Source organism: Marinospirillum perlucidum (genome assembly GCF_003336805.1).
Classification (GTDB): Bacteria; Pseudomonadota; Gammaproteobacteria; order Pseudomonadales; family Halomonadaceae; genus Marinospirillum; species Marinospirillum perlucidum.
This window is the reverse complement of record NZ_QFWJ01000003.1, coordinates 57,672-288,357: the sequence shown is the minus strand read 5'-3', so window position 1 is coordinate 288,357 and position 230,686 is coordinate 57,672. Positions and strand designations below refer to the sequence as shown.

The window sequence follows — 230,686 nt, the reverse complement described above, 5'->3', positions numbered from 1 at the left end:
TCCGCCTACCCAGGCGCGGCAGCCGTGACGTCAAACGCCTGCTTCAGGAAAGCGGCCTACCCCCCTGGCAACGCCAACAACTCCCCTTTATCTGGCAGGGAGAAGAACTCATCGCCGTGGGTTCACTACTGATTGCCGAAGGCTGGGAAGCCTTGTAAGGTTAAAGAGGTATTAAAGAAACAGGGAAGATGAGCCATGCTCAACACGGAAGACCAACGCGACTGGTTACTGGAACTTCTGGCCTGGTGGGCAGGCCAGATCACGCCAAGCCAACTGGCTGAACACTGGCAAGTCAGCCGACAACACGCCAGCCAGCTGTTAAAGCGCTATATATCAGCCTATCCAGACAACCTTGCCTATGACCCCGCCAGCCAAACCTACCACCCCACCTCAACTTTTCAGCCTCTGCAAATCAACCTGGATGCCCACGAATACCTCAACTGGGCGACGGGGTTAAATCATCCCCAACCCCAGCCAGTACCACCCCATCTGGCTCACGAAATCCTGCAACAACCACGAAGACGGATCACCCCGCAAATCCTGCGCCCCCTGATTCAAGCCCTGCGCGAAAACCGCCGCCTGGATGTCGATTACTTTTCATTGGCGAACCCGGATGACCAGGGCCGCAATATCGTTCCCCACCATTTTGTACACAACGGTCAACGCTGGCACCTGCGCGCCTGGTGTGAAAAAAGCCAAATCTTTAAAGACTTTGTACTCAGCCGCTTTAGCGGTCAGCCCGAACTGCTGGATACCTCTCACGTCACGCCAGATCAGGATGTAGCCTGGAACACCCAAATCACCCTGATCCTACAGCCTGATCCTCGTTTAAACCCAAAACAAAAACGGCTACTGGAAGAAGAGTACCTGATGGAAAACGGGCAACTGCAACTCACCACCCGCGCCTGCCTCGCCAACTACCTGCTCAAAAACCTGCAAATTCACCCACGCATCCTGGAAGGTGAACCTGAAGCCCAGCAACTGGTACTCGTCAACAAAAACGACATCAAACCCTGGCTATTTGGGTGAAATCAATATGAAAGATGACCTGTAGCAAAGAGAGGTTCACCTGGGTGTCAGATTTGCTGACACCCGGCTTTAGTCGAAATTGCATGAACCGCGGCATAGGTGCAGGGTAGTATAAAAGGAGAAAGCAATGGATGATTTTTCACCCTCGGATTTAAAAACAATTTTGCACTCCAAACGTGCCCATATTTACTACCTGGAACATTGCCGAGTTCTGGTAAAAGGCGGGCGGGTGGAATATGTCACCGATGAAGGTAAGCGTTCACATTACTGGAATATCCCCATAGCCAATACAACAACTGTTTTGCTGGGCACAGGCACCTCCATCACCCAGGCTGCCATGCGTGAACTGGCCAAAGCCGGTGTTCTAGTCGGGTTTTGTGGAGGCGGTGGGACGCCACTTTTTTCCGCCAACGAAGTGGATATTGAAGTCGCTTGGTTTTCACCACAAAGTGAGTACCGACCCACCGAATACCTTCAAGCCTGGGTCAGCTTCTGGTTTGATGATTCTCAACGTCTTCAAGCAGCCAAGCTCATTCAGCTGGCACGCATCGAACAGCTTAAAAAACACTGGCTCAATAATCGCCAACTGCGTGAACAAGGCTTTGCTGTTGAGCCAGAACTTCTCCAGTCACTACTTGAACAGCACCATAACCGGGTCGTGGAAGCCATTGATACCAACCAGCTTCTAACCGAAGAAGCGCGACTCACCAAGCATCTCTACAAAATAGCCGTCAACCTTCTGCAATACGGCGACTTCACCCGCGCCAAACGGGGTTCAGGCAGCGACCCGGCTAACCGTTTTCTTGATCACGGCAACTACCTGGCCTATGGCCTGGGAGCTACAGCCACCTGGGTTCTGGGTTTGCCTCATGGCCTAGCGGTACTTCACGGCAAAACTCGGCGAGGTGGCCTGGTTTTTGATGTTGCCGACCTGGTCAAAGATGCGCTGATTTTACCCCAGGCTTTCCTTTCTGCTGCTCGTGGTGATGAAGAACAGGAATTCCGCCGCAACTGTATTGAATCCCTGACCCGTGCCGAAGCTCTGGATTTCATGCTGGACACCCTGAAAGATATTGCCATGAAATTAGGGGGTGCCAAACCATGAATGTGTTGATTGTCTCCCAATGCAGCAAGAATGCACTGACAGAAACCCGCCGTGTGCTGGATCAATTTGCTGAACGCCGAGGCGACCGTAGTTGGCAAACTCCGATCACCTGGGATGGTCTTTTGACTCTTCGAAAGCTGCTTAAAAAAACCGCTCGCAAAAACACGGCGGTTGCTTGCCACTGGATCAGGGGTAAGGATCACAGTGAGCTGATGTGGGTTGTGGGTGATACCAGTCGCTTTAATGCAGAAGGCGCCGTTCCCACCAATACCACCAGTTTGGATATTCTGAGAAAAGAAGATGAAAACGACTGGCATACTCTGGATACCCTGGCTTTGCTCGCTGCTATTGCAGGGCTTTTCCACGATTTTGGTAAAGCCAACAAGTTATTCCAGGGCAAACTCAATCCTAAAAAGAAGAAAACACTGCAAAGCGAACCCCTAAGGCACGAATGGGTTTCCTTACGCCTTTTTATGGCGTTTGTTGGAGAACTGAAGGATCAAGAGTGGCTGGAAAAGTTGAATCTGGCTTCAGCTGAGATGGAAAATGAGCTGCTTGAAAAGCTGGAAAAAGACACTAGCCAAAGACCCAAAGCGCCTTGGGCTAAGTGGACAAACCAGCCCCTTGCCTTAACCGTTGCCTGGCTGATCGTCAGTCACCACCGACTTCCTGTATTTCCCAAGGGAAAAAGCGAGAACCCAGAAGATTCAAGACCCGTCAACGAACCACCTAGCGCACGAGTAGACCAGTGGCTACAACGCAGTTTTAACGCTGGCTGGAATTCACCGCAACTTTACAGTGACTGGAAGCCCGAAGACTGGCAAGGCGTGTGGGAATTCCCACAAGGCACACCCTTACGCAGCAAAACCTGGTGTAATAAAGCGCATAGCCTGGCAAAGCGAGCCTTGAAAGCCAGCAGCCTGAAAAAACACCCGGGCTTGAATGACCTCTACACCAGCCACCTTGCTCGAATGGTTTTAATGCTGGCTGACCATATTTATTCAGCCAGTGATCCCACAAGCATCTGGCAGGATAAAGCTTACAAAGCCTATGCCAATACGGATCGCGAAACTAGCCAACTCAAGCAAAAGCTGGATGAGCACAACCTGGGTGTCGCTCATCAGGCTTACCTGCTTGCACGAAGATTGCCTGATCTTTCCAGGCAACTGCCTGCCATTACCCGTGTTAAAGCCCTGAAAAAAAGAGTAACCATCAGTCGTTTTCGCTGGCAAGACAAGGCCTATGACCTGGCAAGAAGCCTTGGACCGCGCTCAGAAAAACAGGGGTTTTTTGGTGTCAATCTGGCTTCAACAGGGTGCGGGAAAACCTTTGCCAATGCCCGGATCATGTATGGCTTAGCCAATGAGCAACGAGGCTGCCGCTTTAATGTTGCCCTGGGTTTAAGAACTTTGACCCTGCAAACGGGTGATGCATTAAAAGAAAAGCTGCAACTCGACAAGGAAGACCTGGCCACCTTGGTCGGCTCCCAAGCCGTTAAAGTGCTTTATGACCAGGCCAAAGAAAATTCAAAGAAAACTGAAGACTCTTCATCTGTCTGGGAAAAAATGGGCAGCGAATCAGCTGAGGAACTGATGGAGTCTGACCTACATGTTCACTATGACGGGATACTGGATGAGAACTTGTCGAATTGGTTAAGAGCCAGCCCAAAACTCCAACAACTGGTCAGTGCCCCGGTACTGATCAGCACCCTGGATTACCTGATGCCTGCAACTGAAGGAGCCAGAGGCGGACGTCAAATTGCCCCCATGTTGCGGTTGATGACCTCGGATCTGGTATTGGATGAACCGGATGATTTTGGCTTGGAAGACCTACCAGCACTCTGCCGCCTGGTTCACTGGGCTGGCCTGCTCGGCTCACGTGTACTGCTTTCATCAGCAACTCTGCCACCGGCACTGGTTGAAGCTCTGTTTTCTGCCTATAAGGCTGGCAGACACGGCTACTTGCAAGCCAGAGGCGAACCATCCGAGCAAGCCAACGCCCTGCCCTGTGCCTGGTTTGATGAATTCAACTCAGTCAGCCATACCCTCCAGAACGAACAGGATTTTGCGGCAGCTCATACGGAATTTGTAAAAAACAGAATCAAGGAACTGGCAAAAAAACAGCAAAAAGAAGCTCCCCTGCGCTGGGGTCAACTTCTGGATGTCAGCAGTGAGACCCCTTCTTCGGAAGAGGTGGCACAAGGCTTGGCTGACTCTTTTCATCAGGAACTGCTTGTGTTGCATGACCACCACAAACAACCTTCTGGTGGCCAGGTTGCAGGTAAAGAGATTTCCTTTGGGCTGATTCGTATGGCCAACATCAACCCCCTGGTTGCCGTGGCTCAAAAACTACTCGCCAAGCCCTTACCTGAAAATTATCGCCTGCACTTTTGTGTCTATCATGGCCAATACCCGCTATTGATGCGCTCACGCATTGAAAGGGTTCTGGATGAAATTCTTAACCGCAATAAGCCTGACAAAGTATGGGAAAACTCGGTGATCACCGATGCTCTGAATCAGGGCGATGAAACCCAGCATATTTTCATTGTTCTTGGTTCAGCAGTTACTGAGGTGGGGCGTGACCATGACTATGACTGGGCCATTGCCGAACCCAGCTCCATGCGCTCATTGATCCAGTTGGCTGGACGCATTCAACGCCACCGGCAAATGGCACCCCAGCACCCTAACCTTCTGATACCCAGAAAGAACTTCAAAGCCCTGCAAAACAAAAAACCGGCTTACCTGAAACCTGGCTTTGAATCCGAGGACTTCCAACTGCTATTTCATGATCTGAAAGAGGTTCTGAAAGAAAGTCAGTATCAGCATATCAATGCCACCCCCAGACTCTTGCGTCGCAAAAATCATGATCCAGCTAATAATCTCGCTGACCTGGAACACGAACACCTGGCCGCCAAGCTAGAATTTGCTGCCCTCTGGTGGCAGTCCAACCCTACCTGGAGTTATGAACTCCAAAGGCGCACCCCCTTTCGTCAAAGCAGCCCGGATGAATTGCTACTGCTTTATCAGGAAGATGAACTGGACGAGTTAAAGTTTCACTCCTGGCAGCCTGGGGAGAAACCCAACAGTCAAGACCAGCGGTTTCATTCAGTAGATCTGCACTTGGCTGATCGCATTCAGCCTTGGGTCAACACTAATCCTCAAGAGCTAATTGATGAACAAGCCGAAAGACAGGATGAAGAAGTAGCGACCATCTGCAAAAAGTTTATGCAAATCCGTTTAAGGGCTGAACAGCAGTGGCATTACCACGCTCTGCTGGGCATCCACCAAGAGCTTAAATAATAAGGAGTCTTTCCATGCAAGAGCAGGAAATAACACTGACTGATAAGGTTCTGGAGTACATCAACAACCGCCTGAATGACAAGCTGGAAAAGCACGACAAGGAGATGGACAAAGTTAGGGCCACAACTGATCAAGACCAGTTGGAAAAACTACAGGGCCAGCGTGAAAATTTGCTGGAGCAGTTCAAGACTCATATTTGGCTTACCGATGCAGCCAAGCGAGCCAAGCAGATCAGCATGGTCACTCATGCGGCCAAATACACTCACTCGGATACTCGCAGCTCAGGGGTTCTTTTCTCAAAGAGCTCAACAGAACCGCCAAAAAATCATTGCCTTTCTTCAGCCAGTCTCTCAAGTTTAGATGTTGACGTAGTTGGTAATGCTGCTGCGCTGGATGTTGCCCGCGTTTTACAACTGGAATCCGGCAAAAACAAACTGCTGGATGAAATCGCCAGAGGGCAGAGCCCTGCACTTGAAGCCTTGTCTCAATCTGATGAACAGTACTTAGAGTGGCTGGAGGGCTTCAAAGCAGCCCTTCAGGATAAGCAAGTTCAATCCGGCCAGTTGACCAAGCAAGTCTATTTTCCACTCGAAAATGGTCACTATCACTTGATCAGCCCACTTTATGCCAGCTCCCTTGCACATCAGCTTCACCAAAAGATCACCTCCGCTTTCTTTTCTGAAGAAACCAAGAGAGCCCGTGAAGCGCGCAAGAAAGAACTTTACGACCCTCGAACCCTGGTATTTTTTCCCAACCTGGCTGTCCAGGCTTTTGGTGGTACCAAACCCCAGAATATTTCTCAGCTCAATACACAACGCTATGGCAAGGGATACCTTTTATCTTGCCAGCCACCCTCCTGGACAACTCAAGACTTTTTGCCCCGAAAAGGCGACGAGGCTTTTTGGAAAGAATTGACTCGTCGTACCTGGCCCCTGGCAAAACGTCTGCAAAAGCATTTAGCCATTAGCTTTCAACGCAGCAGCACTCTCCCCATTCGTCAGAAGCGTGAACAACTCGTTGATGATCTGATCGACCAGCTTCTCCAATTGGCTGCTGAAATTCAAAGCAAAAAGCAGAGCGCGGGCTGGAGTCTTGATTCTGATTTACCTTTTGCTGAACAACTCTGGCTTGACCCCTTGAGAACAGAACAGGATGCAAGTTTTGCCTTGGAAAGAGAAACAGGCGAATGGCAAGGAGCAGTTGCCAGAAATTTTTCTCTTTGGCTTAACCATGCCATTAACCAAACCAAAATCAGGAAATCCCAGACCAAACTGACCACCGGGGAGGATGAATTCAATGAATGGAAAAAACTGGTTGAACAAAAACTCAAACTCTTGAAAGAAGACCTGGAGGCCAGCCTATGAAGTCCTTACTGATATTGGAACGCCTGCGCGTGGAGAATGCCAATGCCATTTCAGGTATAACCTGGGGCTTCCCGGCCATCACCAACTTTCTGGGTTTTACCCATGCTTTGTCTCGCTTCACCCAAGAAAGACAAAGCGTGTCTTTGGGTGGTTGCGGCGTGATTTGCCATTGGCATCAAGTTAAAGCGCATCAACCTGGCGGCTATGGAGAACATGTTTTTGGACTTACCCGCAACCCCTTGATCATGAAAGGCAAAGAAGCTGTCACTGCGCCCTTCAATGAAGAAGGCAAAATGCACCTTGAAGTCAGCCTGCTAATCGAATGTGATTTTGATGTTTATGACCTCCCTGCTGAAACAGGTAACGATGAAGAAGACATTGAACTTTTCACCAGAACAATCGAGGAAAAACTGCTGACCCTACGATTGGCGGGAGGAAGCATTCAGAGCATCCAGCAGGTTCGCTTTGAAACTCTGCCGGAAACCACCGAAGAACAACAGAAGTGGACGCGCAAAAAGCTGCTCAAGCTACTGCCCGGTTTTGCTTTGGTTGATCGCAGCGAATTATTGACTGAACATTTTCAGCAACTTAAAGAAGAGCAACCTGAGGCAGAGCTTCTGGATGCCTGGCTGGACTTTGCTGCCTTGAAGTACCAGGCCCGGCCTGACCCGGATGCTGAAGAGCTGACGGAAAAGACTCCGGCCACCTGGGAACTACAACCCAAACCTGCTGAAGGCTGGCTGGTACCCATCATGACCGGCTATCAGGCCATTTCACCACTCTACGAACCGGGTGAAGTGGCCCACACACGTGACCCTTCAGTGCCTTTTCGCTTTGTTGAGTCAGCCTACGGTATAGGCCAATGGCTCAGTCCTCACCGCATCAAAAAACTGGAACATCTTATTTGGCGTTATCACCAAAAAGATGACAGCTATCTGGGTATTAATCACTACCAACCGGAAGCACCGATTCAATAAACAAGCAGACAACATCAAAAGGAAGGAAACCACCATGGCAAAACTAGAAGCAAGTGTACTGGCCTTTGAACGCAAACTCGCCAATTCAGATGCCCTGATGTATGCCGGAAACTGGAATGAACGTGACCAAAGAAACTCCTGGGAAGCAATCAAAATTCAGGAAAAAGCGGTTCGCGGCACCATCTCCAACCGCATGAAAAGCACCACGGCGAATGACCCTGCCAAAGTCAATGCAGCGATTGAAAACCCTAACCTACAAAAAGTTGATGTGGCGGCTCTCCCCTTTGAAAAAGACACCCTGAAACTCAGCTTTACGCTGCGAATTCTGGGCAACCTGAGCACCCCTTCAGCCTGCAACAATCCTGATTACCAGGAAGCGCTAGCCAGTAAAATTGATCAATACATTCAAGAGCAGGGGTTCAGCGAGCTGGCCACCCGCTACGCAGAAAATCTGGCTAACGGTCGTTTTCTCTGGCGTAACCGAGTGGGGTCTGAACAGGTTGAAGTTCGTATCCAGCACCAGGATCAGGAATGGGTTTTCGATAGCCACGAATTCAATCTTCGCCAATTCAACTCAGATAATGCCCAGCTCAAACAACTGTCTGATGTGATTGAAAAAGGGCTAACCAGTGAAAGCTATGTGTTTCTAACGGTTCATGCATTTGTGAAACTGGGCCAAGGCCAGGAAGTTTTCCCTTCACAGGAACTGATTCTCGACAAGGGCAAAGGCGGCAAAAGCAAGGTTCTTTATGAAGTGGACGGTGTGGCGGCACTACACTCACAAAAAGTCGGCAATGCGCTGCGCACCATTGATACCTGGTACCCGGATGCAGGTGATCTTGGCCCCATAGCTGTTGAGCCCTATGGCTCCGTCACCAACCGAGGTAAAGCCTATCGTCAGCCTGCTGATAAAATGGACTTTTATAATCTGCTGGATAACTGGATCGGCAAAGATAAGGCCCCGGAACCCGAACAACAGCATTACGTCATGGCTACCCTGATCCGTGGTGGAGTGTTTGGTAAAGCAGATTAAAAGGAAAAGGCTATGGATCACTTTATTGACATTAAAGTACTGCCAGACCCGGAATTCAATGCAACCACTCTCATGAATGCCCTCTATGCCAAGCTGCATAGAGGCTTGGTGACCCTGCAAAATGAAAGCCTGGGTGTCAGCTTTCCTGCAGCAGGAAAAACACCAGGCGATCTTTTGCGCTTGCATGGGACAAAGCCGGACCTGGAACGCCTGATGGAACTCAATTGGATCAAAGGACTCGGTGACTATACTGCTACCACCGAACTTCAGCTCGTACCTGCTGATCTGCAGCAAGTAAGAATCAGACGAATTCAAAGCAAAATGACTGCCGCAAGAATTCGCAGAAGCGTAGCAAGAAATACCGACAAAAGCCTGGATGAGCAACAAGCAACCGAGCTATTGGAAAAACGTCAGCCGCTGAAACTGCCCTATCTAATGCTCAAAAGCCAATCAACAGGGCAACAGTTCCCACTGCACTTTGAACAAAAAGCAGTTGGAACAGAAGCCGTCTCCGGCACTTTTAATAGCTATGGGTTCAGCCAGACGGCAACCTTACCCTGGTTTTAACCCTTTTTTTCTGGCCACATAAAAAGCCTGAAAAATCAGCTGCTTGGCCAGCACTCTAAAAAATAGGGTTGCTGGCTTTTTTTCATTAAAGCTCTTTAACAATGAACAACTTATCAGGTAGGATCTCTACTTCACTGCCGCCCAGGCAGCTCAGAAATCAAATCACTGGGGATCACGCAAAAGAGACGCCTTCACTGCCGCCCAGGCAGCTCAGAAAAGAAGTTCATCCACGAAGCAACAGGCCGCAAACTTCACTGCCGCCCAGGCAGCTCAGAAAAAAAGCGGCAAAAGCCGATCAGTGCCTATCCCCTTCACTGCCGCCCAGGCAGCTCAGAAAACTGGAGCACGTTGGAGCGAAGCCGAAGGCCTCTTCACTGCCGCCCAGGCAGCTCAGAAACCAGCCGGTGAGCTGTTTGATGACATCTGGCACTTCACTGCCGCCCAGGCAGCTCAGAAAAGACAGTGGCCGAGGTGAAGAAGCGGCTACGCCTTCACTGCCGCCCAGGCAGCTCAGAAAAGAGCCATGGCTTAGTCCTCTAAAAATATTACCTTCACTGCCGCCCAGGCAGCTCAGAAATGCGAGCACTGAACCCCGCTTGGCCAGAGCAGCTTCACTGCCGCCCAGGCAGCTCAGAAATGGCTCGACATTTGCGTAAGCGCCTGAGGACTCTTCACTGCCGCCCAGGCAGCTCAGAAAACTGAGCCGCCTGCATGATGATGGCCATGCAGCTTCACTGCCGCCCAGGCAGCTCAGAAATTGCAGAAAATACTGGGTCATTCTGACATTAGCTTCACTGCCGCCCAGGCAGCTCAGAAAGGCAGGCGAACGCAGTGAGCTGTCCGCGTTGACTTCACTGCCGCCCAGGCAGCTCAGAAATGTCAGCACCGTAGCGGCCCCGGTATAAATCACTTCACTGCCGCCCAGGCAGCTCAGAAACCCGAACACTGGGCAGCCAGGACGGGCCAGACCTTCACTGCCGCCCAGGCAGCTCAGAAAAGGGAGTCAGTGGTAACCGTCGGTGTCAGGCGCTTCACTGCCGCCCAGGCAGCTCAGAAAATAAAAAAAGCCCGCTGGGTGCGGGCTTGATTCTTCACTGCCGCCCAGGCAGCTCAGAAATCAGCATGCATAATCCAAATGGGGATCGCAGTCTTCACTGCCGCCCAGGCAGCTCAGAAATTTTGCGGCGGACTTTTTCGCTTGTTCAAAGCCTTCACTGCCGCCCAGGCAGCTCAGAAAGGCTACGATGTCGAAAGCGGCGGCATCAAAACCTTCACTGCCGCCCAGGCAGCTCAGAAATAACCAAGAGGTCCGCGAAACCAAGGCGTTTTCTTCACTGCCGCCCAGGCAGCTCAGAAAAACTGTTTGAGCTGCGGCACCCCAACCCTGAACTTCACTGCCGCCCAGGCAGCTCAGAAAAGTCAGAGTTTACCGCTTACCTTTTTGACATTCTTCACTGCCGCCCAGGCAGCTCAGAAAAGATCGGTAATTTCCCGGCCCGGTGAAGATTCCTTCACTGCCGCCCAGGCAGCTCAGAAAACCACAACAACAAATAATGAGCAAAATCAAGTCTTCACTGCCGCCCAGGCAGCTCAGAAAATACCACCACAGCCCCAAAAAAGGCAATAAAACTTCACTGCCGCCCAGGCAGCTCAGAAAATTTCCTGAATCGTATTTTTTACGCAAGTCTACTTCACTGCCGCCCAGGCAGCTCAGAAAACGTGGCGTTTTCGCCTTTTGGTACTGGCTCACTTCACTGCCGCCCAGGCAGCTCAGAAATGCTGGAAGAGTGGAAAGACCGAGACCCTGTACTTCACTGCCGCCCAGGCAGCTCAGAAAACAGAGCCTCCCTGAACACGATACAGAAACTGCTTCACTGCCGCCCAGGCAGCTCAGAAATTTGAGGAGCGCATGAAGCGCGAGAAAGCCATCTTCACTGCCGCCCAGGCAGCTCAGAAAAGCGCTTGGCTTCAAGATTGCGATGCCTGTGCCTTCACTGCCGCCCAGGCAGCACTCGATTAGTCCACCAACCTAGCTTTTAGCAGGTCAATCAGGCTTTGGTTTTTGGGGCTGTTGGCTGCAAAGCTGTTTTCATCCTGGAAGATGCCGAATTCATTACCCTTGTAGGCAAAGTAGTGGTAATGGATGCCTCGGGCGTCCATCAGGTCCATGAGGTCAGTAATCCAGCCTGCTGCATTTTTATCTTGGTACCTTTGCAAGTCATCACTTTTCTGACCGAATTCCCCGACATGAAAAGGGTAGTTGTTGTAGATCACCTGAAATTCTGACATGGCGTTTTGCAGGGCGGTGTCATCCACATCCTGATCGTAGACGGAGGTGGCGTGAGCGGTAAATTCACTCCAGGGATCATAGATATGGATGTCGTAGATCAGCTGGTCATCATAGTCTTCGCCTTGATCATTTTTTAGCAGGAAGTTGCTGACTTCAGCTGCATCATTAAAGCTGTGCTCAATCATCAGGGGGCGGGTGGTGTCGATTTTGCGAATGGCATCGATGGTGGCTTTCATCAGCTCCGGGTATTCGCTCTGAACATCCGGGTTGGGTTCATTGAGCAGGTCGTAGGCGGCGATCACCGGGTCATTGTGGTAACGCCTGGCCAGCTCTTCCCAAAGATGGATGTAGCGACACCGGTAGGCCGTTGCGGCACAGTCGCTGTAATCGCCATCATATACGCTGGAATCACGCCAGAAGTCAGTGACGTTGTTCGGCCCTTGAAAACCGCCGCCCGGTGGGGCGTGCATGTCCAGAACCACATAGAGCCCGGCTTCCTTGGCCCAGCCCAAAACGATATCGAGCCAATCAAAACCGCTTTCCAGCCAGACACCGGGGGCGGAATCCTCTTCAAAAGCCCGGTACCAGAGTGCCAGACGGATCGAGTTAAAGCCCATGGCTTTGATGTCATGAAAATCCTGGCGGTCATAATTGAAGTAGGAGTAGGTGTTGAAATTGGAAAAAACAGCGGGCTGACCGGAATCATCGGTTTCATCGCCGTAGGCAATCAGGTTGATACCTTGCAGCTGAACCACTTCGCCTTCGGCATTGACCAACTGGGTTCCCTGTATTTTTAGCGGTGTTCCGGAATTATCGGGTTCATAACGGGTTTGCGAAACACTGATGTCATCGAGAAAAAAATTGCCGTTGTTATCGGAGTTCAAACGCAGGGTCACTCCGTCATCCAAAAGCCCGTCGTAGGTGGATAGGTAACCACGAAACAGGGTCCACTGGTCATCATCCAGATGCACACGGTTTAAACGCACCCCGTCATCATTTTGATCTTCTGCAGTGGTCAGCCGATCCAGATTGTAATTATTGCTGGCACTGGCATCCTGCTGACGGATATAGCCGCGCAGTATATAGGTGGTATCGGCTTCCAGGGGATAGAGGGCTTCGCCAGCAGTGTGCAGGTCATACATAGAGCCAAACCAGGCGGAGGTGCGGTTGCTGACTTGCAAGGAAGAATCGCCCGAGCGCTGAATGCTGGAATTGAGGCTGCTGCTGGTTCCGTAGGAATCCCAGTTATGGGTAGTGCCCTCAAAATCGTAACTCAGCAAGGTGGTTTCAGCTACAAAATCAGTAGCTTGTGTTGTGGTGGAATCACTGTTGGAATCCGAGGAGGAGCCACTGTCGGAAGAGCTACTGCCCGAACTGGAACTATCGCAGCCAACCAGTAAAAACAGGGCGAACAAAGCGGTAATGCTGGTTGATTTCATGGTTTTTTCCTTAAATTCCGGGAATCCTGACCAGGAGATTAGCAGTGGCGAATATGGAAAACTGTGAACTCCATCACTGATCGCGTGTTATTTAACGCACATTTTGTAAGGTTTTAATGCCGGGTTGAAAGCTTTGGAATTCTGGCGGCTTCTGGTAAACTGCGCTCCCATCTAAAACTTTTCCTTCCTGTTCCTTGATATCGGCCTGCAAAGGCTGGTGCTGATCTATTTTTTGGGCGGTGTTCATGACGCGTTACATTTTCGTGACTGGTGGTGTGGTTTCTTCCTTGGGTAAAGGAATCGCCTCAGCTTCTCTGGCAGCTATTCTGGAAGCACGTGGCTTAAAGGTCACGATCATGAAGCTGGACCCTTATATTAATGTGGATCCGGGCACCATGAGTCCCTTCCAGCATGGTGAGGTTTTTGTCACTGAAGATGGTGCTGAAACCGATCTGGACCTGGGGCATTACGAGCGCTTTATCCGCTCACGCATGACCCAGAAGAACAATTTCACCACCGGCCGTGTTTACGAGCATGTGCTCCGTAAGGAACGTCGCGGCGATTACCTGGGCGGAACCGTTCAGGTGGTGCCTCATATCACCGATGAGATTCAGCGCCGTGTCGAGGAAGGTGCCGAGGGTTATGACATTGCCCTGGTGGAAGTCGGTGGCACCGTGGGTGATATTGAATCCCTGCCCTTTTTGGAAGCCATTCGCCAACTGCGGGTCAAAGTGGGCTCCCAGCGGGCACTCTTCATGCACCTGACGCTGGTTCCCTATATCAAGACTGCGGGTGAAACCAAGACCAAGCCGACTCAGCACTCGGTCAAGGAACTGCGCTCCATCGGTATTCAGCCGGATATTCTGATCTGTCGTTCGGATGTGGAAATTGAATCCAACGAGCGTCGCAAGATTGCCCTCTTTACCAATGTTGATGAGAACGCGGTTATTTCCCTGCCCGATGCCGACACCATCTACCGCGTGCCAGCCCTGCTGCACGAACAGGGTCTGGATGAAATCGTCACCGCCAAGTTCAATATGGATTGCCAGCCTGCCGACCTGAGCGAATGGGTTCAGGTGGTGGATGGCAAGCTGAACCCCCAGAAGACCGTCAAGATTGCCATGGTGGGTAAATACATGGAGCTGCTGGATGCTTACAAATCATTGATTGAAGCCATCCAGCATGCCGGTATCAAGACCCGCACCAAGGTGGAAATCGATTACGTCGACTCGGAAGAAATCGAGCGCAAGGGCACAGATCGCCTGGCTGAGAAGGATGCCATTTTGATTCCCGGCGGCTTTGGTGAGCGCGGTGTTGAAGGCAAAATCCTGACTGCCAAGTTTGCCCGCGAGAACAAGATTCCCTACCTGGGCATCTGCCTGGGTATGCAGGTGGCTGTCATCGAATTTGCGCGCCATATCGCCGGTTGGGAGGATGCCAACTCCACCGAATTCACCATGGATACCCAGCATCCGGTGGTCGGTCTGATTACCGAATGGCTATCGCCCGAAGGCAAAATCGAAACCCGCGATACCAACTCTGACCTGGGTGGCACCATGCGCCTGGGTGGTCAGGTCTGTCATCTGGAAGAAGGCACCCGTGCCCGCGAAACCTATGCTGCCGAGAATATCGTGGAGCGCCATCGCCACCGTTATGAAGTCAATAACCAGTTTATTGATGAACTGGAGAAAGCCGGTCTGGTGATTTCCGGTCGCAGTGCTGACAAGGCACTGGTGGAAATGGTCGAACTGCCTGATCACCCTTGGTTTGTCGCCTGTCAGTTCCACCCGGAGTTTACTTCCACCCCCCGTGACGGCCATCCGCTGTTTACCGGCTTTATCAATGCCGCCCTGGATCAAAAGGCTCGCCGCAAGCAAGCCGGAGCAGGCGTATGACTGCGGCCCCCGCTTTGCAGGCCGGTGGTCTGACGCTGGCCAATGACCGCCCCTTTGTTTTGCTGGGCGGCATGAATGTGCTGGAATCGCGTGATCTGGCGTTAAAGGTGGCTGAACACTATGTCGAGGTCACGCAAAAACTGGGGATTCCCTATGTTTTCAAGGCCAGCTTTGACAAGGCCAACCGCTCCTCGATTCACTCCTTCCGCGGCCCTGGCCTGGAAGAAGGCTTGAAGCTGCTGGACGAAATCAAAACGCAGTTTCAGGTGCCGGTCATCAGTGATGTGCATGAAATCGAGCAGGTCAAACCGGCTGCTGAGGTTCTGGATATTCTGCAACTGCCGGCTTTTCTGGCCCGCCAGACTGATCTGGTTCAAGCCCTGGCCGCCACGGACAAACCGGTTAATGTTAAAAAACCCCAGTTCATGTCGCCCGGCCAGGTGGGCAATCTGGTGGAGAAATTTGCCGAGTGCGGTAATCGTCAGGTGATGCTCTGCGAGCGGGGTAGCTGTTTTGGCTATGACAACCTGGTCGTGGATATGCTGGGCTTTGATGTGATGAAAAAGGTCAGTGGCAATGTCCCGCTGATTTTTGATGTGACCCATGCCCTGCAGATGCGTGACCCCACGGGTGCCGCTAGCGGCGGGCGTCGCCAACTCACCCCCGAACTGGGCCGTGCAGGCATCAGCCAGGGCATTGCCGGTCTTTTCCTGGAGGCTCATCCCGAGCCGAATCAGGCCAAGTGCGATGGCCCTTCTGCACTGCCGCTGGATAAGCTGGAACCCTTCTTACAACAAATGAAAGCAGTGGACGATCTGGTTAAATCCCTGCCTGCGATTCAAATCGACTAACATAACTTTGGAGACTTCCATTCATGGCTAAAATTATCGAGATTAAAGGACGTGAAGTACTGGATTCACGCGGCAACCCCACGGTCATGGCCGATGTGACCCTGGACGGCGGTTTCAAGGGTAGTGCCTGCGCACCTTCTGGTGCTTCCACCGGCTCTCGTGAAGCGCTGGAACTGCGTGATGGTGACAAATCCCGCTATCTCGGTAAGGGCGTACTCAAGGCTGTGGAAAACGTAAACACCAGCATTCGTGATGCGCTTTTGGGTCAGGATGCCACCAACCAGGGCGGTATTGACCAGATCATGCTGGACCTGGATGGCACCGACAACAAAGCCAAGCTGGGTGCCAATGCTATTCTGGCGGTCTCTCTGGCAACAGCCAAGGCTGCTGCTGCGGCCAAGGGTGTTGAACTCTTTGAACACATCGCTGATATCAATGGCACCCCCGGCAACTACTCCATGCCCGTGCCCATGATGAACATCCTCAACGGTGGTGAGCACGCGGATAATAATGTCGATATCCAGGAATTCATGGTTCAGCCGGTTTCTGCCCCGACTTTTGCCGAAGCCCTGCGTGCCGGTGCGGAAATCTTCCACGCGCTGAAAAAGGTTCTGAAAGACAAGGGCCTGAGCACCTCAGTCGGTGATGAAGGTGGTTTTGCACCCAACCTGGCTTCCAATGCCGATGCTCTGGCGGTGATCAAGCAGGCCACAGCTGCAGCCGGTTACGAACTGGGCAAGGACATCACCCTGGCACTGGATTGTGCTTCCACTGAATTTTACAAAGACGGTGAATACGACCTGGCTGGTGAAGGTCAGAAATTCTCCTCTGAAGGTTTTAGCGACTACCTGGCCAAGCTGTGCGATGACTACCCGATCGTTTCCATCGAAGACGGTCAGGACGAGTCCGACTGGGATGGCTGGAAATACCAGACTGAAAAACTGGGCAGCAAGGTACAGCTGGTCGGCGACGACCTGTTCGTGACCAACACCAAGATCCTGAAAGAAGGCATCGAAAAGGGTGTGGGTAACTCTATTCTGATCAAGTTCAACCAGATCGGCTCGCTGAGCGAGACCCTGGAAGCCATCAAGATGGCCAAGAATGCCGGTTATACCGCAGTTATTTCTCACCGCTCCGGTGAGACCGAAGACGCCACCATTGCCGACCTGGCTGTGGGCACCGCTGCCGGACAAATCAAAACCGGCTCTCTGTGCCGCTCTGACCGGGTGGCCAAGTACAACCGCCTGCTGGTCATCGAAGAACAGCTGGGCAGCAAGGCCCCTTACCCCGGCCTGAAAGCCATCAAAGGCCAGTAATCCCAGCCTGAATGCTGCATAAAGAAGCCACCTTCGGGTGGCTTTTTTTGTGACCTGAGTCACAAGTCTGTAATTGCTTAACCGCTACTTTAGACATACCATATTTCAGGCAACTCTCGGTAAGGATGAATACCGACTGGTGTTTCGATTGCTTCTCAAAAGGACTCGCATTATGCCCATGAAAAAACTCCTGGCCGCCCTGGCCTTTTCTTTTATCGCCTTCCTGCCTTTGCAGGCTTCAGCCATGACCCACACGCTGGGAACCGATCTGGTTCGCCTGCTTGATGGCAACATGGATGACGGTATGTTCAACCTTTCCTGGCAAGGCTCTCTCAGTCGTTCGACTGCCGTACGTGCCAGCTATTCCACCGGTGACAACCTGAGCATTCTCGATGTGACCTTCAAGGCCTACATCGATCGTTATCATCAGGGTGTTTTCTACGAAATCGGTGGCAGCTGGTGGGATGGCCCTAACGATGACTCCATCGGCGTACTGGGTGCCCTGGGTTATGAGCGCAGCCTGGTTCGCCATGTGGTCGCTGGCGGCTCTGTTCAGCTTTACGGCGGTATTGATGAAACCGTTGGCAAGCCTGAATCTCCCTTCTTTCTGCCCTCCCTGTTTATTAGCTACACCTTTTAAGTAGCGACCTAAACAAGGACTTGAGGCCTGCTCCGTGCAGGCCTTTTTTTCACTTCCCCGCTGGAGTCACTTCGCTCTGTGCGTATAATAGCCGCATGACCAGGTTACTCACCCTCTTTCTCATTCTGCTTTTGGCCATCACCCAATACCGTCTCTGGTGGGGTGAAAATGGTCTTTTGGAGCTGCGCCAGGTTGCCGCCCAAGTTGCCATTCAGGAAGAGGAAAACCAGCGTCTCAGCCGCCGTAACCAACGCCTGGAAGCGCAAGTACAGGATTTGAAAAACAGCCTGGATGCAGTGGAAGAAAGAGCCCGCTATGACCTGGGCATGATCGGTGAACAGGAAACTTTTTTCTGGCTGGTTGGAGAACCTCCACAGGTTTTAGAGCTACCCGAATCCCTGGACAAAAATCCATGACCTCATCTTCACCCCGACTCTGGTGCCTGCTCCCTGCTGCCGGCATCGGCCAGCGTATGCAAGCGACCCTGCCCAAACAGTATTTAACCCTGCAGGGACGCAGCCTGATCGAAATCACCCTGGAAAAACTGCATAGCAATTTTCCTGAAGCCACACTGATTCTTCCGTTGCATCCTGAAGACCACTGGTGGCCTGAAGTTGAGAAGAAACTACGGTTGGCTCACCCGCAACTGAAACTCATCACCTGCCAGGGCGGTCAAGAAAGGGCCGACTCGGTTTTAGCCGGATTAAAACATCTCAGTGGCCAAGCCGCCGATAACGACTGGGTTCTGGTTCACGATGTCGCCCGGCCCTGTGTTTCCTCGCAGGATTTACAGCATTTTTACCAGACGCTCAGCCAATCATCACAGGGCGGTCTGCTGGCGGCACCGGTTGCCGATACGCTCAAGCGAAGCGGTCCCAACCAGGAGGTGATTGCCACCCAGGACCGGGATCATCTCTGGCAGGCTCTCACCCCCCAGATGTTTGCCTATGGGCCTCTGTTAAAGGCTCTGGAAAAGGGACTGCAACTAGGCCTGAAGATCACCGATGAAGCCTCGGCCATGGAAGCGGCTGGCTATCAGCCACAGTTAATCACCGGCAGTCGCGAAAATATCAAAATCACCCGCCCGGAAGATTTGCCCCTGGCGGAAAAACTTCTTGCAGAGGAAAAGCCCAGTATGCGCATAGGCCAAGGCTTTGATGTCCACAAGTTCGGTCCCGGTGATCAGGTTATCCTTGGTGGGGTGGCCATTCCCCATGACCAAGGACTGGTGGCCCACTCGGATGGTGATGTGTTGATCCATGCACTCTGTGATGCCCTGCTTGGTGCGGCCGGATGTGGCGATATCGGCCATCATTTTCCCGACACCAATCCTGCCTATGCCGGGGCTGACAGTCGTGAACTTCTGCGTCAGGTGATGGCTACTCTGACTGCCAAAAACTACTGTCTGGTCAATGCCGACATGACCCTGATTGCCCAGGCACCCAAGATGGCCCCGCATTTGGAGGCGATGAAAGCCTGCCTGGCTGAGGATCTGCAAGTCAGTGAGGACGTTATCAATATCAAGGCCACGACCACGGAAAAACTCGGTTTTACCGGTCGCAAAGAAGGTATTGCTGCCCAGGCTGTGGTCCTGCTGGAAGCTCGTTCATGAGTCTACCGCCTGCCCTGGAGGAAGCTACCGGTGATGCCTTGCCCCTGGCCTGGCCCGCTTCGCCCTGGAGCGGTTGCTATCGGCTAAATCCCGAAGATTTTCAGGTCACCGAGGAGCTGGGCTTTGAACCTGAGGGCGAAGGCGAGCACCTGTTTTTATGGATCGAAAAAACAGGCACCAACACCCAATACCTGGCTGAAGAGCTGGCCCGGCGTTTACAACTACCGGCCAAGGCGGTGAGTTTTTCCGGCCTCAAAGATCGTCATGCCGTTACCCGCCAGTGGTTTTCCCTTCATCTACCCGGCCAGGACGATCCCGACTGGACCACCTTGAATAGTGAGAACTGGCAAATTCTGGCAGCCAGTCGCCACCGTAAAAAACTCAAGCGTGGCGTACATCGCAGTAATCATTTCCGGCTGCGGATTCGTATCGACCAGCAGGACCCGAACATACAGAACTGGCTGGAAGAGCGCTGGCAGCTATTAAGCCAGGAGGGTGTGCCTAATTATTTTGGTCCCCAGCGTTTTGGCCGCCAGGGACAGAATCTGCACTTTGCCTGGCAGTGGCTAATGGAAAAGAACGCGCGCAGACCTGGCCGTCAGAAAAAAAGCCTCTGGCTATCCAGCCTGCGTTCAGCGCTCTTTAACCGCTGGCTGGCTGAAGCTGTTCAGCGCGGGGATTGGAACCAGGCCCTGGAAGGTGGCTGCTTCAATCTCGCGGCAACCCGTAGCCAGTTTTTTGCCACTGAACAAGATTCACTTGAAGACCTGCAGACAAGAATCAGCCAGGGTGACCTGCATCCCTGTGGCCCCCTGGCTGGTCGTGCCCCTTCTACAGCGGGAGAGCCTTCTCACACTCAAGCGAGGCAACTGGAAGCAGCTTTTATGCAGGAGTGGCAGCCCCTGGTCACTGAACTGGGTAAACAGGGCCTGCAGTTAGAAAGGCGCAGTCAGCGTCTGCTGCCAAAAATGGGGGCACTGGAGTGGCAGGCTCCCTGGGTGACCCTGAATTTTTCTTTACCAGCCGGGAGTTTTGCCACTTCTCTCTTGCGAGAGGTGGTTACAGCCAGGGATGCCAGTCAGGCTGAATGTGGTAAAGTAGCTGACCAATAAGTAAAGCCAGCTTCAAAACCTATGACGGAGAAATCTCCTTTGAAACTGCTTTTGTCCAATGATGATGGCGTTCATGCCGATGGCCTGGCGACCCTGGCTGATGTCGCCAAGGATCTGGGTGAACTCCTGGTAGTGGCCCCGGATAGAAATCGCAGCGGGGCCAGTAATTCCCTGACCCTGGATCGCCCGCTTAATCCACAGCAACTACCCAACGGCTTCTGGTCAGTGGATGGCACCCCGACCGACTGTGTGCATCTGGCCGTGGGCGGACTCTTTGATGGTCAACCGGATCTGGTTCTATCAGGCATTAACCATGGTGCCAATCTGGGTGATGATGTCCTCTATTCCGGTACTGTTGCGGCGGCAACCGAGGGGCGTTTTCTGGGTCTTCCGGCTCTGGCTTTTTCTCTGGCCGGCAACAATCATCTGGCCACGGCGGCTCAGGTGGTTCACCGGCTGCTGGAACTCTTTCTTCAGCAGCCCGAAGCACTCAAATTGCCTGCCCGCAGCCTGTTGAACATCAATATCCCCGATGTGCCTGCTTTTGCCCTGAAAGGCTACCAGATTACCCGCTTGGGCCATCGTGGCCGTGGAGAAAAACCGGTGGAAATCCTTAACCCGGCCGGACAAAAACGCTACTGGATAGCCCCGCCCGGTGCAGCGCTGGAAGCAGGACCGGGCACTGATTTTCATGCCATCCAGGAAGGCTACGTCTCCATTACACCGCTGCAGTTTGATATGACACGACATGAAAGTCTGGATCAGGTAGAAACATGGCTGAACTCCTGCAATTAAAACCACAACTACAGGGAATTGGCTTTACGTCACCGCGCACCCGCAAGCGCATGGTGGATCGTCTGGAAGCAGCAGGAATCAAAAACCCGCTTGTTTTGGAGGCCTTGCGTCAACTGCCACGCCATCTGTTTGTCGATGAAGCCCTGGCCCATCGTGCCTATGAAGATACGGCTCTACCCATCGGTCACGGTCAGACACTCAGCCAACCCTATATCGTTGCCCGCATGACCGAAATCCTGCTGGAAAACCAACCCGAAAAGGTACTGGAAATCGGTACGGGGTCAGGCTTTCAATGCGCCCTGCTGGCTTGCCTGATCAAAGAGGTCTGGAGTGTCGAACGCCTGGAACCCTTGATGAGTAAGGCGCGCAAACGCCTGCAGGAACTGGGGTTGAGAAATGCCCGTATCAGTCATGGCGATGGCCAGATGGGGCTGAGTGCTCATGCACCCTTTGATGCCATTCTGGTAACCGCTGCACCAAAAGAGTTGCCTGAAAGCTTGACTGAACAACTCAATGAGGGAGGACGCCTGATTCTTCCCTTGGGCGATAAAGAACAAACTCTCTGTATTTTCGATAAAAATAATGGCCGCTTGGTGCGCAAGGATATCGAGCCGGTTTATTTTGTGCCGCTTTTACCTGGAGCTCAATAATGCGCAGCTGGCAAATCTATCTTCGCGGTCTGGCCATGGGCTCGGCCGATATGGTCCCGGGTATTTCCGGCGGCACCCTGGCTTTTATAACCGGTATCTATGAGCGTTTGATCAATTGCCTCCGCAGCTTCGACTGGCGCCTTTGGCAGATATGGAGAACCCAGGGCCTCAAGGGTGTTTGGCAAGCGGTTGATGGCCCCTTTATTGTCAGCCTCTTAGCGGGCATTTTCAGCGCCGTAGCACTGCTGGCCCACCTGGTGAGCTGGCTGCTGGAAAACCACCCTCAACCTCTTAATGGCTTTTTCTTTGGCCTGGTAGCTGGTTCCGCATTGATGATCAGCCGTCAAGTTACGGGCTGGAATTGGCAGCGCCTGCTGTTCCTGGCGGCCGGTGCCCTGGCAGCCAATTTTATTAGCCTGCTATTACCCAGTGTGGGCAGTCTTTCACCCACTACCTTCTTTATCGCTGGAATGATTGCCATCTGCGCGATGATCCTGCCCGGCATTTCCGGCAGTTTCCTGCTTCTGGTCATGGGTGTTTATGGTCCCTTTATCGAGGCCATTAAAAATTTCAATCTGAGCTTGATTCTGCCCTTCGCAGGCGGCGCTGCCTCGGGTCTGCTGGTTTTTTCCCATTTGCTGGGCTGGTTATTTGATCATTACCGCTCGGCCACCTTTGCCGCCCTTCTTGGCTTTGTGGTAGCGTCGTTAAAGCATCTCTGGCCGTGGCAACAGTTAACGCGTTACCGTCTGGATGAACAGCAAAATGTGATTCCTTTAGACACACAAGTGTTACTGCCCTGGCAGTATTTTGAGGTAACAGGTGAACCCTCGAACCTCATCCCTGTCACAATTTGTACATTGATCGGCTGGATACTGGTGCTTTACTTGGCCCCAAGATCAGATTAGTGAGCTTGCAACTTAAGTGGCATATTACTTGCTTCAATAAAACCAGGTAATACAGTTGACCGGCTTGATCAGGTAACTGATTTCTGGGCCTTAGAAGCCTTCGTAATAAGGAGCAGGGTTATGGCAGACTTGAAACAAGAACAAGCACTCACCGATGCAGATGCCGAACTGGAGTTAAACAGGGAGCTTCTGGATACCAAGGATGAAGACCTGGACTTGGATGCCACTCAAATCAGCGAGGCCGAAGCCTTTGAACAGGCTTTGGAAAATGAATCTCTGACCCCCAGTAAAACCCTGGATGCAACCCAGCTCTACCTGAATGAGATAGGCGCCTCGCCGCTACTAAGCGCAGAAGAGGAAGTTCATTACGGGCGTCTTGCTCGCAAGGGTGACCCAGCGGGTCGTTGCCGCATGATTGAAAGTAACCTGCGTCTGGTCGTGAAGATTGCCCGTCGCTATAACAATCGCGGCCTTTCTTTGTTGGATTTGATTGAAGAAGGCAATCTGGGCCTTATCCGGGCCGTGGAAAAGTTTGATCCTGAACGTGGCTTTCGCTTTTCGACCTATGCTACCTGGTGGATTCGTCAAACCATCGAACGGGCTCTGATGAACCAGACCCGCACCGTGCGCCTGCCCATTCATGTAGTGAAAGAACTCAATACCTTCCTGAGAACCGCTCGGGAACTTTCGCAAATCCTGGACCACGAACCCACGCCGGAAGAGATTGCACGTCACCTGGATAAACCGGTGGCAGTAGTGAAGAAACTGCTGGGTCTGAATGAAAGAAACACCTCTTTTGATTATCCTGCAGGTCAAAACGCTGATAAACCACTACTGGAAACCCTGGCCAGTGAAGAGGAAGCTGATCCGCTGCATTCCATTCAGGATCAGGACATTACCGGCAATATTGAAAACTGGCTGAATGAACTCAGCGAGAAACAACGCGAAGTCGTTGCCCGGCGCTTTGGTCTCAGAGGCCATGAAGCGACCACGCTGGAAGAAGTGGGTCAGGAAATTGGCTTAACTCGTGAAAGAGTGCGTCAAATCCAGATGGAAGCCCTGAAGCGTCTGCGCAAAATGCTTGATCGAGAAGGCGTGGATTTGGATGCAGTTCTTTCCCACTAATTCCCATCTCACCCGCTACCTAAACCGGCTGTCATCCAGCCGGTTTTTTATTGTATGCAATTGCGTACATTGCTGAAGCCGATCCGCAGAATCTTGACCAAAAACACTTGATTGAAATCAATTAAAAATCACAAACCATTGTTTTTTAAAGACTTAAAACAGATCTTACCTCTGTACTACAAGTGGGACACCCACTTTTTTTCGACTCAAAAGGTGGTATTCTGAAATTGTCGTCAGGGAGCAAGGAGCAGGATGACAAGGAAAAAAGGATGCACGGTGCAGGCCAAAGGAGATTAAGGATAATCAGGCAGGAAAGCATCAGGAAAAGTCGTGGAAGACTTGTTACCAGGAAAGGTTGATTGCAGCCAGTGAAGGCTTGGATGACCACCCCAAAGGATACCCGCCAGGATGGCAGGTGAACAAGGACGATGAAAAGGAATCCCCCGGGCGGCTTTAGGCCGCCCTTATTTTTTGTCTGTGTTATCATCCCCTCTTTTTAAACGGCCTCGGTTAACCATGGATATTTCTCTGCGGCGTCAAGTCTCCGCAGTGCTCGCAGGCGTGTTGTTGTTGGTCTCGCCTTGGGCTGCTGCAAGCAAGTATCAACTCACATCAGAAGAAGTCAGCAGAATCATTGATCAAGAGGCCTACCAGGCTCTACTTCTGGCTTCCACCTCCGAACAATACCCTCTTGTGGCTGAGTCTGGTTCGCAGCCAATGAATGGCAGCAAATTTCAACGTATGGCCCGGGAAACCCGCAACATGGCCATCATGTCGCTGGGTATCATGGCCGTTATCTATGCCTTGCCTGAAGATGTTTCCAAATGGGATCGCAGCGAAATGACGCCCGATCAGTTGGGTGATCGCTGGGTAGAGCATAATGAAGAAGGGCCTGTCTGGGACAAGGATGAGTGGAATCTCAACCTCATTGGTCACCCCTATTTTGGTGCTGCCTACTATATGGTGGCTAGAAACCAAGGCTTAACCAAGCTGGAATCCTTTGGTTACTCCTTCTTGATGTCTACCTTCCTCTGGGAAATGGGTGTGGAGGCTTTTGCCGAAACGCCTTCGCGCCAGGATATCCTGATCACGCCCATAATCGGCTCTTTGGTCGGTGAAGGCTTTTACATCTGGGAGCAACGCATTCTGGCCAATGATGGCCTGGTGTGGGGTTCATCTGCTTTGGGCAGCGCCACCCTCTTCTTTTTAAACCCGGCCGGTAGTGTTTCCCAGGCAATTAACTCTGCCTTGGGCGAGGATACGGCATTTATCCAGGAAGCAGAAACCCGGTTGGCGGTTAATAGCGGGAATAATGCCCTTCACCCGGGAGAAGCCAGAGAACCGGCCTGGGCCGGAATTGAACTGGAATTCAGATTTTAAGCCTGAAGCCCTGGAGATTAAACCGGGGCTCAGGTGGCCAGACCAGAGACTAGTAGAAGCGGTAGTTCAAACTTACATAACCTTCATTCAAGGCTTGCAACTCGGTCTTACCTGCAAGCTGGCTATCAATCTCGACCTGAAAGCGGGTAAAGCGAAGCCCCGTTTCCAGGGACCAGCCGCGACTAAATTCCCAGATCAACCCGGACTGCAAACCCAATCCCGGTCCGGTGACATACTCTTCAGTTTGATGCTTGGCTGCTAGATCCAGATCCACCAGGGCGCCGCGAACGCCGGCAAAAAGCTCCAGTCCCGATGTCAGCGACCAAAGGCGATCATAGTGAGCGGCCATAACCCGGGTTTCTGCTTCGTCCCAGGTATGAAAATTCAATTGGGCATGAAGGCGGTGATCCGGATAAACCACCCCCAGCCGCACCCCGATACCACTGGCCTGGGAAGAATCCAGCGGTTCCAGATCAAGATGACCCAGGGATCCACCCACACCCATGAAAGGGTCACCCAGCGGCTCTTGAGCCTGAACTGCAAGGCTGGCCAAAAGCGCCACACCGGCAAGACTTGATACTACTGACTTCAACATTTTTCCTTTCCTATCCTTGCAGACATGTGTCCTGAGCAGGCCTCTGATCAGCATGAAGTTGGGTCACTGGTGACAATAAGCACCTCGAAGCATTTGACCACCTAGTTTACATCAAAGCAGCAAGTGATTTGGAAAAGCTGTTTTTCTGATTAGCTGCCACTGACTAAAAAATAACCGCTGCATCCGAGTTTTTAACTGACGCTCTCCAGTCGATCAGGTAAAATGACCTGCATCAACTTCCTTTCCCCTGCTGTACCGGAATTTCCATGTCTGCTTCCTCAAGTGTTTCTGCAAAATCTTCCATCCGTAAGATTTTTGATTACCCCAAATACTGGGCCGAATGCTTCGGCACTGCCAGCTTCCTCCCCATGAGCCGGGAGGAAATGGATCTTCTGGGCTGGGATCGCTGCGACATCATTCTGGTTACCGGTGATGCCTATGTCGATCATCCTTCCTTTGGCATGGCCGTTATCGGGCGCACCCTTGAAGCCCAGGGATTTCGGGTCGGTATTATTGCCCAACCGGATTGGAACTCGAAAGAGGACTTCATGAAGCTGGGCAAACCCGAGCTATTCTTCGGTGTGACAGCAGGCAACATGGATTCCATGATCAACCGTTATACCGCTGAACGTAAAATTCGCTCGGATGATGCCTATACACCCGGCGGTGAAGGAGGCAAGCGCCCCGACCGCGCCAGCCTAGTCTATACCCAGCGCTGCAAGGAAGCCTGGAAGGAAGTACCGGTCATTCTTGGCGGTATTGAAGCCTCCTTGCGCCGTATTGCCCACTATGATTACTGGCAGGATAAGGTACGCCGCTCACTACTGATGGATGCCAAGGCTGATCTACTCCTGTATGGCAATGCTGAAAGAGCCCTGGTGGAAGTTGCCCATCGGCTGGCCCTGGGTGAAGATATCAAGGCCATTACCGATGTACGCGGCAGTGTTTTTGTTCGCAAGGGCACGCCGGAAAACTGGCTGGAAATTGATTCCACCCGAATCGATCGCCCTGGCCGGGTCGAAAAAATCATCAACCCCTATGTAAACACCCAGGACCTGGAGGCCTGTAGCCTCGAGCAGGAAAATCAGGCTCCTGATCCCACAGAGCAGGCACTGGATCTACTTTCTGCTGAAGAAGCACGCCAGCGCAAACAACTGGAGCGCCAGTTACGCGGAGAGCTCAGAGATCAAAGTGTGATCCGCCTGCCCAGCTTTGAGAAGGTCAGCAAAGACCCGGTACTCTATGCTCATGCCAGCCGGGTTCTGCACCTGGAAACCAACCCGGGCAATGCTCGCGCCCTGGTGCAAAAACACGGTGACCAGGATCTTTGGGTCAATCCCCCGCCACTGCCCTTGACCACCGAAGAAATGGATGCGGTCTTTGACCAGCCCTATTCCCGTGCACCGCATCCGGCTTACGGTAATGCCCGCATTCCCGCCTGGGAGATGATTCGTTTTTCCGTCAACATTATGCGCGGCTGTTTTGGTGGCTGTACCTTCTGTTCCATCACCGAGCACGAAGGCCGGATTATCCAAAACCGTTCGCAAGGCTCCATCCTTCGTGAAATCGAAGCCATGCGGGATAAGATTCCTGAATTTACCGGCATCGTTTCCGATCTAGGCGGCCCCACGGCCAATATGTACCGCTTGGCCTGTAAAAGCCCGGAAATCGAGGCCGCCTGCCGCAAGCCTTCCTGTGTTTATCCCGGCATCTGCAGCAATCTGAATACCGATCACTCAGCCTTGATTGATCTCTACCGGGAGGCTCGTAATCTGCCCGGCGTTAAAAAGGTACTGATTGCTTCGGGACTGAGATATGACCTGGCTGTGGAATCGCCCGAATACGTTAAGGAGCTGGTTACCCATCACGTCGGCGGTTACCTGAAGATAGCGCCTGAGCATACTGAAGAAGGCCCGCTCTCCAAGATGATGAAACCGGGAATTGGCAGCTATGATCGCTTTAAAAAGATGTTTGATCAGTTCTCCAAGGAAGCCGGTAAGGAACAGTACCTGATTCCCTACTTTATCGCGGCCCATCCGGGGACCACGGATGAAGACATGATGAACCTGGCACTCTGGCTGAAACGCAATGGTTTCAGGGCGGATCAGGTTCAGGCTTTTTACCCCTCTCCCATGGCCACAGCGACAGCCATGTACCACAGTGAGCGTAATCCGCTGCGGCGAATCAGCTACAAGAGTGAAAAACTACTGGCTCTCAAGGGCGAGCGTCAAAGACGACTGCATAAGGCCTTTTTGCGCTATCACGACCCCAAAAACTGGGCACTGCTGCGCAAGGCGCTCAAGGAAATGGGACGGGCTGATCTGATTGGCTATAGCAAGAAGCACCTGATTCCACCCACCGACCCCATCAAGGGAACGCCCAAGGCCGAAGCCTTTAAAAAACAAGGCAAGCCTGCACTGACCCAGCATACTGGTCTGCCACCCAGAGGCAAACCGGCAGGGAACAAAAGCAAAGGAAAGATCAGCAAACCCAAGCGCGGAAAAGGCAGCAAAAAAACCGGTAAAAAGGCCTTTTAATCAGGCTAGTCTTATTGGATCAAATGAGTCGCTAGGATGCGGCTCACCGATTCGATGCGGTCATTAGCCAAAGCACTGGAAATGGGCAGAGCCTCACCCTGCCCCCAAACCGGCCCAGGCCAGGCAGCATCGTTTTTAAAACGGGCAATCACATGCAGGTGCAACTGAGGCACCAGGTTGCCCAGAGTGGCAACATTCAATTTATCCGGTTCAAACAACTCCTGCAAAGCCTTGCTGACCAAGCGCACTTCTTCCCAAAGCTGCTGGTAGTTCTCATCGGAGAGGTCGGTAATCTCGACCAGATCCGGCAAGGCCGGCACTAATAGCAACCAGGGATAGCGCTGATCATTGATCATCCGCAGCTCAGATAAAGGCAAGCGGCCAATCAAAAAGGAATCGGCTTCAAGACGCGGGTGCAAACGAAAAGACATTCGGTGTTTCCTATTTAGTAATCAAAGTCCATCTGCATATCTTCGGAGGTGTCTACTTGGACATTGCCGGTACTATTTGAATCTTCAGAACCCGTGCTGGTCGAGCCAAACCCACTCAATTCATAGCCTTGAAAAGCACTGCCCCCAGATTCATGGGTGCAGGTATTCTGACTACCCGATTCACATTCTTCAGAAATAACACTCATAGGAATTTTAGGTGAGCCTTGCTGAGTTGTAATGGTGCTATTCGGTGCAATGATCCACCCTTCAGGTTTACCTTTATTTTGCCCTGTTTCTTTTGCAAAGCTGATTGAAGAGTCATTTCTATTAATGATTACTATTTTCTTACCTGGCATTGTGCCAGTCAGATTGAGGTCCCCTTCTAAAACCAATACATTAACCTTATCATCAGACAAATCTTCGGGAGTTATCGTCCCTCCTCCTGTAACGCTTTGAATATCTAGTCCCTCGTAGTCTCCATTTAAAAAGTCGTCAGAATAAAAGTCATCCAAGGCATTCTCATCAATCAACTCAAAGCTTTCTGGGTCTAACAGGTCTTCAAAAGGTGTATCTTCAAAAGGAGTTCCTGAATAAGGCGAGGTATTCGTCTGGATATTAATTGTTGCAGCCATAAAATAGCCTGGATTATTAGCAGGATCACCCGCAAAGACATCCGCCGTTATGCTACAAGCATTACCAATAAAGTTGCCATTACTATCCTTGGGAATCAGATCCCTGCTCTGACATTCAGTATTAGTCGTCCCTTCAAAACAAACCAACAAACTATCATTGCTCTTGAACCACCAGTAGGTATCCGGCAAGCCTTCTTGACTGCTAAACAAAGACTCACTGTCCGTATAGCCTTCATCACCCATAATTTCAGCTAACCGCGTACTGGATACTTCATCATTTGAATCAACCAGACATTCACAAAACTGTTTTGCATCATCCGTTTCATCATCGCAAAGACCGCCCGTTTGACCGGCCAGATCAATCTGCTGCCTGAGGGTCAGCAAACCGGCTTCAGCGGCAGCCTGCAGGGTTGCAATCGGCGCTTCAGCCTGGGAAACGCGGGTTTCCTGTCCGGTTCGCTCGGAACCCGTAACAACAACGATACCGACAAACAACAGGGTCAGTAGTGCTAGAACCAGAACAAAACCTTCCTGGGGTTTGGCATGACTGTTACGCGGCATAGCTTTCTCCATTAACTCCTTGTCAAAGTTGTTAGCAGCCATTCTGGGAACACTCGCGCAAACGACTGCGCAAGGTGGCTACAAAACCATGATTCGGGTAGGCATCCAATTCATTAAAATAACTGGCTGCAAAACTTAAGCTTAGGTCCAATGCAATCACACTGCTGTGAGTAACTCCGGTACAGGCCTCATAGTCCGCAGCCACCTGTTCACCACTGGCATCGTATTCCAGACAGGTAAGGGAAAAACCGCTAATACCCCTTGCCAGAATTTCCGAGCCTTCCCAATCATAGGTGCCACCATCTTCAGCCGTGACCAGACAAACCAACTGGTTGCTGGCTGCAACTCGGTAGTAGGTTTCATAAAAAGGGCCCGTAGGTTGATCGCCGTTACAGCTATAGCGATCAGAAGTGTTCTGGCGCAAAACAGAAAACTGGTTAGCGGTGGTTTCGGCAACACCTGTGATATTCACCAATTCTTCAGCCGTTCTTAAACTGCGGCTCATCAGGCTGGTGGTAAAACGCAGGGTTTCCTGCACCTGCTCATAATCTTGAGCCAGGCTCTGGGAACGGGTAATCGCCCCCATACTGGACGCCAGACCAGCCATCAACAAGGCACCCAGCCCCAAGGCAATGAGCATTTCTACCAGGGTAAAGCCCTGCTGTGAGGGAAGTGACTTCATGACGAGCAATCCTCGTCCCGGTAATCGATCAAAAGGGTTTGAACCCTAGCCTGGGTCGAGGGGTTAGGGGGCAATAAACGCAGTTCAAATTGCCAATAGCCGTTGGAGTTCAACTGGCTGGCATCATAGCTGACATTCTGCCAACTACTGGTCCAACCCCGAGCTGTTAACTGATGGGCACTGCGCCATTCATCCAGTTGATTATCCAGGAAGGTTTCCAGTTCGGTCGTGGTTTCAGGGCCGTTGGCTGTATGATTGAGATAACAAAGATTGGATCTCAGCCTTTCCTGCATATCCTGGGCATAGAGCCCGGCCAGGCTGAGCTGGTGTGCCTTGAAAGCATCTCTCTGACTATGGGTTTGCATCAGTACCATCCCCACCAGACCAAAAGTAATGACAAAGACAGCTACCAGAACTTCTATCAAGCTGAAGCCCTGTTGTTTTTTGATCGGCCCCTTCATTGCTCACACTCGCTTTGGCTGCTGCCTGCGTCTCTAATCAGAATGCGGCCATTAAAACAAACATCAATATTGCGGCTCTGTCCGTCTATAGAGACGGCAAGAAACACGGGCTGCGCTTTATCGGCACCGGGGTCACGATTGCCCAAACGCTGAAAGACCAAGCGTTGGTTGGAAATATTATTGAGACTGACACTCACGCCCTCAGGCAGGTCGATCGGATTGGTTCGCCCACTGGCTATTTGGCTGCCACTATCACCGGAAAAAACAGCCAAAACCGGCTGATTTCCCGATGCACAGGTGGTTGAATTCATTGTACTGAGTGCACAGACACTAAAGGCCTGACGCCGGCGTGTGGCTTCATTTCTTGCAAACAAAAGACTGGCATAGACTTCATTGGTTGCCCCGATTAAACGACTTCGATTAAGCAGGGATTCGCCCGCCGGGAGCAGGACGCCAAAAGCCACCGCGGCAATCACCAGGACAACCAACAGCTCAATCAGATTAAAACCTGATTGGTAATGACGTGATAATTGGGGTGAATGCTGCGGCATGGGTGGCTTTCCTTATATGACCGCTCCAGTTTAGTTTTACTATATTCACCCAATTTCACAATAGCAAGACAAACTGCAACACTGCGAAGATCACCGTTAAAACAAATCATCCGGGTCCACATCCAGCGACCAACGTACCTTTTTGGCTTCGGGGGCGGCCTCCATCCAGAGCAATACCCGAGCCAGCAGACGATGCAAGGGCGCTCGTTTTTCTGCGTGCAAAACCAGCTGCATGTGATAACGCCCCTGGCGTCTTTCCATGGGAGCTGGCACCGGCCCCAAGAGGGAAACAGCTTCCGGCTGTTCTGCCAATAAACTGCGCAACTGGCTCGCCAAAGCCTGCATCAACGCCTCAACCTGTGCAGCCTGGGGTGCTTCGGCCCGCCATAAGGCCAGGTAAGCAAAAGGAGGCCAGTGGGCCTGACGCCTTTCATCCAGAAGATCTCTGGCGAGGGCTTCATAACCCGCTACACAGAGCTTTTCCAAACGTGGATCATCACTGTGATGCGTTTGAATGATCACTTCGCCTTTTTTCTCGGCCCGACCAGCCCGGCCAGCGACCTGCACCAGTAGCTGGGCGGTTCTTTCCATCGCACGTGGGTCGCTGGAGTAGAGGCCGTGATCGGCATCCAGCAGGGTGGCCAGGGTGACATCGGGGAAATGGTGCCCCTTGGCCAGCATCTGGGTGCCCAGAAGGATGCCCGGTCGAGCATGAAAAATCTGATCGAGTTTTTCCTGCAGGGCAGTTCTTCCTTTAACAGCATCCCGATCAATACGAATCACCGGAATATCGGGAAATCTTTCTTGCAGGGTTTCCTCTGCCCTTTCCGTGCCCGAGCCTAGCGGCTGTAGCGGTTGGTGACCACATTGAGGACAGGCCGGTGGAAGAGGTTGCTGGGTATCACAGTGGTGGCAGTGGAGTTTGGGCGGTTCACGATGCCAGGTCATTCTCGCATCACAGTGTTTGCAGCCTGCAATCCAACCGCATTCGCTGCAAAAAAGCACGGGTGCAAACCCCCGCCGGTTAAGCAGCACCAACACCTGATTACCCGCCTGCAGATGTTGCCCCATGGCTTTGAGCAGGGGTTCGGAAAAGCCACCCTGAAGCTTACGGCTGCGAATATCCAGCAGCTTGGGCTGAGGTAACTCGACATCCTGTCCTGGCCGTTCCGTTAGATGATGCAGTTGATAATCGCCAGCCAGACCATGTGCCAGGCTTTCCAAAGAAGGCGTGGCAGAACCTAGCACCACAGGAACTCCTTCGCGCTTGCCACGCAAAACCGCTAAATCCCGCGCCTGATAACGCACCTTATCCTGCTGTTTAAAAGAGGCATCATGTTCTTCATCTACCAGAATTGCCCCTAGTCTGGGCAAGGGTGTAAAAATAGCCGAGCGAGTTCCCAGAACCACCCCCGCTTTGCCCTCCAGAGCACTGCGCCAGGCATTCAATCTTTCCCGATCGGTCATGCCGGAATGCAGAGCCACCACTCGACGATTAAAGCGTTTTTGGAAACGACTGAGTGTCTGAGGTGTCAGACCAATTTCCGGAATCAACACCAAGGCCTGTTCGCCCCGTTCCAGAATTTTTTGGATCAACTGCAGATAAACTTCCGTTTTGCCGCTACCGGTCACGCCCAGTAATAAATGAGGCTGAAAATGGCCCAGGCTGTCATTAAGCTGAGTCAGCACCTTCTCTTGCTCGGCAGTTAATTGCAGAGGTAGCTCTGCCAACACCTCGCGCGGTGAAGCCTCTTCCTGAGGCAGAGCGGGCAAGCCAACGCCCTGGGTTTTATGGGGTAATAGATAGCTGGTGACCAGCTCTTTTTCTTCCAGGGCACGTACTTGGGTGAGATTAAATCCCGCACCCAGAATTTCTTTCTGCAAGGGAGGCGAAGGGCGTAGTTGCAGAAACTCCAGCAGGGCGGCCTGACGCGGGGCCCTGTTCAGATCTGCAGGTGAGGTTTCACGACCCAAATCCGTCAGCTGCCAGCGTGGCTGCTGGGGTGGATGCAGCGCCTGTCCCTGGCGCAGAAGCGCCGGTAAGGCAGTAGAAATCACCTCACCGGCCGGTTGATGATAATAACCAGCCACCCAGAGCAGAAAATCCAGGTGCTCACGGGTAAACAGAGGATCTTTGTCCAGATAATCCCTGGCCGCTTTCAATTTACTAACCGGAATGGAAGACTCTTCCACCAGTTCGACCACCAGCCCCACCAGTTGACGATTACCAAAGGGAACCTGGACCCTGACCCCCACCTGGGGCAGGTGTTGCCCCTTGGCGGGCAGGTAATCAAATAATCTGCGCAGGGGTGTCGGCAAGGCGACCCTGAGAAGCGGCATATATTTTACTCTGAAATTGATTGGCGCAATGAAAAGGCTCTGCTAGAATACGCGACCTAAATTTCCATTTACACCCTGTGCGGTGCCTGGCAAGAGGATCAGGTGGCGGCGCAGCAGCTATAGAGGCTCAACATGAAAGAAGGCATTCATCCTAACTACAAGTACGTCAAGGCAACCTGCTCCTGTGGCGCTACTTTCACCATTGGAACAACTCACGACTCCGATTTCGAACTGGACGTTTGTTCCAACTGCCACCCTTTCTACACTGGTAAGCAGAAGCAAGCAGCTACTGGCGGTCGTGTTGAGCGTTTTGCCAAGCGTTTCGGCAAGCGCAAGGTCAGCTGATATCGCCGAAGCAGCTTAACTGCACCAAAGCCGGGTCAAAACCCGGCTTTTTTTATGCCTGCAGCTTCTTGCGGCTAAAGGTCGCAACTCCCTATTTTGTCCATAATATTTACGCATTCCGGCACTTTAGCCGCTTGTGGGGCGTAGCTATTTTATATATGCTGATTAGACCTTAGTAAAAAGCCTAAGCACAGCGATCGCCACAAGCCAGCTGTACTTGAGGCTTTACCAACCTCTGCATACGCTTGCAACAACGCTCACACAGTTTAGATATAGTGAAAAAATCAAATGTCTCAAGATAAAAAGCAAGAAGCTCTGGATTACCATGCGCTCCCAATTCCAGGCAAGCTCAGTATTGAACTGACCAAGCCAACAGCGACTGCAAAAGATCTGGCCCTGGCATACAGCCCTGGTGTTGCCGAACCCGTTCGTGAAATCGCCAAGGATCCTGAACTGGCCTACCGCTATACCGGCAAGGGCAACCTGGTTGCCGTTATTTCCGATGGTAGTGCCATTCTGGGTCTGGGTAACCTGGGTCCTCTGGCCTCCAAACCCGTCATGGAAGGCAAGGGCGTACTCTTCAAGTGCTTTGCCGGTATTAACTCCGTCGATGTGGAAGTCAATGCCGAAAGCCCTCAGGCTTTTATTGATACCGTCGCACGTATTGCTGATTCCTACGGTGGTATCAACCTGGAAGACATCAAAGCACCCGAGTGTTTTGAAATTGAACGCACCCTGATCGAACAGTGCAACATTCCTGTCTTCCACGATGACCAGCATGGCACAGCCATCGTCACCGCAGCAGGTATGATTAACGCCCTGGAATTGGCTGGCAAAAAGATTTCTGAAGCCCGCATCGTCTGCCTGGGTGCCGGCGCCGCTGCCATTGCCTGCATGAAACTGCTGGTTGCTTGCGGTGTAGAAAGAGAAAACATCTACATGCTCGACCGCAAGGGTGTTATTCACACGGGTCGTGAAGATCTGAATCAGTACAAGGCCATGTTCGCCAATGAAACAGACAAGCGTACTATGGATGATGCCATCGATGGCGCAGACGTCTTTGTCGGTCTGTCCGGCCCTGACCTGCTGAGCAGCGAACAACTGGCAAAAATGGCTGCCAACCCCATCGTTTTCGCCTGTTCCAACCCTGATCCGGAAATCAAGCCAGAAGTGGCCAAGGCCACGCGCAGTGATGTCATCATGGCCACCGGTCGCTCTGACTACCCCAACCAGGTCAACAACGTACTGGGCTTCCCCTTCATCTTCCGTGGCGCTCTGGACGTCAGAGCCACAGCCATCAATGAAGAAATGAAGGTCGCTGCAGTTAATGCCCTGAAAAACCTGGCCAAGGAACCTGTTCCTCAGGACGTTCTGGAAGCCTACGAGCTGGATTCCCTGGAGTTTGGGCCTGAATACATCATCCCCAAACCCATGGACAAGCGCCTGCTGGCTGCTGTATCAGGTGCCGTTGCCCAGGCAGCCGTGGATTCCGGTGTTGCTCGTCAACCCTTCCCGGCTCACTACCCTTTAAAGGGCATCGAAGACGTTTACGGTAACTAGTTCTAACTGCTACCGCAGCGCATACAAAAAGACCGGGCTTTTAGCCCGGTCTTTTTTTCAGCCAGCCCCGCACTGGATCAAGCACCCGCGCTAGGGCCAGCCTGTCTAGAAGAGGGATTCCGGTGCAGAATACTCGTCTTCATTCATCAACTCTGCTTCAGAACGGCTTTCCCCCCCGGAAGCAGCTGACAAGGGTTCAGGCACACGATCCTGGTAAAAGAGTTCAAAAATGGCATTTTCCTGGCCTGGGCGGGCACGTTCACCCGTTTCCGGATCGATGCGCACAGTCACCAGACCTTCCGGCCGCGCCAGCGTCTGCTCCGGCTGGCCATGCAAGGCCACGCGCATATAATTGATCCACATGGGGAGAGCCAGGTTGGCACCATATTCACCGGTACTGGCTGGCTGATCAAATCCAGCCCATACAGTGGCCACTTGATCTCGGTTAAAGCCGGCAAACCAAGCATCATGCAGTTCGTTGGTAGTCCCGGTTTTACCGCGAATATCCTGACGCTGCAGGGCCTGGGCTCGCTGCCCTGTGCCTTCATCGATTACATCTCTCAGAATCGAGTGCATGGTGTAGACCGCTTTTTCATCCACATTACGCTGGGCAACCGGGAAGTTGCGTCCATCCAGTTTGACTTCTTGCTGACCTCCACTGCAATTGCGGCAAACTCGAGGAAATTCAGCCTCATACAACAACTCACCGTCTTTATCTTCAATTCGTGTTACGAGGTGACCATCAATTTCATAACCGCCATTGGCCAGCCGGGCATAGGCTTGGGTCATATCGAAAGGTGTCACATTGGCGCTACCCAAGGCTAAAGAAAGATCGCGCGGCAAGGCATCGGTATCAAAACCAAACTGGGCGATATAGCGAATTGCACGGGCAATGCCAACATAATTCAGCACGCGGATAGAAATAAGATTACGGGAACGGTAGAGACCTTCGCGTAAACGTGTGGGGCCATAGAAGGTGCCACTGGAATTCTGCGGACGCCAGACGCCTTCCAACGCTGGATCTTCAAAAACGACGGGGGCATCATTAATGATGGTGGCTGGAGTGTAGCCTTTTTCTAAAGCAGCCAGATAGATAAAGGGTTTAAACACCGAACCCGCCTGGCGGGCAGCCTGCTGGGCACGGTTAAAGCTGCTTTGCTGGAAATCAAACCCCCCGACCAGGGCGGTCACTTCACCAGAAGCCGTATCCATGGACACCATTGCTGCTTCCAGTTCTGGCAACTGGGCCAGCATCCAAGGTAAATCCGAAGAAGCGTTGGGTCTCAGGCGCACCATATCCCCACGGGAAGCCAGTCGATCACCTGGTAGGGCACTGCGATCCTTCCAGTAGGGCGAATGATAGCGTCCTGCCCAGGCAAAGGCATCAGCAGTGAGTTCGACCACCTCACCACCTTTCTTCAGCACTTGCAGGCGATCCGATTCAGCCTCCATCACTATAGCTGGCTGCAGCCCACCATAAACCGGTATTTCATCCAAGACCTTCAACCAGTTGGAAAAATCCACGCCGTATTCTGCTTGCAAGCGTTCTGCACGAGGGTCAGCCAAGGCTTCTTGCACCTGCTCCATCCCGCCGGACTGCTCGGCTTCCAGACGTGCCAAGGCATCTTCTTCTAAAGAATCCTCTTCGCTGACCAGAGGGATGGCTTCCTGTTCAACGCCTCGCCAGCCGCGACGCTGATCATAATCAAGGATACCTTTGTTAATGGCTTCGTTAGCTGCTCTTTGCAGAGAGGAACGAATCGAGGTAAAAACAGTAATCCCTTGTGTATAGGCTTCTTCTTCACTAAAGCGCTCAAGCACAAACTGGCGTGCCGCTTCCGCTACGTAAGGCGCCTGTAAATCAACTTCTGTAGGATGAAAAGCTGCGGTGATGGGAGAACGTAGCGCCTCTTCATAACTGACGTCATCAATTTTGCCTAATTTGTACATACGCGAGAGAATCCAGTTGCGTCGAATCAAGGCGCGTTTGGGATCGGCAAGCGGGTTGTAAGCAGAAGGGGCTTTAGGCAAACCGGCCAGCATGGCTTGCTCGGGCAGGGTTAGCTCCTGAAGAGGACGACCATAGTAAACCGAAGCAGCTGCAACGATGCCGTAGGAACGATGCCCCAGGTAGATCTTGTTGACGTAGAGTTCCATGATTTCCTGCTTGGTCAGTAGCTGTTCCATTTTCAGTGACAGCAGGATTTCCCGGATTTTACGGGCAAAGGTTCTATCCCGGGTTAGCAGGTAATTACGGGCTACCTGCATGGTAATGGTGGAGCCCCCGGATTGTATCTGGCCGGTCGTCACCAGTTGAACAGCAGCACGCAGCAAACCGCGAATGTCCACACCCGGATGTTGGTAGTAGCTGGCATCTTCAGCAGCCAGAAGCGCATCCAGGTAAATTTGAGGAATGGCTTCATACTCGATCGGTGTGCGCCGGTACTTACCAAATTCCGCGATCAAGTCGCCCTCAGCGGAAACAACTCGCAAGGGCATTTCCAGTTGTTCATCCAGCAAATTTTCAACATCTTGTAACTGAGCGACTTCTTCGTGCAAACCCGGCCAGAAATAAAGCACGATGGCTAATGCCCAAACACCACCTACACCTGCAGCTCCGATACCCAGCCAAACAAGGTTCCTTAAAATTCTTTTCATCACCGGCATACCTTTAAATTCATCTCCTAAGCAGCATGATCTTCAAATATTTGCACAACTCATTACAATCTGATACAAAAGGCCTGAGAGGCAAGCTGCTACCTTAATTTCAAGTTGGCCACTGACTAGCTCAATAGACAGCTTACTCATTTGAAACAGCCAAGGATAAGCTAACCATGCTCAGGATGCCTGAATTTCCGTTTCTTCGCCCGAAAAAATTACCTCTAATTGGCATCGACATTACTTCCTCGGCTGTAAAACTTCTTGAAATCCATCCTCAAGGCAATCAATTAGAGGTTGCCAGCTACGGGGTCGCTCCCCTGGAAAGCGGTGCAGTCAGTGATCGCAGAATCAAGGATTATAAATCGGTCGCCCGCAGCATTAAACGGGTCATTGATCGCACCCAACCCAGCACCATTCGAACAGCTGTAGCCGTACCTTCAGCAGCTGTCATTACCCGCACCCTGAGCCTGCCTCGGGATCTGGATGATGAAGAGATGGAAGCCCAGGTTTTGCTGGAAGCGGACCAGCACATTCCCTACCCACTCAATGAAGTTGCCATTGACTTTGAACGCCAGCCTCCGCTGAATCCGGATGACGACACTCAACCCGTACTTCTGGTGGCCTGCCGCAAGGAAACCACGGATCAACTTGATCACGTTCTGGAAGAAGCCGGGTTGCAGCCGGTGGTCATTGATGTTGAAAATCTGGCCGTGGAAAGAGCCATCAACCTGATCGTCAGCGAACTACCCAACCAGGAAGCCGGTCAGATTATCGCTATTGCCGACATAGGGGCGACAACGACTACCCTGAACGTTTTTTGTGATGGTGAAATCATCTACAGCCGCGACCAGATGTTTGGCGGCAAACAGTTAACCGACGAGATCCAGCGCCATTACGGACTATCGCGTGAAGAAGCCGGTTTTGCCAAAAAACGCGGCGATCTACCCTCTGATTATTTCTCCGAAATTCTTGAGCCCTTTAAAACCGCAACCGTGCACCAGATCGAGCGCCAACTGCAGTTGTTTTACTCCTCGTCAACCTACCATGATATTGACTATTTGATTCTGGCTGGCGGCTCTTCTGCTATAGAAGGCCTGCCGCAAATGGCTCAGGAAAATATCGGGGTTCCCACTCTGCTAGCCAACCCCTTTGCACGCATGATTCTGAATAGCAAAGTCAATGCCTCTGCTTTGGCTCTGGATGCACCGGCCATGATGATTGCCTGCGGCTTGGCGATGAGGATTGAATCATGAGTGAAGGGATTAATCTCAGGCCCTGGCGGGAGGAACGGCGACAACTCCGCCAGAAGCAATTCAACTATCTGGCCTCAGCAAGCCTGCTTTTAGGATTGCTCCTCAGCAGTTTGTGGTGGTGGACCAACAGCAACACGACAGAAGCGTTAAAACAGGAAAACCAGCTCATCCGTGAGGAGTTGCAAGTACTGGATGCAGAAATACGTGAAGTCACCGAATTACGTAGCAAGCGTGAACGGCTGCTGCAACGCATGGAAGTGATCCAGAGCTTGCAACAGGAAAGGCCTGTGACCATCCAGCTGCTCAATCAACTGACCTCCAGCCTGAATGATGGCATCTACCTGACAAACTTACGCAGGGAAAACAACCGCCTGGTCATCCAAGGGCAGGCACAACCTTCCCAGGCTTTATCCGATTGGATGCGTAACCTGCAATCCCAGCCCCGCTTTCATGAGCCTGTACTTCGCAGTGTTACTTCCGACGAAGGCCGCAATGCCAGCCGTTTTGACTTGCTCTTGCCTCTGGCAGTGGAGGCTACGCCATGAAGCTCACCTATAACTTGCAACCCTTAAAAAGCTGGCTGGCCAGTCAAGGCCGTGCGATCAGGCGCTTGGAAAAGGATGATCTGGAACTTCAGCGTGCCGGGCAATGGCCGGATGCGCTCAAAGGGCTGGCTTTACTGGGAATTCTGCTTTTAGTGATGTTCGCCAGCAACTGGCTGTTAATCAGCCAGGTTCGCGACCAGGTCGATCAACTGAGCCGTGAACAGGAAGAACTTTTCGAGCAATATCAGCTGCGTGCTTTTCAGGCAGCCAACCTCACGGCCTATCAACAACAGATGCGGGCCATGGAAAGTGTTTTTCAAGAGCTTTTATCCCGACTTCCCATCCAACGCGAAATCCCGCGTCTGATTGAAGACATTCAGAATCAGGCTGCCCGCCAAGGTATCACCCTGCAGGCAGTCAACCTGCGTGATGAAGAAAAACGCGATTTTTATACCGAGCTACCTTTTGAAATTCGCGCCCAGGGCAGTTATCACAACCTGGCTGCATTTATTAGTGGTATCTCGCGCCAGGATCGCATCATCACCTTGCATGACTTTATTCTGACCCCTGCAGTAAGCGGCCAGCCAACCGTAATGAATCTGACTTTGCAGGCACGTACCTATCGTTATGACGAGGATCAACAAGCCTCGTCTGGAGGTAATCAGTGATGTCTGTCCGCAACCTTATTCTTCTCGGCTTACTGGTGTTATTTCTGAACGCCTGTAGTCAGGAACCCCGTAGCGGCTATATCCAGGATCGCCTAAGCGAACTCAAAGAAAGACCCAGCGGCCAAATCGCGCCCTTGCCAGATTTCCCTGAAACACCAACACCCCATTACACCCAGGGTAATCAGCGTGACCCTTTTACTGCGGATCGCAGCATGAGCCAACTTCTGGGTGACACTGACTTGCTAGCACCTGATCCTGAACGCGACCGCTCTCCACTAGAACAATGGAGTCTCGAAGAGCTATCCCTGCGTGGCATCATGCGTCGTGGAGATCATGCTAGGGCTCTGATTCTCACCCCGACACGTGAACTGGTCAGTGTGCGCAAAGGGGATTATTTAGGACGCAATCACGGCCAAATTATTGCTATTAACACCCACAGTATTCAACTTGTCGAGCTGATCCACGATGGCCAGGGAAACTGGCAGGAACGCCCGCAAGAGCTCACTTTATCCAGGTAGGATTTGTCGATCATGACTGTATTGCTGAAGACCCTGTATCGCACCAGTAAACGGTTACTGCTGGTGATCTGTTTTTTCTCTGTCAGCCAGGTGGTGGCTGCCCAGCAAACCCTTAGTAACCTGGATTTCCAGCGCTCAGCCGACAATCAGGCGCGTCTGTTTCTAGAATTTTCCCAAGCACCCTCACTACCCCAGACGCAACGCACTGAAACCGGCCTAGCACTTTACTTTGCCAACGCTCAGGTGGAAGAGCAGCTAAGACACCTCTACGATGCAGCCGATTTTAATACCCAGGTGATGACGATCAGCCTGGATCAGGAGGGCTCAGGTGCCCGGGTCCAGCTGGAAATCGAAGGCAATTACAGTTATTCCCTGCACCGCCAGCAAAATCAATTGCGTCTGGATATATCACCCCAAGAAGGTCAATCCACACAAGAACGCAATCCCGGTGGCTCCAACCTGAGTGGCTACCAATACACGGGTGAGCCGATGAGTTTCAGCTACCAGGACATCCCTGTGCGTCAACTGCTCAAGGAGATGGCTGACTTTCTCGATCTCAATTTGATTGCAGGCGAAGAAGTCACCGGCAATATCACCCTACAACTGGAAGACGTACCTTCTGATCAGGCACTGGATCTGGTGCTCACTACCCACAATCTGGCCAGCCGTCAGGTTGGCAATGTGCTTCTGGTCGCACCTGCTGATCGCCTGGTTGAACTGGAACAACAACAGTTTGCAGCCCGCCAATCCGAGGAAGCCGTCGAACCCCTGGTGGATGATTTCATTCGCGTGCACTTTGCTTCAGCTACGCAACTGCGCGATTTTATACTCGGGGAGCAGGAAGCACCGACTGCCCAACCCCCGGCTACCTCTTTGGCCCAAACCCTGATGGGCCAGGGGCTTCTGAACTCAGATGCCGAAAGCAATACCAACAACCGGCGATTTCTCTCCGAGCGCGGCCATCTGATGGTGGATCAGCGCACCAACCAGGTTTATGTCCGGGATACTGCCGAGCATGTTGAACGGGTACGCTCGATTATCGAAGCTCTGGATATTCCCGTGGACCAGGTCATGATCGAGGCCCGCATCGTGGTAGCCCGCACCGGGGTGAGCGATGAGCTGGGCGTCACCTGGGGGGCCAGTGACTCCTCCGGCTCACCCACTTCCAGCGTACTGGCAGAAAGAGCCCGCTTGGGTCCGGATGCGCGCTATGAATTTGAAGGTGCAGTTTCAGGCACCGAGGGCACGACGCTGGAATTCAATCCACAGAACGGTATCGGTTTTGGTTTTGTGAATGAAAACTTCCTGCTGGATCTGGAGCTGGCCGCACTGGAAACGGAAAACCGCAGTGAAATTATTTCACAACCCAAAGTCATCACTTCCGACCGGGTGACCGCCACCATCCGCTCGGGCGAACAGATCCCCTATCGCAAAGTAGAGGATGGCAGTGTCACCGTGGAATTCCAGAATGCAGAACTGGCTCTGGAAGTAACGCCGCAGATTACCAATGACGGTCGTATTCTCATGGAACTGCAGATCAATAATGACTCCAAGGGCGAAGAAACGGCCGACGGCTATACCATTAACAGCAATTCCGTAACTACCCAGGTTCTGGCGGATAACGGCCAAACCCTGGTGATCGGCGGTATTTTCACCTCTCAAACCCTGGAGGCGGAAGCCAAAACCCCCATTCTGGGAGACATCCCCCTGCTCGGCCTGTTATTCCGGCGTTCCTTTCAGCAGCAGGAAAAGGTAGAATTGCTCGTGTTTATTACACCCAGGGTATTGAATAACAACCTGAATCAGCCCATGACCACGAATTCTGATCACAGCGTCATGACTGAAAACCAGGCAAGACCCAGCAGAGGCACAAATACCGAAACGGGTCCCCAGCCGGTAGCCAATCAGGCAACCGCAGCTGACAGCGGCTCGGGTATCGAGTACCTTCTGGAACAACCGGAAGACCGCTTTGTGCTGCAGGTGTATGCAGATACAGACGAACAACGGGTAAAAGACTTTGTTGCCGCGCAACAGCAACCCGAAGAATTAACCTTTTTCCCTGCCTATATGGATGGAAAAGACTGGTATCTGGCAGTCTATGGAGACTATGCCAATCTGGAAGCTGCCGAAGCAGCCATCGAGGATTTGCCGCCCCATCTGCAGGCACTCAATCCCTGGCCCAGAAGCTACCGGGTTATCCATCGCTTAATTAGGGCAGGTCAGGAGTAATGCCAAGATGCAGCGTGATGACACCTGCACCACCAATATCATTCTGGTTGGTCCCATGGGGGCCGGCAAGAGTACCCTCGGGCGTCTTTTAGCCCGGGCTCTCAAGCGCCCCTTCTATGATTCCGACCAGGTCATTGAAGAGCGTTGCGGGGCTGGCATTCCCTGGATTTTTGATCTCGAAGGCGAAGAGGGTTTCCGTAACCGGGAAACCCAGATTCTGGGCGAACTTGGGCTGATGCAGGGAATCGTTCTGGCCACAGGAGGCGGCGCGGTATTACGTCCGGAAAACCGCGAGCAACTGCGCCAGAGTGGCTTGGTTATCTTTCTCAGAACCACGGTGGATCAGCAACTGGCCCGAACCCGCAAAAGCACTCATCGCCCCCTGCTGCAGACGGCCAATCCTCGCCAGCGCCTGGAGGCCATGCGTGAAGAGCGCGAGCCTCTCTACCAAGAAACAGCTCATCTGATTATCGATACCGACCAAAGACCACCCCGCCAGGTGGTCCTGGATATCAAACAGAAACTTCTTGAATACCTGGATACCTGAAGTCATGCAAAGCCTTCAACTTGACCTGGGTGAGCGCAGCTACGACATCCATATCGGCGCCGACCTGATTGATCGTGGTGATCTCATCGCCCCCCTGCTCACCGGAAAACAGGTGATGCTGGTCAGCAACACCCGTGTTGCTCCCCTGTATCTGGAGAGACTCCAGACAAGCCTGCAAAAGGCCCAGCCTTCCCTGCAAATTGAAACCTGCATTCTGCCGGATGGCGAAGCCTACAAGGACATCGACCACCTGGGAAAAATCTGGGATCGCCTGCTCCAGGCGGGCTTCAATCGCCAGGCCACCCTTATTGCCCTGGGTGGCGGCGTTATCGGCGACATGACCGGTTTTGCAGCCGCCTGCTACCAGCGAGGCGTCGCCTTCATCCAGATCCCGACGACCCTGCTGTCACAGGTCGATTCCTCGGTGGGAGGCAAAACCGGGGTCAACCACCCTCTGGGCAAGAATATGCTGGGGGCCTTCTGGCAGCCCCGTCTGGTTCTGGCTGACACCCGCAGTCTGACCACGCTGCCAGATCGTGAACTGGCCGCAGGCATGGCGGAAGTGATCAAATACGGTCTTTTAGGCGATCTACCTTTTCTGGAGTGGCTGGAACAAAACATGACTCGGCTCATGGCTGGCGACCAGGAAGCCCTGACCGAGGCCATTGCCCGCTCCTGCCAATGCAAGGCCCGCATAGTTGCTGAAGATGAACGCGAAAGCGGCAAGCGTGCTCTGCTCAATCTGGGCCACACCTTTGGCCATGCTATAGAAACCCAGATGGGCTATGGCCAGTGGCTGCATGGTGAAGCCGTTGCTGTAGGCATGTGGCTGGCTGCTGACTTGTCCCGCCGACTGGGCTGGCTGGATCAGGCTGCCTGTGACCGTGTTGAGGCCATCCTCAAGGCGGCAAAATTGCCTGTTCGCCCTCCTGCTGAAATGCAGACAGAAGATTTTCTCCGCCACATGGCTGTGGACAAGAAGAATATTGATGGCCAACTACGCCTGATACTCTTATCCCGCCTGGGTGAAGCTCAACTGCACCAGTTGACCGAAGAGGCACTGTTGAAGGCTTGTCTGAACGACGCCCTCAGCTAAAACCCCGAGAGCAGGATTACAAAAGACTACCTGCTTTTGTTGAGCAGGCGTTACAGTCTTGGCTCTGGTATGATTTAATTTGCAATTTTCGCATCCCAACTAGTCTAGGGAGTCGCTGGTATGCCATCCAGGGAACCGTCACTGAGTAGTGCAGAAGATAATTCCAGTGAAATACTGCAACGACTGGAAAGCATCAACGACCAAGCGGTTTTTTATCCGGGACGCCAACACGGCAAGCACCTGGATTTGCTGCTGCACCTCAGTCGCTACAGTAATTTGCTGCTAACCATTACCGGCCCTTCCGGTAGTGGTAAATCCCATTTAAAAAACCGGCTGCAAGAACAGCTGGATTCCGGTGTGACGGCTGTTAGCCTGGATGCCAACAAGGTTTCCCAGGGCCCTAAACTGCTTTCCAGCCTGGAAACTGCCCTGCGCCTGGAAATCCCACCACGTGCCGATAATCGTCAGTACCTGGAAGAAATTCGCAATTACACCGAATTGCTCACTGAAGATGGCGGCAGCTGCCTGATCCTGATCGACAATGCCGAAGCCCTGGACCAGGGCGCTCTGGATGTAGTCCTGGAACTGGCAACCACCAGCAATGATAGCCGCCGTCCTCACCTGGCCCTGTTTGGTCAGGAGGATCTCCTCAAGCGCCTGCATGACCGTTCCAACCAGCCACGTTTTGAAGCTGTCGGCCACCACCTGCCTCTGGAAGCTTTTGGTGAGGTAGAAGCCAGAGGCTACCTGGAACACCGCTGCCACAGTGTGGGCCTGGACCACCTGCCCCTTAATGATGATCAGTTCCACCGCGTCTACAAGGCCTCTCATGGCTGGCCGGGCCTTCTCAATAAGGCCCTGCTCCAGGAGCTGGAAAACACAGGTGCTTCTGAAGATACCAGTGCTCCAGTCACGCCTGAACCCAAGAAGGCAGCCCCCAATAAAAAGAAAAAACGCAACAAGACGCCTCTCTGGCCACTGCTGGGTGGTGCTGTCTTGCTGGCAGGTATCCTGGTTGGCTTCCTCTATTTTGACGATGTTGGCAATACCTCCATGTCGACAACCGGCATGAGCCTGATTTCCCGCTCCCAGGAGATTCGCCAGGATAGCCAGTCCGGTCCGCGCGGGCAGAGTGAAGAAGTACTTGATCGCCTGGAAAACCGCGTCCAGGATCTCCCGCCACCGGACACGGAAAGCCTGGAACCCACTCCCGAACCAAGCACTACTGAAGCGCCCGAACCCAGGGAAGAGGCTCCTGCACCAACTCAGGAAGCGGCCCAGGCCGATACACCCGATGCCACTCCGCCACCACCGGTGGAAGGCGCACAACCCGACTCACCGGACGACCGACCACCGGCTGTAACAGAAAGCAGTCCGGAGCCCGAGCCTCAGGCTGAAACCCAGCCCCTGGATACCCCGGATGCTCTTCCACCGGAAACAGCTGGCAACGAAGAAGCGGCTCCTGAAGAGCAGGCACCAGCAGAAACCAGCGAACCTGAAGTCAGCGTTGAGCCTGAGCCAGAACCCGAGCCAGAACCTCAAGTCGCGACACCTCGCTGGCAGGATCAGGGCCACCGGCGTGAAGCCTGGCTGATGGCTAGAGATCCCGGCCACTTTACCCTACAGATGCTGGCCAGTTCCGAAGAAGCGATTGCCAACGATTTTATCGACAATCAGAACACGCCGGATGACTTTGTCTACTACCGTCGTGGCCTGGCCAGTAGCCCCTGGGTGGTTGTCTATGGTGATTTTGCCAACCGGGATGCAGCAGAAGCAGCCCGTTCAGCCTTACCTGCGGCACTTCGCGACCAGCAACCCTGGCTGCGTCCCTTTTCCAGTATCCAGGAAGATTTACGCACGCGCTAACCCCCTCCTTATACACTCCAGCCCAGCCGATCAATGGCAGGCTGGAGTGCACCATATTTGCGCATAAGTTGATTTTGCACCACTTTAGAACCACTCTTCCCTTTCCAAAACCTTGCCGAATAGCTTTTCTTGAATCAATTCCTAAAGGTTATCGATTAACAAAAAAAACCGCTTTTGTCCCCTTTTTTCGTTTGGTTACTCGATGAAGCTGAGTGTAATATGCCTCACTCACCAAAATAACCGGCATGGGCATTGCAATATTTGCATAACAAGAGAGAACTCGCTTATGAATTCACACCTAAACCCACCTTTAAAGGCTGACAATCCTTCCCACCAGGTTGAAGCGAAAAACACCGGGCTTCATAAAAAGGGTGAATTTAAAGATAACTGTGGCTTTGGTCTGATCGCCCAGATGCATGGCGAAGCCAGTCACGATCTGTTGAAAACAGCGATTGAATCTCTGACCTGCATGACCCACCGTGGCGGCATTGCGTCCGACGGCAAAACCGGTGATGGCTGTGGGCTCTTGATTAAAAAGCCGGACAGCTTCCTGCGCACCCTGGCCCAAGAGAACTTTGGCCGTGACATGAACGAACGCTATGCCGTGGGCATGATTTTCCTGCCCCAGGATAGCGATCGTGCTCAGAAGGGCCGTCAGGCACTGGAACAGCAGATCCACGCCCAGGGTCTGGAAGTGGTTGGCTGGCGTGTCGTGCCCACCGACCCTTCGGTTTGTGGTGAAATTGCCCTGGCCTGCATGCCCCAGTTTGAACACCTCTTTGTTAATGCGCCCGAGGGCATGGAAGAAAAAGAGCTGGGCGTAAAACTCTTTATGGCCCGCCGCCGTGCAGAAATGGCCATGAAAGACGATGAAGACTTTTATGTCGCGTCTCTTTCCAGCAAGGTCTTGTCCTACAAGGGCCTGACCCTGCCGGTGGATCTGCCTAATTTCTACAAGGATCTGGGTGACGAGCGCATGGAAACCGCCATCTGCGTTTTCCACCAACGCTTCTCCACCAATACCGATCCCAAATGGCCGCTGGCCCAGCCTTTCCGTTATCTGGCCCACAATGGCGAAATCAACACCATCGAGGCCAACCGTAACTGGGCCAATGCCCGTAAAAAGAATTTCAAGAATGACTACCTGCCGGATATCGAAACCCTGGATCAGGTGGTCAATACCGAAGGTTCCGACTCCTCGAGCATGGATAACATGCTGGAAGTGCTGCTGACCGGTGACATGAATCTCTTCCAGGCCGTTCGCAAGATGATTCCGCCCGCTTGGCAGAATGTTCAGACCATGGATGGCGACCTGCGCGCCTTCTATGAATACAACTCCATGCACATGGAAGCCTGGGACGGCCCGGCCGGTCTGGTCATGACCGACGGCCGCTATGCTCTCTGTATGCTTGACCGCAATGGCCTGCGCCCGGCCCGTTTTGTGATTACCAAAAACGGCTACATTACCCTGGCCTCGGAAATCGGCGTCTGGAATTACAAGCCGGAAGATGTGCTGGAAAAAAGCCGTGTCGGGCCTGGCCAGATTCTGGCGGTGGACACCCTGACCGGCGACATCCTTCACACCAAGGATGTCGACGACAAACTCAAGTCGGCCAACCCTTACAAGCAGTGGTTGCGTGAGGAATCCACCTATCTGGAATCCACCCTGACGGAAACCGGCCCTCGCTTTGAAGCCATGGACCGCCAGGAACTGACCACGGCCATGAAGATGTTCAATGTCAGTCAGGAAGAGCGCAACTCCGTGCTTCTGCCCTTGGCTGATTCCGGTCAGGAAGCCGTCGGCTCCATGGGCGATGACACCCCTATGGCGGTTCTCTCCACAAAAGTTCGCCATCTGGCTGACTTCTTCCGCCAGAAATTTGCCCAGGTCACCAACCCGGCCATCGACCCGCTGCGTGAATCCATCGTCATGTCGCTGGAAACAGTGATTGGCCGGGAAATGAATGTTTTTGAAGAAAAGCCCGAATATGCCAACCGCATCATTCTGACCACCCCGGTACTGTCACCACGCAAATTCAAATCCCTGGTTGAAGACAAGCGCCCCGGTTTCGAATCCCAGTTTATCAACCTCCAGTTCAAGCCGGAGGAAGAGGGCCTCAAGCAGGCAGTCGAGCGGATTGCCCAGGAAGCCGAGGATGCCGTATGTTCCGGCAAGGTTCTGTTGGTACTCTCCGACCGCGAGGTGGAAAAAGGTCAACTGCCTGTCAATGCTGTTATGGCCACGGGTGCTGTTCACCATCGCCTGATGGCCAAGGGCCTGCGCTGTGATAGTAACCTCATCGTAGATACCGGCTGGGCACGGGATTCCCACCATATGGCTGTCCTCTTCGGTTTTGGGGCGACAGCAATCAACCCCTGGCTCAGCTACCAGGTTATTGCCGATCTGCACCGCAGTGGTGAACTTCAGGGTGAGCCTGGCGACACCCGTCGCGCCTATCGCAAGGGCATCCAGAAGGGGCTGATGAAGATCCTGTCGAAAATGGGTATTTCCACTCTACCCTCCTACCGTGGCTCCCAGCTGTTTGAAGCCGTGGGTCTGGATGATGAGGTCGTGGATCTCTGCTTTAAAGGCGTAGCCAGCCGTATTCAGGGGGCCAGTTTTGCCGACCTGCAGATGGATCAGGAACTTCTGGCGGAAACCGCCTGGCGCAAATCCGCCCGCGTCACCCAGGGCGGCCAGCTGAAGTTCGTCCACGGTGGCGAATATCACGCCTACAACCCCGATGTGGTCAAGGCACTTCAGGAAGCGGTTCAAACCGGCAGCTATCCGGCCTGGAAACGTTTTGCCAAGCTGGTTAATGAACGCCCAGCCGCTACCCTGCGTGACCTCTTGAAACTGAAAACCGCCGAGCAGGCGCTGCCCCTGGAAGAAGTGGAAAGCGTCGAAGAGCTGCTGCCGCGCTTTGATTCCGCCGGCATGTCCTTGGGTGCCCTGTCGCCTGAAGCCCATGAAGCCCTGGCCCAGGCCATGAATGAGATGGGTGCTCGCTCCAACTCCGGTGAGGGCGGCGAAGATCCGGCCCGCTATGGCACGCTGAAATCTTCCAAGATCAAACAGATTGCTTCCGGGCGCTTCGGGGTTACTCCGGCTTACCTGTCCAATGCCGAAGTACTCCAGATCAAGGTTGCCCAGGGTGCCAAGCCCGGTGAAGGTGGCCAGCTGCCTGGTGGCAAGGTGAATGCTCTGATTGCCCGTCTGCGCCATTCCGTGCCCGGCGTGACCCTGATTTCACCACCACCGCACCATGATATCTATTCCATCGAAGACCTGGCCCAGCTGATCTTCGATCTCAAGCAAATCAATCCGCGTGCTCAAGTATCGGTCAAGCTGGTCTCCGAGCCCGGAATCGGCACCATCGCAACTGGTGTCGCCAAGGCCTATGCTGACCTGATTACCGTGTCCGGCTACGATGGCGGTACCGCAGCCTCACCGCTGACCTCGATCAAGTATGCCGGTTCCCCCTGGGAGCTGGGTCTGGTCGAAGTGCAGCAGGCGCTGCGCATGAACCAACTACGTGACAAGATTCGCCTGCAAACCGATGGCGGTCTGAAAACCGGCCTGGATGTGGTCAAGGCGGCCATTCTTGGTGCCGAGAGTTTCGGCTTTGGTACTGCCCCCATGGTGGCCCTGGGCTGTAAATACCTGCGTATCTGTCACCTCAACAACTGTGCAACCGGTGTTGCTACCCAGGACGAGTACCTGCGCGAAGAACACTTCCGTGGCACCGTGGAGATGGTCAAGAACTACTTCCGCTTTATCGCTGAAGAAGTGCGCGAGATCCTTTCCGCCCTGGGAATCGCCAAGCTGACCGATTTGATTGGCCGGGTGGATCTGCTGGAAGTTCTGGAAGGCCAGACAGAGCGTCAGGGTCGTCTCGACTTCAGCCGCCTTCTGGGTAACGATGATGTTCCCGCAGATGCGCCGCATTTCTGCCAGATCGATCGCAACGTGCCTTTTGACAAGGGTGAACTGGCCGAGCGTATGGTCGCAGAATTGAAAGAGGCTCTGGATAATCAGACCGGCGGTGAATTTGAATTCACCCTGACCAATTGTGACCGCTCTATCGGTGCCAGAATCTCTGGTGAGATTGCCAGCCGCTACGGTGATGATGGTCTGGCAACCGCCCCCATCCACCTGAAACTCAAGGGTGTAGCTGGTCAGAGCTTTGGTGTCTGGAATGCCAAGGGCCTGAATATGCACCTGGAAGGGGATGCCAACGACTATGTCGGTAAAGGCATGAACGGCGGCAAGCTGGTTCTGGTTCCCCCCACAGGCAGCAGCTTTGCCAGCCACAAGACCTCCATCATGGGCAATACCTGCCTTTACGGGGCCACGGGCGGTCATCTCTATGCTGCCGGGCGTGCCGGTGAGCGCTTTGCTGTCCGTAACTCCGGGGCTACCGCCATTATCGAAGGGGCGGGTGATCACTGCTGCGAATACATGACCGGCGGTATCGTCTGTGTTCTCGGTGAGACTGGCTACAATTTTGGTGCGGGCATGACCGGCGGCTTTGCCTACGTGCTCGACCTCGACCGCACTTTTGTCGACAAATACAACCATGAACTGGTGGATCTACACCGCATCAATACCGAACAGATGGAAGGCCATCGCAACCATCTGCGCAGTATGATCCAGGGTTTTGTGGAAGAAACCAACTCAGCCTGGGGACGCAAGATCCTGCAAGAGTTTTCCGACTTTATCCGTCACTTCTGGCTGGTCAAACCCAAGGCTGCCGGCCTGGGCGATCTTCTGAAAACAACGCGGCAAAGCGCCCAGTAACCGAATTGATGACTGAGGATAACCACCATGGCTGAACGTCTGAACAATGATTTTCAATTTGTTGATGTAGGTCGTCAGGATCCTGCCAAAAAGCCGGTTTCCCTGCGTAAGAAGGCTTTCATCGAGATTTATGACACCCTGGAACCCAAGCAGGCCAAAAACCAGGCACATCGCTGTCTGGATTGTGGCAACCCCTACTGCGAATGGAAGTGTCCGGTTCATAACTACATTCCCAACTGGCTGGCCCTGGCTACCGAAGGCAATATCCAGGAAGCAGCCGAGTTGTGTCACTCCACCAATACCCTGCCCGAAGTCTGTGGCCGGGTCTGCCCCCAGGATCGCCTCTGTGAAGGTGCCTGTACCCTGAATGACGGCTTTGGTGCCGTCACCATCGGCTCGGTGGAGAAATATATTACAGAAACAGCCTTTGCCCAGGGCTGGCGTCCGGACATGAGCGAAGTTGAATGGACCGGCAAAAAAGTGGCCGTTATCGGTGCCGGCCCTGCCGGGCTGGGCTGTGCCGATGTCCTGGTACGCAATGGCGTGCGTCCGGTCGTCTTCGATAAATACCCTGAAATCGGTGGCCTGCTGACCTTTGGTATTCCCGAGTTCAAGCTGGAAAAAACCGTGATGTCACGCCGCCGCGAGATTTTTGAAAGCATGGGCATCGAATTCCGTCTCAACACCGAGATCGGCCAGGATGTCAGCATGGACGAGCTGCTCAAAGACTATGATGCCGTCTTCATGGGCATGGGTACCTACACCTACATGAAGGGTGGCTTCCCCGGCGAAGATCTGCCCGGCGTTTACGATGCCCTGGATTTCCTGATCGCCAATGTCAACCGCTGCCTGGGTTATGAAAAAGACCCGGCTGATTACATCAGCATGGAAGGTAAAAAAGTGGTGGTCCTGGGTGGCGGGGATACCGCCATGGACTGTAACCGTACCTCCATCCGCCAGAATGCACGCAGCGTTACCTGCGCCTATCGCCGTGATGAAGAAAACATGCCCGGCTCGCGTAAGGAAGTGGAAAATGCCCGCGAAGAAGGGGTCAAGTTCCTCTTCAACCGTCAGCCTATCGCTATTGTCGGTGAAGACAAGGTGGAAGGCGTCAAGGTGGTTCGCACCCAGATGGGCGAGCCTGATGAAAACGGTCGTCGCAAGCCCGAGGTAGTTCCCGGTTCGGAAGAGATCCTGCCTGCTGATGCTGTCCTCATCGCCTTTGGTTTCCGCGCCAGCCCGGCGGAATGGTTCGACAAGCACCAGATCAAAACCAATGACTGGGGACTGGTCGAGGCACCTGAAGCCGCCCGCTATCCCTTCCAGACCAGCAATGAGAAAGTCTTTGCCGGTGGCGACATGGTTCGGGGTTCCGATCTGGTGGTTACCGCCATCTGGGAAGGCCGCCAGGCTGCAGAAGGCATCTTGTCTTACCTCAAGGTTTAATTAGTCACTACCGGCTGGAACTCCGGCCGGGCCGACCCCCTTAACAAACGGCACAGCTGTCCGCATCTGCTTGCGGACGGCTCTTTGTTGCCCCCCGCGTTTACCCATAACTTATAAGAATTTAATTTTCACTCACTATAGGAAAGACCCATGAACGCAGAAATGAAAAAGTCTCAGGGACTTTACTGTGCTGATCTGGAGCATGACAGCTGCGGTATCGGTTTTGTTGCCAATCTGAAAGGCAAGAAAAGCCATCAAATCATTGAAGATGCCCTGTCCATGCTCACCTGCATGGAACACCGTGGCGGTACCGGCTTTGATGTTAAAAGCGGTGATGGTGCCGGTATTCTGATTCAGATTCCCGATGAACTCCTGCGTGCTTCGCTCCAAACCCAAGCGATCCAACTGCCTGAAGCAGGCGGTTACGGTGTGGGCATGCTTTTCCTGCCCCAGGATGCTGAAGAACGCCAAACCTGCCGCAACCTGCTGGAAAGCAGCATTCAAAAACTGGGTATGCGCCTGCTGGGTTACCGTGAAGTCCCCACCGATAATTCCGGTCTGGGTCAGGCCTCGCTGGATAATGAACCGCAAATTCAGCAGGTCTTTATTGCCCCCGGTGAAGGCTGGGAACAACAGGCCTTTGAACGCAAGCTCTATGTCCTGCGCAAGCACACCACCCACCTGGTGGAAAAATCCCTGGACAAGGCCGAAGAAAACTTTTATATCGCCTCCATGTCCACCCGCACCCTGGTATACAAGGGGCAGCTGACCACTGCCCAGGTGCGTGAATACTACCTGGATCTGCAGAACGAGAAGACCGTTTCGGCCCTGGCCATGCACCACAGCCGCTTCTCTACCAACACCTTCCCGGCCTGGCGTCTGGCCCAGCCTTTCCGCTACCTGGCTCACAATGGTGAAATCAACACGGTCAAGGGCAATATCAACTGGATGCGGGCTCGCGACGAGCTGCTTTCCAGTGATTATTTCAGCGATGAAGAATTGCAACTGCTCAAGCCGATTTGCAACACCCAGCAGTCCGACTCGGCCAATATGGACATGGTGGTGGAACTGCTGCTGTTGAGCGGGCGTCCGCTGGAAAAAGTCATGATGATGATGATTCCCGAAGCCTGGCAGAAGCAGGAAGACATGGAAGCCGTCAAACGCGCCTTCTATGAATACTATGCCTGCATCATGGAACCCTGGGATGGCCCGGCTTCGGTCTCTTTTACTGATGGCCGCGTGATTGGTGCCACCCTGGACCGTAATGGTCTGCGTCCTTCCCGTTATCTAGTCACTGAAGACGATACCCTGGTGATGGGCTCGGAAACCGGTGCCCTGGTGGTGGATGAATCCAAGGTCATTCAAAAAGGCCGTCTGCAGCCGGGTCGTATCTTTATTGCCGATCTGGAGCAGGGCCGTATTATCAGTGATGACGAGGTCAAGGCCGAGGTCTGCTCCAGCCAGCCCTATGCCGACTGGCTGAAGAAGAACAAGATCGTTCTCGATGAGCTGCCTGCTGCCCCCATCGAAGAAAGACCCCATGGCCCCAAGAGCCTGCTGCGCCGTCAACAGGCCTTTGGCTACAGCCGTGAAGATCTGGATGTCATCCTTACCGACATGGTGGGCACTGCCAAGGAGCCTCTGGGTTCCATGGGTGCGGACAATCCCCTGGCGATTCTATCCGACCAGCCCCAGCATCTGGCTAACTACTTCAAGCAGTTCTTTGCTCAGGTCACCAATCCGCCCATCGATCCCATCCGGGAAGAGATGGTGATGTCGCTGCAGACTTATGTAGGCAGCTCCCTGAACCTGCTGGATGAAACCCCCGAGCACTGCCGGATGGTGGAAATCAAGCAGCCGGTGCTGACCAATGAAGAACTGCTCAAGCTGCAGCACATTGACCACAATCACTTCCAGTCCACCACTGTGGATATTACTTTCCGTTCCACGGGCAAAGCCGGTGAACTCAAGCGGGCGCTGGATCGCATCTGCCGTCACGCGCGTGACGCCGTGGAAGATGGCTATTCCATCCTCATCCTGAGTGACCGCAAGGTGAATACCGACCATGCCGGTGTTCCCTCCCTGCTGGCAACAGCGGCGGTTCACCACTACCTGATCCGTGAAGGCCTGCGCTCTTCCACCGGTATCCTGGTGGAAGCCGGTGATGTCCGCGAAACCCATCATTTTGCCACCCTGCTGGGATATGGTGCGGCTGCGGTCAATCCCTACATGGCTTTCGAATCCCTCTACAGCCTCAGGGACCAGGGTGCTATCGCCGAAGACTGGTCCAATAACGAGCTGGTCGAGCGCTACATCAAGGCGGTCAACGGCGGTCTGCTGAAAATCTTCTCCAAGATGGGGATTTCCACCCTCCAGTCCTATCAGGGTGCCCAGATTTTCGAAGCCCTGGGTCTCAGTCAGGAAGTTATCGACAACTACTTTGCCGGAACCATCAGCCGCATCGGTGGCCTGGGACTGGATGAAATTGCCGAAGAGCGCTTGATGACCCATAGAGTCGGCTACCCGGCTGCTGCCAATACACCGGCCAGCCTGCCCCTGCGTGTCGGCGGTGACTATTCCTGGCGCAAAGGCGGTGAGCGTCACCTCTTCAGCCCCAAGGTGATTCGTCTGCTGCAACAGGCCAGTGCCACCAAGGACAAGCAACTGTTCGAGGAATACACGCGCGAAGTTGATGATCAGGCCAGAGCTGCCTTCACCCTGCGCGGTCTGCTCGACTGGAACCCCGAGCACCAGCCGGTGCCGCTGGAGGAAGTCGAGTCTGCGGAAAACATCTTCAAGCGTTTTGCTACTGGTGCCATGTCTTTCGGCTCCATCTCCTGGGAAGCCCACACCTGCCTGGCCATTGCCATGAACCGCCTGGGCGGCAAAAGCAACTCGGGTGAGGGCGGTGAAGATCCCCGTCGTTTTGTTCCTCTGGAAAACGGCGATTCCATGTTGTCCAAGATCAAGCAGGTGGCCTCCGGCCGTTTCGGGGTGACCAGTCATTACCTGACCCACGCCGAAGAGCTGCAGATCAAAATGGCGCAGGGTGCCAAGCCGGGTGAAGGCGGGCAGCTGCCCGGCCATAAGGTGGATGCCTGGATCGGTAAAACACGTCTGGCGACGCCGGGTGTGGGTCTGATTTCACCACCCCCGCACCACGACATCTACTCTATCGAAGATCTGGCCCAGCTGATCTACGACCTCAAGAATGCCAACCGTGAAGCGCGGGTTAACGTCAAACTGGTCTCCCTGGCCGGGGTCGGCACCATCGCGACGGGTGTAACCAAGGGCTATGCCGATGTTGTTCTCATTGCCGGTCACGATGGCGGTACCGGGGCCTCTCCCCTGAGCTCCATCAAGCATGCCGGTCTGCCCTGGGAACTGGGTCTGGCTGAAAGCCACCAGACGCTGGTACGCAACCGCCTGCGCAGCCGTGTCACCCTGCAGGCTGACGGCCAGATGAAAACGCCTCGTGACCTGGCCATCGCTACCCTGCTGGGTGCCGAGGAATGGGGCGTAGCAACCGCTGCCCTGGTGGCTCAAGGCTGTATCATGATGCGTAAATGCCACACCAACACCTGCCCGGTGGGCATAGCCACCCAGGATCGTGAACTGCGTGGTCGTTATAACGGCCAGGTGGAGCACGTGGTCAACTTCTTCCAGATGATGGTGGAAGGCCTGCGCGAGATCATGGCCGAGCTGGGCTTTAGAAGCATCAACGAGATGGTGGGTCAGTCCCAGTGCCTCAAGGTACGTCCACTGGGCGATCACTGGAAACTGAAGAACCTGGATCTGTCGCCTCTGCTGCATAAAGAGGAAGCCCATCCAGAAGACACCCTCTACAAATCCGTAGAGCAGAAACACCTGATCCACAAGATCATCGACCGTCGCCTGCTGGAAGATGCCCAGTCAACACTGGAAAACCAAACAGCCTTGCAACTCGACTACCCGATCGAAAACACCGACCGCAGTGTCGGCGCCATGGTCTCCAACGAGATTTCCAAGCGCTACGGTGCCGAAGGCCTGCCTGAAGACACCCTCAAGGTTCACTTCACCGGTTCTGCGGGTCAGAGCTTTGGTGTCTTCACCACTGCCGGGGTGCGTTTTGATCTGGAAGGCGATGCCAATGACTACTTTGGCAAGGGCCTGTCCGGCGGCAAGCTGGTGGTCTATCCCAACCAGAAAGCCCGCTTCAAAGCCAGTGACAACATCCTGATCGGCAACGTGGCCCTGTTTGGTGCCACCAGCGGTGAAGCCTTTATTCGCGGTCTGGCCGGTGAGCGTTTCTGTGTACGTAACTCCGGTGCCACCGCCGTGGTTGAAGGCATTGGCGATCACGGTTGTGAATACATGACCGGTGGTTGTGCCGTGATTCTTGGCGAAACCGGACGCAACTTTGCAGCCGGTATGTCTGGCGGCGTGGCTTATGTGCTCAACCGTTCCGGTCAGCTGGATGCCCGTTGCAACAAGGAAATGGTCAAGCTAGGCCCCGTTAGTGATCAAGCAGAAGCTGAACGCCTGAAAACTCTGGTTCAGAAACACTATCAGCTGACTGGCTCAGAGGTGGCTGCTGAACTCCTGGAAAACTGGGAAAAATCCCTACAGGAATTCACCCGCGTCATGCCCGTCGATTACGAACGCATGCAGGGCTATATGCAGCAGGTTCGTGAAGAAAAACAGCTGGATGATGAATACGAAGTGGCTGTTGAAGCCTTCGATCTGCACCTGAAAAAACTGGCCGACAGCAAAGCGACAGCCTAGGAGATAACCATGGGAAAACTGACTGGATTTTTAGAATTTGAACGTGCTCTGCCGGCTGATCGTGATCCTGTAGAGCGCCTGAAAGACTGGCAGGAAATTCACACCCACATGCTGGAAGAAGATATCCAGCAACAGGGTGCCCGCTGCATGGACTGTGGCGTGCCCTTCTGCCATGCCGGGGATTCCGCCTCCGCCCCTCAGGTTGGTGGCTGCCCGGTGAACAACCTGATCCCCGAGTGGAACGACCTCATCTACCGGGGCCGCTGGAAGGAAGCCCTGGAGCGCCTGCTGCAGACCAACAACTTCCCGGAATTCACCGGCCGCGTCTGCCCTGCGCCCTGTGAAGACTCCTGTGTGCTGGGTATCAATGCTCCCCCGGTAACTATCAAGCACCACGAGAACTCCATCATCGAGAAGGGGTTTGCCGAAGGCTGGGTTCAGCCTCAACCCCCAGCTGAGCGGACTGGCAAGAAGGTCGCCATCATCGGTTCCGGCCCTGCCGGTCTGGCCGCTGCTGCGCAGCTGAACTCCGTGGGTCATCAGGTCACGGTTTACGAAAGAGATGATCGCCTGGGCGGCCTCTTGATGTACGGCATTCCTAACATGAAGCTGGAAAAGCCGATTGTTGAACGCCGCCTGGAACTCATGCGTCAGGAAGGTGTGGAATTTGTCACCAACACTGAAGTAGGCAAGGACATCAGCGCCAGCCAATTGCAGGCTGACTATGACGCCGTTCTGCTGGCAACAGGCTCGACGGTTCCCCGTGATCTTCCCATCGAAGGCCGCGAACTGAACGGTGTTCACTTTGCCATGGAATTCCTGGGGGCTAACACCAAGAGCCTGCTGGATTCCCAGCATCAGGATGGTCAGTATATTTCTGCCAAGGGCAAGAAAGTGGTGGTTATCGGTGGTGGTGATACCGGCACTGACTGTGTAGGTACTGCGCTGCGCCAGGGTTGTGAAAGTGTGATCCAGCTGGAAATCATGCCCAAGCCGCCTCTGGAAAGAGCGGCCAACAACCCCTGGCCGGAATTCAAGCGCACCCTCAAGGTGGATTACGGCCAGTCTGAAGCCATAGCCATCCAGGGCGAGGATCCTCGTGAATACCTGCAGCTAACCCAGAAACTCGCGGGTGAAAATGGCCAGGTCAAGAAGCTTCACCTGACCGGTGTCGAGTGGAAGAAAGATGATCAGGGCCGCATGGGGCCTCAACCCGTGGCAGGCAGTGAACGTGAAATCGAAGCTGATCTGGTGCTTCTGGCCATGGGCTTTTTGGGCCCTGAAGGTCAGTTGCTGGAAGCCTTCCAGGCTGAAAAAGATGGCCGCTCCAATATCCAGGCGGATTACGGCGACTATCGTACGTCCGTCAAGGGTCTCTATGCAGCCGGTGATTGCCGCCGTGGCCAGAGCCTGATTGTCTGGGCGATTAACGAAGGCCGTGAAGCTGCTCGTGAAATTGATCGCGACCTCATGGGGCAGACGCTCCTGCCTTAAGTCTGTAGCGGCCTGTCATTACAGCAGGCCGTCTTGGCAAACTGCACCTTGGTGGCCTGACCACCAGGGTGTATGCTGAAGAGATCACTAACCAGGAGTCAGCTCATGTCCAAAGCCCGTCTCGTCGGCCTCACACCTGATGGCCAGAAAGTAGAACTGCCCGCCCTGAGCGAAATTCAAATCAGCTGGGATGAAGGTCTACCTGCAAGTCTGCTGATTGATCCTGAACATCTCAAGGAGCGCAGCCTGTCGCTGGAAGTGGGTAGTCTGGAAAACGAGGAAGACCATATCGAGGAATATGGTGTTCTGGTATTAAAACCGGGTGCCTGCAATCTGGTGGATATCGAAATCGAAAACCACCGCATGGATGAAGAAGATTAAAGCTGGGGTTTGAGTAAAACACCAGGGGGAAGCAAACTCACCCCTGGTTTTACTCGGCCAACTTGAGGGAATTTAGTCTAGAAAGCCTCTGATGAACGTCACGAGTGCAGGTTAGAGCTGAATTTCATTCCCGATGAATTCCAGCACTTCCTACATCCATGTAGGTCGCCAGCGAAATTGACCGAAAAAGCGGAGTTTACAAGTAGTAAATGAGCAGTTTGAGGTCAATTTCAACGCAGTATTACCAATACGCAGTAGTTAATCAGAGGTTTTCAGTCAAGGTCTTCCAGTTCATCCAAAACCTGCCCCATCAGCGGCGCCTGATCGTCCAGATCAAAAGCCATAAAGGCCAGTTCAATACGGATGAAATCATCAAAGAGGTTACGATCCAGCTCTTCCGGCCAGTTGTTTTCGTCTTCCTCCCAGGAAAAGAGCTCATTCTCGAGAATATCAAGGTAACGCTCTTCCAGTAGCGCTTCCAGACTCTCCTCGTCATCTTCAAGCTCAGGCACCAGATAGATAGTCGCTTCCTGGTTGACCTCTTCCAGAGTCATTTCCTCTTCGCCGCCATCTATGCTGTTGATCCAGTCAACAAAAGGCTGCCTGAGTTTGACGCTGATGGCAGAACGGTTGAGCATTTTCATGATGGATCTCCGAAGCGGGAAAGACTGCAGTTATTAGCAGTGCATTATGCGCACTTAATCTAGCTAAGCCAAGGGGCAAAAGGCCTAAGAAACATCTGATTAACTATTGCGCTTGTTTATCCTGCGTTGAAATTGGCCTCGAAATGCTCATTTACTACTTGTAAACTCCGCTTTCTCGTTCAATTTCGCCTTGGCTAAACTTCGCTCATCACGTTGATCAGAAGCTTCCTCACCCTCACCTTTTACCCCTTCCCCATCAGTTATGGGCGTGCAGGGATTCGTTGAGCTCAACAGCTGAACGGTTACCCAGGCACTCAACACGGCCAGTGTTGGAGTTACGACGGAAAAGCAGGTCATCCTGGTTAGCCAGGGCACGACCAGCCACCTGGCTCACTTCCTCACCCTTGTCATCCAGCAGAGTGATCTTCATGCCTGCCGTAATATAAAGGCCAGCTTCCACAGTGCAGCGATCACCCAGTGGAATACCGATACCGGCATTGGCACCAATCAGGCATTTTTCACCCACGGAAATAACAATATTGCCACCACCGGACAGGGTACCCATGGTCGAGCAGCCACCACCCAGGTCAGAACCGGAGCCGACAAAGACACCGGCGCTGATACGGCCTTCAATCATGTTGGGGCCTTCCGTACCGGCATTGAAGTTAACAAAGCCTTCATGCATGACCGTTGTACCTGAACCCAGGTAGGCACCCAGACGAACGCGGGCCGTATCGGCAATACGCACACCTTCAGGAACCACGTAATCACACATGCGCGGGAATTTATCCACGCTTTCCACGGTCAGGATCTTGCCTTCCATCCGCGCCTGAAGTTGACGCTGGGTCAGTTCTTCCAGATCAATGGCGCCGTCACTGGTCCAGGCCACGTTTTTCAGCAGACCAAAGGCACCGGTCAGATTAACCTGATGGGGTTTCACCAGACGGTGCGAAAGCAGGTGCAGCTTCAGGTAAACTTCAGGAGCAGTTTCCGGCTCCTTGTCTTCTTCCAACAGGCTTACAACCAGCGGACGGTGGCTACGCTTGAGTTGCTGGGCAATAACGGCCAGATCCAGACGGTGGGCTGCATCCAGTGCTTCCGAAAGAGGCTCCAGACGATCGGCTGTAATAGAAAGCACCTGGTTGCCGCCTTCATAACCGGTGGCTTCTGCCAGGGCCTTGACCACTTCCTCGTCAGGGTTCAGGAGAGGCTGTGGATAATAGACTTCCAGCCATTCGCCCTGAGTATTCTGAGTACCGACGCCCAGACCACAGGCAAAAAGTTTCTTACTCATCAATCTATCCTCTTGAAATGATAAAAAATGAAATTCTGGACTACTGCCCTGTTGGATCCTGGCAGCAGGCCCTTTGTTGAATAATCAGGTCTTCAAGACAGGAGCTGTGCCTGCCAGACTTGGGGATCAAAACCCACCAGCAACTGCTGCCCATCATCCACGACGGGGCGTTTGATCAGACTGGGATTTTCCTGCATCAATTGCACTGCCGAATCCCGAGTAATTGCCTGGCGCACCGCTTCAGGCAGTTGGCGCCAGGTGGTACCGCGGCGGTTAACCAGCAGCTCCCAATCCACCCGACCGATCCAGTTCTGTAAGGTCGGGGCATCGATCCCGGATTTTTTATAGTTATGAAAGCTGTACTCCAACTGATTTTCATCCAGCCAGGTACGTGCCTTTTTCATGGTGTTGCAGTTGGGTATTCCGTAAAGGGTCAGCATTTTAACCTTTTTTGTCACAAAAAACTTGGCTAGATCAGTACGGGGTAAGCTTTTGTCACGACGCGTGAATACATCCCTGTAAACTCTGGCAGAATTCATTCCTGATGAATGCCTGCACTTCCCACTTCCATGTGGGTCGGCTACAACATCCTGTTGTAGACAGCCTGACAAAAGTCACCCCGCACCGCCTGCACGGATATTAGAAACCTCTGAGTAACGTCATGAGCGCAGGTCAGGGCTGAATTCATTCCTTATGAATTCCAGCACTTCCTACATCCGTGTAGGTCGCCAGCGAAACTGAACGAAAAAGCGGAGTTTACACGAAGTAAATGAGCATTTTGAGGCCAGTTTCAACACAGCATTACCAAGCGCAATAGTTAATCAGGGGTTTCTTAGCAGCCTGTTTCAATAAAACGCCGCAGGCGTTTTGCCCCTTCAATGCACTCTTCCAGCTCAGCCACCAACGCAATGCGGATACGCCCCTTGGCAGGATTACTCCCCCCGACCTCACGTGACAGGTAGCGCCCCGGTAGAACCGCCAGATTCTGGGATTCCAACAGGCGGCGGGTAAAATCTTCATCATCCGTTGGCGTCGCCGGCCAGAGGTAAAAACCAGCATCCGGACGCTGCACATCCATTACCGGCTGAAGTATCTCCAGAACGGCATCAAATTTGGCCCGATAGAGATCGCGGTTGGCTTTGACATGGGCTTCATCGCCCCAGGCCAGAATCGAGGCCTGCTGATGATGCAAAGGCATGGCACAACCGTGGTAGGTGCGGTAACGCAGAAACGCCTGGATCAGTTCGGCATCCCCGGCGACAAAACCCGATCTCAGGCCCGGCAGGTTGGAACGCTTGGACAAGGAGTGAAAGACCAGGCAGCGGCGGTAATCCTGCCGCCCGGTTTCTGCACAAACCTGCAAGAGGCCGTGAGGGGGTTGGTCTTCATCAAAATAGATTTCCGAATAGCATTCATCGGCGCAAATAATAAAATCATGCTCATCAGCCAGGGTTATCAGCTTCTTTTGCTGCTCGGCAGAAAGCAAAGCACCGGTGGGATTGCCCGGTGAACAGAGAAAAACCACCTGAGTTTCCTGCCAAACCTCAGCGGGCACCTGATCAAAATCCGGCTGAAACCCGTTTTCTTCAGTGGCATTCAGGTAATGGGGTTGGCCACCAGCCAGCAAAGCGGCCCCTTCGTAGATCTGGTAGAAGGGGTTGGGCATGACCACCCGGGCCGGCCGACTGCGGTCGACAACGGCCTGAACCAGGGCAAAGAGCGCCTCACGGGTACCATTGACCGGTAATACCTGGGTTTCCGGGTCCAGTGGCTGGGCATCCAGATGAAAGCGTCGCTGACACCAGTCAGCAATGGCTTGACGCAATTCGGGGATCCCCTTGGTTGCCGGGTATTTGCTCACCAGTGGCAGGGATTCGTGCAGGCATTTCAGCACGGCTTCAGGAGCCGGATGCTGGGGTTCGCCTATGGTAAAAGCAATGCGTTTCAGGTTTTCGGGAAGCTTAACACCGGCTGTCAGCTTAGCCAGTTTTTCAAAGGGATAAGGGTGCAACTGATCCAGAGCAGGGTTCACTGGAAATCTCCTGAAAGAGGGTTAGTAACTGGGCAGGCGAGCCTGACGATCCAACTCTTCGCACAAGCGGGCCTGGAGTCGCAGGCAGAGTTCAGGGTCCGACAGAGGACTGCCATCCTGTTGGGTAATAAAGAAAACATCCTCGACCCTTTCCCCCAGAGTGGCGATCTTGGCATTTTGCAGCCAAAGATCAAATTCCACGAAGATACGACCTATCCGCGCCAGCAGACCGGGTCGATCGGGGGTTATCACCTCGACCAGTGTACGCAGATTACTGGGATCATTACTGATAAAAACCTGGGTCGGCAGTGTGAAGTGTTTAAGCTGTCGGGGCGTATGGTGCTGGACCAGAGCCGGAAAGTCCTCGGGACTGTTAAGCTCTTTGATCAGCTCCTGGCGGATTTCTTCCAGACGCTCTTCACTGCGGGGCACCTCACCATCCTGCTCCAACACGATCAGGGTGTTGAGGGTATAACCCTGGCCACTGGTGGAAATCCGGGCATCGTGAATAGAAAGGCCCAAACGGTCCATAATGGCGGCTGTAGCGGCAAAACCGAAAGCAGCATCGCGGGTGTGAATAAAGACCTTGGTCCCCCCTTCACGCATGTCGTTGGTTGGCGCAGCCACCAACACCAAGGGTTGGGTCGGGTCTTCCTGTTCGAGAATGCCCTGGGTGTGCCAGGCAACTTCGCTGGGCGCATCCTGCAGGAAATAGTCATCATCCAGGGTTGCCCAAAGCTGCTGGATGCGCGTTTCATCCTGGCCCAGAGCGCGCAGCAGAGTCAGAGCCTGTTCCTGGGTTTCAGCAATCCACTCGGCCGGATCGATGGGGTTTTCCAGTCCGCGCCGGAAAGCTCGCTGGGTTTCGGCATAAAGCTGGTTCAGCAAAGCAGCCCGCCAGCCATTCCAGAGACTGGGGTTGGTGGCGTTGATATCGGCAACCGTGAGGACATAGAGATAGTCCAGGCGCACCTGATCACTGACCTTCTCGGCAAAATGGCGAATCACATCCGGATCGGAAATATCCTGCTTCTGGGCAGTCATGGACATGAGCAGGTGATTTTCCACCAGCCAGCTGATCAGGTGAGTATCCCGGTGTGAAAGCTGGTGACGCTGGCAGAAGTCACGTACATCCTCGGCGCCCAATTCCGAATGGTCACCACCGCGCCCCTTACCCAGATCATGATAAAGACCTGCAATCCAGATAATCTCCAGCTTGGGCAGCTGCTGAATCAGTTGTGCAGCCAGGGGGTGTTCGTTGTCCTTCCCAGCATCCCGAAAGCTTTGTAAAAAGCGCAGCAAATGCAGGGTATGGGCATCAACCGTGTAGATATGAAAGAGATCATGCTGGGTCAGGCCCACGGCATGGCCGAATTCGGGAAGGTAACGGCCCAGCAGCCCATAGCGACTCATACGAGTCAGCTGCAGGGCAACATCACCCGGTGAGCGTAACAGCTCCATAAACAGGCTGCTGCAGCGTAAATCACGGCGGAAGGATTCATCCACCAGGTGGCGATGGTCCCGCAAGGCGCGGATGGTGGAAGCGCGAACGCCCTTGATCTTGGGGTTTTCCGCCATTAGCAGGAAAGCCTCTATCAAGGCAAAGGGCGTGTTTTCAAAAACCTCGTCGGCCGTGTGCTCAATCAGATCATTACGAATATGAAAGCGCTTATTAAGCGGTTCCAGGCTTTCCTCTTCCTGGCTGTGCAGTAGCGCTTCCTCGAAGTGCTGCAAGAGCACATCATTCAACTCGGTCAGGGTTGTCACCACGCGGAAATAGCGCTTCATGAACTGCTCTACTGCCAGGCGATTCTCGCTGTCCAGATAGCCAAAGAGCACAGCCAGTTGACGCTGGTAATCAAACAGGAGGCGATCTTCGGGGCGCCCGGCGAGCAGGTGCAGGGCATAGCGCACCTGCCAGAGGAAGCATTGCCCCTGCTCAAGGATGCGCATTTCTGTTTCGGTTAGAAAACCTTCATCAAACAGATCCTTGACCGAACGGGCATTGAAATGCCGCTTGGCTACCCAGCCGATCATCTGGATATCCCGAAGACCACCGGGTGAACTCTTGATGTTGGGTTCCAGGCTGTATTCGCTATTGTTGAACTTATAGTGGCGGGCGATCTGCTCCTGCCATTTGGCCTCGAAGAACTTGGCCGAAGGCCACATGCACTCGGTACTCAACCGCTGCACCATTTCTTCGCGCAGACAGTCATTACCCACCAGGGTGCGATTCTCCAGCAGGTTGGTTGCAACGGTAATATCGCCGCGGGCTTCACGTTCACAGTCGGTCAGCGAGCGCACGCTGTGGCCGATATCCAGTTTGATATCCCAGAGCAGAGTAATGAAGTCGGACAGTAGCTCCCGATAAGGCGTGTCATCGTCATCACGCAGCAGTATCAGCAGATCGATATCGGATTTGGGATGAAGTTCGCCACGACCGTAACCACCGACCGCCAAAAGCGCGACACGATCATCCGGCCAGTCAAAAAGTCCCCAAGCAGCGGCCAGAATCTGATCCATCGCCCAGGCCCGGCCATAGATCAGGTCACGGATATCAGCGCCATCATAAAAGGCCTGATTCAGTCGCTGGTCGATCAGCCCCAGGGCTTTTTTCAGCAAGGGAATGGGAGGAGCAGCTCGGGAATGCAGCTGCTCTTCGAGCTTGGCAAAGTCAAACAGGGTGGGGTCAGGTGTAAATTGATAATTGACGCTCATTGCCCTGCCTCCTGTTTGCCTTAAGAAAAGTCTTCGTCTTTGCGCAGCGTCAGAATTTCCACTCCACTTTCCGTGACCAGAAGCGTGTGTTCCCACTGTGCCGAGAGGGAATGGTCCTTGGTGACGACCGTCCAACCATCCTTCATCAGTTTGCAATAGCGCTTGCCTGAATTAATCATCGGCTCGATGGTAAAACACATGCCCGGCTTGAGTTCAAGATCACTCTGGGAGGTGTAGCCATCATAATGCAGCACCTGGGGGTCTTCATGGAAAACCTTGCCAATACCGTGGCCGCAGTATTCCTGCACCACCGAAAAGCGTTCCTGGTCGGCCATTTTCTGGATGATTTTACCGATCTCTGAAAGCCGGGCTCCGGGACGCACACAGCGGATGGCTGCATAAAGCGCCTGCTGGGTAAATTCTGTCAGTCGCCGGGCCATGATGGTGGGCTCGCCCACGTAGAACATCTTGCTGGTATCACCATGGTAGCCATCCTTGATGACAGTAATATCAATGTTGACGATATCACCTTTTTTCAGCTTCTTATTATCATCGGGGATACCATGACAGATCACATGGTTGATCGAGGTACAAATAGACTTGGGAAAGCCATGGTAATTCAGCGGTGCCGGAATAGCGCCCTGCTGCTGGGTAATGTATTCGTGACTGATGCGATCCAGCTCACCAGTGGTGACTCCTGGCCTGACATGCTCTTCCAGCATTTCCAGGACTTCTGCGGCCAGGCGGCCGGCAACACGCATTTTTTCAATTTCTTCAGGGGTTTTAATGGTGACCATCATCGCAAAACTCTTCATGAATAGGGCCCACATTAAAATGCAGGCTTTATGTTCACGCGGGACTATGCTATAAAGTGCGCGCTCAAATTAACCCCCGAAGGATACGGCAAGGGTTAGCCGAAGGCAAACACCCTGCTAACCGCTCCCTAGGGGAAGCTGATTTGAGCAAAAACCTGCCCTTTAATAGGGCTTAATAACGTCACACATATACCGGCACAGTCATCTGGGTGCTCAGGCTGCAAACTGCAAGTCAGCCGAGTTGATGTCTGGGGTATATGGAGGCTTAACCCGTAACTTTCGGAGTAGATTTTCATGGCACAAGTATCCATGCGTGATTTGTTGCAAGCCGGCGCTCACTTTGGTCACCAGACTCGTTACTGGAACCCCAAGATGGGCAAATACATCTTTGGTGCTCGCAACAAGATTCACATCATCAACCTGGAAAAAACCGTTCCTGCCCTGAACGAAGCCATTAGCTTTGTCGAAAAGCTGGCTGGCAGCAAAAACAAGATTCTGTTTGTTGGCACCAAGCGTGCAGCGGCCAAAACAGTTCGCGAAGAAGCTGACAAGGTTGGTATGCCTTACGTCAACCACCGCTGGCTGGGCGGCATGTTGACCAACTACAAAACCATTCGTCAGTCCATCCGTCGCCTGCGTGACCTGGAAGCCCAGCAGCAGGACGGCACTTTTGACAAGCTGACCAAGAAAGAAGTGCTGATGAACCAGCGCGAGATGGAAAAACTGGAACGCTCCATCGGCGGCATCAAAAACATGGGCGGTCTGCCTGATGCTCTTTTCGTGGTTGACGTTGACCACGAGCGTCTGGCTATCAATGAAGCCAACAAGCTGGGTATCCCCGTAATCGGTGTTGTCGATACCAACTCTGATCCCGATGGCGTGGACTATGTTATCCCCGGCAACGATGATGCCATCCGTGCCGTCAAACTCTACGTTGGCGCTATTGCTGCAGCCTGTGGCAAAGCCAAAGAAGGCGCTGCTTCTGACGAACTGGTTGAAGTTGCTGAAGAACCAGCTGCTGAATAAGCCTTTTCATGCCGGCTGCAAGAACCTCTTGCAGCCGGTTCTGTTTACAAGTTTCCAAGGGGTTTAACAAGTTATGGCAACAATTACTGCCTCCCAGGTTAAAGAATTGCGTGAACGTACCGGTCTGGCCATGATGGAGTGTAAAAAAGCACTTCAGGAAGCTGACGGTGATATCGAGCAGGCGATCGAGAATCTGCGTAAATCTTCCGGTCTGAAAGCAGCCAAAAAAGCGGGCCGTGTTGCCGCTGAAGGCGCTATCGCTACTCGCGTTGCTGAAAACGGCAGCTACGGCGTGATGATTGAAGTCAACTCCGAAACCGACTTCGTTGCACGTGACGACAACTTCCTGGGCTTCGTCAACAAGGTAGCCGACAAGCTGCTGGAAACCCGCGAAACTGACGTCGCCAAGCTGACTGAAGGCGGCCTGGAATCTGACCGCGAAGCGCTGGTTCAGAAAATCGGCGAAAACATCACTGTACGCCGTGCTGCGCTGGTTGAAGCTGCTGATGGCGGCCTGGTTGGTCACTATGTCCATGGCGGCCGTATCGGTGTACTGAGCGTCCTCAAGGGTGGCAACGAAGAAATCGCTAAAGATGTCGCCATGCACGTAGCAGCGGTTAACCCCAAGGTTTGCCGTCCAGACGACATGCCTCAGGAAGACCTGGACAAGGAAAAAGACATCATCCTGGCGCAGCCTGACATGGCTGGCAAGCCTGCCGAAATCGCTGAAAAAATGGTTGGTGGCCGCCTGAAGAAGTTCTTGGCTGAAAACAGCCTGACCGAGCAGGCTTTCATCAAGAACCCTGACCAGAGCGTTGGCCAGTACGCCAAAGAAGGCGGTGCTGAAGTTCTGAGCTTCCAGCGTTTTGAAGTTGGTGAAGGCATCGAGAAGAAAGAAGAAGACTTTGCTGCAGAAGTTGCAGCACAGGTTGCTGGCAGCAAGTAATCCTGGTTGCCAACCACCCAGCAGTTGCTGGCGTGGCTTTTATAAAAACGTGCTGGGTTAACCCAGCACGTTTTTGTGCAAATGAACACCTGAAAAATCACCCTGCTACGGAGACCGGTTATGGGCACCAATGAACGCAACGCCAAATACAAACGTATCCTTCTGAAACTCAGTGGCGAAGCCCTGATGGGCGAACAGGATTTTGGCATTGATCCCAAGGTTCTGGATCGCATGGCCCTGGAAATCGGTCAACTGGTCGGTATCGGGGTACAGGTTGGTCTGGTCATTGGTGGTGGTAATCTCTTCCGTGGTGCTGCCCTGAATGCCGCTGGCATGGAAAGAGTAACCGGTGATCATATGGGTATGCTGGCCACCGTCATGAACGGTCTGGCCATGCGCGATGCCCTGGAACGCAGCAACATCCGCACCCGTGTCATGTCTGCCATTCCCATGAGTGGCGTGGTAGAGCACTATGACCGGCGCTCCGCCATACGTTACCTGACTTCCGGCGATGTCGTCATCTTCTCGGCCGGTACCGGTAATCCTTTCTTTACCACCGATTCTGCAGCTTGCCTGCGTGGCATAGAAGTGGACGCAGATGTTATTGTCAAAGCTACCAAGGTGGATGGCGTTTATGACATGGACCCGGTCAAGCATCCAGAAGCGGTCAAGTACGAACACCTGACCTATGATGCTGCCCTGGAGCAAAAACTGGAAGTCATGGATCTGACGGCCATCTGTCTGGTTCGTGACCAGTGCATGCCTGTTCGCGTCTTCAACATGAATAAACCCGGTGCCCTGCTGAATCTGGTCGTTGGCGGCCAGGAAGGAACCCTGATCGACCAGGGCAAAAACGAATAACCATCAGAGTTTTCCTCCGTCTGTAAATCAAGAGGCAAATACCGTGATTAACGAAATCAAGAAAGATGCACAAGAGCGCATGGACAAGAGCATCGAGTCCCTGCATGGCGCCTTCAATAAAATTCGCACCGGTCGTGCCCATCCCAGCATCCTGGATGCCATCAAGGTTGAGTACTATGGCAGTGACGTCCCCATCGGCCAGGTGGCCAATGTCAACGTCGAAGACAACCGTACCCTGGTCGTCGTACCCTGGGAAAAAACCATGGTCCCTGTCGTAGAGAAGGCGATCATGAAATCGGATCTGGGCCTCAACCCCAGCACAGCCGGTTCCAACATCCGCGTACCCATGCCTGCGCTGACCGAAGAAACCCGTAAGGGTTACATCAAGCAGGCACGCGGCGAGGCTGAAAATGCACGCGTTGCCATTCGCAATATTCGTCGCGATGCCAACAATCACCTGAAAGCTCTGCTGAAAGACAAGGAAATCACGGAAGATGATGAGCGCCGCGCTCAGGATGAAATCCAGAAGCTGACCGACAAGCATACTGCTGAGATCGATAAGCTGCTGGGCTCCAAGGAAGAAGACCTGATGCAAATCTGATGAAAAATGCTGCTGAAGCCCATCCACAACTGGACAAGCTGCCCCGGCATGTGGCCATCATCATGGATGGCAACAACCGCTGGGCCAAAGCAAAAAAGCTACCGGGTGTAGCCGGGCACAAAGCAGGCGTTGACTCAGTTCGTGCAGTCATTGAAGTGGCCTTGCGTCAGGGCATTCAAGCCCTGACGCTGTTTGCTTTTTCCAGTGAGAACTGGAAACGCCCGCCGGAAGAAGTCAGTCACCTGATGGAACTCTTCAAATGGGTCTTGAAGCGCGAAACCAAACGCCTGAACAAGTATCAAGTGCGGCTACGGATCGTAGGCGACCGCTCGGCGTTCAGTGACGATTTGCAAGAACTCATGGCCAAGGCCGAAGCCGCCACTGCAGACAATCAACGCATGACGTTGATCATTGCTGCCAATTACGGTGGACGCTGGGATCTGCTGCAGGCTACCAGGCAATTGGCCTCTGCCGCAGTCGAAGGCAAAAAAGATCCGGCCAAGCTAACTGAAGAAGATCTCTCTCAAGCGCTGGCTTTGAGTGACTTCCCTGATCCCGATCTTTGCATCCGCACCAGTGGCGAACAGCGCCTGAGTAACTTTTTGCTCTGGCAGCTGGCTTATGCCGAACTGGTTTTTGCCGAAGAACACTGGCCGGATTTTCGTCAGGATGCCTTTTATGCCACGCTGGTCGATTACTCGCGCCGTCAAAGACGTTTTGGTGGCCGCACCGAGACTTCAGGAGACGCCTGAGCCATGCTCAAACAAAGAATAATAACCGCCCTCTTTCTGGTTCCTGCTGCCCTTGCCGGACTTTTTGCTCTTGAAGGAACGGCTTTTGCCATTTTTATCGGCGCTGTCATCTGTCTGGGCGCCTGGGAATGGGCACGCCTGTCACAGCTGCCCCAGCTTGGCCAGCTCCTCTATCCTTTGGCCATTGCCCTGGCCCTCTGGAGTGCCTGGGGCCAGCCCCATCTGCTGACACAAGCCCTCTGGGCGTCAGCGATTTTCTGGGTGCTCGCCTTGATTTTGGTGATCTCCTACCCGAAAACAGTGGGCTGGTGGCGCTGTCCTTCCCGACGCGCCTTTATGGGCCTGTTTATTCTCTTGCCAGCCTGGGCGGGCCTGGTACTGCTACGTGAAGAAGGCACCTTCTGGCTACTCTATCTCTTGCTGATTGCCTGGGTGGCTGACATTTTTGCCTATTTTGCCGGTCGCGCTCTGGGCAAGCACAAGCTGGCTCCGGCAGTAAGCCCTGGTAAATCCTGGGAAGGGGTTGCCGGTGGATTAGTGGGAACAGCCCTCTTGAGCCTGGTAACCGGCCTGTATCTGCAACTGGCCGTTACCGACCTGCTGCTTTTACTAACCATCACGCTGATTATTACTGCTGTTTCGGTTCTGGGTGATCTGACCGAAAGCCTGGTCAAACGGGAAGCGGGTATGAAGGATTCCAGCCAGCTTTTACCAGGGCACGGCGGAATTATGGATCGTATTGACAGCCTGACTTCTGCGGCACCTCTCTTTGCACTGCTTCTGCTCTCCTGGGGAGGAAGCCTGCTGTGATCGCTGTTACCCTGCTGGGCGGAACCGGTTCCATTGGCGAATCCACCCTGGATGTGCTGGCCCGCAACCCGGACCTCTATCGCCTTTTTGCTGTTTCCGGTTACCGGCGTCTGGATGAACTTCTGCAAATTTGCCAGCACTTTCAGCCCGAATATGCTGTTGTTCCCAAGGAGGCCGCCGCTAGCTTTCAACAGAGGCTTAAATCCTCGGGTTTGACCACACAAGTTGCGGAAGGCGAAGAAGGGCTCGTCTGGGTTTCACAACACACCGACACCCAGGTCGTGGTTGCTGCCATTGTCGGTGCTGCAGGCTTGCTGCCCACCCTGGCTGCCGTCAAGGCTGGCAAACGTATCCTGTTGGCCAACAAGGAAGCCCTGGTAATGTCCGGTGCCCTGTTTATGGATGCCGTGCAGGAACACCAGGCTACTCTTCTGCCGGTAGATTCCGAACACAACGCTATTTTCCAATGCCTGCCCCAACAATTTGCTGACAAGCCCTTGGCCGACCAGGGCATTGAAAAACTCTTGCTAACCGCATCCGGCGGCCCCTTCCGCGGCTGGAAAAAAGAGCAGCTCAAGACGGTAACCCCTGCCCAGGCCGTAGCTCACCCCAACTGGTCCATGGGCCAAAAAATCTCGGTGGATTCAGCCACCCTGATGAACAAGGGACTGGAACTGATCGAAGCCTGCTGGCTTTTTTCCCTTCAGCCGGAGGCCATCCAGGTGGTGGTCCATCCCCAGAGTATTATTCACTCACTGGTCAGTTATAAAGACGGCTCGGTACTGGCCCAGATGGGTAACCCGGATATGCGTACTCCCCTGGCGCATGCACTGGCCTGGCCGGAACGTATTGATGCCGGTGTTGCCCCCCTGGACTTGATTGCATCAGGTGCGCTGACCTTTGAAGCGGCTGATGATGACGCCTTCCCCTGTTTGGATTTGGCCCGCCAAGCCTTCAAAGCTGGCGGCTGCTATCCAGCCCAGCTGAATGCCGCCAATGAAGTGGCTGTGGACAGTTTCTTGCAAGGCCAACTGGGATTCACCCAGATTCCGGAAGTTATCGACCGGGTTCTTCAGGCCAGTGAACCTCGTCCAGCAAACGATCTGGAAATTCTCTTGTCAGAAGATGGTCGCGCCAGAGACTTGGCTCAACAGACCTTGAAAGACTTTATCACCAACTAATTTCCGGGCCTGACCATGGATTTTTTGCATAGCGTTTTTGCACTGATTATTACCCTAGGTGTCCTCATCACCTTTCACGAGTTCGGGCACTTCTGGGTCGCCCGCCGCTGCGGGGTCAAGGTGCTGCGCTTTTCTGTCGGCTTTGGCAAGCCACTGTTTCGCTGGTATGACCGCCAGGGCACCGAGTATGTGCTTGCACTTCTGCCCTTGGGTGGCTACGTCAAGATGCTGGATGAACGCGAAGCAGAGGTTCCCGAAGAACTGCTGCCCCAGGCCTTTAACCGCAAACCCGTCGGTCAGCGTTTTGCGATCGTGGCAGCCGGCCCTCTGGCCAACTTTATTCTCGCCATCGCTGCCTACTGGCTTTTGTTTGTCCTGGGTACCAGTGTTCCCGCTCCTATTGTCGGTCAGGTAGCCGATCAGTCTCCAGCTGCCGAAGCGGGTCTTCAGGCCGGTGATGAAGTGATCAGTGTCGATCGTCGGGAGACTCCCAGCTGGCAGGAAGTAGGCATGGGCTTTCTCAGCCACATGGGCGAAACCACCCAGATCGGCCTGCAGGTCCGCGGTGAAGACACCAGTGTGACTCGTGACCTGCAAGTGCAGGTCACAAATTTTCTGGCTGGGCAGGATGAACCCAACCCCCTGCAAAGTCTGGGTATCCAGCCCTGGCGGCCGCAAATCGAACCCCTTTTGGGCAGCATTCAGGACGCCAGTCCTGCACAAGCGGCCGGACTCAAACCGGATGATCGAATTCTGGCCGTCAATGGCGAACCCATCGATAGCTGGCAATCCCTGGTTGATCGCTTACAAGCTAACCCTGGCATTCAACTAACCCTGACTGTGCAAAGACAGGGGCAGGAGTTAACCACCCGGGTGACCCCGGCAACTCGGCAACTGGATGATGGCCGTGAAGTTGGTTTTATCGGTGCGGGCGTACAAATGCCTGAGTGGCCAGCCGAACTCTTGAGGGAACAGCGTTTCGGCCCTCTGGAATCCATCTGGAAGGCCACAGAGAAAACAGCCGAAATGAGCTGGCTGACCGTTCATTCCATTGGCAAGATGCTGGCTGGCCTGATCAGCCCGACCAATCTGTCCGGTCCGATTACCATCGCCCGGGTAGCCAGTGATTCCGCCAAGTCCGGCTGGGATAGTTTTATTACCTTCCTGGCCTATGTCAGCATTAGTCTGGGGGTACTCAACCTCTTGCCCATCCCTATTCTTGATGGCGGACACTTGCTTTACTATGCGATTGAAGCCATCACCGGCAAGCCAGTATCGGAAAATATTCAGGAAAAGGCTGCCAGGCTCGGTATTTTGCTCTTGGGCAGCCTGATGCTCATGGCCTTTTACTTTGATCTGCTTCGCCTTTAGTACTTGTTCCCTCAGGGGCATATCCGCTAAGGTTGCGCCCTTGAGTTATTACCGGTTTCCAGTCACTTGATAACGGATCACTAGCAGCGTGAAACTTTTCAATTCCAATCCCGGCGCTTCCAGCCTAGCCGTTAGAGGTTTGCTTGCCCTCGTTTTACTGACATTAAGTTGTTCTCTTTTTGCCCGGGAAGAAATGCTGCTGATTGAAGATATTCGTCTTCAGGGCCTGCAAAGGGTGTCACCAGGCAGTGTTTTCAGTGCCCTCCCCCTGCAAACCGGTGACAGGGTGAGCAGCAGCGAAATCACGACGGCCGCCAAGGAGCTGTACGCCAGCGGCCTCTTTGATGACTTGAGCGTGTATGCTGATCAGGGCGTACTTATTTTTGATCTTCAGGAAAGGCCGACCCTGCATGAACTGGCTATCGATGGGAATAAGAAGGTAACCACTGAAGACTTGATGGGTGGCTTGAGCCAGGCCGGACTCCAGGAAGGACAGATATTCCAGCGCTCGACCCTGGACCAGATCAAACTGGAATTACAGCGGATGTACCACGCCCAGGGCCGCTATACAGCGCGAATCGAAAGCCAGGTCGAGGAATTACCCCGCAACCAGGTCAAAGTCAGCCTGGATATCTCTGAGGGCAGTGTCGCTACGCTTCGCCGCATCAATCTGGTGGGTAACCAGGCTTTTGACAAGGCCACTTTGATCAACAATTTCGAACTTCAGGAAGACCAGGCCTGGACCCTCTTTTCTTCAGCCGACCAGTACTCCCGCGAAAAATTGGGTGGCGATCTGGAACGCCTGAGATCCTGGTATCTGGATCGCGGTTATCTGAGGTTCAATATCGAATCCACCCAGGTTTCCATCAGCCCTGACAAGCAGGATATCTACATCACCATCAACCTGCATGAAGGCGAACAGTACCGTGTCAGTGATGTAGAGCTGGCGGGTGACCTGATTATTCCTGCTGCCGAAATGCAACTGCTGCAGCAGCTCCAGGCCGGAGATATCTTCTCGCGCAGTGCCATGACTGGCACCAGTGAAGCCATGCGCAGACGCCTGGGTAGTGAAGGCTATACCTTCGCCGAAGTCAGCGGCCGTCCGGAAATCAATGAAGAGACCCGCGAGGTCAAACTGACTTTCCTGGTCGAACCAGGCAACCGCATGTATGTTCGCCGCGTCAACTTTCGCGGTAATACGGCCACTCAGGATGAAGTCCTGCGCCGTGAACTTCTCCAGCTTGAAGGAGCGTCAGCCAACACTGATCTCATTCAGGCCTCCAAGGCACGAATGGAAAGACTCGGCTTTTTCAGCCAGGTCAGCGTCGAGACTTCTCCGGTAGCTGGTAGCGAGGATCTCATCGATGTCACCTATACAGTAGAAGAACAACCCTCCGGCTCGATATCGGCCAACGTGGGTTACTCCCAGTCCAGCGGTGTGGTCTTCGGTGCATCTGTCTCGCAGAGCAACTTTCTGGGTACGGGTAATACGGTGAGCTTAAGCGCCAATCGCAGTGATTACCGCACCAACTACAGCTTCTCCTACCAGAACCCCTATTACACCATTGATGGCGTCTCCCGCGGCTTCAATTTCTTTTACCGCGAAACTGATTATGATGCCCTGGGGGTCTCCAATTTTGCTTCCGATGCCTACGGCGGTAATGTCAGCTATGGCTACCCCATCAGTAGCGATAGCCGTCTGAGTTTATCCCTGGGGCTGGATAATACCGACATCAAATCCAGTCGCGACAGCAACGGTGATTACCTCATTGATGAAGTGGAAACTTTTGATAATCTCTACGGCTTGGAGTTTTTAAATTACAAGCTAACCGGTCGCTGGATACAGAACAAACTCAATCGTGGGGTACTCCCTACCGATGGCAGCTATCAGCGCTTATCTCTGGAACTGGCAGCACCCGGCTCTGATTACGAATTTTACAAGGCCGAATACCGGGGGCAAATCTATTTCCCCCTGGCTGATGAGTGGTCGCTGAAGTTCCGTACAGAGCTGGGCTATGGTGATGGTCTGGGCAGTGATTTTGACCGGCTACCCTTTTACGAGCACTATTATGCAGGGGGCCTGAACTCCGTTCGAGGTTACCGAAGCAGTCGTCTGGGCCCTGAAAATTCCAGCGGCAACGCTTTTGGTGGTAACCTCTTGACCGAAGGTTCAGCTGAACTGATTTTCCCCTTGTTCTTTATTGAAGACCGACGCTCTATGCAAACCAGTCTGTTTGTGGATGGCGGTAACGTCTTTACCACCCGTTGCTACACCAGTGGTTGCAACACGGGTTTTGATGAAAATGAACTGAGATTCTCGGCCGGAATCAGCCTGACCTGGTTGACAGCCATAGGCCCTCTGGCGTTCAGTATGGCAGAACCCCTGAATGCCAAGGATGGGGATGACACCGAATTCTTCCAGTTTTCCATTGGACAAACCTTTTAACCAGGAGACTCGACGTGCTTAAACAACCTTCACTGATCCTGACGCTACTCATCGGCCTTTTTTTTAGCCTGAGCAGCCAGGCCGAAGAAAGTCAGCGCATTGCTGTTCTGGACTTGCAACAGGCCATGATGCAAACCGACCGCATCAGTCAGGCCTTCTCTGAAATCGAAGAACAGCTCAGTAACGAAGAGGCGAGCATCCGCCAATTGGCTGAAGAAGCGCGCAGCCTGCAACAGCGTCTGCAACGCGATGGCGACATCATGGGTGAAACTGAGCGCAACCAATTAGCTCAGCAGATGCAAGGCAAAATGCAGGAATTCCAGGCCAGACGCGCTCAATTACAACAGCGCCAACAACAGATGCAGCAGCAGGTTATCAATGACAACCGGCCTCAACTGGAAGCAGCCATCAATGAACTCCTGGAAGAGCACAATATTGATATTCTTATCAATAGCCAGGCCGTTCACTTTGTCAAACCCGAGTTCAACTTGACTGCAGCCGTGGCTGAAAAGCTCAATGCCGATGCCCCGTCACAGGAATAGGACTGGCCATGGAAACCTTTACTCTGGCCTATCTGGCTGATTATCTGGATGCCGAACTGCGTGGAGAACCCGAGCAGATCATTAGTGGCCTGGGTTCACTGGAGAACGCAACCAGTGAGCAGATCAGCTTTTTAAGCAATCCTAAATTTGCAGCCTATCTGCAGACCAGTCAGGCAGGAGCTGTACTGCTGAAGCCGGAACAGGCCGATAGCTTTTCCGGCAATGCCCTTTTGCTGCAAGACCCCTATCGGGGTTTTGCTCGACTTAGCCATCTGTTTGATGACCCCAAGCCTGAAGCAGGTTTTCGTCACCCTACAGCCGTCATTGACGCTTCTGCTCAGTTGGATCCCAGCGTGCATGTTGGTCCGGGCGCAGTGATCGAGGCCGGGTGCCAACTAGCTGCCGGCGTCATCATTGGTGCCCAGTGCTATCTGGGCAAAGACTGCCGGATAAATGAAAACACACAACTTTACCCTCGGGTCACGCTTTATCGTCGAGTTCAGGTGGGTAAAAATTGTATTATCCACTCAGGTAGCGTTATCGGTTCCGATGGCTATGGTTTTGCTCCAACCCGCCAGGGTTGGGAAAAGATCGCCCAGCTCGGCAGTGTCGTTATCGAGGACCAGGTTGAAATTGGTGCCAATGCCGCGATTGACCGAGGTGCTTTAGGTAACACCCATATCAGCCGGGATGTTAAAATCGATAACTTGGTTCATCTGGCTCACAACGTCAAAGTGGGCGAGCATACAGCCATCACCGCCCAGGTCGGTGTCGCTGGCTCCACTGAAATTGGAGCCAACTGCATGTTTGGCGGGCAGACGGGTATCGCTGGCCACATCAAGGTTGCTGATGGCGTTCAGGCAACGGGCATGAGCATGATTACCGGTAGCCTGAATAAAGGCGGCGTCTACTCATCAGGTACCGGGCTACAGCCCAGCAATGAGTGGCGCAAAAGTGCTGTCCGCTTTCGACAGCTGGACGAACTTCACCAGAAAATCAGACGTCTGGAAAAGCAGCTGGCCAAGCTGGATCCATCCGATTCCTGAAAACAGCCTGACACCAGGCATTTAACCAGTACACGCGCCGTATTTCACGGGTTTGAACACCGCGCGTCTTTGCAGAGGCAGAAAGTCCATGATCATGGATGTAAACGAAATCAAAGAATACCTACCCCACCGTTATCCTTTCCTGCTGGTCGACAGGGTCACCGAGATGAAACTGGGTGAGTCGATCGTTGCCTACAAGAATATTACTGTTAACGAACCCTACTTCCTGGGACATTTTCCCGAGCATCCCATCTTCCCGGGCGTTCTCATCATTGAGGCCATGGCTCAGGCTGCTGGTGTTCTGGGGTTCAAAACCGTCAACAAACTACCCAAAGATGGTCACCTCTACTATTTTGTAGGTAGTGAGAAAACCCGTTTCAAGCGTCCGGTGGTTCCCGGTGATCGCCTGACTCTGGAAGCCAGGGTTCTGCGTGAAAAACGCGGCATTTGGGTTTTTGCCTGTCGCTCCCATGTTGATGGGGAAACCGTCTGTGAAACCGAAATCACCTGTGCGGAGAAAAAAGTTTGAGCCTGATCCATCCAACGGCGCTGATAGATCCCAGTGCCCAACTGGCTGAAGATGTCGAGGTAGGCCCCTACAGTATTATCGGGGCTGATGTTGTTATCGGCGAAGGCACCAAAATTGGCCCTCATGTCGTCATTCAAGGCCCGACCAAGCTGGGCAAACGCAACCAGATTTTTCAGTTTGCCAGTGTCGGCGAAGCCTGCCAGGACAAGAAATACAAGGGTGAACCCACCCGCCTGGAAATGGGCGATGACAATGTGATTCGTGAAGGGGTGACCCTGCACCGGGGTACAGTCCAGGATAGTCAATTAACCCAGGTGGGAAGCCGTAATCTATTCATGGCTTATTCCCATGTTGCCCATGACTGCATTGTTGGCAACGACTGTATTCTGGCTAATCAGGCCACTCTGGCTGGTCACGTCACCCTCGGCGATTTTGTCATTCTCGGCGGGCTGTCTGCAGTACACCAGTTCAGTCGTATCGGCTCCCATGCCATGTGTGGTGGCGGCTCCATCATCCTCAAGGACGTGCCTGCTTACACCATGATCAGTGGTCACCCGGCAGAATCCCACGGCATCAACTATGAAGGCCTGAAACGCCGCGGTTTTTCCAAGGAAGCCATGCAGGCGCTACGCAATGCCTATAAAACGGTTTTCCGTAAAGGCCTGAATCTTCAGGATGCTATTGCCGAACTGGAAGCGCAGGAAGCTCTGCCTGAACTCCAGGTCTTTATCGATTCCATCAAGAACTCGCAACGCGGCATCACCCGGTGAAAATCTATCTGGTAGCCGGTGAGGTATCTGGCGATCTACTTGGAGCCAGCCTGATACCCGCCTTGCGAGCCATCTACCCGAATGCGGAATTTCGCGGCCTGGGTGGAGAAAGAATGGAGGCTGAAGGATTAACCAGCCTCTATCCTTTGGAAACCCTGTCAGTCATGGGACTGGTGGAAGTGATCAAGCACCTGCCTCGCTTGGTGAAAGTTCGCAAACACCTGTATCAGGATGCGCTGGATTGGCAAGCGGATCTAATGATCGGTATCGATGCACCCGACTTCAATCTGGGTCTGGAAAAGAAACTGCGCCAGCAAGGCTTAAAAACCGTGCATTATGTCAGCCCCTCGGTTTGGGCCTGGCGCCAAGGGCGTATAAAAGGGATCAAGAAAAGCTGTGATCTCATGCTGACTCTCCTGCCCTTTGAAGCTGATTTCTACCAGCGGCACCAGATGCCGGTCACTTTCGTAGGTCACCCCACTGCTGACCGCCTGCCTCTGGAGCCGGATAAACAAGCGGCTAAAAAAAGCCTGGGCATCAGCAATGCAGACCAGGTTCTTGCTCTTTTGCCCGGCTCCCGCGGTAGTGAGGTGGAGCGCCTGGCCCCGGTTTTTCTGGCAAGTGCCCGCCTGCTTCAACAAAAACATCCACACCTGAAGTTCCTGCTACCGGCTGCCACGCCAGCGCGCCGCCAACAGCTGGAAGCTCTACTTGAAGAGCAGCCTCTGGAGCACCTTCAACTACTTGATGGCCAAGCCCATGAAGCCCTGCAGGCGGCTGATGCAGCGCTTCTGGCTTCCGGCACCGTTGCCTTAGAAGCTCTTTTCTGTAAGACGCCCATGGTGGTCAGTTACAAGCTGGCTCCTTTTACCTGGTGGCTGGGCCAAAAACTGGTCAAAACTCCCTGGGTCAGCTTACCCAATTTGCTGGCTCAAAAAGAACTGGTGCCTGAGCGCTTACAAGAGGCAGCAAGCCCAGAACAGCTAAGTACTGATCTTGACCAATTGCTGAGTTCAAACGAAGCGGCTGAGCTGCAGCGTCAGGCTTTTTATGAACTGCATCAGCAGCTACAAGCTGATGCCAGCCACACTGCCGCCCAAGCCATTCAAAAACTGATGACCGGTCAGCATGAGTAAGCAAGCCCCCCTCCCTCCTCTGGAATCAAGTGAAATTCCTTACTCCGGCCAACTGCTAGCAGGTATTGACGAAGTCGGTCGAGGTCCGCTGGTAGGTAGTGTCGTTGCTGCAGCCGTTATTCTTGATCCTGAGCGCCCCATTGCAGGACTGATGGATTCCAAAAAGCTGAGTGATAAAAAGCGCCAACGACTGGCGGAAGAGATACGTCATCAGAGCCTGGCCTGGGCCCTTGCAGAAGCCACAGCTGTAGAAATTGATCACCTGAATATTCTCCAGGCCAGCCTCTTGGCTATGCAGCGCGCACTGGATCAACTCCAGCCAGCAGCTGAATTTGTGCTGGTCGATGGCAAACAGCTACCACCCCAGCTGCAACAACCTGCCCTAGCAGTGATTCAGGGCGATGCCCGCCATCCTGCCATCTCGGCTGCCTCCATCCTGGCCAAGGTGGAGCGCGATGCCCAGATGCTGGAATTGCATCAACAGCACCCAGACTATGGTTTTGACCGCCACAAGGGCTACCCGACAGCAGTGCATCAGGAAGCACTTCTAAAACTGGGTCCTTTGCCTGAGCACCGGCGCAGCTTCAAGCCGGTTCAGAAGCTTATTGGTCGCTAGTCCATAACGCCTGAGCCCAGCGTCCCAGATTGAAGAGCAGCTCTTTGCGTTTATCCGTCAGCTGCTGCTGCACCTCGCTAGGCAGCTCTTTTTGCACCAGCCAGTAGCTATATCCCTGCAAATCCTCGATACCCTTGACCAGGTCCCTGGCCAACTGTCTGTCTGCCTCAGCAGCAGTGGGCAAGACTCTGAGCAGGTACTCCAGACGTACGACGGCCGGATAACGCTGTAGCCAGATTTCTGCTTCCATGGGCTGACGCGGTAAACGCAGGTGGGCACAGGCAGCCTGCAAGAGTCGCTGGGGTTGTTCGCTGTGAAAACTGTCACTGAAGCTATGGCAGGCATAGAGACTGGAAACCAGCTGCAAGCTGGCCTGTCCAACCCAGAGTTGCTGCCAGAGGCTGCGGTACTCCTGGCGTCTTGTTGCGTAGCCCAATTGCTGCTGCCGCCAATTTGCCGAGGGAGCCTCTTCCAGATAAAGCTGCTGGAGCACCCGATCGGCATGACTTTGCTTGACCCATGGCTGCAAAAGAGCCAGAAGCTTTTTGACGTCTATTCTGGCCTGGTGCAGAGGTGCCTCAGGACAAAGACGCTGCATAATGACCAATAATCCCTGCAGAGCCAGAAGAGCGCGCTGGGCTGCATGAATTTCCGCTTCCTTGGCATTGAAGGTCCAGTTTTCGTGTCCCTGAATCCAGCGATTCAGTTGATTTTCTGCCAGCTGGTTCAAAGCCTTCATATCGGCCTGCTGGAGACTGTCTTGTGCAAGACGGAAAGCTGGGCGCTCTGGATCCAGCAGTCTTAGCCCCCGTTCCGCTTTACTGGCCAGACCCGGATGCAGGCAGATGGATTCAGCCAGGCGTTCAGCAAGAGTAAACAGCGCTTCAGGTTTACCGCTTTTCAGTTCCAGCTCCAGTTCACTAATACGGTCACTCTGACCGGAAGGCAGTGCGACTTCTCCCGAATCAGCCGCAACTTCGATGCAGGTTAATCCTTGGCCGCTGGTTTTTTCCTGCAACCAGGTCTTACGGGTAAAGTGAGTGGTAAAAATAGGCTGCAGCTTATCCAGCCAGTCAGCTTGAAGAATACCCTCAGGCAGCAACTCTGGGTGCAAGCGTGGTTGGTCGATATTGGCTTCCCACTCCCCTCTCTGGCTTAACGCCCCTCTTGACTGGCCGCTGGTTTTCAAGGTTTGCACCCAGCCCTTGCCCGTATGGCGTAAGCGAAGAGCAGCCTTGGCCTGGTTGAGATGCAGCTCGGGCGTATCATAATAGGTGTTTTCTAGGCGATTGACTTGAGGTCCGGTAACCTCCAACTGCTGCATTAATGCATCCAGCCGAGGCAAATCCTGGGGCTGCATCAAGAGTTTCAGTTCGATTTCCTCGGCCATAGGTTTCTCCAAAGCGACTTTTTTGTTAAAAATTTGTGACAAGATGTCGGACGTGCTTTTATAATGCGCCCAGCCAAAACCGGCTAGTCATTATATCGACCTGTACCCACCCCACAAGGTGATCAGTATGCCCTCAAGCAATCCGCTTTCCAGACTCTTTGGTCGCTCTCCCTTTGGCCCCCTGCAAGAACATATTGGCAAAACCTATGCTGCCAGTGAACAGCTTCAGCATTTCATCAGTGCAACGCTGGAAGGGGACTGGGATAAGGCCAGTGAGATTCGCGATACCATCAATAATCTCGAGCACCAGGCCGATGACCTCAAAAGGGAAATCCGCCTTAGTCTACCCAACAGTCTGTTTATGCCCGTTTCCAGAAGCGATCTTCTGGAACTCGTCAGTCTTCAGGACAAGATCGCTAATCGGGCCAAGGATATCTCCGGTTTGATGCTCGGGCGCAAGATGCAAATTCCCCAGCCAATTGCGGAGCCCATGCAGGCTTTCATCCGCAGTGGGATTGATGCCGTAGAGCAGGCCCAGCAAACCATCAATGAAATTGACGAACTACTTGAATCCGGTTTTGGGCGTCAGGTCACTGATCTTTTAACCCGTATGATCGAAAAACTGGATTCTCTGGAACACGAAGCGGACCAATTGGAAATTGAAATCCGTGGCCAGCTTTTCGAACTGGAAAAAGACCTGCCTCCTGTGGATGTGATGTTTCTCTACCGCATCATTGAGTGGATCGGTGAACTCTCCGACCGGGCACAGCGTGTAGGCGGTCGCCTGCAGATTCTTATGGCTCGCTAATTACAGTATTAAAAACGGAACCGCCTGTTTATGTCTATTATCCTCGAACACGGTAACACTTTTATTCTAATGGCCTGTTTGTTTGGCTTCTTCATGGCCTGGGGCATCGGTGCCAACGATGTCGCCAATGCCATGGGCACATCTGTTGGCTCCAAAGCCATCACCATCAAGCAAGCCATCATCATCGCCATTATTTTCGAATTTGCCGGGGCCTGGCTGGCCGGGGGTGAAGTCACCTCCACCATCCGCAAAGGCATAGTCGACGCCGAGGTTTTTGTCGGTAATCCGGAACTACTGGTTTATGGCATGCTGGCAGCCCTTTTGGCTGCAGGCACCTGGCTCTTGATTGCCAGCTACTTTGGCTGGCCGGTATCCACCACCCATTCCATTGTCGGCGCCATCGTGGGTTTTGCTGCGGTGGGTATTTCCATGGATTCAGTGCATTGGGATGGTGTCGGCAAGATCGCCATGAGCTGGGTCACCTCGCCACTGCTCTCGGGTACACTGGGCTTCCTGCTCTTTCGCAGTGTGCAAAAATTGATTTTTGATGCGGCAGACCCTTTTGCTGCCGCCAAGCGTTATGTACCTGTTTATATTTTCCTGGTCGGCTTTATTGTTGCCCTGGTTACCTTTACCAAGGGGCTTAAGCACCTGGGTCTGGAAATCACCACCCTTGAGTCCATTGGTTATGCTGTCCTCTCCGGCCTGGCCTTGGCGCTCTTGGGCTTCTGGCTGGAAAAAAGTATCAAGCGTGAGCAGACCCCCGGCAAACTGCAGATCGCCAATGTAGAAAAGGTTTTTGCCCTGCTGATGATTTTCACTGCTTGCGCCATGGCCTTTGCTCACGGCTCTAACGATGTTGCCAATGCCATCGGTCCTCTGGCCGCCATTCTGGGCGTCATCAATGCAGCCGGTGAAGTGACTTCCAAGGTAGCCACGCCCAGCTGGGTGCTGCTGATCGGTGCCGGCGGTATCGTAGCCGGTCTGGTCATGTATGGTCACAAGGTTATCGCAACCGTGGGCAGCCATATCACTGAACTCACTCCCAGTCGCGGTTTTGCCGCCACCCTGGCAACAGCTACCACTGTGGTTCTGGCTTCGGGCATCGGCATGCCCATTTCCACGACCCATACACTGGTGGGTGGTGTCCTGGGGGTTGGCTTGGCACGTGGCCTGGCTGCGCTGAATCTGAGGGTGGTGGGTAGCATTTTTGCATCCTGGCTGGTGACTCTACCTGCAGGGGCGATCCTCTCCATCATCATTTTCTTTATTCTCAAGGCCAGCTTTGGTTAAACTGACTGCTTTGCCTAATGATTAAGTGAGCAAAGCCTTGTCAGCGACCAGTTTTGACCAGTCCGTATACTGGTTCCGCCATGCCTCGCCCTACATCAATGCCCACCGCGGGCGTACCTTCGTCATCCATCTGGATGGCGAAGCCCTGCGCTGCAAGCAGTTAAACGAACTCATTGCTGATCTGGCACTGCTCAGCTCCCTGGGTATCCGCCTGGTCATCACCTATGGAATTCGCCCCCAGTTAAAAGAAGGCTTTGAACGCCTGCAGCTCGACTGGCAGGAACATCAGGGCCGCTTGCTGGTTGACAACAAGCGCCTGCAAGTCTTGCTTACCTCAGCAGGGGCTCTACGCTGTGAGCTCGAAGCTCGCCTTTCCATGGGTTTGGCCAATTCACCCATGCAGGGTGCCGGGCTCAAAGTGCTCAGTGGCAACCTGGTCACGGCCAGACCCCTGGGAATCAGGGAAGGTGTAGACTTCCAGTATTCCGGGCAGGTTCGTCGCATTCATAGCAAGAGCATAACCAGCCTGCTCGACCAGGGTGCACTGGTTTTGCTGCCTCCTCTGGGCTACTCCGCTACCGGTGAAACCTTTGATCTGGATGCTGAAGAGGTCGCCAGAGAAGCGGCCATACAATTAAGAGCAGACAAGCTGATCCTTTTTGGTGACAGCGAAGGCCTGAAGAATCCTCAAGGTGAGCTGATTCGTGATCTGAGTCCGGAAGAAGCGCGCAGCTGGCTGGATGAGATGCAGCCCAGCTCAATGCTGCAGCGCCATCTTCAGGCCGCCTGTAGCGCCTGCCGCAAAGGTGTTCCTCGTGCCCACCTACTGAGTTATGAGCGTAGTGGTGCCCTGTTACAGGAACTCTTTACCCGCGACGGTGATGGCACCCTGATCACCCAACAGCGCTACGAAAACCTGCGCCAGGCAAGAATTGAAGATGTTGGTGGTCTTCTGGCGCTACTCCAGCCATTGGAAGAAAATGGGATTCTTGTTCGCCGTTCGCGCGAACTCTTGGAAGCGGAAATCGAGCGTTTTACGGTCATTGACCTGGATGGCAGCATTATCGGCTGTGCCGCCCTCTACCCCTACCCCGAACAACAGCAAGGTGAACTGGCTTGTGTGGTGGTTGATCCCGCCTACCGTCAGGGACAAAGAGGTGATCGCCTGTTGGAAAGCTTGCAGAAGCAGGCCTTGAGTCAAGGGATTCACGAACTCTTTGTACTCACCACGCATACTGCTCACTGGTTTCTGGAAAGAGGCTTCCTGCCAGCCGATGTAGAACACCTCCCCGCTGCCCGGCGTAACCTCTATAACTGGCAGAGAAACTCCAGGGTTTTCTACAAAAAACTGGGTTAGACATCATTGAACACATAAAAAAACCGCCAAGCTCATAAAGAGAAGGCGGTTTTCAGTGCCACAGCTCAACGACTAGTAACGATACTCAAGGGCTAGGCCCGTTAAGCTGAACTCCTGCTCATGGGTAGTTGTCGTACTGCTCCAGCTACTGCTCTCTAGTTCAATATCAAATCTGACCTTCTCAGTGAACAAGGACAAATTGAAACGTTCACCCAGGGGAATTCTCAGACCCAAACCCAGACGGGTGCTAAAGCCGGAGCCGGAATCATTCCAGCTACCAACATCATAGCTCACCATACCGAAGCCAAAACCACCCAGCAGATAGGGCTCAACCACATCCAAGGGTAAGCTAAGAGTCAGGGCATAGGAAAAATTGGCTGCTGAGATTTCACCGGAAGAACCTGCATCATAGCTACCCAGATCATGGTAGGCCAGTTCGGTGCCCAAAAACTTCCCGCGACGACTACCAAAAATAACCCCCCAACTGCTGGTTGAATCTTCTTTTCTGTTCAAACTATCCCAAAGCCCATTATCTTCAGAATAATCGATTTGATGAAAGGTTAGGCCTGCATAACTGGTGCGTTCATTGGCAGCATTCGCCATTGCAGGAACTAAAAAAGAAGCGGTAAAAAGCATCATTCCAATCAATGACACCTTTAGTTTAATCCTTTTAGACATCTTGACGTCCTTAATTAATGATCAATCTACATATTCCAGAAAACTTAGGGCAAAGTTGAAATTATCAGGATGGCTTTTTAAAAGCTCAACAAGAGTTTCTACTGACAGCCTTCGCCCCAAGACAACAGCCAGAGCATCCAGATATTCACCTTCCCCACTAAGCGCTTGCTGCTTTATTAAAAAAGAGTTCTGCAATATGTAGTAAATTACTTTACCTGTTCATCACTCAGAGCCACTTCATTTTCGGCTGCAGAACCTTCTTCCTGTAGATTGATGATCCATTGATTCTGATCGAATTTAAATGCAGCAGTTGTGACTACATCGGTGACGGTTCCCGGCACACCGCCGGTTACGACATTACCAGTAATAACCGGGTTCAATCCGGTAGTGGTTCGTATTTCTTGAGTAATATAACCTTCTTTTTTAACTTCGACCGTGTAAACTTTCTTTTCCAGATTGATGGTCAAGGGAGTAGCGCCTCGGTATTCACCATTAATATAAATCTCAGCACCTGTCGGCGTGGAGTTAAAGGTTACTTTCTCCTGGCTACCTCCCAGGATAGTTGCACATGCAGAAAGCAGACCTACAAGAAACAGCAAACTAGTGAACTTGATAGTTTTCATCACATCTCCTTTAATATTTATTGTCAAAACTGGCCAACTAGAATACCTTGCAAGAAAACTCCTTCAAGATGCGTCTTTAAAGTCCATGATCCACATCAAGAACTCAAAATATTAGATATCAATTCATTGAAGCTGTAAATCCAGCCATTCCAGCAGACGACTGCGCCAGTTTCTGTGTCTGAGCATTTGAATATGCCGAGCCTCTTCGTCTTGCCAATAGTAGCTGGGGTCTCGAGTTTGTTGATAGAGACGCTGACTGTTAGAGCAGGGAATGATCTGATCGGCACAGCTATGGAGGTAGAGCACTGGCAAACCCTCCGGCAACTGCCCCAAGTGACGTTCAGGGCTGTAATCATCGGTCACCAGCCAGGAAAAGGGGTATTGAAAAGCCCAGAGCAGCCAACTTTCCGACATTTTTTCACGGGCAATCCGCTGGTAGCCGGAAAAAGCACTATCCACTACCAAGGCATCAACTTGCTTGGCCTCTTCGGCTAAAGACATCAAGGTAAGCGCTGTGACGCCACCAATACTTTGCCCCACGACGACTAGCGGCAATTCCCGACGCTGTGATTCCTGAACAGCCCATTTCAAACCCTGATACGCGTCCTGGTGGACCCCTTGGATATCTGGCGTACCTTCAGATAGCCCATAACCGCGATAATCCAGTACAAAAAGATGCCACCCCTGTTTGGTCATCCAGTTGAGTGCAAAAAAATGGGTACTGATATTTTCTGCATTTCCGTGCAGGAAATAGATAATGCCTTCTTCTTGCTGACCGGATTCCAGTCGGGCCTCCAACCACCAACCATGCAGTTGCAAGCCTCGATCGGTTTGCAAATAAACATCCTGATAGGGCAGATTTAGCTCGTCCGGAGTCCCTCGCAGGCCTTTTTCGGGCCAATAAAACAGATGCCCGCAAGCGGTCAGACTTAGACCCAGAAATACAACGAGAGTGCTTCTTAGAAAAATCTTAACCATGTCAAACTGGCTTCCCAGGTCTCGTCATCGCGTTGCTCACCGCTGAGCCCCAGTCTCAGCGAATGCTTTGAATCCAGGTTCCACTGACCGGTTATCTCGCCTTCAATGCGGGTTCCAGGATTACCCGCAACCAGCTGGGTTGCACTGACATCCAGCCCCAGACGCAAAGGTGACCAGGGCGACCACACCAAACCCGAGTGGGCACCCACGCCCAAATTCCAGTCTTCTTCTATCTCTTCAGCCAGATAAGCAGCGGCAGGACCCGCTTCCAGTTCTGCTCGGGCAAAAGCGAAGATCATCAGATCCCGGCCATCGCCCCAGGCTCGCCCGTATCCCCCCTCCAGTCGCGACCGCCAGGCATCACGACTGGAAGCTAGAGGTTCAACCCGCTCCACTTCTGTTTTAACTTTCCAGGCAGCAAGATCAAAAACCGGGGAAGAGGGCAAATAGTTGCCAATTTCCAAAATCGTCAGTCGCCAGGGTTCCAGCTTTCCCTGCTCCTGGTAGTAACGCAGCTGCAGATCAAGCAGGTTGATTTCAGCATTGGGCAGGTAACCGCCCAGATCGTCAAACCGCGAATGGTAGGATGGTCGAGCTTCCAGCGTCAGGAAGTTTTCTCCTTCATGCTGGCCGCCGCCTAAACCCCAACGAGCCGTTGCGTGCCCCTTATGCGGCGGCGTTTCGGGCACGCTAGGTGGCTGAAAATCAGCACGGGCTTGTAAACGAGCCCTGGCTAACAATAAACGATGAATCTGGGGCGCGGCCTGGTCCCGGGAAAGCCCCTGGTGACGAAAACGAAAGTTGAGCCATTCTGCTGCAAATTCATAAATACCAGCAGCGTTGAGTCCCGGCTCCAGATCGAGCTGCTGAGGGTCTACCTGAGCAAACACCAACTCACGGGCAAGGGCCACCTCTTGGTCATTCAATTGGCTGCTCTGGTTTTCTAGGCGAGTCGCAAAAGATGGACGATAATTCCCCTCGTCACTTAAAAGGCCGACTTCATCCAAGGCTCTCAGAGTGTCTACAGGTAACGCCTTGATATCAAAACCACGGGTCAAGTGAAGGTCATCACGGGAAACCGACAGTAATGCTAATAGCTGGTAAGAGCAGTTTTCATCAAAAAACCAGTAATCGAAACGCACATGATCCAACTCCCAGAGGTGCCAGATAACTCGCTGCAGTTCCCGATCATTCAGCTGTAAGGGGTATTCCCACATATCCCTACTTTCCAGCTGACTGTATTCATTGACCTTTTCATAATAGGGAATAAGGTTAAAGTAGCCCGGATAAAAACCCAGCATGCCCTTGATGGCATAGGCTGCACCGCCATCCTCAGCATCCACTTCGGCAGCAAAATTGACCGCCCAGGCGACTAAATCAGGATTTCTTTCCCGGTCTTGGGCATCAATTCGCAAGAGCGTATGCCCAAACATGGAAGAAGCATTGTTCATGTAGGCAGCAGGAAAAATCATTGACAGACTGCCCGCATCCAACTGCTGCATCCATTCATCCAGCTCAGGACAGGAACGAGCCGGAAGGTTCAGTTGCAGTTTTCTGCTTAGATAAGCAATACGGGCAGGGTAGGTACAGCGCACATCTTCATCTTCAGGAAGAAGAGGCTCAGCTGCCAAGGCTACTTGCAAAGCCTGCCAGGTTGCTTGCATTTCTTCGAGAGGATCTGCATTTCCCGCTGGACTCAAGAAAAAGTCGGGCTGATCAATTTGGCTGCTGCTGAAACCGTAAGAAGAAGAGTAATGCAAAAGACGTAGCCAGCCATTGGTCTGGCTCAGTTCAGCCAGGGATTCCTCCGTGACAGCCAGACTTTTACTGGAAACAAACAAGAAAAGAAGAAAGATAAATCGAGGGAAGGAGCGCACCAAATAAACCTGTCAGCAAAAAAAATGCTGCCAGCAAAAATGCCAGCAGCATTGAATTAAAACAACAAAAGCTTAGCCCAGAGTGTAGGCAGCCAGTTGTTCGTCTTCGGAAACTACACGATTCAGGTTGCTCAGAACCTCATCGGAAGTTACATCTTCAGAAGAGAAGATTTCAGCGAAGTTAGCCTGAGTGGCCTGGATGAAGTCAGCCTTGTCAGCTTCTTCAACACCCCAAACGCTAGCCAGGGTTTCCAGAGACTCACCTTCACCACGGGCAGCGTCCATCGCCAGAGAGTCCATGTTGTCGTCGATGTAAGTCTGAACAGCCAACAGAGAATTGCTCTGGCTGCAGTTCAGGGTACCAGTGGTCATACCGAAAGTCTGGTTACCAGAAGTGGAGTTCAGGGTAACGGCCAGAACGTTCATTACCAGGGTGTCGTCCTGGTCAGCCAGAAGAACACTACCCAGACCACAACCAGCGTCAGTAGGAGCTGCCTGAGCAGCAAAAGGCATGGTCAGGGCCAGAGCACCTGCAGCAAGAATCTTTTTCATTGTCACTATCCTCATGAAGTTTTTTCCAAAATGACTTCCTAACAAGTCATATGATAATAGAACACAGGAGTTATTGTTTTTTCAAGTTTTAATTACACAATCAAAACAAGTAAAAAAATTGTTTTTTTGGATTCAAAAGCAATATGTAATTTTTATTAACGAAACAGTATTTATTCAATCGACACTCGCAACCTCTTATCCTGCGCCCCACATCCCTGTAGAATGAAGCCTATCGACAAGAAATACACAAGAGGTCAGGTCATGCCCACGTATCGTTCCCGTACTACCACCGCAGGTCGTAACATGGCTGGTGCACGCGCCCTCTGGCGTGCCACTGGTATGAAGGATGATGATTTTCAGAAACCTATCATCGCGGTAGCCAATTCATTTACCCAGTTTGTCCCCGGCCATGTTCACCTGAAGGATATGGGACAATTGGTCGCCCGGGAAATCGAAAAGGCAGGTGGTGTGGCTAAGGAATTCAACACCATCGCGGTTGATGATGGTATTGCCATGGGCCATGACGGCATGCTCTATTCCCTGCCCAGTCGCGACCTGATTGCTGACTCGGTTGAGTACATGGTCAACGCCCACTGTGCTGATGCCCTGGTTTGTATCTCCAATTGCGACAAGATTACTCCGGGCATGCTGATGGCCGCCATGCGTCTGAACATTCCGGTCATTTTTGTCTCCGGCGGCCCCATGGAAGCTGGCAAAACCAAGCTATCCGAGCATGGTCTGGACCTGGTGGACGCCATGGTCATTGCTGCTTCCGACGCCAGTGATGATACGGTGGCTGAATACGAACGCTCAGCTTGTCCCACCTGCGGTTCCTGTTCCGGCATGTTCACGGCTAACTCCATGAACTGCCTGACTGAGGCTCTGGGTCTTTCTCTGCCGGGTAACGGCACTCTGCTGGCCACCCATGCTGATCGCCGCAGGCTCTTTGAAGAAGCGGGTGAGCGCATTGTCGCCTTGGCCAAGCGCCACTACGAAGAAGATGATTACTCGGTTCTGCCCCGCTCCATTGCCAACCAGGGCGCTTTCACCAATGCTATGGCCCTGGATATTGCTATGGGGGGGTCAACCAATACCATTCTTCACCTTCTGGCCCTGGCCCAGGAAGCCGAAGTGGATTTCGATCTCAGTGATATTGATCGTCTTTCCAAACAGGTCCCCCAGCTTTGCAAGGTGGCCCCCAATACCCAAAAATACCATATCGAAGATGTCCATCGAGCTGGCGGCATCTTTGGGCTCCTGGGTGAACTGGACCGAGCCGGGGTACTCAACAACCAACTGGCCACGGTGCATTCCGATACCCTGGCTGCGGCCCTGGAAGAGTGGGATATCCTGCGCAACCCCTCTGAGGAAGTCATCAAGTTTTATCGTGCCGGGCCAGCAGGCATACCCACTCAACAGGCTTTCAGCCAGTCCACGCGCTGGAATAATCTAGATGCCGATCGTGAAAACGGTTGTATCCGTAGTCTCGACCATGCTTTTTCCCAGGAAGGTGGCCTCGCCGTTCTTTATGGCAACCTGGCTGAAGATGGCTGTGTTGTTAAAACGGCTGGCGTCGAAGATGAACTTCTGGTTTTCCGTGGCAAGGCCCATGTCACTGAATCCCAAGATGAAGCCGTAGCCAATATTCTGGAAGGCAAGGTCAAGGAAGGCGATGTCGTGATCGTTCGCTATGAAGGCCCCAAGGGTGGCCCCGGCATGCAGGAAATGCTCTACCCCACCAGCTACCTGAAATCCAAGGGTCTGGGCAAAGCCTGTGCACTGCTAACCGACGGCCGCTTTTCTGGTGGCACCTCCGGCCTTTCCATCGGCCATGCCTCACCGGAAGCAGCAGCTGGCGGCACCATCGGTCTGGTTCAGGACGGCGATCCCATACTGATCGACATCCCCAACCGTCGCATCCAGGTAGAGCTTAGCGATGAAGAGCTGGCTCAGCGCCGTAGCGAACAGGATGCCAAGGGCTGGAAACCGGCCAAGAAACGTGAGCGCCGTGTTTCTGCTGCCCTGAAAGCCTATGCCCTTCTCGCCACCTCTGCTGACAAGGGTGCCGTGCGTGACCTGTCGAAACTGGATTAAAGGCTTGATCCTGCTGCAACCGGTCCTGGGACTGACCGGTTGCAGTTTCCTGACACCGCAACTGAACGATGCCACTCAAGCTCACCTGTGGCAGTGTGAAGATCAGGAACTGATGGAAACCCGCCAGGTCGATTCCTATCTCTGGTTGCAACTGCCCGCTAGTGATTCCTGGCTGCAACTGGGTCGCAGCCGGGCGGCCTCGGGTCAACTGTTTCGCAACGCCGAGCAGCAAACCAGCTTCTGGACTCAGGGCGAACGTGCCCGGGTAGAAACCCCGGAAAAAACCTGGATGCAATGCCAACTAAAGGAATCCGGTCAGGCCGGTGAGCTGGATAAACCCGACTCGCTACCCGGCAATGCCTCACCTGAAGCCATTACCCTCAGGGCAAGAGGAGCCTATCCAGGCTGGTCGCTGGAAGTGCGCCAGGCAGGCAGCGGTCAATTAACGTTTAATTACGGTACTGAAAAACACCAGTTGACCAATATCGAACAAACCCACCAGGATTTAATCACCCGCCGCTACCAGGCCCAGACACCTGAAAACGAGACAGTTACCTACCAAGTCGATAATCGTATCTGTATCGATGTGAACTCTGGCGAACCCTTCCAGCACCGGGTGGAAATCAGTTTTCAGGGCCAGACTTATAAGGGTTGCGGACAAAGCTATTAATCGTTAATCTGCCGTTAAATATGATCAATGAAACACACCCCCGCAGTTACGGCTGCGGGGGTGTGTTTTTTTTAATGGAAGGTAGAAATTATGATTGCACAACTTCACTTGCTGCTGAACGAACTGGATCACGCGCGTCTGGAAAAACTTCTGGATCGCCCTGAGTATGCCAAACAGGCTGTTGCCCAGGCATTGAGTGAGCGCCTGGATGCAGCGGATGTAGCCGACCCGGCCGAGATTCCTGCTGACCTGGTCAGCATGCACAGCCGAGTCAGGTTTCGCGATCTGAAGGCTGACATCCTGCTGGAAAAAGAGTTGGTGTACCCGCACAACCTTAATCCCCAGGCCACCGATCAACTCTCGGTGCTGGCTCCTCTGGGAGCAGCCCTGCTAGGCGCAAGGGTCGGCCAGGAAGTACACTGGCAGCTGCCCAACGGCAAGGATGCAGCGCTCAAGGTTGAGGAGCTGCTTTATCAACCTGAAGCTGCAGGAGATCTTTACCGCTAATCCCTGCTTGCCGTATTAGGACTGATCGGGTTTTCGCGGTAACTGAATGCTAGCAACCAGGCCTGTATTTCCATCTGGCCTGGAATCCAGCGTCAATTGCCCGCCCTGTTGCTGAATCAGACTGCGGGCGATCGCCAGACCTAATCCCGAACCTCCGGTCGTTTCAGAACGTGAAGCTTCCAGGCGGTAAAAGGGTTGAAAGACCTTTTCCCGTTCTTTCTCTGGAATCCCCGGGCCCTCATCGGTGATAGTAATTTTCACCTCCAGCTTATCCACTTCCAGCATCACTTTGGCTCGCTGACCATACTTCAAGGCATTATCAATTAAATTCTGCAGAGCACGACGCAAAGCCTGAGTACGTATAGGAATAATCAGGCCTGGCCCACCCCGGTAGTCAACAGCCTGTCCCTGGTCAGCATAATCATCACAAAGACTTTGCAGGAGAGCCTGGATATCCACCGGTTTCTTGGCTTCATGATTACTACCCCGAACAAAATCCAGGGTTGTCTCACTCAATTGCTGCATGGCCTCCAAGCTGGCCAGCAATTTGTCTCGATCCTGGCCATCCGGCAGCAGCTCAACGCGTAAACGCATATGGGTAATCGGCGTACGCAGGTCATGAGAAAGAGCAGCCAGCAGCCGCGCTCTTTCTTCCAACTGTTGACCGACCTGTTCCTGCATACTGTTAAAAGCTTGGATCACCTCCTGCAGATCACGAGGACCACTGGGCTTGATTGGGCGGGGCTGTCCCCGAGCAAAGCTACGCGCAGCCTCACTGAGTTTTTTAAGCGGCTGAATCAGGCGACCGACAGAGATAATAACCGCCAACGCAACCAGAACTGCCGTAACCACCAGGCTCAACCAGACTCTTGATGACCAGGGCGGACCCTGAGGAGGGGCAACCAATTCCAAATTCAACCAAGGGCCGGAAGGGGTCTGCAAACTGGCTTTCAGTCTTGGAAGACAAAAACGCCGCCGATGTCGCTCGTGGTGGTCATACTCCTCTTTTTCCCAACGATGCTCCTCCTCTTCCCGCCGATATTCATCCTGATCGCGTTCACATCGGGGATGATCCGGATAAACCAGTTGAAACCCAGAGGGGGGCACAGGCTGAGGCAGAGCCTGGCGCAGTGCCAGCTCCCAACCGGTAGCTGATTGGCCGGGGAGAACCACTGGCTCCTGCGTCAAAGTAAATTTCTGTCCGGGTGCAGCCATGGCTTCAAGAAGATTGCCATGACTGCTTGCTGGCAACTCTTCGACCAGTTCCCAGATCGTTACCAGACGCTGCATCAGCAACTCCTGACCGGCTTCATGCAAACGCTGACGACGCTCATCCGCAAGAATCCAGAAACTGATCACCTGGCCCAGAAAAACGGCCAGAAGAACCCAGAGCAGCAGGCGCCCCAGCAGCCTTTGAGGTAAGAGATTCAGTTTTCTCATAGGCGACTACCGGGAGATAACGCCTCGACATCGGCATTAAACTGATAACCACCACCCCAAACGGTTTTGATCAACTGGGGGTGACGGGAATCCTTTTCAATTTTACGTCTCAGACGACTGACCTGATTATCGATCGCACGATCATATGCCTGAGCTTCACGTCCTGCCGTTAAATCCAGCAGCTGATCACGACTCAGGACCCGGCGGGGATGCTTTAAAAACACCTGAAGAAGCCGAAACTCAGCGGTAGATAAGGGCAGTTCTACGCCTTCATTGGTCAAGAGCGCACGGCGATCACTATCTAGCACCCATTCGCCAAAAGCCAGTCGTTGCTCAGACTGAAGTTCACCTAAAGGCGGCAGTGTCTGGCTACGTCTGAGTACTGCCTTGATTCTTGCGAGTAACTCCCTGGGATTGAAAGGTTTGGTGACATAATCATCGGCCCCCATTTCCAATCCCACCACCCGATCCATATCTTCACCTAGCGCCGTCAAAAGAATAATGGGAATCTGGGGGAAGTGTTCACGCAAAAAACGGCAACAGCTCAAACCGTCTTCACCCGGCATCATGATATCCAGCAATACCAGATCAGGTGCCAAGGTAGAAATACGTTGACGTACTTCTTCGCTGGAAGAAGCCAGGCTCACCTGCATACCCTGTTTTTGCAGATATCTGGCCAGAAGTTCACGAATGTCCTGATGATCGTCAACAACTAAAATATGTGCACTTAGAGACATAACGACTTTCCTGACAACTTTTGCCCAGTATAAAACCTGAAGCCAGTAAAAGTTTCACAAAATGTCACTAGATTCTCGGCTGCTACCTTTTGCGACAATTTTTTTATTGGCTGACATAGTCCAGCGACATCCAGGCGTTTTAATGCTAAACAGTCCCGTAAAAAGGCGGTGAGCAATCGCAATAACGGGTTCGATGTAATCTGATCTAACGGAGAAGTCCTATGAAGAAGCTACTACTGGCTTTAGTTGCAGCTCTACTGGTTGGCCACACTGCTCTTACTCTGGCTTGGGCTGGCCCACATTTTGTTGATGGCGATTGTGATCGTCGAGGTGGTCACCATCAGCAAGGCGGCCATCATCATGGTGAAGGTGAATACCGTCATCACCGGGGGCCTGGGCGAGAAGGCCAACCAACCCAGAGAAATTCTGATCCCCTGACAGCGGAAGAAATCACTACCCTGGCTGAAGCTCGTGCTTTGATGATGTACGGCTCCGGTTCCAGCGCACAGGTGACCGAATTGGAAGAAGGTGGTTACCAGGTAGAAATCATGAATGCCGAAGGTGAGGTAAAAGGCAGCCATGAGTTGAATGCTCAAGGCTTTCCTCAGGGACGCCACCATCATTATGACGACAGTGAATACGAAGAAGAAAACGAATGACCCCCTGCCTCTGCAAAAAACCGGGAGCCTGACTCCCGGTTTTTTATTGCTACAAACTCACCACAAGCCTCCGGGCTTTTTGAGTTCCCCTCAACTATTAAGCTCCCAGTCATAGTTTTGGTATTTCCCCCAAAGAAGCATGGTTTTAGCCTTTTTTGCAGGTAAAATTACGGCTTACTGGGCCCAGGAGGCCAGCACAAGAAAGGAAAAACCATGCGGAACTTAGTTCAGGGATTGGCCTTGTTACTGACGGCCAGCCTGCTGACCGGCTGTATTAATGCCAAGGTCAAGGATACACCCTCGCTACAAGGCCATTACGCCCTGGAACCCTGTTGGCTATCGACACCCTATGGCGAAAATGCTCAGGGTGTCTTTGCCATCACCAGCGAGTTCGGTAGCAGCGATACACTAGTGCTAAGTCGCCGTCAGGCCGTCACTTCTTTGGCCGAAGCCTTGAACCTGCCGACCAACAATCTCGATCAACTGGATTTCAGTCAAAGCCGGGTCACTCTGGGAGGCAGAAATCTGGGTCTAGCTCCAACCTGGACTCACCAGGGCCGCCATTACAGCTATGCCTATCTAGCCAATCCACAAGCAGATCGCTGGGTAAAATCGGGTTGTTCTCCGGCCAGCTGTGAACCCCAAAATTGTTCGCCAGCCTGGCTGTGTGAAGATAATCAGGGCGAATATCTGGCAGCTGTCACCGTCAGTCAATTGGCGGCTAATGCCAGCGAACAGTATCGTTACCTGTTTGAAAATGCACTGAAACAGCTAAAAACCACTCACGGGGTGCGCTTGGCTTCAGAAAGAACCCAGCTCACAACTCGCTCCGGTAGTGCGACCAACCTGCAAGTCTATTTGCGGGAACGCCAGAACACCCAAATCGAATTTGCCGAAACCAATGATCAACAAGCCCTAGTGCTCACCAATGCCTGCCGCCTGGAAGACACCCTCTACGGGCGAGTTGAACTTCTCGGCGTTACCAACCCGGATTTGGGACTTGAGCCGGTCAACAGCCGTTGGCATGAGAACCTGGCCAGCCCGGGTGAGAAGCTGGCCATCGGCCACTTTTCCGGCATTCTGTCCCACAACCTGATATCACTCAGAATTGAATATGCTCTGCGCAACGCGCTCCTGCAACTGGCTCGCAGCCAGGCCGTTGCCATTCGCAGTGATCAGGTACAGCTGGATCAGCTGGATGGTGGCCATTATTCCATGCAACTGGTCACAGAAGAAATGACGCTGACGCGCCAAGTGAGGGTTCGAGGGGTCAGGTTTATGGGCCGTGCAGCCGACCCTGAAGTTTTTGTTTTGGTTGAAGCTCTCGATTAAAACGGCAGGGTTGCGAAGAACCCTGCCCGGATCCTTTAAGAAACCTCAGATTAACCATCCTGGTTGATTTTGGTAATGAGTTCATTCAGAACTTTTTCTGCCTGATCATTATCAACCTGACAGGTGCCTGCATTCAGGTGGCCGCCGCCATTGTATTTTAGACACAGCTCGCCCACATTGGTGTTGGAGCTACGGTTGAGGATGGATTTGCCCACTGCAAAAACCGTATTCTGCTTTTTCAGGCCCCACATCACATGGATGGAGATATTGCAGTTGGGGTAGAGCGCATAGAGGGTGAAACGGTTGGTGGCATAGATGGTGTCCTGCTCGCGCAGATCCAGAACCACCAGATTACCGTGCACCTGGGCACACTTCTGAATCTGTTGGCGAGCCTTGCTGTCATGTTCAAAATACAGCTGGGTACGCTCCTTGACGTCGGGTAACTCCAGAATTTCCTCGATCGAGTGATTACGGCAGTAATCAATCAACTGCATCATCAATTGATAGTTGGAAATGCGGAATTCACGGAAGCGCCCCAGGCCAGTACGCGCATCCATAATAAAGTTGAGCAGTACCCAGCCTTCGGGATTCAAAACCTCATCTTCGGTAAACTGCGCCGAATCCCCCTTGTCCACAGCTTCCATCATGTCATCCCAGCGCGCCGGGAAGGCATCATGGCCACCGTAATAATCCCAAACCACACGAGCCGCCGAAGGTGCATCAGGATCAATAATATGGTTATCCGCCCGATCTTCATTGCGCAGGGTTTCACTCAGGTGATGGTCAAATGCCAGATGGCAGCCAGGTACGTAGGGCAGGTTGGTGGTGATATCCCCGGCACCAATTTCAATTTTACCGTCCTGCATGTCCTTGGGATGCACAAACTGGATATCGTCAATTAGATCCAGGTGCTTCAAGAGAGCCGCGCAAACCAAACCATCAAAATCGCTGCGGGTCACCAAACGGTACTTTTCTGACATGGAATTCTCCTGTTAAGTTACACTGAGTTAAAAATAACACCCTTTTTTTACCTTTTCGAGGCTTATCAGGATGAATCAGGCAGTTTCCAACACGTCTCCGAACGCTTCCCCCCAGACTATTTACCTGAAGGATTATTTACCCCCGGCCTTTTTGGTCAAAAAGGTCGAACTCGATTTTCGCCTAGAACCACAGAACACCGTGGTTACAAGCCGTTTATACCTGAGCCGTAATCCGGTTTACCCGGATCCCCAGGCACCGTTGGAACTCAAAGGCCAGGAGCTGAAGCTGCTATCCATTAAACTCGATGACCAACCTCTGGGAGAAGAAGGCTATGCCATCCAGGCTGACACCCTGAAACTGGCCGGGGTGCCGGATAACTTTGTTCTGGAAACCCAGGTTGAAATCAATCCGGAAAACAACACGGCCCTGGAAGGTCTCTATCTATCCAGTGGTAACTTCTGCACCCAATGCGAAGCCGAGGGTTTCCGTCGCATCACCTGGTATCCGGATCGTCCTGATGTGTTGGCACCTTTCACGACCCGCATCGAAGCGGACAAAACTCAATTCCCGGTTCTACTCTCCAATGGCAATCCTACCGAAAAAGGGGATTTGGACCAGGGCAGGCATTATGTCACCTGGGAAGACCCCTTTCCCAAACCCAGCTACCTCTTTGCTTTGGTCGCAGGGGATCTCCACGCAGTTAAAGACACCTTCAACACGGCATCCGGTCGTCAAGTCGCACTGGAAATCTGGGTGGAAAAGGAAAACCTGCATAAGTGCGATCATGCCCTGGCCTCGCTTAAAAACGCCATGCGTTGGGATGAAGCCACCTATGGTCGTGAATACGACCTGGATATCTACATGATCGTGGCGGTCAACGACTTTAATATGGGGGCGATGGAAAACAAGGGGCTCAACATTTTTAATTCAGCCTGTGTGCTAGCTGACCCCAAAAGTGAAACGGATGCCGCCTTTCATCGGGTAGAAAGCGTGGTCGCGCACGAGTATTTTCATAACTGGTCGGGCAATCGTGTGACCTGCAGGGACTGGTTTCAGCTCTCCTTGAAAGAAGGGTTTACCGTTTTCCGTGATCAGCAGTTCAGTGCCGATCAGCACTCCCCCGCAGTGGAGCGCATTCAAAATGTCGGCCTGCTGCGCACTGCTCAATTTGCCGAGGATGCCAGCCCTACCGCGCATCCGGTAAGACCTGACAGCTACATCGAAATCAATAATTTTTACACCCTAACCGTCTACGAAAAGGGCTCGGAAATTGTACGCATGCTGTCTGAACTGCTCGGCTGGGATGCCTTCCGCAAGGGCAGTGACCTCTATTTTGAACGCTTTGATGGTCAAGCCGTCACGGTCGAGGATTTTGTCCAGTGCATGGCTGAGGTTTCCGGCCTGAACCTGGACCAATTTCTGCTCTGGTACAGTCAGGCCGGAACCCCCAGAGTTACGGCAAAAGGTGATTACAATGCTGCCGAGAAGACCTGGACACTGACCCTCAAACAGGAAACGCCTCCGACACCGGGTCAGGCTGACAAGCAACCCCTGTTAATTCCTATCAAGATGGGGCTGGTCGGCCCAGGTGGACAGCCTCTGCCTTTGGAAGTGGATGGCCAGCACCTGGGGGTTGAAACGGTTCTGCATTTAAAAGAAGCGGAACAAAGCTGGACCTTCCATCACCTGGAAGACGAACCCCTGCCTTCATTGCTCAGAGGCTTCTCGGCTCCGGTCAAGCTGGACTATGACTACAGCCGCCAGGATCTGGCTTTCCTTCTGCAACAAGACCCTGATGGTTTTAATCGCTGGGATGCTGGACAGCGTCTGGCCCTGCAAGCCCTCCAGGAGCTCGTGGCTGCCCAGCAGGAAGGCCGTGATCTGGTCCTGGATGCGGAGCTGATCGCTTCCTGGCAAAAACTCCTGGAAGGTGAACCCGAAGACCCACAAATGCTGGCCGAACTGTTACAGCTCCCCTCGGAAGCCTATATTGCCGAACAGTATGACCAAGTGGATATCGATGCCATCCACACAGCTCGCGATTATGCCCGCAAAACCCTGGCAACGGCCCTTTATCCGGATTTACTACGCCTCTACAAGGCTTTTAACCAGCAGAAGCCCTGGTCTGCCGATGCCAAAGAAGCTGCGGCTAGAAGGCTAAAAAACACCTGCCTCAGCCTCCTGGTCGTGACCGATACGGATGAAGCCCTGCAACTGGCCGAAAAACAGTTCCAGCACGCCGATAATATGACCGATCAACAGGCTGCCCTGACCTGCCTGGTTCATGCCCAGGAAGCCAATCAAGGCGAAGCCGCTCTGGCGCAGTTTGCCCGTCAGTGGGCTCACGACCCGCTGGTGATGGATACCTGGTTCAGTATTCAGGTCACCCGCCCGCATCCGGATGCCCTTCAGCGAGTTCAGGCACTCCTCGAGCACCCGGCATTTTCCATGAAAAATCCCAACAAAATCAGAGCGGTCCTGGGTGCTTTTGCCGGCCAAAACCGTCACAACTTCCACCGCCGCGATGGTGCAGGCTACCAGTTGCTAGCTGATGCAGTGATCCAACTGAACAGTCTCAATCCTCAGATTGCATCACGACTGGTCTTGCCCCTAACGCGCTTCCAGAAACTGGATGACTATCGTAAAGACAAGATGAAAGAGCAGCTTGAGCGCATCCATAAACAAGATTTGAGTCCAGATCTTTACGAAATGGTTACTAAAGCACTATCAGCTTAAATCTTTCTACTCAAGGGGCAAGAAGACGATGCAGATCAAGTTTTTATAAGTTTTTTTCATTGCTTTGAACTTTGGTCTAAACCTGTACAGAGAAGCCATTGACAAAGCATAAAAAACCATGAGAGTCTGCACTCAGCGGTCAGGGAACACCCCGCCGCCCCTTGAACCTGAAACGAAAGTGATTTCGATCTAACAACAAATAAGAAGGTACAAACGCTATGAAATTGCGTCATGCTCTCGCGGGCACCGTTGCCCTGCCTCTCGCCCTTGCTGTAGCCTCCTCTGCCAATGCTGCAACTATCGTTGATAACGATGAACAAACCTTTAAAGTTGGTGGTTTTGTTCAAGCTCAACACGTATTTGGCATGTACGATGCTGACACCACGGAAGATGACCATGGTATGGAGTTGGGTGTTTCTCGTCTGAACTTCACTCACACCAAGAAAACAGATGCTGGCGACATCACCATTTTCTATGAAAATGATTTCCGTGGAACACCAACAGGAAGCTCCCCTGGGTACCGCCTGCGCCATGCCGTCATCAAGTATGATGGTTGGACAGCTGGTTACACTTGGTCTTTCTTCTCCAACCTGAATGGTCTGGGTGAAACTATCGACCATAACGGCAACGCCGTAAGAAGTGCCGCCACGAATCGTAACCCAGTTCTGGGTAAAACCTTCACTCTGGCTGATGGCATGTCTGTAGGTGTTTCTCTTGAAGACCGCGGCTCATCCGACGCAGAAATGATGCCAGATATCACGGTTAACTTTAACGGCAACTTTGGTGGCATTGGTGTATTCGCCGCTGCACAAAACTATGCAATTGGTAACGGCGCTGCCGCCACTACCGAAACCCGTATTACTGGTAGTGTTGCTGTCCCTGCTGGCCCTGCAACTGTTAAAGCAGCCTTTACCCAAGATGTTGATGACATGTGGGTAACAGGTTCCGCTCAGTTCCGTGCAACAGAAACTGTTCGCGCCAACCTGGTTGTTGAGCAAGCGATGATGGATGCTGACGATTCAGACTACACCGCTCTGTTCGTAAACGCCATCTACACTACTCCAGTTGGTTTGGAATGGGGTGCTGAAGTAGGTACCGTATCAGCAGATGCGTCTTCTGGTGGCCCCCTGCTTGGAAGTGGTGGCAATTCCGATGGCGACATGACTGTACGTCTGCAAGCTCGCTACGCTTTCTAAGTTACTACTGGCCTAAGCCAGTCTGCTTATGCAAGCTGATAAACCCTCGTTCACAAGAGCGGGGGTTTTTTATTGTTTATAAGGAGGTCAATATGAAAACGGTGCGCTTGACTGCAAAACCGGTTGATGGAGAACTACGTTTGACTCTACCGTCAGAACTACAGGCTAGTGAAGAAGTCGAGGTTTTTATCACCGGGATAGAAAAAGAGGTTCCTGCTGCACCTCCAGCATCCAAAGAACCTCTGGCCATTAAAACCAGCCTTAATATTCAAATGAATGCTGGCAAGAATCGTTAACTAACCCTTGCCAGACAAACTGGGACTGGAGGGATGAAGCTAAGCAAAATCTGAGTGCCGCTTAGTAAACCCTGCAGGGGAAACTTAACTAACCCCCTGATAACGTCCGGGCTTGTGGTTAAGGGTCAGAATCAGATTGAGCATGCCTGCACCCAAAATGGACAACAGCACCTTGTCAGGAGGCAGAACAAAAAAAGCGCCCAGAACAATACAGAGGTCTACACCCATCTGGAATTTACCCGCACGAATGGAAAACTTGTCCTGCAGGTAAAGGGCAAGAATATTGACCCCGCCCAGGCTGGCCCTATGGCGAAAAAGCATAAGAATGCCCAGGCCCATGCACATGCCGCCCAACAGAGCAGCATAGACAGCTTCGACTCGACTGAAATCTATCCAGTAGGGCGTCCATTCTGCAAACACCGAAACCAGGCCCACCGCCATAAAGGTTCTCAAGGTGAATTTCCACCCCATGCGCAAGAAAGCCAGTAGGTAGAAAGGCAGATTAAGTAGAAAGAAGATGGGGCCAAAACCCCATCCACTCATGTACTTGATCAGAAATGCCAGACCCGCAGTACTGCCCGTCAACAGCTCGGCTTCACTGTAGAGGGTAATCCCCAAGGCCACGAGGGGCGTGGCCGTAATCAGGGCCAGACCATCTTCCACCAGACTATGCTGTTGCGGTGTTTCAGTCCTGTCGATCACAGCTTTTGCAGTTCCTGCTGCTGTTTCTTCAACTGTTCACATGCCGCTTCAGCATCCGCCAACTTGGCTTTTTCCTTCTCCACTACGGCTGCAGGAGCCTTGCTGATAAAGCTTTCATTTTTCAACTTACCAGCAGTACGCTGCATATCTTTTTGCAGACGTTCAATTTCCTTATCCAGGCGGGCGATTTCAGCTTCCTTGTCGATCAAACCGGCCAAAGGCAAATGAACTTCCATTTGACCAACCAGCTGCATGGCTGTCATGGGGAGACCTTCCTCACCCACTAGCTGCAGATTTTCCAGCTTGGCCAGCTTTTGCAGGAAGATACGGTTCTCTTGCAGGCGACGCTGATCTTCCGGTGACGCCTTGTCCAGCAGCAAGGGCAGAAGCTTACCGGGTGGCAGGTTCATTTCAGCACGCAGGTTCCTGACGGCCAGGATGACCCCTTTCACCCATTCCAAGTCAGCAATGGCTTGATCATCGATCTGATCCTTGGCTGCTTCGGGCCATTCAGCCAGCATCAGGCTATCACCTTCCACGCCAGCCAGAGGTTTAACCCGCTGCCAGATTTCCTCGGTAATAAAGGGAATCATCGGATGGCCCAGACGCAGGATGGCTTCCAGAACCCGAACCAGGGTGCGGCGAGTGCCTCGCAACTCTTCAGGGTGGGCATCTTCTTTCCAGAGTACCGGCTTGGAGAGTTCCAGATACCAATCACAATAATCGTTCCAGACAAACTCATAGAAGGCATTGGCTGCCAGATCAAAGCGGTAGTTGCCCAGATGGCGGGTTACTTCCGCTTCTGTCTGCTGCAGCCTGGAGATAATCCAGCGGTCCGCCAGGGTCAGCTCTACCGGCTCACCCTGAACACCACAATCCTCGCCTTCAGTGTTGCTAAGTACATAACGAGCGGCATTCCAAAGCTTGTTACAGAAATTGCGATAGCCTTCCAGGCGTTTCATGTCCCAGTTGATATCCCGGCCGGTTGTCGCCATGGCCAGCAGGGTAAACCTTAGCGCATCAGTACCATGCGCACCGATGCCTTCGGGAAAGGCTTTTTTGGTCTGCTTGGCAATCTTGTCTGCCAGCTGGGGCTGCATCAAGCCGCTGGTGCGTTTTTGCAGCAGGTTTTCAAGATCGATGCCATCGATCATGTCCAAAGGATCCAGAACATTACCCTTGGATTTGGACATCTTCTGACCATTGTCATCGCGAATCAGGCCGGTGACATAAACCGTTTTGAAAGGCACCTGATCCGTGAACTTCAGGGTCAGCATGATCATGCGCGCTACCCAGAAGAAAATGATGTCAAAACCGGTAACCAGTACATCGGTCGGGTGGAAGGTTTTCAGTTCTTCGGTTTCTTCCGGCCAGCCCAGGGTACCGAAAGTCCACAGTCCGGAACTGAACCAGGTATCCAGAACGTCGGTGTCCTGCTCCAGGCTAACCTCAGTACCTAGATTGTATTTCTGGCGAACGGCTTCTTCGCTCTGACCGACATAGATATTGCCGACTTCGTCGTACCAGGCCGGAATTCGATGCCCCCACCAGAGCTGGCGGGAGATACACCAGTCCTGGATATCCCGCATCCAGGCAAAATACATGTTCTCGTACTGTTTGGGGACAAATTCAATCTCGCCTTTTTCCACGGCCTGAATCGCAGGTTCAGCCAGAGGAGCAATTTTGACAAACCATTGATCAGTCAAAAGCGGCTCGATGACAACACCGGAACGATCCCCATAGGGCAGGGTGTTGTTGATTTCTTCGATGTCCTCCAGCAGGCCCAGCGCCTCCATCTCCGCTACCAGCTTCTTGCGGGCTTCAAAGCGATCCAGCCCTTTGAAGAGTTCCGGCAGCGTAGGATCGATGGCTTCATTGGGCGTACCATCCAGATTATAAACTTCCGCTTGATCTCGGATGGCGGCATCGATGGTCATGACGTTGATCAGTGGCTGGTTATGGCGTTTACCCACCTGATAGTCATTAAAGTCATGTGCCGGCGTGATTTTTACACAGCCCGAACCCTTGTCCATATCGGCATGATCATCGGCAACGACCGGAATGCGCCGCCCGACCAGCGGTAAAATGATGTCCTTGCCCACCAGCGAGGCATAGCGCTCATCCTTGGGGTTAACAGCGACACAGGTATCACCCAGCAGGGTTTCCGGGCGGGTGGTCGCCACCACCAGATAATCCTTGCCCTCAGGTGTTTTAACGCCATCGGCCAGGGGGTAGCGGAAATGCCAGAACTTTCCTTTCTGGTCTTTGTTTTCCACTTCCAGATCGGAAATGGCGGTATGCAATTTAGGGTCCCAGTTAACCAAGCGCTTACCGCGATAAATCAGGCCTTCATCGTAAAGGCGAATAAAGACTTCCTGAACGGCCTTGTAAAAACCGGAATCCATGGTGAAGCGTTCACGATCCCAGTCGACGGATGCACCCAGGCGGCGCAGCTGACGGGTAATGGTGCCACCGGATTGCTCTTTCCATTCCCAGACTTTTTCCAGAAAGTTTTCACGCCCCAGGTCGTGGCGGCTTTTGCCTTCTTCAGCAGCCAGTTTGCGCTCCACCAGCATCTGGGTGGCAATACCCGCATGGTCAGTACCTACCTGCCAGAGGGTGTTCTTCTGCTGCATTCGCTGCCAGCGCGTCAGGGTATCCATGATGGAATCCTGGAAGGCATGGCCCATGTGCAGACTGCCGGTCACATTGGGCGGCGGAATCATGATGCTGTAGGGCGCACCCTCACCACGGGGACGAAAATACCCCTTTTCTTCCCACTCCTTGGCCCAACGTTTTTCAATGTCGGCCGGTTGATAGGTCTTGTCGAGTGAAGCTTCAGGCTTGCTGGTCATGGAAATCCCGTTTAAGACTTGGTTCTGAGAGCGAATGACTGGCGTCCTGACTGCTAGGCTGCGCCAATAGCCGATTTCCAGCCTGCTGTAAAAGCAGAAAAGCCAGGTATTCAACCCGGTTTAGAGTACTACTAGCTGGAACTTGCAGAGAAAAGCAATCAGGATCAAATAATTTTGCAGAAAAGCCGGAGCTAGAGCCTCAACCTCCTACCGGAGGATCTTCAGGTCAAGCCGCTGACCAGCAACTGGTCATCCAGCATTTCAGCCCAGGCTACTTCTGTTTGCCGCTAATTATAGCTTTTTTGCGACTCTGGATACACACTTTACAAAGACTTGAACCCTGGCACAGAAATCCTGGTCACTAAGGAGTAAACTCAGGAATTAATCCTTTTAGCTGAAGGCTAAATTTTGTACTCTTAACAACTGGTAACGAATAGTAACGGAATAACAGCCCATGCATGATGCAAGCATTCTACTCAGCCTTCACCCGCCTGCCTTGAACCGGGGTGCAGTACGAGTGGAAATCGATCAGTTATCTGCAGTGATACTGCAGCGGCTTCTTCAGCAGGAGCCCCTGGTGGCCCTGCCTAATGACAGCCTGCGCAGCTACCTGGAAGACCTGGGCCTGGATTTCCCCGACCCTTTGCAAATGCGTGGACTCATCAAACAGCTGCGGGAAGATATGCGCCTGGTGGGTGTGGATAACCCGGTTCTGCAGGTCGGTGGAGGCTTGATGCTGAACCGCCATGTTAATATCTGCTGCGAGGAGGATGAAGGTCCCGACCTCCTGGATATCATTTATACCGGCCTCACTCACCCCAATAAGGACAGTTAAGTTCAAGGACGCTGGGCGTGTACCAGCAAATAGCGTCCTAGCCGCCAAAAGGGTTCCACCTGACAGTAACGTTTTTCCAATTGCAAAAGACGCTCCTGGCGGGCCTCAGGCGGCAACTCCCGCCGCAGGTAATCATTAAAGACACGGATACCGCTCACTCCAAGTATATCCAGACCTGCCTGTTGCAACCTATCTATCACGGCCTCTGGGGGCAAGGGTGAGATCGGCGTCAAGCGGCTGCCCTTTCCCTTACCCTGCAGTTGCCCCTGTAAAGCTCTTTGCCAGTTACCTCGCAAGACATTGGTCAAAAGCAGGGCATCCGCATTGAAAAACATCAGCGACAGATAACCGCCAGGCCGGATTCTTGTTATCAACTGCTCCAGAGCAGCATAGGGTTGATACAGCCATTCCAGAACAGCATGACAAACCACCAGATCAAAATCCTGCTGATCAGCAGGCAAGCGGTCCGGCAATTCCTGAATACTTGCTGCCAGAGGCGTCACGCCAGCTCTGTGCAGCCGACGTGCTGCAAAGGTGCGCATTTCTTCAGAGGGTTCCGCCAGGAGTACTTCATGACCCTTGCGAGCCAACCAGGCACTGATCTGTCCCAAGCCACCCCCGGCATCCAACACTTGGAGCCTGGATGTCTCCACAGGCAGCTCTGCCAACATCCGATCGCGTATGACCTTCAGACGTAGACGCCCTTTAGCAGTGCCATAGATATTACGGGCGAATTTTTCGGCCAAACCATCAAAGGATTTATCTTGCTGCAGGCTGCTCATAGAATCCAGTTCACCGGATCGCCATCAACATCAAAGCGGGTAGGTAGTGAGAGGGTCCGGTCTGACCGAGATTTCTGCGTCAGACCGGGAAGGCGATTTACGCCCGGAATCAGCTCCAGGCGCAAGGATTTACACCAGGTTAGACCTTGAAAGGATCACGAAGAACGATGGTTTCTTCACGATCCGGGCCGGTGGAAATGATATCGATGGGCACACCAATCTGCTCTTCCAGGTAGCTGATATAGCTGCGTGCGTTGGCAGGCAGATCTTCCAGCTTTTTGACACCGACAGTGGATTCACTCCAACCGGGCAATTCCTTGTAGACAGGTGCAACTGCTGCAAAACCTTCTGCATCAACTGGGCTGGAGATTTCATTGCCATCCTTGTCCTTGTAAGCAATACAAACCTTGAGCCCATCCAGACCATCCAGAACATCCAGTTTGGTCAGGCAAACACCGGTAACCGAGTTGATTTGCACGGCATAGCGCAGGGCTACGGCATCAAACCAACCGCAGCGGCGGGCACGTCCGGTCGTAGTCCCAAACTCATGACCTTTTTCCGCCAGATGCTCGCCATCGGCATCAAAGAGTTCAGTGGGCATGGGGCCCGAGCCGACTCGAGTGGTGTAAGCCTTGGTAATACCCAGAATATAATCCAGGTAGAGAGGACCAAAGCCCGAACCTGTCGCCGTACCCCCAGCCGTGGTGTTGGAGCTGGTTACAAAGGGATAGGTACCATGGTCGATATCCAGTAGCGAACCCTGGGCCCCTTCAAACATGATATTGGCACCTTCCGCACGCAGCTTATGCAGATAGGCGGTAGTATCCGTGATCATGGGGCGTAGTTCCTCGGCGTAGGCCAGGCACTGCTCCATGATTTGTTGAAAGTCGACCGGCTCTTCCTTGAAGTAATTCTGGAGAACAAAGTTATGGTAGTTGAGGACTTCGCCCAGCTTGGCAGCGAAACGCTCACGGTGCAGAAGATCACCCAGGCGCAAACCGCGACGAGCCACCTTATCTTCATAGGCTGGACCGATACCCCGACCCGTAGTACCGATTTTTGCTTCACCGCGGGCTTTTTCGCGCGCCAGATCCAGACGCACGTGGTAGGGCAGAATCAAGGGACAGGCAGCAGACAGCTTGAGGCGATCACGTACGGGCACGCCTCGCTTTTCCAGCATCTGGATTTCCTTGATCAGGGCATCCGGTGCCAGAACCACACCATTACCGATTACGCAGGTAACCTTTTCCCGCAGAATACCGGAGGGAATCAGATGCAGGGCGGTTTTTTCACCATTCACCACTAGGGTATGACCGGCATTGTGCCCACCCTGAAAGCGAACGACCGCTTCGGTTTCTTCAGTCAGGAGGTCGACAACCTTGCCCTTGCCTTCATCACCCCACTGGGTACCCAGAACAACAACATTATTACCCATGTTCAGCTCTCTATAACTTGATTTAAACGACTTACTTAAGCCTTGACCAGCAGCCACTGTCCCTGCTGATATTCGATGCGTTGAGTCACTCTGGCAGGCAACTTGGCACCCTCCAGATCCAGGATAACTCTTTTACCCTGGGCGCGAAGCTGCTGCAGGAGTTCGCGTCCCTGGGCATCCCTTTGACAGCCGGACGGTGCCGCAATCAATTCTGGTGCGGCTGCTTCTTGAGTCAGACCGGCAAGAACCTTCAGATCGGTAGAAAAGCCTGTCGCTGGACGGGCTCGACCAAAAACACCGCCAATTTCATCATAGCGGCCACCCTTGGCCAAAGCCTGGCCCAACTGGGGCACATAGGCCGCAAAGACCAAACCGGTATGATAGTGGTAACCCCGCAATTCCGACAGATCCAAGTAAAGATTAACTTGAGGGTAGATGCTTTGCAGGGCCTGGGACAGCTCGCGCAATTCAGCCAAGGCTTGCTGGACACCTGCTGGTGCCGCCTGTAATTCGGTTGCCGCCCTTTCGAGGACTTCCACTCCGCCATTCAAGTGAGCCAGTTTTTTCAACCAGTCTACTTCCTGTCCTTCTTGCCCGGCAAAAAGAGCATCCAGTTCACCCAGGCGCTTGTGCTGCAGTAAATCAAAGAGTTTCTCTTCAGTTTCGGCATCCAGATCAACAGCTTCCAGCAGAGCACGATAGATACCCACATGCCCCAGGTCCAGACACAGATCCGTAGCACCGGCAGCCAGCAGGCTTTCCGTCATCAGGCAGAGAATTTCCAGATCACTCTGGGTACCGGCATGACCGAACAGCTCGGCACCCAACTGAATGGGCGAACGTGAACCCAGCAGATTTTCCGGACGCGTTCTCAGCACTTCGGTGGAATAGCAAAAGCGGGTGACACCCTCGGTACGCATGGAGTGAGCATCCATGCGCGCCACCTGAGGAGTTACATCAGCGCTGACGCCCATCATGCGACCACTCAACTGATCGGTCACCTTGAAGGTCTGGAGTTCCAGATCATGGCCAGCACCGGTCAGCAGAGATTCCAGAAATTCCACCTTGGGTGGCAGAACCAGCTCATAGCCCCAGGCATGAAACTGGTCCAGCAGACGCCGGCGCAGGCTTTCTATCTGGCGGGCCTGGGGCGGAAGAACCTCATCCATGCCATCGGGAAGTAGCCAATGATCTGCAAAACTCATCTAAGTCTCCAACCTACTCAAGATAATGGTATTTTTAACGCAAAAAAACCGAGGGACCAGCCCTCGGCTCAGGATAACAGGGGATAGATCAACGTTGCCCTTCGGGCGTCTCCAGGAAGCGGAAAAATTCGCTTTCGGGGCTGACTACCAGGATGTCATCCTTGTTGGCAAAAGCTGCACGATAGGCCTGCATGGAACGGACAAAGCTATAGAAGTCATCGTCTTCTCCAAAGGCATCGGCATAAATGCGGGCTGCTTCAGCATCCCCTTCACCACGCAGGATTTCGGCTTCACGCTGGGCGTTGGCCAGAATCACCTCGCGGTTACGGTCAGCTGCCGCGCGAATACGCTCGGCCTGTTCGTTACCCTCGGCGCGATACTCGCGAGCTTCACGCTGACGCTCGGTGCGCATCCGCTCGTAGACTGAGTTGGATACTTCCGTGGGCAGGTCAATCTGCTTAACCCGAATATCCATGATGGAAACACCCATCTCGTCAACCAGGGCGGTATTCAGTTCATCAATGGGCCGAGTCATCAACTCATCCCGCTGTTCACTGACAATTTCTGCCAGGGTGCGGCGACCGAATTCGTTACGCAGACTTTCATCCACACGCGGTGCAATCAGACGCTCTGCAGCCAGTTCCGAACCGGAGGTGGCTTCGTAGTAGCGGGTGACATCCACGATCCGCCACTTAACGAAGGAGTCCACAATCACACCCTTGCGATCCCCGGTTAGATAGCGCGAAGACTGGGCATCCAGGGTTTGTACCCGGGTATCAAACAAGCGCACGGTGTTATACACGGGAATTTTCCAGTGCAAACCCGGCTGAATATCGGTTTCTACCACTTCACCAAACTTCAGACGAATGGCTCGCTGGGTTTCATTAACCACATAGAGACTGCTGCTGGCGAGCAGGGCAACAACTGCAAGTAAGGCCAGCGCCACAAAAGAACGTGCGTGCATTAGCGACCCTCCCGACGAATACCATTGTTGCTACCCTGGCGCTCACGTACGCGCTCCAGGACTCGATCTGTCAACTGATCCAGCTCATAGTCATCCAGATTATTGGTGGACGAGGAAGATGAGGAGCTAGAACCTGATCCGGAAGCACGGTTACTGACCGCACTGCCACCGGCCAGACGATCCAGAGGCAGATACATCATGTTGTTACTGCCTTGTTCAGTATTAACCAGCACCTTGCTGGAATTACTCAGCACTTCCTGCATGGCTTCAATGTAGAGACGCTCACGCGTCACTTCAGGTGAACGCTGGTACTCGGTCAAGAGCGCAGAAAAACGCTGGGCTTCACCCTCTGCGCGTGCCACAACCGCTTCGCGGTAACCCTGGGCTTCTTCCAGAATACGGGCTGCTCGACCTTCCGCTTCAGGAATCACCGAGTTTTCATAGGAGCGTGCCTGGTTGATGGTTCTCTCGCGGTCTTCACGAGCACGAATAACATCATCAAAGGCTGACTGAACTTCATCCGGTGCCGAGGTGTTCTCGATGTTGACGGTTTGCAGACGCAAGCCAACGCCATAGGTATCCAGATAACGCTGCAGACGATCAAAAACGCCCTGGGCCAGGATTTCACGACCCTCGGTCAGGATTGCGATCAGATTGGTCGTCCCCACTTCGTGACGCAGGGAAGAATCCAATGCAAATTCCAGACTGCGTTCAGGTGAACGCACATTGATCAGGTAATCCTTGGGGTTCTGAACGATGTATTGAGCGGAAATCTCGACCTTTACGATATTTTCGTCTTTGGTCAGCATACTGGTCGTCTGGCTCAGCGAACGAATACGCGTAACATTGACGTTGGTGACCGAATCAATAATCGGCGGATTCCAGTGCAGACCCGGGGTAACCGTTTCATGGTATTTACCCAGACGCAGTACGACGCCCCTTTCCGATTGGTCGACCAGGTAGAAGCCACTGGCTACCCAAATGGCCAGAACCAGAACACCGACCAGAGCCGTCAGGCCAAAACCGCCGAATTTACCGGGCGTACGTCCAGAGCCACCACCTTTGTTGCCCTTGCCACCAAAGAGGCCACCCAGCTTGTCCTGCATTTTCTTCAGGGCTTCATCCAGATCAGGAGGCCCCTGATCCTTGCCGGGACCGCCGCCGGGTTTGCGACCGCCACCACTCCAGGGATCGTGTTGATTGCCACCACCGGGCTCATTCCACGCCATAGTTTTCTGTCTCCACTTAAGGAAAGTGTTTAATTTTGCGCAATGCTACCTGAAAAACGTGATCAGGTCATGGTTTTGTCAGCCATTTCAGGTCTTCTGATTGCAGCTTCAGGCCTGCTAGTAGCTGATTAAAATCCTTTTGCGGCAAGCGTATTTCCAGCTGGCAATAACCCTGGTCATCGTAATCTTCCTTGACCACGGCGCCCAGATCAAACAGCTTGCCACGCAACCGCGTATCCGCAGGCGCCAGCTCCAGAACACCTTTGACCAATCGCGGCAAGAGGCGTTCATTGATGGCTTGCAACAAAAGGTCCAGGCCTTCGCCTGTTTGTGCCGATAGCCAGACTCTTTCTGGCAGACCTTCATCATCCCGATCAATTCGTGGCTGCTGTTCAAGCAGATCAATCTTGTTAAACACCAGCAGCGCAGGTACGTCTCCAGCGTTGATCTCATCCAGGACTTCGTTGACCTGGTAAAGATTGTCTTCCCGCTCTTCACTGGCTGCATCGACAACGTGCAACAGCAGGGTCGCTTCTGAAGCTTCCTGAAGTGTAGCCTGAAAAGCCTCAACCAGCTTGTGTGGAAGATGACGAATAAATCCCACGGTATCAGCCAGGATCACCGGCCCCAGATCACCAACCTCAAGGCGTCTCAGGGTAGGGTCCAGCGTAGCAAATAGCTGGTCAGCGGCATAAACGCCGGAACGGGTCAGGTTGTTGAACAGGGTGGATTTCCCCGCGTTGGTGTAGCCCACCAAGGACACAGCGGGTATTTCTGCCTGAACGCGAGCCCGGCGGCTGTTTTGCCGCTGCACGCGGACCTTTTGCAGCCGCTTGTTGATGGCACTGATACGGGTTCTAAGGAGTCGCCGGTCGGTTTCCAGCTGGGTTTCACCCGGACCTCGCAACCCGATCCCGCCTTTTTGGCGTTCCAGGTGGGTCCAGCCACGTACCAGGCGCGTACTCATGAACTCCAGTTGAGCCAGTTCAACCTGAAGCTTGCCTTCATAGGTTCTGGCTCGCTGGGCAAAGATATCCAGGATGAGTCCGGTACGATCAAGAACACGACATTGCAGTTCCCGTTCCAGATTGCGTTCCTGGGAAGGTTTAAGACTGTGGTTGAAAAGCACCAGATCAGCCTCGTTATCCTTGACGGCCTGACGGACTTCTTCCAGTTTGCCCTGGCCAATAAATAAGCGGGGGGAGGGTTGGTTACGCCGCCCCTGGATCAGGGCTACGGCTTCACCACCGGCAGAACGAACCAGCTCCTGAAATTCCTGGGAATCTTCACGATCCGCCTCATCCTGCATGTCCAAATGGACAAGGACGGCACGATCACCGCCCCTTTCACGTTCAAAAAACAATCAATAACTCCTAGCCTTCAAGGTCATGCAAAGCTCAGGACTCATCTTCTTCGTCTTGAGCGGGCAGGCGAACACTGCGGGTTGGCACCACCGTGGAAATTGCATGCTTGTAGACCATCTGGCTGACAGTGTTGCGCAGCAGAATCACGAACTGGTCAAAGGACTCGATCTGCCCTTGCAGCTTGATTCCATTAACCAAAAAAATGGAAACGGGAATACGCTCTTTGCGCAGTAGATTCAAATAAGGATCTTGTAGTGTTTGCCCTTTAGACATGGCATGTCTCCCTTTGACATTAGAATTTTATCTTAGTGTAATTTTATTCATGAAGCCGCTGAGCAACCCTCAGGGCACTGACTGAAGCAGTGCATCGGTTAATCAGTGGTTCTTAAGCACTAGGCTTAACTGCTCTTGATAAACATGAACAATTATAACCAGCTTATCCAGCCTCTGTCTGACATTTATGTTGCCGAACGACAAAATTTGTCAGCCAGCTTCAGTGTCTGACTGGTCACTTCAAGGTCTTCAGCCACCAGCCACTCCAGGTTCTCCCAGGAGCGCATCCAGGTCAGTTGCCGCTTGGCCAGCTGCCGAGTTGCCACAACCCCCTTTTCGAACATCTCCTGCTCATTGAGTTCACCATCCAGATACTGGCCAACTTGACGGTAGCCGACTGAACGCATTGAAGGCAGGCCGGAATGCAAATCAGGGCGAGCTTTCAGGGCCTCTACCTCGGCTACAAAACCTGCCTCAAGCATTTTGGCAAAGCGCTGTTCAATGCGCTGATGCAAGAGTTTTCTGTCGGCTGGTGCCAGACCCAGTTGCAGGGTTCTCCAGGGAAAGGGACGCTGATCGGCTTGCTGTTCCTGCCACAGCTGGGTGCGGGTTTTGCCGGTAATTTCCCATAACTCCAGAGCTCTCAGGGTTCGCTGGGGATCAGTCGGAGCAATGCGAGCAGCAGAAGCCGGATCCAGCTCTGCCAACCGCTGATGCAGGGCAGGACAACCCTTTTTCTGCAATTCCTCTTCCAGGCGCTGGCGAATTCCGGGATCGGCAGACGGCAGATTCGAGTCGCCAGCCAGCAGGCGCTGAAAATAAAGAGAAGTTCCACCGACCAGTAGAGGAATACGTCCGGCTGCGGTGATCTCTTCCATGGCAGCCAGGGCATCACGACGAAAATCCCCGGCTGAATAGCTGTCAGCCGGATCGCGTATATCGATCAAACGATGAGGAGCCCTAGCCAGGGTTTCGGCATCCGGCTTGGCGGTGCCGATATCCATCCCCCGATACACCAACGCTGAATCCACACTGATAATTTCGCAGGGCAAGTCTTCTACCAGGCGTACGGCCAGATCGGTTTTACCCGAAGCAGTCGGTCCCAAAAGGAAGATGGCGCCAGGGCGTGTCTCTGTATTCCTGCTCATGCTTCAACGCCCCCTTAAAAACATACGATCCAAATCACCCAGAGTCAGCTGAAACCAGGTGGGTCGACCATGATTACACTGGTCACTGCGCTCGGTGGCTTCCATATCCCGAAGAAGGGCATTCATTTCCGCCAGTTTCAACTGACGCCCGGCCCTGACCGAACCATGACAGGCAATCGTGGCCAGGACTTCATTAATCGACGCTTCCAGGCTGCGGGCACTGCCATAACGCTGCAACTCCTGCAGCAGGCTGGTTACCAGATCCGGCCCCGAAGCTCCCTGAAGAAGCACTGGCAAGGCTCTGATCACCAGCTCGCAAGGGCCCAGGGGTTCCAGCTCCACGCCCAAATCCTGAAGCAAAGCATTTTGCTGGCCCGCCACCTCCACCAACTCTTCATCCAGGGTCAGGGTTTCCGGTACCAGCAGCGGTTGGCTGGTTAAAGGGCGCTGCAACCAAGCTTTTTTCAGGCCTTCGTAGGTAATACGTTCATGAGCGGCATGCATATCCACAACCACCAGTCCCTGAGCATTTTCAGACAGGATGTAGATACCCTGAAACTGGGCCAAGGCATAGCCCAGAGGTGGCAGTTCGCCTTCATTGCGGTTTTCATGAGTAGACGGGGAGGCAGCCGGTTGGCTCTGCGCCAACTTTTCGTAAAAAGCCAGCGTATCCGCCACGCCAGCGCCTGAAGCCTGACTGCTGGCCGGAGAGCGCCAGTCCAAGCGCTCCTGCTCACGCGGGGAGGAAACCGGTAGCGGAGGCATTTCCTGTTGAGGAATTTGTGCTGCTGCAGCTGGCTTTCCAGGCGGCTGGGCGGAAGCTGACTGGGGCGTGGCAACCGGCTCCTGCTCGGCCCCCAAAAGGGCCGCACCCAGGCGCTTGTGCAGGGAGGAAAAAATAAAATCATGCACCCAGCGACCATCCCGAAAACGCACCTCGTGCTTGGTCGGATGCACATTGACATCCACGATGGTCGGATCAACCTCCAGCCAGAGCACAAACACCGGATGCCGCCCGGAATAGAGCACATCCTGATAAGCCTGACGGATGGCATGAGCAACCAGCTTGTCACGGACGACGCGACCATTGACAAAAAAGTACTGGCGATCCGCCTGGGCCCGAGCATAAACCGGCAAACCCACCCAACCGGTCAGACTGATACCTGAAGCGACCGCATCGACCTGCAGGGATTGCCCAAGAAAGTCCTTGCTTAATAGCTGGCTGATACGCCGGGCCAGATGTCGCTCATCTGCCTCTGCGGTCACGGCTGGCAGCTGATGCAGCACCTTACCCTGATGCTTGAGAGAAAAACTGACATCCTGGCGTGACAGGGCGATCCGCCGGAAGACTTCTTCCAGGTGAGCAAATTCGGTTCGCTGGGTACGCAGAAATTTTCGCCTTGCCGGGGTATTGAAGAAAAGATCCCGAACCACGAGGCTGGTTCCCTGGGGGTGCGGTGCCGGGGTGACCCTTGGTTGCATTTCCCGACCTTCGGCTACCACGCGCCAGCCCTTGCCACTGGCATCGGTGCTGGTAATCAGTTCCAATCGAGAGACAGAACTGATGGATGCCAGAGCTTCTCCACGAAAACCCAGAGTAGCCACTCCTTCCAGATCATCCAGGGTTGCTATCTTACTGGTCGCATGGCGTGCCAGTGCCAACGGCAAATCCTGTTGGTCGATACCGCGTCCGTTATCCTTGACGCGCAGCAGGCGAACGCCGCCTTCTTCCACTTCCACATCGATCTGGGTGGCTCCGGCATCCAGGGCATTTTCCAGCAATTCCTTGAGAACCGACGCCGGGCGTTCAACCACCTCCCCGGCAGCAATCTGGTTGGCCAGACGTGGCGTTAAAACCTGAATCGGTCGAGCTTGTTGCATCATGAAGAAGGAATCCGTAGCGTTTGCCCCACGCGGATGGTATCCCCGGAAAGGTTGTTCAATTCACGCAGCTCGCTGATGTCCACGCCCTGACTGCGGGCGATTTCTGAAAGGGTGTCGCCATTGCGAATGGTATAACGACTCAGGGAAGCCTCGGAATTGCCCGCCAAAACCGAATTATGTGGTGGGTTTTCAAGAAAATATTCCCTGACCGCTGCAGCGATCTGCTGGCCCAGGCGTTGCTGAAAAGCCGGATCCTGCAGACGTCTTTCTTCTTGAGGATTGGATATAAAACCAGCCTCGATCAGCATGGAGGGCAAATCCGGTGATTTGAGCACCACGAAACCAGCCTGCTCCACACTGCGACGGTGCAAGCGGTTGACTCGCCCCATATTGGTCAGTACCCGCGAACCGGCTTTCATGCTTTCCGACAGGGTTGCCGTCATGGATAGATCCACCAGCACCCCGGCCAGGGTTTCATCCTTGTCTCCCAGGGTCAGCACCCCCTCAACACCACCAATCAGATCGGCACGGTTCTCACTGTCTGCCAACCAGCGGGCAGACTCGGAACTGGCACCCCGCTGGGAAAGCACATAAACCGAGGTCCCCTGGGGTTCAGGAGAACGATAGGCATCGGCATGGATGGATAGAAAAAGATCCGCTCTGGCTCGGCGTGCCAGCTCCACACGCTGACGCAGACCAATATAGTAGTCTCCCGTGCGAGTCAGTATGGCTTCGAAGGCAGGATCTTCATTGATAATATCGGCCAGTCGACGCGACAACTCCCAAACCACATCCTTTTCCAGGGTGCCGCTGGGGCCAATAGCACCCGGATCTTCGCCGCCGTGCCCCGGGTCGATGGCAATCACGACCTGGCGCTGTTCACGGGGCAGGGTTTCTCGGGGCGGCGCTTCATCGATGCGACTTTCACCCGGCAGCACCAGATCCACCACCAGACGGTCGCCATACTGTTCGTTGGGCCGCAGCAGAAAACTGCGGGGCTGAATGGATCTTTCCAAATCCAGAACCACGCGCAGATCATCCCCATTTCTGACCGCATGACGAATTCGCCGGATGGGCGTGTTATCCAGATTGGCCTGGGTAAAGCGAGTAGCCAGGCGAACATCACTGATATCGATGACCAATCGGTGGGGGTTTTCCAGGCTGAAAACCCGGTGGCTGGCTGGCCCCGAAAGATCAAAAACCAGGCGCACATGGTCAGGTGCGGGCCAGATACGCAGCCCCTCGATACTTGAGGCCAGGGCTCCATTACTGGCCAGCATTCCCAGCAGCAAAAGGGCAAAAAGGCGGTAGCTAAAAGACTTGATCATGCACTAGGAACCAGTTACGAGACAATTAAATGTTATGCAGGGTTGGACGCCGGTCCGAGCAGTTGCAGGGCAGCCTCACCGACCGCTGTTCCTGCCTCGATGCTGGCTTCCCGACCCTCGTCTTCGGCCAGGGCGAAGGTAACCACAAGATCGGCTTCGGGCAGAAAGCCCTGCCCCTTTTCGGGCCATTCGATCAGGCACAGAGCCCCTTCTTCAAAGTAATCGCGGATACCGATCATTTCCAGCTCTTCAGGGTCGCTGAGGCGATAGAGATCAAAATGATACACACTCTGGTCATCCAGCACATAGGGCTCCACCAGGGTGTAGGTCGGGCTCTTGACTGCGCCCTGATGACCCAGAGCGCGAATAAACCCTCGGGTAAACGTGGTTTTTCCGGCCCCCAGATCACCTTCCAGGAAGATGACGCCCTGATCCAACACTTTGGCCAGGCGAGCTCCCAGAGCCATTTGTTCATTTTCATCAGCAAGATAGAATCGGGCTTGCATAGCGTTCACCTGTAAACCGTGCATTATAAAACTTTTACTGAAAGAAAGATAAGTCTGCAACCCGTATCAGTTCACACCCTCACGCAAAAAGGGTAGAAGATCGCTGGGTAGCAAACCACGGGGCTGATCACCAGCAGCCTTATCCCCCGCCTGGGCATGAATCCGCATACCCAGTGCAGCTGCCTGGGAAGCATGCAAACCCTGCGCCAGAAGCGCGGCGATACAACCACTCAGCAGATCGCCCATGCCTGCCACACCCATGCCAGCATTGCCAAAAGGGCAGATAAGCGGCAAGTAGCTTTCCCCAGTTATTTCATCCGGTCGCTGGCAACAGGAGCCAGCCCCCTTGAGCAGACTGACAGCTCCGGTCTGCAAGGCCAACAAACGGACAGCCTGCAAGCGGTTTTTTTGGATTTCTGCTCCCGACCATCCCAGCAGTCGGGCTGCCTCTCCAGGATGCGGGGTAATAACCCAGTTGTCCGTGGCCAGCTGAGCAGAAGGTTTAACCCCCGCTGCACAAAGATTCAAGGCATCGGCATCGACCAGACAGGGACCGGAAAATAGCCAACTGGTTTCCCAAAGGTGTTGAGCCACTGCGCCCTGTCCCAAACCCGGACCAATCAGTAGGGCATCGGCCCAGCGAAAGTTCTCTTCCAACTGCTCTGTCAGGGCCTCGGGGTCCTGCTGCCAGGCTTCCACCAGAAGTTCCGGCTGGCTGACAAGAACCGGCATAACATTATCCGCAGCAGTCAGCAGTTTGACCATCCCTGCCCCGCTTCGTAAAGCAGCTTGAGCGGCCAATAGGGCAGCTCCTCCCATGCCAGTCTGACCAGCCACAATCAACAAGCGCCCGTGACTGACCTTATGACCATCGGCCTGGCGGGGCTTCAGCAGCTTCTGTCCCTCTTCCCGTGCCTGCAGCCAAGCCAGGGGTTCCTCTTCGATCTGCTCCTGGGTAATACTCAAATCCGCCCAGAAAACCCGACCAGCAAATGCTGGTCCCTGTCCGGTAAACAAACCCGGCTTGAGAACAATAAAGGTCAGGGTCAGTTGAGCTTTTACCGCACAACCGGCCACGGCCCCCTCATCCACCAGCAGTCCCGAGGGGGTATCCAGCGCAAGAATGGGTGTTGATGAAGCATTCAGAATCTCAATCCATTCCTTGATGCGTCCACGCACCTCCCCCTGCAGACCTATCCCCAAGAGGGCATCCACCAGCACTTCATCTTGATCCAGCAGCTCCGGCTCACCAGCCTCCGGCTGCAGACCTGCAGCCTGAACAGCTGCCCAGGCCTCGGCAGCTTCACCGATATAAGCACTCGGATCACCTGTAATCCAGAGACGCACTGTTTTACCCGCCTCTTGGGCCAACAGCGCCAGCAGGAGGCCATCGCCCCCGTTGTTGCCACCACCGCAAAAAACACTGATACGTTCTGCCTTTGGCCAACGCTGACGCAGGAGTTGCCAAGCCGCCTTGGCCGCTCTTTGCATGAGTTCAAAACCTGGGGTTCCTGCTGCTATCACCTGCTGGTCAATAGCAGCAGCCGAAGCCGCTGAGTAGAGTGGCCAGGCTGCCGAAGGATCAGCAGGTGATTGGCGACGAGGGTCGATCAGCATGCTTTTTTCTCCCGTGAAGACAAGGTCAAATCTTTCTGCTAACCTTGCGCGCTTTTTTCAGTCGAGGCAAAACCTCATGAATGCAGTCGTTGTTGCTATCTTAGTCATGGTCACCCTGAGTCTGGCAAGGGTTTCCGTGGTCTTCTCCCTGATTATTGCGGCCCTGGTGGGCGGCCCTCTAGCCGGGATGCCCCTGGAAGAAATTCTCGCCGCCTTTAATGATGGCCTCGGCCAGGGTGCCGGAATCGCCCTGTCTTATGCTGCCCTGGGTGCTTTTGCCGTGGCCCTGGCTCGTTCGGGAATTACCGATCGCCTGGCAGGCTTTATTCTCCAGCGCCTGCATGACCAGGCCAAAATCAGCAACCAGTGGCTGAGCAGCCTTCTTCTCGGGGCATTACTGCTGATGGCGATCAGTTCCCAGAACCTGATTCCGGTTCATATCGCCTTTATTCCCATCCTGGTACCCCCGCTACTGGCTGTAATGAATCGCCTTAACCTGGATCGCCGTGCCGTAGCCTGTGTGATCACCTTTGGTATCACTGCTCCCTACATGCTTCTGCCCGTCGGTTTTGGCGCCATCTTCCTGAATGACATCCTTTTGACCAACCTGAATACTGCCGGGGCCGCTGAAGGCGTTGTTTTCTCGGCAGAGCGCATCCCCCAGGCCATGCTGCTGCCGATTCTGGGTATGGCGCTAGGCTTGATCGTTGCGGTATTTTTCAGCTACCGCAAGAAACGCCACTATGCTTCCCTACCCATTGGTGACCAGCAGCCAGTCAGGGAAACACCACTAAAACCCTGGCAATGGCTGATCATTCTGGCCTCTATCCTGACTGCCCTGGGGGTTCAACTGGGTTTTAATTCCATGGTCCTGGGCGGTCTGGCCGGTTTTGCTCTCTTATCCCTGAGCGGCGTGTTCCGCTGGCGCGAGCAGGACGATATTTTCACCGAAGGCATGCGCATGATGGCCCTGGTCGGCTTTATCATGATCACGGCGTCAGGCTTTGCTGGCGTCATGCAGGCCACCGGTGCCATTCCTGAACTGGTGGAAACCTCGGTAGAGGTTATTGGTGACAACAAGGGCATGGCCGCACTAATCATGCTGCTGGTGGGCCTGTTCATTACGCTGGGTATCGGCTCTTCCTTTTCCACCATTCCCATTATTGCAGCTCTTTATGTACCCCTGGCGCTAAGCTTTGGTTTCTCGCCCCTGGCAACCATTGCCCTGGTAGGCACAGCTGCGGCTCTGGGGGATGCCGGTTCCCCGGCTTCCGATTCCACCCTGGGTCCGACCTCCGGCCTGAATGCCGATGGCCAGCATGACCACATCTGGGATTCCGTCGTCCCCACCTTCGTACACTATAATCTGCCGCTGATTGCCTTTGGCTGGCTGGCGGCCATGCTTCTCTAGCCTACAATCAGGCACTGAGTTTATGGGTCAGCTCATTATCACAGGGCTGATCCTGATCCAGCTGTTGCAGGTTAGCCAGGGTAATCTCGGCAATCTGGGTCAGGGCTTCACGGGTAAAAAAGCCCTGGTGGCCGGTCACCAAAACATTGGGGAAAGTCATCAGCCGCGCGAGCAGGTCGTCGGAGAGAATTTCATCCGAGCGATCATGGAAAAAGACATCCCCTTCCTGCTCATAGACATCCAGCGCCAGGTATCCCAATTGGCCGGATTTAAGGGCATGAACTGCTGCGGCTGTATCTATCAGGGCACCACGACTGGTATTAACCAGCATGACTCCCGGCTTCATCTGATCCAGCGCCTGCTGATCGATCAAGTGATGGTTTTCCGGTGTCAGGGGGCAATGCAGACTTATAATATCGCTTTCGGCGTAGAGCTCTTCCAGAGAAACATAAGTGCCGCCCAGGGCCAGAAACGCCTGATTGGCAAAGGGATCATGAGCCAGCAACTCACAGCCAAAGCCCTTGAGAATGCGGGCGACACTCAACCCGATCTGACCGGTGCCCACCAGACCCACCTTGCGCCCGTGCAGGTTAAACCCTAGCAGACCGTTGAGTTGGAAATTGTTTTCCCTCACCCGGTTAAAAGCTCGATGCGTCTGGCGATTGAGCGTAAGAATCAGAGCCAGGGTATGCTCGGCTACTGCTTCAGGGGAGTAGGCAGGCACTCGAACCACAGCCAATCCCAGGGATCGAGCCGCCTCCAGATCCACCTGGTTAAAACCGGCACAGCGTAACGCCAGAAAACGAATGCCCAGACGCTCAAGGGCCTGCAAACAATCTGCATCCAGCGTATCATTAACAAAAACACAGACACCATCAGCACCCTCGGCCAAACGCGCCGTGGAAGCATCCAGAGCGGCCTCCTGATAGACAAGCTCAAAACCATACTGCTGGTTGGCCTGGTCAAAAAACTGCTGATCATATTTCTGCGCACTGAAAAAACAAATTCGCATAACCGGCATCCCGACTGATTTGAAAACCTGATGATACCACTGGATTCACAACAACAAGCCTGCCTTGCCGATCTGGCTCAGCAAATCAAAGACCTGGCAAAGGATTATGGTTTTGCGGCGACAGGTATCAGCAGCGTCGATCTGGGCGAACATCCGGCCTATCTCAAGAAATGGCTGGATGCTGGCTATGAAGGCGAAATGCAATGGATGCACCGGCATCTGGATAAACGCTGTGATCCGGCCGAACTGGAACCCGGCACCCTGGCCGTGGTGACCCTACGCATGGATTACCTGCCCCCGGAAACCGAAACAGTCAAAATCCTGGGCAAACCTGAAAAAGCCTACATCAGCCGCTATGCCGTGGGTCGTGACTACCACAAACTGGTGCGCAAGCGCTTGGCCCAGCTGGCCAAAGCTCTCAACCAGCGACTGGATGCACTACCGGAATTACGCGAGGCTTTTCCTGAACTCAAGAGCCGGGCTTTTACCGATTCCGCCCCGGTACTGGAAAGAGCCCTGGCGCAGCAAGGCGGCCTGGGCTGGATTGGCAAGAACTGCATGCTGATCACCCCCAAGGCGGGTAGTTGGTTTTTTCTGGGCGAGCTTTACCTGAATTTGCCTTTACCGCCTGATCCTGCCTTTGGCCGGGATCACTGCGGCCAGTGTTCAGCCTGCCATAGCGCCTGCCCCACGGATGCTTTTGTCGCCGATGGAGTGCTGGATGCCACCCGCTGCATCAGCTATCTGACCATCGAACTCAAGGGCAGCATCCCCGAAGAGCTGCGCCCCCTGATGGGCAATCGCATTTTTGGCTGTGATGATTGCCAACTGGTCTGCCCCTGGAACCGTTTTGCCAAGCCTACCGCAGAAAAGGATTTTCATCCGCGCCACCAGCTGGACAGCGCCGATCTGGTCGATCTCTTTGCCTGGGATGAAACTACTTTTTTGAAAAATACCGAGGGCTCGACCATTCGGCGTACGGGTTATATCAGCTGGTTGCGCAACCTGGCGGTGGCTCTCGGCAACGCCCCCGGTAGCACTGAGGTAATCCAGGCCCTGCAAGCCAGGGCTGACCATCCTGAAGCCCTGGTCAGAGAACATGTCAGCTGGGCATTAAAGCAGCACCGCCTTTAGCTTCCAGCAGCTCGATTACCTGGCTTTCTTCCTCCAGACGTTTGCACTGATCAAAAGCCTTGCGGGCCAGGTCTCCCCAACGCGGAACCAGCATCAACAGCCACTGTTTGATGCGCATGACCCTGACCCTTTCGCTATACTGGCTGCCTCCTGACTGCATCCAGGTCAACATCAACCCCAGCAGATCACTGAAGCGGGTTTCCGCAAACGCCTGTCCGGCTGCATAAGCCTTGATTCGCGCCGCCAACCAGGGGTCCGCCATGGCAGTTCTGCCCAGCATCACCTGGTTCACACCCGAAGCCTGGCAGCATTTCTGGTAATCCTCCAGAGTCCAGATATCACCATTGGCGAATAAAGGCAGGCTAACTGCCTGTGCAATTCGGCCTATCTCGGCCCAATGGGCCGGTGGCTTGTAGCCCTGCACCTTGGTACGGGCATGAATCACCAACTGGGTGGCTCCGGCAGCTTCTATGGCCTGAGCGTTTTCCACGGCCAGCGAAGTATCTTCAAACCCCAAGCGCATCTTGGCCGTAACCGGAAGCTGCAGGGGCTTCAAGGCTTCCACCACCGCCCGGGTTACGGCGCCCACCTGTTCGGGTTTGCGTAAAAGACTGGCACCCCCACCATGACGGTTAACGATCTTGGCAGGACAACCAAAATTAAGATCCACCACCTGGGCACCCGCCTTGGCAGCCACCCGGGCATTAATTGCCATGGATTCAGGATCACTACCCAACAATTGCAGGTGGACAGGCACACCGGAAGGCGTTACCGCACCCTGGCGCAGCTCCGGTGAGCAGCGATGAAAAACCTTGAGGGGCAGGCGCTCATGAGAGACACGGACAAATTCGGTCACGCAAAAATCCCAGCCACCTTGCGCCGTGATCAACTCACGAACCGTGGCTTCCAACACTCCTTCCATGGGTGCCAGGGCGACCTGGGGATTGATTTCAGTCAGGGATGGAGTCACTCGTTGGCTCACTGGTTAAAAAAAGCTGCATTTACTGGGAAACCGCCATTTTACCTCAGAGCTTGCCAAAACTGATGACTGGCAAGTCGTTTTTTATCGCCAAGCCCGAAGGGGCCAGCAAACTCCCAGCGTTAATCTGTAATCCTGAGACATTTTGTCAAGTTGGTAGTGATTCTTGTAGTTGCTACAAAAATAAAACTGGTGCAAGGTTAAACAGATCACACTTTTAACAGGCAGCAATCTTCGCATTTTGCCGAACTTAAGCCAGTTTCGGCTTGCTTAGACCTAAAATGAGGAACTGCAATGCAAGAACCTGATTTGATTACGGAAGGCCTCAACCTTCTGATTCTGGGGATGGGTTTTGTCTTTGTCTTTCTGACACTGCTGGTGGTGGCCACCACCCTGATGTCCAAGTCAATCAACCACTTTTTTCCGGAAGCAGAAGAACCTGCTCCAGCCAAAGCAGGTAAGGCCGCAGCCTTGCCAACAGAGCAGAACTCTGAAGTTATCGCGGCCATCTCTGCCGCTATTCACCTGCACCGTCATCGAAATAAAAATTAACCGCCACCACCCGTGGCATGACCGCTTTCAATTGCTAAACAGGTAATTAACGATGAATGCACCCAAGAAAAAACTCGGCATAACCGATGTCGTTCTCCGTGATGCCCACCAATCCCTGCTGGCGACCCGCATGCGTATTGACGACATGCTGCCTATTGCAGAAAAACTCGACCAGGTTGGTTTCTGGTCTCTGGAAAGCTGGGGCGGAGCGACTTTTGACTCCTGTATCCGTTACCTGGGTGAAGACCCCTGGGATCGCATTCGTGAACTGAAAAAGGCCATGCCCAACACCCCTCAGCAGATGCTGCTGCGTGGTCAGAATCTGCTGGGTTACCGCCACTATGCTGATGATGTGGTCGACAAATTTGTCGAGCGCGCGGCCACCAACGGTGTTGATGTCTTCCGTGTGTTTGACGCCATGAACGATCCTCGCAATCTGGAAACCGCCCTGAAAGCCGTCAAGCAACAAGGCAAGCATGCCCAGGGTACTATTTCCTACACGATCTCTCCGGTTCACACCATGCAGATGTGGCTGGATCTGGCCAAGAAAATCGAAGACATGGGCGCTGACTCCCTGGCCATCAAAGACATGGCCGGTCTGCTTAACCCCTATGTAGCCTATGAACTGGTTTCCAAGCTGAAAGCAAGCCTCAGCATCCCCATTCATATGCAGTGTCACGCCACCACCGGCCTGTCCACCTCTGCTATCGTCAAGGCTGTGGAAGCAGGTATCGACAACGTTGATACGGCTATCTCCTCGATGTCCCAGACCTATGGTCACAGCCCCACCGAATCCGTGGTATCTATCTTCAAGGATACCGAATGGGATACCGGCCTGGATATCGAACTGCTGGAAGACATTGCTGCCTACTTCCGTGAAGTGCGGAAGAAATACGCTCAGTTTGAAGGTTCACTGCGCGGCGTTGATTCCCGCATTCTGGTGGCCCAGGTTCCAGGCGGCATGCTGACCAACATGGAAAGCCAGCTGAAAGAACAGGGTGCCGGCGACAAGCTGGATGATGTACTTGCCGAGATTCCCAAGGTTCGTGAAGACCTGGGCTACATCCCTCTGGTCACGCCTACCTCGCAAATTGTGGGTACCCAAGCGGTCATGAACGTCCTTATGGGCGAGCGTTACAAGTCTATCAGTAAAGAAGTTCAGAAAGTCCTCAAGGGCGAATACGGTGCTGCACCTTCCGAACTCAACAAGGAACTGCAGGATCGTGTACTGGAAGGCAAGGAACCCATTACCTGCCGTCCTGCTGACCTGATCGATGACGAAATGGACAAGCTGGAAAAAGAACTGGAAGCCAAAGCCAAGGATGAAGGTATTGAGCTGGCCAAGGGCGAAAACAAACTGGATGACGTCCTGACTTATGCACTCTTCCCGGAAATCGGCCTGAAATTCCTGCGTAACCGTGGTGATGCCTCAGCATTTGAACCCGTACCCACTCTGGAATCCGCCCAGGCAGCGACTGCACCAGCCAAGGCTGCTTCCGGTGATGAACCCGGTGTTTACACCGTCAAGGTCAATGGCAACAGCTATGTCGTCGAAGTGGCCGAGGGTGGTGACATCACCAGTGTTACCCCAACCGGCAGCGCACCGGCACCAGCGGCCCCTGCAGCACCTGCTGCCAGCAGTGGCGAAGCCATTACCGCACCTCTGGCTGGTAACATCTTCAAAATTCTGGTCAAACCCGGTGATGCAGTAGAAGCCAATCAGGTCGTCATCATCATGGAAGCGATGAAAATGGAAACCGAAATTCGTGCCAGCAGTGCCGGTACCGTCGGTAGTGTTGATGTACGTGAAGGGGATGCCGTACAGGTTGGTGACACCCTGCTCACCCTTTAATTGACGGATTCTCTAGCGGAGCTTTACCCATGGATAAAGTGTTATTGCTGTGGGAAGGTTCAGGTCTCTACAACCTGACCCTGCCCCAGTTCATCATGATTGCGATCTGCCTGGTGCTGCTGTATCTGGCAATTGCGAAGAAATTTGAGCCTTTGTTGTTGCTGCCGATCGGTTTCGGCGGCATCCTGGCCAACATTCCTGAAGCCGGGCTGGCCTTGTCGGCCCTGGATCAGGCTATCAGTGTTCTCAACCCTGAGACAGCGCGTCTCTTTGCCCAGGAACTGGGAATCACCCTGCAAAGCGCAGCGGAAGAAGAAAACCGCCTGGCCATCAAGGCTGCCGTAAAAGGCCTTGAAGACCCGGTTATCTACAAGAACCTGAAAGCTATTGCAGCAGCCCAAGGCTACACGGATGGCATGCTTTATACCTTCTACAAGGTGACTATCGCGTCTGGTGCTGCCCCGCTGATCATCTTTATGGGTGTGGGCGCCATGACTGACTTTGGCCCCCTGCTGGCCAACCCCAGAACCCTTTTCCTGGGTGCTGCAGCTCAGTTTGGTATCTTTGCAACGGTTCTCGGTGCGGTAGGCTTGTCTGCTCTGGGTGTGGTTGATTTCAACATCAACCAGGCAGCAGCCATCGGTATTATCGGTGGTGCGGATGGTCCCACAGCCATCTATGTATCCAGTATTCTGGCTCCTGAACTCCTGGGTGCCATTGCTGTAGCCGCCTATTCCTATATGGCACTGGTGCCTTTGATCCAGCCGCCCATTATGCGTGCCCTGACCTCCAAGGAAGAAAGATCCATCCAGATGAGTCAGCTGCGTCCGGTCAGCAAGAAGGAGAAGATCATCTTCCCGATTGCCGTTCTGGGTCTGGTTGTACTCTTCCTGCCTTCGGCAGCACCTCTGCTGGGCATGTTCTGTCTGGGTAACCTGATGCGTGAATCCGGTGTGGTGGAGCGTCTGTCGGATACTGCACAGAACGCTCTGATCAATACCGTGACCATCTTCCTGGGTCTGTCTGTTGGTTCCAAGCTGGTCGCGGATCTCTTCCTGACCGTGGAAACTCTGGGCATTCTGTCACTGGGTATTGTGGCCTTTGGTATCGGTACCGCTTGTGGTGTCTTGATGGCCAAGCTGATGAACCGCTTCAGCAAGATGCCCATCAACCCCTTGATCGGTTCTGCCGGTGTATCCGCCGTTCCTATGGCGGCGCGGGTATCCAATAAGGTCGGTCTGGAATCCAACCCCCAGAACTTCCTGCTCATGCACGCCATGGGACCCAACGTTGCCGGGGTTATTGGTTCTGCCGTTGCGGCAGGCATCATGATTATGTATCTGGGTTAACCTGAACTGATCAAGCCGCAAAAGAAAACCGGAGCCCTAGGGCTCCGGTTTTTTATTGGCTTCTCTTGATGGAAGCTTGAAGAAATTTACAGTCGGGAATCCCGTCAAGCGGCCATCTTCAGTGGCATCTGCTCAACATCGGCACAAAAGGCCTCTTCCCAAGCCTGTCTGGCTTGCAGCTCTGCGGCGAGAGCCAACAACATTTCTTCACTCATATTTCCCTCTGCCTGTTAGGCTTTGAAAATTGCTCAGGGCGTAATGCCCACACTAAAAGTAGTCCAATTAAGGCCGCGATGCCAGGCCAGTACGAAAAGATTTTTTTATCGAGATTTCAGATATTTAAGATAAAAATTATCTCGCAGTGCAGCAATGGACAAAAAACAGCGAAAAAGGCAGGATAGAAACCTCTGCTTGAGTCTATAATCAAGACCTCTGCTAAATAACCAAGGAGAAGGGTATGGTATTCCCCATTCACGAACAGGGGCTTCGAATCCACACCCCCAAAAATCAGCTGCTACAGCGACCTGCCATCCGCCAAACCCAAGCCACCTCGGCCAGTCGTCGCCTGGTGGATCACGATGGTGATAGGGAGCACGAACAGAACATCACCGACCAGACCTGGTTAAACCGACAGTTGACTGCAGGGGAAAAGCACGAAGAGGAAGCGGATCACCAACAGGAGGATGAAAGCCAACTGGTGACAGGGAAAAGAGCCGTCAACGCTTACAATCAGGTGGAACAAAGCCATACCCACCACGAACTGCATCTGCCTGCTAGTCGGGTGATGCGCTCTCCAGTCATCACCCTGGAGGCCAGCGCCAGCATTAACCAGGCCTGGGAAGTCCTGGCAGAGAATCAGATTCACCATTTAGTACTGGTTGATGATCAAGGCCAACTGGAAGGCATCGTCAATGATCGCGACCTGCTGGCCGAAGCAGCCGGCGTCGGCAGTTGGAGTCAGGAAGAGGAAGAAATTGACTTAACTAGCATCCAGGTTCGCCAACTGATCAAAGTTCCCCTGATTACGGCTCTGGAAAACACGGATGTCAGAGATATCGCGCGACTGATGCTCAAGCATCGGGTCAGAGCTGTTCCTGTCCTGGATCAGGAGGGTGAGCTCTTGGGTCTGGTCACTCGTTCGGATTTGATGCTGGGACTAGCCAACCAGAGAATCGAGCTGGATACCTGATCCAGCCTAGTGGCGGTTCAGCTTGAGCAGTTGATCCAGCTTGGACTGCATCCTTTCGTCTTCGGCGCGTTTTTTCTGTTCAGCTTCCTGCTGGCGACGGCGGCTATCCTTTTGCTTTTTCTGCTCTTCCCATTCCACTAGTTGGTTGCGAGCAAATTCTGCTTCCTCCTCAGTGACAAAGCCAGCGTTCTGGCCTTGCAAATCCAAACGCACTGCACCGGCTTTCAAACAACGCAGGTAACGCGGAAGCTTTACATAACCGGCCAAAGCCCGGCGAATTTTTTTCTGATCACCGCCTTCAGCTTCCTGCAGGTCTTCATGGATTCCGATTTTCAAAGGCTGAGGCTGGCCCGGCATGAACGCGCGCGGATAGCTTTTGATCCAGTGCTCCAGACGCTGCTGAGGGTTCAACTCTTCCAGTTCCGGGTAGCCTTCTTCAGGCGCAACCCCTGGCGGTGCCGTCTCCAATCCCAGGGTTTCACGAATCAGTACCATCAAGGCATCAGGGCGATGAAGGAGTTTGGCCGCTTCCGGATCCTTTAAACCAGCATCTACTTTTTCACGCAGGCGAGTCAGCTTGCCTTCCAATTCGGCAACCTGCTGTTCCAGATCCTGGTTTCTTTGCTGTAAACGATCAATTTCCTGATGGGCCAGATTCAGGGCCTGAACACCCTGATCGGCGTAACTGGTCAACTGATCAAAAAGATCATCCACTTTTTGCTCGAACGCCATTTTTGTTCTTCCTACGCATGCAGTCAGGTTTTTTTTAGCATTATTTACCGCCCATTGCCAGAAACCTGCTCGCTATTTCAGCGTCTGCGTTCCAGATACTTGATCTGGTAGCCATAACGATTACCTTCCTGGGCTGGGTAGGTATCACGACTGAGTTCCTGCCATTCGTCTTCTTTAACTTCCGGAAACCAGGTATCGCCTTCAGGTTCGGCTTCCACCTGGGTGAGGTAGAGGCGCGAAGCCAGAGGAAATGCCTGTTGATAGATCTGGCCGCCGCCCATCACCATAATCTCCGGAGAAGCGTCGATAATGGCTTGGCTGTCAGCCAGTTTCAGTGCTTCTTCCAGACTGGCCGCCACACGGATTCCCGGATGGGAAAATTCAGGATTGCGACTGATCACGATATTGGTTCGCCCGGGCAGAGGGCGGCCAATGGATTCAAAAGTTGCTCGCCCCATGACCAGTGGCTTGCCCAGGGTCGTGCGTTTGAAATGCTGAAGTTCTTCGGGTAGATACCAGGGCATGGCATTTTCATGCCCGATGACCCAGTTACGTGCAGCGGCAACAATAATGGCAACAGGGGTTTCCAGATTCAGGTTCATACAGCCACCGGTGCCTTGATATGTGGATGAAATTCATAGTCCTTGATGGCAATGTCATCAAAGGTGAAATCAAACAGATTTTTCACTTCGGGATTCAATTCCAGCCGGGGTGCAGGCAGAGGTTCACGACTTAACTGCAGGTCTGTCTGCTCCAGATGATTACTGTAGAGGTGCGCATCACCCAGAGTGTGAACAAACTCGCCCGCTTGCAGGCCGGTCACCTGGGCAATCATCTCGGTCAGCAAGGCATAGCTGGCAATATTAAAGGGCACGCCCAGAAAGATATCCGCCGATCGCTGATAAAGCTGGCAGGACAACTTGCCATCAGCAACATAAAACTGGAAAAGACAATGGCAGGGTGGGAGTGCCATTTCATCGACCAATGCTGGATTCCAGGCAGATACCAGCAGCCGCCGCGAATCGGGATTATTTTTGATCTGCTGCAAAAGCTTTTCGATCTGATCGACACTGCCACCACGCGGATCAGGCCAGGAGCGCCACTGATAGCCGTAAACCGGTCCCAAGTCGCCCTGTTCATCGGCCCACTCATCCCAGATGGAAACGCCGTTTTCCTTAAGGTAGGCGATATTGGTATCGCCTTTCAGGAACCAGAGAAGCTCATGGATGATAGAACGCAGATGCAGTTTTTTAGTGGTGACCAACGGGAAGCCTTTGCCCAGATCAAAGCGCATCTGGTAGCCAAACACGCTATAGGTTCCGGTTCCCGTCCGGTCTGACTTATAGACCCCGTTTTCCCGCACATGGCGCATTAAATCCAGATAGGCTTGCATATCTTCAGCTCGCTAAAAGTAAATCCTACTATTATGCCTGCTTATTCCTATAGGCCCAATAGATGAGTCCGCCCCCTACCAATATCATGGGTAGTGACAGGAGTTGCCCCATACTCAGTCCTGCAGTCAGCAAGCCAAGATGGGCGTCGGGTTCACGCGTAAATTCCACCAGAAAGCGCAAACTGCCGTAGCCCAGAAGGAAAAGGCCGGAAACACTACCTAGCGGCCGGGGCTGACGCGAAAAAATCCAAAGAAGGATAAACAGTAGCAGGCCTTCAAGCGCAAATTGATAAAGCTGGGAGGGATGCCGTGCCATATCGCCTGCACCCGGGAAAACCATGCCCCAGGGCACCTCGGTGGTTCGTCCCCAAAGTTCGCCATTAATAAAGTTACCCAGACGCCCCAGACCCAAGCCGATGGGTGTCAGGGGAGCCACGAAGTCACCCAATTCCAGCCAGTGCAAACGGTGGCGGCGGGCAAAGACAATCAGAGCCACGACTACACCGAGGAAGCCACCATGAAAGGCCATACCGCCTTCCCAGACGCGCAGCAACCAAAGCGGATCCGCCAGAACTCGGTCAAAATGATAGAAGAGGGCATAGCCCAGACGCCCCCCGAGCACGACCCCCAGCGCGGCATAGAACACCAGGTCTCCGATCTGTTCATGGGTCAAGCCCAGGCGCTTGGCTCTCTGGCGGGCCAGCCACCAGGCCAGACCTATCCCAACCAGATAGGTCAAACCATACCAGTGCACGGATACCGGCCCCAGGCTAAAAGCCACCGGGTCAATCTGTGGATACTCCAACAAGCCATCTCTCCTTATTGATCAGGCCAACAGAAATCTTGCACCGACTACCAGAAGCAGAAGGGCAAAGAGCCGCTTGAGCAGCTTTTCCGGTAAGTAATGAGCCAGTTTGGCCCCCAGACGGGCAAAGGGCACACTCATCAATACGATCCCCAGAAAAGCAGGCCAATAGACAAAGCCCCAAGCCCCTTCAGGCAACTGGGGATGTTCCCAGCCCGTCCAGAGATTACCCAGAGCACCAAAAACTGCAATGGGCAGCCCCAGGGAGGCGGAGGTTCCCACCGCCTTGCGCATGGCCGCCTTGCACCAGGTCAGAAAGGGCACTGTCAGGGTGCCGCCGCCTATCCCGAAAATGGCAGAAGCCCAGCCAATAACAGCACCTGCCAGGGTCATCAGAGGGGCCTTGACCTCAGCTTGACCTGGCCGGGGGTTAAGATTCAGCCCCATTTTGATGGCCACCAACAGCACAAAAATACCGATAATCTTTTGCAGCGCCAGACCCGAGAGCAGACTGGCCGTCCAGGCACCCAGAAGAGCACCCAAAAGAATGCCGGGGGCCATCAGACGAAACCAATGCCAGCTGACACCGCCTTTCTGGTGGTGCGACCAGGTCGAACTGATGGAAGTAGGAACAATGGTTGCCAGAGAAGTTCCCACCGCCAGATGCACCAGAATCTCAGCGGGAAAACCCAGGGCGGCAAAGGTTAAGACCAGGACGGGGACGATCACCAGCCCCCCGCCAATACCAAAGAGGCCAGCCAAAAGACCGGCACCCGCACCCAAGAGCAAATAAATCAGCAGCGTCAAAATCAAACCTCTTGTTGTTTCAACCAGAAATCCACCATCCGCCTGAGTTCATCCGGACGGTAGGGTTTGGCTAGATAGTCGTCCATACCCTGCTCTACAAAATATTCCCGATCACTTTCCAAGGCATTGGCCGTCAGTGCAATCAAGGGAATAGCAGCGTTTTTACCGGGCAACTGTCGCCAGCGCCGGCTGGCCTCCAGGCCATCCATTTCCGGCATGAAGATATCCATCAATACCAGGGCATAGCTCTTCTGCTGCCCCAACTCCAGTGCTTTGCGGCCGGTATTGGCAACATCCACAACAAAACCGGATTTTTCCAATACACTGGAAGCCAGCATGGAGTTGACCGGCCCATCATCCACCACAAGAATTCGAGGTCTAGATGGCTGCTTGACCGCGGCCTCCACCGGAATCTCCAGAGTGATCTCAAGGCCACCTTCCGGCCGCGACTGGATATCCATACGGCCTTTGAGTTCCTGAACCAGTTGGCGAACCAGCAAGGGACCCAGGGTAAAACCTCCGGCGGCTGGCTCATAGTTATTCCCCAGCGGTGTCGATGCCTGAAAGCGCTTGATCCTTTCCTGATCCGCCAGAGCTCCTCCTTTATCCAGCAGGGTCATTTTCAGGCTGCCGGAAACGGCAACCCAATCCAATTGCAGGGTCAGATCCCGGGCCGGTGCCTGCTGCAGACTCTGACGCAGCAGGTGGCGCACCAGGCGAGTCAGGCGGCGCCGGTCCGTATAAAACTGCGCCGGCAGTTTTTCGGAAAAGGTCACCTGCACCCCGCCTTCCTGGTTTATCTCCCCATCCAGGCTGGCCAGAACCTCATCCAGCCAGGGGTGTAAATCCAGTTTTTCTTTCTCTTCAGAAAGGTCTTCCTGTACCTGGGTATCTTCGGAAATATCCCGCAGATCATCCAGTAAACGCAGCAGAGACTGGATTTTCTCGCGACAACTGCGACTGCTATCCTGATTACGCACAGTCTGGGAGGCTTCCTGGAGCTCCAAGAGGAGACTCTTGGCCTCGCGAGCGACCACTTGAGAAAACTCCGCCTTCATTTTTGCCGCCTGCCGGGTTCGCTGGCGTTCACTCAGCAGCTGCTGCTGGGTCAGCTTGTAGGGCGTTAAATCCAGCAGCATTACCAAACCACTCTGGTCTTCCTGACGACTGACGCAGGTCCACCAATTTTTAACCTGTTGTTGATCGCTTTCCAGCTCCAGGTCTTTAACCCAGGAATCACCTGGCAGGCTGCTCAAGCCCAGAAGGGGAGCCAAAGGCCGCCCGCGTAACTCCTCTTCACTAGCACCTGCAAAGTGCTCAAAAGCAGTATTACAAGCTTGCAATTGATCCCGGGCATCAAAACGGGCCAGCAGCATGGGGCCGGGAAGAAGCTGGAAGAGATGGCCCGTTTCTACCGAAGCCCCCTCCTGTGTCAGTGAATTCTGGCTGTCAGGATCGTCCTCCTGCAGCAGTCGATGCCAGAGACGCTGGTCCCGGCGCCGGGAAAGAAAGATAAAGAAGCTGCTACCCAAGAGCAGACTGGAAGTGCCCAACCAGAACAACAGCTGGTAATCCTCCAGCAATTGCTGGCGGGCAGAAAAAATGGCATCGCGTGGCGCGACCAAAAGCAGTTTCCACCCGGTGGTTTCCAGGCTCGACCAGCTCAGCAGGATATCTTCATCTTGCAACTTGAGTTGCAAAAGCCCGGAGGCATCCTGGCGCAGAGGATCCAGTTCCGCACGTAAATCCTTGCGTAGAAGAAGGTTCAACTTGTCTTCATTAGCACTGGTTTCACGGTCGCGAAGACTGACTCCCCAGTGTTTTTCGCCTTCAACAGGATAGGCCAGCAGTTCGCCTTCACGGCCCATCAGCATGGCATAGCCTTTCCAGGGAATTTCCAGTTCCAGCATGCGGGAAACCAGACTATCCAGGGTTAGATCGACACCCACTACGGCCTGCAGCTGACCATCAATGACCACGGGAACAACCAGACTCAACGTCCAGCCCTGTCCGGCCGGATCAAAATAGGCATCAATCCAGACTGGCTCTCTACTGGGGTTATGCGTCAGGTCAGCCAGATAGAAAAAGGGGAAATCACGAACATCCAGATCCGGAGCAAACTGCTCTTGCACATCGACCCAGGGGTAGATAAGGGTTTCAGTCGTGGGAGTATTGAGATACACCTGGGTGATCAACTCATGACTGGCCTGGATATCCTTGAACAACGGAGAGAGACGCAAAAACTGCACCAGACGTTGAGCATCCTTCTCCAGGCTACGGTCCTGGCGGGCGGAAAAATAGAGGGCCGCTTCATCTTCATCGGCGGAGTAGAGGATTCCCTGTTCGCCCTTGTGGACCTGGGACAGCTCCCCCGCTTGAGGTGGGCGGTCATCCTGTAGCTTCAGAGCCACCTGATGGGCCAGTAGCTGCCCCAATTGCTCAATGGCCCTTAGCTCCTGTTCCAGCTGGTTGGCGAGAAGGCTGCCGACTTCCAGTACCTGAGCTTCTGCCTGGCGCTCGAAAAGATCCTGGCTGGTACGATTACTCAGGTTGATCAGGATCACCAGAACGACAAAGAGGATCGCGACCAACAGCCCCACGGGCAGAATAATTCCCCACCAGAGGTTGGAGTCTATCCAGTTTTTCAGTTCTGACCGGGACTTCGGCTGGGCAGACACGAACTTTTCCTTGAATCTTGACGTCAAAAAAGCTGAGTATAACAGCCCCCTGAGCAAATTACTGGATCTCTCATGTGTCTGCTTGCCCTTGCCTGGAAACACCACCCCGACTACCCCCTGCTGCTGGCAGCCAACCGTGATGAATTTCATCAGCGACCCGCCCGGGCCGCTGCCTTCTGGTCCGATTATCCGGAAATTGCCGGAGGCAGAGACCTGGAAGCCGGTGGTAGCTGGCTGGTGGCTACGCGCGAAGGCCGCTGGGCCGCCCTGACCAATATCCGCGAACCCGGTGCTCAACCACCGGCAGGTGGACTCAGCCGTGGCGACCTGGTGGTTCAAGCCGTACGTCAGCCTCTGGAAACACTGGCTGCAAGGCTTGAGGAAAGAGCGGCTGACTATGCCGGTTTTAATCTACTCTGGGGCAATCGCGATCAGGCCTGGTACCTGAACAATCGCAGTGGTGACAAGGCCCACCAACTGGAACCCGGCATTCACCTGCTCAGCAATGCCCGACTCAATACTCCCTGGCCCAAGACGGAAAAACTGGGTCGCTCTTTTACCGCCTGGTGCCAGGATAAAAATCCACGCAAAGAGAATCTTTTTGCTAAACTGGGCGATTCTTCTCCAGCCCCTGATGAAGACCTGCCGCAAACGGGTGTGGGACTGGAACTGGAACGCTTCCTGTCGCCCATTTTTATTCAGGGAGAAAACTATGGCACGCGTGCCTCCACTCTCCTGTGGCAGGATCACGAACCTAGCATGACTCTCTGGGAAAGAAGCTTTGATGCCGATGCCTGTCTTAAAGAGGAAAAAAAGCTGGTTTGGCCCCTGGCCTGAGTGCCCTTGGCCACCTCACTCACTTTTTCGGCTCCTGCTGCTCGCCTGGGTTTTCCTGGCTTTTCCTGCCTGTGCCAGCCTGTCTCCTTCTACCGGCCGGGATCTCCCCGCCAGCAATGCCACTTTGAATCGCTGGGTAGAAAACACGGGGGAACGCCTGCATCCGGAAATCCAACTGGCCCACCCTCAGCTGCTGGGGCTACTTTATCGTCAGGCTGGCTTTGGCTATTTCTGGCTCAACCAGGAAGGCCGCCCCACACCTGCTGCGCGCCTTCTCCTTCAGGACCTGCAGCCCTGGCTGGCCCTGGAAGAGCATCCCCGCCTGCAGACTTACCGCAAGCTGGCCGACTTGTTGCAAAGCCCGCTTCTGCAGGCACCGGCTCGTCATCGTCATTCCCGCGACCTGGTCATCAGCGATCTCTTCCTGCGTTATCAGGAGGACCTACTCAGCCGCTATTGGACCCAAACCGATGAAACCGGCGATCACGGCATTATCAATGCCAATGAAACCTGGGAGGACTGGCCCGATGAAGTCATCCAACGCACTCTGCAGCAAGTTTTTCCCCGCTGGCTGGCAGAACTCCAAACCCTGACACCCCAGGCCTGGGCCCAGGCAAGAATCCGCGAAACCCGCCCTCTGGAAGAACTCTACCAACCCTGGCGGGCTGCTTTTGCCCGTCTCCAGGAAGCCGATAGAGCCGGTGACTGGCCGCATCTGGAAACCAGTCTCTTTCCCGGTGACCACCACCCCCAGGTAGCTCAACTAGCCTTGCAACTGTCCAGGCTTGGTGATCTGGACACCGCAACTCCCTGGTTGTTTGTTGCCGACAGCCAGGAGCCTCAATTGGATGAACGCCTGCAAACCGCGCTCAAGCGTTTTCAGCGCCGTCACCAACTACCGGATCACGGCCGCGTGGATGAAGCCACCCGCCACCGGTTAAACATTCCCCCTCGGGAAAGAATGCGGCGGCTGGCTCACAACCTGCGGCGTTTGTATCACCTTCCCCCGCAATTGAACGCTCGTCACCTGATGATCAATCTGGCCGACCAGCAGCTGGAGTTCCGTGAGAACGGCCAAACCCGTCTAGCGATGCGCGTAATCGCCGGTCGTTCCGGTCAGCGTACGCCGATCATGAGTCAGTGGCTGACTTCTCTGGTACTAAATCCCATCTGGAATGTCCCCCCTCGTATTGCCCAGGAAAGCATCCTCCCACGGGCACGCAATAATCCCGGCTACCTGGCCTCCCGCGACTATGCCCTGGTGGAGGGCTGGCATACGCCCGCCCACTATGTAAATCTGGAGGAGCTACCCGAGGATGCCTTCACACCAGCCAATCCTTCCTACCGGCTGGTCCAGAAAGCGGGCAATCACAACCAACTGGGCCGGGCCAAATTCCGCCTTTCCAATCAGAAAGCCATTTACCTGCACGACACCCCCTACCAGCAGCTTTTTCAGCAGACTCCCAGAACCATCAGCTCCGGTTGTGTTCGCCTGGAAGATGCACGAGGACTGGTAAGTGTGCTCCTGGCACCCAGCGAGACCTGGACGCCCGAGACAGTGGCAAGCATCTATGCAGAAGGTGAAGAACGCTACCTCCAGGTCAGGCCCAGAGTCGCAGTCTATTTGATGTACTGGACAGCCTGGACGGATGCCCAGGGTCAACTGCAGTGGCGGGAAGACCTCTATCACCTGGACCAGTTTACCCGCGAAAGGCAACTGGCCCGTCAGAATCAGTGACTTGGCGGCTGGGTTTTGGGCCCGGCCAACCAGCCCAGCCCCAGATCATTCATGAAAACACCCAGGTGGCCCACCACCTGATCGGTGCTGGCACAACCCAGGACTTTTTCCAGCAGGTCACGGGCGTCTTCCACACGTACCCGGCGGATGGCCGCCTTAACGCGAGGCAAGCTGGCCAGGTTCATGGACAGGCTCTGATAGCCCATGCCCAGCAGCAGAATAGAACCGGCCGGGTCCCCGGCCAACTCACCACAAAGACTGACGGGCAGGCGTGCAGCATGGGAATCACTGGCAATTTTGGCCAGGGCATTGAGAACGGCCGGATGATAACCACTATAAAGTCCGGCCACCTTGGGATTGTCCCGATCCACAGCCAGCAGGTACTGGGTCAGGTCATTACTGCCTACGGAGAGATAATCAACCCGCTCAGCCAATGCCTGAATCTGAAAGAGAGCAGCCGGAACCTCGATCATGGCCCCGACGCTGGGTTTTTTCACCGGCAGGCCTTCACCTTGCTTGAGTTCTACCCAGGCCCGGCGAATCAGCGCCCTGGCTTCCTCGACCTCGCGTACCGAAGAAATCATGGGCAGGAGAATACGCAGATTATCCAGACCCACACTGGCTCTGAGCATGGCTCTGACCTGGCTCAGGAAAACCTCGGGATGATCCAGGCTAAAACGTATCCCGCGCCAGCCCAGGCAGGGGTTATCTTCCGTGATCGGGAAATAGGGCAGCGGCTTGTCACCGCCAATATCCAGGGTGCGCATGGTCACTTCACGCGGGGCAAAGGCTGATAGCTGCTGCTGGTAAAGCGCCACCTGTTCCTGCTCGCTGGGGAAGCGTTCGGCCATCATGAACTGAACTTCGGTACGGTAAAGACCCACCCCTTCAGCACCATAGGCCAGAGCGCGGACATGATCGGCAGCCAGCCCTGTATTCAACATCAGGGGTACCTGATGACCATCCTGGGTGACACAAGGCAGTCCTGCCTCGGCCTCCAGAGCTTCGGTCAGGGCTTTTTCTTCCTCGATAAAGAGTTCGTACTGGCGACGCAGACGCTCCTCGGCATTGGTTACCACCTGGCCCCGATAGCCATCCAGAATCAACTGCTGGCCATCCAGGCGGGCATAGGGTAGATCGGTCAACCCCATCACGGTGGGAATACCCATGGCCCTGGCCAGAATAGCCAGATGGGAGTTACTGGAACCCTTGACGGCAATCAGACCGGCCAGCTTTTCTCGCGGCACTTCTCCCAAGAGTGCAGGTGATAACTCTTCACCAACCAGCAGGGTATTGTCAGGATACTCACGGGCAATTTCACCGCCAGCTTGAAGATAAGAAAGCACTCGCCGCCCCATATCACGGATATCGGCCGCCCTTTCTCTCAGGTAGGAGTCCTCGACTTTCTCCAGGTATTTGACATGGCGCTTGACGACATAGGCCAGGGCTCCCTGGGCCCAGTGTCCCTCTTCAATCTGACGAAAGACTTCCGCACCCAGAGACTCTTCATCCAGCATCTGCAAATAGGCATCAAAAAGTGCCTGCTCCTGGGCACTGACACGATTGGCCAGTTTTTGCCCCACTGAACGAATATCATCTCTTACCGCCTTAAGAGCGGTGCGGAAAAACTCTTTTTCCTCTTCAATGGAAGCGCATTCTTTTTCCGGCACACTGTCCAGATCCGCCGGGGGCATAATAACCACCGCCTGGCCAATGGCCACACCCGGTGCTGCAGGCAGGCCGGTAAAATAGGCCATTTCCTTGTGTCCGGCGGGGTTGATCTGCAGGCTGCCACTGGCCTGGGCATGAGCCAAAACAGCCGCCAGCTGGGCTGCAATGGTAACCAGAAAGGCTTCTTCGCCTTCATCAAACTTGCGCTTGACCTTCTGCTGGACCACCAATACACCCAACGCATGGCGCTGGTGGATAATGGGAACCCCCAGAAAGCTATGGTATTTTTCTTCGCCGGTTTCCGGCAGGTAGCGGTAACGGGAATGCGAAGGCGCATCTTCCAGGTTAAGCGGTTCTTCACGCTGGCCAACATAGCCGACCAGACCCTCGGAGGGAGCCAGACTGGCATGACCGATGGCTGCTGCATTCAACCCCAGGGTATTCATCAGCACGTAGCGACCCTGCTTGCTGTCAAGCAGATAGACAGAGCAGACATCGGTATTCATGGCTTTGCGAACGCGACGCACGATGATGGACAAGGCGGTGTCCAGATTTCGTGCGCTGCTTACTTCCTGCACAATTTTTCGCAAAATGTCCAGCATATATCCCCCAGGACTGCGTCTTCACGACGTCAATCTGATTTAGGTTTCGCGCAGCATCCTGTGCAGGCGAGGTGCCAATTCCAGCAAGGCCCGGCGATAGACATCCCTCTTGAAAGCCACAACCTGGCCCAGGGGATACCAGTAGCTGACCCAACTCCAGCTATCGAATTCCGGCTTGGGAGAACAATCAAAGCAGATCTGCGAGTCCTCACAACGGATTCGTAACAGGTACCATTTTTGTTTCTGACCAATACATAAGGGGCGGCTATGCCTGCGGATCATGCGTTTGGGCAGGCGATAACGCAACCAGCCCCGGGTCGAGCCCAAAAGCTCAACCTGATCCCGGGTCAGTCCGATTTCTTCTTTTAATTCCCGGTACAAGGCTTCTTCGGGAGTTTCCCGAAACTTGATACCACCCTGGGGAAATTGCCAAGCGTCCTGACCAAAACGCCTTGCCCAGAGTAGTTGACCATCATTGTTCGCAATGATTATACCAACATTAGGGCGATACCCATCCTCATCTATCACGCTGCGCCCTCAACAAAAGTTTTCAACCTATTGTTCCACAAAGATTGAAAAGTATTCAATTTATCCCTGAGGTAAAATGTAAAAAAATCTGAATTCCCCAGCCATTTTTGGAGCTACTAATGAGTCTAGCCTTGTTTGACCTTGATAATACCCTGCTTGCCGGTGACAGTGACCACGCCTGGGGCGATTTTCTGGTCGACAAGGGTCTGGTGGACGCCGAAGAATATCGCCAGGCCAATGATTACTACTACCGCGCCTACCAGGAAGGCACTCTGGACATCCACGAATACCTGAGTTTTTCCCTGCGCCCTCTAACCCTTTATCCCTTAAAGGAACTGCATGCCTGGCGTGAAGAATTTATTCAGGAAAGAATTGCTCCCCTGGTACTACCCCAGGGCCGCGACCTCCTGGCCAGGCATCAACAGGCCGGGGATAAGCTGGTCATCATCACCGCCACCAATCGTTTCATCACCCAGCCTATCGCAGACCTTCTGGGGGTGGAAGAACTGATAGCCGTGGAACCGGAAATGCTAGACGGTGCCTATACCGGCCGGGTAACGGGTACACCCAGCTTTCGTGAAGGCAAGATCACCTGTCTTAACGACTGGCTCAACCAGCAGCAGATGACTCTGGGTGGCAGCTACTTCTACAGCGACTCCCACAATGACCTGCCTCTGCTGAAAAAAGTGGATCATCCGGTAGCCGTCGATCCCGATGCAGAGCTGCGCAGCTATGCCGAAAATCAGGGTTGGCCGATCATTTCCCTGAGAAGCGATTCGGCATGAAGTGGGAACTAGAACCCCTGGGTTACCTGGCTTCCTGTTATCAGGAAAAATTTGCCATACCCCGCCAGCCTGGACTTGCTCCTTCAGCACGCGCTTCTCTGAAGCTGCTTGCGCCCTACAATCAAGCCGCGATGGTTGATGGCCTGGAGGCTTTCAGCCATCTCTGGCTAACCTTTCTTTTTCACCAAAACCTGGAACAAGGCTGGAAACCCAAGGTTAGACCTCCCCGACTGGGTGGTAATAAAAAGATAGGGGTCTTTGCCAGCCGCTCTACCTTTCGACCCAATGGACTGGGACTGTCCGTGGTCCGGCTGGAAAGCATCGATACCCGTCAGGGGGTGACTCTGGAGCTTTCCGGTATCGATCTGGTGGAGGGAACACCGGTTGTGGATATCAAGCCCTATTTACCCTGGGTGGATGCAGTGCCTGCAGCCAGGGCGGATTGGGCTCCCGCCGCACCGGAAGATGTCGAAGTCAGCTTCTCCAACCAGGCTGAAGAAAAGCTTCGGGAAGATTCCCAGGGTGATTATCTGCGCCAGCTGATCCGGGAAGTCCTGCAACAGAACCCCCGACCGGCCTATCAGAAAATCGATCCTGAGCGCGACTACGGGGTCCGCCTTGCTGGCCACAACGTCAAGTTCCGCTACCTGAACGAGCAGCACCTGCAGGTGATCGCCCTCTAGGCGACTGGAGAACCGGGGCAGCAAAACCGCCCCGGACAGCTAGCGAGGCTGATTACTGGGGCTGGACCAGAAGTTGGTAAGCACCGGAGCTGGAATCGTAGCTGCGGGCAGTCAGCGTATACTCGCCTGCATCCAGGTAAACCTGCATGCGGGAATTGCGCTGGCTACCCCCATCATCGTTTTCCTGGCTGACACCATTGGGGCCTTCCACCCTCAAAACGGAATCCAGCATGGAAGAACGCATTTCCAGCAGATACTGGCCTGCTTCTTCGATGGTCAGGGTATAAACATCAGGGTCCGCCCCCATCCAGGCATTCACTTCTGCTGGAGCTGTCAGTTCACTGACGTTATCCACTTCGATATTGAGTCTTTCAGCATTCAGGGTAAAGCTGCCGGAAGCATCGCCATAGGCAGAAACAGCCACCACATATTCACCCGCCTGCAAATGATCTCCCAGGCGCGAGTTGGTGTCATCACCGCCATCATCGTCCTGCATAAAATAGGTATTGCTGCGTACTTCCAGGACGGTATCAAAATCCAGCGAAGTCAGATTGAACTGGTAAATACCGGCTTCATCGATGCTAACCTGATAAGTCTGGGTTCCCCCACTGGGCAGCCAACCATTCAGGGTACCGGGAATCTCCAGGCTTTCCTGGGAAGACAAGTCCACTTCCAGCTTATTGATGATCAGTTCGAACAGACCGGTCGAACCCTCATCGTAACCACTCACGGCCAGATGGTATTCACCCGGCTCCAGCGGACGACTCAAACGCGAGTTGGTGGAATTGCCGCTATCATCATCCTGGAAATGGCCACCTGGTCCACGCACTTCCAGAATCGTATCAAAACTACTGGAGCTGACAGCCATTTCGTAGACGCCTGCTTCCTCGATACTGAGCGTGTAGGTGGTCAGGTTATCCTGGCCCAGCCAGCCGGTCAGGGATTCTTCACCGCTCAGATGAGTCCGGTTACTGATTTCCACTTCGGTCAGTTTAAGGGTATAGGGGCCATAGCTGGCATCAGAAAGACCATTTACGGCCAACTGGTAGTTGCCAGCTTCTTCGCTACGAAAATACAAGGGGGAACCACCGGAGATCAGCAAATCCTGGCAGTCATTAAAAACGCTCAGAGTCGCTTCCAGATTGCCGCTAATTTCCGCCTTGAAAGCCTGATCCTCTTGCAGACTCACACTATAGAGGGCATAGCGGCTGCCATCCTTGTAGTTGAGTTGACTAGCGGAGGTTAGCTCGCCACGAGCGGTTTGCTCGGGGGTCAAGGCTTCGGGTTTGGGCAGGCTTTGGCAGCCCGTCAGGCCAACCAGGCTACCCAGCATCAGTGAGGTCAGAAGTTTCCTGTACATGTGTTCTGTCGACTCTTGCTAATTGATAGAAGACCGCATCCAGCGGTGTCCTAATACTAGCACGAAGTGACGAGCAGGAAAGCAGTAGAAAACAAGCGTTTGCTTTCTAGCTAAAAACTTCGCCTAGAGTAAACAACCAAGTTTAAGCAAACACAGGGATTGATGAATAGGGGGGATGCCTGAACACCCAGGCCTGAAGCCTCAGGTGTCCAGGTGACTAGCAGGAAAAATCAGTCGAATTGAATACCCAGACGCCGGCCCACTTCTTCATAGGCTTCGACAACACCGCCCAAGCCCTGACGGAAACGATCCTTATCTAGCTTCTCACGGGTTTCGGCATCCCAGAGACGGCAGCCATCCGGTGAGAACTCATCGCCCAGGGTAATTTGCCCCTTGAAAACACCAAACTCGAGCTTGTAGTCCACCAGCAGAAGTCCGGCTTCGGCAAACAAACGCTGAAGCACTGCGTTCACCTGGTAGGTGAGTTCTTTCATGCTTTGCAGCTGTTCATCTGTAGCCCAACCAAAGGTAACAGCCAGGGATTCATTGATCATGGGATCTCCCTGCTCATCGTTTTTGAGGAAAAGCTCATAGGTCGGCGGATTCAGGGTTTGCCCTTCCTCCACACCCAGACGCTTACAGAGACTACCGGCGCTGATATTACGCACCACACACTCCACAGGCAGCATCTGCATGCATTTGACCAGGGATTCACGATCATTCAAGCGCTTTTCAAAATGGGTGGGGATGCCCGCTGCCTTCAGCTTTTCCATGATAAAGGCATTGAAGATATTATTGACCCGGCCCTTGCGCTCCAGCTGCTCTTTTTTCTTGCCATCAAAGGCGCTGGTATCATCACGGAATTCCAGAATCAAAAGATCAGGATCCTCTGTTTTAAAAACAGATTTGGCTTTGCCTGAATAGAGTTCTTCACGCTTTTCCACTTGCTTCTCCGGGGGGTCTTCAGGTAAAAACTTTCGGGATTGAAATTGCCGACAAGGATAGCAGGCTGGCTTCAAAAGTCACGCAGCTTTGCATCTAAAATCTAGTTCCAGCTACTCACTTCCCGCCAGGAAAAACCGGCCTCCTGATCAGCCAGACAGATCCAGTCACTGGAAGCATTCAAACTGGCAGCCAGGGTCTCCACAGCCAATTGAGGGCAGTTGTTCTGCTCACTAAGGTGGGAGGCGACAAGGTGGGTCAAGTGGTTAATCTCCAGTTGGCTAAGCAGATCACCCGCCTGCTGGTTGCTCAAATGACCGTAATCCCCGCCAACTCTTCTTTTCAAAGATGGTGGATAAGGGCCCTGGGCCAGCATCTGGGGATCATGGTTGGCTTCCAGCACCAACGCCTGACAGCGCCGGTAATGGCGCAAAATATGCGGAGTGATCGACCCCAGATCCGTCAGCACCCCCAAACGCCGAGCCCCGTCTCCGAGAATAAATTGCACCGGTTCACGCGCATCATGAGGCACGGTCACCGGCCAAATTTCCAGATCGCCCACAGCGAAGGGATGTTCAGGATGGATGGCACGCCAATCCGGCAGCTGATTGCCCAGGCGTCCGGATAAACGTGTGCCCGGCGTGGTATAGAGAGGCAGTTGATAGCGGCGGCAGAGGGCTCCGACCCCGTTGATATGGTCAGCATGCTCATGGGTTACCAGTACCGCTGTTAGCGTCTCGGGAGCAACTCCCTGCTGTTCAAGACGTCGCTTGGTTTCCTTCAGGGAAAAACCACAGTCAATCAGCACCCGGGTGGAACCGCTTTCCACCAGGGTGGCATTACCCTTACTGCCACTCCCCAGAGAGGCAAAACGCAAACCTGCCTTCATTAGCGCAGTTGTTGCTCAATCCAGCGAAGGACTTCCTCTTCCACTGCTGCAGGGGCGGCCTGTCCGGGCTCTGTTTGCAAGACCAGATCCAGCTCGCTGGCGTACTCTTCCAGATACAGCTGGTAATGGTGTTCTTCAGGGCCGGGTCCGGCACCAAAAAGACTGGCAAAGAAGCCCTGCTCGCGCTCTTCACGAGGCACGAAACGGATATAAAAACGTCCTTCATCGCGGTTAAGGTCCTTCAGCTTGCGGACGTCTTCATCAAACTCTTTTTCCAGCAGATAGCTGAGTTCACTCCAGGCCCGATCATAATCCAGGCGCAGAACCAGAACCTTGCGCGCATCACGATCAACAAGACGAACCGCTTCATCCCCCTGAAGCGCCTGAGCCTGTTGGGAAACGCCTTGCCCGGACTGACCCAGGCGAACTTCCAGTTCGTTTTTCAGGGTCAAAAGCCGGGTGCGATCATATTCACTGAAAGCCAGCTTTTCGCCGTCATCCAGGGAACGCACCCGAATTTCCGAACTACCGCGGCGGATGCCCTGGCGCAATGCCAGTTCCTGAGGAGGCAGGTTCTGACCTTCACTCCAGATAATTTCACCGCTGCGCGGATCACTGCTCACCACACTCAGATCCAGATCTTCGAGAAGCTGCTGCAGTGTCGGCCAGACACTGGCCGGCGCTTCCTGAACCAGTAACCAGGCGGAGTCGGAATCGGTACGCAGAGTGACCACCTCCTCTTGCGCATCACTGACCGCCAGAGGCTGAGGCCGGGGCACCGCTTCCTGACCACTGGCCCGGCCTTCGGCCTCAGGGACAGGCAGGGCATCCTGCTGGTCATAATCCTCTGGCAAAGGGTAGTCAGCCGCTTCGGCACGGTGATAGTCCTCGGAGCGATCGCGAAAATCACCAGTGGAACAACCGGCCAGGACCAGACCGGTCAGCAGAAGAGCTGGTACTGAAGCCGGTAGAGAAGTCATTAGCCGAGTACTCCTGCCAGTTCCAGGGCTTCGTGCAGGGTCGTGCGGTATTTTTCTGACAAGGGAGTCAGGGGCAGACGGATGCCTCGCTCGATCATTCCCATTTCATACAGCGCCCACTTGGCAGGAATCGGGTTGGATTCCACAAAAAGACCCGTGTGCAGGGGCAACAAGCGGGTATTGATCTGATGAGCCAGGCTTTCATCGCCCTTCAGGGCCGCCATGCACATCTCGTGCATCTGCTTGGGTGCGACATTGGCAGTGACCGAGATATCACCCTGCCCCCCCATGAGAATAAAGTCGCAGGCGGTGGCATCATCACCGGAGAAGAGCTTGAAATCACTGCCCTGGAGGCTATCAATCAATACCTTGGCTCTTTCCAGATCGCCCGTGGCATCCTTGAGGGCGACAATCTTGTCGATTTCAGCCAGGCGCAAAACCGTCTCATTGTGCATATCCACAGCAGTACGCCCGGGCACATTATAAAGGATGACGGGCAATTCACTGGCCTCGGCAATGGCCTTGTAATGCTGGAAGAGACCTTCCTGGGTCGGCTTGTTGTAATAGGGAGTAGCGGACAGGCAGTAGTCAGCACCCACCTTGCTGGCATAACGCGTGAGCTCTATGGCTTCAGCAGTGGCATTGGCACCTGTACCGGCAATTACAGGAATACGACCTTCCACCTTCTCCACCACGCGGCGAATCACGTCAAAGTGTTCGGCGAAAGACAGGGTAGAGGGCTCACCGGTTGTGCCTGCAGCCACGATGCCATCGGTTCCCTGTTCCAGGTGAAAATCGATCAGACGGTCCAGTGCTTCCCAATCAACATCACCGGACAGGGTCATGGGGGTTACCAGGGCAACCATGCTGCCTTTAATCATGCTGCGTCTCCAATAAAACAGGTTAATGCATCGCTATAGAAGCGTATTGTTGCCTTTCAGGGCTTTAGGCTCAAGCATTGCGTTGCAAGTTAACGATTTTTTTTGACGCCCTGGTCAAAAATTCCTTGTGCTATAGTTGCTTATTGCCTGTATCCAGGCCGGTCACCAGCCCCTTTTGCTGCTATTGCATGGCTGGCTGCAACTTCTTAGATACCCTTGAGCAAGGAGTTATACATGAGCTTTCAACCCGGTGATCCAGTACCAGATTTCACGGCCCAGGCCACCAGCGAAGAAGAAGTCACCTTATCCCAGCTGCGCGGCAAGAAGGTGGTCATCTATTTTTACCCCAAGGACAGCACACCTGGTTGTACCAATGAAGGCAAGGATTTCCGTGATCTTTACCCGCAGTTCCAGGCTGCAAATACCGTCATCTACGGTGTTTCCCGCGACGGCCTGCGCAGCCATGAAAACTTTCGGGCCAAACAGGACTTCCCTTTTCAGCTGATCAGTGACAAGGAAGAAGAGCTCTGTCGCCTATTTGATGTCATCAAGCTGAAAAAGCTTTACGGCAAGGAACACTATGGCATCGAGCGCAGCACCTTCCTGATCGACGAGGAAGGCAAGCTGGCCAAGGAGTGGCGCAAGGTCAAGGTACCCGGACACGTTCAGGAAGTACTCGAAGCAGTAGAGGAACTCGACCACTAGGCCGTCGCTCATTAAACATCCAGGCGCTCCTGTAGCGCCTGAAGTTCACGCTGCCGCTGACGAATGACTTCCTGACGCTGCCAGGGAGCCTGCTGCTCTCTGGCCTTTTCCAAAGCCAGCTCGAGTTGTGACCTGGCTTGGCGAAAACGCCCGGTCAGCTGCAGATACTCGGCTCTGGCCTGGTGGACCTGTATACTGTGACCGGCTTGTCCGGCCACTTCGGCCAACTGGTACCAAACCCGGGGATCTTCCGGGCGTCGCCGGGTCAAATCCTGCCAAACCTCTTGGGCTGCCTGCCAGTCTTCAGCTTGGGTGTGAGCCTGGGCCAGAAGATAAAGGGCCGGATAGTATTCGGGTGAAAAAGCCAGAATAGCCTTCAAGGCCGTCACTGCCGCTTGCAGCTCTTCTTCCTGCAGCAAAATTTCTGCCTGGATCACCTGAGCCAGCAGCCACTGGGGATGCTCGGCAGCCCAGGCGGTGATTTCTTGCTGGGCCTGTTGCGACTGACCCTCGGCCTGAACCTTGAGAATCGCGGCATAGCGCGCTGCAGCCGGAGAGGCCTGCTCCTGCATAAAACGCCGGTAAGCCGTTGCCGGTGAGCTGGCCTGATGAAAAAGAATCCTCACCCGCAGCAGTTCGTAGTCCCGCCCCTTGATTCTTGGCTGGGAGGAGTTCAACTGATCGGCCCGTGCCCAGGCATCGGCAATGCGACTGGCGGTCAGCGGGTGAGTCATCAGGAATTCGGGAGGGCGACCATTCAGGCTGGTCAGTTTCTGCATCTCCTCGAACATGCTGGGCATGGCTTCAGGAGAAAAGCCGGCTGCGGCCAGGGTTTCCATCCCCAGACGATCGGATTCATGTTCATAGGTGCGGCTCCAGGCCAGCTGCTCCTGAATGGCGGCAGCCTGGGTTCCGGCTATTGCCGCCATACCGGCATCGGCATGCCCTTGACTGGCTACCAGAATACCCGCGAGCAAACCGGCCAGAGTGGACCATTGAGCACCCTGGGAGGCCTCGACCCGCCGGGCATAATGGCGTTGGCTCAAATGCGCCAGCTCGTGGGCCAACACCGAAGCCAGCTCATCTTCATGGCTGGCAAATGCAAAGAGTCCGGTATGCACACCAAGAATCCCGCCGGGTACGGCAAAGGCATTGAGTTGTGGCTGGTCAACCACCACAAGATCCTGTTCAATTTCATCCAAACCGGTATGATAACTGGCCAGGCGAGTCACCAGACCTTCGAGATAATTTTGTAAAAGCGGGTCATAGTAGATCTCTGTCTGCGCCCGGAAACGCCGCAACCAGGCCTGTCCCAGGGCAGCCTCCTGATGCAGGCTGATGCTGTAGCTACTACCCAGACCCAGGGTGGGCAGCTCCTGCTGCTGAGCTGATATACTCGGGCTTATCAGAGCCAGGCCCAGAAGCAGACCCAGCAGCCCCGGTTTCCAGGCAAAGAGGGCGACACGAGCAGGTCTGAAGGCAGACAAAAAAGACATAGACGTTCCTGTGCAACAGCAAGGCAAATAGATTTGCAGACTAAGACAAGGCAAAGCAGCATGGATTCCCCAAGTTCACCTGAAGATAATAACGCAACTCAGGGCTATGACCAGTATCTGGACGCCCGAGGCTTGCGTTGCCCCCTGCCCCTTCTCAAGGCCAAGCAGGCTCTTAACCGCCTAAAAACAGGTGAACGTCTTGCTGTCCTTGCCAGCGATCCGGGTTCCTGGGAGGATTTTGCCCGCTATACCGAGCTAAGCAGCCATCAATTGGCCACTCGAGAAAAACAGGGACAGGATTTTTTCTTTATCCTGCAAAAAGGTGACTAGCCATGTCATTCAGAGATGTTTTTGTCGGCTGGATTCATCGTTATTTTTCCGATGAAGAAGCCGTTATTCTAGCCCTGCTACTAACCGCCTTTTTTGTCGCCTTGTTATTTTTCGGCACCATGCTGGCTCCTTTTCTGACAGCCATGGTTTTTGCCTATCTATTGCAAGGGCTGGTTTCCCAACTGGAAAAATACCATCTACCCGCTCTTCTGGCCGTCATCCTCGCCTTCAGCCTTTTTGTCGGCATTCTGGTCACCCTGATTTTCTGGCTGCTGCCCCTGATCTGGAATCAGCTGGTCAGCCTCACACGGGAAATCCCGGACATGCTGAAGATGGTCCAGGTCTGGTTGGATCAGCTGCACACCCAGTATCCCCAGGTCATTTCCCAGCAACAGGCCAACTCCCTGATCAATGATGCCATCGGTGAAATTCGCCAGCTGGGTCACTTGCTGGTCAGCCTGTCCCTGTCCAGTATTCCCAGCCTGATTGCCTGGCTGGTTTACCTGATTCTGGTCCCTATCCTGGTCTTTTTTATGCTCAAGGACCGGCAGCAGCTTGTTGGTTTTATTACTTCCATGATGCCGCGCAAGAAGGCCTTGATGACTCGTATCTGGCATGAGATGGATATCCAGATTGCCAATTATATTCGCGGCAAGGCTCTGGAAATCCTGATTGTTGGTGCGGTGACCTGGGTAGCTTTTGCCTGGCTGGGACTCAACTACGCCGAACTTCTGGCTCTGCTGGTGGGCCTGTCAGTACTGGTGCCCTACATAGGCGCAGCTGTGGTGACGGTACCTATCGCCCTGATTGCCCTTTTTCAGTTTGGAATCACTACGGAACTGGCCTGGGTTCTGGGAGTGTATGCAGTCATCCAGGCGTTGGATGGCAATGTGCTGGTTCCTCTGATGTTCTCCGAGGCAGTCAATTTACACCCGGTATCCATCATTCTGGCCGTGCTCTTTTTTGGCGGTCTTTGGGGGTTCTGGGGGGTCTTTTTTGCCATTCCTTTGGCGACACTGCTCAAGGCCATTATCAATGCCTGGCCTCGAGCCTTGCATCCTGAAGAAGAAAGGGAGCAGCTAAGAACTAGCTCTTCGGAAAGTTAAGCATCCGTGTCAGGGGCACCAGGGCCTTTTCAATCAGCTCCGGTGCAACCTGGATTTCATCGCTGCCTTCTTCCAGGGAAGTCAGCATCCGCTCCAGGCTGTTCATGGCCATCCAGGGGCAGTGGGCACAACTACGACAGGTCGCACCATCGCCAGCCGTGGGCGCTTCCAGAAAACGCTTATCGGGATTTTCCTGCTGCATCTTGTAGAAGATGCCCCGGTCTGTTGCCACGATAAAGGTTTCGTTGGGTAGCTCACCGGCCGCCTTGAGCAGCTGGCTGGTGGAACCTACTACATCAGCCACCTCCACAACGGAAGCCGGGGATTCCGGGTGCACCAGCACTGCTGCAGTGGGGTGGATTTTCTTCAGATCCAAAATGCCCTTGGCCTTGAATTCCTCGTGCACGATACAGGCACCATCCCAAAGCAGCATCTCGGCACCCGTGGTCCGGCTGATATAATCACCCAGATGCTTATCCGGTGCCCAGAGGATTTTTTCGCCCTGGTCATGCAGGGATTTAACAACCTGCAGGGCAATACTCGAGGTCACCACCCAATCGGCCCGGGCCTTGACCGCAGCCGAGGTATTGGCATAAACCACGACGGTATGGTCAGGGTGCTGATCACAGAAGGCACCAAACTCATCAGCCAGACATCCCAGGTCCAGAGAACAGGTCGCTTCCAGAGTAGGCATCAACACCCGCTTGTCGGGCGAGAGGATCTTGGCGGTTTCTCCCATAAAGCGGACACCGGCCACTACCAGGGTTTTAGCCGAATGCTGGGCACCAAAACGGGCCATTTCTAAGGAATCGCCAATAAAGCCGCCGGTTTCTTCGGCCAGAGCCTGAATAACAGGGCTGGTGTAGTAGTGGGCAACCAATACCGCGTCTTTTTCCTGTAACAAGCCCTGGATACGCTCTTTCAAGCGCGTTTCATCCGCCTGTGACAGACTGCCTGCGGGAGTTGCTTTTGCCAGGTGCTCGCGCACCAGCAGCTGATCGTAAACACTGGTCATGGTAAGTGAAATTACTGCCCTGATAACTAAACAAGTGATGTGGATGATAGCATAATCAAAAAGTAGTAACCCAGCTTAGCGGCCAGACTTAAGACAAAAAAAAGCAGGCACTAGGCCTGCTGAAAGGGCAAAAGCAGCCACTAGCTGATGTAGGAAGGCGACAACCCCATTCCCCAGAGAAGCACACTGGTTGCCAGGATACCCACCAGAACCACCAGACCAACGGTCAATATGGATGTGGAAAACATAAAACCCTGCTCTTCAGGAATTTCCATGATCTTGGGCACCCCCGTATAGAGCAGATAGATGGTGTAGCCCAAAGCCACCAGACCCACCGCCACGACAAACCAGACATGGGGCCAGAAACCGGCCAGCCCGGCCAGCAGCAAGGGTGTTGCCGTGTAGGTGGTCAAGGCCATGCATCTTTCCTTGCTGGCATCGGCACCATAGGTTTTTTCCATCCAGTAGATGATGCGCGCCATCACCCCGGTTCCCACCAGCAGAGCAACATAGAAGGCCAGAGCTATGGGTAGCGCACTGGCCACCGTCAACTTGACGTATTCGCCCAGCCCCAAACTCCAACCCACCTGGGTGGTTCCAAAAAACAGGGCCAGGGGTGGAAGCGCACACATCCAGATTAAATCCCGGACATAGTAGTCACCCACCGAATAGTTTTCCTGCTTGACCTTGGCCCATTCTTTTTCGGGGTGATAAAACACCCCCCACATATGCTGAATAAACATAGGACACCTCCAGCTAGAGCAGCGTCCCTGCCAGGGTTTGTAATTGAGCCTTGGATCCATCCGATCCCGGCCCTTTTACCGGCAGCTGTTCATGCAGACTGCCTGTAATTCTTAGAGCAGCAATTGCAGATAATGATCCGCCAGCAACAGCAAAAAAAGCAGCAGAATATAACGAATGGAAAACCAGAAGGACTTGAGAGGCGTGGCCTTATCCTTCCCCCTCCAGACGCGAGCATTCCAATATAGAAAACGCAGATTCAGCAAAAGCACCCCCGCCAGATACAGCCAGCCACTCATGCCGGTCACAAAAGGCAGCAAAGTGACCGCCAGGGTTAACCAGGTATACAGCCAGACCTGCAGGCGGGCAAAGCGCTCGCCATGAGTCACCGGCAGCATGGGAACACCGGCCCGGGCATATTCCTCCTGCTTGTAGATGGCCAGCGCCCAAAAATGCGGTGGTGTCCAGGCAAAAATAATCAGCACCAGCAGGAGTGCATGGGGATGCAACTGACCCGTCATGGCCGTCCAGCCCAGCAGTGGTGGAGCGGCGCCTGCCAGACCACCCAGGGTAATATTTTGTGGCGTCACCCGTTTTAAAAAGCCGGTATAAACCAGGGCATAACCCAGCAGGGAGGCCAGGGTCAGCCAGGCGGTCAGAGGATTAACCGTCAGCGCCAGCAAGCCGATCCCGGCCAGGGAAAGAAAACTGGCATAAGCAGCAGCCTGTACAGCCGTTATTCTTTTTTCTGCCAGGGGACGGCTGGCCGTTCTCAACATCATGCGATCAAGACGTCGATCCAGCAGGTGATTAAAGGCTGCAGCCCCCATGGCTGCCAGCCCTATACCGGCCAGACCCAGAACCACCTGGCCCAGAGGCGGCCAGCCGGGCACGGCCAAGGCCATCCCCACCAGAGCACAGACCAGCATGACGGCCACCACCCGGGGTTTGCCCAGCTCCCAAAAATCCCGCCACTCCAGTGGTTGTGCACGAGAATAAACCTGAACCTGATTCAGATTACGCATGCCTTACCTCCCAACGCTGGGATCCTGACAAGGGTAGGCCACCCAATTGCCAGCCCAGACGTAAAAAAACCAGTAAAAACAAGGCAGCTCCGGCGGTATGCGCCCAAGCCAGAGTAAGCGGCAAAAGCCAGAGCACATTGGCAACTCCCAAGGCGACCTGGGTGCCCAGAGCCAGGAAAAGCAACAGCAAGCTGCCACGAACCTGTGGCTGGAAGCGATAGCGAAGCAATAAAGCCACACAACCCAGCAACAACAACAGCGCCCCCAGCCGGTGCAGCCAATGAATCCCAGTACGTGCCGGAGCATGCAATTGGCCATGCAGGTAATTGGGCCCCACTCCCTGAGTGATGTGTAAAGCCTCGCTGAAATCGGCAGCAGGCCACCAGCTACCATTGCAAGTGGGGAATCCGGAACAGGCTAGACCGGCATAATTACTGGACGTCCACCCCCCCAGAGCTACCTGCAGTAGCAACAGAACAAAAACACCCCACCAGAGCCAAGAGGGGCTAGAGGGTGAAGGCTGTCCCTTTTCCAGAGCGGCAAGTCGCAGGTATAACCAGAAAAATAACCCCAGAAGAGTAAAGCCACCCAGCAGATGCAGGGTCACCACCTGGGGCCAGAGTTGCAGGGTTACTGTCCAGGCACCAAAAGCACCCTGAATACACACCACGAGCAACAGCAAAAGACTCAATCCCAGCGGATAACCGGAAACCTGGCGCTGCTTCCAGGCCAGGCCTGCCAGCACCACAACCAGAATCCCCAGAGAGGTCGCCAGATAACGGTGCAGCATTTCCATCCAGGCCTTGGGGGCTTCCAGCGGTGCTTCAGGTGCAAAAGCGGCCGCCCTCTCGGCATCCGGTACCACCCAGGCTCCATAGCACCCCGGCCAATCCGGGCAGCCCAGACCGGCATCCACCAGGCGTGTCCAGGCACCGGCCAGAAGTACCGTGAGGGTGAAGAAAACACCAAAAACAGCCAGTTTGCGCGCCAGACGCAGAGCAATAAGAGAAGAGGTGGCCTGGGAGTTCATCAGCTAGATCTCCCTGGCCGGATTGAATTTGAGCAGATGCAAAAGATCGGTATGTATTTTTTCCGGACTGACATCCGCTGCATAAGTTAGTACAACCCTGCCCTCAGGGTCCACAACCCAGGTTTGTCCGGGTTGGATACCGGCTGGTGGTGTAGCCTGCCAGTCCAGAGCCACCTCACCGGGCAAGCTGGCTGTTTGCTGGCCAGCCCGTAAGCGCAATACCCGGTCGGCGTCCCGACCCAGAGCCCGATGGATGCGCCAGAGTTTATCGGCCTGCTCGGAACAACGAGCGCCACAGCCCTCGACCTCGGCCATAACCAGCCACCAGTGGCCATCCGGCTGCCAAGCCAGCGGCCATTCCTGCAAGGGTGGCCGATCCGGCAACAGCTGCCCCTGGGCCTGATCACTTTGTGGAATCCCCCAGGAAAAAAGCTGCATACTCCAGGAAGTGGCTACCGGAGCAGCCATCAGGGCAAGCAGTAACAGCAGATAAATTTTATTACGCATTGCTCTTCCTCTTTCTACCGGGGCGCGCTGGGCCCCAGGCCATCCAAAACGCCAGCAAAGCCAGAAGTAGCCACTGCACCGAATAACCCCAGTGCCGGGCTGGGGGCATGGAATTGGCCGACCACCAGGGTTGCAGCAACCCTGGTCCGGATTGCTGATGCAGCACTCCGGCAAAAGCCTCACCGGGTAAATCAGCCCAGGGAGACAAATCCACCGCTTGCAATCTCTCCCCCTCGCGATTCGGTCCCCACACCCAGTCCTCATCGTTTAGAAGCTGCCAGCTTCCGCTTAGCTGCACCTGGCCCGAAGGAGTGGTCAACCGGGGAACCCCGCTACGATCCGCCCCCGTGGCAACAAAACCACGATCCACCAGCCACCAGCGTCCCTCGCCTGTTCTCAAGGGTGTTAAGGCAGCAACACCCACCTGCCCCTGATAGATACGGTTATCCAGCCACAGGGTGCGTTCACCCAGAAACTCTCCCCGGAGCTGAACCGGCGCCAGGTTGAGCGGCAGTTGCTCAGGTTGAATCCTGAGTGGCTGCTCTGCCAAGGCCTGCAATCTTACCTGCTTTTCCAAACCTCGCTGGTACTGCCAAAAGGCCAGCACTAACCCCAGGACCACCAGGCTCAACCAGAACAAGTACCAGGCCCAGGAAGCCTTTTCCTTGACAGCCTGGCGGGCTTCCACTCCACTGGTAGCTAGATGCCCTTCACTCTCTTGCCTGGAGCTGGCCATGTTGAAACTCCTGATTGCTGTCGTCTTTGTTGCGATCCTGTGCAGCCTGCTGCTGGGGGCTTTTTTTCTGGTCAAGGACCCCAGCTCCTCCACGCGCCTGCTGACCTCGCTGAAGACCCGAATTCTACTGACCCTGCTACTGGTCGGCCTCTTGTTGTTTGGGTTTACCCAGGGGCAACTGGGAACCTAGAAAACATAAACAAAGAGAAATAACCCCACCCAAACAACATCCACGAAATGCCAATACCAGGCGCCGGCTTCGAATCCGAAATGCTGTTCCGGGGTGAAGTGACCTCGCAGCTGCCGCAACCAGAGCACCACCAGGACCAGGAGACCGATGCTGACGTGAAGGCCGTGGAAGCCGGTCAGCAAGAAGAAGGTGGCCCCGTAGATCCCGGCCTGCAGGGTCAGCCCCAACTCGGTCCAGGCGTGCACATACTCCACCCCCTGAATAACCAGAAAAACACCGCCCAAAATCAGAGTCAGCAGCATCCAGCGACTGGCCGCTGCCGCTTTTTGGGCTTTCAGGGCATGATGCGAAAAAGTCAGAGTAATACTGGAGGTCACCAGCAAGAGGGTATTAATCAGTGGCAGCGTCCAGGGATTCACCTGACCCTCAATGCTGGCCACGGAAGGGTCCGGCGTTGACATCAACGGCCAGCTGGCGGTGAAATCCGGCCACAAGAGGGCAGTAACCCCCTTGGCACCCTCGCCATCCAGCCAGGGCAGGGCAAACACACGAATATAAAAAAGCGTGCCGAAAAAGGCCGCAAAGAACATCACCTCGGAGAAGATAAACCAGGCCATCCCTTGCCGGAAGGAGCGATCCATCTGGGCATCATAAAGCCCGGCCAGGGATTCTCGCACCACATCGGCAAACCAGCCAAACATCACCCAGGCCACCCCCAGCACACCGATCAAAAGAAGCAGCAGCCCTTTACCTTCAGTCAGTTGCCAACCGGCCCCCAGAGCCAGAAATCCCAGAAAAACAACCGCCAATATCGGCCACTTACTGGATGCAGGAACATAATAATGACTCGTGCTCATGGTTTTTCTCCCAGGGCCTGATCATGCGAATAAAGCGTATAGGCCAGTGTCAGCTGTTTCACTTCCCGCGGCAGATCGGGATCCACCTGGAAGACCAGGGGCATCTGTGAACGCTCACCAGCTTCCAGACGCTGCTCACGAAAACAAAAACATTCCATCTTGCGAAAGTAGCGTGCCCCTTCAGATGGGCTAACACTGGGCACGGCCTTTCCCCAATGGGCTTCCTGGCCCAGATTCACAAATTCAAAATCCGCCCTGACCACTTCACCCGGATGCACTCTCATGGAGGTATTTTCTGCCGCCAGCGCCCAGGGCAAGCCAGCATGGGTTCGGGTGATGAACTGGACTTCAATACTGCGTGAAGTGTCGATCTGTTCACCGCTGATCACCTGGGCCTGGGCGGCGGTCTTGCCATTCAGGCCGGTGACCTCACAGAAGACGTCATACAGCGGAATCAGCGCCAGGGTAAAACCCACCATGGCCAGCAACAGCAGCAGGCTGCGGCGGACCGTACGCGCGATCCCCCTTTGTACTTCTTGCCGACTGTTAGCAGACATGGACACCACTCCTCAGGAACGTGAAGGTGAATCCCTTTCCGGAATAAATTCCGGCGGGGTATCAAAAGTGTGCAGGGGGGCCGGGCTGGGCAGCTGCCATTCCAGACCTTCTGCCCCCTCCCAGGGGTTGGCCGGTGCCTTCTTGCCTTTCTTGCGCATACACAAAATCACCACCGCCAGAAACAACAACTGGGAGGTGCCAAAAAGGAAACCACCGATCGAAGAGAGCAGATTGAAATCGGCAAACTGCAGGGCGTAATCCGGGATGCGCCTCGGCATACCCGCCAGCCCGGAAAAATGCATGGGGAAGAAGGTCAGATTGACCCCGATCACCGATAGCCAGAAATGGGCCTGCCCCAGCTTTTCACTGGGATAAACGCCCGTCCACTTGGGCAGCCAGTAGTAGGCAGCGGCCAGGATGGCAAAGACAGCGCCGGGCACCAGTACATAATGAAAATGGGCCACCACAAAATAGGTGTCGTGATACTGGAAATCAGCCGGTGAAATCGCCAGCATCACCCCCGAGAGGCCGCCAATCGTGAACTGCACAATAAAGGCCAGAGCAAAGAGCATGGGCAACTCGAAGCTGATGGAGCCGCGAAAGAGAGTCGCCATCCAGTTAAACACCTTCACCCCGGTGGGAACCGCAATCAGCATGGTGGTGTACATGAAGAAAAGCTCGGCCACCAGAGGCAGGCCCACGGTGAACATATGGTGTGCCCAGACAACAAAAGACAGCAGTGCTATCGAGGCGGTGGCATACACCATGGAGGCATAGCCAAACAGACGCTTACGGGCAAAGGTGGGCACGATGGCGGAGATAATCCCGAAAGCAGGCAGGATCATGATGTAGACCTCAGGATGACCAAAGAACCAGAAAAGATGCTGAAAGAGCACCGGGTCACCACCCCCGGCCGCATCGAAAAAGCTGGTACCGAAATTGATATCCAGAAGCATCATGGTCACTACCCCGGCCAGTACCGGCATAACCGCAATCAACAGAAAGGCTGTGATTAACCAAGTCCAGACAAACAGGGGCATGTCCATCAAACGCATGCCAGGTGTGCGCAGATTTAGGATGGTGGCAATAATATTGATGGCCCCGAGAATCGAGCTGATACCCGCCAGATGCATGGCCAGAATAAAAAAGCTGGTGGATGGCGGGGCATAGGTTGTTGATAGAGGGGCATAGAAGGTCCAGCCAAAATTGGGACCACCACCTTCCATAAACAGGGTCGACAACAAGAGGGTAAAAGCTACAGGCAACAGCCAGAAACTGAAGTTGTTCAGCCTGGGCAGAGCCATATCCGGTGCTCCGATCTGCAACGGCAGCATCCAGTTGGCCAGACCGACAAAGGCCGGCATGATGGCCCCGAACACCATGATCAGCCCGTGCATGGTGGTCATCTGGTTAAAAAACTCGGGCTGTACAAACATCAAACCCGGCTGAAAGAGTTCGGCCCGCACCACCAGGGCTAACACCCCGCCGATAAAGAACATCAGCAAGGAAAAGAGTAGGTAAAGACTACCGATCTCCTTGTGGTTGGTGGTCAGAAGCCAGCGCAGCGGTCCCGAGGGAGCTGACTGGTGGTGATCCGCTGCTGAAGCAGCGGCTCCGCCAGCGGCTGAATCGCTCAACGCCTGCTGCTTGTCTGAATGGGGAGGCAAAGTGGAAGACATAAGGGGCTCCTAGTCATCGCTGTCCAGCAGTTCACGAATTTCTGCAGGCTGCACCCGGTCTCCGGAGTTGTTGCCCCAGGCATTGCGCTCATAGGTAATGACTGCGGCGATATCAGCCAAAGAGAGGGTGTCGCTGTAGGCTGGCATGGGCGTTCCCGATCGACCATGGAGCACCGTTTCCAGATGCTGTTGACGCCCCGATTCCTCCTGCACCAGCGCATTACCCTTGAGGGCGGGGAAAGCGGGCGGCATACCACCACCATCTTCCTGATGGCAGGCTGCACAGTAGGTGGTATAGACTTCTTCCCCCCGCTGCATCAGCTCATCCAGACTGCGTTCGCGATCGACATTGGCTGCTTCAGAAGCGGCAGCGGCCTTGCGTTCCTCGACCCAGGACTGGTAAGCCTCGGGGCTGACCGCCTTGACCTCGATAGGCATAAAGGCATGATTGCGCCCGCAGAGTTCGGCACACTGGCCCCGATAGGTGCCCTCTTCTTCAATCCGGGTCCAGGATTCATTGATAAAACCCGGCAGGGTATCTTTCTTAATGCCTAAATCCGGCACCCACCAGGAGTGGATCACATCGTTGGAGGTGAAGAGAAAACGGATTTTCTGGCCTGTAGGCACCACCAGAGGCTGGTCCACTTCCAGCAGATAAAAATCGCCCTTGTCTTCCTGCCCCTCGATCTGGCTTCTGGGTGTGGCCAGATTACTGAAAAAGCTCAGATCCTCTTCCATATACTGGTAATGCCAGCGCCACTGGTGGCCGGTCACCAGGATATCCATATCGGCTTCAGAGGTATCGTAGAGTTGTTTGAGCGTAGCCGTTGCCGGAACAGCCATGGCAACCAGGATAATGAGTGGCAGGGCCGTCCAGATGACCTCAACGAGAGTATTTTCATGAAAATGGGCTGCTTTGGCACCCTTGGATTTGCGATAGGCAAACAGCGACCAGAAGATCACACCAAAAACAACCAGGGCGATGACTACACAGATCCAGAAAATGATCATGTGCAGACTAAAGATATTCTGGCTGATTCCGGTGACACCCGGCGGCATATTCCAACCGGACGAGGTATTCACTTGCGAACCGGCAACCGGAAGAGCTATCAACAAGAATCCAGCAGGAAGGAGCCGCCAGACCTTTGGCAGGCATGCAGGCATGATGATCTCCGTTTTTATCGTTATAGTTATTCGGAGTATAGGCAGGCGTTGGCTTAAAGGAGGTGACTCTTTTGTAACGACATGTAAATTGCAATGATATGGATCATGCTTAGGTTACGAAGAAGCCCAGTGAGCCAGGAAGCCCACCGCGACCACAAAAACCAGGGTCATCAGCACCCCCGTCAGAATAAAGGGCCAGGGTGAAGACTGCTGAAAATCCTCCCGGCGCTTGCGCTCGGATTGCACCCCGAAGAAAGCAGCCAGGACAGCTTGCAGAACTCGCCACATAAACACCTCGGACAGTCAGCGGACTTTCAGTGTGGCAAGAGAAGGAAGAAAGAGCCAATATCCAGACGCAAAAAGGCCCGCACTGAGGCGGGCCTTTTCTAAAACTGGTGGGTCGTGCAGGATTCGAACCTGCGACCAATTGGTTAAAAGCCAACTGCTCTACCAACTGAGCTAACGACCCTTACAAACTACTGCAGCTCATAGCGGTTGACGGTGGTGGGTCGTGCAGGATTCGAACCTGCGACCAATTGGTTAAAAGCCAACTGCTCTACCAACTGAGCTAACGACCCGTCAACGCGGCGCATATAATAGCTTTTTTTTGGCCGCTTGCAACCCCCAAAACCTAAAAAAGTTAAGATTATTTACGTCGACGCCCTATCGCATGAACCGGCTTACGGGTTTTAAAGCCTTTGCGCGGGGCAGCGGCAGGAGCAGCAGCCTTGGGTTCAAGTCCGGCCAAAGCAGACAACTGGTCGGTTTCCGCCTGAGTCAGCTCGACCCACTCCCCCATCTTGGTGCGCTTGTCCAGACAGATATTACCGTAGCGCACCCGCTTGAGACGGCTCACGGTCACCCCCTGGGATTCCCAGAGACGACGGACTTCACGATTACGCCCTTCGGTAATCACCACGTGATACCAGCTGTTGATGCCTTCACCACCGACCCACTGGATTGCGGTAAAACTGGCCAGGCCATCATCCAGCATGACGCCTTCGCGCATGGCCTGGAGCATTTCTTCAGTAACTTCACCCATTACCCGCACGGCGTATTCACGTTCAATCTGGTGGGAAGGGTGCATCAGGCGATTGGCCAACTCACCATCATTGGTAAACAACAGCAGCCCGCTGGTATTGATATCCAGGCGACCGATGGCCACCCAACGCTCGCCCTTGAGGCGCGGCAGGTGGTCAAATACGGTGCGCCGACCTTCCGGGTCCTTGCGGGTCACCAGCTCGCCTTCAGGCTTGTTATACATAATAATGCGACGAGGCAGCTCTTCTTCGCTACGAGCGCTGATGGGCTGACCTCTGACAGTAATACGGTCGCGGATGCTGACCCTGTCCCCCAGGGTGGCCTTTTGTCCGTTGACGGTTACCAGACCGGCTTCAATGACGGCTTCCATTTCCCTGCGCGAGCCCAGACCACTGCGGGCCAGAACCTTTTGCAGTTTTTCGGTTTTATCGGTGGAAGCTGCTGCCGAGGGGTTTTCTGTTTTTTTCATGGGTGTTCACACACGCTTAACAAGTATCTAGATCCGCTTTAATCGGGCTTAACTACTGGTCTTGCTCATCCTGAGCATCCTCATCAGGAGGATCAAAACGCTGGGCCAGATCAGCAAAGGTCAATTCACTAACCTCTGGCAAGGGTGCTTCCAGCAGGGCTTCGTCCTGCTCCTGATCCAGCGACTCATCGCCCGCCTCTTCATCAGGCAGTTGCAACAGAGGCGAAACCGGAGCCTGATCCAGCTCATCCTGCCATTCCTTTTCTTCCACTTCCGCCAACTCCCGAATTTCATCCAGTGGCGGCAAGTCCTTGAGGCTCTGTAAATTAAAATAGTCGAGAAAATGTCGGGTGGTGGCATAGAGGGCAGGGCGACCCGGAACCTCACGGTGACCCACCACCCGAATCCACTCACGATCTTCCAGGCTGCGAATAATCTGGGAGCTGACGCTCACACCACGCACCTCTTCGATTTCGCCCCGGGTCACGGGCTGGCGATAGGCAATCAGAGCCAGGGTTTCCAATAGTGCCCGAGAATAGCGCGGCGGCTTTTCTTCCCAAAGACGACTGACCCAGGCGGCATAATCCGCACGGATTTGGTAGCGAAAACCACTGGCCAGTTCGACCAACTCCTGACTGGTATTTTCTGCCTCTGCCTGCAGCATCTGCAGCGCCTCCTTGAGCTCTTCTCGCGCAGGCCGCTCAGCATCGCTGAAAAGTGCCTGGAGACGATCCAGGCTCAGAGGCTCACGTGCCGCCAACAGCAGAGCCTGAAGAATACGTACCAGTTCGGGCAAGGGCAAAGACATCAGGACTCCTGCAATTCACTGCTGGCCACGACTTCCTGCTGACGCAGGCGCACATAGATGGGGGCAAAAAGACGGGTCTGCACCAGCTCCACCAGCTGCTCCTTGACCAGCTCCAGAAGCGCCATAAAAGTGACCACCACCCCCTGACGTCCTTCTTCCAGATCGAACAAATCAGCAAAGGCCCGATAGCTGCTGCTGGTATCCAACTGTTCCAACAGGCTGGACATTCTTTCCCGCGTCGACAGGGGTTCACGACTGATATGGTGATGAGCGACCAGTTCCGCCTGCTTCAACAAACGCCCAAAAGCCTTGAGCAATTCATCCAGCGATACTTCGGGATGACGCTGCTCGATATTGACTTCCGGTCTTTCCGGCGTGGAAGGAAACAAATCCCGGTCTTGTCGGGGCAGATTTTCCAGACGCTCGGCCGCCGTCTTGAACTGCTCGTATTCCAGCAGCCGCCGAATCAGTTGTGCACGCGGGTCTTCTTCATCCTCTTCGTCACCTTCAGTCGGGGGGCGCGGAAGAAGCGTGCGCGATTTGATTTCTGCCAGCATGGCTGCCATGACCAGATATTCCCCGGCCAGATCTACCTGCAGCTCCTGCATCAGATCCAGATAGCCCATGTACTGCTGGGTAATTTCCGCAACATTGATACTGAGAATATCCAGATTGTGTTTGCGAATCAGGTAGAGCAGCAAATCCAGTGGCCCTTCAAAGGCCTCCAGAAACACCTTCAGGGCCTCGGGCGGAATAAACAGGTCCTGAGGCATCTCGGTAAAGGGTTTACCCTCGACCCGGGCAAGCAGATCCGTGGCAACAGCTGGCTGATTCATAACTGGATTAGTCGGTAAAGGGGGTTACATCGCCCCGGCCTTCACGAAGAATTTCCGGTGCACCACTGCGCATATCCACCACGGTCGTCGGATCAATAGAGCAGTTGCCGCCATCAATCACCAGATCCACCAGCTTACCGATTTTTTCACGAATATCCTCGGCATCATGCAGGGGCAGGTCTTCATCTGGCAGCATCAGGGTCACACTCATCAGGGGGGCGCCCAGCTCTTCCAGCAGCGCATGAGTCAATACATGATCAGGTACCCGGATACCGATGGCGCGACGCTTGGGATGCAGGAGCAGCCGCGGTACTTCGCTGGTAGCGTTAAGAATAAAGGTATAGGGACCCGGTGTGGTGTTCTTCAAAGCCCGGAAAACAACATTGTCGACCTTGGCATAGGTGGAAAGCTCGGAGAGGTCGGCGCAAACCAGTGTGAAGTTGTGCTTGTCATCCAGGCTGCGCAGCCATTTAATCCGCTCGACCGCTTTCTTCTCACCCAGGCAACAACCCAGAGCATAGGCGGAGTCGGTAGGGTAGGCAATCACCCCGCCGGAACGCAGAATATCAACAGCCTGTTTAATCAGGCGCGGCTGGGGGTTTTCCGGATGTATCTCAAAAAACTGGCTCATAATTTACCTCTGCTCTGATTAAGCGAAGACTTCACTGAGTGGCTGGCAAGCGGCCGGAATTCTGGCAAAGCACCCCGGAAAAGGGCAAGCCGGTCCTGGCGCATGAAAATCACTGCCCCAACTGGGTAATAAATTCAACTCTTCGGCCAGCTTCAGCATGCTGGCAGTCTGGTTCTGATCCTGGCGGCCACTGACCACCTCCACACCCTGGCCGCCCGCTGCAGCAAAAGCCTGCACCAGGCGCACCCGTTTGCTTCGCGTGAGTTTATAACGCAGTGGATGGGCCAGAATACACCAGCCGCCAGCATCCTTTAACAAAGGCACGGCCTCGTCAATCTCCAGCCAGTGGTTTTTAACATCGCCCAGCTTACCGGCCCCCAACAGCTTACGAAAGGCCTGTCCCTGATCCTTGACATAGCCTCGCTCAACCAGGCTGCGAGCAAAATGCGGACGCCCCGGTACGCGGCCACCGGCTGCTTCAACCACCTCATCCAGTTCCAGTTGAATGCGTGCTTTGCTCAGCTTTTCAATAATTTTCTCGGCTCTTTGCCAGCGAGCTTTTTCCTGAATAACCGCCACTTCCCGGGCGGTCTCCGTCAGGCCTTGTGGCCAGAGGGTGACCAGATGGATAGTAATACCCTTCCAGGCACAGGAGAACTCCATGCCTTCCAGCAGCGTTAGTTCCAGCGTCCGGGCAACCGCCCGAGCTTCCTGTAAACCGGCAAAGGTATCGTGATCGGTCAGGGCCAGCTCTTGAACCCCTTTATCGGCAGCCAGATGCAATAATTCAGTTGGCGAGAGAGCACCATCCGAAGCGGTGGAATGCATATGATAATCACACTGGGATGCTGCTAGAGCCATGAAACCACAACCTGAGAAAAAGTAGGCACAGGGATTACCCGACCGCTACGGACGCCGGGTAGTCCAGACAGGTCTAGATTAACATTTTTACCGCCTGGCAGCCCCTTTTATCTGGATCACAAGCGCAGATAAAAAGCTTTTTTAATCCCCGGGACTTCACCTGACCGGGATCCTCCTGAGATAATTGCATCCTGCCCAAGCCCCAGCCAAGGAGACCCCTATGCTCTATGCCCTGATTTGTGAAGATAAGCCCGGCACTCTGGAAAAACGCCTAGAAGCCCGCCCCGACCATCTAGCTCGCCTGGAAAGCCTGCGAGATCAAGGCCGCCTGGTCCTAGCCGGCCCACATCCAGCCATCGACAGCGACAACCCGGGCGAAGCCGGTTTCAGCGGTAGCCTGGTGGTTGCCGAATTCGATTCCCTGGAAGCTGCCCAAACCTGGGCGGACGCCGACCCCTACGTAGATGCCGGGGTTTACGAAAAGGTCACCATCAAACCCTTCAAAAAAGTCCTGCCCTGATGTCCGACCGGCCTGGATACCGTCATCCGCGCACCCTGGAAACGGCCCGAATCGACTGGCAAAAAACAACGCCCGTCGCCCGGGATTTCGAGGATGTTTACTTCTCTCGCGACCAGGGGCCAGCAGAAACCCGCTATGTGTTTCTGGAGCAGAACCACCTGGGTGAACGCTGGCAAAACTGGGAGGAAAAGCGGGCTTTTGTCATCGGTGAAACCGGTTTTGGTACCGGCCTTAACCTGCTGGTTGCGATGCAGGAGTTCTTAAACCAGGCCCCGCCCCAGGCCAGGCTTCACTGGATCACCACTGAGCTTTACCCGCTGCAGCCCCAGGACCTGCGTCTGGCCCATAGCCACTGGCCGGAACTGGCTCAGCTTAGTCAAAACCTGCAGGACCACTATCCTCTGCCCATCGCCGGTTTTCATCGCCTGCATATCCATCCTCGTATTACCCTGGATCTGCTTCTGGGCGATGCTGCGGAAAACCTTTCGGCACTAGCCGGCAAGGTCGATGCCTGGTGTCTGGATGGCTTTGCTCCCGGCAAGAACCCCGGCATGTGGACCCCGGAACTCTTTCAGGCTCTGGCCAGGGCCAGCCATGATCAGACCACCTTTGCCACCTTTACCTGCGCCGGGCCCGTCAAGCGTGGACTCAAGGAAGCCGGCTTTGAACTGGAAAAGGTGCCGGGTTACGGACGCAAGCGGGAAATGCTCAGAGGCCGCTACCAAGGGCAGCCCAGCGACTACGGCCCCAACCCTTCACTACAAATTCCATCATCGCCCCCGCCCGGACGCCTGGCTATTATCGGCGGCGGCCTTTCCGGTCTCGCCACTGCCGAAGCCCTTAACCGACGCGGACTGACTATTGACCTCTATGAAGCGGATGAAGTGGGTAGCGGTGGTTCTGGCAACCGCCAGGGCGTGCTCTACATCAAACTGGCCGTAGCCAATAATCCCGCCAGCTGCTTTTATCTGACGGGGCTGGAATATTCGCGCCGCTGGCTGCAAAGACTCGACCCCGAACAAAAAAACTGGCAAGAAAGCGGCGTCCTGCAACTGGCGGTTACCGACAAGGAAAAAGACCGCCAGCAACGCTTTCTGGACAACAACGACCTGCCCGAGGAACTGGTTCGCGGCGTCAGTCAGGATGAAGCCAGTCAACTGGCCGCAACTGCCACTGCTGCTGGCGGACTTTTTTATTCGCGGGCTGGTTGGGTCAAACCGGGTGAGCTCTGCCACCACCTGGCCGCACAACTGCCTGCAACCCGTATTTTCACCCAGACACCGGTCGACCAGTTGCAGCGGCGTGGCGACCACTGGATTCTGGAAAGCCGTCAGGGCCAGCAAGAATATGACACCGTCATCCTGGCTTCGGCTTTTGCCAGTCGCCAATGGCCTGCCACCCAGTGGCTACCCATCAAATCCATTCGCGGCCAGGTCTCCCATCTCCCCTTAAACAAACCTGGGTTACAAAAGCCCCAAAGTGTTGTTTGTGGTGGCGGTTACGTCAGCCCACCTTTACAACAAATGCTCTGTTTTGGTGCAAGCTTTAATCTGCACACTCAGGAAACAGCTCTTAACCCTGAAGATCATCTGGGTAATCTGGAAGAACTCAGCACCAGCTTACCCCACCTGCTGGAGGAATTGGGTGCAGAACCACTGGATCTGAAAAGACTGGAAGGGCGCGTAGGCTTTCGCTGTACCAGCCCCGACTACCTGCCTATCGTTGGCCCGGCACCGGATCACGCAGCCTGGGAAGAACAACTGCAACCGCTGACACGCAATGCCCTCTGGAAGGAAAACGAGCCTGCTCCCGTGCATCCGGGGCTATGGTTGCTGGCAGGGCAAGGCTCCAGGGGACTGGCCAGCATACCGCTAACGGCTGAGCTGCTCGCTTCTCAAATCTGCTCGGAACCTCTACCCCTGGCCGATGAGCTGGTGGAAGCCCTGCATCCCGGACGCTTTATTATTCGCCAACTCAAACGCCGCCAGAAGCAGGCAAAACCACCCAAAGGCTCTGATTAACTGCAAGCAAAAGAGCTACAGGGCAGCCACTCCGACTGAAGTGTATTTGCTGTGGGCGGCTAGCATCTATTAGCTGGATTCCTCAGCGGCTTGTTCATTCAGATAATAATCCAGCAGCTGCCACTCAATTTGCCCTTCAGCAGTCACTTCAAAGGCATAAAGAGCCTGCCCGCTCCGCTGGGTGTTGGTAAAGTCCACCAGCAACCAACGCCGGTTGAGCAGACGCAATTGACGCTCCACAAAAACAAAAGGCGTTTCGCCTGCTTCTTGCTGGGGCAAAAGATCAGGATGAGCCAATAGATCGGTTAGCAGTTGCTTAATGGGGCGGGCCAACCCCTGATCTTTTAAATAAGCCAGATCCTGATCATCAAACCCCGGGTCGGGCGGAAGGGAAGATCCGGAAGGGGCTGCCCCCTGATCCTGAATTGCTGTTTCAGGTGCCGGGGCCTCTTCTGCCTTGGGCCAAAGGAGAACCCCGAGCAACATGAGAAAAACCAGTAATAAAAGCTTACGCTGAAAGTTCATCATCCACCTCAGGCTTTGTGGTTCACTCAAATAAAAAACGGCCCCTGAGGACCGTTTTTAGTAACTGCTTACTTCTTGGAGCGCTTGCGCTCATTTTCTTTCAGCAGCTTCTTGCGCATGCGGATATGCTGGGGCGTGACTTCAACCAGTTCATCATCATCGATAAACTCCAGGGCCTGCTCCAGACTGAAGCGTACGGGTGGGACCAATTGAATGGTTTCATCATTACCCGAAGCACGCATATTATCCAGCTTCTTGGCCTTGGTGGGGTTAACAACCAGGTCATTATCACGAGCATGAATACCCACGATCATGCCTTCGTAAACCTCTATACCCGGCTCAACGAAGAGTTTGCCGCGATCCTGCAGGGTCGTCAGGGCATAGGCCAGAACCTTGCCAGCAGTCATGGATACCAGCACACCATTGATGCGGCTGGCCATGGCACCTTCTGCCAGAGGACCATAGTGGTCAAAGATACTGGTCAGAATACCGGAGCCGGAAGTCAGGGTCATAAACTGGTTACGGAAACCGATCAGGCCACGAGAAGGAATGGTGAAGTCCAGACGAACCCGGCCTTTGCCATCAGGATTCATGTTGCTCATGATGGCTTTACGCTTGCCCAGCTCTTCCATCACAGCGCCCTGATGCTCTTCTTCCACGTCGACAATCAGCTCTTCGTAGGGCTCCTGCTTGACACCCTCCACTTCGCGAATAATTACTTCAGGACGGGAAACACCCAACTCATAGCCTTCACGGCGCATGGTTTCGATCAAAACAGACAGGTGCAGCTCACCGCGACCTGAAACACGGAATTTATCCGGGCTTTCCGTTTCTTCAACACGCAAGGCCACGTTGTGGATCAGTTCTTTTTCCAGACGCTCCTTGATATTACGACTGGTGACGAACTTGCCTTCCTTACCTGCAAAAGGCGAATCATTAACCTGGAAGGTCATGGTTACTGTCGGCTCATCAACCGTCAGTGCTGGCAGAGCTTCGGGGGCTTCAGGATCGCACAGGGTGTCCGAGATATTCAGAGGGTCAAAACCGGTTACACAAATAATGTCACCCGCTTCAGCACCTTCAGGCGTCTCATTGCGCTGCAGGCCGTGGTAGGTCATAACCTGGCCCACTTTACCCTTGCGCTGCTTGCCTTCGCGGTCCACGACCACGACCTGCTGATTGGGCTTAACACGACCACGGGTTACACGACCTACACCGATAACACCGACATAGCTGTTGTAATCCAGGGCAGAAATCTGCATCTGCAGAGGGCCTTCGGAATCAACATTAGGAGCAGGCACCAGATCAACGATTGCCTGAAGCAGCGGAGTCATGTCTTCAGACAGGTTTTCAGGATCATCCCCGGCAATACCATTGAGAGCCGAAGCATAGATAATCGGGAAATCCAGCTGCTCGTCGGTTGCACCCAGGTTATCAAATAGATCGAAAACCTGATCAATAACCCAGTCAGGGCGGGCACCGGGACGGTCGATCTTGTTAACGACCACTATAGGCTTAAGACCACGGGCAAAGGCTTTCTGGGTAACAAAGCGGGTCTGAGGCATGGGTCCATCCATGGCATCGACCAGCAGAAGTACCGAGTCCACCATGGACATAACCCGCTCGACCTCACCACCAAAGTCAGCGTGACCCGGTGTATCAATGATATTAATGCGGTAGTCATTCCAGCTGATGGCGGTATTCTTGGCCAGAATGGTAATGCCCCGCTCTTTTTCCTGATCATTGGAATCCATCACCCGCTCAGCATCGGCATCGCGGCGTTCCAGAGTTCCTGACTGTTTCAAAAGCTTGTCAACCAGTGTCGTTTTTCCATGGTCAACGTGGGCAATAATGGCAATATTACGAAGTTTTTCTATCACAAGCTGCTCCCCGGACGAGCCGGAAGGGTGGTCAAATAACCAGGCAGCCAGAAGAGTGATCTTGTTCGCCCGGCCAACCTGAAAAAAGGGCGCGACAGTATAACGCCAGAAGGGTTTCAGTAATAGCCTTTTAACCCTTGGATATAAATCAATGCACCAAGATTCACCAATAGCACCATATTGGTGCTCTGTTTTTGTTTTTGCTTTATTTGGGTGCAGCTTTTAAGCTGTAAAATCCTTTTTTGCCTCATGTTGAGGCTAAAAATTTCTGCCCGGGCCAGCTTTGATGCAGTTTTGGGCTTCATAACTTATCCTTGGCATAATGTTTGCTAACATACTGCAAGAATAGGAAACACCCTTTGATCAATACGCCAATCAACGGAGGCGCACATGTCTGCAAAAAGCCTAAACCTTATTAAAGAACACGACGTCAAGTGGATTGACCTGCACTTTACCGACGCTCGCGGTAAAGAACAGCACGTCACCATCCCTGCCGACGGTGTGGACGAAGAATTTTTCGAAGACGGTCAGATGTTTGACGGTTCTTCTGTTGGTGGCTGGAAAGGCATCAACGAATCCGACATGATCATGCGTCCTGACGACGAGTCTGCCGTTCTGGACCCTTTCACTGATGAACCTACTCTGATCCTGCAGTGTGACATCATTGAGCCCAGCACCATGCAAGGCTACGAGCGCGATCCTCGCTCCATCGCTCGTCGTGCTGAAGAGTACCTGAAGTCTACCGGCATCGCTGATACTGCCTTCTTCGGTCCTGAGCCAGAATTCTTCATCTTTGATGACGTTAAGTGGAAGCAGGACATGTCCGGCGCAGCTTACGAGATCAACTCCGAAGAAGCAGCCTGGTCTTCCGATGCCACCATCGAAGGCGGCAACATGGGCCACCGCCCACGTGTTAAAGGTGGTTACTTCCCCGTTCCTCCTGTTGACTCTTCCCACGAAATCCGTGCTGCCATGTGTAACGCCATGACAGCCATGGGTCTGAAAATTGAAGTTCACCACCACGAAGTTGCAACAGCTAACCAGTGTGAAATCGGTGTTGCTTTCAACACTCTGGTCAAAAAAGCTGATGAAGTTCAGCGCCTGAAATACTGCGTACACAATGTTGCTCACGGCTTTGGCAAAACTGCAACCTTCATGCCCAAGCCTCTGGTCGGTGACAATGGTTCCGGTATGCACGTTCACATGTCCCTGTCTAAAGACGGCAACAACATGTTTTCCGGTGATGGCTATGGCGGCCTGTCTGAAACGGCCCTCTACTACATCGGTGGCGTTATCAAGCACGCGAAAGCCCTGAATGCTCTGACCAACAGCTCCACCAACTCTTACAAGCGTCTGGTTCCCGGCTTTGAAGCGCCTGTAATGCTTGCCTACTCTGCCAAGAACCGTTCTGCTTCCATCCGTATTCCTTATGTCAGCAGCCCCAAGGCACGTCGCGTTGAAACTCGCTTCCCAGACCCATCAGCCAACCCTTACCTCTGCTTTGCAGCCCTGTTGATGGCTGGCCTGGACGGCATCCAGAACAAGATCCACCCTGGCGACGCCATGGACAAGAACCTGTATGACCTGCCTGCCGAAGAAGCCAACGAGATTCCTCAGGTTGCTACCAGCCTGTCCGAAGCACTGGAAGCTCTGGACAAGGATCGCGAGTTCCTGACCAAAGGCGGCGTCTTCACTGACGACATGCTGGATGGTTTCATCGAACTGAAGCAGGAAGAAGTAGATCGTCTGAACATGACTACTCACCCTGTTGAGTTCGACATGTACTACTCTGTATAAGCAGTAGTCACTAGAGACAAAAAACCCCGCTTCGGCGGGGTTTTTTTATGGCATAAGAAATGCCTCTAACCAAGGTAGCGCCCACCACTGTCAAAACAAACGGCTTACCCTCTTTACTCTGGGCAGCCATCAGTCTAGAAGTGCTTATGAGTTCCTGCTGCCTAGCGTGGCAAGCGAACCCTTGGCCAGATCCCCAAGTGAATCGCTTGATAACATAGAAGACTTCGATAAATCTGCTTCCTTGGTAGTCAACCGATAAACAGGCAAAAAAAGACCAGGCAAAGAGCCTGGTCCAAGGTTTTACATCTCCCCAAGCCTTTAAATCATGGGCGGAACCTTACGGAAAGCCGTTTCAAAATGAACCCGAGCGGCTCTCTCCTCCAGCTGCTCCAGGAAGTTCTCCTGACTACGCTGGTGCCATTCCAGAATTTCCAGATAACGGCGAATATTTTCTACATAGGCAACCGGCTCATTACCCCGTGCATAACCAAAACGGGTACGGCTATACCACTTGCGCTGAGTCAGCAGCGGCAGGTTCTTGGCGACATCTTCCCAACGATCCGGATCATAGCCACGGCTTTCGGCAATTCGCCGGGCATCTTCCATGTGGCCATAGCCAACATTGTAGGCAGCCAAAGCCATGTAAAGACGATCCTCACCCTGAATCTGATCTGGAATCCGGTCGTAAAGATGGCGCAGATAACGAGCCCCCCCCTCAATACTTTGGAAAGGATCCAAGCGATCAACCCCCAGCTCACCGGCAGTACGGCGAGTCAACATCATCAGGCCGCGAACACCAGTCGGAGACACGGCATTTTGCCGCCAGTGGGACTCCTGGAAACCGACAGCTGCCAGGAGCAGCCAATCCAACTCCTGCTTCTGGGCCGCCATTTTAAAATGATCTTCGTAACGCGGCAGACGGTTGCGCACGTGACGCAGGAAAAGAGGTGCACCGACATACTCAAGGTGCTTCTCGTGACGGTAGTAGCGCTCACGCACCTCTTCAATTTTGCCCACACTGTCGGCATAAACGATAAAGCCATTGACGGCAGAAGCCAGCTGAGAGTTTTCCGCTGCTTCTGGCAGCATCCACACCAGTGAAGCTTCGGCATTGGCATCAAAAGCAACGCCTACACGCGGAAAGAAAAAACGATTCAGGTTAAAGTCCTGGGCACTGACCAGGGCATAATCCAGCTCGCCATCCTGAACCAACTTCAAAAGGTCGGTAACGGCCAGGTCATGGGTTTCAATCCAGCTTAGCCCGGGGTTTTCCTGCTGCTGCTGACGCAGCACTTCAGCCTGGCGCGAATCCGACAGCACCGCCAAGTCAGTCGTTTCCTCAATATCTTCCCAAGCTTTGGGGCGATAATGACCGCGGCGATAAACTACCATCTGAGCCGTTTCCAGCAGCGGGTTAGTCAGTGTAAACCGTTCATCAAGTAAGCGGGTGCGACCCAGACCACCGGCTACCATATCGACTTCGCCGTTTTCCAGGAGCTGTTCCATTTCCTGCTGACTATCAGCCATCACTATTTTCAGCTCGACCCCGAGGTGATCAGCAAAAGCCTTGACCAGTTCATATTCGAAACCGGCGTGACCTTCGCGATGCTCATAAAAAACTGCGGGGGAGCTGCGCAGGGCAACCTTCAGATGCCCCTTCTGTAGCACCTCTTCCAGAGGATCCACCCGACTGCAGCCAACCAAAGCAATCAGAAGGATAAGAAAAAGTGAAATAATCTTGAATTTCATAGCGCCTAACTCATCGAATCAATATTCGATTGTTTAATTGCAACCATCCCGGATTGAGTTGCCGGGGCTGAGTCCATCAAAGAAAAACTGATAGATATCAAACTTTTGCCTGTTTGGCTTATTTTTATAGTTAGGTTTCGTAGCGTTGATTTATGTAATTTTATCAAAAGCTGTTCAAAAAAGCGTCAATAAGAGACATTTTTCTGTGACTGAAGGTTCATTTTATGTCCCGAGATAGCCCTCACCTTTCCTTTGCGCTATCATTTGGCCCTCTTTTCCTGTCCCATGATTTCCGCTCTTTCAAGAGGCTTCTGTAATGCTCGAACTGCGAGGCGCCCCCGCACTTTCTGCCTTTCGTTCCACCAAGCTCCTGACCCAGCTCCAGGCCCTTTGTCCCCAGGTCACGGGGGTTTATGCCGAATACCTGCATTTGGCTGATGTCACGGAAAGCCTGAACGCTGCCCAGCAACAACTGCTCAATTCGTTGCTGGAATACGGCCCCTCTGAAGCTCGGCAACAGCAGCCCCGTGGAGAGTTTTTCCTGGTCATCCCAAGACTGGGAACCCAATCCCCCTGGTCCTCCAAGGCAACGGACATTGCCCGCAACTGTGGCCTGGAAAGCATTCGCCGACTGGAACGCGGCATCGCCTACTATCTGGAATCCAGTCAGCCTCTTAGCCAGGAAGAGCAAACCCAATTGGGTCAGCAACTTTATGACCGCATGACGGAAACCCTGCTCAGGGATACTCTCACCGCCGAGCAGCTGTTCACTCAGGACGAGCCTCGCTCTCTTTATTCCGTCGATATTCTCAATGGCGGTCGCACGGCATTAGTCGAAGCCAATCAAAAACTGGGGCTGGCCCTGGCCGATGATGAAATTGATTATCTGGTGACCAGCTTCACTGATCTGGGACGCAATCCCAACGATGTTGAGCTGATGATGTTTGCCCAGGCCAACTCGGAGCACTGCCGCCACAAGATTTTTAATGCCGATTGGATTATTGATGGTCAGCCTGCCGACCACTCCCTGTTCGGCATGATCCGTAATACCCACAAAACCTCGCCCGAGGGCGTCCTGTCCGCTTACAAGGACAATGCTGCGGTAATCGAAGGTTTTACTGCCCCCCGCTTCTTCCCCAACCCTGAAAGCAAGGATTGGCAAACCACTGAGGAAGCCACCCATATCCTGATGAAGGTGGAAACCCATAACCACCCCACAGCGATTGCACCCCATCCGGGTGCAGCCACCGGTGCCGGTGGTGAAATTCGTGACGAGGGGGCTACAGGCATTGGCTCCAAGCCCAAAGCCGGCCTGACGGCTTTTAGTGTCTCCAACCTGCGCCTGCCCGAATTTATCCAACCCTGGGAAGGTGAGGATTACGGTAAACCGGAGCGCATCGTCTCGGCACTGGACATCATGCTTGATGGTCCTCTGGGCGGCGCTGCCTTCAACAATGAATTTGGTCGCCCCAATCTCAATGGTTATTTCCGTACCTTTGAAGAAGAAGCCGAAGGCCTTAATGGCCGCGAACGCCGTGGCTACCACAAACCCATCATGCTGGCCGGCGGGTTTGGCAACATTCGCCCCAACCACGTTGAAAAGGGTGAAATTCCGGTAGGTGCCAAGCTGATTGTTCTGGGCGGGCCAGCCATGAATATCGGTCTGGGCGGGGGTGCGGCCTCCTCCATGGCCAGTGGTTCTTCCAGTGAAGACCTCGACTTTGCCTCGGTTCAACGCGACAACCCCGAGATTGAACGCCGTGCTCAGGAAGTCATCGATCGCTGCTGGGAATTGGGTGACAAGAATCCCATCTGTTTTATCCATGATGTCGGGGCTGGCGGTCTGTCCAATGCCTTGCCGGAACTGGTCAAGGATGGTAAACGCGGTGGTCTGTTTGACTTGCGTGCGGTTCCCAATGCCGAACCCGGCATGAGTCCGTTGGAAATCTGGTGTAACGAAGCCCAGGAACGCTATGTCATGGCCGTAGCACCGGAAAACCTGGATACCTTTGATGCCCTCTGCCAGCGTGAAAGAGCGCCTTACGCCGTGGTGGGTGAAGCCCTGCAAGAACACCGCTTGACCGTTGAAGATGGTCACTTCAAGACTCAGCCGGTGGATCTGCCCATGAGTGTTCTCTTTGGCAAACCACCCAAGATGACCCGCGAATTCCAGCGCCAGCAGGCCCAGCTGCCTGCACTGGTTACCGATGCTATTGAATTGAATGAAGCGGCAGAAAGAGTCCTGCGTTTGCCAACGGTCGCCAGCAAACAGTTCCTGATCACCATCGGGGATCGCAGTGTCACCGGCCTGGTGGCCCGTGACCAGATGGTTGGTCCCTGGCAGGTGCCGGTTGCCGACTGTGCCGTGACTACCACCACACCTTTTACCGAAACCGGTGAAGCCATGGCCATGGGCGAGCGCACACCGCTGGCCCTGATCAATCCCGCTGCTTCCGGGCGCATGGCCGTGGCTGAATCCATCACCAATATCGCCGCTTCGCGAATTGCCAAGCTGGGTGATATCAAGCTGTCCGCCAACTGGATGTCAGCCGCCAATCACCCCGGAGAAAACCAGGCTCTATACGAAACCGTTAAGGCCGTAGGTATGGAGCTGTGCCCGCAACTGGGTATCGCTATTCCCGTGGGCAAGGATTCCATGTCCATGCGCACCGTGTGGCAGGATGAAGATGGCAGCGAAAAAGCCATCACTGCGCCCCTGTCACTGGTGGTCACAGCTTTTGCACCCGTGACCCAGGCCCGCCCTACCCTAACGCCACAAATTCGTAAGGATCAGGGAGCGACCGATCTGCTGCTGATCGACCTGGGACGCGGTCAAAACCGTTTGGGTGGCTCGGCCCTGGCTCAGGTTTACAAGCAAATTGGTGACCAGGCACCGGATCTGGACGACCCAGAAGATCTCAAGGCCTTTTTTGCCGTCATCCAGGGACTGGCCGGTGAAGACAAATTGCTGGCCTACCATGACCGTTCCGATGGTGGTCTTTTCACCACCCTGGTAGAAATGGCCTTCGCTGGCCATAGCGGCCTGGATATCAAACTGGATTTGCTGGCTGCTTCAAATGAAGAAACCCTGGCGGCTCTGTTCAGTGAAGAGCTGGGCGCTGTTGTCCAAATTCGCCAGGAAGACACCGAATACGTCCTCATGCAACTGGCTGCCGCCGGTCTGGGTGACGCCGTTCAGGTAATCGGCCAGCCCAGTGAAGATGATCAAATCAATATTTCTCTGGAAGGGGACAACCTCTTTCAGGCCAGCCGTGTTCACCTGCAACGTACCTGGGCCGAAACCAGCTACCGCATTCAGGCCCTCCGGGATAATGCCGACTGTGCCCGCGAGGAATTCGATCTGCTCAAGGATGCCGAAGATCCCGGTATCAGCCCGCGTCTGACTTTTGACCTGCATGAAGACAAGGCTGCGCCCTACCTCAATCTGAACACCAAGCCCAAGGTGGCCATTCTGCGTGAACAGGGGGTCAACAGCCACCTGGAAACCGCTGCCGCCTTCTATCGCGCTGGTTTCAATCCGGTCGATGTGCACATGAGCGACCTGCTGAAAGGCGAGCTGACCCTGGAAGATTTCAAGGGACTGGCAGCCTGCGGCGGCTTCTCCTTTGGTGATGTCCTGGGTGCCGGTGGCGGCTGGGCCAAGTCCATTCTTTTCCATCCACAAACCCGGGAGATTTTTGCCGACTTCTTCCAGCGTCAGGACACCTTCTCCCTGGGGATCTGTAACGGCTGTCAAATGCTTTCCCAACTGAAGGAACTGATTCCCGGCACGGATCACTGGCCACGTTTTGTGCGCAACCTGTCCGAGCAGTTCGAGGCCCGCGTGGCCACGGTGGAAATCCAGCGCAATGCTTCTATACTCCTGCAAGGAATGGAGGGTTCGCGTCTGCCCATCGCCGTCTCTCACGGTGAAGGCCGCGCCGAGTTCGCCAGCGCCGAGCAACTGGCTGCCGTGGAAGCCTCTGGTCAGGTGGCCCTGAGATTCGTGGACAACCGGGGTCAGGTAACCCAGCAGTATCCTCTCAACCCCAATGGCTCACCTGCCGGGATCACCGGCCTGACCAGTGATGACGGTCGCGCCACCATCATGATGCCGCACCCGGAGAGGGTAGCCAGAACGCTGAACAACTCCTGGCATCCCGATGAATGGGGCGAGCAGGGCCCCTGGCAGCATATTTTTGCCAACGCCCGCAAATGGGTTAATTAATTGTAATTCTGGTGGTAAGCAGTACTGTGGGAGCTCGCTCCGAGAGCGATATTGGTGATAGTCGCGCGGAGGACTGCGCTCCCACAGGACAGCACTCCTGCAACCTAGCAATGGAGAAATAAATGTCCATTAAACGCTTTATAGCCGGGGCCATCTGCCCCAAATGTTCGGCCATGGATCGCCTCAAAGCCTGGCAGGAAGACGGCTATCAACATCGCGAGTGCGTTGAGTGTGGTTTTACCGACTCCATGTCGCTGGAAATGCCTGAAGAACTCCCCACCCGGGTCAACCAGACAGAAGCCGACCCCAAGGATGCCATTCAGGTGGTGAAAATCCTGCAATAGACAAGGGGTGTTCCCCATGCAGTCATCCCTGCCTCAAACGGATGCCGCAACGCCTCCCAGCCAGGAGCTAGCGCACTACGATGCTCTTTTGCATCAGCTCTATGCATCCATACAATCCAATCAGGGTTTCACCGGGTTTCTGGAAAGGCTTTGCCAGGATTTTAGCTGTTACAGCGCTACCCTGGGATTATTCGATCGCAAAAAAAACCGCCTTTACGGTGGTTGGATGGCAGGTATTTCCGATGCCGCCGTGCACTGGTATAGCGCCAATCTGGCAGACCGGGACCCCTTGGTTCAACAAGCGATTGCCCGAGAAGGTAGCTTTTGCATTGCCAGCCAACAACAGGAAGTCCCCCTGCACAGCCCGCTACTTCAGGAATGGTGCACGACCTCGGGCATTCATGATGGAGCCTGTGCGCTGGTTCATTCCACAGCCAGCCAACACACCTTTTTGACGCTTGGCAGAAACCAGGCCCAGCCACCCTTTACTGTTAGGGAAGTGGAAGTATTCGATCGTTTGCTGCCTCATCTTCGCCGTGCTATGACTCTTCACTGGTTGATTCAAGCGAACCAGAATGCGCAGCAGCCCCTGCTACAGATTCTGGACAGCCTTGATCAGCCGCTAATCATTGTTGATGGTCGCTTCCAAGTCACTTTTCTCAACCAGGCTGCCGACAACTGGTTAAGACAGGATGAGCGAGTCCAACTGGATGAAGGCATCCTTACCTTTACCGAACCCCGCCTGCATGCAGACTTCATGCACAAACTGTCTCTCAGCATTCAGGCTTCGACTCATCTGGATACCACCAGTGATCAGGTACTTTATCTGCCTGCAGGCAAAGAAACGGGAGCGACTCTGGTGTTATCACCTCTAGCCAGCCAAAGTCCGGCATCCCCCATGACTCCTGCCACACCGATTGCTGGCTGTCTGCTTAGCCTAAGGGCGTGGAATAACCAACTCCCCTCCCCGGAACAGTGGAAAGACCTGTTTGGTTTCTCCGATGCCGAAGCTCGTGTTTGTCTAGGCTTGTGTCAGGGCAAATCCGTAGATCAACTGGCGGACGAACTCTGCCGTGAAACCTCGACTCTCCGCAGCCATATAAAATCCCTCTTACGCAAAACAAACACCCAGCGCCAGGCAGAACTGGTGGCCCTGGTGCTTAATTCCACACTCGGCACTTACCTCAATAAGCCTTGAAACCCATGTGAAGTCGTTCACACCTTTCACCCCTCTCCCCAATTTTGGGGATAAAACAGCTCGCATCTTCCCCAATCCTGAGGATTTCTTCTCCCGGTAAATACGAAAAAATTGTCATCACCCGATCCAAAACTTGCGGAGATAGACAATGAAACCCTTAACCCTCCCCCTACTCAGCGTGACTCTTTCAGCTTTTTTTATCAGTGGCTGTGGAAGCAGTAGTGATAGCGGTTCCAGCAGCAATCAAAACACTTCATCGAACAACACTTCGACTAGCAGCTACGACCTGAGCGGCACTATTACCGGACTTGATGGCTCCCTGGAGTTAAAAGAATCACAAAGCGGAAAAACCCTCAGCGTGACCGATGGCAGCTTCAAATTTGAAGGTTTCAGTAACGGCGATACCTATGAAATCACTTTAGCTGCAGCACCAACAGGTCAGCAGATTTGTTCTGTGGAAGGGCTCAGCGGCAGCATCAACGAGGCATCCGTAAGCAATCTGGATATCAACTGCCGAGACTGGGAAGACAGCAGCACCCAGATTTCTTCATCCACCGCTACCGAATCCATCAACCCCGATTTGGCCAGCAATGGCACTAGTGTCCTCGCCTATTGGGAAAGCAGCATGCCCTTACAAGGGGAACAGCTGGCTGGAAACGCTTATAGTTTGAGCACTAGTAGCTGGAACTCCAGCCCGACGGGTACTTATCCAGGAACCGGCGGACAAACCCGCGACCAGGTTCAGATTGTCGCCAACACTTCTGACAATGAAACTGTCATTTATCTGGAATCACCCACCAGTGGCAGTGATGCGCTTTATGCTGTCATCGACTCAAGTTCGACCAGCATTCACGATCCCGACGCCGGTGCCGGTGATGTAACCCAGGCCGCTGTGGCCATGGATTCCCAAGGCCACACGCTGGTCGCCTTTTTGCAGTCCGACGCCGGTGGCAAGCCATCGATTTACTATAATTACCACGATGGCAGCAGCTGGAGTGGCGCGGCGAAACTGGAAACTGATGACACCAACGATGCCTATGCCCCTGCAGTTGCTTTTACTGCAGATGGCAAGGGCGTTGCTGCCTGGGCCCAGGACAATGGCTCTTTAGGCACCAGCATCTATGCCAGCATCTACAATGGAACCAGTTGGACTTCACCCACCGAAGTGGACACTCTTTCCGGTGGCTATGCCAACGCAGCCACCCAGGCTCCGGCTATCAATGTCAGTGACGAAGGTGATCTTCTCTTGGTCTGGGCGCAGGGCAATGGGCAGGCGAGTAGCCACGCAACCAACCTTTATGCCGCTTTTTATACCAGTGCAGATGGTTGGGGGACCCCCTTTGAAGTCGATGCCAGCAGCAACACCCAGGTCGCTTCCTACCCCCAAGCCTACGATTACGATGCCAATACCAGCCAGGTGATTTGGGCACAGAACAACCAGGGACTGACTGCTCAATGCAGCTTTACCACAAAAAGCTGTGAAACCCCGAAGGTCTTTGCTGATTCAGGTCTCTACAATTCATCCCCCGTGTGGGCTGTAGATGGAGCAGGAAATCAGGTTTTTGCCTGGAAGCAGAATGATGAATCAGGTAATCAGCAGGTCTACAGCCGCCGCTATCATCAACTGGGCAGTAACTGGAGTGATGCCATGCAGATGTCCACTGGTACTCAGGACATTGAAGGTATGGATCTGCTACACGATGACAAGACCTTCATGTTGGTCTGGGCAAGTGACAACAAAATTCAGGCTCGGGCACATCGACAAACATCAACAACCAGCGGTAGCCAGGTCATCAGTAAAGCAGGCAGTTTTTGAACCTGGCTAATATAAAAAAAGAGCGAACCCCGGGGTTCGCTCTTTTTAGTTGGGCTTCAAGGCTACTTAGCCTAGAGCAGCTTGAATGGCCTCGTATTTTTCCATCAGCTCTTCTTTGGATTCTTCATGGTTGGGGTCTTTGGGAATACACTCAACCGGGCAGACATCCACACACTGGGGTTCATCATAGTGGCCCACACACTCCGTACAGAGGTTCGGGTCAATTTCATAGATTTCATCACCCTGAGAAATGGCACCATTGGGGCACTCAGGCTCACAAACGTCACAGTTGATGCATTCGTCAGTAATATACAAAGCCATACACTTTGTCCTCTTCAAATAGCGAGTGGGCTGTTGGAATTTTGATAGTTTTTTGAGCGAAGGGTTCAGGCAAATCTTTTCTTCAGGGCAGTGGCAACAACCGGGTGCACCAGGTGATCTATCTCGCCGCCCAGACTGGCCACCTCCCGAACCAGGGATGAGGCCACAAAAGACAATTCAGGAGAAGGCGGCAAAAAGACGCTGTCCACGCCGGTCAAACTCCGGTTCAACTGGGCCAGGGGCAATTCATAATCAAAATCAGCCCCGGAGCGCAAACCTCGCAAAACGATCTGCGCGTCCTGTTCCTGCATGAAATCCACCAGCAGACCCGAGAAACCCTTCACCTCAATTTGCGGGTAGGAGGCCAGAACCTCTTGTGCCAAAGCCAGACGTTCATCCAAAGAAAAAGCCGGTTTCTTTCCAGGGTTGGCTGCTACGGCCAAAATGACCCGATCAAACATCCTGCAGGCCCGCTCAAGGATGTCCTCGTGACCGCGAGTCAGGGGATCAAAGGTTCCAGGATAAACAACCAGGCTCATGATAACCTCCCAGCAAAAAGAGGATGCATCTTACCCAAAAGGCCTCTTCGGCTCAAATAAGCTCTGCTTCTATCCAAGTAACCGTCAGGAAGCGCTTATATTAGCATTAACTGAAGCACGCTGATACAGCGAATAGCGCACCTCACCAGCCTCCTTTTCTTTCAGCAACGACCAGTTATCGGGTAGCTGCTGTACAGGAGCCTGCTTTTCGATCTCCAGGTAGATTTTTGCTGACTCGGCCAGCCAGCCCTGATCTTCCAAAAGGCGACAGGTTGGCTCCAGTAACCCCTGGGTAAAGGGAGGGTCCAGAAACACCAGATCAAACGCCTCCTTGCTTTCCTGCTCCAGATATTGAAGCGTATCGGCATTGAGCACCTGGGCCTGATCACCAGCCAACTCTGTCAATAGCTCTCTTAGCTGCTTGGCCACTCGCGGCTCCTTCTCCAGAAGAAGCACCTGGGAAGCCCCTCGACTCAGGCTTTCTGCAGCCAGAGCGCCACTACCGGCAAAGGCATCCAGACAACGACTACCGGGCAGATCAAACTGCAACCAGTTAAACAGGGTTTCCCTGACTCGATCCGACGTTGGCCGCAAACCTTCACAAAAAGGCACAGGTAACTTGCGCCCCCGCCAGTCACCGCCGATAATCCGAACCTGGCCCTGTAGGCCCTGCTTTAAACTTTTTTGACGTTTTGGCATCGTGTCTCCAGTTACTGCAATAAACCCTGATTGACTCTATCCGAGCAAGTCGATGACAGAGGACAACCGACTTTTCGCCCGCCTCTGCATCCAGTCTCCAGGTGCCCGCTGACCGGTGTTTTCTACCTTCAGGGGCAAGCAGGTGATAGGATAACCCATTCAATAAACGATTAAGATACCAACACCCATGCTAGGACTATTTAAACGCGATAAAAAACAGTCGCAAGAGGCTGAAAACCCGGAAGATCCAGCGACCACCTCCCAGGAACCCCAAGACCAGGAGCCCCAGACCAAAGAAGGGCTTTTTAGTCGCCTGAAAAAAGGCCTGTCCAAAACCCGTAGCGGCCTGACCGATGGCCTGGCCAGCCTTTTTGGTGGCGGGCGCAAGGTTGATGACGAACTGCTGGAAGAACTGGAAACCCGCCTGCTCATGGCCGATGTCGGCATGACGGCCACGCGTGAAATCATCGACAGCCTGACCGAAAAGGTCGATCGCAAGCAGTTGCAGGATGCCCCGGCTCTTCTCGAAGCCCTCAAGCAGGAACTGAAAAAACTGCTGGAGCCGGTTGCCCAACCACTAGAGCTTCCTGAAAACAGCGACAAGCCTTTTGTCATTCTCACCGTAGGCGTCAATGGCGTCGGCAAAACCACCACCATCGGCAAACTCGCCAAACGCTACCAGGGTGAAGGCAAGAAGATTCTTCTGGCCGCTGGTGATACCTTCCGCGCTGCCGCCGTGGAACAGCTCAAGGTCTGGGGCGAGCGCAATGAAGTGCCGGTCATTGCCCAGCATACCGGTGCCGACAGCGCCAGCGTGGTCTTTGATGCCCTCCAGGCAGCCGTATCCCGCAAAACCGACCTGCTAATCGCCGACACTGCCGGGCGTCTGCATAACAAAAGCAACCTGATGGAAGAGCTCTCCAAGGTGCGCCGGGTAATGCAAAAAATTGACCCCGAAGCCCCCCAGGAAACCCTGCTGGTACTGGATGCGGCCACCGGCCAGAATGCCGTGGCCCAGGCCAGAGAGTTCAACCAGTCGGTTCCCCTGACCGGCCTGGTCTTGACCAAACTGGATGGCACTGCCAAGGGCGGCATTGTCTTTGCCTTGGCCAGGGAGCTAGGCATCCCTGTGCGTTTTATCGGCGTGGGTGAACAGGCAGATGATCTGCGTGATTTTGATGCCGAGAGTTTTGTTGATGCCCTGCTGGATATCCAGCTGGAAGAGGCCTCTTCCTGATCCCCTGAAGGCCACCCGGAGGGCCCATGATTCAGTTCAGCAATGTCTTTAAACGCTACGAAAACGGCCACGAAGCCCTGCAAAACGTCAACTTTCACCTGAATGAAGGGGAGATGGCTTTTCTGACGGGGCATTCAGGGGCCGGTAAGAGTACCCTGCTCAAGTTGATCATGCGCATGGAGATCGCTACCCGCGGTCAAGTCAAGATCGATGGGGCTCATCTATCGCAAATGGGAAGCCGCCACATTCCCTTCCTTAGACGCAAGATCGGGGTGGTTTTTCAGGATCACCAGCTGCTCTTTGATCGTAGCATCTATGACAATGTTGCCCTGCCCCTGATTATCGAAGGCATGGACCCTCGGGAGATCGGCAAACGAGTCAGGGCGGCGCTGGACAAGGTTGGCCTCCTGTCGAAGGAAAAATTCACCCCCATCATGCTGTCCGGGGGTGAACAACAGCGGGTGGGTATCGCCCGGGCAGTGGTCAACAAGCCCCCCATTCTGCTCGCGGATGAGCCGACCGGTAACCTGGACCCCCAGCTTTCAGCAGAAATCATGCAGCTGTTCCGTCAATTCAATGCGGTCGGGGTCACCGTACTCATCGCATCGCACGATCTCAACCTGATTACCCGCATGGGTCTGAGAATGCTTGCTCTCACGGAAGGCAGCATCACGCATGATGGAGTTCCCAGATGATAGGTAAACGTCCCGGCACCTCTTCACGACCCAGCGGAGCCACCTTTCAGGATGGCCGTCGCAACCAACGCCCGGCTCCCCAGGCCAAGCGCAAACCAGCCAACCGCCTGAGGAATGAACCCTCTCCCAAGCCCAGCAGCGGAGGAGCGCGGATCAGCGAGGTGAAGACCGCTACCCGTTTCCGTGCCTGGCGTCGCCACCACGCCAACATGGCGGTGGATAGTTTACAGAGACTCCTGCGTAGCCCTCTTGCCAGCCTCATGACCTGGGCGGTCATTGCCATCGCCATGTCGCTGCCGGTGGCCCTGTATATTTTCCTGAACAATGCCCAGCTGGTATCCAGCAACTGGGATGGCAATGCCCAGATGTCGCTTTATCTGGAAGCCGGTGTCAATGATGCCCGCGGCCAAGCCCTGATGCAGGAACTGCAAATGCGCGAGGACATCGCCGAAACCCGCTATCTCTCCAAGGAACAAACCCTGGCAGAGTTTCGCGAGTTTTCCGGTTTTGGTGAAGCTCTCAACTACCTGGATGGCAATCCTCTACCTGCAGTCATCGTGGTCCGCCCCAGCATCCAGGGGGTGGAAGCCCAGGAACAGCTCGTCACCGAACTGGATCAGCTACCTGAAGTAGAAGAAGCCCAGCTGGATCTGGCTTGGGTCAAGCGGCTCTTTTATATTATGGAACTGGGACAAAGGCTGATTACCGCTCTGGCCCTGCTACTGGGGATAGCCGTTCTTCTGGTTGTAGGTAATACCATCCGCCTGGCCATCGAGAACCGGCGCCAGGAAATCCTGGTCACCAAACTGATTGGAGCCACCAATGCCTTTGTTCGCCGCCCTTTTCTCTATACCGGCATCTGGTATGGCCTGGGTGGCGGACTGCTGGCCTGGTTACTGATCAACCTCTCGCTGTTCTGGTTAAAAGGCCCGGTCAGCTCCCTAGCCAGCGCCTACGCCAGCGATTTCAGCCTGATCGGCCTGGGTTTACGGGATTCCCTATTGCTGCTACTTTCAAGTACAATATTGGGTTGGTTGGGTGCCTGGATTGCCGTGGGTCGGCATCTGGGAAAAATCGAACCTCGATAGAGGTCGCGAGCAGCCAATCATTCGCCTGAGAAGGTCTCTGATCCTTGCAAAACGGGCAACAACTGTAAGGATTAGGACTTCCAGAGAACTTTTAAAGCCCGAACCAGTCTTAAGGTTCAATCGACTTTAATGAGCTTTTCGGTTTACGGAGACCAACATGAGCAAACAACTTCAGGTTGTTGACCTTTTTTCACCCGGTCGTGATCTAAGTGCTTACATCCAGACCGTTAACAGCATTCCCCTGCTGACTGCCGAGGAAGAAAAAGACCTTGGCCACCGTCTGCAGGACCAGGGAGATCTGGAAGCTGCCCGTTTACTGGTTCTCTCCCACCTGCGTTTTGTTGTGCATATTGCCAAGAGCTACAAGGGCTACGGCTTGGCTCAGGCTGACCTGATTCAGGAAGGCAATGTCGGCCTGATGAAAGCCGTCAAACGCTTTGATCCTACCCTGGGCGTACGCCTGGTATCCTTTGCCGTTCACTGGATCAAGGCGGAAATTCACGAATTTGTTCTCAAGAACTGGCGTATCGTCAAAGTGGCCACCACCAAGGCCCAGCGCAAACTCTTTTTCAATCTGCGCGGCGCCAAAAAAAGTCTGACCTGGCTGAATGGTGACGAGGTGGATGCCATCGCTGCTGATCTCAACGTCAAACCCGAGACAGTGCGCGAGATGGAAAGCCGCCTCAGCTCCAATGATGCAGCTTTTGATGGCTACCAGGATGACGATGAAGACAGCGCCTCCTATGCCCCGGTTCACTACCTGGAAGACCAGCGTTACAACCCGGCCAGCATGATTGAAGCCGATAACACCGAAGCTGATGCCAGCAGTCGCTTGCAAGCCGCTCTGGCCGATCTTGACGAGCGTAGCCGGGATATCCTCCAGCAACGCTGGCTCAATGAAAGCAAGGCCACGCTGCATGAACTGGCTGCAACCTATGGTGTGTCTGCGGAGAGAATCCGGCAGCTGGAAAAAAACGCCATGAAAAAGGTAAAAACTGCGATGCAGGGTGAACTGGTCGCCTAAACCGACCCATCCCCCCGTTTTCACGGCCGTGCTCAAACGAGCACGGCTTTTTTACTGGCAATCAAACAAACTGCTGCAACCAGCTTTTTAACTGACTGCCCTGCAGCGCACCAGCCTGCCTGGCAATCTCCTTCCCACCTTTGAAAACAGCTAGCGTAGGAATACTGCGAATCCCGTATTGGGCCGCCAAGGCCTGATTATCCTCGGTATTCACCTTGGCAAACCGAAAAGTTCCCTGAAACTCCTGTGCGGCTTCGGCAAAGACAGGCGCCATCATTTTGCAGGGACCACACCAACTGGCCCAGAAATCCACCACTACCGGCAAATCCCCCTGGAGCACCAGCGGCTGGAAATTCTGCTGATTGATCTCCACCGGTTCGCCTGGAAGCACTGCATTTTTGCACTGGCCACATTTAGGACCATCTTTAAGGCGTTCTGTTGGTATCCGGTTAAAGGCCAGACAGGAAGGGCAGGCCACAAGAGAGACATTACTCATAGTCATCCTCACGATTGATTAGTATTGACTAATACTATTTGGGCAACCCCCGGCAAATTAAACCCCACCCGGAAAATATCCGAACAGGAATTTTCTATTACCTGCACCAAAAGTTAACCATAATTTTAAAAAGGCTATTAAGGCCCAATAATTGCTAAAAATAAACAGGAAACAAGAAACTAACAAAAAATATGTTTAAGACCCAAAAAATGCTCTAGTCTTAAACACTTTAAATAACTTGGGCACCAAAAACAAACCTAACAAAAATAAGGTTATTGTCCCAACCTAAGGAAAAAGTCATGACGGGAAATCGACTGAAAGAAGTTCCTGAAAATTTAATTAACCGTATTTTTAAAAAACCGAGGAGACGTACCCATTTGGTCAGCAGTCTGAAAGAGGTCAATGAATTGGCAGACCGGCTGGCCAAGCATTTTCCACAACCGGTCAAGGCCAAAATCGGCTTGACTGAACTCCTCACTAACGCTCTGGAACACGGCAACCTTGGCATCACCTCCAAGGAAAAAAGCCAGCTTCTCCAGGCGGGCAAGTATTACCAGCACCTGGAAAAATGCATCAAGGCTACACCCCGACAAAAACTCGCCCTGCAACTGGAAGTATTCAAAAATCAAACAGAGACCAGAATCAGCATTAAAGATCAGGGTCAGGGTTTTGATTACAAGAATCACCAGGAGCAACAAAACCTGCAACCGGCCATCAGTGGCCAGGGCATTAAAATTGCCCGAGAACTATGTTTTGACCAAATAAACTATACCGAAGGTGGAACTAAAGTTACCGTTTGTTCTTTTAAAACCGATAAGATTTAAAAGGGGATTCAACCCATGCAAGGCCGCAAAATCAAGGATTCGGAGCACCCAGCCCATGCCAGTTTAATCTGGCATGCGCAACAACTGGAAACCTGTCTACAGGCAAAGAGATTGCCCCAGGCGGCAGAAACCCAGCTACTCAAATACAAACTGGAAAAAATCACCACCACAGCCACCCAGCTCGGACACAGGGAACTGGCTACAGCCTCCCACCGTTTGTATACCCGTCTGGCCAGTCAAAACTGCTCGCATCAGGAGCTGCATTCCAGCCAGCAACAACTGATGCAACTCATTAAACGTCACACCCATAGCAAGGGGCCCGGTGATTTCTGGCCTGCAGCAACCGAGGTGATCGAACCCTCTAAAGACACACTTAGCTAGTGCCAGGGACCGCAAACCAGCCCCTGAAGCCTGATTAGTTATGAACCAGATTATCGGTAGGATCTTCAGGATCGTATTTTACGGTCAGGAGAGTACCTTCTGAATAACGTTCATCGCGCAGGCGCTCAACATAGCTTTCACTCTCAAAGTCTTCAGTTTCATAGTCGCCTCGATAGACTTGACCATCTACCTCAAATTCGTACTCGATCTCAACGTAGTACTCGACTTCGATATAGGTGGTTTTATTACCATTGCTGTCCTTTTTGCTTTCCAGTTCGGTTTCCTTGACCACCTCGGCCAGAACGATCGTCGCCTGGGTTTCCGGCCACTTGGCCACCTCTAACTGGCGCATGACCGCAAGCACCACAACAATCACTGCGATCACCCCAAAAAAGACCTGCGAGTACTTTTTCTTCTTCATATTCCTTCTCTCACCTAACCTTTAACAATCAGCAAGACTGCCCATCAGCCTTAAAAGCTTGCCAAGATTAACAGATAAATATCCCTTTAAAAGATAGGTATTTAGATGTACTCGATGCTATATTTAGAACATATTCCACTGTTTTTATTGAGTTTTGACCCGCAACCTCCAACTGTCGACCTGCAGATGCTCACCGGTGCAAGCCAGCAGGTCGATTCATAACAGTGCCTCCAGGCTTCTATGCAACCCAGCCGGGGACGAGATCAGAACCGTTTGAGAAATGCGAGTAAGGCAGGTTTTATTGCAACTAGCGTTGCAGTCGTTCAATCAACTGACGCTGGTAATCGGGCAACTTCGATCTGGAAAAGGCCTCAAAGGCCAGAGGCGGCAAATAAGTCATACCTGCATGCAAGGCGCTGGCTTTCATCGGGGCAAAGACATCGCTCAACTCAAAACCCACGCGACCGCTTTCACCATAGGTAGAGCTTCCTCCGGCAGCTGTGGTCACCAGAAGCATTTCCTTGCCCTGCCACAAACCCGGCCCGGCACTTCCCCAGACATCATTAAGATAGGCTTTCATCATCGGCGTGATGTTGAACCAATGAGTCGGAAACATGAACACGATCCGTTGGTGCTGGCGAGTTAATTCCCGTTCTCTGGCCGCATCTATGGCCCGGGTATCAAAACCATAGATGGTTTCCAGATTTCTTACCGTCACACCTTCAACCCGCTCGGCAGCTTCCTGCATGCCGAGCGTCATGACCGAACGCTCAGGATAGGGATGAGAAACAATAACCAGGGTCTTGATTGCCGTACTCAAGGTTTCTTCTGTTGCGACTGCAGACGGGGCCAGAACCCCCAATGACAAGCTGAAAAGGGCTAATTGGACCAAGCGTTTTAACTGCATAATAAAGTTCCTGTTGCTTTATAAAACCTGAACCGCCTAAGCAAGGGGTAAAATTAAACTCTAAGCACGGCGACCCTCTCACCGAATTCAGGCTGACTGCTGTATGAGCTTACGGATATCCTGCATCGGCGGCGCACCAAACATGCGACTGTATTCACGACTGAATTGTGAAGGGCTTTCATAACCCACTTGGAAAGCCGCGCGGGATGCATCCAGATGCTCTGTCATCATCAGACGCCGGGCCTCACTCAGACGGATACGTTTTTGGTATTGCAGGGGAGTCATCGCTGTCATCGCCCGAAAATGGTGGTGAAAAGCCGAGACACTTAACCCCGCCCGACTCGCCATTTCATCCACTTTGATCGATTCGTTGTAGTGCTCTTTCAACCATTCCAGCGTGCGTACCACCCGATAGCTGTTGCGCCCCGAAGCAACGATTTGACGTAAACGCCCGCCCTGCTCGCCTTTTAGCAAACGATAGATAATTTCCCGCTGAATCAGTGGCGCCAGCGTTTTAATATCTTCAGGTGTATCCAAAAGCCTGAGCAGGCGCTCAAAAGCATCGAACAAAGGCTCTTCAACCCGGCTAACCGCAACACCCAGAGAGTCTTCCGAGCGGTCACGATCACTGATCGGGTTTTCCAGAACCAGGCTGGATAGCTCGCGCAAATTGATTTCCATGGTTAAACCCAGGTAGGGCGCTTCAGAGCTGGCTTCCAGAATTCTGGAGACGACGGGCAAATCGATGGATGTAATCAGAAAATGATTGCTATCGTAGACAAAGGTGTCTTCGCCCACCACCAACTGCTTGCGCCCCTGGCCGATCAAACAAATACTGGGGGCCAACATATAACTGGTTGGTTCTGTGGGCTGCTCCCAGCGATGCAGATTCAGCCCTTCTACAGCAGTGGGCTGTAGGTGAACGCCCTGTGTATGACGATCGATCTGTTGGGCCAATTCCGCAGAGGCTTTCAAGGAATTGAAGCTGCTCCGCTCACCCGCTGTTAGTGCTTTTCCAACCATTTCCCACCTCCACACACCTGAGCTAAAAATCCCGCCTCTTGTCCTTTCAACTGGTGCTACTTATTGCCACCAGCGATCCAGCGGCGTTTGCTCCAATTGATCCAAAAACAGAACCTGACCAATTCTGGGCGTAACCAGCTTGTAGGGTTTATCCCGGCTTGCCTCGACTAATCTTTGGAAGGGTTCCTGCCAGGGGTGCCTGGCCAGGGTAAACCGACCCACATGAGCAGGCATCATGGCTCGGGCCCCCAAATTTTCAGCCGCAGTGGCCGCTTCCTCAGGATTCATGTGAATATAGGGCCAACGCTCATCGTATTGACCGCTATCCAGGGCGACAAAATCAAAACCGTTAAAGTGCCTACCTAATTCATTGAAATGCGGCCCGTAGCCAGAATCCCCACTAAAGAGTAGACGCAATTCAGGCGTTTCCAGAATAAAACCGGCCCAGAGGGTCTTATTGCGAGTCAGCAAACGGCCGGAGTAGTGACGCGCCGGAATCAGATGAACGCGCACCTCCCGCCCCAGATCAAAATGATCAAACCAGTCACCTTCACGAATTCTTTCTTCAGAATAGCCCCAACCACGCAGGTAACTACCGATTCCCAAGGGAGCAAGCACTTGTTCAACCTTGGGCTCAAGGTCTCGGATACTGGGGTAATCCAGGTGATCCCAGTGATCATGACTGATCAACAGGGCATCAATGGCCGGCAGCTTGGGCGCGGAGAAAAGATTGGTTCCTGCATAGGCGGGATTTAAAAACCCCAGGGGTGCGGCCTGGTCGCTCAATACCGGATCCAGCAATAAACGCAGCCCATTGATTTGGATAAAAAAGGAAGAATGACCCAACCAGACCACCAGATTCTTGTTAGGGTCCAGAGCATCTAGCTCAGTCGCCCAAGTGGGTAGGGCTTCTTCAGGGGTCAAACCTTCGTTACTTGAGGCTAGATTTTCGGTAAGTACCTGCAGGAAGGTTTTGTCTCCGGCAAACATCGGCGTAGGTATCAGGTTGCGAAAAGTACCTTCTTCATAATGCGGCGAGGCTTCAATCGCGACCAGGGCCTCACCTTCCGGCAAGTCACCAAACTTGGGATGATGCAAATAGAGAAGAACACCCAGGCAGGCGATACCGACGATTGCAAGAATCCAGTAAACCACTTTCATAAGCCCTCTTGTCATACTTCCAGCCCCTACTTTTAGTCAGATCAACCCGCTGGCCTGCCCAGCCGTCATTGCACGCCTCAATTCGGCTTTAATTGCTCCTGGCAAACCGGCTCAGTTGGTGAAAAGCAGGCAAGAGCAGGAGAGCTGCGCCAGGCATCCCCAAACATGAAAGTTCCTATAACCAGGATCTGTTGGATAAGCCCCTATCGGAAAGCAGGCCCCCACCCTGAGGAGGGGGCCTGAAGCTATTTTTATCCGGCTAACCCGATTATTGGAAAACCGGAAAGACGCTGGCTTCGCCGTAATCCTTGATCAGTTCAAGACCATCCAAAAAGGCCATGTCCTCATCACTGATTTCAAAATTCACATCCAGGTTGTTTTTCATATGCTCGGGGTTCGCCGTTTTCGGAAGAGGCAAAAGCCCTAGCTGCAGGTCATAGCGAATGCAAAGCTGAGGCACGGAAACCGCGTATTTCGCGGCCATCTGAATAATATCCTGGTTTTTGAACAGCTCACCATGACCGACGGGAGAATAGGCTTCCACCAAGAGTCCCTTATCGCGGGAATAATCAATGAGATCACGAGGCAGGTTACTGATATGGGCCAGAATCTGGTTAACCTGGGGAGCGACAGAACAGTGTTCAAGAATATTATCAATATCCACTGCCTGAAAATTGGATAAGCCAATCGCTTTCAACTTGCCCGCTTTGTAGGCAGCTTCCAGTGCTCGCCAAGCCGCCTGGTTGCCTTCGGCAAAGCGATCGCTGGAACCAAAATCACCCCAGGGCTGCGGACTATGAATGATCATCATGTCCAGATAATCAAAACCCATGCGCTCCAACGAAGCATCTATGGCTGCCGCAGCCTCCTCATAAGACTTGTATTGGGCCGCCAGCTTGCTGGTGACAAAAATCTCTTCGCGTTTAACACCACTGGCGCGCACACCTTCAGCCACCTCGGCTTCATTACCATAATCCTGGGCAGTATCCAGCTGACGATAACCCATCTGGATGGCCTGTTTCACAGCTTCAACGGCATCCGCACCCTCAATCATCCAGGTGCCCAGTGCCAACTTGGGAATCGCTACGCCATTAGCCAGTGTATAGTTTTCATCAGCAATCATTCTGGATCCTCCTAGCAGTTAGTGACCCATAAAATCTTCGAGGATCCACCACTTTATTTGAAGACACGAAAATATTGCTTTCTTGCCTAATACTCCGAAAAGGCATTGATATAGGTAAGAGCATCTTGGTACGGGGCAAAAAAGGGGAGCTAAGCAGCCTGCTTGAAAGCAAGCAAGAGACTTGTCGAAATGAAGGAGAAAGAAACAAAGATTGAATCTTAAGTGGTACCGGAAGCCGGACTCGAACCGGCACACCCTTTCGGGCGGTGGATTTTGAATCCACTGCGTCTACCAATTCCGCCATTCCGGCACAGGGATCAAGCGTTTGCGCTTGGTAGGTGCCCGCCATTATAGAGATGTTTCCCCGACCGTCAATAGCCCACCGGTTAACGCCTCAAAAAAAGCCACTTCAAGCAGTCGCTTGCTGCTGATACCTGCTTTTAAATGCCTTCTTTTAAGCGCAAAAGTGTCGCCTGACTGCCCCCTGCTTTGCCGCCCGAACCGGGCTTCACTTTGCTGGTGATCAGATATTGACTTACTTAATATATTAACTAAAATACCGAGAGTGATTACTTACGGCTTTCTATAAAGACATCAAAAATCCAGGCCGCAAGACGCATTTCTTAACCAACGCACAACAGCTAACAAGGTGCTCCAGGCATGTTAAATCAAGAACAAATCCAAGCAGCAGCAGACCGCCTCTACCAAGCAGAAGTCAACCGCAAGCAGATTCCGGCCCTTACCCTTGATTATCCCGACATGACCATGGCCGATGCCTATGCCATCCAAAAGCAGTGGGTGGATCGCAAGCTGGAAGATGGCCGCAAGGTTCTGGGCTACAAGATCGGCCTGACTTCCCGTGCTATGCAGATGTCCTCCAATATCGATGAGCCCGATTATGGTGTCTTGCTGGATGACATGCTGTTTGAAGACGGAGCCACCGTGAAGGCTTCGGATTTTCTCGATCCGCGTATTGAGGTTGAACTGGCTTTTGTCCTGAAAAAGCCGCTTTTCGGTGAAAATGTCACCATTTTTGATGTTCTCAATGCCACCGATTACGTCATCCCCTCGCTGGAACTCATTGCCGCCCGCTGCCTGAGAACCGATCCGGAAACCGGCTACACCCGCAAGGTGTATGACACCATCTCCGACAATGCCGCCAATGCCGGGATCGTTCTTGGTGGCCGCCCCATCAAGCCGCTGGATATCGACCTGCGCTGGGCTGGCTCCATGCTGTATCTCAACGGTCAGATCGAAGAAACCGGTCTGGCCGGTGGTGTCCTGGGCAACCCGCTCAAGGGCATTAGCTGGGTCTGCAAACGCTTTGCCCCTCACGGTGTGGGCCTGGAACCCGGTCAAATCATCCTGTCCGGCTCCTTTACCCGCCCGGTTCCGGTCAAGGCAGGCGATACCGTGCATGCTGACTTTGGCTCCCTGGGTGGCGTTACCCTGAATTTCGAGTAAATCCTCGGCTAGCGAGTGAAGGAGACGCATATGGAACTGCCCAAGAATCGTTTTAAGCAGGGGCTGGCCACAGGTGAAACCCAGTACGGCCTCTGGCTGGGGTTACCAGATAACTCCGCTGCAGAAATTGCCGGTCTGGCCGGTTTTGATTGGCTGTTGATTGATGGCGAACACGCGCCCTTTGATCTGCGCACCATCATGAGCCATCTGCAGGCCCTGGCCCCTTATGACGTTGCGCCCATTGTGCGCTGTGTGGAAGGCGATACCGCCCTGATCAAACAGCTACTCGATATCGGTGCGCAAACCCTGCTGGTGCCCATGGTGGAAACCGCCGAACAGGCTCGGCAGCTGGTACAGGCTGTGCGCTACCCACCCCAGGGTATTCGCGGTCTGGGCACCTCCCTGGCCCGAGCAGCCCGCTGGAACCAGGTGCCCGGTTATCTGCATAAAGCCAATGAGGAAATCTGCCTGCTGGTTCAGGTGGAAACCGCCAGTGCCTTGCAAAACCTGGATGCCATTCTGGAAGTGGAAGGCGTGGATGGTGTCTTTATCGGCCCCTCGGATCTTTCTGCCTCCATGGGCTATCCCGGTGATGCCGGAAATCCTGCCGTGGTCGAAGCCATCAATCAGGGACTGAACAAGATACGCGCCACCGACAAGTATGCCGGGCTTTTGTGCCTCGACCCTGATCTGGCCGCTGACTATGTCAACGAAGGGGCTGATTTTGTCGGTGTGGGTGTGGACACCCTGATTCTGGCTAACGAAACCCGCAAACTGGCCCAGCGTTTCAAACAGGGTCAGCCTGCCACTGAAGAGAAACCTCAGGCCGGCTACTGACAGGCCGCCAACAACACAAGAAGGTTAATCATGACTAAAAAGACATTGGTTAACAGCAAACTGATCTGTGTCGCCCTGAACGACAAGAAGCAGCTTGCTGCCCTGGAAGGGACGTTCAACGAAGCGCCCTACAAGAAGCCGCCCACCCAGCCGGTTCTCTACTACAAGCCACGCAATACCTGGAACACCGATGGTGCCACCATCGAATGGGCCAAGGATTTTTCAGGCCAGGCCGTGGAATCCATGGTCGTCGGTGCCAGCCTGGGCGTGGTGCTCGGCAAGGAAACCTGCCGCGTCAGCCCCGAAGAAGCCTTGCAGTATGTCGGTGGCTACACCCTGGTGGGTGATTTTTCCCTGCCTGAAGAAAGCTACTACCGCCCTGACATCAAGGGCAAATGCCTGGATACCACTGCACCGGTCGGTCCTGAAATCGTCCCTGCTGACAAAATCAGCAACCCCGATGCCCTGACCGTGACCCTGAGCGTCAAGGGCGAAGAAAAAAGCCGTTTTGACCTGAGCCAGATGGAACGCAGTGTCGCCGAGTTGATCAGCAAGATCTCCTACATCATGACCCTGCAACCGGGTGAAATCATCGCCGTCGGCTTTGCCGGTGATCGAGTGCCGGTTGCCCAGGGCGACCAGGTAGAAGCAAGCATCGAGGGTGTCGGCACCCTGAAAAACACGCTGGGAGGGGCCTGAACCATGAGACACGCACGCATACTTTTTGATGGCCGCGAACTGGACATCACCATCGATGGCCAGGATCGCATCACCACCAGTGAAGGCGAGCAACTGGATGTGAGCCTGGATTCCGATCAGATCACCTGGCTGCCCCCGGTCAAGGAACCCGGCACCATTTTCGCGCTGGGCATCAACTATGCCGACCATGCCACCGAGCTGGCTTTCGAGCCGCCCAAGGAGCCTCTGGTCTTCATCAAGCATGCCAACACCCTGACCGGCCACAAGCAGGTCAGCTATCGCCCTGACAACATCGACTACCAGCACTATGAGTGCGAACTGGTCGCGGTCATTGGCAAGAGCGGCAAGAACATCAAGCGTGAAGACGCACTGGATTACGTCGCGGGTTATACCGTCTGCAATGACTTTGCCATTCGCGACTACCTGGAAAACTACTACCGCCCCAACCTGCGCGTCAAAAGCCGCGATTCCCTGCTGCCCATGGGGCCCTGGATCGTGGATACCGCTGACATCCCTGATGCCAATGCCCTCAAATTGACCACCACCGTCAATGGCAAGCTGACCCAGGATGGTTCCACCAAGGACATGATCTTTGATGTGCCCTTCATCATTGAGTACCTCAGCAAGATCATGACCCTGAATCCTGGCGACATGATCTGCACCGGCACGCCTCACGGCATCGTCGACTGCCAGCCAGGCGACACCATCGTCTGTTCAATTGAAGATGTCTGCTCTCTCGAGACCCGCATGGTCAGCGAGCAGGAATACTACGGCGACAACTACTAAGTTGCAGGAGAAAAACAATGAGCGAAACTCTCAGCAGCAATCTGGAACGTGCCCAGCAGTACCTGGAACGCTTTAAGAGCAGCACCTTTGGCCATTACATCAATGGTGAATTCACCCTGGGTCAGGGTGGCCAGGAATACGACAACATCACGCCGATCGACAACACCTCCATCGGTAAAATCATGGCCGGCAGCACCGCCGACATGGATGCCGCCTGTCAGGCCGCTCAGGATGCCTTTGAAAGCTGGGCCGCTACCCCGGGTGCAGAGCGCAAGCGCCTGCTCAACAAGTTCGCCGATCGCCTGGTCGAGCGCGCCGATGAAATCGCCCTGGTGGAATCCATGGATTGCGGTCAGCCCATCCGCTTTATGAAAAAAGCAGCTGAGCGCGGTGCCGCCAACTTCCGCTTCTTTGCCGACAAGGCACCTGAAGCCCAGGATGGTCAGGCTCTGCACCAGCAAGAGCACACCAACTTCACCATCCGCAAGGCCATCGGTCCCGTGGGCATTATTACCCCCTGGAACACGCCTTTCATGCTCTCCACCTGGAAGATTGCTCCCGCCCTGGCTGCCGGCTGTACCGTGGTACACAAGCCAGCGGAACTGACCCCGCTGAGTGCCCGCATCCTGGCCGAGATTGCCGATGAAGTTCTGCCCAAGGGCGTTTGGAACATGGTCAACGGCTTTGGTGAAAGCGTTGGCAAGCGCATGACCGAACACCCCGCCATCAAGGCGGTAGCTCTGGTGGGTGAATCCGCCACCGGCTCCCATGTCATGCGCCAGGGTGCCGATACCCTCAAGCGGATGCACTTTGAGCTGGGTGGCAAGAACCCGGTGATTGTTTTTGATGATGCCGATTTCGAACGCGCGCTGGATGCGGTTGTCTTCATGATTTACAGCCTCAATGGCCAGCGTTGTACTTCTTCCAGTCGTCTGCTGATCCAGAGCGGTATCCGCGACAAATTCCTTGCTGCCTTGGAAGAGCGCGTTCGCAACCTGCGCGTGGGTCATTCCCTCGACCCGGAAACAGAAGTTGGTCCACTGGTTCACACCGAGCACTACAACAAGGTGCTCAGCTACTTTGATATCGCCAAGGATGATGGTGCCAAGATTGCCGTGGGTGGCAAGCGTATCGAAGAAGCGCGCAACCAGATCGACCCTGCGGGCAACTACCTGGAGCCAACTCTCTTCACTGAAGCCAACAACAAGATGCGCATCGCCCAGGAAGAGATCTTTGGTCCGGTTCTGACAGCCATTACCTTCGATAGCGAAGAAGAAGCCATTGCCATCGCCAATGACACCGAGTATGGCCTCTCCGGATATATCTGGACGGAAAATACCGGTCGTGCCATGCGTATGGCCAAGCATGTCGAAGCGGGTATGCTCTGGGTTAACTCCGAGAACAACCGCAACCTGCCTTCGCCTTTTGGTGGCATCAAGATGTCCGGCATTGGCCGTGACGGTGGCGACTGGAGTTTTGATTTCTACATGGAAACCAAAAACGTCTGTGTCGCCCACGGCACCCATCGGGTTCCCACCCTGGGTAAGCGTTAATCGCAAGTTTTTATTGTGATTGACCGGCAACCCGCATTAAAGCGGGTTGCTCCCGTAAGGGAAGAACACTTAGAAGCCTGGGGAACCTTGGATTAACTTGATGAGTGCACTAGTTAATCAGAGGCATCCCAAGGTGTGTTTTTCCCTTTTTTAACCTCCGTGCTTTATGATCAGGCCTATGGATCAGAACGAGTGGATACCCAATATCATCCTTGGGCAGGATTATGACCGGCGCTATCTGGATGCGCCGATTCATTATGATGTCCTGGAGAATCTGGCGGTCTTTTTTGGCCGGGATATGCCCGTTCATCGCCATGCCCAGTATTTGCAAATCCACTATATCGATCGCGGTGAAGTGCGCTTTCACATCGATGACAAGATCTATTCCAGCCAGGGGCCCACGCTGGTACTAACGCCGCCCTCGGTGCCGCATTCCTTTTTGACCTCGCCGGATGCCTGCGGGCATGTGCTTACTCTGCATCAATCGATTATCTGGCATCTGCTACGCGACGGCCTTCAGCAGCAGCTGGAGACCCAACTCAATCAAGAACTCAGCCTGTCGCTGGAAGACCTGGATGCCGAGGAAACCGCTCACTGGGGGCTGATCGTGCATACCCTGGAAGCCCTGGGGCGGGAATGGAATCATGATTATCCGGCCAAGCAGTTGACCCTGCAGACCCTGGTGCGCCTGCTACTCATCCAGATCAGCCGCCTTTCCAATCGTGGGACGGCCAGCACCTCGGTCAATAATGATGATCTCCGCTTTTTCCGCCAGTTCTCCAACCTGATACAGGAGCACTACCAGCATCACTGGCAACTGCGCGCCTACACCTCAGAACTGGGCATTTCCGAAAGCCGCCTGCATCAAATTTGCCAGCGCATTGCCAACCGCTCACCCAAAAAGATTATCCACGACCGCCTGCTGCAGGAAGCCAAGCGACTCTTAACCTTCAGTAATCTTTCCAGCAGTGAAATCTGCTATCAGCTCGGCTTTAGCGATCCTGCCTATTTTTCGCGCTTTTTCAAACGCAACACCGGCCTGACTACCCAACAATACCGACAGTCGCAAAACTAGGATGCCTCCGATCAACGTCACGAGCGCAGGTCAAGCAAGGCGAAATTGGCCGAGAAAGCGGAGTTTACATAAAGTAAATGAGCATTTTGAGGTCAATTTCAACGCAGTATCACCAAGCACAGTAGTTAATCAGAGGTTTCCTAGGAGTCCGGTGTGAACTTGTTAATGGCCAAACTTCAACGAGGCTATCAATCCTCGGCCCTGCTGGGCCTATCCGGCTGGTTGTTATTTACCACCCTGATTTTGGCCCTGATTTCCACCCTGACCCACCTGGATTTTATCCAGCCAGCAACCCTCACTGCCTGGGCTTTTGTACTGCTGGAATATGCCCGTCTCAAGCGTAAACAGAAAATCCAGATTCTGGTGCTATTTTTGGTGGGATTGGGTTTTGCCAGCTGGGCCTGGCAGGCTGGCTCCCAGGTCAGTTTATTGCGCCTGCTGGAAGAACATCTGAAATTGGCAATGCTCCTGGCTGCGGTCAATTTTATCCGCTTGAGCACTCAGCTTCATCGCTCCCAACAGCAACCCGGTCCGGCCAATGCCCTCTGGACCCTGGGCGGCATGCATATCTTTTCTTCAGTGGCCAACTTTTCTTCAATGCTACTGGTTGGCGAGCAGCTTAAACGTGGCCAGCGCCTGCCGCCACTATCGCAAATCATCGTAGCTCGCGGCTTCAGTCTGGCGGTGATCTGGTCACCTTTTTTAAGCATCCTGCCGCTGGTGCTGGAGCAGGTGCCTGGCAGTCAATTGGGGAGTATCTACCCACCGGCGCTCCTGCTAGCCGCTACAGGGTTGGTCCTTACCGGGATAGATCTGCGCCTGCGTTATCCACGCCAACTGGCGCGCTATTCCGGCTATCCACTGACACCCGAGACGCTTTTGCTACCCTTGACTCTGGTCGCCAGCATTTTGCTGGCCCACTGGCTCTGGCCCCAAGAGCCCACGATAGGACTGGTCTCCCTGCTTGCTATCCTGACTCCTCTGACACTGCTAACCTGGCGTTCCGGGCCTCTTCAGGCAGGCCAAGCTTTTGTGCAACATCTTCAGGAAAAACTTGCCGATGCCCGAGCTGAAGTGGCGCTCTTTCTCTGTGCCGGTTTTCTGGCAGCCGGGGTCAAGGCTTGCATTCAGGTCGGTTTAGTCAGTCTGCCAGTTGCCGAAACCAATGCCAGCGTGGCCTCCCTGGTACTGGTCACTATCGTGGTTTTGGCCTATGCCGGTATTCATCAGTTTGCCCTGGTAGCCATCTTTGCCGGTTTGCTGGCCGAGGTCACCACAACCCCCACCCTCATGGCCCTGGCCTATATTGCTGCTACCTCACTGTCCATGTCCGGCAGTGCCTTTAGCGGGGTAAATTTTATCCTGCAAGCCAGGTTTCATGCCCGCGCGGTCTTCCTGGTAAAAAACAATCTGATTTATTCGCTGGGACTGCTTGGCTTCACCATATTATTGCTATATTTTTTAGAGCTTACAGGAATAAAATAAATTTAAAAAGAATGACTGCTCAATAAGTCACCCAGTCCTGAAAAAGCCAATAAAAATGCCTGACTCAGGAGTCACCAAACCTTTATCAATCTCTCATAAAAGGCTAAAATTGGGCGCTTTAACCCTGATTAAATTTCACTTTTCTGGCCCAGCTAAACGTCAGACATTTAATACTAGAGCCCATGCGTAAATACGAAGAATCCTTGCCGCTGAAATTACTCAAAGCGCGGGAAGTCACCATGAATTTTTTCCGCCCCCTCTTGCAAGAGATTCCCCTTACAGAGCAGCAGTGGCGCATCATCCGGGCTCTGGCAGAACACCAGGAATTGGAATCCAAACAACTGGCTGATTTCTGCTGCATTCTCAGTCCCAGTCTGACGGGTATTATCAGTCGTCTGGAACAGCAGGACTATATCCAGCGGCGACGTTCACCTGAAGACCAACGCCGGGTATTAATCAGTTTAACGCCCAAGGCCGAGGAAATGTTTGAGCGAGTTTCTCCCCTGCTGGAAAGTCGTTATCAGGAAATCAGTCGCCAATTTACCCAGGAAAACATGGATCAGTTAAGCGAACTCTTGAATAAACTCTCGCAAATCAAACCTGGAAAGAATTGAAAATTAATATGCACTCATTAACTCGGCAAACCACCAGCCTTAATTTAAAAGCAGCTCGCCTGCTTGCTGATCGAGTTCTTGAAGAGGCTGAGCACCTGGGCAAAGACATCGCCCTGACGCTTCTGGATGCCAGTGGTCTGGCAATCCTGCGTCTTAAAATGGACTCGGCTCCGGAACCCAGCCAGGAGATTGCCCTGCGCAAGGCGCGTACGGCGCTGGCTTTTTCCACCCCGACTCATCTTTGGGATGAACGCTTTGACAAGGTGTCGCCCGGTGCCAAAACCGGTCTGCCGCTGCAAGAAGGACTGGCCTTTTTTGGTGGTGGGGTGCCGTTGAAATTAGGCGAGATTCAGGTGGGCGCTCTGGGTATATCCGGAGCCAGTGAAGCCGAAGATACCCAGCTGGCCGAAAGCGCAGCCGAGTATCTACAGGAACTCAGCAAAGGTTAAGGCCTTTGCTATTATTCTTCATCATTCAGGGGCACGATCAGAATCGGGCGTTTGGAGTGATGCAGGGTTTTCCCCGCCGTTGAGCCGACAAAAATCTCACCCAGGGTGGAATGCTTGCGCGTTCCCATCACAATCACATCCGCATCCATTTCATCTGCGACCCGCAGAATTGCCTTCCAGGGCGTGCCCTCTTCAACCCGCACATCGACCTGTTCCGGTGTCAGCTTGTCCTGGTCTTCCAGCTCCTGCTGGCAAAAGCGCTCCAGGCGACCGGCCACCTTGTCTCTCAGCTTGGCGATGCCTTCCTGCAGCATACCTTCCATATCCTGCTTTTCCATCATGTTACTCAATACGCTGCGAGCTGTTCCCGAGAGGGACTCGATGACATGGAGGTAGGTGATCTTGGAATCATAGTGACTGCAGAGACTCACCGCAGCCCGGAAGGCTGGCCGTGAGCCAGCTTCCAGATCAGACACATAGAGAATCTTGCGAAAATCGGACAGCATAATTATTCCTCCTGCCTTTGGCAGTTAGTCTGTACTTCTTCCCATCCCTAGCGATACAGGAGTTCGGGCAGGAAAAGTGCTATCTGGGCCACGAAAAGCACCAGCAGCAAACGGATAATGTCGGCAAACCAGAAGGGAGTCACCCCCTTGAAGATAGTGCCTGTCTTGATATCGCGTATAACGGCACTGAGTACGAAGACATTCATCCCCACCGGTGGCGTTATCAGACTGATTTCGATGGCAATCACTACCACAATGCCGAACCAGACCAGATCAAAGCCCAGGCTGGCAACAACCGGATAGAAAATGGGGATGGTCAAAAGCATCATCGACAGGCTCTCAAAGACCATACCCAGCAGCAGGTAAATCCCCATAATTGCCAGGATGACCACAATAGGAGCAACATCCAGGGAGGTGACAAAACCCAGCAGCATGTCGGGTAGACCGGCCCGGTTAACAAAGTCGGAGAAAATCAGGGCACCGATGACCACGGCAAAAAGCATGACCGAAGTACGTGCTGTATCCGAAAGGGTGTCAAAGAGGCTGCTCCAGGTCAGGGATTTACGCAGCAGGGCAATCACAAAAGCGCCCCCGGCACCGATACCGGCTGCTTCCGTGGGAGTGAAAACCCCCAGGTAGATACCACCCATCACCAGAACGAAAAGACCCAAAACACCGATGACACCACGCAGGGCCTGAAAGCGTTCTTTCCAGCTGGTTTTTTCACCGGCAGGACCAGCCGCCGGATTGCGCCAGACCACATAACGAACGGCCGCCAGATAAAGGGCCACACCCAGAAGACCGGGCAGGAAACCGGCAGCAAAGAGTTCACGAATACTGGTTTCAGTCAGCAAACCATAAACCACCAGGATCACACTGGGTGGAATCAGGATACCCAGGGAACCACCAGCAGCGATAGTGGCAGCAGCCAGGGAATCATTGTAGCCATACTTGCGCATAGGCGGCATGGCCACGCGGGACATGGTCGCTGAAGTCGCCAGGCTGGAACCACTGATGGCCGAGAAACCACCACAGGCGACGACCGTAGCCATGGCCAGGCCACCCTTGCGGTGTCCCAAAAAGGCATTGGAAGCTTGATAGAGTTCATGCGACAACCCGGAGCGCATCACCAGGTTGCCCATCAGAATAAACAGGGGGATCACTGACAGGCTGTAGTTCTGGACGGTGCTGACCACCCGGTTGGAAGCCATGGACAAAACCCCGACCCAACGATAGGAATCCAGATTGTCCCAGCTCAACCCCATCATGACAGCAAAGCCAAAAAAGCCCACCAAGCCCATGGCGAATGCGATCGGCATCCGCACGAATACGATCAGGAAAAGAAGAACAGCAAAGCCGATCAGCAAGACTGACATAATGAATACTCGTTTTGGATTCTATTTGGAGGGGTCTTGAAAGAGGATGCGATAGATCCCGTAGGTGATCATCCCGGCTGCGGTTGCCCAGCTCATCAGGGCAATATACTGCACCACGTAGCCACTGGAGATACCCAGGAATTCGGTCACCTCACCACGACGGATGGAGCGCTCGCCCAGCTCATAAATCCGGGTTCCCAGAAAATAGAAGGAAACCGACATCACCAGGGCCGCCACCAGGGACAGGAATTTCACCAACCCCGTGGGCAGATAGCGATCCAGCAGATCGACCACAATATGCCCACCGCGCCAGGTCACTACCGGCATGGCCGCAAAGACCATGATCGCCAAGCCGATCTGGGTCAGCTCAATTGCACCCGGTACCGGATTATTGAACAGGTAACGACCGGCCACATCGATGCAGGTCAGGAGCATCAGCCCCATCAGCATGACGGCTGCAATCAGTTCGAGTAGAAAGGCCAGCCAGCGGGCCGGCCCCTTCTCGTCATAATGAGCCTTCAACCAGGCAACAAATGACATTTTCAACTCCTAGTTTTGAGCTTCATACTCACGAGCAATGCGGCGCAGATCTTCCAGTGCCTGGGCAGCATCAACACCCTCGGCAGTCACACTGTCGATCCACTGTTGATCCATGCCTTCAGTCAGTTCGCGGAATTCCTGAACCATGGCATCGTCTTCTTCCAGAACTACCACGTTCACGCCTTCTTCACGTGCGTATTCCAGACCCTGTTCGTCGGCTTCGTCCCAGGCTTGACCGGCCAGGATGGACAGCTGGCGACCGGAAACACTGCGGATGGCTTCGGCATCTTCCGGGTCCAGGGATTCCATGAAGTAGGGATCGATGAACATGGCAAAGCTGCCCAGGTACATGCCACCAGGGAAGACAGTCAGGTTGGGGGCCACTTCGTTCAGACGCAGTGAGCGCTGTTCTTGAGCAGGCATGAAAACACCATCGATAACGCCCTGTTGCAGCATTTCATAAACACGTGAACCGGGTGCGGAAACAGGCGTCACGTCCAGGCGCTCGGCCAGTTCGGCCTGAACACCACCGCCGCTACGAATGCGCTTGTTTTCCAGGTCATCCAGATTTTCGATCGGCTCGCGGGTATGCAGTTGGCCGGGACCGTGAGTCAGCAGGGCCAGGAGCTCCAGACCCTGGTATTCATTGGCCTGGGCAAAGTGTTCCTGGTGAACGTCCCAAAGGGCTGCAGAAGCCGCTTCGGCGTTTACACCCATACCGGGTTGTTCTACGGCCATGGGCAGGTTGAAGCGACCGGGAATGTAACCGTGGTAGCTCCAGCCAGCATTGATAACGCCATCTTCAACCAGTTGGAAGTAGGTGCGTGGATGGCCCAGGTCATGTTCAATCTTGACTTCAACGCGGCCATCGGTGGCTTCTTCGACCCATTCAGCCCAAGTAGGCCAAACCACGGTATTCATGGGGTTGCTGGGTGGCATCCAGGTGCCGACAACCAGGGTGGTAGAAGCGGTAGCTACGCTGGTTCCGGCCAGACCAACGGTCAGCAGGGAAGCAGCAGCCAGGGTTTTGACTTGAGTGCCTAGATTTTTCATGGCGTGTCTCCGAGTAGTTTTTATTGTCTTGCCGTCAGCAGTTATCAGCTGTGGCGGCTGATTTGGGCTAGACTGAATCAAGGTTCAGACTAGCCCGCACAATCACCTTGCATCCTGCAGGGCTATTAATTGTTTTCTTGGTAATCACGAGCAATGCGGCGCAGATCTTCCAGTGCCTGGGCAGCATCAACACCCTCGGCAGTCACACTGTCGATCCACTGTTGATCCATGCCTTCAGTCAGTTCGCGGAATTCCTGAACCATGGCATCGTCTTCTTCCAGAACTACCACGTTCACGCCTTCTTCACGTGCGTATTCCAGACCCTGTTCGTCGGCTTCGTCCCAGGCTTGACCGGCCAGGATGGACAGCTGGCGACCGGAAACACTGCGGATGGCTTCGGCATCTTCCGGGTCCAGGGATTCCATGAAGTAGGGATCGATGAACATGGCAAAGCTGCCCAGGTACATGCCACCAGGGAAGACAGTCAGGTTGGGGGCCACTTCGTTCAGACGCAGTGAGCGCTGTTCTTGAGCAGGCATGAAAACACCATCGATAACGCCCTGTTGCAGCATTTCATAAACACGTGAACCGGGTGCGGAAACAGGCGTCACGTCCAGGCGCTCGGCCAGTTCGGCCTGAACACCACCGCCGCTACGAATGCGCTTGTTTTCCAGGTCATCCAGATTTTCGATCGGCTCGCGGGTATGCAGTTGGCCGGGACCGTGAGTCAGCAGGGCCAGGAGCTCCAGACCCTGGTATTCATTGGCCTGGGCAAAGTGTTCCTGGTGAACGTCCCAAAGGGCTGCAGAAGCCGCTTCGGCGTTTACACCCATACCGGGTTGTTCTACGGCCATGGGCAGGTTGAAGCGACCGGGAATGTAACCGTGGTAGCTCCAGCCAGCATTGATAACGCCATCTTCAACCAGTTGGAAGTAGGTGCGTGGATGGCCCAGGTCATGTTCAATCTTGACTTCAACGCGGCCATCGGTGGCTTCTTCGACCCATTCAGCCCAAGTAGGCCAAACCACGGTATTCATGGGGTTGCTGGGTGGCATCCAGGTGCCGACAACCAGGGTGGTAGAAGCGGTAGCTACGCTGGTTCCGGCCAGACCAACGGTCAGCAGGGAAGCAGCAGCCAGGGTTTTGACTTGAGTGCCTAGATTTTTCATGGCGTGTCTCCGAGTAGTTTTTATTGTCTTACACGTCTTAATCGAGTGCTTATCTCTGGGTGTCACCCCGCCCGCTTGCATGCAGGCCGGGTAACCAACACCGCTGCGCTATTTTTTAAACAGCGGATGGATGTTGTTCTTGTTGAATTTGAGAACCGGGTCCAGTTCAGTCATTTCAAAGGAAATCTGGCAGTAGCTCTCATCGGTGATGGGCTGCATCCAGTTGCAGAGGATGCGAAAGACTTCTTCGGCTACCTCTTTTTTGAGATCAGGGTCGCGACCATGACCGATTTTCAGGGTCAGGTTGAGGAAAGCGAAGTCTTCACGCCCATCGGCTACCCGAAAATCATCACAACGGATAGCCCGGCTGCGCACACCACCCAGTGGAAATTCACCGGTGGAAACGACATACTCGTGCAGCTCCTTGAAGAGGCTTTGAAATTCGAGGCGTTCGTGCAGATTGCCCGAATACTCAACGATAAAATGCGGCATAAGACTACCTCTTGATTCTTGTAATAGCAGGTCGAAAAACCGGGCAACGCCTTGCAAGCGACCTTCTGTCAAATCTAATTAACATATTAAGTTTTGTCAACATAAGCCAGGCTCCTGCATCTAAGACTCTGGTATCACTTGACGGGCTGACGGGTTAGCAAAAGAGCGGCCAAGGCCCCCATCCCCATCAGGCCGATAATCAGACTCATGGGCAGAGGGGTGCCATCGTGCAGGGCGCTGGCCAGAGAGCTGGCCAAAGCCCCCATCCCAAACTGACAAGCCACGGCAATGCCTGCTGCTGCTCCGGCCTGCTCGGGAAAACGCGAGAGCAGGCTGGCCATGCAGTTAGAACCCACCACGCCAGTCACACTGACAAAGCCCAAAAGGGCCACCACGATCAGAGGCAGGCCACCCCAACCCGTGGTTCCGGCCAGGACAAGCAAGAGCCCTGAGGCCGCAGCCAGAAAAGCAGCAGCCGTTAGCAGTTTTTGAGTGCCAATCCGGGTCACATAGCGGGCATTGAGACTCACCAGCAGGATAATCCCGCCGATATTGAGGCTGAACAGCCAGGCATAGTTTTGTGGGGAGACATCAAAAAAACCGATGTAAACAAAGGGTGAGGCCGTGATGTAGGCAAACATCCCGGCGAAGGTTAGCGACATGCTGAGAATGTAACCCACAGCCACCGGCTGCAGCAGGATCAGCCCATAGGATTTAAACACCCGCGCCACACTCGAGCCCCTGGAGCTGCCGTGGTGGGTCTCGGGAATTTTCCAACTACTGAACAACAGCATCAGGGTGGCAAAAACGAATAGCACCACAAACAGGGAGCGCCAGCCAGCCAAGAGAATCAGATAGCCACCGACCAGCGGGGCCATCAGGGTGGCAATCATGGTGACCAGATGCATCAGCGAGAGCACCCGCGCCGCCTCTTCCAGCGGAAAGAGATCACGCACGATGGCGCGAGCCAGCACCGAAGCGGCAGCCGCCCCCAGAGCCTGAAGAAAACGTGCTGCAATCAGCCAATCCGCCGAGGTGGCCAGAAAGCAGGCCACACTGGCCGCCAGATAAAGGCCGATACCGCCCAATAGCAGAGGACGCCGACCCACCTTGTCCGATAGCGGGCCGTAAAAGAGCATACCGATAAACAGGCCCAACAAAAAAGCGCTGATGGTCAGCTGAATATCCCCTTCCGCCGCCTGAAGATCTGATGCAATCAACGGCAGACTGGGCAGGTACATATCGATCGACAGAGGACCGAAAGCCACCAGGGCAGCCAGCAGAATAATCAGCCGGTGGGGATTTTTTATCGTGGACATGGCATCCTCTTGGGTCCGCTGGGGACAGAAATTACAGGCGACCGCCGCTGGCAGCCGAAGCGTCACTGACCGAGGCCTGGGGGCCGGGCACCTGCTCACCACTGACGGGCGAAACCGGGAAGATGGCATTGATCTGCCCGGTTCCCGAACTGCCAAAGTAGGGAGTCACCACCTCGGCGGGTTGATCATATTCCGACCAGCCCAGGCAGCCCAACAGCATAGCGGTATCATGCATAAAGCCTTCACCATGACCCTTGACGGCATATTCAGGCAGCATTTCACAAAAGTCCTTCCATTCCGCCGCTTCCCACATGCGCACCACATCCTGATCCAGCCTTTCCAAGAAAGGGCTCCAAACCTTGGTGGCAAATCCCGGTGCCTGGCCATTCTGGGCAAAACGATGCGACAGGGAGCCACTGGCCAGCACGGCTACCTTGCCATCGTAGTGCTTTTCCACGGCCTGGCGCAGCGCCCAGCCCAAGCGGGCACTGTCATTTAAATAGTGGGCCATGCACATGGCCGAGATAGAGACCACCTTGAAATGCTGGTCTTCATTCATATAACGCATGGGTACCAGGGTGCCGTATTCAGGGTCCAGGGAGGTCTGGTCATGCGCCAGGGTTTCCACGCCCTGTGCCTGGCATTCCTCGGCAATCAATTGTCCCAAACGCGGGTTGCCACTGAATTCAAAGGGCATATTGGAAATAAAGTGAGGCAATTCATTGCTGGTGTAATTACCGGCAAATTCAGGCGCACAATTGATGTGGTAGCTGGCATTGACCAGCCAGTGGGTATCAAAGACCACCAGGGTATCCACACCCAGTTCCCGGCAACGGCGACCGATCTCCTTGTGGCCATCAATCGCGGCCTGACGAAAACCCTTTTGCGGGCCATCCAGCTCGGATAAATACATGGAAGGAACGTGTGTAATCTTTGCAGCCAGGGCCAGTTCACCCATGATTAAACCTCATTTAACGACATGAATTGAGAAGGCGCGCCTTCTACTCTTCTTTTGCAGTGGGCTCAGCTCGCCTTTGCCAGGCATAGAGATGAGCCACCACCGGCAGGATGCAGGCCACAAAAAGGCCCGCAAACACCCAGAGATAACCCAGCTGTAAGAGGTAGGGCACTGTTTGCGCTATGGCCGAACCAATCAACAGCTGGATAAAGCCCATCAGCCCCGAAGCTGTAGCTGCAGCCCCCTGAGTGGCACTGATCGCAGCCGACTGGGCATTGGGCTGACTTAAACCCCGCCCCAAGACCACCAGGGCCATGGGCAGAAACAATCCCAGGTAACTCAACTCGCCCACCCAGGCCAGCGATACCAATAAACCCGAGCCCACCACTGCCAGGCCATTGCCCAACAGCAGCATTTGATCCACCCGAAAAAAAGGGGCCAGGCGGGTGGAGAGAAAACTTCCAGCCATAAAAGAGAAGGAGATGGTCAAAAACCAGAGACCAAAATCAGCTGAATTCCCCTGCAGCTGTTCCACCACGATATAGGGCGTGCTGCCGACAAACAGATAGAAAGCCGAAGCCAGGGCTGTTGTGGCCAGAACATAGCCGCGATAATCGGCCGAGCGCAGTACTTCACGGTAGCGTTTGAGCATCTGCCCCGGACGCAGGCTGGAAGTTAGTTCACTACTGGTTTCCGGTAGGTATTTCAGAGCCACCAGCCAGACCAGACTGCCCATAACCACGGACAGGTAGAAAATCGAATTCCAGCCGGTCCAGATATTCAGCAAACCACCGATGGCCGGAGCCAGAGCCTGAGCCAGAGCGATAGCCATCACCAGATAACCCATGCGGCCAGCCGCCCCTTCGCGCCCGTGCACATCCAGCAGAATGGTGCGCGCCAGCGCCATGGCGGTACTGCCGCCCAGAGCCTGGAGCACTCGCCCGGCAATTAGCATTTCCACGTTGACTGCCGCTGCTGCCAGAAAACTGCCCCCGACATGCAGGGCAAAACCGGTCAGCAACACCGGACGCCGACCAAAGTAATCACCCAACTGCCCGCTGATTAACTGACCGATCGCCAGCGTCAGCAGATAGAGGGTAAAAGTCAGCTGGATACTGGCAACATCCGTCCCCAGGGCTTCAGCAGCCTCCGGCATGGCTGGCACAAAGGCATTCAGGGCCAGAGGACTGGCCATGGCAATAAAGACCAGCAGGGTAATCGGCGGTTTGCTGTTCATCGCTCAGACACCAGAAACTTCAGGGCTGCAAACCAGCCCTGAACAGGGATTATCCGGGATTACGGATAGCCAGCAGTCGGATTTCAGTCATGTCCTCGATGGCATAGCGGATGCCTTCGCGTCCCAGACCACTGTCCTTGACGCCGCCATAGGGCATGTTATCCACCCGCCAGGAGGGTACATCGCCGATGACGACACCGCCCACATCCAGTTCATCCCAGGCTTTTTGTATCTTATAGATATCACGGGTAAAAATACCGGCCTGAAGACCAAAGTCCGAAGCATTCACTTCTTCCAGCGCTTGATCAAAACTGCTGAAACTGGACAGGATTGCCAGAGGACCAAAGGCTTCCTGGGTATTGGCATCCAGGGCGGGGTCGACATTTTCCATCAGCGTTGCCTGTAGCATCGCACCTTCGCGCTCGCCTCCGGCCAGCACTTGGGCACCCGCATCCTTGGCCGCAAGGATCCAGCCATGCAGGCGTTCAGCTTCTTTTTCGGAGATCATGGGGCCAATAAAGGTATTCTCATCACGAGGATCACCGTGAACCAGGTCTTTAACCGCTGCCGTTAGCTTGTCCCTGACTTCGTCATAATGCTTTTCATGCACCAGAACCCGCTGCACGCTGATACAGCTCTGACCAGACTGGTAATAGGCGCCAAAGATGATCCGGGCCACGGCATCATCCAGATCGGTGCCCTCATCAACGACGCAGGCGGCATTACCACCCAGTTCCAGCACCACGGGTTTCTTGCCCGCCTTGGCTTTCAGCTGCCAGCCCACTTCCGGTGAGCCGGTAAAGCTCAACAGCTTAAGGCGCTCATCGGTGGTGAAGAGGTCTGCGCCATCGCGACGGCAAGGCAGGATGGAAAAGGCCCCTTCGGGCAGATCGGTTTCGGCCAGAATCTCGCCGATAATCAAAGCACCTATGGGCGTCAGGCTGGCTGGCTTGAGAATAAAGGGGCAGCCTGCAGCCAAAGCCGGGGCTACCTTGTGTGCCGCCAGGTTCAAGGGAAAATTAAAGGGTGAAATAAAGGAACAGGGACCGATGGGCACCCGTTTCCACATGCCGGTATAGCCTTCGGCACGGGGAGTAATATCCAACGGCAGAACTTCACCACCAATACGAACGGCTTCTTCAGCGGCAATACGAAAGGTATCGATCAGGCGAGTGACTTCACCCCGGGCATCCTTGATGGGCTTGCCCGCTTCAATACACAGGGCCTCGGCCAGCTCTTCAAAACGCTGTTCGAAACGCTCTACACAGAAATTCAGAATCGCCTGGCGCTTGTAAGCCGGCAGCTTGCGCATTGGTTCGGCTGCGGCCGCGGCTGCGGCTATGGCTTGATCAATTGCTGCAGCATCAGCCAGGGCAACACGGGTAGCTGCTTCCCCGGAATACTTGTCATAAACAACCAGATCCTGGTTGGGTGTCACGGCCTTGTTGGCCAAATAATAGGGATAGGATGCTTGCAGCATGACGCTGTTTCTCCAGAAAACAGGGGCGGAAAATAAAAAAGGCAGCCAACCTCAGGCTGACTGCCAAAGGCAAGAAAGCCTACTGAACAGGGAAGATCACATTAGCCTGGCCGGTACCGGAGCTGGGGAAGTATTCACCAACGACTTCACCCTTGCCGGTGTACTGATCCCAACCCAGAGCACCAAACAGCATGGCGGTATCGTGCATGCCGCCTTCACCGGAGCAGTGCTGGGCATATTCGGGCAGCATCTTCAGGAAGGTGGCAATTTCACCCTGCTGCCAGAGTTCGAGGACGCGCAGATCCACCTGACGGTTGAATTCGCGGGAAATGGTGAAGGTGCCATTATTTTCAGCGTAGAGTTCGTTTTCCCAGATCTTGTGCGACAGGGAACCGGAGGCCAGCAGCAATACCTTGCGATCGCTGGCTTCCACCGCTTCACGGATGGCTTCGCCCAGCTTGCGGGAATCCTGCAGGTTGTGAACGGTGCACCAGGCAGCAATGGAAACGATAGGCATATCGCCGGGTTCCATAAAGTGCATGGGTACCAGGGTGCCGTATTCCAGATCCAGGGTTTCTACCTGGTGAGACAGGGTGTGTACGCCCTTGGCGGTAGCCTTTTCGGCAATGGCATCACCCAGTTCAGGACACCCCTGGTATTCATACTCCAGGTTCTGGATGAAATGCGGGAATTCGTGACTGGTGAACTTGCCCTTGAAAACCGGGTTGCTGTTGATATGGAAACCGGCATTGACCAGCCAGTGGGTGTCCAGAACAACGACGGTATCCGCGCCCAGCTCACGGGCACGACGCATGATTTCCCGATGACCGTCAATCGCCTGCTGGCGGCAGCCCTGAAGCTTGCCCGGTTGTTCGGACAGCAGCATGGTGGGAACGTGAGTAACTTTTGCAGATAAAACGATTTCGCCCATGATGAAGCACCTTCTTCGTTGTTGTTGATCTGGTGGTTAGGAAACCTCGAATTATTCCCGGCAGTCTCTTGCTCGCGAAATAATTATTTAACATGTTAAGTAATCCTAGTCCAAACGCTTGCTGGCTGTCAATCCATCTGCATCAGTTACTTTTGCAGCTGTCAATTGTCATTTTCCTGCACTGCACACTTAGCTAAAGCCCAGTTATGACAAGGCTTTCAGAAATGACGACAAAATTCTGCGTCCACTCGAATACAGGAAAGTGCAAAAAATAAAGTATTTTTTACCTTTCTACCCTGGTTTTCCCTGACCATAATTTTTCCCAGCTCAATGCTAGGAGCTGGCTAAGGAACTTCTGATTAACGTGATGAGCGCCGATTAGCCAAGGCGAAATTAAGCGAGAAAGCGGAATTTACAGCGAGTAAATGAGCATTTTGAGTTTAATTTCAACGCAGTATAAACAAGCGCAATAGTTAATCGGAGGTTGCCTGATTTTTTATCTCCGATGCCTGGCATCCAAGAGAACCTGCTCTCAAAAACACAAGAAAACCGAATAAAACGAGAGGATCTGTTTCCATGAAACAAGAAAACCCCATGCTGGAAAAACTCAAAGAAATTCTTCCGGCGATCCGTGCCAACGCCAACAAAGCGATCGAACTGCGTCGTGTACCCGACGAGAACATTGAGATGCTGCACGGCATCGGTTTGAACCGCGCTTTCCTGCCCAAAGCTTACGGTGGCCTGGAAATCAGCCTGCCCGAATTCACTGATTGCATTGCTGCCCTGGCCGGTGCCTGCTGTTCCACTGCCTGGGCCTACAGCCTGCTGTGCACCCACAACCACCAGATGGCCATGTACAACAAGCAGGCCCAAGAAGAATTCTGGGGCGACAACCCCGATGCTGTGGCTTCTTCCAGTATCGCGCCCTTTGGTAAGCACGAGGAAACCGAAGGCGGCATCATCTTCACCGGTGACATGAAGTGGAGTTCCGGTGTCGACCACGCCGACTGGATCATCGTGGGCTTCCTGCGTCCGAACGAATCCGGCGAGAAGGTTTACAGCTTTGCGGTTATCCCGCGCAGTGAATTCACCATCATTGATGACTGGTATTCAGTAGGCATGCAGGGCAGTGGCACCAAAACCGCCCGCATTGAAGGCGTTTTCGTGCCTGAGCACCGTATCCAGGCAGCTGCCGACATGATGGAAGGTCGTCATGCCGGACGTGATCTCTACCCCGACAGCAAGATTTACCACACGCCTTACCGCCCCTACTTTGCCTGTGGCTTTGCCGCCATGAGCCTGGGTGTGGCCGAGCGTATGCTGGAGGTTTACAAGGAACTCACCCAGAACCGGGTTCGCGCCTACACGGGTGCTCAGGTTCGTGAGTCCATTCCTCCCATCCTGCGTATTGCCGAGTCCTACCAGCAGGTTGCTGCGGCCCGTGCCTACCTGGAAAAAACCTGGGAAGAGCACAAGGAATATGGCGAGCGTCACGAATACCCCACGCGCTATGTTCTGGCCCACTGGCGTACCAACCAGGCTTATGCCATCAAGATGTGTGTAGAAGCCGTCAATCGCCTCTGGGCGGTGATGGGTGCCTCCAACTGGTACGAAGACCGCGAAAGCCAGCGTCTGTGGCACGAGTCCAACATGACTGCCGCTCACGCCTACACCGACTATGATGTCTGTGCCCAGATTCTGGGACGTGAGCTGCTGGGTCTGGAACCTGACCCCTCCCTGCTGTAATTCACCGGCAGAAGCAAGCAGAACGCCCCATCCGATTCGGGAGGGGCGTTCTCTCTCCATTTTAACCGGAGAGCCATCCTCATCCGGCAGCGTCAGTCGTTCATCGACTGGCAAGAAACTGCCCAATCGATATCAGGTGCTGTTATGAGTAATGCAACCACTGAATTTGATCCCAAAGCCTTCCGTCGTGCGCTGGGCAACTTTGCCACCGGGATCACCGTTATTACCGCGACCACGCCCGATGGCAAAAGAGCAGGGGTAACCGCCAACAGCTTCAACTCTGTTTCCCTGGAGCCACCCCTGATTCTCTGGAGCATCGGCAAGAACTCGGGAAGCTGCGAGATTTTTGAAAAGGCCAGCCACTTTGCCGTCAATGTCCTCGCTGCGGACCAGATAGATGTTTCCAATCATTTTGCCCGCCCCAGCGATGACAAGTTTGCTGATGTGGATTTCCAAGATGGACTCGGCGGAGCCGCCCTGCTGCCCGATTGTGCCGCCACCTTCCAGTGTGAAGCCTATGAAACCCTAGATGGCGGTGACCACTGGATACTGGTGGGTAAGGTAGTCGCCTTTGAAGATGCCGGACGAGCGCCGCTGGTTTATCACCAGGGCAGCTACTCCGTGGTCATGCCCCATTCCCGCTTCCCGGCGAAAAAGGATAATGAACCTGCGGCCATCGAGCGTCTCAAATCGCGCTTCCAGGACAACCTCTACTACCTGATGGTGCAGGCTGTGCGTGCCTACCAGGCGGACTATGCCCCCCTGCAGCTGTCCACGGGTCTAAGAACCAGTGAAGCGCGGATGCTGATGGTACTGCAGGAAACGCCCCAGCTGTGCCGTAAGGATCTCCTCAAAGAGGTCAACATGCCCGAGGCTGAAGTGGATAACGCCGCTGAAATCCTGCAGCGCAAGGGGCTGGTTTCCCTCGAGGACGACTGCTACCGGATCACCCAACAGGGTGAAGACCAGGCCGAAGCCCTTTGGGATCTCTCCCGCCAGGAACAAGACAAGATGTTTGCTGATTTCAGTGACGAAGAAGTGGCCACCTTCAAGAAGGTACTCAAGCAGCTGGCAGGTCGCTAAGCAGCTGAGTCCCCCCCGAACATCACTTTCTCCGGTGATGCTGCTCGACACCGGTCGGACTCAGGTCCGGCTGGTGTCTTCCTGCTCTGCCTTTCTTAAATCGGATCAGCGCTTTAGACTGAATGGCTTTTCAGCCACCGCTTACCGATCATGACCCAGTTTCCCCTAACCACCGCCCAGGCTGGAATCACCTCTGAATTGCTCCAGCTATTCAAGCTTTTGGGACAGCCGGACTTTCATGAAGCCTTTCTCACCTGGGTAAATCAGGAATTCGGCAGTGAACAATGCATGGTGTTTTTCTGGGAAGCCAAGCAGGGTGTCAGCACCCTGATGTTCAGGGATTATGCCCGCGAAGCCTCGGCCAAGCGCCTCGCTGAGGCCTATGTCGGCCAGCGCCAGTATCTGCAGGACCCCAATTTTGCCTGCCTTAAAAAACTCGCCCCCGAAGAGTTGGCCGTCAGCCGACTGGAAGCGCTCAGTCCCAATATGAGCCTGGAGTATCGCAAAACCTTTTTTGAAACCCCCGGTTTTTGCGACAAGCTGGCCATCCTCAAGGCCACCCCGGAAGGTCATTACTACATCAACCTCTACCGACGCACGGCTGCTTTTGATCAGCGTTTTGACAATCCCGACTTCACCCGCCATCTTGGCGAACTCATCAGCCTGCTGCTGGAAAAGCACTTTGCGCTGAATCGCTCCTTGCGGCTTCAAGGCCCTCTGGCCTTCCTTTCCGAGCGGGAACAGCAGGTGTGCCGCGCGGTCCTTCAAGGCAAAAAGAACGAAACCATTGCCGCCGAACTGCAGCTGGCCACCAGCAGTGTCATCACCTATCGCAAACGCGCCTACGAAAAGCTGGGAATCACCAGTCGCGCCCAGCTTTTTTCACTCTGTGCAGTCTCTTGAAAATATCAGGCTTTGTCCCTCTTTTTAAGGGACAGCCTCATCCCTCATCTTGCTATACTCTTTTGCCTTCGCAACGCGGCTGCCGGTAAAAGCAACCGCTCATTAATCTAGCCCACACAAGCACTCGCATCATGACGACAACTTCCAAGCACCAGCATTTGCAGGCTGATCTGCTGTTGCTGTTAACCACCCTAATTGCTGCAGCCGGTTGGATTTTTTCCAAGGAAACCCTCGCTGGCATGCAGCCCTTGCAGTTTATTGCCCTGCGCTTTGCCGGGGCCGGGCTGGTGCTGGCCTGTTTCTGCCTGCTGCCGCTTAAGCAATTGACCTGGCCGCAATTCCGGGCGGCCGCCAAGGTGGGCTGCGTATTCGGTCTGGCCATGATTTTCTGGATTCTGGGGTTAAAACACGCCCAGCATCTGGGAGTCGGTGCCTTTCTGGCCACTCTGGGCATTGTCATGCTGCCTTTTTTGAATCGCCTCTTTGGCGGGGAGGCACCGCCAACCTTCAGTTACCTGGCGCTGCCTCTGGTCATTAGCGGGCTGGCCCTGCTTTCCCTGGACCCGAGTTTTCACCTGGGCTGGGGTGAATTCAGCTTTATGCTGGCCGCCTTTTTCCTGGCCTTGATGTTTCTCTTTAATAGCCAGGCAACAGCCCGGTTAGCGCCACTTCCCCTGACCAGTATTCAATTACTGATTACCGGCCTGATTACCGGCAGTATTTCATTGCTCAGTGAGCCACTGACACTGAACTCGTCACCGGTGATCTGGGGCTGGTTTGCAGCCAGTCTGCTACTGGCCACCAGCCTGCGTTTTTTACTGCAAACCTGGGCCCAGAGTCTGGCTCCACCGAGTCATACTGCCATCATCATGACGCTGGAACCCGTCTGGACCGCCCTGGCGGCCAGCCTCTGGTTTGCCGAAACCATGACAAGCTATCAACTACTCGGTTGTCTGCTGATCTTCTCTGCCATATTAATCAATCGTTGGCCCGCTTTCCGTCAAGGCTGGCTACAAAGAAAGAAGGCTCTAGAAATCTCTGATTAAACTTTTCAAGATATTGATTTAAATGCAATTATTAATACATTCAAAAAACACCGCTTGCTGCTCCAATAAATATTATTTATAAATATCTATTAAAGAGACTCGGATTAAGCACCAGTTCAGGTTTTACTTGTTGCCTTTTACTGCCTGAGCCCCTGGTTGCTGCCAATGACAGCACTGGTCAAGAAAAGGCTGCCGTTAATCCCAGGCTTCTTATCACAACCAATCAAAGCAGCCGGCATCAGGAGTTCTTATGGCCGCCCTGAAACGCAACATCTGGACCCTCTTCCATTTGCTGATTTTTGGCGGCTTTCTTTTGTTGCTGGTTATTCTATATTTCCGCTGGCAGTCCCTTTACGAAGATACTGCCAACTACCATGAAAACCGCACAGAATTACTCGCCCAGGCCGTTGATAGCGTGCTGCGTACTCAGGAATTGGTTCTGGATGTTGTAGGCAGGGAACTGCTGAATCATGGCGATCCGATGGATAAACAGCAGCAACTCCCCTTGCTGGACACTCTGATGCAAGTCAACCACGCCATCATCGGTTTTGGTCTGGCCCGCCCGGATGGCACTCTGGTTCATGTCAGCTCCAATCTGGATATAGATTCGCTGCCCAATTTACGAACTCACCCGAGTACGGCGGACAGTTTTCAGCAGGCTCTGGAATCCAATCAGATGATCATGGGGCGCACCTATTATATGGAGGCTATGGATAGCCTCGTCATCCCCATTCGCAAAGCACTCAGAACAGAAGAAGGCGAACTCCTGGCCGTAATGACGGCAGGATTACGCCTGGATTCTTCGGCCTCTGTTTTTAATTCGGTCCTGCATGACACCCGCTATGATCAGGTCATGCTGATCCGCGATCGGGATAACTATGTCCAGTATATTTCCAGTGATCTCTACGACAGCAACATCTATGCCCAGCCCTGGGCCACTGAAAGCGAACGCCGCGCTAACCACAGTCGCTTCCTGGAAGAGATGGGACTGAGCGCCAGCGAAATCAGGGCAAAAAAACAAGCCTTTACGGTCGAGCATTACAAAAATGGTGTTCAGTATCTGACTGCTGCACTTTATAACCCACGCTATCAACTCTGGGTGGTCTCAGAAACGCAATTTCTTCCCATCAAACAGGCTTTCAGCAAGGAAGTTTTGCAATATCTGCTGATCTACCTATTGATCAGCGGCGTACTCTTTGCCCTCTTTCGCGTTATTGACCGGGCTGAACAATTAAAAACCCGTGAACTTCTTTACCTCTCCCAACATGATGACCTGACTGGTGCCCTGAACCGTTCAGGTCTGCTGCGCCAGTTATCTGAATTGATGGAGAAACGCGAAAGATTCAGTCTGGTACTCATCAACATTGATCACTTTCGCGGCATTAATGATCGCTTCGGCCAGGAGATTGGCGACTCCACACTGGTGGTCTTCAGCCGCCAGCTTCAGGAGGTGATGGACGATCAGGATCTGCTTGCCCGCCTGGGTAGTGATGAATTTGCCATTATCACCCCCAACACCGACCTGGATGCCTTGAATACCTCCTGCTGGTCGCTGCTCGACCGCCTGGGTCAGAGTTTTCAGGTCGACCGCCTCAAGCTGCAGTTAACTGCCAGTATCGGCGTGGCTACCTTTCCCGAACATGGCGACTCCTCCAGCAAGCTGTTGCGCAGTACCCACCTGGCGCTTTACCGGGCCAAGAGTAACCGCAATAGCGTCAGCTTTTATCGCACGGAAATGGAGATGGATTACCTGCGTCGCCTGGAGGTGGAACAACAGCTACGTTTGGCCCTGTCTAACCGTGAACTGCACATGCAGTATCAACCCCAGACGGACCTTCAGGGCCGCATAGTCGGATTGGAGGCCCTGGTGCGCTGGCAGGACAAGAAACTGGGCTTTGTCTCCCCGGCCGAGTTTGTGGAGGTGGCCGAGCAATCCGGACTGATGCTGGCTTTGGGGCGATTTGTCATGGACACCAGCCTGCGTGAATACAAGGAACTTTGCAGCCATCTGGCGAGCGACTGCAGGATCGACCTGGCCATCAATATTTCCGTGATTCAGTTTGAGCAACCCGATTTTGTTGATGAAGTGCTCAAGCTCTTGCACGAGCATCAAATTCCACCCGAGGATCTGGTACTGGAAGTCACCGAATCGCTGGTCATGACCAACTTTGATCAGATGCTGGAGACCATCAAGCGCTTGCAGCAGGAAGGTATTCGCCTGTCCATGGATGACTTTGGCACCGGCTATTCCTCACTCAGCCTGCTACGACGTCTACCCCTGAATGAACTCAAGATCGATAAGAGTTTTGTCGATAGCATGCTGGAAGACGACAAGGCGGCCAATATGATCGAGAGCATCATTTTTATTGCCCGCAGCCATAATATGGATGTGGTCGTGGAAGGCGTGGAAACCCAGGAGCAGACTGAAGCCTTGAAGATCATGCAGTGTCAGCGCTTCCAGGGCTATTATTTCAGTCGTCCCCAAAAGATGGCCGCTATCCAGGAACTCTGTATCAACCAGACCCGCCTACCGCTGTAAAGCCTGCCACGAACTTGTGCGCAGATCATGACCTCCACTCTTTTCTGGGTTAAAATGCCGCCGCATCCAACCGGCCTTTTTATCCAGAGTTTTTATCCCCCATGCAGCGCAGTGATTTTCACTTTGAACTTCCGGACGAGCTGATAGCCCGCTTTCCGGCCAAGGAACGCCGGGATTCCCGTCTTCTGGTTCTGGAAGGCGAGCACATCAGCCACCGCCAATTTCCCGATTTAATCGATTACCTCCAGCCGGGTGACCTGATGGTGTTCAACAACACCCGGGTGATTCCTGCACGCCTCTTTGGTCACAAGGAGACCGGTGGCCGGGTAGAAGTCCTGATCGAAAGACCCCTGGACGAGCACCGCGCTCTGGCTCACATTCGCTCCAGCAAATCCCCCAAGCCTGGCAGCCGCCTGCAACTGGAAGGCGGTGTTCAGGCCGAATGCACCGGTCGTGAAGGCGCGCTTTTCTGCCTGACCTTCCTCAATGATGAACCCCTGCTGGAATTGCTGGAAGCTCATGGTCACCTGCCTCTGCCACCTTATATTGATCGCGAAGATCAACTGGAGGACAGGGAGCGCTACCAGACGGTTTATGCCCAGCACCCAGGTGCTGTTGCCGCCCCCACGGCCGGCTTGCATTTTGATGATGAGCTTTTGCAACAGCTGGAGGACAAGGGCATCAAGACGGCTTTTGTTACCCTGCATGTGGGAGCCGGCACCTTCCAGCCGGTCAAGGTCGACAAGCTGGAAGATCACGTCATGCACAAGGAATGGCTGGAAGTCACGCCCGAGGTGGCCGAAGCCGTCCGCCAGACCCGTGAAGCTGGCGGCCGGGTCCTGGCTGTGGGCACCACCAGCGTCCGCTGCCTGGAAACCGCCTGTCGTAGCGGCGAGCCACAAGCCTTTACCGGGGATACCGATATTTTTATCTACCCGGGTTACCAGTGGCAGTGCGTGGATCTGCTGATCACCAATTTCCACCTTCCCGAATCCACGCTGCTGATGCTGGTCAGCAGCTTCGCCGGTTACCAGCCGATCATGCAGGCCTACCGGGAAGCCGTACAAGAAAACTACCGTTTTTTCAGTTATGGCGATGCCATGCTACTGAGCCGATCCGATTTAAACGAGAGCAACTGATTTCATGCGTCCTGAATCCTCCATGCAGTTTGATCTGCTAAAAACTGATGGCAAAGCCCGTCGCGGTCGTATCACCTTTCCCCGTGGCAGCATCGAAACCCCGGCATTTATGCCCGTGGGCACCTACGGCACCGTCAAGGGGGTTCTGCCCCGGGATATTGAAGAACTGGGTGCCGAAATCGTCCTGGGCAATACCTTCCATCTGATGCTGAAACCCGGCACCGAGATCATCCAGGCTCACGGCGATCTGCATGATTTTATGCAGTGGCAAAAACCCATCCTGACCGATTCCGGCGGTTTCCAGGTTTTTTCCCTGGGCAAGCTGCGCAAAATCACCGAGGAGGGGGTGCATTTTCGCTCGCCTCATGATGGAGCCAAGGTCTTTATGGGCCCGGAAGAATCCATGCAGGTGCAAAAGGAGCTGGGCTCGGACATCGTCATGATTTTTGATGAGTGCACCCCCTACCCGGCTACTTTTTCCGAAGCGGAAAAATCCATGGAATTGTCCCTACGCTGGGCCAAGCGCTCGCGTGAAGCTCATGGTGACAGCCCCGCAGCCCTCTTTGGCATCATTCAGGGTGGTATGTACCCGGATCTGCGCAAGCGTTCCCTGGAAGGTCTGGAAGAAATCGGCTTTGATGGCATGGCCATTGGCGGGCTTTCCGTGGGTGAACCCAAGGAAGAGATGCTGAAAACCCTGAACTATCTGCCTGCCCTGATGCCTGAAAACAAGCCCCGTTACCTGATGGGTGTGGGTAAACCCGAAGATCTGGTGGAAGGCGTGCGTCGGGGTGTGGATATGTTTGACTGTGTGATGCCTACCCGCAATGCCCGTAATGGCCACTTTTTCACCGACGAAGGCGTGGTCAAGATCCGCAATGCCAAACACAAGACGGATACCCGCCCCATAGAAGAAGGATGCGATTGTTATGCCTGCCAGCATTTCAGTCGCAGCTACCTGAACCACCTGGATCGCTCCGGTGAAATGCTGGGTGCCATGCTGGGTAGTATCCATAACCTACGCCATTACCAGCGCCTCATGGCCGGTTTGCGTCAGGCGATAGAAGAAGGTAAATTGTCTTGCTTTGTGGATGACTTCTACGCTCGTCGAGGGCAGTCAACCCCGCCGCTGGACGAGTAGATAACGAACACTCTAGTACTAACCCCTAACTTAATGTTTTAAGGAGCCCTGAATGGACTTTTTTATTTCTGCTGCCCACGCTGAAGGTGGCGCTACAGCCAGCCCGATTTCCAGCATTGTCATGCTGGTGGGTTTTGTTGCCATCTTCTATTTCATGCTGATCCGTCCTCAGCAAAAGCGTGCTAAACAGCACAAGCAGTTGCTGGCCGATCTGGCCAAGGGCGACGAAGTCAGCCTGGCCGGTGGTGTCATGGGTCGTATTACCAAGGTAACCGAAGAGTTCCTGGTTCTGGAAATCACCGATTCCACCTCCATCAAGGTACAAAAGGCAGCGGTTACCTCCGTACTGCCCAAGGGTACCCTGAAGGCTATCGAATCCGAGTAATACCTGCTCGCGCCCCGGTCTACCGGGGCTTTTTTCTGGCTGGTTATCCCGGCTAACCCTGAGATCAAGTTGCAAGGCCGCCATGCTCAATCGCTACCCCCTCTGGAAGAACCTGCTCATCCTGTTGGTTATTGCTGTCGGCATTATTTATGCCCTGCCCAATTTGTTTCCCGAAGATCCTGCTGTACAGATCACCGGCTCGCGTGGCGCGATCGAGGTGGGCAGCAGTCAACAAAATCGGGTTGAAAGAGCACTGGAAGCCGGGGGTATCACCCCTAAGGCTGTCAGCCAGGAAAACTCCACCCTGCTGGTTCGCTTCAACCATGCTGACGAACAAATCCGGGCCAAGGATCTGCTGCAGGCTGCTCTGGGGGATGACTATGTCGTGGCCCTTAACCAGGCGCCCACTACCCCGGAATGGCTGAAATCCGTGGGAGCCAGAAGTGTTAATCTGGGTCTGGATCTGCGCGGTGGGGTGCACTTCCTGATGGAAGTCGATATGCAGGCTGCCCTGGAACAGCAACTAAACGTCACGGCCAGCGAGATCCGCACCACCCTGCGTGAAGAACGCCTGCGTTACCGCCAGGTTAGTGTGGAAGATGGCCAGGTCCGTGTCCTTATGGCCTCGCAAGATCTGCTCGACCCTGCGCAAAGCCGCCTGATGTCCGATCTGAGTGAATACCAGTTCACCCAGGAACCGGAAGCCCGCCTCCTGGTGCTTAGCCTGGATGAACATGCGGTACGTGAGGTGGAAGACTATGCCGTGGATCAAAACCTGACCACCCTCAGGAACCGGGTCAATGAACTGGGTGTAGCCGAACCCCTGGTACAGCGTTCCGGTCGTGATCGCATTGTGGTGGAATTGCCCGGCGTTCAGGATACGGCAGCCGCCAAGCGGGTACTCGGGGCCACTGCCAACCTGGAATTCCGCCTGGAAGCCAAGCGTAGTGCTGACCCTCTGGATGTGGAAGAATTTGAATACCGCGACCGACCAGGACGTACGGCCGAGCTGGAGCGTAATATCATCACCACCGGCAACAATGTGGCTAATGCCAGTGTCGGTTTTGATGAAAACAACAACCCCCAGGTGGATATCCGCCTTAACGGCCAGGGTGGCCGCCTGATGAGTCAGGCCACGGCGCCCAATGTTGGCCGCCGCATGGGGGTGCTGTTTATCGAACATAAAACCCGAACCAAGGTGGTTCGCGAAGATGGCGAGAGAGTGGAAGTACGCGAACCCTATACCGAGCGCAGCATTATCTCTCTGGCCACCATTCAAAGCCAGCTGGGTTCCAGCTTCCGTATCACCGGGATCGGCAATACCCAGGAAGCTTCGGAACTGGCCCTGCTGATGCGTGCCGGTGCCCTGGCTGCGCCCATTTACTTTGTGGAAGAAAGAACGATTGGCCCCAGCCTGGGTGAGAAGAATATCGAACGCGGCATTCTCTCCATCCAGATCGGTCTGGCCCTGGTGGTTCTCTTCATGCTGGCCTGGTATCGCACTTTTGGTATCTTTGCCTGCGTCGCCCTGACCACCAACCTGGTACTGCTGGTGGCGCTCCTGTCAGCCCTGGGTGCGACCCTGACCCTGCCAGGTATCGCCGGTATCGTGCTGACCCTGGGTATGGCCGTGGATGCCAACGTACTGATTAATGCCAGGATTAAAGAAGAAATCTACCATCGCGGTGTCAGCCCCCAGGCGGCCATCAACACCGGTTATGAAAAAGCCTTTGCCACCATTCTGGATGCCAACATCACCACCTTCCTGGTGGCTATCATCCTCTTCTCGGTAGGAACCGGGCCGGTCAAGGGCTTCGCCGTGACCCTGTCACTGGGTCTGTTGACCTCCATGTTTACCGCGATTGCTGTCACCCGTATGCAGGTCAACTGGGTCTACGGTAAGCGTCATATCCAACGCCTTCCCATTTAAGGTCAGGAGCCAAAGATGTCCAAGCTGCTAAATATCAATATTGATTTCATGCGCGCCCGGCGCCTTGCCTTTATTCTTTCTGCTGTTCTGCTGCTCGCATCCGTAGGCTCTCTGGCTACCCAGGGGCTGAAGCTGGGACTGGATTTCACCGGCGGCACCCTGGTAGAACTCCACTACCAGGAAGCACCGGATCTACCCCAGGTCCGTGATCAGCTGGAAGCAGCCGGTTACGAGAATTTTGTGGTTCAGAACTACGGCAGCAGCCAGGATATCCTGGTGCGCCTGAGTCAGGGCTTTTCGCCCCAGGTAGGTGAAGAAGTCCGCAGCCTGTTGGGTGATGAAAACAGCGTCGAACTGCGCCGTGCCGAGTTTGTTGGTGCCCAGGTGGGTGAAGAACTGCGTGACCAGGGCGGCCTGGGGATGCTGGTATCCCTGCTTTGTGTCATGGTTTATGTTGCCTTCCGCTTCCAGTACAAGTTTGCTCTGGGGTCGGTTCTGGCCTTGGGCCACGATGTCCTGCTGCTGCTGGGTTTCTTCTCCATCCTGCGGATTGATTTTGACCTGACCGTTTTGGCTGCGCTGCTGGCTGTTATCGGCTACTCGCTGAATGACACCATCGTGGTCTATGACCGTATCCGTGAAAACTTCCGGACAGTGCGTGAAGGCGGGCCGATGAAGTTGATCAATCTGTCAATCAACCAGACCCTGATTCGGACCACTATAACTTCCTTGACCACCCTGCTGGTGCTCTTTTCCCTGCTGATTTTTGGCGGCGAGATGATCCACAACTTTGCCTTGGCACTGATCGTGGGGGTTTTGGTCGGTACCTACTCCTCGATTTATATCGCAGGCACCCTGCTGCTGTCACTCAAGGTCAGCCGTGAAGACCTGGCATTGCCGGTTAAAGAGGGAGTACTAGAAGAGGATGGACGCCCCTAGAGGGCATCCAGATAGTTCAGCCACTGGCGGGCCTGCTCAGCCTTAGAGGTTTCCAGCAGGTCTTCCAGTAGACTTCGAGCTGTCGAGTAATCCTGCAGTTCGATTTGACTTCGAGCCAGTGAAAGACGCGTCTCGGACGCTTCTTCCCCTTCCTGCTCCGGCAGCAACTGCTGCCAGATCTCTGCTGCTTCCTGCCACTGACCCTGGCTGTAATACCAATCAGCCAGGCGTTGCCTGTCTCGCAGGCTTCCCGTTTGTTCAGCCAATCTGCGCAAGGCGGCAATCGTTTTGTCAGGTTGGCTGGTTTGCAACCAGGCCTGGGCAGCCAGACGCAGCAGCGTTTCTTCTTGCGCCGCTGCCTGTGGCAGGCTTTCCAGCAGTTTTTCAAAAACCTGGGCGGCTCTCAGCGGTTGGCTGGAGGTGAGGAGGGCTCGCCCCAGGTATTCCTGTTGATTACGGTTCAGGTAGCCCTGACGTTGGGCCAGTTCCAGGGTCACTAAAGCAGCTTCCTCATCACCAGCCAGGCGTTGCAACTGAGCCAGATTGGGCCAGAGGCGTTGTTTTTCGGGAAAGGCATCTACTCTTTGCTGCTGATACCGGGCTGCTTGGGACCAGTCTTCCTGTTGCTGAAAGATATACACAGCCAAGCCCAGCCAGGCATCCTGGGGGCGGGTAGCCTCTTCCAGTGCTTTTTCTATCCAGGGCTCAGCTTCTTGCCAGCGTTCCAATTCGGTCAGCAAAGCGGCCCGCAGGTAGTGGGCTTGAGCCGAAGGTTGCTCCTCGGCAGCCCACCAACGTTCCAAGTTAATCAGCGCCAGGCGGTAGTTTTCCTGGTCCATGCGAACCTGCATCAACAGCCATTGCAAGGCCTGAAGGCTGTCATTATCGAGCAATTCAGCGGTGTCCAGGGCTTCATGCAGCAGAGGGATGGCCGCATCCGGCTGTTGCTGTTCCAGGTAGGCCGCAGCCACCACGCGGGCCACAAAAGCTTTCACATAGGCCTGCTGGGCGGGATTGCCCTGCACCTGCTGGTAATAAGTCTGCCCCTGGTCAATCACCTGATTCAGCTGACCTTCCTCCAGCTGCTGCCCCAGTAGTGTCATCTGTTCATATTGACGTGGGGTCAATTCCGGAGGACTAGCTTGCAGACTGGTGGCCAACAGCAACCCCACGAGCCCGGTTATATGCAGCCTGTTTATCTTCATCCATTCGACTCCAAACGAAACTCCAAACGCTGCTTCAGACGGGTTTCACCTTCACCCAGTTCATGACTGGCAAAGCGCCAGCGTGCTATGGCACGGCGGGCAGCGCGATCAAACACCCCTTCGGGTCGAGAAGCAAGTATCTCGATGGACTCGGGAATCACTTCACCCTCGGCATCGACACTGAAACCCAGTTCCACC

General features: G+C 53.8%; 205 protein-coding genes, 3 tRNA genes, 2 pseudogenes and 1 CRISPR repeat array (2 of these 211 only partly in view). Of the genes and pseudogenes, 110 read left to right on the top strand and 100 right to left on the bottom strand.

Annotation, left to right across the window (positions count from 1 at the left end; all coding sequences use genetic code 11):
• From tilS to cas6f, 8 genes are all read left to right on the top strand, one after another.
• Positions 1-158, top strand: the 3' portion of a protein-coding gene (gene tilS, locus DFK18_RS06140; RefSeq protein ID WP_114417357.1) for a tRNA lysidine(34) synthetase TilS. 1,141 nt of this gene lie to the left of the window's left edge; 158 of the gene's 1,299 nt are visible here — the last part of the coding sequence; its start codon lies off the left edge, out of view; its stop codon occupies positions 156-158.
• 37 nt (positions 159-195) lie between these two features.
• On the top strand, positions 196-1,029 hold the full coding sequence (locus DFK18_RS06135) for a WYL domain-containing protein (protein WP_114417356.1): 834 nt from the start codon (positions 196-198) through the stop codon (positions 1,027-1,029).
• Between the two features lie 127 nt (positions 1,030-1,156).
• Complete coding sequence (gene cas1f / locus DFK18_RS06130; RefSeq protein WP_114417355.1) at positions 1,157-2,134, top strand: type I-F CRISPR-associated endonuclease Cas1f; 978 nt, start codon at positions 1,157-1,159, stop codon at positions 2,132-2,134.
• A complete protein-coding gene (gene cas3f, locus DFK18_RS06125; protein ID WP_114417354.1) occupies positions 2,131-5,433 on the top strand; it encodes a type I-F CRISPR-associated helicase Cas3f in 3,303 nt (1,100 codons plus the stop codon). Before cas1f ends, cas3f begins: the two co-directional genes overlap by 4 nt.
• 14 nt (positions 5,434-5,447) lie before the next feature.
• Positions 5,448-6,797, top strand: a complete 1,350-nt coding sequence (csy1, locus tag DFK18_RS06120) for a type I-F CRISPR-associated protein Csy1 (protein ID WP_114417353.1) — start codon at positions 5,448-5,450, stop codon at positions 6,795-6,797.
• Positions 6,794-7,774 (top strand): type I-F CRISPR-associated protein Csy2, encoded by a 981-nt coding sequence (csy2, locus tag DFK18_RS06115; protein ID WP_114417352.1) that lies wholly within the window; start codon positions 6,794-6,796, stop codon positions 7,772-7,774. Before csy1 ends, csy2 begins: the two co-directional genes overlap by 4 nt.
• Before the next feature lie 34 nt (positions 7,775-7,808).
• Entirely contained in the window at positions 7,809-8,807 is a 999-nt protein-coding gene (csy3, locus tag DFK18_RS06110) for a type I-F CRISPR-associated protein Csy3 (protein ID WP_114417351.1), read from the top strand.
• 12 nt (positions 8,808-8,819) lie between these two features.
• A complete protein-coding gene (gene cas6f / locus DFK18_RS06105) occupies positions 8,820-9,374 on the top strand; it encodes a type I-F CRISPR-associated endoribonuclease Cas6/Csy4 (RefSeq protein WP_114417350.1) in 555 nt (184 codons plus the stop codon).
• Positions 9,375-9,503: 129 nt separating this feature from the next.
• Positions 9,504-11,391: direct repeats of the CRISPR family, unit length 28 nt; unit sequence CTTCACTGCCGCCCAGGCAGCTCAGAAA.
• Positions 11,392-11,546: 155 nt separating this feature from the next.
• Here cas6f and DFK18_RS14820 read toward each other — a convergent pair.
• A pseudogene (locus DFK18_RS14820) lies at positions 11,547-13,103 on the bottom strand (cellulase family glycosylhydrolase); the annotation flags it as partial.
• Positions 13,104-13,194: 91 nt separating this feature from the next.
• Entirely contained in the window at positions 13,195-13,350 is a 156-nt protein-coding gene (locus tag DFK18_RS14460) for a hypothetical protein (protein ID WP_162299707.1), read from the bottom strand.
• Between DFK18_RS14460 and DFK18_RS06085 the strand changes: the two genes are divergently transcribed.
• From DFK18_RS06085 to DFK18_RS06030, 13 genes and pseudogenes are all read left to right on the top strand, one after another.
• The gene (locus DFK18_RS06085) at positions 13,349-14,998 is read left to right on the top strand and encodes a CTP synthase (protein WP_114417347.1); all 1,650 of its coding nucleotides are present in this window, start codon (positions 13,349-13,351) and stop codon (positions 14,996-14,998) included. The genes DFK18_RS14460 and DFK18_RS06085 overlap by 2 nt on opposite strands.
• Positions 14,995-15,849 carry a 3-deoxy-8-phosphooctulonate synthase gene (kdsA, locus tag DFK18_RS06080; RefSeq protein ID WP_114417346.1) on the top strand — a complete coding sequence of 285 codons (855 nt, stop codon included), beginning with the start codon at positions 14,995-14,997 and terminating at the stop codon, positions 15,847-15,849. Before DFK18_RS06085 ends, kdsA begins: the two co-directional genes overlap by 4 nt.
• Positions 15,850-15,872: 23 nt before the next feature.
• Positions 15,873-17,165: a phosphopyruvate hydratase gene (gene eno, locus DFK18_RS06075; RefSeq protein ID WP_114417345.1), complete on the top strand. Its 1,293-nt coding sequence runs from the start codon at positions 15,873-15,875 to the stop codon at positions 17,163-17,165.
• A gap of 172 nt (positions 17,166-17,337) precedes the next feature.
• Positions 17,338-17,805: a hypothetical protein gene (locus DFK18_RS06070; RefSeq protein WP_114417344.1), complete on the top strand. Its 468-nt coding sequence runs from the start codon at positions 17,338-17,340 to the stop codon at positions 17,803-17,805.
• A gap of 95 nt (positions 17,806-17,900) precedes the next feature.
• The gene (ftsB, locus tag DFK18_RS06065) at positions 17,901-18,221 is read left to right on the top strand and encodes a cell division protein FtsB (RefSeq protein WP_114417343.1); all 321 of its coding nucleotides are present in this window, start codon (positions 17,901-17,903) and stop codon (positions 18,219-18,221) included.
• Positions 18,218-18,913, top strand: a pseudogene (ispD, locus tag DFK18_RS14555) (2-C-methyl-D-erythritol 4-phosphate cytidylyltransferase); the annotation flags it as partial. The gene ftsB and the pseudogene ispD, both read left to right, overlap by 4 nt.
• 27 nt (positions 18,914-18,940) lie before the next feature.
• On the top strand, positions 18,941-19,417 hold the full coding sequence (ispF, locus tag DFK18_RS14550) for a 2-C-methyl-D-erythritol 2,4-cyclodiphosphate synthase (RefSeq protein WP_218563915.1): 477 nt from the start codon (positions 18,941-18,943) through the stop codon (positions 19,415-19,417).
• The gene (gene truD, locus DFK18_RS06055; RefSeq protein WP_114417341.1) at positions 19,414-20,529 is read left to right on the top strand and encodes a tRNA pseudouridine(13) synthase TruD; all 1,116 of its coding nucleotides are present in this window, start codon (positions 19,414-19,416) and stop codon (positions 20,527-20,529) included. The genes ispF and truD overlap by 4 nt, the downstream gene beginning before the upstream one ends.
• Positions 20,530-20,550: 21 nt before the next feature.
• On the top strand, positions 20,551-21,324 hold the full coding sequence (surE, locus tag DFK18_RS06050; protein WP_218563908.1) for a 5'/3'-nucleotidase SurE: 774 nt from the start codon (positions 20,551-20,553) through the stop codon (positions 21,322-21,324).
• The gene (locus DFK18_RS06045) at positions 21,303-21,974 is read left to right on the top strand and encodes a protein-L-isoaspartate(D-aspartate) O-methyltransferase (RefSeq protein WP_114417339.1); all 672 of its coding nucleotides are present in this window, start codon (positions 21,303-21,305) and stop codon (positions 21,972-21,974) included. Before surE ends, DFK18_RS06045 begins: the two co-directional genes overlap by 22 nt.
• Positions 21,974-22,882, top strand: a complete 909-nt coding sequence (locus DFK18_RS06040) for a DUF368 domain-containing protein (protein ID WP_114417338.1) — start codon at positions 21,974-21,976, stop codon at positions 22,880-22,882. The genes DFK18_RS06045 and DFK18_RS06040 overlap by 1 nt, the downstream gene beginning before the upstream one ends.
• Before the next feature lie 120 nt (positions 22,883-23,002).
• The gene (gene rpoS / locus DFK18_RS06035; protein WP_114417337.1) at positions 23,003-24,007 is read left to right on the top strand and encodes an RNA polymerase sigma factor RpoS; all 1,005 of its coding nucleotides are present in this window, start codon (positions 23,003-23,005) and stop codon (positions 24,005-24,007) included.
• A gap of 516 nt (positions 24,008-24,523) precedes the next feature.
• On the top strand, positions 24,524-25,387 hold the full coding sequence (locus DFK18_RS06030) for a DUF3943 domain-containing protein (RefSeq protein WP_114417336.1): 864 nt from the start codon (positions 24,524-24,526) through the stop codon (positions 25,385-25,387).
• A gap of 49 nt (positions 25,388-25,436) precedes the next feature.
• Here the strand turns inward: DFK18_RS06030 and DFK18_RS06025 are convergent, their stop codons facing one another.
• A complete protein-coding gene (locus DFK18_RS06025) occupies positions 25,437-25,982 on the bottom strand; it encodes a hypothetical protein (RefSeq protein ID WP_114417335.1) in 546 nt (181 codons plus the stop codon).
• Positions 25,983-26,248: 266 nt separating this feature from the next.
• On the opposite strand from DFK18_RS06025, the gene DFK18_RS06020 reads away from it, so the two are divergent.
• The gene (locus DFK18_RS06020; RefSeq protein ID WP_114417334.1) at positions 26,249-28,519 is read left to right on the top strand and encodes a YgiQ family radical SAM protein; all 2,271 of its coding nucleotides are present in this window, start codon (positions 26,249-26,251) and stop codon (positions 28,517-28,519) included.
• Positions 28,520-28,530: 11 nt separating this feature from the next.
• On the opposite strand, the gene DFK18_RS06015 is transcribed toward DFK18_RS06020, so the two are convergent.
• From DFK18_RS06015 to DFK18_RS05990, 6 genes are all read right to left on the bottom strand, one after another.
• Positions 28,531-28,950: an HIT domain-containing protein gene (locus DFK18_RS06015; RefSeq protein WP_114417333.1), complete on the bottom strand. Its 420-nt coding sequence runs from the start codon at positions 28,948-28,950 to the stop codon at positions 28,531-28,533.
• Positions 28,951-28,964: 14 nt separating this feature from the next.
• Positions 28,965-30,143, bottom strand: coding sequence for a hypothetical protein (locus DFK18_RS06010; protein ID WP_162299706.1), 1,179 nt, complete (start codon positions 30,141-30,143; stop codon positions 28,965-28,967).
• 31 nt (positions 30,144-30,174) lie between these two features.
• Entirely contained in the window at positions 30,175-30,825 is a 651-nt protein-coding gene (locus DFK18_RS06005) for a PilW family protein (RefSeq protein WP_114417331.1), read from the bottom strand.
• Positions 30,822-31,286: a type IV pilus modification protein PilV gene (pilV, locus tag DFK18_RS06000; protein ID WP_114417330.1), complete on the bottom strand. Its 465-nt coding sequence runs from the start codon at positions 31,284-31,286 to the stop codon at positions 30,822-30,824. The genes DFK18_RS06005 and pilV overlap by 4 nt, the downstream gene beginning before the upstream one ends.
• Positions 31,283-31,837, bottom strand: a complete 555-nt coding sequence (locus DFK18_RS05995; protein WP_114417550.1) for a GspH/FimT family pseudopilin — start codon at positions 31,835-31,837, stop codon at positions 31,283-31,285. Before DFK18_RS05995 ends, pilV begins: the two co-directional genes overlap by 4 nt.
• A gap of 96 nt (positions 31,838-31,933) precedes the next feature.
• Positions 31,934-34,177, bottom strand: coding sequence for a primosomal protein N' (locus DFK18_RS05990; RefSeq protein WP_114417329.1), 2,244 nt, complete (start codon positions 34,175-34,177; stop codon positions 31,934-31,936).
• A gap of 132 nt (positions 34,178-34,309) precedes the next feature.
• Between DFK18_RS05990 and rpmE the strand changes: the two genes are divergently transcribed.
• Both rpmE and DFK18_RS05980 read left to right on the top strand, forming a co-directional pair.
• Positions 34,310-34,522 carry a 50S ribosomal protein L31 gene (rpmE, locus tag DFK18_RS05985; RefSeq protein ID WP_114417328.1) on the top strand — a complete coding sequence of 71 codons (213 nt, stop codon included), beginning with the start codon at positions 34,310-34,312 and terminating at the stop codon, positions 34,520-34,522.
• Positions 34,523-34,810: 288 nt separating this feature from the next.
• Complete coding sequence (locus DFK18_RS05980; RefSeq protein ID WP_114417327.1) at positions 34,811-36,082, top strand: malic enzyme-like NAD(P)-binding protein; 1,272 nt, start codon at positions 34,811-34,813, stop codon at positions 36,080-36,082.
• 105 nt (positions 36,083-36,187) lie between these two features.
• On the opposite strand, the gene DFK18_RS05975 is transcribed toward DFK18_RS05980, so the two are convergent.
• Positions 36,188-38,740 carry a penicillin-binding protein 1A gene (locus DFK18_RS05975; protein ID WP_162299705.1) on the bottom strand — a complete coding sequence of 851 codons (2,553 nt, stop codon included), beginning with the start codon at positions 38,738-38,740 and terminating at the stop codon, positions 36,188-36,190.
• 176 nt (positions 38,741-38,916) lie between these two features.
• Between DFK18_RS05975 and DFK18_RS05970 the strand changes: the two genes are divergently transcribed.
• The 13 genes from DFK18_RS05970 to DFK18_RS05910 all read left to right on the top strand — a co-directional run bounded on the left by DFK18_RS05970 (position 38,917) and on the right by DFK18_RS05910 (position 60,351).
• Positions 38,917-39,996 carry a pilus assembly protein PilM gene (locus DFK18_RS05970; protein WP_281269760.1) on the top strand — a complete coding sequence of 360 codons (1,080 nt, stop codon included), beginning with the start codon at positions 38,917-38,919 and terminating at the stop codon, positions 39,994-39,996.
• Positions 39,993-40,541, top strand: a complete 549-nt coding sequence (locus DFK18_RS05965) for a PilN domain-containing protein (protein WP_114417325.1) — start codon at positions 39,993-39,995, stop codon at positions 40,539-40,541. The genes DFK18_RS05970 and DFK18_RS05965 overlap by 4 nt, the downstream gene beginning before the upstream one ends.
• Positions 40,538-41,209 (top strand): type IV pilus inner membrane component PilO, encoded by a 672-nt coding sequence (locus DFK18_RS05960; protein ID WP_114417324.1) that lies wholly within the window; start codon positions 40,538-40,540, stop codon positions 41,207-41,209. Before DFK18_RS05965 ends, DFK18_RS05960 begins: the two co-directional genes overlap by 4 nt.
• Positions 41,209-41,727, top strand: a complete 519-nt coding sequence (locus DFK18_RS05955) for a pilus assembly protein PilP (protein ID WP_114417323.1) — start codon at positions 41,209-41,211, stop codon at positions 41,725-41,727. The genes DFK18_RS05960 and DFK18_RS05955 overlap by 1 nt, the downstream gene beginning before the upstream one ends.
• 12 nt (positions 41,728-41,739) lie before the next feature.
• Positions 41,740-43,956 carry a type IV pilus secretin PilQ gene (gene pilQ, locus DFK18_RS05950; protein ID WP_114417322.1) on the top strand — a complete coding sequence of 739 codons (2,217 nt, stop codon included), beginning with the start codon at positions 41,740-41,742 and terminating at the stop codon, positions 43,954-43,956.
• Positions 43,957-43,963: 7 nt separating this feature from the next.
• The gene (gene aroK, locus DFK18_RS05945; protein ID WP_114417321.1) at positions 43,964-44,503 is read left to right on the top strand and encodes a shikimate kinase AroK; all 540 of its coding nucleotides are present in this window, start codon (positions 43,964-43,966) and stop codon (positions 44,501-44,503) included.
• A gap of 4 nt (positions 44,504-44,507) precedes the next feature.
• Complete coding sequence (gene aroB / locus DFK18_RS05940) at positions 44,508-45,599, top strand: 3-dehydroquinate synthase (protein ID WP_114417320.1); 1,092 nt, start codon at positions 44,508-44,510, stop codon at positions 45,597-45,599.
• A gap of 120 nt (positions 45,600-45,719) precedes the next feature.
• The gene (locus DFK18_RS05935) at positions 45,720-47,465 is read left to right on the top strand and encodes an AAA family ATPase (RefSeq protein ID WP_114417319.1); all 1,746 of its coding nucleotides are present in this window, start codon (positions 45,720-45,722) and stop codon (positions 47,463-47,465) included.
• A gap of 286 nt (positions 47,466-47,751) precedes the next feature.
• Entirely contained in the window at positions 47,752-52,266 is a 4,515-nt protein-coding gene (gltB, locus tag DFK18_RS05930) for a glutamate synthase large subunit (protein WP_114417318.1), read from the top strand.
• Positions 52,267-52,293: 27 nt separating this feature from the next.
• Positions 52,294-53,712: an FAD-dependent oxidoreductase gene (locus tag DFK18_RS05925; RefSeq protein ID WP_114417317.1), complete on the top strand. Its 1,419-nt coding sequence runs from the start codon at positions 52,294-52,296 to the stop codon at positions 53,710-53,712.
• A 150-nt stretch (positions 53,713-53,862) separates the two neighbouring features.
• Complete coding sequence (gltB, locus tag DFK18_RS05920; RefSeq protein WP_114417316.1) at positions 53,863-58,476, top strand: glutamate synthase large subunit; 4,614 nt, start codon at positions 53,863-53,865, stop codon at positions 58,474-58,476.
• Positions 58,477-58,485: 9 nt separating this feature from the next.
• Positions 58,486-59,970, top strand: a complete 1,485-nt coding sequence (locus DFK18_RS05915) for a glutamate synthase subunit beta (RefSeq protein WP_114417315.1) — start codon at positions 58,486-58,488, stop codon at positions 59,968-59,970.
• Positions 59,971-60,075: 105 nt separating this feature from the next.
• Complete coding sequence (locus DFK18_RS05910) at positions 60,076-60,351, top strand: hypothetical protein (protein WP_114417314.1); 276 nt, start codon at positions 60,076-60,078, stop codon at positions 60,349-60,351.
• A 272-nt stretch (positions 60,352-60,623) separates the two neighbouring features.
• On the opposite strand, the gene DFK18_RS05905 is transcribed toward DFK18_RS05910, so the two are convergent.
• The 6 genes from DFK18_RS05905 to map form a co-directional block, all read right to left on the bottom strand.
• A complete protein-coding gene (locus DFK18_RS05905; RefSeq protein WP_114417313.1) occupies positions 60,624-60,995 on the bottom strand; it encodes a hypothetical protein in 372 nt (123 codons plus the stop codon).
• A gap of 256 nt (positions 60,996-61,251) precedes the next feature.
• The gene (gene dapD, locus DFK18_RS05900; protein ID WP_114417312.1) at positions 61,252-62,289 is read right to left on the bottom strand and encodes a 2,3,4,5-tetrahydropyridine-2,6-dicarboxylate N-succinyltransferase; all 1,038 of its coding nucleotides are present in this window, start codon (positions 62,287-62,289) and stop codon (positions 61,252-61,254) included.
• A 92-nt stretch (positions 62,290-62,381) separates the two neighbouring features.
• The gene (locus tag DFK18_RS05895; RefSeq protein ID WP_114417548.1) at positions 62,382-62,729 is read right to left on the bottom strand and encodes an ArsC family reductase; all 348 of its coding nucleotides are present in this window, start codon (positions 62,727-62,729) and stop codon (positions 62,382-62,384) included.
• A gap of 392 nt (positions 62,730-63,121) precedes the next feature.
• The gene (gene dapC / locus DFK18_RS05890; RefSeq protein ID WP_114417311.1) at positions 63,122-64,321 is read right to left on the bottom strand and encodes a succinyldiaminopimelate transaminase; all 1,200 of its coding nucleotides are present in this window, start codon (positions 64,319-64,321) and stop codon (positions 63,122-63,124) included.
• Between the two features lie 21 nt (positions 64,322-64,342).
• Positions 64,343-67,039, bottom strand: coding sequence for a [protein-PII] uridylyltransferase (locus tag DFK18_RS05885; RefSeq protein WP_114417310.1), 2,697 nt, complete (start codon positions 67,037-67,039; stop codon positions 64,343-64,345).
• Positions 67,040-67,059: 20 nt separating this feature from the next.
• On the bottom strand, positions 67,060-67,839 hold the full coding sequence (gene map / locus DFK18_RS05880; protein WP_114417309.1) for a type I methionyl aminopeptidase: 780 nt from the start codon (positions 67,837-67,839) through the stop codon (positions 67,060-67,062).
• A gap of 309 nt (positions 67,840-68,148) precedes the next feature.
• On the opposite strand from map, the gene rpsB reads away from it, so the two are divergent.
• The 15 genes from rpsB (at position 68,149) to rnhB (ending at position 82,487) form a co-directional block, all read left to right on the top strand.
• Positions 68,149-68,880: a 30S ribosomal protein S2 gene (gene rpsB / locus DFK18_RS05875; protein ID WP_114417308.1), complete on the top strand. Its 732-nt coding sequence runs from the start codon at positions 68,149-68,151 to the stop codon at positions 68,878-68,880.
• A gap of 73 nt (positions 68,881-68,953) precedes the next feature.
• Complete coding sequence (tsf, locus tag DFK18_RS05870) at positions 68,954-69,826, top strand: translation elongation factor Ts (protein WP_114417307.1); 873 nt, start codon at positions 68,954-68,956, stop codon at positions 69,824-69,826.
• Between the two features lie 120 nt (positions 69,827-69,946).
• Positions 69,947-70,687 carry a UMP kinase gene (gene pyrH / locus DFK18_RS05865; protein ID WP_114417306.1) on the top strand — a complete coding sequence of 247 codons (741 nt, stop codon included), beginning with the start codon at positions 69,947-69,949 and terminating at the stop codon, positions 70,685-70,687.
• A gap of 43 nt (positions 70,688-70,730) precedes the next feature.
• Entirely contained in the window at positions 70,731-71,288 is a 558-nt protein-coding gene (frr, locus tag DFK18_RS05860; RefSeq protein ID WP_114417305.1) for a ribosome recycling factor, read from the top strand.
• On the top strand, positions 71,288-72,040 hold the full coding sequence (gene uppS, locus DFK18_RS05855; RefSeq protein ID WP_114417304.1) for a polyprenyl diphosphate synthase: 753 nt from the start codon (positions 71,288-71,290) through the stop codon (positions 72,038-72,040). Before frr ends, uppS begins: the two co-directional genes overlap by 1 nt.
• A gap of 3 nt (positions 72,041-72,043) precedes the next feature.
• The gene (locus DFK18_RS05850; RefSeq protein WP_114417303.1) at positions 72,044-72,850 is read left to right on the top strand and encodes a phosphatidate cytidylyltransferase; all 807 of its coding nucleotides are present in this window, start codon (positions 72,044-72,046) and stop codon (positions 72,848-72,850) included.
• Complete coding sequence (gene ispC / locus DFK18_RS05845) at positions 72,847-74,031, top strand: 1-deoxy-D-xylulose-5-phosphate reductoisomerase (protein WP_218563907.1); 1,185 nt, start codon at positions 72,847-72,849, stop codon at positions 74,029-74,031. The genes DFK18_RS05850 and ispC overlap by 4 nt, the downstream gene beginning before the upstream one ends.
• Positions 74,032-74,046: 15 nt before the next feature.
• The gene (rseP, locus tag DFK18_RS05840) at positions 74,047-75,402 is read left to right on the top strand and encodes a sigma E protease regulator RseP (RefSeq protein ID WP_114417302.1); all 1,356 of its coding nucleotides are present in this window, start codon (positions 74,047-74,049) and stop codon (positions 75,400-75,402) included.
• A gap of 88 nt (positions 75,403-75,490) precedes the next feature.
• Positions 75,491-77,848, top strand: coding sequence for an outer membrane protein assembly factor BamA (gene bamA, locus DFK18_RS05835; protein ID WP_342769743.1), 2,358 nt, complete (start codon positions 75,491-75,493; stop codon positions 77,846-77,848).
• A gap of 14 nt (positions 77,849-77,862) precedes the next feature.
• Entirely contained in the window at positions 77,863-78,390 is a 528-nt protein-coding gene (locus DFK18_RS05830; RefSeq protein ID WP_162299704.1) for an OmpH/Skp family outer membrane protein, read from the top strand.
• An 8-nt stretch (positions 78,391-78,398) separates the two neighbouring features.
• Positions 78,399-79,436 (top strand): UDP-3-O-(3-hydroxymyristoyl)glucosamine N-acyltransferase, encoded by a 1,038-nt coding sequence (lpxD, locus tag DFK18_RS05825; RefSeq protein WP_114417299.1) that lies wholly within the window; start codon positions 78,399-78,401, stop codon positions 79,434-79,436.
• An 88-nt stretch (positions 79,437-79,524) separates the two neighbouring features.
• Positions 79,525-79,965, top strand: coding sequence for a 3-hydroxyacyl-ACP dehydratase FabZ (gene fabZ / locus DFK18_RS05820; RefSeq protein ID WP_114417298.1), 441 nt, complete (start codon positions 79,525-79,527; stop codon positions 79,963-79,965).
• A gap of 2 nt (positions 79,966-79,967) precedes the next feature.
• Entirely contained in the window at positions 79,968-80,735 is a 768-nt protein-coding gene (gene lpxA / locus DFK18_RS05815; protein ID WP_114417546.1) for an acyl-ACP--UDP-N-acetylglucosamine O-acyltransferase, read from the top strand.
• Positions 80,732-81,871 carry a lipid-A-disaccharide synthase gene (lpxB, locus tag DFK18_RS05810; protein ID WP_114417297.1) on the top strand — a complete coding sequence of 380 codons (1,140 nt, stop codon included), beginning with the start codon at positions 80,732-80,734 and terminating at the stop codon, positions 81,869-81,871. Before lpxA ends, lpxB begins: the two co-directional genes overlap by 4 nt.
• Positions 81,864-82,487: a ribonuclease HII gene (gene rnhB / locus DFK18_RS05805; RefSeq protein ID WP_114417296.1), complete on the top strand. Its 624-nt coding sequence runs from the start codon at positions 81,864-81,866 to the stop codon at positions 82,485-82,487. The genes lpxB and rnhB overlap by 8 nt, the downstream gene beginning before the upstream one ends.
• Here the strand turns inward: rnhB and DFK18_RS05800 are convergent.
• Entirely contained in the window at positions 82,474-83,877 is a 1,404-nt protein-coding gene (locus tag DFK18_RS05800) for a CYTH domain-containing protein (RefSeq protein ID WP_114417295.1), read from the bottom strand. The two genes, rnhB and DFK18_RS05800, sit on opposite strands and share 14 nt — an antisense overlap.
• 127 nt (positions 83,878-84,004) lie before the next feature.
• Here DFK18_RS05800 and DFK18_RS05795 point away from each other — a divergent pair, with 127 nt between their 5' ends.
• The 3 genes from DFK18_RS05795 to argA are packed head-to-tail and all read left to right on the top strand — an operon-like array spanning position 84,005 to position 87,335.
• Entirely contained in the window at positions 84,005-84,685 is a 681-nt protein-coding gene (locus tag DFK18_RS05795; protein ID WP_114417294.1) for a TIGR00153 family protein, read from the top strand.
• A gap of 30 nt (positions 84,686-84,715) precedes the next feature.
• The gene (locus tag DFK18_RS05790; protein WP_114417293.1) at positions 84,716-85,978 is read left to right on the top strand and encodes an inorganic phosphate transporter; all 1,263 of its coding nucleotides are present in this window, start codon (positions 84,716-84,718) and stop codon (positions 85,976-85,978) included.
• Between the two features lie 37 nt (positions 85,979-86,015).
• Positions 86,016-87,335, top strand: coding sequence for an amino-acid N-acetyltransferase (argA, locus tag DFK18_RS05785; RefSeq protein ID WP_114417545.1), 1,320 nt, complete (start codon positions 86,016-86,018; stop codon positions 87,333-87,335).
• A gap of 72 nt (positions 87,336-87,407) precedes the next feature.
• On the opposite strand, the gene DFK18_RS05780 is transcribed toward argA, so the two are convergent.
• From DFK18_RS05780 to DFK18_RS05760, 5 genes are all read right to left on the bottom strand, one after another.
• Positions 87,408-87,971, bottom strand: a complete 564-nt coding sequence (locus DFK18_RS05780; RefSeq protein ID WP_281269764.1) for an outer membrane beta-barrel protein — start codon at positions 87,969-87,971, stop codon at positions 87,408-87,410.
• 248 nt (positions 87,972-88,219) lie between these two features.
• The gene (locus DFK18_RS05775; RefSeq protein ID WP_114417291.1) at positions 88,220-88,636 is read right to left on the bottom strand and encodes a PEGA domain-containing protein; all 417 of its coding nucleotides are present in this window, start codon (positions 88,634-88,636) and stop codon (positions 88,220-88,222) included.
• Between the two features lie 123 nt (positions 88,637-88,759).
• Complete coding sequence (locus DFK18_RS05770) at positions 88,760-89,614, bottom strand: alpha/beta hydrolase (RefSeq protein WP_114417290.1); 855 nt, start codon at positions 89,612-89,614, stop codon at positions 88,760-88,762.
• Positions 89,596-91,491 carry an Lnb N-terminal periplasmic domain-containing protein gene (locus DFK18_RS05765; protein ID WP_114417289.1) on the bottom strand — a complete coding sequence of 632 codons (1,896 nt, stop codon included), beginning with the start codon at positions 91,489-91,491 and terminating at the stop codon, positions 89,596-89,598. Before DFK18_RS05765 ends, DFK18_RS05770 begins: the two co-directional genes overlap by 19 nt.
• 72 nt (positions 91,492-91,563) lie before the next feature.
• Positions 91,564-92,043, bottom strand: a complete 480-nt coding sequence (locus DFK18_RS05760) for a DUF3015 family protein (RefSeq protein WP_114417288.1) — start codon at positions 92,041-92,043, stop codon at positions 91,564-91,566.
• A 261-nt stretch (positions 92,044-92,304) separates the two neighbouring features.
• Here DFK18_RS05760 and ilvD point away from each other — a divergent pair, with 261 nt between their 5' ends.
• The 3 genes from ilvD to rnk all read left to right on the top strand — a co-directional run bounded on the left by ilvD (position 92,305) and on the right by rnk (position 95,314).
• Complete coding sequence (gene ilvD, locus DFK18_RS05755) at positions 92,305-94,137, top strand: dihydroxy-acid dehydratase (protein WP_114417287.1); 1,833 nt, start codon at positions 92,305-92,307, stop codon at positions 94,135-94,137.
• Positions 94,115-94,807 (top strand): MliC family protein, encoded by a 693-nt coding sequence (locus DFK18_RS05750; RefSeq protein WP_162299702.1) that lies wholly within the window; start codon positions 94,115-94,117, stop codon positions 94,805-94,807. Before ilvD ends, DFK18_RS05750 begins: the two co-directional genes overlap by 23 nt.
• A gap of 90 nt (positions 94,808-94,897) precedes the next feature.
• Positions 94,898-95,314, top strand: coding sequence for a nucleoside diphosphate kinase regulator (gene rnk / locus DFK18_RS05745; protein WP_218563906.1), 417 nt, complete (start codon positions 94,898-94,900; stop codon positions 95,312-95,314).
• 15 nt (positions 95,315-95,329) lie between these two features.
• Here rnk and DFK18_RS05740 read toward each other — a convergent pair whose 3' ends face one another.
• Together DFK18_RS05740 and DFK18_RS05735 are read right to left on the bottom strand one after the other, a co-directional pair.
• Positions 95,330-96,754 (bottom strand): ATP-binding protein, encoded by a 1,425-nt coding sequence (locus DFK18_RS05740; RefSeq protein ID WP_114417285.1) that lies wholly within the window; start codon positions 96,752-96,754, stop codon positions 95,330-95,332.
• Positions 96,751-97,491: a response regulator gene (locus DFK18_RS05735; protein ID WP_114417284.1), complete on the bottom strand. Its 741-nt coding sequence runs from the start codon at positions 97,489-97,491 to the stop codon at positions 96,751-96,753. The genes DFK18_RS05740 and DFK18_RS05735 overlap by 4 nt, the downstream gene beginning before the upstream one ends.
• Before the next feature lie 221 nt (positions 97,492-97,712).
• Between DFK18_RS05735 and DFK18_RS05730 the strand changes: the two genes are divergently transcribed.
• A complete protein-coding gene (locus DFK18_RS05730) occupies positions 97,713-98,150 on the top strand; it encodes a hypothetical protein (RefSeq protein WP_114417283.1) in 438 nt (145 codons plus the stop codon).
• A 213-nt stretch (positions 98,151-98,363) separates the two neighbouring features.
• Positions 98,364-99,482 (top strand): hypothetical protein, encoded by a 1,119-nt coding sequence (locus DFK18_RS05725; protein ID WP_114417282.1) that lies wholly within the window; start codon positions 98,364-98,366, stop codon positions 99,480-99,482.
• Positions 99,483-99,532: 50 nt separating this feature from the next.
• On the opposite strand, the gene DFK18_RS05720 is transcribed toward DFK18_RS05725, so the two are convergent.
• Positions 99,533-100,462, bottom strand: coding sequence for a DHH family phosphoesterase (locus tag DFK18_RS05720; RefSeq protein WP_114417281.1), 930 nt, complete (start codon positions 100,460-100,462; stop codon positions 99,533-99,535).
• Positions 100,463-100,532: 70 nt separating this feature from the next.
• Here DFK18_RS05720 and pepN point away from each other — a divergent pair, with 70 nt between their 5' ends.
• From pepN to DFK18_RS05705, 3 genes are all read left to right on the top strand, one after another.
• Positions 100,533-103,199, top strand: a complete 2,667-nt coding sequence (pepN, locus tag DFK18_RS05715) for an aminopeptidase N (protein WP_114417280.1) — start codon at positions 100,533-100,535, stop codon at positions 103,197-103,199.
• A gap of 218 nt (positions 103,200-103,417) precedes the next feature.
• Positions 103,418-104,395, top strand: coding sequence for a hypothetical protein (locus DFK18_RS05710; protein WP_114417279.1), 978 nt, complete (start codon positions 103,418-103,420; stop codon positions 104,393-104,395).
• Positions 104,396-104,487: 92 nt separating this feature from the next.
• On the top strand, positions 104,488-104,691 hold the full coding sequence (locus tag DFK18_RS05705; protein WP_114417278.1) for a hypothetical protein: 204 nt from the start codon (positions 104,488-104,490) through the stop codon (positions 104,689-104,691).
• 84 nt (positions 104,692-104,775) lie between these two features.
• Here DFK18_RS05705 and DFK18_RS05700 read toward each other — a convergent pair whose 3' ends face one another.
• Positions 104,776-105,390: a YitT family protein gene (locus tag DFK18_RS05700; protein ID WP_425451589.1), complete on the bottom strand. Its 615-nt coding sequence runs from the start codon at positions 105,388-105,390 to the stop codon at positions 104,776-104,778.
• Positions 105,390-108,248 (bottom strand): valine--tRNA ligase, encoded by a 2,859-nt coding sequence (locus DFK18_RS05695; protein ID WP_114417276.1) that lies wholly within the window; start codon positions 108,246-108,248, stop codon positions 105,390-105,392. Before DFK18_RS05695 ends, DFK18_RS05700 begins: the two co-directional genes overlap by 1 nt.
• A gap of 454 nt (positions 108,249-108,702) precedes the next feature.
• On the opposite strand from DFK18_RS05695, the gene DFK18_RS05690 reads away from it, so the two are divergent.
• The gene (locus DFK18_RS05690) at positions 108,703-109,083 is read left to right on the top strand and encodes a hypothetical protein (RefSeq protein WP_114417275.1); all 381 of its coding nucleotides are present in this window, start codon (positions 108,703-108,705) and stop codon (positions 109,081-109,083) included.
• A gap of 2 nt (positions 109,084-109,085) precedes the next feature.
• On the opposite strand, the gene DFK18_RS05685 is transcribed toward DFK18_RS05690, so the two are convergent.
• The 12 genes from DFK18_RS05685 to DFK18_RS05630 form a co-directional block, all read right to left on the bottom strand.
• Positions 109,086-109,865: a methyltransferase domain-containing protein gene (locus DFK18_RS05685; protein ID WP_114417274.1), complete on the bottom strand. Its 780-nt coding sequence runs from the start codon at positions 109,863-109,865 to the stop codon at positions 109,086-109,088.
• 139 nt (positions 109,866-110,004) lie between these two features.
• Positions 110,005-111,300 carry an adenylosuccinate synthase gene (locus DFK18_RS05680; protein ID WP_114417273.1) on the bottom strand — a complete coding sequence of 432 codons (1,296 nt, stop codon included), beginning with the start codon at positions 111,298-111,300 and terminating at the stop codon, positions 110,005-110,007.
• Between the two features lie 35 nt (positions 111,301-111,335).
• A complete protein-coding gene (locus DFK18_RS05675) occupies positions 111,336-112,505 on the bottom strand; it encodes an ATP phosphoribosyltransferase regulatory subunit (RefSeq protein ID WP_114417272.1) in 1,170 nt (389 codons plus the stop codon).
• Positions 112,506-112,593: 88 nt separating this feature from the next.
• Complete coding sequence (hflC, locus tag DFK18_RS05670) at positions 112,594-113,469, bottom strand: protease modulator HflC (RefSeq protein WP_114417271.1); 876 nt, start codon at positions 113,467-113,469, stop codon at positions 112,594-112,596.
• Positions 113,469-114,698 (bottom strand): FtsH protease activity modulator HflK, encoded by a 1,230-nt coding sequence (gene hflK, locus DFK18_RS05665; protein WP_114417270.1) that lies wholly within the window; start codon positions 114,696-114,698, stop codon positions 113,469-113,471. Before hflK ends, hflC begins: the two co-directional genes overlap by 1 nt.
• Positions 114,699-114,765: 67 nt before the next feature.
• Complete coding sequence (gene hflX, locus DFK18_RS05660) at positions 114,766-116,061, bottom strand: ribosome rescue GTPase HflX (RefSeq protein ID WP_114417269.1); 1,296 nt, start codon at positions 116,059-116,061, stop codon at positions 114,766-114,768.
• A gap of 34 nt (positions 116,062-116,095) precedes the next feature.
• Positions 116,096-116,335, bottom strand: a complete 240-nt coding sequence (gene hfq / locus DFK18_RS05655) for an RNA chaperone Hfq (RefSeq protein ID WP_114417268.1) — start codon at positions 116,333-116,335, stop codon at positions 116,096-116,098.
• Between the two features lie 185 nt (positions 116,336-116,520).
• Positions 116,521-117,483 (bottom strand): tRNA (adenosine(37)-N6)-dimethylallyltransferase MiaA, encoded by a 963-nt coding sequence (miaA, locus tag DFK18_RS05650; protein ID WP_114417267.1) that lies wholly within the window; start codon positions 117,481-117,483, stop codon positions 116,521-116,523.
• A 3-nt stretch (positions 117,484-117,486) separates the two neighbouring features.
• Positions 117,487-119,364, bottom strand: a complete 1,878-nt coding sequence (gene mutL, locus DFK18_RS05645; RefSeq protein WP_114417543.1) for a DNA mismatch repair endonuclease MutL — start codon at positions 119,362-119,364, stop codon at positions 117,487-117,489.
• Positions 119,364-120,695 (bottom strand): N-acetylmuramoyl-L-alanine amidase, encoded by a 1,332-nt coding sequence (locus DFK18_RS05640; RefSeq protein ID WP_114417266.1) that lies wholly within the window; start codon positions 120,693-120,695, stop codon positions 119,364-119,366. Before DFK18_RS05640 ends, mutL begins: the two co-directional genes overlap by 1 nt.
• A 32-nt stretch (positions 120,696-120,727) precedes the next feature.
• On the bottom strand, positions 120,728-121,201 hold the full coding sequence (tsaE, locus tag DFK18_RS05635; RefSeq protein ID WP_114417265.1) for a tRNA (adenosine(37)-N6)-threonylcarbamoyltransferase complex ATPase subunit type 1 TsaE: 474 nt from the start codon (positions 121,199-121,201) through the stop codon (positions 120,728-120,730).
• A gap of 66 nt (positions 121,202-121,267) precedes the next feature.
• Positions 121,268-122,818, bottom strand: coding sequence for an NAD(P)H-hydrate dehydratase (locus DFK18_RS05630; RefSeq protein WP_114417264.1), 1,551 nt, complete (start codon positions 122,816-122,818; stop codon positions 121,268-121,270).
• 76 nt (positions 122,819-122,894) lie between these two features.
• Here DFK18_RS05630 and DFK18_RS05625 point away from each other — a divergent pair, with 76 nt between their 5' ends.
• Positions 122,895-124,229, top strand: a complete 1,335-nt coding sequence (locus DFK18_RS05625; RefSeq protein WP_114417263.1) for a Na+/H+ antiporter family protein — start codon at positions 122,895-122,897, stop codon at positions 124,227-124,229.
• Between the two features lie 7 nt (positions 124,230-124,236).
• On the opposite strand, the gene DFK18_RS05620 is transcribed toward DFK18_RS05625, so the two are convergent.
• Positions 124,237-125,241 carry a 2-hydroxyacid dehydrogenase gene (locus tag DFK18_RS05620; RefSeq protein ID WP_114417262.1) on the bottom strand — a complete coding sequence of 335 codons (1,005 nt, stop codon included), beginning with the start codon at positions 125,239-125,241 and terminating at the stop codon, positions 124,237-124,239.
• Positions 125,242-125,271: 30 nt separating this feature from the next.
• On the opposite strand from DFK18_RS05620, the gene queG reads away from it, so the two are divergent.
• Positions 125,272-126,375 carry a tRNA epoxyqueuosine(34) reductase QueG gene (gene queG, locus DFK18_RS05615; protein WP_114417261.1) on the top strand — a complete coding sequence of 368 codons (1,104 nt, stop codon included), beginning with the start codon at positions 125,272-125,274 and terminating at the stop codon, positions 126,373-126,375.
• Here the strand turns inward: queG and DFK18_RS05610 are convergent.
• On the bottom strand, positions 126,344-127,345 hold the full coding sequence (locus tag DFK18_RS05610) for a tRNA dihydrouridine synthase (protein WP_342769742.1): 1,002 nt from the start codon (positions 127,343-127,345) through the stop codon (positions 126,344-126,346). The two genes, queG and DFK18_RS05610, sit on opposite strands and share 32 nt — an antisense overlap.
• 303 nt (positions 127,346-127,648) lie before the next feature.
• Between DFK18_RS05610 and DFK18_RS05605 the strand changes: the two genes are divergently transcribed.
• The 4 genes from DFK18_RS05605 (at position 127,649) to DFK18_RS05590 (ending at position 132,296) form a co-directional block, all read left to right on the top strand.
• Positions 127,649-127,906 (top strand): OadG family protein, encoded by a 258-nt coding sequence (locus DFK18_RS05605; RefSeq protein WP_114417260.1) that lies wholly within the window; start codon positions 127,649-127,651, stop codon positions 127,904-127,906.
• A 52-nt stretch (positions 127,907-127,958) separates the two neighbouring features.
• Positions 127,959-129,758 (top strand): sodium-extruding oxaloacetate decarboxylase subunit alpha, encoded by a 1,800-nt coding sequence (gene oadA / locus DFK18_RS05600; protein WP_114417259.1) that lies wholly within the window; start codon positions 127,959-127,961, stop codon positions 129,756-129,758.
• Between the two features lie 29 nt (positions 129,759-129,787).
• Entirely contained in the window at positions 129,788-131,107 is a 1,320-nt protein-coding gene (locus DFK18_RS05595) for a sodium ion-translocating decarboxylase subunit beta (protein WP_114417258.1), read from the top strand.
• A gap of 457 nt (positions 131,108-131,564) precedes the next feature.
• Complete coding sequence (locus tag DFK18_RS05590) at positions 131,565-132,296, top strand: CBS domain-containing protein (protein ID WP_114417257.1); 732 nt, start codon at positions 131,565-131,567, stop codon at positions 132,294-132,296.
• Between the two features lie 6 nt (positions 132,297-132,302).
• Here DFK18_RS05590 and DFK18_RS05585 read toward each other — a convergent pair whose 3' ends face one another.
• From DFK18_RS05585 to DFK18_RS05560, 6 genes are all read right to left on the bottom strand, one after another.
• A complete protein-coding gene (locus DFK18_RS05585; RefSeq protein ID WP_114417256.1) occupies positions 132,303-133,028 on the bottom strand; it encodes a ProQ/FINO family protein in 726 nt (241 codons plus the stop codon).
• A gap of 77 nt (positions 133,029-133,105) precedes the next feature.
• Positions 133,106-133,630 carry a dihydrofolate reductase gene (locus tag DFK18_RS05580; RefSeq protein WP_114417255.1) on the bottom strand — a complete coding sequence of 175 codons (525 nt, stop codon included), beginning with the start codon at positions 133,628-133,630 and terminating at the stop codon, positions 133,106-133,108.
• Positions 133,627-134,421, bottom strand: coding sequence for a thymidylate synthase (locus tag DFK18_RS05575; protein WP_114417254.1), 795 nt, complete (start codon positions 134,419-134,421; stop codon positions 133,627-133,629). Before DFK18_RS05575 ends, DFK18_RS05580 begins: the two co-directional genes overlap by 4 nt.
• A gap of 31 nt (positions 134,422-134,452) precedes the next feature.
• A complete protein-coding gene (gene lgt / locus DFK18_RS05570) occupies positions 134,453-135,229 on the bottom strand; it encodes a prolipoprotein diacylglyceryl transferase (protein ID WP_114417253.1) in 777 nt (258 codons plus the stop codon).
• 18 nt (positions 135,230-135,247) lie between these two features.
• Complete coding sequence (locus DFK18_RS05565; protein ID WP_114417252.1) at positions 135,248-136,033, bottom strand: sulfite exporter TauE/SafE family protein; 786 nt, start codon at positions 136,031-136,033, stop codon at positions 135,248-135,250.
• 2 nt (positions 136,034-136,035) lie between these two features.
• Positions 136,036-138,711 (bottom strand): response regulator, encoded by a 2,676-nt coding sequence (locus DFK18_RS05560; protein ID WP_162299701.1) that lies wholly within the window; start codon positions 138,709-138,711, stop codon positions 136,036-136,038.
• Positions 138,712-138,783: 72 nt separating this feature from the next.
• On the opposite strand from DFK18_RS05560, the gene DFK18_RS05555 reads away from it, so the two are divergent.
• A complete protein-coding gene (locus DFK18_RS05555) occupies positions 138,784-139,548 on the top strand; it encodes an NRDE family protein (protein ID WP_114417541.1) in 765 nt (254 codons plus the stop codon).
• Entirely contained in the window at positions 139,496-141,286 is a 1,791-nt protein-coding gene (locus tag DFK18_RS05550; protein ID WP_114417250.1) for a L,D-transpeptidase family protein, read from the top strand. The genes DFK18_RS05555 and DFK18_RS05550 overlap by 53 nt, the downstream gene beginning before the upstream one ends.
• On the opposite strand, the gene ptsP is transcribed toward DFK18_RS05550, so the two are convergent.
• A complete protein-coding gene (ptsP, locus tag DFK18_RS05545) occupies positions 141,280-143,559 on the bottom strand; it encodes a phosphoenolpyruvate--protein phosphotransferase (protein ID WP_114417249.1) in 2,280 nt (759 codons plus the stop codon). The two genes, DFK18_RS05550 and ptsP, sit on opposite strands and share 7 nt — an antisense overlap.
• 39 nt (positions 143,560-143,598) lie before the next feature.
• Positions 143,599-144,087: an RNA pyrophosphohydrolase gene (locus DFK18_RS05540; RefSeq protein ID WP_114417248.1), complete on the bottom strand. Its 489-nt coding sequence runs from the start codon at positions 144,085-144,087 to the stop codon at positions 143,599-143,601.
• A gap of 119 nt (positions 144,088-144,206) precedes the next feature.
• Here DFK18_RS05540 and DFK18_RS05535 point away from each other — a divergent pair, with 119 nt between their 5' ends.
• Positions 144,207-144,872, top strand: a complete 666-nt coding sequence (locus tag DFK18_RS05535) for a histidinol-phosphatase (RefSeq protein WP_114417247.1) — start codon at positions 144,207-144,209, stop codon at positions 144,870-144,872.
• Entirely contained in the window at positions 144,869-145,555 is a 687-nt protein-coding gene (gene tsaA / locus DFK18_RS05530; protein WP_114417246.1) for a tRNA (N6-threonylcarbamoyladenosine(37)-N6)-methyltransferase TrmO, read from the top strand. Before DFK18_RS05535 ends, tsaA begins: the two co-directional genes overlap by 4 nt.
• 52 nt (positions 145,556-145,607) lie before the next feature.
• Here tsaA and DFK18_RS05525 read toward each other — a convergent pair whose 3' ends face one another.
• The 5 genes from DFK18_RS05525 to dapA all read right to left on the bottom strand — a co-directional run bounded on the left by DFK18_RS05525 (position 145,608) and on the right by dapA (position 150,607).
• On the bottom strand, positions 145,608-146,915 hold the full coding sequence (locus DFK18_RS05525; protein WP_114417245.1) for a hypothetical protein: 1,308 nt from the start codon (positions 146,913-146,915) through the stop codon (positions 145,608-145,610).
• A gap of 230 nt (positions 146,916-147,145) precedes the next feature.
• A complete protein-coding gene (gene purC / locus DFK18_RS05520; RefSeq protein ID WP_114417244.1) occupies positions 147,146-147,859 on the bottom strand; it encodes a phosphoribosylaminoimidazolesuccinocarboxamide synthase in 714 nt (237 codons plus the stop codon).
• 101 nt (positions 147,860-147,960) lie between these two features.
• The gene (locus DFK18_RS05515; protein WP_114417243.1) at positions 147,961-148,746 is read right to left on the bottom strand and encodes an MBL fold metallo-hydrolase; all 786 of its coding nucleotides are present in this window, start codon (positions 148,744-148,746) and stop codon (positions 147,961-147,963) included.
• Positions 148,746-149,726: an outer membrane protein assembly factor BamC gene (locus DFK18_RS05510; RefSeq protein WP_114417242.1), complete on the bottom strand. Its 981-nt coding sequence runs from the start codon at positions 149,724-149,726 to the stop codon at positions 148,746-148,748. Before DFK18_RS05510 ends, DFK18_RS05515 begins: the two co-directional genes overlap by 1 nt.
• A complete protein-coding gene (gene dapA / locus DFK18_RS05505; protein WP_114417241.1) occupies positions 149,726-150,607 on the bottom strand; it encodes a 4-hydroxy-tetrahydrodipicolinate synthase in 882 nt (293 codons plus the stop codon). Before dapA ends, DFK18_RS05510 begins: the two co-directional genes overlap by 1 nt.
• A gap of 234 nt (positions 150,608-150,841) precedes the next feature.
• Between dapA and DFK18_RS05500 the strand changes: the two genes are divergently transcribed.
• Positions 150,842-151,312: a peroxiredoxin gene (locus tag DFK18_RS05500; RefSeq protein WP_114417240.1), complete on the top strand. Its 471-nt coding sequence runs from the start codon at positions 150,842-150,844 to the stop codon at positions 151,310-151,312.
• A gap of 11 nt (positions 151,313-151,323) precedes the next feature.
• Here DFK18_RS05500 and DFK18_RS05495 read toward each other — a convergent pair whose 3' ends face one another.
• Entirely contained in the window at positions 151,324-152,808 is a 1,485-nt protein-coding gene (locus DFK18_RS05495; protein ID WP_114417239.1) for a M48 family metalloprotease, read from the bottom strand.
• A gap of 60 nt (positions 152,809-152,868) precedes the next feature.
• Here DFK18_RS05495 and DFK18_RS05490 point away from each other — a divergent pair, with 60 nt between their 5' ends.
• Positions 152,869-153,138: a sulfurtransferase TusA family protein gene (locus tag DFK18_RS05490; protein WP_114417238.1), complete on the top strand. Its 270-nt coding sequence runs from the start codon at positions 152,869-152,871 to the stop codon at positions 153,136-153,138.
• 2 nt (positions 153,139-153,140) lie between these two features.
• Entirely contained in the window at positions 153,141-154,244 is a 1,104-nt protein-coding gene (locus tag DFK18_RS05485) for an AI-2E family transporter (protein WP_114417237.1), read from the top strand.
• On the opposite strand, the gene nadA is transcribed toward DFK18_RS05485, so the two are convergent.
• From nadA to DFK18_RS05455, 6 genes are all read right to left on the bottom strand, one after another.
• Positions 154,225-155,259: a quinolinate synthase NadA gene (gene nadA / locus DFK18_RS05480; protein ID WP_114417236.1), complete on the bottom strand. Its 1,035-nt coding sequence runs from the start codon at positions 155,257-155,259 to the stop codon at positions 154,225-154,227. The genes DFK18_RS05485 and nadA overlap by 20 nt on opposite strands.
• Positions 155,260-155,399: 140 nt before the next feature.
• Positions 155,400-156,002 (bottom strand): Yip1 family protein, encoded by a 603-nt coding sequence (locus DFK18_RS05475; RefSeq protein WP_114417235.1) that lies wholly within the window; start codon positions 156,000-156,002, stop codon positions 155,400-155,402.
• Between the two features lie 111 nt (positions 156,003-156,113).
• Complete coding sequence (cyoE, locus tag DFK18_RS05470; RefSeq protein ID WP_114417234.1) at positions 156,114-157,025, bottom strand: heme o synthase; 912 nt, start codon at positions 157,023-157,025, stop codon at positions 156,114-156,116.
• Complete coding sequence (locus DFK18_RS05465; RefSeq protein ID WP_114417233.1) at positions 157,018-158,055, bottom strand: COX15/CtaA family protein; 1,038 nt, start codon at positions 158,053-158,055, stop codon at positions 157,018-157,020. Before DFK18_RS05465 ends, cyoE begins: the two co-directional genes overlap by 8 nt.
• Before the next feature lie 3 nt (positions 158,056-158,058).
• Positions 158,059-158,562, bottom strand: coding sequence for a hypothetical protein (locus tag DFK18_RS05460; RefSeq protein ID WP_114417232.1), 504 nt, complete (start codon positions 158,560-158,562; stop codon positions 158,059-158,061).
• Complete coding sequence (locus DFK18_RS05455; protein ID WP_114417231.1) at positions 158,555-159,298, bottom strand: SURF1 family protein; 744 nt, start codon at positions 159,296-159,298, stop codon at positions 158,555-158,557. The genes DFK18_RS05460 and DFK18_RS05455 overlap by 8 nt, the downstream gene beginning before the upstream one ends.
• Between DFK18_RS05455 and DFK18_RS05450 the strand changes: the two genes are divergently transcribed.
• The gene (locus DFK18_RS05450) at positions 159,297-159,488 is read left to right on the top strand and encodes a DUF2909 family protein (RefSeq protein ID WP_114417230.1); all 192 of its coding nucleotides are present in this window, start codon (positions 159,297-159,299) and stop codon (positions 159,486-159,488) included. The two genes, DFK18_RS05455 and DFK18_RS05450, sit on opposite strands and share 2 nt — an antisense overlap.
• Here the strand turns inward: DFK18_RS05450 and DFK18_RS05445 are convergent.
• The 12 genes from DFK18_RS05445 to DFK18_RS05390 form a co-directional block, all read right to left on the bottom strand.
• Positions 159,485-160,345, bottom strand: a complete 861-nt coding sequence (locus tag DFK18_RS05445; RefSeq protein ID WP_114417229.1) for a cytochrome c oxidase subunit 3 — start codon at positions 160,343-160,345, stop codon at positions 159,485-159,487. The genes DFK18_RS05450 and DFK18_RS05445 overlap by 4 nt on opposite strands.
• The gene (locus tag DFK18_RS05440) at positions 160,342-160,902 is read right to left on the bottom strand and encodes a cytochrome c oxidase assembly protein (protein WP_114417228.1); all 561 of its coding nucleotides are present in this window, start codon (positions 160,900-160,902) and stop codon (positions 160,342-160,344) included. Before DFK18_RS05440 ends, DFK18_RS05445 begins: the two co-directional genes overlap by 4 nt.
• A gap of 12 nt (positions 160,903-160,914) precedes the next feature.
• Positions 160,915-162,582 (bottom strand): cytochrome c oxidase subunit I, encoded by a 1,668-nt coding sequence (ctaD, locus tag DFK18_RS05435; RefSeq protein ID WP_114417227.1) that lies wholly within the window; start codon positions 162,580-162,582, stop codon positions 160,915-160,917.
• Positions 162,583-162,591: 9 nt separating this feature from the next.
• On the bottom strand, positions 162,592-163,695 hold the full coding sequence (coxB, locus tag DFK18_RS05430) for a cytochrome c oxidase subunit II (RefSeq protein ID WP_281269759.1): 1,104 nt from the start codon (positions 163,693-163,695) through the stop codon (positions 162,592-162,594).
• A 165-nt stretch (positions 163,696-163,860) separates the two neighbouring features.
• The gene (locus DFK18_RS05425; RefSeq protein ID WP_114417225.1) at positions 163,861-164,034 is read right to left on the bottom strand and encodes a DUF2970 domain-containing protein; all 174 of its coding nucleotides are present in this window, start codon (positions 164,032-164,034) and stop codon (positions 163,861-163,863) included.
• 105 nt (positions 164,035-164,139) lie between these two features.
• Positions 164,140-164,215, bottom strand: a tRNA-Lys gene (locus DFK18_RS05420).
• 33 nt (positions 164,216-164,248) lie between these two features.
• Positions 164,249-164,324 (bottom strand) — tRNA-Lys (locus DFK18_RS05415).
• A gap of 68 nt (positions 164,325-164,392) precedes the next feature.
• Entirely contained in the window at positions 164,393-165,256 is an 864-nt protein-coding gene (gene rluB / locus DFK18_RS05410; RefSeq protein ID WP_114417224.1) for a 23S rRNA pseudouridine(2605) synthase RluB, read from the bottom strand.
• 52 nt (positions 165,257-165,308) lie between these two features.
• Positions 165,309-166,064, bottom strand: coding sequence for an SMC-Scp complex subunit ScpB (scpB, locus tag DFK18_RS05405; RefSeq protein ID WP_114417223.1), 756 nt, complete (start codon positions 166,062-166,064; stop codon positions 165,309-165,311).
• Positions 166,064-166,900, bottom strand: a complete 837-nt coding sequence (locus DFK18_RS05400; RefSeq protein WP_114417222.1) for a segregation and condensation protein A — start codon at positions 166,898-166,900, stop codon at positions 166,064-166,066. The genes scpB and DFK18_RS05400 overlap by 1 nt, the downstream gene beginning before the upstream one ends.
• Before the next feature lie 7 nt (positions 166,901-166,907).
• The gene (locus tag DFK18_RS05395) at positions 166,908-167,531 is read right to left on the bottom strand and encodes an L-threonylcarbamoyladenylate synthase (protein WP_114417221.1); all 624 of its coding nucleotides are present in this window, start codon (positions 167,529-167,531) and stop codon (positions 166,908-166,910) included.
• A gap of 18 nt (positions 167,532-167,549) precedes the next feature.
• The gene (locus DFK18_RS05390; RefSeq protein WP_114417220.1) at positions 167,550-168,392 is read right to left on the bottom strand and encodes a PHP domain-containing protein; all 843 of its coding nucleotides are present in this window, start codon (positions 168,390-168,392) and stop codon (positions 167,550-167,552) included.
• Between the two features lie 220 nt (positions 168,393-168,612).
• Between DFK18_RS05390 and DFK18_RS05385 the strand changes: the two genes are divergently transcribed.
• Positions 168,613-168,912: a YciI family protein gene (locus DFK18_RS05385; RefSeq protein WP_114417219.1), complete on the top strand. Its 300-nt coding sequence runs from the start codon at positions 168,613-168,615 to the stop codon at positions 168,910-168,912.
• Positions 168,912-170,933 carry a bifunctional tRNA (5-methylaminomethyl-2-thiouridine)(34)-methyltransferase MnmC2/FAD-dependent 5-carboxymethylaminomethyl-2-thiouridine(34) oxidoreductase MnmC1 gene (gene mnmC / locus DFK18_RS05380; RefSeq protein ID WP_114417218.1) on the top strand — a complete coding sequence of 674 codons (2,022 nt, stop codon included), beginning with the start codon at positions 168,912-168,914 and terminating at the stop codon, positions 170,931-170,933. Before DFK18_RS05385 ends, mnmC begins: the two co-directional genes overlap by 1 nt.
• A 69-nt stretch (positions 170,934-171,002) precedes the next feature.
• Here the strand turns inward: mnmC and DFK18_RS05375 are convergent, their stop codons facing one another.
• The 3 genes from DFK18_RS05375 to DFK18_RS05365 all read right to left on the bottom strand — a co-directional run bounded on the left by DFK18_RS05375 (position 171,003) and on the right by DFK18_RS05365 (position 173,643).
• A complete protein-coding gene (locus DFK18_RS05375) occupies positions 171,003-171,458 on the bottom strand; it encodes a hypothetical protein (protein WP_114417217.1) in 456 nt (151 codons plus the stop codon).
• Between the two features lie 68 nt (positions 171,459-171,526).
• A complete protein-coding gene (gene typA, locus DFK18_RS05370) occupies positions 171,527-173,338 on the bottom strand; it encodes a translational GTPase TypA (RefSeq protein WP_114417216.1) in 1,812 nt (603 codons plus the stop codon).
• A gap of 116 nt (positions 173,339-173,454) precedes the next feature.
• Positions 173,455-173,643, bottom strand: a complete 189-nt coding sequence (locus DFK18_RS05365; protein ID WP_114417215.1) for a hypothetical protein — start codon at positions 173,641-173,643, stop codon at positions 173,455-173,457.
• 85 nt (positions 173,644-173,728) lie between these two features.
• On the opposite strand from DFK18_RS05365, the gene glnA reads away from it, so the two are divergent.
• Positions 173,729-175,135 carry a glutamate--ammonia ligase gene (gene glnA, locus DFK18_RS05360; RefSeq protein WP_114417214.1) on the top strand — a complete coding sequence of 469 codons (1,407 nt, stop codon included), beginning with the start codon at positions 173,729-173,731 and terminating at the stop codon, positions 175,133-175,135.
• A gap of 318 nt (positions 175,136-175,453) precedes the next feature.
• Here the strand turns inward: glnA and mltF are convergent, their stop codons facing one another.
• Positions 175,454-176,884: a membrane-bound lytic murein transglycosylase MltF gene (mltF, locus tag DFK18_RS05355; protein WP_114417213.1), complete on the bottom strand. Its 1,431-nt coding sequence runs from the start codon at positions 176,882-176,884 to the stop codon at positions 175,454-175,456.
• 316 nt (positions 176,885-177,200) lie between these two features.
• Between mltF and purL the strand changes: the two genes are divergently transcribed.
• The 4 genes from purL (at position 177,201) to DFK18_RS05335 (ending at position 184,470) form a co-directional block, all read left to right on the top strand.
• On the top strand, positions 177,201-181,112 hold the full coding sequence (gene purL, locus DFK18_RS05350) for a phosphoribosylformylglycinamidine synthase (RefSeq protein ID WP_114417212.1): 3,912 nt from the start codon (positions 177,201-177,203) through the stop codon (positions 181,110-181,112).
• Positions 181,113-181,234: 122 nt separating this feature from the next.
• On the top strand, positions 181,235-181,456 hold the full coding sequence (locus DFK18_RS05345) for a YheV family putative zinc ribbon protein (protein WP_114417211.1): 222 nt from the start codon (positions 181,235-181,237) through the stop codon (positions 181,454-181,456).
• A 16-nt stretch (positions 181,457-181,472) separates the two neighbouring features.
• Positions 181,473-182,654 carry a helix-turn-helix transcriptional regulator gene (locus DFK18_RS05340; protein ID WP_114417210.1) on the top strand — a complete coding sequence of 394 codons (1,182 nt, stop codon included), beginning with the start codon at positions 181,473-181,475 and terminating at the stop codon, positions 182,652-182,654.
• Between the two features lie 148 nt (positions 182,655-182,802).
• Complete coding sequence (locus tag DFK18_RS05335) at positions 182,803-184,470, top strand: hypothetical protein (RefSeq protein ID WP_114417209.1); 1,668 nt, start codon at positions 182,803-182,805, stop codon at positions 184,468-184,470.
• Positions 184,471-184,536: 66 nt separating this feature from the next.
• Here DFK18_RS05335 and DFK18_RS05330 read toward each other — a convergent pair whose 3' ends face one another.
• From DFK18_RS05330 to rsmD, 3 genes are all read right to left on the bottom strand, one after another.
• Positions 184,537-184,791 (bottom strand): YfhL family 4Fe-4S dicluster ferredoxin, encoded by a 255-nt coding sequence (locus DFK18_RS05330; protein ID WP_114417208.1) that lies wholly within the window; start codon positions 184,789-184,791, stop codon positions 184,537-184,539.
• A gap of 65 nt (positions 184,792-184,856) precedes the next feature.
• Positions 184,857-185,330 (bottom strand): pantetheine-phosphate adenylyltransferase, encoded by a 474-nt coding sequence (gene coaD, locus DFK18_RS05325; protein WP_114417207.1) that lies wholly within the window; start codon positions 185,328-185,330, stop codon positions 184,857-184,859.
• 84 nt (positions 185,331-185,414) lie between these two features.
• The gene (gene rsmD / locus DFK18_RS05320; RefSeq protein WP_114417206.1) at positions 185,415-186,029 is read right to left on the bottom strand and encodes a 16S rRNA (guanine(966)-N(2))-methyltransferase RsmD; all 615 of its coding nucleotides are present in this window, start codon (positions 186,027-186,029) and stop codon (positions 185,415-185,417) included.
• Positions 186,030-186,216: 187 nt separating this feature from the next.
• Here rsmD and ftsY point away from each other — a divergent pair, with 187 nt between their 5' ends.
• The 4 genes from ftsY to rpoH all read left to right on the top strand — a co-directional run bounded on the left by ftsY (position 186,217) and on the right by rpoH (position 190,073).
• On the top strand, positions 186,217-187,266 hold the full coding sequence (gene ftsY, locus DFK18_RS05315) for a signal recognition particle-docking protein FtsY (protein ID WP_114417204.1): 1,050 nt from the start codon (positions 186,217-186,219) through the stop codon (positions 187,264-187,266).
• A gap of 26 nt (positions 187,267-187,292) precedes the next feature.
• The gene (gene ftsE / locus DFK18_RS05310) at positions 187,293-187,961 is read left to right on the top strand and encodes a cell division ATP-binding protein FtsE (RefSeq protein ID WP_114417202.1); all 669 of its coding nucleotides are present in this window, start codon (positions 187,293-187,295) and stop codon (positions 187,959-187,961) included.
• Complete coding sequence (gene ftsX / locus DFK18_RS05305) at positions 187,958-189,049, top strand: permease-like cell division protein FtsX (RefSeq protein ID WP_114417200.1); 1,092 nt, start codon at positions 187,958-187,960, stop codon at positions 189,047-189,049. Before ftsE ends, ftsX begins: the two co-directional genes overlap by 4 nt.
• A gap of 157 nt (positions 189,050-189,206) precedes the next feature.
• Complete coding sequence (rpoH, locus tag DFK18_RS05300) at positions 189,207-190,073, top strand: RNA polymerase sigma factor RpoH (protein WP_114417198.1); 867 nt, start codon at positions 189,207-189,209, stop codon at positions 190,071-190,073.
• Positions 190,074-190,134: 61 nt separating this feature from the next.
• Here the strand turns inward: rpoH and trxC are convergent, their stop codons facing one another.
• On the bottom strand, positions 190,135-190,569 hold the full coding sequence (gene trxC / locus DFK18_RS05295) for a thioredoxin TrxC (RefSeq protein WP_114417196.1): 435 nt from the start codon (positions 190,567-190,569) through the stop codon (positions 190,135-190,137).
• A gap of 299 nt (positions 190,570-190,868) precedes the next feature.
• Here trxC and DFK18_RS05290 point away from each other — a divergent pair, with 299 nt between their 5' ends.
• Positions 190,869-191,393 carry an ATP-binding protein gene (locus tag DFK18_RS05290; RefSeq protein ID WP_114417195.1) on the top strand — a complete coding sequence of 175 codons (525 nt, stop codon included), beginning with the start codon at positions 190,869-190,871 and terminating at the stop codon, positions 191,391-191,393.
• 15 nt (positions 191,394-191,408) lie between these two features.
• Positions 191,409-191,774: a hypothetical protein gene (locus DFK18_RS05285; protein WP_114417193.1), complete on the top strand. Its 366-nt coding sequence runs from the start codon at positions 191,409-191,411 to the stop codon at positions 191,772-191,774.
• A 34-nt stretch (positions 191,775-191,808) separates the two neighbouring features.
• Here DFK18_RS05285 and DFK18_RS05280 read toward each other — a convergent pair whose 3' ends face one another.
• The 6 genes from DFK18_RS05280 to DFK18_RS05255 all read right to left on the bottom strand — a co-directional run bounded on the left by DFK18_RS05280 (position 191,809) and on the right by DFK18_RS05255 (position 196,719).
• A complete protein-coding gene (locus tag DFK18_RS05280; RefSeq protein ID WP_114417191.1) occupies positions 191,809-192,195 on the bottom strand; it encodes a DUF3592 domain-containing protein in 387 nt (128 codons plus the stop codon).
• A gap of 307 nt (positions 192,196-192,502) precedes the next feature.
• A complete protein-coding gene (locus DFK18_RS05275) occupies positions 192,503-193,102 on the bottom strand; it encodes an NAD(P)H-dependent oxidoreductase (protein ID WP_114417190.1) in 600 nt (199 codons plus the stop codon).
• Between the two features lie 87 nt (positions 193,103-193,189).
• Positions 193,190-194,125 carry an AraC family transcriptional regulator gene (locus tag DFK18_RS05270; RefSeq protein ID WP_114417188.1) on the bottom strand — a complete coding sequence of 312 codons (936 nt, stop codon included), beginning with the start codon at positions 194,123-194,125 and terminating at the stop codon, positions 193,190-193,192.
• 60 nt (positions 194,126-194,185) lie between these two features.
• Entirely contained in the window at positions 194,186-195,286 is a 1,101-nt protein-coding gene (locus DFK18_RS05265; protein WP_218563905.1) for an MBL fold metallo-hydrolase, read from the bottom strand.
• Positions 195,287-195,554: 268 nt separating this feature from the next.
• Positions 195,555-196,409 carry an aldo/keto reductase gene (locus tag DFK18_RS05260; RefSeq protein WP_114417186.1) on the bottom strand — a complete coding sequence of 285 codons (855 nt, stop codon included), beginning with the start codon at positions 196,407-196,409 and terminating at the stop codon, positions 195,555-195,557.
• Positions 196,410-196,632: 223 nt separating this feature from the next.
• Positions 196,633-196,719: transfer RNA gene (locus tag DFK18_RS05255), tRNA-Leu, on the bottom strand.
• A 350-nt stretch (positions 196,720-197,069) separates the two neighbouring features.
• Here DFK18_RS05255 and hpaH point away from each other — a divergent pair.
• The 9 genes from hpaH to DFK18_RS05210 all read left to right on the top strand — a co-directional run bounded on the left by hpaH (position 197,070) and on the right by DFK18_RS05210 (position 205,371).
• A complete protein-coding gene (gene hpaH, locus DFK18_RS05250; RefSeq protein WP_114417185.1) occupies positions 197,070-197,873 on the top strand; it encodes a 2-oxo-hept-4-ene-1,7-dioate hydratase in 804 nt (267 codons plus the stop codon).
• Between the two features lie 30 nt (positions 197,874-197,903).
• On the top strand, positions 197,904-198,710 hold the full coding sequence (hpaI, locus tag DFK18_RS05245) for a 4-hydroxy-2-oxoheptanedioate aldolase (protein WP_114417183.1): 807 nt from the start codon (positions 197,904-197,906) through the stop codon (positions 198,708-198,710).
• A 30-nt stretch (positions 198,711-198,740) separates the two neighbouring features.
• Positions 198,741-199,409: a fumarylacetoacetate hydrolase family protein gene (locus DFK18_RS05240; protein ID WP_114417182.1), complete on the top strand. Its 669-nt coding sequence runs from the start codon at positions 198,741-198,743 to the stop codon at positions 199,407-199,409.
• Between the two features lie 3 nt (positions 199,410-199,412).
• Entirely contained in the window at positions 199,413-200,195 is a 783-nt protein-coding gene (locus DFK18_RS05235; protein ID WP_114417181.1) for a fumarylacetoacetate hydrolase family protein, read from the top strand.
• A 17-nt stretch (positions 200,196-200,212) separates the two neighbouring features.
• Entirely contained in the window at positions 200,213-201,748 is a 1,536-nt protein-coding gene (hpaE, locus tag DFK18_RS05230) for a 5-carboxymethyl-2-hydroxymuconate semialdehyde dehydrogenase (protein WP_114417180.1), read from the top strand.
• A gap of 178 nt (positions 201,749-201,926) precedes the next feature.
• Positions 201,927-202,823 (top strand): 4-hydroxyphenylacetate catabolism regulatory protein HpaA, encoded by an 897-nt coding sequence (gene hpaA, locus DFK18_RS05225; RefSeq protein WP_114417540.1) that lies wholly within the window; start codon positions 201,927-201,929, stop codon positions 202,821-202,823.
• Between the two features lie 153 nt (positions 202,824-202,976).
• Entirely contained in the window at positions 202,977-204,308 is a 1,332-nt protein-coding gene (locus DFK18_RS05220; protein ID WP_245944338.1) for a hypothetical protein, read from the top strand.
• Between the two features lie 182 nt (positions 204,309-204,490).
• Entirely contained in the window at positions 204,491-204,922 is a 432-nt protein-coding gene (hpaR, locus tag DFK18_RS05215; protein ID WP_114417177.1) for a homoprotocatechuate degradation operon regulator HpaR, read from the top strand.
• Positions 204,923-204,930: 8 nt separating this feature from the next.
• Positions 204,931-205,371 carry a GlcG/HbpS family heme-binding protein gene (locus DFK18_RS05210; protein ID WP_114417175.1) on the top strand — a complete coding sequence of 147 codons (441 nt, stop codon included), beginning with the start codon at positions 204,931-204,933 and terminating at the stop codon, positions 205,369-205,371.
• Positions 205,372-205,382: 11 nt separating this feature from the next.
• On the opposite strand, the gene DFK18_RS05205 is transcribed toward DFK18_RS05210, so the two are convergent.
• From DFK18_RS05205 to hpaD (DFK18_RS05155), 11 genes are all read right to left on the bottom strand, one after another.
• Complete coding sequence (locus tag DFK18_RS05205; protein WP_114417174.1) at positions 205,383-205,877, bottom strand: universal stress protein; 495 nt, start codon at positions 205,875-205,877, stop codon at positions 205,383-205,385.
• A 47-nt stretch (positions 205,878-205,924) separates the two neighbouring features.
• Complete coding sequence (locus tag DFK18_RS05200; protein ID WP_114417172.1) at positions 205,925-207,253, bottom strand: TRAP transporter large permease; 1,329 nt, start codon at positions 207,251-207,253, stop codon at positions 205,925-205,927.
• 21 nt (positions 207,254-207,274) lie between these two features.
• The gene (locus DFK18_RS05195) at positions 207,275-207,793 is read right to left on the bottom strand and encodes a TRAP transporter small permease (RefSeq protein ID WP_114417171.1); all 519 of its coding nucleotides are present in this window, start codon (positions 207,791-207,793) and stop codon (positions 207,275-207,277) included.
• 9 nt (positions 207,794-207,802) lie between these two features.
• The gene (locus DFK18_RS05190; RefSeq protein WP_114417170.1) at positions 207,803-208,846 is read right to left on the bottom strand and encodes a TRAP transporter substrate-binding protein; all 1,044 of its coding nucleotides are present in this window, start codon (positions 208,844-208,846) and stop codon (positions 207,803-207,805) included.
• Between the two features lie 125 nt (positions 208,847-208,971).
• Entirely contained in the window at positions 208,972-210,015 is a 1,044-nt protein-coding gene (locus DFK18_RS05185) for a TRAP transporter substrate-binding protein (protein WP_114417168.1), read from the bottom strand.
• A gap of 108 nt (positions 210,016-210,123) precedes the next feature.
• Positions 210,124-210,507 carry a 5-carboxymethyl-2-hydroxymuconate Delta-isomerase gene (locus DFK18_RS05180; RefSeq protein ID WP_114417167.1) on the bottom strand — a complete coding sequence of 128 codons (384 nt, stop codon included), beginning with the start codon at positions 210,505-210,507 and terminating at the stop codon, positions 210,124-210,126.
• 134 nt (positions 210,508-210,641) lie between these two features.
• A complete protein-coding gene (locus DFK18_RS05175) occupies positions 210,642-211,826 on the bottom strand; it encodes a Bcr/CflA family multidrug efflux MFS transporter (protein WP_114417166.1) in 1,185 nt (394 codons plus the stop codon).
• A 31-nt stretch (positions 211,827-211,857) separates the two neighbouring features.
• A complete protein-coding gene (hpaD, locus tag DFK18_RS05170; RefSeq protein ID WP_114417165.1) occupies positions 211,858-212,784 on the bottom strand; it encodes a 3,4-dihydroxyphenylacetate 2,3-dioxygenase in 927 nt (308 codons plus the stop codon).
• Positions 212,785-212,827: 43 nt separating this feature from the next.
• Positions 212,828-214,021 (bottom strand): multidrug effflux MFS transporter, encoded by a 1,194-nt coding sequence (locus DFK18_RS05165; protein WP_114417163.1) that lies wholly within the window; start codon positions 214,019-214,021, stop codon positions 212,828-212,830.
• 49 nt (positions 214,022-214,070) lie between these two features.
• Positions 214,071-215,501, bottom strand: a complete 1,431-nt coding sequence (locus DFK18_RS05160; protein ID WP_114417161.1) for an aldehyde dehydrogenase family protein — start codon at positions 215,499-215,501, stop codon at positions 214,071-214,073.
• Between the two features lie 79 nt (positions 215,502-215,580).
• On the bottom strand, positions 215,581-216,432 hold the full coding sequence (gene hpaD / locus DFK18_RS05155) for a 3,4-dihydroxyphenylacetate 2,3-dioxygenase (protein ID WP_114417160.1): 852 nt from the start codon (positions 216,430-216,432) through the stop codon (positions 215,581-215,583).
• 576 nt (positions 216,433-217,008) lie between these two features.
• Here hpaD (DFK18_RS05155) and DFK18_RS05150 point away from each other — a divergent pair.
• From DFK18_RS05150 to secF, 10 genes are all read left to right on the top strand, one after another.
• Positions 217,009-218,178: a p-hydroxyphenylacetate 3-hydroxylase oxygenase component gene (locus DFK18_RS05150; RefSeq protein ID WP_114417158.1), complete on the top strand. Its 1,170-nt coding sequence runs from the start codon at positions 217,009-217,011 to the stop codon at positions 218,176-218,178.
• 144 nt (positions 218,179-218,322) lie between these two features.
• Positions 218,323-219,261, top strand: a complete 939-nt coding sequence (locus DFK18_RS05145; protein ID WP_114417156.1) for a p-hydroxyphenylacetate 3-hydroxylase reductase component — start codon at positions 218,323-218,325, stop codon at positions 219,259-219,261.
• A 150-nt stretch (positions 219,262-219,411) separates the two neighbouring features.
• A complete protein-coding gene (locus tag DFK18_RS05140; protein ID WP_114417155.1) occupies positions 219,412-220,164 on the top strand; it encodes a helix-turn-helix transcriptional regulator in 753 nt (250 codons plus the stop codon).
• A 131-nt stretch (positions 220,165-220,295) separates the two neighbouring features.
• Positions 220,296-221,210, top strand: a complete 915-nt coding sequence (locus DFK18_RS05135) for a DMT family transporter (RefSeq protein WP_114417154.1) — start codon at positions 220,296-220,298, stop codon at positions 221,208-221,210.
• Positions 221,211-221,460: 250 nt separating this feature from the next.
• Positions 221,461-223,749, top strand: a complete 2,289-nt coding sequence (locus tag DFK18_RS05130) for a putative bifunctional diguanylate cyclase/phosphodiesterase (protein WP_114417152.1) — start codon at positions 221,461-221,463, stop codon at positions 223,747-223,749.
• Positions 223,750-223,850: 101 nt separating this feature from the next.
• Positions 223,851-224,888 (top strand): tRNA preQ1(34) S-adenosylmethionine ribosyltransferase-isomerase QueA, encoded by a 1,038-nt coding sequence (gene queA, locus DFK18_RS05125; RefSeq protein WP_114417151.1) that lies wholly within the window; start codon positions 223,851-223,853, stop codon positions 224,886-224,888.
• 22 nt (positions 224,889-224,910) lie between these two features.
• Positions 224,911-226,029 carry a tRNA guanosine(34) transglycosylase Tgt gene (gene tgt, locus DFK18_RS05120; RefSeq protein WP_114417539.1) on the top strand — a complete coding sequence of 373 codons (1,119 nt, stop codon included), beginning with the start codon at positions 224,911-224,913 and terminating at the stop codon, positions 226,027-226,029.
• 52 nt (positions 226,030-226,081) lie between these two features.
• On the top strand, positions 226,082-226,414 hold the full coding sequence (yajC, locus tag DFK18_RS05115; protein WP_114417150.1) for a preprotein translocase subunit YajC: 333 nt from the start codon (positions 226,082-226,084) through the stop codon (positions 226,412-226,414).
• Positions 226,415-226,496: 82 nt separating this feature from the next.
• Entirely contained in the window at positions 226,497-228,344 is a 1,848-nt protein-coding gene (gene secD / locus DFK18_RS05110) for a protein translocase subunit SecD (RefSeq protein WP_114417149.1), read from the top strand.
• A gap of 15 nt (positions 228,345-228,359) precedes the next feature.
• On the top strand, positions 228,360-229,283 hold the full coding sequence (gene secF / locus DFK18_RS05105) for a protein translocase subunit SecF (protein ID WP_114417148.1): 924 nt from the start codon (positions 228,360-228,362) through the stop codon (positions 229,281-229,283).
• On the opposite strand, the gene DFK18_RS05100 is transcribed toward secF, so the two are convergent.
• Together DFK18_RS05100 and DFK18_RS05095 are read right to left on the bottom strand one after the other, a co-directional pair.
• Entirely contained in the window at positions 229,280-230,488 is a 1,209-nt protein-coding gene (locus DFK18_RS05100; RefSeq protein ID WP_114417146.1) for a tetratricopeptide repeat protein, read from the bottom strand. The two genes, secF and DFK18_RS05100, sit on opposite strands and share 4 nt — an antisense overlap.
• Positions 230,485-230,686, bottom strand: partial view of a TonB family protein gene (locus tag DFK18_RS05095; RefSeq protein WP_114417144.1) — the 3' portion only. Its footprint extends 434 nt past the window's final position; the window shows 202 of its 636 coding nt (coding positions 435-636); the start codon falls outside the window, past its right edge; it ends in the stop codon at positions 230,485-230,487. Before DFK18_RS05095 ends, DFK18_RS05100 begins: the two co-directional genes overlap by 4 nt.

Bases quoted from the DNA above. Each gene is read 5' to 3' on its own strand.
- DFK18_RS06135 (WP_114417356.1), top strand. From the start codon at position 196: ATGCTCAACACGGAAGACCAACGCGACTGGTTACTGGAACTTCTGGCC.
- cas1f (WP_114417355.1), top strand. From the start codon at position 1,157: ATGGATGATTTTTCACCCTCGGATTTAAAAACAATTTTGCACTCCAAA.
- cas3f (WP_114417354.1), top strand. From the start codon at position 2,131: ATGAATGTGTTGATTGTCTCCCAATGCAGCAAGAATGCACTGACAGAA.
- csy1 (WP_114417353.1), top strand. From the start codon at position 5,448: ATGCAAGAGCAGGAAATAACACTGACTGATAAGGTTCTGGAGTACATC.
- csy2 (WP_114417352.1), top strand. From the start codon at position 6,794: ATGAAGTCCTTACTGATATTGGAACGCCTGCGCGTGGAGAATGCCAAT.
- csy3 (WP_114417351.1), top strand. From the start codon at position 7,809: ATGGCAAAACTAGAAGCAAGTGTACTGGCCTTTGAACGCAAACTCGCC.
- cas6f (WP_114417350.1), top strand. From the start codon at position 8,820: ATGGATCACTTTATTGACATTAAAGTACTGCCAGACCCGGAATTCAAT.
- DFK18_RS06085 (WP_114417347.1), top strand. From the start codon at position 13,349: ATGACGCGTTACATTTTCGTGACTGGTGGTGTGGTTTCTTCCTTGGGT.
- DFK18_RS14460 (WP_162299707.1), bottom strand. From the start codon at position 13,350: ATGAACACCGCCCAAAAAATAGATCAGCACCAGCCTTTGCAGGCCGAT.
- kdsA (WP_114417346.1), top strand. From the start codon at position 14,995: ATGACTGCGGCCCCCGCTTTGCAGGCCGGTGGTCTGACGCTGGCCAAT.
- eno (WP_114417345.1), top strand. From the start codon at position 15,873: ATGGCTAAAATTATCGAGATTAAAGGACGTGAAGTACTGGATTCACGC.
- DFK18_RS06070 (WP_114417344.1), top strand. From the start codon at position 17,338: ATGCCCATGAAAAAACTCCTGGCCGCCCTGGCCTTTTCTTTTATCGCC.
- ftsB (WP_114417343.1), top strand. From the start codon at position 17,901: ATGACCAGGTTACTCACCCTCTTTCTCATTCTGCTTTTGGCCATCACC.
- ispF (WP_218563915.1), top strand. From the start codon at position 18,941: ATGCGCATAGGCCAAGGCTTTGATGTCCACAAGTTCGGTCCCGGTGAT.
- truD (WP_114417341.1), top strand. From the start codon at position 19,414: ATGAGTCTACCGCCTGCCCTGGAGGAAGCTACCGGTGATGCCTTGCCC.
- surE (WP_218563908.1), top strand. From the start codon at position 20,551: ATGACGGAGAAATCTCCTTTGAAACTGCTTTTGTCCAATGATGATGGC.
- DFK18_RS06045 (WP_114417339.1), top strand. From the start codon at position 21,303: ATGGCTGAACTCCTGCAATTAAAACCACAACTACAGGGAATTGGCTTT.
- DFK18_RS06040 (WP_114417338.1), top strand. From the start codon at position 21,974: ATGCGCAGCTGGCAAATCTATCTTCGCGGTCTGGCCATGGGCTCGGCC.
- rpoS (WP_114417337.1), top strand. From the start codon at position 23,003: ATGGCAGACTTGAAACAAGAACAAGCACTCACCGATGCAGATGCCGAA.
- DFK18_RS06030 (WP_114417336.1), top strand. From the start codon at position 24,524: ATGGATATTTCTCTGCGGCGTCAAGTCTCCGCAGTGCTCGCAGGCGTG.
- DFK18_RS06025 (WP_114417335.1), bottom strand. From the start codon at position 25,982: ATGTTGAAGTCAGTAGTATCAAGTCTTGCCGGTGTGGCGCTTTTGGCC.
- DFK18_RS06020 (WP_114417334.1), top strand. From the start codon at position 26,249: ATGTCTGCTTCCTCAAGTGTTTCTGCAAAATCTTCCATCCGTAAGATT.
- DFK18_RS06015 (WP_114417333.1), bottom strand. From the start codon at position 28,950: ATGTCTTTTCGTTTGCACCCGCGTCTTGAAGCCGATTCCTTTTTGATT.
- DFK18_RS06010 (WP_162299706.1), bottom strand. From the start codon at position 30,143: ATGCCGCGTAACAGTCATGCCAAACCCCAGGAAGGTTTTGTTCTGGTT.
- DFK18_RS06005 (WP_114417331.1), bottom strand. From the start codon at position 30,825: ATGAAGTCACTTCCCTCACAGCAGGGCTTTACCCTGGTAGAAATGCTC.
- pilV (WP_114417330.1), bottom strand. From the start codon at position 31,286: ATGAAGGGGCCGATCAAAAAACAACAGGGCTTCAGCTTGATAGAAGTT.
- DFK18_RS05995 (WP_114417550.1), bottom strand. From the start codon at position 31,837: ATGCCGCAGCATTCACCCCAATTATCACGTCATTACCAATCAGGTTTT.
- DFK18_RS05990 (WP_114417329.1), bottom strand. From the start codon at position 34,177: ATGCCGCTTCTCAGGGTCGCCTTGCCGACACCCCTGCGCAGATTATTT.
- rpmE (WP_114417328.1), top strand. From the start codon at position 34,310: ATGAAAGAAGGCATTCATCCTAACTACAAGTACGTCAAGGCAACCTGC.
- DFK18_RS05980 (WP_114417327.1), top strand. From the start codon at position 34,811: ATGTCTCAAGATAAAAAGCAAGAAGCTCTGGATTACCATGCGCTCCCA.
- DFK18_RS05975 (WP_162299705.1), bottom strand. From the start codon at position 38,740: ATGAAAAGAATTTTAAGGAACCTTGTTTGGCTGGGTATCGGAGCTGCA.
- DFK18_RS05970 (WP_281269760.1), top strand. From the start codon at position 38,917: ATGCTCAGGATGCCTGAATTTCCGTTTCTTCGCCCGAAAAAATTACCT.
- DFK18_RS05965 (WP_114417325.1), top strand. From the start codon at position 39,993: ATGAGTGAAGGGATTAATCTCAGGCCCTGGCGGGAGGAACGGCGACAA.
- DFK18_RS05960 (WP_114417324.1), top strand. From the start codon at position 40,538: ATGAAGCTCACCTATAACTTGCAACCCTTAAAAAGCTGGCTGGCCAGT.
- DFK18_RS05955 (WP_114417323.1), top strand. From the start codon at position 41,209: ATGTCTGTCCGCAACCTTATTCTTCTCGGCTTACTGGTGTTATTTCTG.
- pilQ (WP_114417322.1), top strand. From the start codon at position 41,740: ATGACTGTATTGCTGAAGACCCTGTATCGCACCAGTAAACGGTTACTG.
- aroK (WP_114417321.1), top strand. From the start codon at position 43,964: ATGCAGCGTGATGACACCTGCACCACCAATATCATTCTGGTTGGTCCC.
- aroB (WP_114417320.1), top strand. From the start codon at position 44,508: ATGCAAAGCCTTCAACTTGACCTGGGTGAGCGCAGCTACGACATCCAT.
- DFK18_RS05935 (WP_114417319.1), top strand. From the start codon at position 45,720: ATGCCATCCAGGGAACCGTCACTGAGTAGTGCAGAAGATAATTCCAGT.
- gltB (WP_114417318.1), top strand. From the start codon at position 47,752: ATGAATTCACACCTAAACCCACCTTTAAAGGCTGACAATCCTTCCCAC.
- DFK18_RS05925 (WP_114417317.1), top strand. From the start codon at position 52,294: ATGGCTGAACGTCTGAACAATGATTTTCAATTTGTTGATGTAGGTCGT.
- gltB (WP_114417316.1), top strand. From the start codon at position 53,863: ATGAACGCAGAAATGAAAAAGTCTCAGGGACTTTACTGTGCTGATCTG.
- DFK18_RS05915 (WP_114417315.1), top strand. From the start codon at position 58,486: ATGGGAAAACTGACTGGATTTTTAGAATTTGAACGTGCTCTGCCGGCT.
- DFK18_RS05910 (WP_114417314.1), top strand. From the start codon at position 60,076: ATGTCCAAAGCCCGTCTCGTCGGCCTCACACCTGATGGCCAGAAAGTA.
- DFK18_RS05905 (WP_114417313.1), bottom strand. From the start codon at position 60,995: ATGAAAATGCTCAACCGTTCTGCCATCAGCGTCAAACTCAGGCAGCCT.
- dapD (WP_114417312.1), bottom strand. From the start codon at position 62,289: ATGAGTAAGAAACTTTTTGCCTGTGGTCTGGGCGTCGGTACTCAGAAT.
- DFK18_RS05895 (WP_114417548.1), bottom strand. From the start codon at position 62,729: ATGCTGACCCTTTACGGAATACCCAACTGCAACACCATGAAAAAGGCA.
- DFK18_RS05885 (WP_114417310.1), bottom strand. From the start codon at position 67,039: ATGAGCGTCAATTATCAATTTACACCTGACCCCACCCTGTTTGACTTT.
- map (WP_114417309.1), bottom strand. From the start codon at position 67,839: ATGATGGTCACCATTAAAACCCCTGAAGAAATTGAAAAAATGCGTGTT.
- rpsB (WP_114417308.1), top strand. From the start codon at position 68,149: ATGGCACAAGTATCCATGCGTGATTTGTTGCAAGCCGGCGCTCACTTT.
- tsf (WP_114417307.1), top strand. From the start codon at position 68,954: ATGGCAACAATTACTGCCTCCCAGGTTAAAGAATTGCGTGAACGTACC.
- pyrH (WP_114417306.1), top strand. From the start codon at position 69,947: ATGGGCACCAATGAACGCAACGCCAAATACAAACGTATCCTTCTGAAA.
- uppS (WP_114417304.1), top strand. From the start codon at position 71,288: ATGAAAAATGCTGCTGAAGCCCATCCACAACTGGACAAGCTGCCCCGG.
- DFK18_RS05850 (WP_114417303.1), top strand. From the start codon at position 72,044: ATGCTCAAACAAAGAATAATAACCGCCCTCTTTCTGGTTCCTGCTGCC.
- rseP (WP_114417302.1), top strand. From the start codon at position 74,047: ATGGATTTTTTGCATAGCGTTTTTGCACTGATTATTACCCTAGGTGTC.
- lpxD (WP_114417299.1), top strand. From the start codon at position 78,399: ATGGAAACCTTTACTCTGGCCTATCTGGCTGATTATCTGGATGCCGAA.
- fabZ (WP_114417298.1), top strand. From the start codon at position 79,525: ATGATCATGGATGTAAACGAAATCAAAGAATACCTACCCCACCGTTAT.
- rnhB (WP_114417296.1), top strand. From the start codon at position 81,864: ATGAGTAAGCAAGCCCCCCTCCCTCCTCTGGAATCAAGTGAAATTCCT.
- DFK18_RS05800 (WP_114417295.1), bottom strand. From the start codon at position 83,877: ATGGCCGAGGAAATCGAACTGAAACTCTTGATGCAGCCCCAGGATTTG.
- DFK18_RS05795 (WP_114417294.1), top strand. From the start codon at position 84,005: ATGCCCTCAAGCAATCCGCTTTCCAGACTCTTTGGTCGCTCTCCCTTT.
- DFK18_RS05790 (WP_114417293.1), top strand. From the start codon at position 84,716: ATGTCTATTATCCTCGAACACGGTAACACTTTTATTCTAATGGCCTGT.
- DFK18_RS05780 (WP_281269764.1), bottom strand. From the start codon at position 87,971: ATGCTTTTTACCGCTTCTTTTTTAGTTCCTGCAATGGCGAATGCTGCC.
- DFK18_RS05775 (WP_114417291.1), bottom strand. From the start codon at position 88,636: ATGAAAACTATCAAGTTCACTAGTTTGCTGTTTCTTGTAGGTCTGCTT.
- DFK18_RS05770 (WP_114417290.1), bottom strand. From the start codon at position 89,614: ATGGTTAAGATTTTTCTAAGAAGCACTCTCGTTGTATTTCTGGGTCTA.
- DFK18_RS05760 (WP_114417288.1), bottom strand. From the start codon at position 92,043: ATGAAAAAGATTCTTGCTGCAGGTGCTCTGGCCCTGACCATGCCTTTT.
- ilvD (WP_114417287.1), top strand. From the start codon at position 92,305: ATGCCCACGTATCGTTCCCGTACTACCACCGCAGGTCGTAACATGGCT.
- rnk (WP_218563906.1), top strand. From the start codon at position 94,898: ATGATTGCACAACTTCACTTGCTGCTGAACGAACTGGATCACGCGCGT.
- DFK18_RS05740 (WP_114417285.1), bottom strand. From the start codon at position 96,754: ATGAGAAAACTGAATCTCTTACCTCAAAGGCTGCTGGGGCGCCTGCTG.
- DFK18_RS05735 (WP_114417284.1), bottom strand. From the start codon at position 97,491: ATGTCTCTAAGTGCACATATTTTAGTTGTTGACGATCATCAGGACATT.
- DFK18_RS05730 (WP_114417283.1), top strand. From the start codon at position 97,713: ATGAAGAAGCTACTACTGGCTTTAGTTGCAGCTCTACTGGTTGGCCAC.
- DFK18_RS05725 (WP_114417282.1), top strand. From the start codon at position 98,364: ATGCGGAACTTAGTTCAGGGATTGGCCTTGTTACTGACGGCCAGCCTG.
- DFK18_RS05720 (WP_114417281.1), bottom strand. From the start codon at position 100,462: ATGTCAGAAAAGTACCGTTTGGTGACCCGCAGCGATTTTGATGGTTTG.
- pepN (WP_114417280.1), top strand. From the start codon at position 100,533: ATGAATCAGGCAGTTTCCAACACGTCTCCGAACGCTTCCCCCCAGACT.
- DFK18_RS05710 (WP_114417279.1), top strand. From the start codon at position 103,418: ATGAAATTGCGTCATGCTCTCGCGGGCACCGTTGCCCTGCCTCTCGCC.
- DFK18_RS05705 (WP_114417278.1), top strand. From the start codon at position 104,488: ATGAAAACGGTGCGCTTGACTGCAAAACCGGTTGATGGAGAACTACGT.
- DFK18_RS05695 (WP_114417276.1), bottom strand. From the start codon at position 108,248: ATGACCAGCAAGCCTGAAGCTTCACTCGACAAGACCTATCAACCGGCC.
- DFK18_RS05690 (WP_114417275.1), top strand. From the start codon at position 108,703: ATGCATGATGCAAGCATTCTACTCAGCCTTCACCCGCCTGCCTTGAAC.
- DFK18_RS05685 (WP_114417274.1), bottom strand. From the start codon at position 109,865: ATGAGCAGCCTGCAGCAAGATAAATCCTTTGATGGTTTGGCCGAAAAA.
- DFK18_RS05680 (WP_114417273.1), bottom strand. From the start codon at position 111,300: ATGGGTAATAATGTTGTTGTTCTGGGTACCCAGTGGGGTGATGAAGGC.
- DFK18_RS05675 (WP_114417272.1), bottom strand. From the start codon at position 112,505: ATGAGTTTTGCAGATCATTGGCTACTTCCCGATGGCATGGATGAGGTT.
- hflC (WP_114417271.1), bottom strand. From the start codon at position 113,469: ATGCACGCACGTTCTTTTGTGGCGCTGGCCTTACTTGCAGTTGTTGCC.
- hflK (WP_114417270.1), bottom strand. From the start codon at position 114,698: ATGGCGTGGAATGAGCCCGGTGGTGGCAATCAACACGATCCCTGGAGT.
- hfq (WP_114417268.1), bottom strand. From the start codon at position 116,335: ATGTCTAAAGGGCAAACACTACAAGATCCTTATTTGAATCTACTGCGC.
- miaA (WP_114417267.1), bottom strand. From the start codon at position 117,483: ATGAGCAGGAATACAGAGACACGCCCTGGCGCCATCTTCCTTTTGGGA.
- mutL (WP_114417543.1), bottom strand. From the start codon at position 119,364: ATGCAACAAGCTCGACCGATTCAGGTTTTAACGCCACGTCTGGCCAAC.
- DFK18_RS05640 (WP_114417266.1), bottom strand. From the start codon at position 120,695: ATGATCAAGTCTTTTAGCTACCGCCTTTTTGCCCTTTTGCTGCTGGGA.
- tsaE (WP_114417265.1), bottom strand. From the start codon at position 121,201: ATGCAAGCCCGATTCTATCTTGCTGATGAAAATGAACAAATGGCTCTG.
- DFK18_RS05630 (WP_114417264.1), bottom strand. From the start codon at position 122,818: ATGCTGATCGACCCTCGTCGCCAATCACCTGCTGATCCTTCGGCAGCC.
- DFK18_RS05625 (WP_114417263.1), top strand. From the start codon at position 122,895: ATGAATGCAGTCGTTGTTGCTATCTTAGTCATGGTCACCCTGAGTCTG.
- DFK18_RS05620 (WP_114417262.1), bottom strand. From the start codon at position 125,241: ATGCGAATTTGTTTTTTCAGTGCGCAGAAATATGATCAGCAGTTTTTT.
- queG (WP_114417261.1), top strand. From the start codon at position 125,272: ATGATACCACTGGATTCACAACAACAAGCCTGCCTTGCCGATCTGGCT.
- DFK18_RS05605 (WP_114417260.1), top strand. From the start codon at position 127,649: ATGCAAGAACCTGATTTGATTACGGAAGGCCTCAACCTTCTGATTCTG.
- oadA (WP_114417259.1), top strand. From the start codon at position 127,959: ATGAATGCACCCAAGAAAAAACTCGGCATAACCGATGTCGTTCTCCGT.
- DFK18_RS05595 (WP_114417258.1), top strand. From the start codon at position 129,788: ATGGATAAAGTGTTATTGCTGTGGGAAGGTTCAGGTCTCTACAACCTG.
- DFK18_RS05590 (WP_114417257.1), top strand. From the start codon at position 131,565: ATGGTATTCCCCATTCACGAACAGGGGCTTCGAATCCACACCCCCAAA.
- DFK18_RS05585 (WP_114417256.1), bottom strand. From the start codon at position 133,028: ATGGCGTTCGAGCAAAAAGTGGATGATCTTTTTGATCAGTTGACCAGT.
- DFK18_RS05580 (WP_114417255.1), bottom strand. From the start codon at position 133,630: ATGAACCTGAATCTGGAAACCCCTGTTGCCATTATTGTTGCCGCTGCA.
- DFK18_RS05575 (WP_114417254.1), bottom strand. From the start codon at position 134,421: ATGCAAGCCTATCTGGATTTAATGCGCCATGTGCGGGAAAACGGGGTC.
- DFK18_RS05555 (WP_114417541.1), top strand. From the start codon at position 138,784: ATGTGTCTGCTTGCCCTTGCCTGGAAACACCACCCCGACTACCCCCTG.
- DFK18_RS05550 (WP_114417250.1), top strand. From the start codon at position 139,496: ATGCCGATGCCTGTCTTAAAGAGGAAAAAAAGCTGGTTTGGCCCCTGG.
- ptsP (WP_114417249.1), bottom strand. From the start codon at position 143,559: ATGCTGGACATTTTGCGAAAAATTGTGCAGGAAGTAAGCAGCGCACGA.
- DFK18_RS05535 (WP_114417247.1), top strand. From the start codon at position 144,207: ATGAGTCTAGCCTTGTTTGACCTTGATAATACCCTGCTTGCCGGTGAC.
- tsaA (WP_114417246.1), top strand. From the start codon at position 144,869: ATGAAGTGGGAACTAGAACCCCTGGGTTACCTGGCTTCCTGTTATCAG.
- DFK18_RS05525 (WP_114417245.1), bottom strand. From the start codon at position 146,915: ATGTACAGGAAACTTCTGACCTCACTGATGCTGGGTAGCCTGGTTGGC.
- DFK18_RS05515 (WP_114417243.1), bottom strand. From the start codon at position 148,746: ATGAAGGCAGGTTTGCGTTTTGCCTCTCTGGGGAGTGGCAGTAAGGGT.
- DFK18_RS05510 (WP_114417242.1), bottom strand. From the start codon at position 149,726: ATGACTTCTCTACCGGCTTCAGTACCAGCTCTTCTGCTGACCGGTCTG.
- dapA (WP_114417241.1), bottom strand. From the start codon at position 150,607: ATGATTAAAGGCAGCATGGTTGCCCTGGTAACCCCCATGACCCTGTCC.
- DFK18_RS05500 (WP_114417240.1), top strand. From the start codon at position 150,842: ATGAGCTTTCAACCCGGTGATCCAGTACCAGATTTCACGGCCCAGGCC.
- DFK18_RS05495 (WP_114417239.1), bottom strand. From the start codon at position 152,808: ATGTCTTTTTTGTCTGCCTTCAGACCTGCTCGTGTCGCCCTCTTTGCC.
- DFK18_RS05490 (WP_114417238.1), top strand. From the start codon at position 152,869: ATGGATTCCCCAAGTTCACCTGAAGATAATAACGCAACTCAGGGCTAT.
- DFK18_RS05485 (WP_114417237.1), top strand. From the start codon at position 153,141: ATGTCATTCAGAGATGTTTTTGTCGGCTGGATTCATCGTTATTTTTCC.
- nadA (WP_114417236.1), bottom strand. From the start codon at position 155,259: ATGACCAGTGTTTACGATCAGCTGCTGGTGCGCGAGCACCTGGCAAAA.
- DFK18_RS05475 (WP_114417235.1), bottom strand. From the start codon at position 156,002: ATGTTTATTCAGCATATGTGGGGGGTGTTTTATCACCCCGAAAAAGAA.
- cyoE (WP_114417234.1), bottom strand. From the start codon at position 157,025: ATGCGTAATCTGAATCAGGTTCAGGTTTATTCTCGTGCACAACCACTG.
- DFK18_RS05465 (WP_114417233.1), bottom strand. From the start codon at position 158,055: ATGAACTCCCAGGCCACCTCTTCTCTTATTGCTCTGCGTCTGGCGCGC.
- DFK18_RS05460 (WP_114417232.1), bottom strand. From the start codon at position 158,562: ATGCGTAATAAAATTTATCTGCTGTTACTGCTTGCCCTGATGGCTGCT.
- DFK18_RS05450 (WP_114417230.1), top strand. From the start codon at position 159,297: ATGTTGAAACTCCTGATTGCTGTCGTCTTTGTTGCGATCCTGTGCAGC.
- DFK18_RS05455 (WP_114417231.1), bottom strand. From the start codon at position 159,298: ATGGCCAGCTCCAGGCAAGAGAGTGAAGGGCATCTAGCTACCAGTGGA.
- DFK18_RS05445 (WP_114417229.1), bottom strand. From the start codon at position 160,345: ATGAGCACGAGTCATTATTATGTTCCTGCATCCAGTAAGTGGCCGATA.
- DFK18_RS05440 (WP_114417228.1), bottom strand. From the start codon at position 160,902: ATGTCTGCTAACAGTCGGCAAGAAGTACAAAGGGGGATCGCGCGTACG.
- ctaD (WP_114417227.1), bottom strand. From the start codon at position 162,582: ATGTCTTCCACTTTGCCTCCCCATTCAGACAAGCAGCAGGCGTTGAGC.
- DFK18_RS05425 (WP_114417225.1), bottom strand. From the start codon at position 164,034: ATGTGGCGAGTTCTGCAAGCTGTCCTGGCTGCTTTCTTCGGGGTGCAA.
- rluB (WP_114417224.1), bottom strand. From the start codon at position 165,256: ATGAAAAAAACAGAAAACCCCTCGGCAGCAGCTTCCACCGATAAAACC.
- scpB (WP_114417223.1), bottom strand. From the start codon at position 166,064: ATGTCTTTGCCCTTGCCCGAACTGGTACGTATTCTTCAGGCTCTGCTG.
- DFK18_RS05400 (WP_114417222.1), bottom strand. From the start codon at position 166,900: ATGAATCAGCCAGCTGTTGCCACGGATCTGCTTGCCCGGGTCGAGGGT.
- DFK18_RS05395 (WP_114417221.1), bottom strand. From the start codon at position 167,531: ATGAGCCAGTTTTTTGAGATACATCCGGAAAACCCCCAGCCGCGCCTG.
- DFK18_RS05390 (WP_114417220.1), bottom strand. From the start codon at position 168,392: ATGGCTCTAGCAGCATCCCAGTGTGATTATCATATGCATTCCACCGCT.
- DFK18_RS05385 (WP_114417219.1), top strand. From the start codon at position 168,613: ATGCTCTATGCCCTGATTTGTGAAGATAAGCCCGGCACTCTGGAAAAA.
- mnmC (WP_114417218.1), top strand. From the start codon at position 168,912: ATGTCCGACCGGCCTGGATACCGTCATCCGCGCACCCTGGAAACGGCC.
- DFK18_RS05375 (WP_114417217.1), bottom strand. From the start codon at position 171,458: ATGAACTTTCAGCGTAAGCTTTTATTACTGGTTTTTCTCATGTTGCTC.
- DFK18_RS05365 (WP_114417215.1), bottom strand. From the start codon at position 173,643: ATGAAGCCCAAAACTGCATCAAAGCTGGCCCGGGCAGAAATTTTTAGC.
- glnA (WP_114417214.1), top strand. From the start codon at position 173,729: ATGTCTGCAAAAAGCCTAAACCTTATTAAAGAACACGACGTCAAGTGG.
- mltF (WP_114417213.1), bottom strand. From the start codon at position 176,884: ATGAAATTCAAGATTATTTCACTTTTTCTTATCCTTCTGATTGCTTTG.
- purL (WP_114417212.1), top strand. From the start codon at position 177,201: ATGCTCGAACTGCGAGGCGCCCCCGCACTTTCTGCCTTTCGTTCCACC.
- DFK18_RS05345 (WP_114417211.1), top strand. From the start codon at position 181,235: ATGTCCATTAAACGCTTTATAGCCGGGGCCATCTGCCCCAAATGTTCG.
- DFK18_RS05340 (WP_114417210.1), top strand. From the start codon at position 181,473: ATGCAGTCATCCCTGCCTCAAACGGATGCCGCAACGCCTCCCAGCCAG.
- DFK18_RS05335 (WP_114417209.1), top strand. From the start codon at position 182,803: ATGAAACCCTTAACCCTCCCCCTACTCAGCGTGACTCTTTCAGCTTTT.
- DFK18_RS05330 (WP_114417208.1), bottom strand. From the start codon at position 184,791: ATGGCTTTGTATATTACTGACGAATGCATCAACTGTGACGTTTGTGAG.
- coaD (WP_114417207.1), bottom strand. From the start codon at position 185,330: ATGAGCCTGGTTGTTTATCCTGGAACCTTTGATCCCCTGACTCGCGGT.
- rsmD (WP_114417206.1), bottom strand. From the start codon at position 186,029: ATGCCAAAACGTCAAAAAAGTTTAAAGCAGGGCCTACAGGGCCAGGTT.
- ftsY (WP_114417204.1), top strand. From the start codon at position 186,217: ATGCTAGGACTATTTAAACGCGATAAAAAACAGTCGCAAGAGGCTGAA.
- ftsE (WP_114417202.1), top strand. From the start codon at position 187,293: ATGATTCAGTTCAGCAATGTCTTTAAACGCTACGAAAACGGCCACGAA.
- ftsX (WP_114417200.1), top strand. From the start codon at position 187,958: ATGATAGGTAAACGTCCCGGCACCTCTTCACGACCCAGCGGAGCCACC.
- rpoH (WP_114417198.1), top strand. From the start codon at position 189,207: ATGAGCAAACAACTTCAGGTTGTTGACCTTTTTTCACCCGGTCGTGAT.
- trxC (WP_114417196.1), bottom strand. From the start codon at position 190,569: ATGAGTAATGTCTCTCTTGTGGCCTGCCCTTCCTGTCTGGCCTTTAAC.
- DFK18_RS05290 (WP_114417195.1), top strand. From the start codon at position 190,869: ATGACGGGAAATCGACTGAAAGAAGTTCCTGAAAATTTAATTAACCGT.
- DFK18_RS05285 (WP_114417193.1), top strand. From the start codon at position 191,409: ATGCAAGGCCGCAAAATCAAGGATTCGGAGCACCCAGCCCATGCCAGT.
- DFK18_RS05280 (WP_114417191.1), bottom strand. From the start codon at position 192,195: ATGAAGAAGAAAAAGTACTCGCAGGTCTTTTTTGGGGTGATCGCAGTG.
- DFK18_RS05275 (WP_114417190.1), bottom strand. From the start codon at position 193,102: ATGCAGTTAAAACGCTTGGTCCAATTAGCCCTTTTCAGCTTGTCATTG.
- DFK18_RS05270 (WP_114417188.1), bottom strand. From the start codon at position 194,125: ATGGTTGGAAAAGCACTAACAGCGGGTGAGCGGAGCAGCTTCAATTCC.
- DFK18_RS05265 (WP_218563905.1), bottom strand. From the start codon at position 195,286: ATGAAAGTGGTTTACTGGATTCTTGCAATCGTCGGTATCGCCTGCCTG.
- DFK18_RS05260 (WP_114417186.1), bottom strand. From the start codon at position 196,409: ATGATTGCTGATGAAAACTATACACTGGCTAATGGCGTAGCGATTCCC.
- hpaH (WP_114417185.1), top strand. From the start codon at position 197,070: ATGTTAAATCAAGAACAAATCCAAGCAGCAGCAGACCGCCTCTACCAA.
- hpaI (WP_114417183.1), top strand. From the start codon at position 197,904: ATGGAACTGCCCAAGAATCGTTTTAAGCAGGGGCTGGCCACAGGTGAA.
- DFK18_RS05240 (WP_114417182.1), top strand. From the start codon at position 198,741: ATGACTAAAAAGACATTGGTTAACAGCAAACTGATCTGTGTCGCCCTG.
- DFK18_RS05235 (WP_114417181.1), top strand. From the start codon at position 199,413: ATGAGACACGCACGCATACTTTTTGATGGCCGCGAACTGGACATCACC.
- hpaE (WP_114417180.1), top strand. From the start codon at position 200,213: ATGAGCGAAACTCTCAGCAGCAATCTGGAACGTGCCCAGCAGTACCTG.
- hpaA (WP_114417540.1), top strand. From the start codon at position 201,927: ATGGATCAGAACGAGTGGATACCCAATATCATCCTTGGGCAGGATTAT.
- hpaR (WP_114417177.1), top strand. From the start codon at position 204,491: ATGCGTAAATACGAAGAATCCTTGCCGCTGAAATTACTCAAAGCGCGG.
- DFK18_RS05210 (WP_114417175.1), top strand. From the start codon at position 204,931: ATGCACTCATTAACTCGGCAAACCACCAGCCTTAATTTAAAAGCAGCT.
- DFK18_RS05205 (WP_114417174.1), bottom strand. From the start codon at position 205,877: ATGCTGTCCGATTTTCGCAAGATTCTCTATGTGTCTGATCTGGAAGCT.
- DFK18_RS05200 (WP_114417172.1), bottom strand. From the start codon at position 207,253: ATGTCAGTCTTGCTGATCGGCTTTGCTGTTCTTCTTTTCCTGATCGTA.
- DFK18_RS05195 (WP_114417171.1), bottom strand. From the start codon at position 207,793: ATGTCATTTGTTGCCTGGTTGAAGGCTCATTATGACGAGAAGGGGCCG.
- DFK18_RS05190 (WP_114417170.1), bottom strand. From the start codon at position 208,846: ATGAAAAATCTAGGCACTCAAGTCAAAACCCTGGCTGCTGCTTCCCTG.
- DFK18_RS05185 (WP_114417168.1), bottom strand. From the start codon at position 210,015: ATGAAAAATCTAGGCACTCAAGTCAAAACCCTGGCTGCTGCTTCCCTG.
- DFK18_RS05180 (WP_114417167.1), bottom strand. From the start codon at position 210,507: ATGCCGCATTTTATCGTTGAGTATTCGGGCAATCTGCACGAACGCCTC.
- DFK18_RS05175 (WP_114417166.1), bottom strand. From the start codon at position 211,826: ATGTCCACGATAAAAAATCCCCACCGGCTGATTATTCTGCTGGCTGCC.
- hpaD (WP_114417165.1), bottom strand. From the start codon at position 212,784: ATGGGTGAACTGGCCCTGGCTGCAAAGATTACACACGTTCCTTCCATG.
- DFK18_RS05165 (WP_114417163.1), bottom strand. From the start codon at position 214,021: ATGAACAGCAAACCGCCGATTACCCTGCTGGTCTTTATTGCCATGGCC.
- DFK18_RS05160 (WP_114417161.1), bottom strand. From the start codon at position 215,501: ATGCTGCAAGCATCCTATCCCTATTATTTGGCCAACAAGGCCGTGACA.
- hpaD (WP_114417160.1), bottom strand. From the start codon at position 216,432: ATGGGCGAAATCGTTTTATCTGCAAAAGTTACTCACGTTCCCACCATG.
- DFK18_RS05150 (WP_114417158.1), top strand. From the start codon at position 217,009: ATGAAACAAGAAAACCCCATGCTGGAAAAACTCAAAGAAATTCTTCCG.
- DFK18_RS05145 (WP_114417156.1), top strand. From the start codon at position 218,323: ATGAGTAATGCAACCACTGAATTTGATCCCAAAGCCTTCCGTCGTGCG.
- DFK18_RS05140 (WP_114417155.1), top strand. From the start codon at position 219,412: ATGACCCAGTTTCCCCTAACCACCGCCCAGGCTGGAATCACCTCTGAA.
- DFK18_RS05135 (WP_114417154.1), top strand. From the start codon at position 220,296: ATGACGACAACTTCCAAGCACCAGCATTTGCAGGCTGATCTGCTGTTG.
- DFK18_RS05130 (WP_114417152.1), top strand. From the start codon at position 221,461: ATGGCCGCCCTGAAACGCAACATCTGGACCCTCTTCCATTTGCTGATT.
- queA (WP_114417151.1), top strand. From the start codon at position 223,851: ATGCAGCGCAGTGATTTTCACTTTGAACTTCCGGACGAGCTGATAGCC.
- tgt (WP_114417539.1), top strand. From the start codon at position 224,911: ATGCAGTTTGATCTGCTAAAAACTGATGGCAAAGCCCGTCGCGGTCGT.
- yajC (WP_114417150.1), top strand. From the start codon at position 226,082: ATGGACTTTTTTATTTCTGCTGCCCACGCTGAAGGTGGCGCTACAGCC.
- secD (WP_114417149.1), top strand. From the start codon at position 226,497: ATGCTCAATCGCTACCCCCTCTGGAAGAACCTGCTCATCCTGTTGGTT.
- secF (WP_114417148.1), top strand. From the start codon at position 228,360: ATGTCCAAGCTGCTAAATATCAATATTGATTTCATGCGCGCCCGGCGC.
- DFK18_RS05100 (WP_114417146.1), bottom strand. From the start codon at position 230,488: ATGAAGATAAACAGGCTGCATATAACCGGGCTCGTGGGGTTGCTGTTG.